Below are 226,207 nucleotides of genomic sequence, written 5' to 3' on the forward strand. Positions count from 1 at the left end.
ATGCCTCCCTCCAGCGGGTCCGTTTGCGCTGCCCGGTGCACTGATGGGCATGATCAGTGCTGTCATGCTTGAGCGAGGGACGGGAACAATTGGTTCAGATCCGACTCGCACAGAGCATTACGGGCAGGACATTAGTGATATCAATTCTCAATATCAATATAGCGTCGGCCCGGATTTTGGAGAATGTTTACTTTCCGGATTCAGAAATAATTCTGAAGGCGTCGACGGCAAAGCTCGCTGGAAGTGGCGTTGCGATGGTCAGGGGGTGAGGGCAGAATTGACCCTTGGCGATGAGGGAAATGCTGCTTGCTGCGAAGATACCGTGGAAACTGAAACAATGACTGCTTTAAATCAGCCTGGGGTAGGAATGACTGAAAACATTCAGCGAGAGTTTGGTGGGCCGTGTAGGGGTCGAACCTACGGCCCGCTGATTAAGAGTCAGCTGCTCTACCAACTGAGCTAACGGCCCCACCGGTATGTGTGTTGTCGAATGCGAGTGCCTGACGGAGTGAATGGCGCGCCTGACAGGATTTGAACCTGTGGCCCTCAGCTCCGGAGGCTGATGCTCTATCCACTGAGCTACAGGCGCTCCAGCCGAACAGACCCGTCACATTAACACAGCATTTCTGTCGATGTCTAGGGAGTGGTGTCGAGGCTCACCAAGAAACCGTAAGGAAGCAGAATCTCTTCGCCGCTTGTCCGCTGGGTCTGGGTGAGGATCGACAAGCATACCGACTCTTCTGTCGAGAGTAGTCGTTCCTCCTGCCGTAGAGCTGCGGAAAGTCGCAGGATAGGCACCGCTGTTTGGACCGTACAAGCGCCTGCCACCGTGCCGCCGGCTTCAGTCGGAATACCCATCGTTCGGCAGGTGAAGGGGCGGAATCGATATATGCAACAACTGCCGTCCGTCGAAAGGGCCGGGCAGGGGAGATCGGAAAATCGTTCGACCATGATATCAATCGCCTCGTCGCGCCACTTATCCAATGAAGGGGTGCTGCGGAGTGCGGGGTATGCCGTTTCGAGCAGCTCAACCTGGCGGCGTGCCGTGGCGACGATCCTGAGGCGTTTGGGTTCTGGGAGAGTCTGAAGTCCGTGCTGGAGTTCGAGCGCATCCAGGCACGTGATGGGGAACGGACCGATACAGCAGTGGGAGCATCCGCGCGAGCAGGGGAGCGTTTCGAGAAGAGCGGCGTGAGCGCGCTGGAACCACTGTTCCGCTTGCTGGAAGAGAGGTAAGGGGGCTGGAGAGGCCGGCGGCGCCCCCATCGCCGTTACTCCTGAGGCACGGACAGGTCGACGATCAGCTCGCCCTTCGGGGAGAAAAACCCCTGTCCGTCGATCTGGACGATACCGTTGCAATGTTCTTGGAAAAACTCCAGGATCCAACCGTTGAAGTCGTAACCGTCCTCATTTACGTCTGCCTCGATCATGCGGGTGGTGAGAATGAATCGGGCACGGCGCACGTGTTCTTGGGCCAAAGTGGCTTCGATGTCGTCGTACGAAGACAGCGTCTCGAGAAACTGCGTTTGCTCCTGCTCGAATACGTCTTTGTACGAACCCCGGTCACGGACGCAGAACACGTGAATCGGCTTCCGTTCCCGGGCATAACTCAACGTGATCTGTACCCAGGCCCATTCATCCAGCAAGGCGTCGTCCATGTCGGCTGGAAGGATGGGGAGTTGTCCCCGAGATTTCAAAAAATCGATGAGGAGCCGAAGCGGAGGGGCATTCTCGTTCTTGCAGAAGACTCTGGAATAAACGACCGCTTCCGTTGCGGCCCCTTCCGCCGGTTGAGCGGTCGAAGGAAGGATGGGCAGTTCTTTGGCCATGAGCGCGCCTCTTGATTCTGAGCGAGTTTCGAAAAGATCTAGGACGGCTTACTGTACCCTCTGCCGCTTCCGAGGCGCAAGGCCGTTGGTTGATGGAGAGGCTGAGCTACAGTCCAGATGCCGCGATTCTCACGGACGGCTCTTGACAGCCCCCAGGGCTTTGGATACACTCTCGCCCTGTTTTCGGCCTGTTCACGCTTGACCGACGCAGAATTCCGGCTCCACCTCTGCACAAACGAGTCCATAGACCGAACACATCAGTTCACCTTCATTCGCTGTTCAAAGGGAGGAACGCATGGCCAAGTCGATGACGAAATCGCAGATTGCTGACCACCTCGCAGGAAAGGCGGGGATCACCAAAAAGACAGCCGTACAGCTGTTGGATGACCTTGCCTCGCTTGCCTATCGCGAGGCCAAGAATGCCTTCGTCGTGCCCGGCATCGGGAAGCTGGTGTTGGCCAACCGCAAGGCGCGCATGGGTCGGAATCCTCAGACGGGCGAGCCGATCAAGATTCCGGCAAAGCGAGTGGTGAAATTCCGCGTTGCCAAGATGGCCAAGGACGCGATCCTCGGGAAGAAATAAGCAGCCTGCGTTCTCATCACTCTGTTGCACAGCGAGGCCGACGCTCCCTCGAAGGGGCGCCGGCCTTCGTGTTTTGTGAGGTCGTTCGAAGGATTAGAACGAAGGGGACAGGCCGCTGCCCCCTGCGCCGTCATGTCCGACGAAGCGCAAGGCATCGCCGTCTTGCACAAGCGAATCTTCACTGGCGATACGTTTATTGATGGTGACGAGGACCTTCTTTTCCCGCAAGAGTTGCAGTACGTGGCGAAGACTGCGCCCCTGCCGTTGGATGATCTGCCGGACGGTGAGAGGGGCCGGAAGGTCGCAGGCCAGGTCGCGTTCTCCGTCTGTCGTTTGAAGTTGTCCCATCAGTGTGATCGTAATCATGTGGCGTGTGCCCTTTCAGTACCTTGTCGTGCAGCTTGGAAGTGGCCTCGCAACCTGGGCGATTGACTCCGGGAGGGGGCGACCTGAATAATAAGTCCATGCAATCACTCGATCTTCAGCACCCTGGAATGCCGGACTTGCAGTTCGTTCTCATGGTGTCGGCCCTGTGTACGTCTGAATTGTCGACCTTAAATGTTCCGGCTGAGGTGCGACGCAAGGTCTTCGATCGCTGTTGGGCCTTGGTGAGCACGGAACCACCGCCGACCGATCCCCCCAAACGTGTTCTCGACCTGAGGTTCGGGACGGAGCTTACGTTGGAGGCCCTCGTTGCGGCCATTCGTGAAACGTTCGCCGCGGTCGGGATCTCCGTGCTCACGTGGGATCATCCGCCGAGCAATCCGACTCAGAGCAGCAGTCCCGCTGCCCAACCCTTAATCGACCGACTACAGAAGCTCTATCCGGAGCCGCCGCCTGAACAAGCGGGCCCCGACTAGCCCTCGTTCCACAGGACTTTCCCGCAAAATCCGGCCCAACCACATTCATCATCCGCTTCAACGACCAGTTATGCTCCTCATAGGCGCTCAGTATGGCCGAGTCCTTTTGTGACATGCAAGGTCGCGAACCGGCATATCCCGCTATGTTACACCTCCAATGGGCGACGCTTTGCCGTTGGCCTGGAACCGGGTATGATGGGCGCGCACAAGCTCATCCCAACCCACGGAGGTGTCATGCAGATTACGTCCACGCCCCTGCCGGGCCTGGTCCAAATCGAACCGGATGTGTTTCGAGATCCTCGCGGACGATTTGTGGAACTTTACAGACAACCACGGTATGAGGCTGCAGGGATTGATCGACCATTCGTCCAGGATAATTTTTCCTGGTCTGTTCGCGGGACTCTGAGGGGCCTGCACTATCAACTCGGCCGTCCGCAGGGAAAGTTGGTGACTGTCATTAAGGGCACGGTTTTCGACGTCGCGGTGGACATCAGGCAAGGGTCGCCGACGTTCGGGCAATGGTACGGAGTCGAACTTTCCGATACCAACATGCGGCAGTTGTATGTGCCGCCTGGCTTCGCCCATGGGTTTTGTGTGCTCAGCGACGAGGCCGGCTTCCTGTATAAATGCACGGATCTCTACTCTCCTCAGGATGAGCGAGGGATCGTGTGGAATGATCCCGCTTTGAGCATCGCCTGGCCGGTCACGGCTCCATTATTGTCCGCTAAGGACCAGGCGTATAAGTCTCTCACCGATATGACCACAGAGCTGCCTCGATACATTCGTCCGTAGAAACTGGGTGTGAAAGAAGCTCAGCCGACATCGCGGTGAGACAGGAGTGGTCATGAGGGCTCTTGCTGTGCGTCGAGGCGTCGTGCTATTTAGGAATGATTCCTAAATTAGGCTGCGATGAAATTAACCGAGCGGGAAATCAAAGAGCGGTTTCGTGAGCATGCCATTCGATGCACTCGCCAGCGGGCGGCCATTTATGCTGCGTTGGCCGAGACCACCAGCCACCCGACTGCCGATGATTTGTATCGAACCGTGAGACGGGTCTGTCCCAGGATTTCTCGTAACACGGTCTATTACACGCTTGGGGCGCTAAGTCATGCGGGATTGGTCCATGAAGTCAATATCGGGCATGATGGGGCGCGGTTCGACGCCAACCTCACGCTACACCATCACCTCATCTGCCGTGGCTGTCATCGGATTCTCGATGTGATGGACGAGGCGTTGGACCAGTTGCACGTCCCCCGTGAGCAGGCCAAGGGGTTCCGTATTTTCAGCCATCGTGTCGAGTTTCAAGGGTATTGCGTCGGGTGCCAGTGATGCGGACTTTCTGACGCCGGGCCTCATCAATTCACCGTCAACATCTGCAAGGAGGAGCGCATGGGAAACAGTTTGAAGGGGACGAAGAGTCATGAAAATTTGAAACATGCATTTGCGGGAGAGTCGCAAGCCAACCGGCGATATCTCTACTTCGCCAGGCGCGCCGATATTGAGGGGTATCCCGATGTCGGGGGGCTGTTCCGGGACACGTCGGAAGCAGAGACCGGCCATGCCTTCGGTCACCTGGATTTTCTGAAGGAAGTCGGGGACCCGGCAACGGGCGTGCCTATCGGCAATACAGAGGCCAATCTGAAGTCGGCCATCGAGGGTGAAACCTACGAATACACCCAAATGTATCCCGGGATGGCCAAAACGGCACGCGAAGAAGGTTTCGCGGAACTCGCCGAGTGGTTCGAAACTCTGGCTAAGGCAGAGCGCTCGCACGCAAATCGTTTTGCCAAGGGCCTCGAGAGCTTGAAACAGTAATTTCCGAATCACGATCGAACAGGCGGAGACGAGGGCGGGTCGGAGGCAGGTCCGGCCCGTTACCCGTTCCGCTGCCCCACGCGACGAGAAGGACCCCGCCCGTGAAGCCATTGAATCTCCTGCAGCCTATCGAGCCGTCGGCACTTGAGAGGGAAACCCTTCGGATCTATGACGTCTGCGACGGCTGCCGCCGCTGCTTCAATCTCTGTCCTTCGTTCAATACGTTACTGGATCGAATCGATGTGTACGAGAGTGATGTGGCCAAGCTGACTCCGGCGGACCATCGCCGTGTGGTAGACGAATGCTACTATTGCAAACTCTGCTTCAATCACTGTCCCTACACGCCGCCGCATCAATACGGTATCGATTTTCCATTATTGATGGTGGTCTGGAAGAAACGGCTCGCGACCGAGCGGGGAACCAGGTGGCGCGACCGGCTGCTGACGAAGACGGACCTGCTGGGACGAATCAATGCCTTGGTTGCGCCGCTCGTCAACTGGAGCTTGAAGCAGCGGTGGTTCCGGACCTTGCTCGAAACGGTGATGGGGGTGCATCGGGATCGGCAGGTCCTGCCGTACCGGCGTGAGACCTTCAGCGGCTGGTGGGCTAAACGGTCGGCGCCTGAACAACCGTCGTCTTCGCGAAAGGTGGCGTTGTTTGCCGGCTGTCTGGTGAACTACCAAGCCACCGATGTCGGAAAGGCCACGGTGCAGGTGTTGGAGAAAAACGACGTGGAGATCACGCTGCCCGATCAGTCTTGCTGCGGCATGCCGTCGTTCGATATCGGGGATACGGCGGCGATGATGGACGCGGCCAGGCGCAATGTCGCATCGCTGAGCGCATGGATCGATCGCGGATATGACGTGGTCATTCCGGTTCCGAGTTGTAGCCTGATGGTCAAGCGCGAGTATCCGAACCTGATCGAGGGGGATAACGCCAAACGAGTATCCGAGCGTACCTATGATGTCTGCGAATATCTCATGAGACTGAAGCGTGAGGGAGCCTTGGCGGAAGATTTCACACGCAAGCCTGGCCGAGTCACGTATCAGGTGCCGTGCCATCTGCGGGATCAAAACATCGGCTTCAAGTCGAAGGAACTCATGGAGGCTGCCGGGGCGCAGGTCGAGGTGATCGAGAAGTGTTCCGGTCACGACGGCTCCTGGTCGGCCAAGACGGAGTTTTTTCCGCTCTCGATGAAGATCGCCGCGAAGGCGGTAAGGCTGGTGGAGCAGACGCCTGCGGATGTGGTCGCGTCCGATTGTCCGCTGGCCGGGTTGCAACTCGACCAGGCCGGGGCCGCCGCTCACGTCGGGGGGAGGGCGGTGCGGCATCCCATCCAGATCGTTCGGGATGCGTATGGTCTTCCGGCCGATCCCCCTGCGGCAGGATGAGATCCATCAGCACGATGATGACGAGGACCACGATACATCCATGAAACCCCTCACGCGAGAAGATGTGCTGTCCCAGGATGAGTACGACCGGCAGCGGGATGCCTTCCGGCAACGGATCATTGCGCTGAAGCGTCGGCGTAGGATCGCGCTGGGGGACAAGATCACGTTGGTTTTTGAGAATCGCGAGACCTTGCGCTTCCAAATTCAAGAAATGGTTCGTGTCGAACGGATCCTGGACTCCCAGAAGGTTCAGGACGAGCTGGATGTGTATAACGCGCTGATTCCGGCGCCAGGGGAATTGAGCGCGACGCTCCTCATCGAGCTCACCGATGCAGAGACGATGAAGGAGTGGCTCGATCGATTCATGGGTTTGGACCGCGGCCAACGTCTCGGGCTTCGGGCGGGGGGCGAAGTGGTCTATGCAGCGTTCGAAGGCGGGCACAGCCATGAAACCAAGATCAGTGCAGTGCATTTCGTTCGCTTCCGTCCGACCGCATCCATGGTCCGCGCGATCGGCGATCAGGCCGCCCGTGTGGCCTTGACGGTGTATCATGCCGGCTACGAGGCGGAGGCCGAAGTGCCGTGGGCGATGCGGCAAGAGTGGCTTGAGGATTTGGGCGCCGCCGGGTAAGGTACACACACATGGCCGTCGTCCTTCTCACCAAACGTATCGAATTCGCCGCGTCCCACCGGTATCATCGGCCTGAATGGAGCGACGCGAAAAACCGTGCGACCTTCGGCGCCTGCAATAACGAGCCTGGCCATGGGCACAATTACATGCTGGAAGTGACGGTGGCGGGCGATGTGGACCAGCGGACCGGCATGGTGGTCAATCTCTTCGATTTGAAACAAGTGTTGCTGCAGGTCTTGGAAGAATTCGACCACAAGCATCTCAACCTCGACTTGCCGTATTTTGCGCGGCAAATTCCAACCTCGGAGAATCTTGCGCGTGTGCTCTGGGACAAGCTCGATGCCCAGCGGGATATCGGCACGCTCCGGCGGATTTGTCTGTACGAAGACGAGGATCTCTGTGCGGATCTGACGGCGGAGGCTGGCCTTGAGGTGGGCTCGGTGACGAGGCGCTACTCATTCACGGCCGTGCACGAGGGCCAGCGCGGCCACACATGGGATCTGTTCGTGACCGTTCATGGACGGATCGATGCGGACACCGGGATGGTCACCGACATCGTGGCCTTGGATCGATTGGTCCAGGAGCGCGTGGTGACGGCCTTTGAGGGAAAGGATCTGCGCAGCGTCCTCGCGACGTCTCCCGTGACGGGTGAATACATGGCCAAGACGATCTGGGATCGCCTCGCTTCTCGGATACCAGCCGGAACGCTTCAGGGCGTCAAACTCGTTCAGACGCGAGATCTCTTCTACGAATACACCGGCTGAGCCGGCAGCCCTTCCTCTCGCTTCCAAGCGTCTGCCACCATTCCGCATCAGGCCGGCCACCCGACGGGGCCGGCCGTCGTTACGATCGAAACAGTAGGATCACGCCAAGGGACACCGAGAGCAGGACAGTTGCTGCAAGCACGCTCCACGCCATTGAGAGCGAGCGCTGTGTAGCGGCCAGCGTGAGGTGGAGCTGGTGGATGCGGTCGACTTGCGCGCGCATGGTTTCCTGATGGGCGTCGAGCTGCTCTTGCAATGCTGCGATGGCGGGATCCGGAGGGGCAGGGTTTGCCGGAGTCGGCGTGCGGCGTCGCTCGAAGGTCTTGATGAGGTCCGGAGCCTTGTCGATCACGACAGGGAGCAACTTCCTCGCGATCTGTAGCGCTGCTGTCCATGGAATGGTCATATTCCCCCGTTGGGTGTGTCTGGATATTAGACAGGAGTGGACGAGCGGCTGCAAGGGCGGGTAGCCGCGGCGATGTCGGATAGGAATTTGAACATTGGATTCGATGATACCCTGCAGAAATTTCTCGCGTACGGCAGTTCTTGCCCGGCGCCCGCCATGCGACTGCCGCATCGAAACATCGTAAGCCCATAGTTTCAGGTGCTTAGAACGCAGCTGATTTTGGCGTGAAAGTTGAAATTAGAAGGTCGGTCATCCAACGCGTAGGAGGTGCCGGCCCGATGATGTCAATCTGGGAATTATTCAGTCAGGACGTAGCCCTCTTCGGGAGTCTCCATAGTCCCCTGTTAAGCTGGTTGGGCTCCTGCGGATTGGTGATATTTTTTTTGTGGCATGTGGGACGTCTGACCAGTGCCGTCTCGTCGGTGCAAAGTTGCTACACGCGTGTGTGGCCGATCTTGAACGCCCTTGCCGCTGCGCGCAAGGGCCTTCAGTCGCAGTGGTTGACGATTCCGGCCTTGAGCGACAGCAAACGTCCCGCCCAACAGCCTGGCTCACAGGCCGACCGGATCGATTTAGACGATCTTCAGGCTCTCGACAAGGCCCTGCGTCGAGAACCTCGACTGGAGCAGGCATGGTTGCGGTTTCGCAAGACGTTTGTCATCGAACGCACCGCCTGGTTTATCGAGCCCAGAGTCTTCGCCACGAGGTCCGCAGCCGAGTTTTTCCCTCGTGACCTTCTCCAGAGCCGTCTGAATCTGGCGTTCTACCATCAGTTTCCGTCCTTGATTACCGGATTAGGGCTGCTCCTGACTTTTCTCGCCATCCTCATTGGATTGAGCAAGCTTCATGCGGACGGATCGCATATTGTGGGGATTCAGGGTCTGATCAACAGCCTCGCCGGTAAATTCCTCACGTCGATCGTCGGCCTCATCTGTGCCAACCTCTTCGTCCTCGTCGAGAAATCGGTGTTGCACCGTTTGGCTACCACTCAGCAGCAATTTGCCACCGTGCTCGACGAACTGTTCCCGCGCAAGACGATGGAACAGATGCTGGAGAATTTCACGCCCGGCCACGGCAGTGGGGTTGGTCCGACCTCAAACCCTGTCTTGGTGCCGGGCTCTCCGGATCTCGGCGACCGGTTGGCTGGAGCCCTCAGTGATCGCCTGAGCCCGACGGTCACGGCGCTTCGAGAAGCCGTGGAGGTTCTGAGTCGGCGAGAAGGAGGCGTGCGCTCGGTTGTTCCGGACCGTTTGGCGGAGGAACTGTCTCGGGCGATGCAAGAGACTATGGCGGGGCCGATTCAGGAATTGAATCAGGCGATTCAGACGCTGGCTCGCTCCGTCGAAGACCTCAAGCGAGAGCGCCGTGCGACGGATGTCGTAGAGGCCGCTGGCCCGACGCCTGAAGAGGCTGCAGTGAAAGCCGGCTTCGACGAGGAGGAGCCCGCCCCGGAGGCCGGCATGGTGGGGCTTCGCTGGTTCGCCAATTGGCGTCAAGGTACGGAAATGAAAGGTGTCATCTGAGATGAACCACGATCCGACGACGCAGGGGAGCGACCATACCTCTACCCTCACCATCGGTGTGACCGATCTCATGACCTCGCTGGCGGTCATCTTTATTCTGCTCTTCAGTGCCTATGTGACCAAGGTATCTGAAACGGAATCGCAGGCCAAGGTCCCGGTTCCGCCGCCGGCGCAACCGCTCGCGCGGACCACGACCGACGACATCAAGGGAGCGCTCCGCGAACATTTCCAACGGTTCAACCTGTCTCTGGAAGCAGATCCGGGTGATCGCGACGTGGTGCGGATCGTCGTGCCGGAGGCCTTGCTCAATTTTGAGTTTGGAAAGGGAACGTTGTCCCTCTCGGCTGATCGGTTTTTGACGGAGGCCATGCCGACCTATGCGGGTGTGCTCTGCGGTGCATTGCGGGACCGTATCGAGTCCTTGGTCATCGAAGGCCACACCGATGATCGAGGGTCGGATATCTACAATCTGAAACTGAGCCAAGAGCGTTCGCTGAGCGTGATGGGCAAGGGGTTGCAGGTCATCAAGGAACGAGCGCCTTGGGCCTATCGCTGCTTTCACGAAAAGACGTCGGCGAGCGGGCGGGGGCGCCAAGATCTCATCGTCGATGAATGGCACCTGCCTGATCGGGAAAAGAGCCGACGGGTAGTGTTCAAAATCCGTCTCCGCTCTGCGGCAGAACCGGCCGACATGGGTCGACCTCTCGGGACCAGCAACGGCCAGGCGTTCGTCTCCGGCCTGTATTAGCGAGTGCTCTGGTTGGGCGCATCCTTCGCGCAGCGAAACCCCACGTCGTTCCGCCTGGCATCCGGGGTATAGCCCGCGCGATTCGTCGATCGGATGGATTTGGCATCGTTGTTCCAGGCGCCTCCCCGCATGACCTTGAGCGGACCGACGGAGGGGCCGGGAGGGTTGTCCCGAGGGCTGTACTGGTAGTAGGCCGGGTCGTACCAGTCGGCGACCCACTCCCAGAGGTTCCCCGCAAGATCGTAGACTCCGCTTCGGCTTTTCCCTAATTCGTACCGACCCACATTAGTCAAGGTGTCATACCCTCGCCACTTGGTTTGGCCGGCGTTGACGTGGCCTTTGGTCGGGTGTTCATCTCCCCAGGGATAGAGCCGGCCTTCGGTTCCCCGCGCCGCCATTTCCCACTCTGCTTCCGTCGGCAACCGTTTGCCTACCCACCGACAATAGTCGCGGGCGTCGTACCAGTCGACGCCTGTCACCGGTTTGTTGCCATGTGGACCTGCGAGAGCTTCGTTCCACTTGAACGGCGGGTCTGGTTTTTGTGAGGCCAGAAACTCGGCATAGCGGGAGACGGTCACTTCAAAGGCATCGAGATAAAACGCTTTGATGACTATGCGATGGACTGGCTGCTCGTCGTCATCGCCTCGGTCACTCCCCATCGCCAACTCCCCTGCTGGGATACCCACCATGGGAACGGCGTTCCGCGAATCGAGTTGGGCCGCCGTGATTTGTGTGCCGGCGATCAGATGTCGGTCCGTGAGATCGGGACGAGGAACTGGAAGTCTCGGTTCGGCGGCGCCGGCTTGAGCGGTGATCAGGAAAGCGCTCGCAACGGCTATGGAAAAAAGGCGTATCCTGACTTCACGCATAGGCGTATCCTTCTGCCCACCGTGGGGCGCAAGTACGAAGCTGTCTACGGCATTGTAACGCGTGAGAGGGAAGAAGTGGGGCCAGCTGACGGTTCTTTATTTGAGCAGGTGATCGGAGATGAGGGCGGAGAGTTCTGCCGGCTGGATGACGCCTTCTCTCGTCAGGAGGAGTTGTCCTCGCAGAAAAAAGTGCGTGGTGGGATAGGTCTCGAAGGTGTGGGTTTTCTTGATCTCGCGACAGCGACCAGGGACATGCATCTTGGCCTTACCGATCTTCACGGTCGGAAATTTGGCGGCGATGTCTTCCAAGATAGGGTCGTATTGTTTGCAGGGTTCACAGGTGGCAAGACCGTACGCGATGACCGCGCCGTCGCTCTCGGTGAATTCCTTGTAGTTCTCGTCTCGGACGTCCTGCACTGTGCCGTTCATGCCGTCTCTCTCCTTCGCATAAGATTGGGACCGAGCGAAGGATCCTTGTGCACCCACCGCTCGGCCCACAATCCCAGTGGTTAGCTCAGCTTGGAGAGGGCGGCGAGGATGTCTTTGTCATCCCGGGCCACCTTGATTTCCTGAACCTTCACATAGGCCACCTTGCCGTTCTTGTCGACGATGACGGTGGCGCGCTTACCGCAGTTCAGCGGCTCGAAGTACAGGCCGTACTTCTTCACAACTTCGCGATTGAAATCGGAAAGCAGACGATGCTTCAGTTCCAGGGAGTCCGCCCATGCCTTGTGAGAAAAAAAACTGTCGCAGCTGATGCCGAAGAGTTCGGCATTGGCATTTTGGAATTGCGGAAAGTCGTCGGTGAGGCACTTGTTCTCACCCTGACAGACCGGGCTCCAATCGAGAGGATAGAATGCCAGCACGACATTCTTCTTCCCTCGGAAGTCGCTCAGTTTGACGTCTTTCTGGTCTTGATCTTTTAATGTGAAATCCGGCGCGGTGTCGCCGACCTTGATTTCTGCAGCTACATCACTCATTGCAATCCTCCTCCTGGGTTGACATACCGATCCTGCGCAAACCTCTTGGTGGTACCACGCCCGGAAAAACCTTGTCAACGGGACCAGAAGACCTAAGGAAAGGCGGAATCAGACGATTTTTTGATTGGGCGGTTTCAAGTTCCAAGTGCAACGGGTGAATGATGGCGCAGCTGCGCATAGACCTCCAGGGGCGTGGCAAAGTGGAGACATTTCCGTGGGCGGGTGTTCAGCCGATAGGCGATGGCGTTCAATTCCCGTTGGGTATAGCGCGACAGATCGGTGCCCTTCGGCAAATACTGACGCAGGAGTCCGTTCGTATTCTCGTTGGTTCCCCGTTGCCAGGGGCAATGGGGATCGGCAAAAAAGATACGGATCGTCAGACGCTTCGCCAACCGTTCGTGAGCGGCCATCTCTTTGCCCCGATCATAGGTCAGGGTGGAGCGCAGCGCGGCTGGCACGTGCCGAAGCTTCTTGGAGAACCCGCGATAGGCCCTCTCGGCATCGGTGCCCTCCATTTTCGCCAACAAGACCAGGCGAGTAGTCCGCTCAACCAGGGTGCCAACGGCCGATCTATTGCGAGCACCTTTGAGCAAGTCGCCTTCCCAGTGTCCGGGCACCGTCCGGGTCGCCACTTCAGCAGGGCGTGCGGCAATCGGGGTCATGTTGGGAATCTGGCCGCGGCGGTCGGCCCCCCGTGCGCGCGGCCGACGCGTCTTGCGTGCCTGACGCAGGGCCGCCAACAATTCGGTCCGCAAGGCGCCACGTGGCAGCACGTACAGGCCCGCATAGATGGTTTCGGCAGACAGCCGCTTCCTCATGTCGTCAGGATACATGCGGCGGAGGCGTCCAGCAATCTGCTCGGGCGAGCACCCTGCCGCCAGATGCCGCTGGACGTACTGCCACAACCACGGGTCGAGGAGTTTTCGAAGCCGCCGTGGGTGATGCGCTCGGATGCCTGCGTGGCGCTGCGCTGTACAGGCCCGATAGGGACAGCCGCGTGTGGTGTTCCGGGCTACCTCGCGGCTCACGGTGCTCGGGGCTCGTCCCAAGATCCGCGCCATTGTTCGGAGCGAATGGCCATGGGTCAGCCCCAGACTCAACGTCTCACGCTCTTCAGCACTCAGGTGTGTGTACGCTCTCGTGTGCATGGCAACACCGTAGCCCATTCGGGCTGGCAGTGTTGCACTTGGAGTTAGACCTCAAGTTGCAAAACAGCAGCTTAAGTCGATGAGAGTGAGCGCCGGGATCATCCTTCGATGGAGACGTCTGCGATCTGCCGGAACGCGCGCATCTGGCCGGTCGGGGCGGCAGTCCGGTGTTTGACGATCCGAACCGTCTGTGCGAGGTCGGGAAGGTCCAGGTTCTGTCCGACCTTGGGGTTGTGCCCTCCGCGCTGGACTTCGTCGACCGCCGACAGGAGAAGCTCGATGGTCTCACGTTCGGGCAATCCCCGCGGTTGAATCAATTCCAGTTCGTCGAGACCGAATTTCGTGAGCCCCAACGTGTAGAACCAATCGGCTGCTCCGTCCTCTGTTTCCTGGTGTCGGATACTCACATGGTCTTGTATCATGAACATGTTGAGCGGCCGATCCTGCCAGTCTGATGGATTTAGATAGTCGTGACAGGTGAGGTCAAACGCAGTGCCCTGGGTCAGCAGCGTCAGTCCACGAGCGAGCCTGGCTGTGAGCAGGATCGTATCTACAATGATACCGGGTCCAACAGCGGTAGGAGCCACCGTTCCAAGCGCCTGATGCCCCCAGGCCAGGAGACGATGCCATTCGGCGGCATTCGCTTCCGGAAGCTTGGTCGCGATGTGAGCCTGCCATGGACCATGGCGAACGATTAGAGTGGGGCTGCCGCTCCCTTCCTGGCCGAGGAGGGGGCCGCCGTAGTGGAGGTCGTACCAGGCCTTCAGTTCCTCGATGGGAGGCGCCGTGCCGCGGTAGCCGATGAGATAGAGCGGTGGCTTGGTGAGGGCCGGCTTCGGCGCCTTTTTCCGAATTTTCATCTCGGCCCCGAGAGAGTGCCTGGATGAGCCATGGGCTTACTTGGCGCTCTTTTTCGCTTTGCGGCGATCCTCCGGGTTCAGGAGCCGCTTTCGAAGGCGGAGGCTTTTCGGGGTGACCTCGACGAGTTCATCCGGGCCGATATATTCCATGGCGAATTCCAAGGTCATTTCACGCGGCGGCGTCAACACCAGGGCTTCGTCCGAACCTGCGGCACGCATGTTCGTGAGCTGCTTCTGTTTGCAGACGTTCACATCCAAGTCTTCGTCCCGGCTATTCTGGCCCACCACCATGCCTTGGTAGACCTCGACCCCAGGACCGATGAATAACTCGCCTCGTTCCTGCGTCATGAACAGCGCGTAGGCCGTGCTGGTTCCGGCTTCAAAGGCCACCAGCGATCCGTGAGGGGCCACCAACAGAGCCTTTTCGTCGGCTGGCGCATAACCCGAGAAGACGTGGTGCAAAATCACGGTGCCGCGTGTCTTGGCCAGGAGTATGTTTTTCAGCCCGATGATTCCCCTGGTGGGGATGTGATACTCGATGTGCATCTCGCTCGCCGTGCCTTCGGAGTGCACGAGCTTCATGTGTCGAAGTTCACCCTTGCGTTTGCCGATTTCTTCGATGACGGGGCCCTGATATTCCGACGGCACCTGCACCGTCAGGTCTTCGTACGGCTCCGTCACACTATCGCCGTCGCGGTGCAGAATGACTTCGGGTTGCGAGATCTGTAGCTCATACCCTTCGCGGCGCATTTGTTCGATCAGAACACCGAGATGGAGTTCGCCGCGTCCGGCGACCAGGAAACGGTCGGCGCTGTCGGTCTCCTGGACGCGCAGGGAGACGTTGGTTTCCAGTTCACGAAACAGGCGTTCCCGGAGGTGACGCGAGGTGAGGAACTTGCCTTCTTTTCCGGCAAAGGGACTATTGTTGACGGAGAAGGTCATCTGCACGGTCGGCTCGTCGATCGTTACGCGAGGCAGCGCGACCGGATTGGTTGCGTCGGCGATCGTGTCGCCGATGTTCACCTCATCGAGGCCGGAGACGGCCACGATTTCTCCGGCGTCCGCCTGCTCGATGTCGGTGCGCTCCAGACCGGAGAAAACCGAAAGGTCAGAGATGCGTCCCGCGACCTGACCGCCGTCTTTCGTGAGGGTGGCGACATTTTGGCGTCGTGCAATGGAGCCGGATTGAATCTTGCCGATTCCCATCTTGCCTTTATAGGAATCATACGTCAGGGCCAATACCAGGATTTGCAGTGGGGCATCACGAGTGATGGCTGGTGGGGGAATTTTGTCCAGGATCGTATCGAGCAGCGGCGTAATGTCGTTCCCCGGTTTGTTCACGTCCAACGTTGCGACGCCTTTGAGAGCCGACGTGTAGACGATGGGAAAGTCGAGTTGCTCATCGGTTGCCCCCAGGTGTACGAAGAGGTCGAACGTGCGGTTCACGACGTCGTCGATCACGGCGTCGGGCCGGTCGATTTTGTTGATGACGACGATTGCCTTGTGTCCGAGGGCCAGCGCTTTCCGCAGCACGAAAGTGGTCTGCGGCATGGGCCCTTCCTTCGCATCGACCAGGAGCAGCACGCCGTCCACCATGCGCAATGTCCGCTCGACCTCGCCGCCGAAGTCCGCATGGCCCGGGGTATCGACAATGTTGATCTTGACGTCCTTGTAGGTGACGCTGGCGTTCTTCGCGCGAATCGTAATGCCGCGCTCGCGCTCCTGGTCCATGGAGTCCATGATGCGTTCGCCCATGTCCTCGATCTTTCGGTGCACTCGCGTCTGGCGGAGCAGGGCGTCGACGAGGGTCGTTTTCCCATGGTCCACGTGGGCGATGATGGCGATATTGCGAATGTCGGAGCGGCGGTCGTGGGGAGCGCGTAGTTGTGTCATGGTGTGGTCGTCTCGCGGTCAAAAAAAAGACGCCTCACCAGTGAGGCGTCGGGCTGCAGTATACCCGAAATTTCTGATCCGGCACAAGCGAAGCTCTGTTTCAAGTCGGAGCGTCCTTGCTTGAGTTTTGAGGGGATGCGTTGTAAGTTGACCAGACTACCCTCCTCAGTTTTCATTCCCTTGGGAGCTGGTTTGCATGCCTGGTCATGATCGGTTTGCCCAAACGCCGCTCCCCCGCCGCCGCCGGCGTTGGTGGAAGATTGCCCTGATCGGAGTGCTGCTCGCTGTCCTGCTCGGCGGCGGTGGCGCGGCCGGCACGCTGTGGTATTTCTCCCAAGACCTTCCGTCGCTCGATCCCCTGCAAAATTACCAGCCCAGTCTGGTCACCCGCGTCTATTCCGAGGACCGGCAGGTGATCGGCCAGTTTTTCATAGAGCGGCGGTTCCTGAAGCCGCTTCAGGAGATGCCCAAGAGCCTGACGCAAGCGGTGATCGCTACCGAAGATACGAGGTTTTTCGAGCACCCCGGACTCGACATCGTCGGTATCCTGCGCGCCGCCTGGACCAATATCCGCCACGGCGGGCGGAAGGTGGAGGGCGCCAGCACCATCACGCAGCAGTTGGCGCGGTCGCTCTTCTTGTCTGCGGAGCGCACGTTCGACCGCAAGCTTCGCGAACTGATCCTGGCCTACAAGATGGAACTGGTCCTGACGAAGGAACAGATCCTGGAGATGTATCTGAACCAAATCTATTTCGGCCAAGGCGCCTATGGGGTCGCCGCGGCCGGACAGACCTATTTCGGCAAGGAACTCTCCCAGCTGACGTTAGCGGAATCCGCCTTTCTCGCCGGCCTTCCCAAGTCCCCCAGCCACTACTCCCCTTTCAAGGCCTATGACCGTGCCAAGAAGCGGCAGGAACATGTATTGGGCCGGATGGAGGAGGCGGGATTTATCACCCGAGCCGACCGGGAACAGGCGGTAGCCGAAAAGCTGAACTTCCGCCGACCGGGGAGCGAGCATCTGGGGCCCTATTTCGTGGAGTACATTCGGCAACTGCTGGTCGCCAAATTCGGCGAAACGATGGTCTATAAGGGCGGCCTCGAAGTCTTCACCACGTTAAACGCCGATATGCAGAAGGCAGCCGAAGCCGCCGTGTCGAACGGACTCCGTGAATTGGATAAACGCCAGGGCTGGCGTGGGCCGGTGCGCACCGTTGACCCGGCCACGTTGGAGGTGTCGGCGCCCGATCCTTCCGTGAAGCTGGCCGAGGGAGACATGATGGAAGGCGTCGTGACGAAGATCCAGAAGGATCACGTGCTGGTGCAGATCGGCGGCGGCACTGGCCGGCTCGCGTTTGACGATATGGCGTGGGCTGCCAAACGGTTGAAGGGAAAGGATCCGATCAAGGACGTCGTCCTGGTGAAAAATCTCAAGCAGCTCCTCGTGCCCGGCGACGTGATCGAGGTGGGAATCAAGAAGCTGGAGAAGGAGATCGTTCATCTTCGGTTGGAACAGACGCCGATCGCCGAAGGCGCCCTCATCGCCATCGATCCCAAGACCGGAGCCATTCGAGCGATGGTAGGGGGGTACGACTTTACGCGCAGTGAATTCAATCGCGCCGTGTTGGCTCGGCGACAGCCCGGGTCCGCGTTCAAGCCGGTCATCTATGCGACCGCGATGAACCAAGGCATGAGTCCGGCCACGGTCGTGCTGGATGCGCCGGTTGTGTATGAACAGGAAGAAGAAGACAAGACCTGGAAGCCCGAAAACTACGGGAAGCGGTTCCACGGCATCGTGAGTCTGCGCGAAGCGTTGATCCATTCCCATAACCTGGCGACCGTTCGGCTGCTGGACAAGGTAGGTATCCGAAATGTGATCGATTTTGCGCGGACGGTGGGAATTGTCAGCCCGTTGGCGGCGGACTTGTCCTTGGCATTGGGCTCGTCCAGCGTCAGTATGATGGAGTTGGTCTCGGTGTACGGGGTGTTCGCCAATCAAGGGTTGCGGGTCGAGCCCTACGCGATCGCGAGTGTGCAGGACAGCGGAGGCCGGATGTTGGATCAGGCCTCGATCCAGCCCCGCCAAGTCGTCTCACGGGAGACGGCCTATCTGATCACCAACATGATGGAAGATGTCGTGCAGCGCGGGACCGGTGTGGCGGCGAAGGCGGCCATCGACCGGCCGGTGGCGGGAAAAACCGGCACGACCAATGACTTCACCGATGCCTGGTTCATCGGGTCGGCGCCCAATCTGGCCGCCGGAACGTGGGTCGGGTTTGATGACCGGCGACCGCTCGGCGAAACCGAGTCCGGAGCCCATGCGGCCTTACCAATCTGGATCAGCTTTATGAAGGAAGCCCTCAAGCAGTTGCCCGTCGTGCCTTTTGAGATTCCTGATGGGGTGATGTACGTCAAGGTCGATCCTGCCACCGCGCTGTTGACGGATCAGGATGAACAGCAAGGGACCGTCGAACTCTTCACCAGAGGAACCGAGCCCACCAAAAGCGCGGGCTCGAAGATCGATCCGACCGATTTCTACAAGCTCGATCATATTCCAGAGAGCGCGCCTCCGCCGACAAGCGAACCCTAGCCGAGGGCAGCCGGTCGCTTCGGTCAACAGAGGTTCAATCAATACAGCGGAGGGCTGGGTGCGAGGGGGTCAGGACTGGGCGTCCTGATACTCCTCGTGCCAGGCCATTTGGATGGACTCCAGAATCTTCTCGTTTGACTTCTTGGGATCATCCTTGAATTCCGGCAGCGCCACGATCCAGCTGTGCATGTCCGTGAAGCGGACCGTCAAGGGGTCGGTCGTGGGGTGGGTTTCGACCAGGCGGATCGCGATTTCTTCGGTGTCATTCCATTTCAAGTCCATGCCGCTGCTCCCTAGAGCAGGCCCTACGCCTGCTCGGTGATCTCCGAGAGTTTCTTGTTTTCGAGCGCTTCCTTCAGAGAGGTATCCATCAAGAGTTCTGCAAAATGATGGGTGACTTTCTCCACCTCTTGAATGCGGCCACGGATGGCCTTGTGGTCATCGGCCTGTCTGGCCTGGCCGAGGGCGGTTAAGGCTGCCTGAATGTCGGCCAGTTCATCCTGGGCCAGCAGGTGCCCTCCTTGACCCAGCGCCTTTTCCGTCGCCTTCAGGATCGCCTCAGCTTCATTGCGGGCTTCGATCAGTTGCCGGGCCTTGAAATCCTGCGCGGCGAATTTGAAGGACTCGCCGATCATCCGTTCGACCTCTTCGTCCGAGAGGCCATACGAGGGCTTCACGGCGACCGACTGGCTCGCGCCGGTCCTGACATCCCGGGCCGAGACGTTCAAAATTCCGTTCGCATCGATGAGGAAGGTGACCTCGATGCGGGGTACGCCGGCCGGTAGCGGCGGCATCTTCAATTGAAAGCGAGCCAGGCTTCGATTGTCCTTCACGAGTTCGCGTTCGCCCTGCAGAATATGGATATCGACTGAGGTCTGGCCGTCGACGTACGTCGTAAACATTTCCTTCGCGCTGGTGGGAATCGTGGTGTTGCGACGGATGAGAGAACTCATGACTCCGCCCATCGTTTCAATCCCGAGCGAGAGCGGCGTTACGTCCAGCAGCAACATGTCGGTGGTGCCGCCGGAGAGGATATCCGCCTGCACTGCTGCCCCAAGCGCCACCACCTCATCGGGATTCAAATCGCAATGGGGGGGCTTTCCGAAGAGGGCCTGGACCTGTCGGCGGACCAGCGGCATTCTGGTGGATCCCCCCACCAGCACCACTTCGTCGATATCGTTGGGAGCAAGTCCGGCATCCTTCAGGGCCATACGGCAAGGGCCCAGGGATCGTTCGACCAGCGGCAGCGTCAGCTCGTCCAGCTGGCTGCGCGTGAGATCACGCCGGTAGGGCCCTTTGCCGTCGGGCAATTCCAGCATGATGGTGGCGGCTTGCGCATCGGAAAGCCGAATCTTTGTTCGCTCGGCTTCCAGTCGCAGGCTTTGCATCGAATCAGGATAGAGCGAGATATCGAGGCCCTGTTTCTGGAGAATGTCCTTTGCCAGCAGATCCACGAGAACACGGTCGAAATCGTCGCCACCCAGGTGCGTGTCCCCATTCGTCGCCAAGACTTCAAAAATTCCGTTCTTCAACTTTAGGATCGAGATGTCGAACGTGCCGCCGCCCAAGTCATACACCGCGATGGTGCCTTGGGTGCGTGCTTGCAGGCCATAGGCCAGAGAGGCGGCCGTCGGCTCGTTGATAATCCGCAGCACCTCCAATCCGGCAATCATACCGGCATCCTTCGTGGCTTGACGTTGGCTGTCGTTGAAGTAGGCCGGGACGGTAATGACGGCCTTGGTGACGCTTTCCCCCAGGTACGCTTCCGCCCTCTGCTTAAGCTCCTTCAAGATCATGGCGGAGATTTGGGGGGGAGAGTAACTCTTGTCGCCGATCGTGATGCGGATCACACCACCTTGCTCGTGCAGCTTGTAAGGGAAATAAGGGAGTTCGTTTTCGACATCCGCCAACCCCTTACCCATGAATCGTTTGACGGAGTAGATCGTGCGATTCGGGTTGCGGACGAGATGCTCTTTGGCCGAATCGCCGACGATGAGGCCGTTGTCGGTTAAGGCGACGACGGACGGAACCATCGATCGTTCATTGCGCCCGTGAATGATTCGAGGCGCCTTGCCGTCCATGTAGGCGATGAGTGAATTGGTAGTGCCGAGATCAATACCGACGATTCGAGTCATGGGTGCGGTTATCCAACGGTTGCAATGAGATCGTTGACGATGTTGCGGACATAGGTGCGGTTGGACAGCAGTTCGCGCATCTCCTTGAGGACCGCTTCTTTCTTGGCCCGCACGGCCTCCGTGGGTTCTCCTTGCCGTTGTAAGCGGTCCCAGGTTTCGAAGAGGTCAAAGAGTTTGGATTCCATGTCCTGCTGCCGTCCCTCCAGCGTTTCCCGATCGGACTGGAGCTTCGCTTTCAGTTCTGTGAGATCCGTCGAAGGTTGGGTTGCCGCTGCTCGAAACTCTTCCAAATCATCCTGCAGGGAAAGGATCTCCTCGAAGAGGTCAGCTGGCGGTGAATTTCTGATCTCCTTGGCAGCGCCAGCCTCCAGGCGGACCAAGTATTCGGCTCGTTGAATGGGGTCCTTCAACGTGCGATAGGCCGTGTTCAGCAGGGCGGAGTTCCCTAAGCTGATGGTGCGCTCGGTGTCCGTCTTCGTCTGATAGAAGTCAGGGTGAAAGGAGCGGCTCATTTCATAGAACTTGTTTTCGAGGCTACTGGCATCGATCGTCAAGAATCGAGGCAGGCCCAGGCAGGTAAAATAGTCCAGTTCCTTGGAGAGAGGCTGGACTTTCACGCAGCGGTCACAGAAATATTCCCCTGTGACTTCCGATTGGCAATGCCAGCACATGCTGCGCGCCATCTGGAGTTCGGTGCGAGAGCTTCCGACTTTCGAGGTCTGTTCCATCACGGGTCCTTTGCCGAGGCGCCTTGTGCCCACGTTCGAGCGGTCGCTGACGTTTAGGCCGAGAACGATTCGCCGCAGCCACAGGTCTTGTTGGCGTTGGGATTCACGAACTTGAATTGCCCGCCCATCAAATCCTTCTGGAAATCCAACTGAGTGCCCTGAAGATAGATGGCACTCTTCGCGTCGACGATGACCTTGATCCCTTCAATGTCATAGACGGCATCGTATTGCCCGATCTTGTCGTCGAAATTGATGGTGTAGCTGAGACCGGAACATCCGCCGCCTTTGACGCCCAGCCTGAGTCCGCCCTCCGTCATACCCTGCACATTGATCAACCGCTTCACTTCCTTGACGGCCGATTCACTGAGCGTAACGACAGGGGCTGGTGTGGTCGTATCGGGAGTATTCATCGTACTGGCTCCTTGTTGGACAGGATGTGTTACTTCGTTTGTCCTTCGGCTGCGGGTACCTGAGTTTCGGCCTTCTTCCTGTAATCAGCCAACGCGGCCTTGATGGCGTCTTCCGCCAGGACCGAGCAGTGGATCTTGACCGGCGGGAGATTGAGCTCCTGCACGATATCCGTGTTCTTGATTTGGGCGGCCTCTTCAACTGTCTTTCCCTTCAACCACTCCGTGGCGAGGCTGGAACTGGCGATAGCCGATCCGCAGCCGAATGTTTTGAATTTAGCGTCCACGATTGTGTCGTTCTGCACCTTGATCTGCAGTTTCATGACGTCGCCGCATTCGGGCGCGCCTACCATGCCTGTCCCGACACCTTCCTCATCTTTCTTGAAGCTGCCCATGTTGCGGGGGTTGTTGAAATGATCGACGACTTTATCGCTGTAGGCCATGGGGTCCTCCGAAATATTATGGGTGACGATTCGATTGAGTGTTGATCAGTGTGCCGCCCACTGGACGGACTTCAAGTCGATGCCTTCCTTCGCCATTTCATACAGGGGCGACATCTCTCGGAGCTTGGTCACGGTCTCAATAATGCGTGTGGCCGCGTAGTCAACTTCATCGTCCTTCGAAAACCGCCCTAGGCCGAACCGGATGGAGGAATGCGCCAGTTCGGTTCCGACGCCCAAGGCACGTAGCACGTACGAGGGCTCCAAGGTTGCAGATGTACAGGCGGAGCCAGAGGAAAGGGCAATCTCCTTGCATCCCATCAACAGCGATTCTCCTTCGACATACGCGAAGGACAGATTCAGGTTGTTTGGCAGCCGCTCAGTGGGATGGCCATTGAGATAGACATCCTCAAGCGCCGTGGTGATGGTCTTGTGGAGTCGGTCGCGCATGGTGGTCAAGCGGGCGGCTTCTTGCGCCATTTCTTGTTCACACAATTCGCAGGCTTTCCCGAAACCCACGATCAAGGGAACGGCGAGGGTGCCGGACCGCATGCCGCGCTCGTGACCGCCCCCATCCATTTGAGCCGCGATGCGGACGCGCGGATTCTTTTTTCGGACATACAAGGCGCCGATGCCTTTGGGGCCATAAATCTTGTGGCCGGTGAAGGACATGAGGTCGATTCCCATCTCTTGGACGTTGATAGGAACCTTGCCCACCCCTTGCGTGGCATCGCAATGGAAGAGCACGCCCTTCTCCTTGGCGATCTTTCCGATCTCTTTGACCGGATTGATGGTGCCGATCTCATTGTTGGCGAACATGACGGAGATCAAAATGGTCTTGTCGGTAATGGCGTTCCGCACATCTTCCGGATTGACCATGCCGAACTTATCGACTGGCAGATAGGTGACCTTGATCCCTCGCTTGGCTTCCAAGGCCTTGGCGGTATCGAGCACCGCACGATGCTCCGTGGCTGAAGTGATGATGTGGTCACCCTTCTCGTGGTACATCTCGACCACGCCCTTCAAGGCTAGGTTGTCGGATTCGGTTGCGCCGCTGGTAAAGACGATTTCCTTGGCATCCGCGTGAATCAGCTTGGCAATCTGCTTCCGGGCGTTCTCCACCGCCTCCTCAGCCTCCCAACCGAACGCATGGTTCCGACTGGCGGCGTTGCCGAATTTTTCTGTGAAATAGGGAAGCATAACTTCCAGCACGCGCGGATCCATCGGGGTGGTGGAATGATTGTCCAAATAAATCGGGAACTTCATCGCTCGACTCCTTCTTGTGTCGTCGTGACAGATTGGATGGTGATGAGCGGCGTGCCTCCCATCATGTCCTGCAGTGTCATACTGTTCAGCATCTGATAAATACTGCTTTGAATCTTGAGCAGCGGTGTTCGGATATTGCAGTGTTCCCGCTGCATGCAAACGTCACCGTCCCGTTCGTGCGAACAATCCATAATTCCAAGAGGGCCTTCGAGGCTTTCCAAGACCTGGGCGATGGTGATCTCTCGCGGGCTTTTGCCGAGAAGGTACCCGCCTTTGGGTCCGTTGTGGCTTTCGATCAAGCCGCTCTTCGAGAGGGTCTGGAGGACCTTGGCTAACAATTCGACTGGTATGTGGTATTCCTCGGCGATCTCTTTGGTGTTGACCACGCGTGCGCGCGCCACATCTCCATATTGGTTGGAAGCAATGTGTTGCAGTGCCATCAACCCGTAGTCCGCCTTTTTCGATAATTTCAGCATGGGACTATTGCCGATCCATAAAGTCGGAGACTATAATGATCTCCGATCAAAAGAGTCGCCTAAAAGCTATCATGCGATCTTTTGGGCTGTCAAGAGAGCTGGGACCACGTTTACGAGAAAGGGGCGAAGCACCATGGGCGGGACCAATCCCTATATCCAAAAAGCTGAGGTGGAGTTACCGACGAAGGCGTACCGTGTGACCTTCATCTTCCCCGACAAGAGCGAGCGAGAGGTGATCGTACAGCCCGACAGGATTCCCTATGGTCACACGGGGCTGCCCGGCAGCATCCTCGATATCGCGATGGGAAATGGAGTCGAGTTGGAACATGTCTGCGGCGGCGTCTGTGCCTGCTCCACGTGCCATGTCATGGTGAAAAAGGGACTGGAGACCTGCAACGAAGGAACGGACGATGAGTTCGATCAGTTGGATGAAGCGCCCGTCACTACATTACAGTCTCGGCTGGGATGTCAGTGTGTCCCGAACGGCTCGGCTGATGTGGTGGTAGAAATTCCGGCGGTCAATAAGAACCTGGTGAAGGAGGGACATTGATCCTCGCGTGCTGAAGCCTCGTCGTCCCACGGTTAGTCGTAGGTTTCGAGTTTTACTTCCTTTCGGTCGTACCCCAGCTCCATCAAGAGTGCCCGTAGGGGGCGGGCAAAGGCCTTGATCCCTGCAATCAAGGGGGTCACCCTGTGTCCGTTCCCCGCAGTCTGTTTGACTGCGTCCGCGGTCGCAGGTGCTGCTGGGTCCTCGGTCACAAAGCTGAGGTAGTGGAAGTCGGACTGTGCCGCCGCTAGGGCCAGAAACTCTTCATGATAGAGCTGCTCTGCGCCACTGGGGGCTTGCGCAATCAACGTGGTTGAAGGCAAGGTCCCTTGCGCCGCCATCGATCGGATCATGCAGCGAAGCGGCACCAACCCCGAGTAGCGTCCTACCAACAGCAGCGCAGTGGACGGGGAATCAGGAAGCAAGAAGTGCCCGTAGGGGCCGGAGAACGACAGTTGGTCGCCTGGCTTGAGTGAGCCCAGATACCCTGATCCCTTTCCTCCCGGGACATGGTCAAAGACCAGCGTCAGGTGACCGGTAGAGGAAGGCGGTTCCGCCAGCGAATAGGCGCGATTGAGTGGGGGATGGTCTCCAACCGGCAACTGCAGGGAGATCCACTGACCGGGCTTGAACGACATCGGGCCCTCGACGGGGCGAAGCACGAGTTCCGTCGTGTGGGGCGTCAAGGGGATCAGAGAAATGATGTCGGCGACTCTGGTTGGTTCGGCCATGCTCTGTACATAACAAAAACCGTTTCAGAATGAAACTGCCGCGTTCTGTACATCCCCTCGGTCCCATGTTATAGATGCCCCGCTGTTTTCCGTTCCTCCACGCTCCATCAACCGCACGGTGACGCGATGAGTCAGGTCAGGGTCCGGTTTGCACCCAGTCCGACGGGATATCTCCATATCGGTGGGGTGCGGACGGCATTATTCAATTGGCTGTTCGCACGGCAGCAGAACGGCGTGTTCGTGCTTCGGATCGAAGATACGGACCAAAGTCGATCGACGGATGAATCCATTCAAGCCATTCTCGATGGGATGCGATGGGTCGCACTGGATTGGGATGAGGGCCCGTTCAGACAAACCGAGCGCATGGACCTCTATCGCGCCCATGCCATGCGGCTCTTCGACGAAGGGCGAGCCTACTGGTGCGTGTGCACCGCGGAGGAACTCGAGGCGCGCCGGAAGGAGGCGGAGGCCGCGGGGCGATCGCCCAAGTACGACGGGCGCTGTCGAGGGCGCGGTCTGAGCAAACCTGCCGGAGAGGCGGCGTTGCGATTCAAGGCCCCACAAGAGGGCCAGACCGTCATCGACGACCTAATCAAGGGCCGGGTGGTGTTCGACAACCAGATTTTGGACGATGTCATCATCCTGCGCTCCAACGGCTATCCGACCTATAACTTCTCGGTGGTAGTGGACGACGGCCTGATGGGGATTACCCATGTCGTGCGTGGGGACGATCACTTGACCAATACGCCGCGGCAGATACCTATCTTTGAAGCACTGGGATTTCCGCTTCCGCGGTTTGGCCATCTGCCGATGATTTTGGGCTCGGATAAGGCGCGGTTGTCGAAGCGCCATGGCGCGACCTCGATCATGGCCTACAAAGAGATGGGCTATCTGCCGGATGCCATGGTGAACTACCTGGCGCGCTTGGGCTGGTCGCATGGGGACCAAGAGATCTTTTCGCGGGATGAATTGATCGAGAAGTTTTCCTGGAAGAACGTGCAGACTTCGGCGGCCGTGTTTAACCCGGATAAGTTGTTGTGGCTCAATGCCGAATACATCAAGGCGAGCCCCCCCAATCAGGTTGCGCAGGCGTTGGTGCCGATGCTGGAACAGGCGGGGCTGAAAGAAGCCGTCGAGGCCGTGTCGGAGGAGTGGTTGGCTCGGCTGGTCGTCTTAGTACGCGAGCGAACGAAGACTCTCGTCGAAATGGTGCAGTGGGTCTTGCCGTACTTCGGCGAGGCCGTCGCCTTCGACGCGGAGGCAGCCCAAAAGTTTTTGACTGCGGCCCAGGTGCCGGCTCTGACGAAACTGGTCGAGCGGTTCGAGGCGATGCCGATCTTCTCGAAGAAGGAATGGGAAGCGGCCTTTAAGCAGGTGGTCGAAGCAGAAGGCCTCAAAATGGGGCAGCTGGCGCAGCCGGTCCGTGTGGCCTTGACCGGTCGGACCGCCAGTCCCGGGCTCTTCGAGGTGATGGAGGTGTTGGGGCGCGAGCGAACTCTTCGCCGCCTCCGCGGGGCAATCCAACGGGCTTCGCGCGCCTGAATCCGTGCACCGGAATCGGCCTCGATCTTGACGAGGCAGAGAGGCTTATATTACTGTGTGGACCGGTTGGGGGATCGTCTAGCGGTAGGACGTCAGTCTCTGGATCTGACTACCTAGGTTCGATTCCTAGTCCCCCAGCCAAAATTTCCCACACCCTGCGATCCGAAACTGCGTCTGGATTGGTTCCGTACCGCGCTGGGGGATCGTCTAGCGGTAGGACGCCAGCCTTTGGAGCTGGCTACCTAGGTTCGATTCCTAGTCCCCCAGCCAATAAGCCTGCCTCCATCAATTCTCCTGGAGTTGCGCCCGCTTTTGATCCAGTTCAGCCCACCGGACATAGAGCCGATCCACTTCGGCCTGGGCAGCGGCCAGTGCCTGTCCACGGGCCTGCAATTCCCCCGCATCCGAAATAATCGCCGGATCATGGAGGGCCGCTTCACAGGCTGCGACCTGCTTCTCCGCTTTCAGAATATTGTCCTCGATCGTGCCCCACTCTTTTTGCTCGCGATAACTCAGCTTCTTGGGTTTGCGCGCGGGAATCGCCGAGGTGGTCTCGTTCTGGACGGCACTACGCCCGTCACTTTTGGATTCCGGGGCGGATCCACCGGCTCGCTCCTGCGCGCTTTCCCACTGGGCATAATCGGCGAACCAGTCGGTCCGTCCGGTGCCGTCCAAGGCGAGGAGGATGGTGGAGACACGATCCAGCAACCAGCGGTCATGGGTGACCAAGACGAGTGCTCCGGGGAATTCGAGCAGGCTATCTTCCAGAACATCCAGGGTTGGGATATCCAGGTCGTTGGTGGGCTCGTCGAGAATGAGCACGTCTGCCGGTTGCAGCATGAGGCGTGCGATCAGCAACCGGGCCTGTTCTCCGCCGGAGAGCCGGGAGACTGGTAGGTCCAGCTGCTCCGGACGAAAGAGAAAACGTTTGGCCCAGGAGGCGAGATGGATGGAGCGGCCTTGATAGATCACGGCGTCTCCGGATGGAGCCAGCGCTCGTCGCAACGTGGCGGCGGGATCGAGTGAATCGCGATGCTGCTCGAACGACACGATGCGGAGACCTTCGGCCCTCGTGATCGAGCCCTCATCCAGCTTTAAGGTGCCGGCCAGCAACTGGAGCACCGTCGTCTTTCCGCTGCCGTTGGGCCCGAGAAGTCCCAGGCGTGTCCCTGGACCGAGGAGCAGATCGAGGTTGGTCACGATGGCGTGGGTGCCGAACCGTTTTGTGACCTGGTGCGCCACGATCAGCTGCTTGGACTTTCGTCCTGACGCGGAGAAGTCGATCTCGACAGTTGCTTGGGCTGCGCGAGCTTCTGCCTGGTCCAACTCGTCGATGAGCTTTCCGGCTGCGTCGATGCGACCCTTCGCCTTGGTCGTACGAGCCTTGGGGCCACGGCGCAGCCATTCGATCTCGCGTCGTACACGGTTCGCCAACGATGATTGGTACTCGGCCTGCGCCTGCAGGAGCGCATCACGTTGTTCGAGAAAGTCGCTGTAGCGGCCGCGCGCTTCAAAGCAGCCGCTGGGATAACAGCGATTGAGTTCCACCATGCGCGTCGCGATCGATTCGAGAAACCGCCGGTCGTGGCTGATGACGAGAAAGGCCTTCGCACGTTGCGTCAAGAGCCTTTCCAACCAGAGAATGCCTTCGAGGTCCAAGTGATTGGTCGGTTCGTCCATCAACAGGACATCCGGCTCCAGCAGCAGGGCCTGGGCGATGGCGAGCCGTTTCCGCCAGCCTCCGGACAGAGTGTCGACCGTTTGATCGGGGGCGGCAAAGGTGCCGATGCTGAGCGCGCGCGCGATTCGACCGCCCTGTTCGTGGGGATCGAGTCCTTCCTCCACGAGCGTCTGTTGGAGGACCTGTTCAACGGTGGAGTCCGCGGAGAAGCTGGGTTCCTGCGGCACATAGCCGACGCGGGTGTGGCGGCGGAGCGTGCGGGTCCCGCGATCGGGGATCTCAAGCCCGGCCAGAATCTTCAACAGCGTGGACTTGCCTGAGCCATTCGGGCCGATCACGCCGACGTGGTCTCCCTCGAAGAGCGCGAGCGACAGATCCGCAAACAGGGTGCGGACGCCATAACCCTTGCTGATCGATTCGCAACTCAACAGGATGTTGCCGGCCATAAGCGGGGGTGCTCACTTCACGACGTGACGGCTGAGAGGGCGCTTGCTTAGCCTGTGGGCTGGCCCTTTTCGATTCGGGCCCAGGCGTCTTTGAGCGTCACGGTACGGTTGAAGACAGGTTTGCCTGGTGCGGAGTCCGGATCGGCACAAAAATATCCGACACGTTCAAATTGCAGCCTCGTCCCGGGGGAAACCGTCGCCAGGCTGGGCTCTACTTTGCAAGCCGAGAGCCGTTCGAGGGAGTGGGGATTGAGGTGGGTGGTCCAGTCGTCTTCGACGGGAATCTTACCGGGATCCGTGAGCATGAGACGATCATACAGTCGGACCTCTGCATCCACGGCATGTGGCGCAGATACCCAGTGGATCGTCGCCTTCACCTTGCGTTGCGCCTGAGGGCCGCCGCTCTTGGTGTCCGGATCGTACGTGCAGCGCAGCTCGGTGATCTCGCCGGTCGTCGGGTCCTTGATGACCCCCACGCATGTGATGATGTAGGCATAACGGAGGCGGACTTCGCGCCCTGGCGCTAGGCGGAAGAACTGTTTCGGAGGATTTTCCCTGAAGTCTTCTTGGTCGATATAGAGCGTGCGCGAGAAGGGCACCGGCCTTCTCCCTGCCGACGGATCTTCCGGATTGTTCACGGCCTCCAATTGCTCGACCTGCCCTTCAGGATAGTTTTCGATGACCACGCGCAGGGGGCGGAGCACGGCCATGACTCGGGGCGCGCGCTTGTTGAGATCTTCCCGAACGAAATGTTCCAGGAGCTGCACCTCGACGACGGCATCCCGTTTCGCCACGCCGATTGCCTCACAAAAGGCGCGGAGCGCCTCAGGCGTAAATCCGCGGCGGCGGAGGCCCTTGAGCGTGGGAAGGCGCGGATCGTCCCAGCCGTCAACCAGCTTGCGCTCCACCAGGTCCAGTAGCTTGCGTTTGCTCATGACGGTAAAACTGACGTTCAGCCGGGCGAACTCGATCTGCTGCGGGCGTTGCGACGTCTCACACTGCTCGACGACCCAGTCGTAGAGGGGGCGATGGTCTTCGAATTCCAACGTGCAGATCGAATGGGTGATGCCTTCGATCGCATCCGAGAGGGGATGCGCGAAATCATAGGACGGATAGATGCACCAGGATGCGCCGGTGCGGTAGTGAGCGACGTGGCGGATGCGATAGAGCACGGGGTCGCGCAGGTTGATGTTGGGTGAGGCCATGTCGATCTTGGCTCGGAGTACGTGCGCCCCGTCCGGGAATTCACCTGACCGCATGCGCTGAAAGAGGTCCAGGTTTTCCTCGACACTCCTGCTGCGATAGGGGCTCGGTGTGCCCGGCTCCGTCAACGTGCCGCGATGGCGGCGCATTTCTTCGGCGCTGAGGCTGTCCACGTAGGCGAGTTGTTTCTTGATGAGGAGCACCGCAAAGCCGTACAGCCGCTCGAAATAATCGGAGGCGAAGAACAGCTTGTCCTGCCAGTCGAACCCCAACCACCGCACGTCGTCCTGAATGGCCTGCACATATTCAGGATCTTCCGTGGTGGGGTTGGTATCATCCATCCGCAGGTGGCAGACCCCGCCGGGATTCTCGGCGGCGATGCCGAAGTTCAAGCAAATGGATTTGGCATGGCCGATATGGAGATAGCCGTTGGGTTCGGGCGGAAACCGGGTGACGACGCGACCGGCATGTTTGCCGGCGGCGCGGTCTGCTGCCACGACCTCACGGATAAAGTCGGAGCGTGATGGGGATTCTGGGCTGTTGGACATGGTCGTGATCGCGCCTCGTTCTATCACAGAAGAGGCGGTCGAGTCGATTTTCTCTAGCGGGATCGCATAGACTGCCGTAGGATAACACCTCTGCGCGAAAAGAAGATCGTCCTGTCACAAGCCGACAAGGAGTATGGGTGATGAACTGTCGCCGGTTCGGGTGGATGTGGCTGATTGTGTCCGGTGTATTGTGGGCCGGCGTACTGCATGCCGAAGAACCGGCACTGCCGGGGGCCTGCCGTCCCTTGTCGTTCGAGGTCAAGATGCGCTGTTACCAGGGGCACCTGGAAACGGTGCTGCAGCTTGAGGGAACGGAGCGGGCGCTCACGGAGTTGGAGCAGATTACCGCGCAAGATCCTGAAGCGTTGCGGGAGGCCCATCCGCTGGTTCACCACATCGGGCAACGCTCGTTCGTGCGCTATGGCTCTGCGCCTCAGGCCATGGCCCATTGTCGCGATGTATTTTGGTCCGGCTGTTACCATGGCGTGTTGCAGGCCTATCTGAGCAGCCTCACCACTGTCGAACCGGAGCATATTCTTCCGGTGTGCCCCATCAGTGAGACGGTGTCGGCCTACTCGTTTCAGCGGTACAACTGTCTGCACGGGCTGGGACATGGCTTAACCATTCAATTTCGCTACGATGTCCTGAAAAGCCTCGCCTTCTGCGACGCGCTGCCCGGCAGCTGGGACCGCGAGTCCTGTTACGGCGGCGTGTTCATGGAAAATATCGTGACGTTCCAGCAGGCTCGGCAAACGCAGGTGTCCACTGCCCATCACCACCACGAGCATGCTCCGACCAGTTTCTTAAACCCCCAGGATCTGCTCTACCCCTGCTCCGTCCTGGCCGAAAAATACCTGCGCGCCTGTTACCTCATGCAAACCTCGACGATCCTCACCTTCCTGAATTATGATTTCGCCCAGGCCTTCGCCCAGTGCGCGCGGGTGGAGGGAGAACACCAGACGACCTGTTATCGGAGTCTGGGGCGGGATATCAGCGGGTATACGCTCCGCGATGCCGCTCGGGTCAACGAACTGTGCCGACTCGGCCAAGGCGATCAGATCCGCCAATGCTTCATCGGCGCGGTCAAGGATTTTATCCTGACGGACGCCAGCCCCGATCCAGGGTTGGCGCTCTGTCGGAGTCTGGACGGGCCTTTCAAGAAGGACTGTTACGCCACGGTGGGGGAAATGTCGGTGCCGCTCTTTGACGACAAGGACAAGCGCGCACAAGCCTGCCGCAAGGGCGAGGATGAATTCGTCGAAGCCTGCCTGACCAACGCCACGGCCTTCTGACCGCTCAACATCCCTCGCACGCTCCTCGCGCGGCTCATCCCCTCATGACGGGCGTGGTGAAGCCTGGTGGCCGGGCGGAGGGACAGTCTGCACTACGGAGAACTCGCTCCGCGCGATCACCTGCCCCTCCACGTGCAAGCGAAACTCATAGCGGCCTGGAGCAGGAAAGACCAAGACGGGGATATTGATCCCCACGTCCGACATTTGCCGCCGGTTGGGGATGGCGACGTGGGGGAGCGAGGCGCGGCACACCAGTTCCTCCGTAGGAAGGTACACCAGGTCGATGTCGAAATGGTACGTGCCCTCCGCGTCGGTCATGCAGAAGTACAGGCCCAATTGTTGGTGCTGAAAGGGAAAACTCGCGGCTTGTAGGTGGGTGAAAATGCCGATCAGGGAGCGCTTCCTCGTAAGGCTGTCCTCAATGACGTAATCGCAGGCCAGGAAGGCGTGAATGGTCGGTCGGGGAAGATCGGGCATGCTAGCCCAGTACCGCCGTTCCGCCGCGCGCCTCGAAGACATCCCCGAACAGGGTCTGCGTCGAGCCGATCCGGCAGTAATGCGACGTAATTTCGACGAGTTGGCCACGGTGTGAGTAAAACTTTCCCGTTGCGACCTGAATCTTTTCGCCCGGCGCCACGGCCGTTTCCAGAACGGTCTCGCCGGTCTCCTGATCGGTCACTTTCAACCACGCTAGATTAGGAAACAGCGTGGGCGGCGAATCGCTGGTGCTCAGGGCGAAGCGGTTGCCGTCATTGAAGGCCCAGCGGTTGCGACGCAAGTGGGCCACATGGTTGCCGCTGCCGTCGTACAAATCGATGGTCAGTAGGATGCGGCCATGTTCGGGGTTGAGTTCGAGCACCAGCTGTTCCTTCCCCTGGATTCGCAGCACGCCGTTCGTGTTGCGAAAGATGTTCGACCCCAGGCGAATTTCCAAACTGTGCTTCTGTCGATCCGGTTCGAGCGACCGGAAAGGGTTCGGGGTTTCCGGGTTTCGTAATTCCATGCCTAACGACCGTAGTGGTCAGAGGCGCCGAGGGCCACGAGCTGCTGCAACGTAGGCTCTTAGGGGGGCGCTGTCAAGCCCGTAGTGGGCGCAAGCTTACGGGGAAGCGGGGCCTTCGCGCTCATCCGAGTCGGTCGCGGTGACACAGACCGTCACCTCTTGGTCGGAGGAGCCTTGGACGGGGATCGTGATGGACTGGGAGACGGAGCCTCCACCGGTTTTCTGGGAAGCCGGAACGATCTTGGCGATCACCGGCCCTTCCCCGGCGTTGTAGTAAACAGTGGTATAGGCGAGGTTGGTGAGCGGCTTGCCGTCCGTGCCGGTCGTCGGTTCGGAGTACGAAACGGTCACCGTCGATTGCGGCGGCTTCACGCGCACCTTCGTGGTGGCGCCGCATTTGGCCCAGGCACTGGAGTAAGGTGGAGCGACCGTTCCCTCTAGAAAGCTGGCCCCGCAACCGGCCACGCTGAGCAAGACGATGAACAATCCTGATACGGTCAGGCTGCGAGTATGGCGAGACCTCACAAGCATGGGCGTACTCTAGGCCAATTTTGTGCTTCGTTCAAGTAATAGTCCGCGGTGCCCGCCCGCCGTTTGAAAAGCAAAAACCCGCTGTGGTACAGTCCCAGCTCTTTGCACGTCAGTCCATCGACCTGCCTGGTCCCATCGTCTAGCTTGGCCTAGGACGGAGCCCTCTCAAGGCTCAGACACGGGTTCAAATCCCGTTGGGACCACCAACCTTTTCAGGCAGTTAGCACAAGCCGGGTCGTACCCACCCCCGGCATTGTGCTAAATTTGTGATAGTCGTCCTTAAACACCTGCACCGCTTCCCGCAAATTCTCCGGCGCCAGATGCGCATACCGTTGCGTCATCCGTCCATCGCGATGGCCGAGCAGCCGTTGCACCCGATAGAGATCCACGCCCTTCTGTACGAGCGCGGAAGCGAAGGTATGCCGTAGGTCGTGAAAGCGGAAGTTCATCACGCCCACAGACTTGCAAGCTCGCCGAAAGGCCGTCGTGACCATATCCGGTGTCACCGGCTCCCTGTCCGCAGTGTGTTGCAGGAACACAGGGCCGCTTGCGAGTGGACGAGATGGTCTCACGGATTCTAGAGTCCTCATCGCAGGATCACACAGAGGAATACCTAAACGATCCCCGTTCTTCGTGTGATCCAATAGGATCAGTCCCCGAGCCATATCGACTTGCTCCCACTGCAGGCACACCACGTTTTCCCGGCGTAGGCCGGTATAGCGTGCCAGCATCACGATCGGTTGCAACCACGTCGGGCAGGCTTGGTAAATCCTCGCCAGCGTCTCGTCATCGCAGTACCGGACGCGAGCATTGTTCACCTTGCCCATCGACACGCGACAGACCGGATTATCACGGCACCATTCCCACTCTCGAATGGCGATATTGAAGGCGGTCTTCATCAAGGCCAACTCCTTCACGATCGTGGCTGGCGCGGCTCCCGCTTGTTGCCGTTTCCACTTGTACGCGGCAATTTCCTTCGATGTGACCTGAACCAAGGTCTTCTTTCCAAAGACCGGTAGAAGGTGAGCCAGGACGCCTCGCGCCCGTCGTTCGCCATGACGGCTCGCTCCCACGACTCGCTCAGCCACATAACGCTCGACCATCTCTTCAAAGGTCCGTTCTTGTTCTTCGAGCCGGTCGAAATAGCGACCTTCGACCAACTTGACCTTGATCTTTCCGAGCACCGCTTCGGCGAGTCGGCGATCGGTGCATTCGGTACTTCGTCGAACCTGCCGCCCCTGATAGACAAACGTCATCCACCACACTTTGTTGCGCTTAAACAGCCCCATCTGCATCCTCCTTCTGGATGAGGCCTGATTTCGGTCTAGTTTCCCCGTGGCGGGGAGTATAGACCTCAGATTTCGCCGCTTCAATGAGGTGGTCTAGGTCTCGGGTATCGTCGCGTCTCAGGGCGGGTAAGCGGCTTGCTGTGGCCGATTGAAAAGCATCGAGCCACTTCCGAATGTCTTCTGGTTCAAATCTGACTAGGCCATGAATACGACGGCAGGGAATCTTGTTCTTTGAGACCCAGAGATAGAGCGTGGATTGTTTGATATTGAGCCACGCGGAGAGTTCTTTGACGGTGAGCATGATGCAGATACACCGGGGGAGTCTTGCGACACCCCCAGTCCCCCTAACATGGGCTGCCCGCGTGACCGCCGGCAGACCGGTGAAACCGAGTAGGCTGTTTGAGCAAATTGCGGTGTCGGTCTTTCCACCGAGCAATGCCCCTGACAATTTCGTTTAGTAGCCATTCTTCCCCTCCAGGGGTGGCGCAAATCACCGCCAACATCGGCGTCAGGGTGTCACTCACCCATCGTTTCACGTTCTGCAGGGTCTGCACCTGCTTCTCCTGGGCCAATCGCCCCTTCTGAAATCCCTCCGTCAGGAGGGCGTACCACTCCAACACTGGAGCCCGGTACCGTTCTTCGTCTTCGGTGTCTTTAGTAATGTCTCGAAAATCCACATAGGACCGAAGTAAGCCAATGACTAACTCCTTCCAGTCGGTTTCGTCTAACGTTGCCAGTGCTCTTGCACATTGTTCAGCGCGATCCTTCTTGAGTTCCAATTCCCATCGAGTCCCATACTCCTGCCAGTTCTCTTGACCTTTGCTCTGCAATTCGAGCCGTTTGTCATAGATCCGCAACAGGGTCTGACTCTGCGGACTCCCGAAGTACATGGTTTCACCGGTCGTCGCCCCGGTCCCATGCGTCAGGTTGGAGACGATGTGCCGGACCTGAGCCGCCCTTGTGACACATTGACCTGCCGAAACGGCTTCTCGGATTGTTGCCACCGGTACGGTTCCCGCCCGATCATCCAGCGCGCAATCAATGCGCGTGACGTGCCCTTGTTGCGCATGGACCCATTGCAAGAGGGTGCGGATTTCACGCAGTGTCAGGGCGGACGCGAGGCCGCCAGAGAGATCCACATGGATTTCGTTCGGGCGCCGAGGGGCATTGGTGCCCAGTTTGCCGACCCCGCGCAGGCCATCTACCCGCATCCAGGACAAGGGATAGCCTCGGAAGCCGCCTTTGGCCTTACTCCAGTCTCCACCCAGGACCTTCATCGTCTCTTGCGGATTACTGGCCAGGACCGTGAAGGCCAGCCAATCAATCGAGAGGGTGAAGCCAGAATCCATGGAATCTATCGAACTCCTGTACGGAGCGCTGTGGGTAGCGCCCCCGTGTTACCAAGACGGGGGCCATTCCGCTCCGCCCCGCAGCCTGCCGGCATGCGGCGCGGACCGGCTTTGCCTCCTCGTGGTGTGACGGATAGCACTGTTTTCAGCGTCCTTCCTGTGCCGGTCGAACAAGCTTCTGTCGGACCACGCCAAAGGCCTTCTCACCGACCTCTTTAGCGACGATCTTAATCGCCTCGGCTTTGCCGTCCATCACCATGCTCATCAGGACCGCCCCGCGCACATACTTGGAGACGGTCGTGCCTTCCTCTTCTGCGCATTTCTCAATGAGCTTGCGTTCCTGCGCCGTGACTTTGAATTGCAGTGTTTCAGTTTTAGTGTCCTCCATTTTCATCCCGTCCTCCATGTGCGAATATAATACATAATAGAATATGAACAGAAATATGTCAATCTGGTTAGGCCAGTAATAGGGATGGAGAGATGAGCTAAAAGTACAGCTGAGGAAGCACCCACTGCCGCCTCGGATTGTTCATTTAGGCAGGATCTGAAAGGATGCTTTTACCGTCGAACGTAGATTAAATCGATTCAGTGGACAGATTCTCTAGCTGTGAACTGCGCCGATTGCCTATCATGGATGGGATTAATCTGGCCTTAAAGTGAGACTTTTCTGGAAGCGGAAGCGGGGTTGTTGGAACTTTATAAGCGTCTGTAATCGGTTGGATCAAAGCAAGAATCGTAAACGTTCTTATCTATGAAGGACCAAATAGTGCCAGGAACTCCGCGAGGCCTAGGGATATTCCTGTAGTTAGTGAGATTGCATGGGAAGGCAGATTCGAAGCGCAACTGCCGTCCTTGATCTTGGGCTATTTGTTTGGCTAATTTAACGGCTGGTCCAAAATCGTGATCCTGGCTTACAAGAATGGCAACATCATATTGTTTCTCATATGTTAGATTAATCAGATCAATGGCAAGGCTAACGTCAACACCTTTCTCTTGGCCTCCAGGATTAACTCTACCTCTATAAACATAAATTCCTCGACTGCCTAAAAAACGCAGTTTATTGGACCAGAATCCATTCCAGAATGGATCATGCTGTACGTTTGGTACACCCGTGTAGAATCGAGTTTGAGTCAGCGCGCGCCTTGGTTGGAGGTTGACCAAATATGTGGCCAGTTTCGAAACATCATAGCTAGGGTAACAGTAGGGAGAATTTGCAACAGCGGGTACAGGAGCCCACGCACTCTTGGCCAAGTGATAGATATTCTGGCCATCAAAAAAGACAATGACTTTCAGGAGTCCTTCTTCTAAGTTATTGTTTAGAGGCATAAAATGCTAGCTTGACTTTTGGTCGGAAGGACTCCATATTTATTGTATACTTTCCCCCCGCCCACTGGTCGTGGCACAGGCTGCACCCTGGGCGGGTGTTTTTTTATCTGCCGTCGATCAGCATCCCTAGATTTCTTGCCAACAGTTAAAGCCGAATGAATTCTTGCTTACGTAGGTGGGCATATGAAATTTCTAACTTAGCTGTTGCCGTTAAGCACTTTATGTCTGTAGAATTGCCACATCATGCCACGAATAGTCACCAAGCGAAAACTTGTGGAAGAGACCGCTCAAAAAATGACGGCAATTATCCAGCATGCATTGGATCAGCTGCCGTCATCGGAGCGGGCTGGAAAGCTAAAGACTTATCTCTCTAAGGATTCGCTTGAGTCTTCTTCCTCTTCTTCTGCAGCGTCCGGTGAAAGTCGTTCCACAGCATCCGCATCTGTGCGGACACCGGCGTTCCGGGTAAGTGCCCAATCGCGCTAAGCCTCTCCTGTACCTCCGTCCAAGTTGCATTCATGAGCCATTCCATGTGCGCGCGGTCCAGGGCTTGTGCCTCCTTGACCTTATTTTCATCGACGGGAGTTTTTCTCCTTGCTTCATCCCGGACATGCTGTTGGATTTCCTTCGGTGTGAATTTGCTCATGGTTTTGGATCTGTCTGATTCTCCGGCTCAATAGCCTCCAGCAGCTTCTTCATTTTTTCCCATGCCGATCTTGGGAGGTTCCTTGGGACAACAATGCGCGCCACTCCACTAGGCACTGGGACTGGATAGACGAGCCATCCTTCCGCCTCTTCCTTATTTGATAGAAGGGGTTCCATGCTTTCGGTCGACACGTTGGCTGGTTTCCGAGAAGAAGATGGAGGGAGAGAAGCAGGCTCAGCCCCGGTAGCCGGCCGTCCTGCCTGATGTGAGTCAAAGAGGTCAACAAATCTTGCAGCTTTTAGAAAGCAGGAGGCCCATGCTTTGGCCTTATCCTGTTTTACCTTTGCCTCCGATATGAGGACGTTTTCCACATATTGCTGAGCCGGCTCGCTTTTACCTTGATACCTATTTACCAATGCGTGGAATACAGGAAAGTGCCGCATCGCTAGAATGCGGGACTCTGAACGTTCATTTTCATCCTTCGGCCGAATTATCATTTCCCCTAATTCTGTGAGCCGCACGCGATCTTTTTCGAGGTGAAGAAATCCATAGGCACGCAAACTATTGAGCTTCAACGTGAACCATGAACTGGTAGGTTTGTTGCCGAGAATGGATCCAAGATCAGCCTCCGAGCATTCTCCGCCGTAGTTTTGGTACAGCTGTTGGATGTAGTTGAGGCAGGTTTCGAGATCGCTAAAATCTGGCTTCAGGTATGTAGGTGCTGGCATGGCTAGAGTGTACTGTGAATCTCTGCTAAATTCAATACAAAAGTGGGTCAACAAAATCAATTACTTGCGATTTTATATGAGTTCATTTCACATTAATCGGCATAAATAGTGCCGACTCTGGAGCCGCCCTTACCATTTCTTGTCCTCCCAAATTTCCACGTTCAGCGTTCTTTCCCGATTAAAGTTGAAGAAGCGGCATCGGGACTGGCTCTTCTCCGACAAAGCCTATTTGTGCAGCGTGCCAGTCCCGCCAGGTAAGACTTTGAACGACGTCGAATTGTTTTTCCGGACAATGGGGAATATAGGAAAGATCAGGGCACATCAACGTGAGAGAGTTGGCTGGCGGCACCATTTTCCACCGGCGGAGCCGTGAGCCCAAAAGGTAGGGTAGTGAACGGTCGCTCAAACGAGTAACTGAAACGCGTAGGACTCGTACATTTGCTGTGCTAAATTTGTGCTGAAAAGTTTGAAATCCCACCATACTGGTTCAAATTAATGGAAGCCATGGAATGCTCTTAACTGCTCAATTTAGAAGAAAAAATGGGGAAACCTTCGCAAAATCAAGCCACTATGAAAACTACTTAGTATCGACTCTCAAGGCTCAGACACGGGTTCAAATCCCGTTGGGACCACCAACCTTTCCCCTGACCTTCCAAAGTGTTCGCGACTTTCCTGAGAACCGGCCTGGCGAGGGCTGACCCTTCATTAGGACAATCTATAGGACAAACCAGGCGTGGTGTACGTAGTTTCTAGCTGTGTCAGGCGTCGCGGAGCTTTAGGGGATTTTCCAGTTGATGACATTGGTGAGGGCAACTATGATGAAAATGATTTGACTTGCCGCGAGAGTGAAAGCGATTAGTGGGGGGGAAGGTATTTGTCCGAACAAGGAACGTCAAACGTGTATAATTATGGAATGAAAGGCGTGAATCGTCGGGGGCACTGGTGGGCTCAGATTGTAATAGTGGCGCTGTTTGTTCTACTGAGCCCGGATGTTGAGGCAGGTGGACGGCTCCGTGACTTTAGTGGCGATGCGATGCAGCGCTATAACAGTCGGATGATGTCTTCCCCGGTAGTGCATTTCCCTGGTTTGTTCGGGAGTTCCCCATGGCCATACATCATCTATCCCCCGGCCCCGATGCTGACAATTGTGAACATTCAAATCCAAATTCCCGAGTTGGATCGACAGCCAGCGCCAGCGCCCACACCCCTGCATGGGCCCAAATTTTGGACCGCCCGGTGTGGGACCTTTGTCGAGCTTGAAGGGAGTTCGATGCTGAATTTGATGGAAGAGGAACGGAAACCCTGCTCTCCTTGAGGAGCGAACAGGCCGACTGATGGACAAGACGATTGAACCTCACTTATCCCACCCTTTGTCGCTATTCCATTTCTTTCAAATCTATTCCTGGCGCTGCACATTGGTTTGAGTGCCGGCGCGCGTCGCTGCCGTTCCACGAGGTTGAAGCGACCCGCGCGAAGGGAGGATAATCGTGCAGCCTCATGATCCTGCCTGCCCACAGACTGCTCCTGCTCAGTATCGTCGTCCTCGGCATCGGCCTCTACACGCTTGACCTTTACCTTCCCTTGGGAATCGGCAACGGGGTGCTGTACGGCGGCCTCGTGGTGCTGTCGCTTGCGATCCCGGACCGAAAAATTCCACTGCTGGTCGCGGGGACCTGTTCGGTGCTGGCGCTCTCGGATGTCTTTCTCGGCGTGACGTTTCCCAATGTGCCGCTCTGGATGGGATTTAGCAATCGGCTGTTCAGCTTGACGGCCATTTGGTTCCCACTTATGTATGCATTCCAGCGTCGAAAGACCGAAGAAGCGCTCCGCCACGCGCATGATGCGTTGGAAGAGCGGGTACAGGAGCGTACGCGCGAGCTGGCGACCGTCAATCGGACGCTGGTCCAGGAGATTGCCGAGCGGATGGAAACGGAGCAATCGCTTCGCCGGAGCGAAGCTTCGCTGAAGGCGAGCCAGGAAGAGTTGCAGCGGAGCCGGGAGGAACTGCGGGCCTTGGCCGGTCAACTCTTGACCGCCCAGGAGGAAGAGCGCCGCCGGATTGCGCGGGATTTGCATGACGATGTGAACCAGCGGTTGGCAATGTTGGCGATGGACCTGCGCCGGATCGAGAAGGGAGAGGCGGGGGATCCCGACGCCGTCCTAGGCATGGTGCGGTCGATCACGGGTCGCCTGACGGGAGTGTCCGATGATCTGCGCCAGATGGCCTACCGGTTTCATCCCTCCATTCTGGATGATCTGGGGCTGACCAAGGCGGTCCGTCGTCTGGTGGACGACTTCTCGGCCAGTACCGGACTGGAGGTGGTGTATGTGCATCACGATCCCGTGAGGGCGGTTCCCACGGATCAGGCCACGTGTGTTTATCGAATCGCCCAGGAGGGGTTGAACAATGTGGCTCGGCATGCCCGGGCGACGGAGGTAGAAGTGGAACTGATCTGTGATGATGGGACGATCAGCCTGTCGATCCGGGACAATGGCGTCGGGTTTGATCCGTTGCAAGCCTCACAAAAGCAGGGACGATTGGGACTCCTCAGCATGAAGGAGCGGGTGCGGCAGGTCGGGGGGACGTTGGAGGTTGCGGCTGCGCAGGGGGGCGGGACGCTGATCGAGGTGCGGGTGCCGCTTGGGAGAGGGACGGATGTCTAAACCGCGGGTTCTGTTGGCCGATGACCATTCGCTGGTGTTGGAAGGGTTTCGCAGAATCCTCAATGAGCAGTGTGAACTCGTGGGGATGGTCGAGGATGGACGGGCCCTGCTCGAGGCTGCGCAGCGCCTGACGCCGGACATCGTGATCCTTGATGTCTCCATGCCGCTCCTCAACGGCATCGACGCGGCGACCCAACTCAAGAAGCTCCAACCGACGGTGAAGGTCATCTTCGTCACCATGCATGCCGATGCGGACTACGTTCGCTCGGCCTTCGAGGCGGGAGCTTCGGGGTATGTACTCAAGCGATCGGCGGTGGATGAATTGGAGCAGGCCATCCGAACGGTATGGGCGGGGCATACCTACATTACGCCGTTGATCGCCAAGGATCTGCTCGATGTCCTGTTGTCGGCCAGGTCAGAGCAGCGTCCTCGGCGGAAGGCCCTCACCTTTCGCCAGCGTGAGGTGCTACAGTTGTTGGCCGAAGGCCGCACGGTGAAGGATATCGCCCAGCGGCTCAAGATTTCGACCCGCACCGTCGAATTCCACAAGGCACAGGTGATGGAACAACTCAACCTGCGCACCACGGCGGATTTGATCAAATATGCATTGACTCATGGGCTTCTCGCCCCTTCCTAATCTCTGCCTTCCCTGACCCCTCGTAATCTTCCTGTCCAAACTATCGGGGTTTACGAGTTCCGCCACCTCGGCCCGTGGCTTATAGAGGTTCAGCGGCGCGGGAACACTCTTGTTTCCCTGCATCCGCCAGGAGCCTCGATGAGCCACACGGTGCTCGGTTTGTCCACGGAGATACCGTACGGAGCCCGCAGGGTCGAAGCCGGCGGTAAGGTCTCTGCGCGCGCAGGCCGCGCACTTCGACAGTTTCGGCTCGCGCTTCAGCGACGTACTTCAGGTCCTCTTGCCTCACGGCTTGCCGGGTTCGCCGATCAAGTGGCGCAAGCGGCGGCCACATCGCCGTCCTCAGACCTCTGGGACATGGTTCGCGCGGATTGTCGACGAGAGTTTTCGACAGCGGCCCTACGTCATGGGTCGTTGGCCGACGCGATCGAGTGGGAAACGATCAAACTCCAGTCACGACTGGGAGGTGGAATGGAGAGCGCGCCACCTCCGGCCGTCGCGATGTTTCGCGAACGGCGCGTTCATATCGGGCGCCTGATCCATCTCTGGCGTGGTCTGGCGGCGGAGACTGAAGAGTGGCTGGCGGGCCAGGGGGGCACCACGTTCTTGGATGTCGGGCCGTGGGGCGGTTTCAATTTTGTGATCGAGTCCGACGGGTATACCCGCATGCCCTTCGCTCGGCTGACCTTGGCGATGGGGGCATTGCCGGAGACACCCTTGACCGAAGCGGGCGGACCCCTGTTCGATCACTTCCTGCCGCGTTATTGCGAGGCCTTGGCGGAGGCTGGGGTAACCATCCCCGATCACTGGCAATACCAATTTCCCAAGTGGGACTATGCGGGGCGATTGATCGAGCTTTCCGGCACCTATTACTTGCCGAGCCATACCTATGATCGGCGCACCTTCATCAAGGTCCGGTTGTCGCGTGCCTGTGAAACGGTCGAGGAGATCACGCTGCAGGGTTTTCTCGTGCTGCTCGAACGGCTGCACTTCACCACCGATTGGGCGTTGTATCGAGAACAGACCAAGGACGTGGATGCCCGATTCGACCTACAGGATTTCATTTCGCTGAATCATGTGGTGGAGGGGGTTTACCAGCGCTCGGCCGATGAAGAGCGGCTCTTGGTTGAAATCAAAGACGCGTTCCGTGGGACCATCAAGACGCCGGCCGTCCTCTACGGTTATTGGAGGCAGGTGATCATATCGCGATGGGTCGAGAATCTCTATTGGGTGCTGGCTGACGTAGCGCTTGGCGTGAAACGATACCAGCGGATGGTGTCGTTCGCCAGAGAAGTAGTTGATCAGATGCCTCCTCGGCTCCTCATCCCGGTGCGTCGGCAACTCCAGGAGTACCACAGCCGCCTCGGCGCCTTCGGTGTGATCGGCGGCGACGCCGTTTCCTCATAACCTGACAGCGTCCAACGTGCCGATACTGCCCATGATGGGCCGCCGTCGCAGGCGGCCGAACCCTTCCTCGTGTAGCCACCTCTCGATTTCCTTTCACGCATAACAACGGCCTGTCGCGGTGAACGCATACATCAAGAGCGAGAAGACGGCGGCGTCGGCCGGCTGGGTCTTGGCGTCGTTGAGAAAAAACTCCACGATGAACAGTTTGCCGCCCGGGCGTAGCGCCTGGTGGAGTCGTCTCAGCAAACGACGATTTTCTGTCTCGTCGAAATCGTGGAACAGGTTGGAGGCGATGGCGGCATCGATCTGGGATGGAAGGGGAGCGGTGAAGACGTTGCCCCGGATCACGTGAATACGGTCGGTGAGTCGATTGCGTCGGATCAGTCGTCGGGCGACCGTCACGGATTGATCGATCACCATGCCGCTCAGGTACGGGTAACGCTGCGCGAGCGCGAGGCTATAGGAGCCGGCTCCGCCGCCGAGATCGAGAAATCGCCTGGCCCGGGGAGGCAACCGGAAGGTGCCGATCGTGCGAGGGGCGAGCATATGACTTCGCTCATGCATGGCGAGCGCAAACCGACGTCGAAAGGTTGCCGTAGCGGTAACCGGCGCCCAGCCCCGGCGGCCGCGGCGGATGCTGGTCACCTGTCGGTCCAATCGGACCAATGATGGTTGAGAAGCCATAACAGGTTCGTCAGCGCCGTGGGGCTGTGGCCGTCGAGAAACTTCAAACCGAGCGGGGTGTTGCGGTAATAGGAGCCGCGTTGACGGAGCAATCCTAATCCCGCGAGGGCCTGCAGCAAGAGCGTCATCCCTTCGACGAGGGTGCCGCACCGTTTTGCCAGAAGCTCGGCTCGTCGTTCGCTCCGTCCGATTGCGGTGAAGAGGTCGAGTTCGTTCGCCAACAGCAATACTTTGGAGTCGGCATAGCCGTTCGCCAGACGCAGCAGGTCCCGATAGGTCACGACTCCTCCTAATCCCACAGCCCGCATGTATTCCGGCTGGGGCCCCGCCAGTGATACCACAGCGGCGCGGCAATGTCCGGCACTTCACAAGGCGGGGGGGCTAGGAGCCGACGGGGGTCATGAGCCAGTTGGTGATGTAAACGTTTTTGACCCGGCCTCTGGGAAGGAGTTCGTTGATGGCCTGCTTGATGTCCTGCCGGAGGGTGGGGGATTGTCCCGCCGTCTGCAGGTCGGTCGGGGAATAGGCGTGGAAGATCTCCAAGATTTTCCGGTCGATGACATCATGGCGAGCTTGGATCAATCCTGCGGTGCCTAAGCGGTCAATCTCTACCGCGACACTCACTTGAACATAGTAGTAGCGGCGACCATCGTCGACCGGTGCGACGACCGCAGGGAGATTGATCATCACGCCAGGTGGCGTCTGGGCCTGGCCTTTCGCGTTCGTTTGCAGGGAGAAGGTACGCGGCATGATGTCTTTATAGGACAGGCCGATCATGTATCCTGAGAAGATCAGGATGCCGACGATTCCCGCAAGGATCAGGATGGTGAAGCGGACGGTCATGAAAGAATCGATGAAGGGACCCGTCTCGGTGTCTTCGTCAACAGTAGCAGCTCTTTCGGAAATGTCTGTACGTAGTCTTGAGAGGCGAGGGTGGGGGGCGTACGAGGACTAACAGTCAGAGTTTACGAGGGTTCTACCGGCGTCGCACGTCAGATGTCTCCTGCGTAGCAGCGCGTCGCTCATCGAAGTTTCATCTGTCCTTCAGAAAATCTTCATCTTCGCGCCGTACCATGCGCCCCTTTGAAGCAGATCCTCAACGAGGACAGGAAGGAAGGGATGTCATGCGTATTGCCCAAGTCAGTCCGTTTTGGGAGGAAGTGACGGTCGAGAGTGAGGGGGCCGAGGGACAGACTGTGGCTCAGTTGGCCAGGAGTCTTGTGCGGGTCGGTCATGACGTGACGGTCTTTGCGAGTGCCGACAGTTGCGTCACCGGGACGCTGGTGGGCGTGGCCCCGCGCGCGCTCCGGCACTATGCGGCGCCCAAGCGGCACTTGGCCGAAGGCCTCACCTTGTTGGCCCTGGAGAAGGCGCTCTCGTCCCCGGTCCCCTTCGATGTGATTCACGTGCACGCCGGGTTTACCGCGTTTCCCTTGATGCGGCGAAGCACCGTTCCCGTCGTGGCGACGGTGTATGGGGCATTGGATATGCCCGAGGTGGCGGCGTTGTATCGAGAGTTTAAGGAGTTGCCTCTTGTGGCGACGAGTTCCGAGCAGCTGCGTCTTTGTCCCGACTTGAATTGGCAGGCACTGATCCCGCTCGATTCCTCCCAGGATGGAGGCACAACCCATCCTGAGCCGTCGATCGAGACCGCGGTCGCCTACACGGCGGTGTATGAAAAGGTGTTCGCCGTAGCGGCCTCGTTCAGGCGCCCGTCCGTGCCCCGTCACGTGCCCTCCCGCTTTGCCGAAACGCACGCGTGACCGGTTGCGTCTCGAATCGTGCGTCCGATCAGGATGCGTCCTCCGATGGGACCGTGAGCGATGAGGCTTGAACGGCTTGCGTTCACGGTCCTTGAATTGACCCCGCGACAGTCGGTTGTGTATAAAATGACCTGCTCGTTCGGAACGTCGATCGTTGTCGGGAGGTATTTGTCATGTCGGTGCGCGAGTTTCACGATGGTGCGACGGATGGCCTAGAGGCGTTGGAGCCTCTCGATCCCGAAAAAATCCATTCCTTTTCCGAACTGCTGCAGGCGATGCGGAAGACGGCCTTTGGCGGCCGTCGGCTGGGCGAAGCCTTCGAGACGCTTGCCGCGATGATCGACGATCCCGATTGCAAGGTTGTCCTGACACTTTCGGGCGCCATGACGATTGCCAAGATGGGCAAGATCATCAGCACGATGATCGAACGGGGCATGGTGCATGTCGTCATCTCTACCGGCGCGCTGGTGGCGCACGGGTTGAGTGAATCGATCGGCAAGCTCCATTACCGCCATCCCGAGTCTGCCAGCGACGAAGAACTCTTCCGCAAGGGGTATAATCGCGTGTACGACACGCTTGAGATGGAGTCCAATCTCAACTATGTCGAGCATGTGGTGTCATTGACGCTCAAGCGGCTCAACACCGACCAGCCGTTGGCATCCCACATCCTCACCCGAGAACTCGGCAAGACGTTGGCCGAGGAGTTCGAAGGCGACGGCATTCTCAAGAGCGCTTACCTGAAGAACGTGCCGGTGTATATCCCGGCGTTCACCGACTCCGAAATGGGGCTAGATGTGGGGACCTGGGCGATGGGGAAAAATATCGACCGCGTCCGCAGTCAGGTCAAAGAGGGCGGCGACATGGCCGTGCTACGTGGGTTGCACCAATGTTACCCGAACTTTAATCCCTATCTTGATCTCAACCATTATGCCGATGAAGTGCTGGGCGCCAAGCGGCTCGGTATCTTCACGATCGGAGGGGGAGTGCCTCGTAATTGGGCGCAACAGGTGGCCCCCTATATCGAAATCGGAAACACGCGCTTGGGCCTGGATGTGAAGCCGCCTCGGTTTCACTACGGCGTGCGGATCTGTCCGGAGCCCGACTATTGGGGTGGGTTAAGCGGTTGCACTTATCAGGAGGGCATTTCGTGGGGCAAGTTCGTTTCTCCGGCCGAGGGCGGACGCTTCGCCGAAGTGCTCAGCGATGCCACCTTGGTCTGGCCTCTCCTCATGCTGGGATTGTTGGAACACAGCCGCACCAAGAGCGCGTCCACATGAGCCGGATGAGCAAGTGGGTGTCGAGGGCCACGGTCGCGGCCGGTCTGCTTGTAGCGGTCGCCGGCGTTGCCCTCGCGGCGGGGATGCCTACAGTCGATAATCGGGTGCGGGGTAAGGCCGATGCCCCCTTGACCATGATTGAATACTCGGACTTCACCTGCGGGTACTGTCTCAAGTTCTTCAAGGAAACGTGGCCGAAAATACAGGCACGTTATGTCGATACGGGGAAGGTGCGATTCCTCTATAAGGACTATCCCCGTGCCGATCAAGGGCCGGGCGTGACGGCGGCTCTGGCGGCACGCTGCGCCGGTGACCAGGGCGCCTACTGGCCGATGCATGATCGGTTGTTTGCCGCAGACGGCCGGCTCGACGTGGACAGCTACGAAAAACATGCCAAGACAATCGGTCTGGATGAGGGGAAGTTCCGGCAATGTTTGCGCGACGCCCCCTACGTCCAAGCCATTTTCCAAGATCGCGACGAAGCGAACTCCTGGGGATTCCGCGGGACACCCGGGTTTGTCTTGCTGCGAACGTCGCAACAGCCGACGACGAAGAATCCGGCCATCGCGATTCCCGGAGCATTCCCTTTTGAGGCCTTTGAGGAAGAGATCGAAAAGTTGCTCTCGTCGTCTGGAGGGAAGCAGAAGTAGGGTGCGCAGTCGATCATCGTCTAGCCAGGAAAGAGGAAGCGCATTATGGGGTCGCAACAAGCGTTTTGGGCTGTGCCTGCGAACGATGGGGAACCGGATGTCTGGGTGTGCATGTCTTGTTTGAGCGAGGCGTTCTGTCGCAAGGTGCCGATGCCTGACTGTCCGACATGCCATGGGGTCTCGACCTATGAGGCCTTCACGTTGGCTGAGGTGCAGGATTGGGGTACCGAGGAACTGATCGCCAAGGCGACGGCGGCTTGCCGAGCCGAGGAGGCGCTACGCGCGGCTGCACCGGCACCGACCTCACTCGAATCGGTGCAGTAGCATTTCCCCCCTTGCGGAGCGGGTCCATTGGTAGAAGGACGTCCATTTCTTATCGGCGGCCGGTGGCATCACACCGAGTCCGTCGCCCCTATATGCAATCCCTATAATGGTGAGACGGTCGCCCATGTGTGCCAGGGCGGGGCGGCCGAAGCCGCGCAAGCCGTCGAGTCCTCGGTCGAGGGGGCGGCGGCCATGCGCCGGTTGTCGAGCCATGCGCGTGCCACCATCCTGTTGAAGACGGCCCAGGCGTTGACCGCCCGACAAGATGAGGTGGCGCGTCTGATGATGAACGAGTCCGGGAAACCTCTGAGCGACGCGCGTCGCGAAGTGGGGCGTTCGGTTCAGACCTTCACCGTTGCGGCGGAAGAGGCCAAACGAATCGGCGGTGAGGTGGTCCCCTTGGATTGGTCGCCCGGCATGGAAACCTACTGGGGAGTGACGCGACGCTTTCCCATCGGCCCGATTCTCGGGATCACGCCGTTCAATTTTCCGCTGAACCTCGTGGTGCACAAGGTGGCTCCGGCGCTCGCCGCGGGCAACTCGATCCTCATCAAGCCGGCTCCCCAGACTCCGTTGACGGCCCTCTGGCTCGGCGCACTGTTGCTGGAGGCCGGGGCCCCTCCGGGGGCCCTGAACGTCCTGCCCTGCGGCAATGCGGTGGCCGAGCAGTTGGTCGTCGACCCGCGATTCAAATTGCTCAGCTTCACGGGCAGCGCACCCGTCGGTTGGATGTTGAAGGCCAAGTGCGGCAAGAAAAAGGTGGTGTTGGAACTGGGCGGCAATGCCGCGGTCGTCGTCGAGCCGGATGCCGATCTGGAGTATGCGGCGCAGCGATGCGTGACCGGAGGCTTCAGTTATGCCGGCCAGACCTGCATTTCTGTGCAGCGGATCTTGGTGCACGAATCGGTCGTATCCGCGTTCACGGAGCGGTTGATCACGCTGGTGCAACAGTTGGAGTTCGGCGATCCGGCGGACGAACGCACCATGGTGGGCCCATTGATCGACCGAGGGGCGGCCGACCGGGTGGAGCAATGGATCGGGGAAGCTATCGCCCAGGGCGCGGAGTTGTTGTCCGGCGGAACTCGTTCCGGATCCGTCGTGCGGCCGACGGTGTTGGCGCACGTGACACCGGCCATGAAGGTGTCGTGCCAGGAAGTCTTCGGGCCGCTGGTGACCGTGACCCCCTATCGAGACTTCGAGACGGCGCTCGAGTCGGTGAACGCATCGGCGTACGGCCTGCAGGCCGGTATCTTTACGCAACACGTCGGGCGCATCTTTCAGGCCTTCGACCGGCTGGAAGTCGGCGGCGTGCTGGCGAATGAGATTCCCACCTTCCGAGCGGACCATATGCCTTACGGCGGCGTCAAGGAGTCCGGGATCGGCCGTGAAGGGGTTCGTTATGCGATCGAGGACATGACGGAACCCAAACTGCTCGTCATGAACCTGCGCCGCGTCTGAGACGATCGCACGCGACTCAAAAAAAGCCCGCCGCCATATTGCGGATGGCCCGCAAACTTGATACAACTTCCGCCCGTAGAGCCGCACCCCGCGCAGGCGGGATTGGTCTGTGACAATCATCGAACACTCGGCGAAGAGTGATTTCGACGAGGGATGAAGAGGGACGCGCACATGGTACCAACTCACATGTTCTTGACGAGAGGCGTCGGGGTGCACAAAGAAAAGCTGGCTGCGTTCGAGCAGGCTTTGCGAAGCGCCGGCGTGGCCTACTGCAACCTCGTCAGCGTGTCGTCGATTCTCCCGCCCAACTGTAAAATTCTTCCCCGCAAGCGCGGCGAGAAATTGCTGAATCCGGGCGAGATCACGTTCTGCGTCATGGCCCGTTCAGAAACCAATGAGCGCAACCGCCTGATCTCCGCCTCCATCGGTTTGGCCGTCCCAACCGATCGGAAAACGTACGGCTATCTCTCCGAGCACCATGCCTATGGTGAAACGGACGAGGAATCGGGAGAGTATACGGAAGATCTGGCCGCCCAGATGCTGGCCACGACACAAGGCATCGAATTCGATCCCGATGTCGCGTGGAAAGAACGCGAACAGGTCTTCAAGATGGGCGGCAAAATCGTCCGCACGCTGAACATTACGCAATCTGCGGTTGGGCGTCCCAACCGGTGGACCTGCGTGATCGCCTTGGCTGTCTTCATCCCCACGGAAAACGTGCCGAAAAGTCTCCGGAACCAGGCGTGACGGCGAGCGAGTATGACGCTCCCATCGGGCTGGCTCGGGCAGAGCGACAATTTCCTCGGCATCGACGAGCCTTGGTGTCATCCGGACCAGGCCGGGGTCTACGTGCTGCCGGCCCCCTACGAACATACCTCCAGTTACATCCTCGGGTCTGATCAAGGCCCCTCCGCAATCATCGAAGCGTCCCAGCAGGTCGAGTTGTACGACGAGACCGTGAAGAGCGAGCCCTACCGCGACTGGGGTGGCGTTGCGACGCATGCCAGTGTACAACTCGAGGGTCGGGTAGATGGCGCGGCCGTCGAGGCGATTCAGTCGTTTGTGCAGCCGCACGTCGGACAGGGAAAGTTCCTGGTGACCCTCACTGGTGAACATACAGGGGCGCTTGGGGCGATTCGCGCGCATGCCCGGGCCTATCCCGGCATGTGTGTCCTGCAGATCGATGCCCATGGAGATCTCCGCCAGGCCTATCAGGGGAATCCCTATAGTCACGCCAGCGTCATGGCCCGCGTTGTCCAGGATGGACTGCCGTTGGTGCAGGTCGGGGTGCGCTCGATCAGTTCGGAGGAGATCGACCTGATCGAGAGAACACCCCGGATCAAGACGTTTCTGGCGGCGTCGATCCTTGATCCGTCCGGTCCCTATGAAGGGCGAGCGGCACGCTGGATTCCAGAAGTCGTGGCGGCCTGCAGCGGTCCGGTGTACCTGACCTTCGATTGTGACGGCCTCGATGCGTCGCTCGTGCCGGCACTGGGCACGCCTGAGCCGGGCGGCTTGGGGTGGTACGACACGCTGGCGTTGATCACGGCCCTGGCCAATGGCCCCGGCATCGTGGGTATGGATATCAGCGAAATCGCACCGATCGAAGGATTCGTGGCTCCTCAGTTCTGCATAGCCCGGCTGATCTATCGCATGCTGGGTCGCATTCGAGCCGGTCGGCGCGTGCACTGAGTCCGACCGAGACCGACCTTTGCGTATCAATAAGTTCTTCACCGAGCAGGGACTCTGTTCCAGGAGAGAAGCCGATCGGTTGATCGCCGAGGGGCGGGTGACCATCAACGGCCGCACGGCCAAGCTGGGCGACCAAGTGACACCTTCGGACGTCGTCGCGCGAGACGGGACGATCGTCCAGCGCGGAAACCCATTCGTCTACCTCAAGTATCACAAACCGGTCGGGGTGACGACGACGACCGAGCCCCAGGTCCGCCGGAACATCATTGCGGAAATCGGCCATGCCCTCCGGATTTTTCCCATCGGGCGGCTCGACAAGGACTCGTCGGGCCTCATTCTGCTGACGAACGACGGCGACATCGTCAATGAGATCCTGCGGGTCGAGCACGGGCATGAACGGGAATACCGGGTTGAGGTGGATCGCCCGTTCGACGAGGCCTTTCTCTCGGGGATGGCACGGGGCGTGGTGATTCTCGGAGCGCGGACGAGACCCTGTACCGTGACGCGACTGAGTCCGCGGCGGTTTCGCATCATCCTTACGGAGGGACGTAATCGGCAGATCAGACGGATGTGTCAAGCCTTTGGGTATCGCGTCGTCTCGCTGCACCGTGTGCGGATCATGCACATCACGATCGACGGTTTGCAGCCCGGTCAATGGAAGGACCTGACGGAGACGGAGCGGAGAGACCTGTTCGCGGCTTTGGGGCGATCGGTGGAGTCGACGAGATGAGGCGCGCCGCCGGCTCGGTCCGTTCGGCGTGCGGGATCATGCCTCGTGAGGAAGGTTCACGGAAGAACCGGCGCGCGGATGTCCTTCAGATCGTGGCATCGGCGTTTCCTGCGGCCGGCCCGCACGGCTCAGGAAGAGATTCAGGAAGGCAATAAAAAAACTGCCGCCGACGACCCAGTAGCTGGTCGTGCGAATGGTTTTGGTGCCTTCATCGCGCATGTCCTTCGCGACCTCGGCGACCGTTTCAAGCAGCCGATCCAGCGCCAGGCTCACTTGCATCACCTTCGGTCCGCCGTTATCGGCAGCATGGATTTCGGCTTTGCGCCGCAACTCGGCTGCCTCTTGTGAAGTTCCGGCATTCCATTCCTGCGCCAGAAGATCGACGGTGTTGCTCGCGACGTGAAAGTATTGATCGAGGCTCTCGCGCACGGCCAGAATATCTTTCTCTTCACTGCGCCCGCTGCGCGACACACGAAGACCGGCGGCGGCATACCGATCCACCGCATGCTGAATGCGCGCCCGTTGAGAGGGCAAGGATTCGGTGATGCGCTCAAAGGTCTTCCGGTCCGCTGCCTCCAACGACCGGATGATCGTATTCCGATACCGGATGACGTCGGCGGAGATATGCGCGAGGTCGGCGGCTCCCAACGTGTACTCCGTGTACATGATGCGCAGGTCCTGGTCGATTCGGCTGAGGGCCTGGCCGCTGATCCAGCCCAATCCGGCGATGAGAATGCTGATGATCAACTGATTCGTGCTGGGGAAGGACAGCTTCAGTCGCGAGGCCAGTGACACGGGCGTCCCTTTCGTCGAGCCGGACAGGCGCCAGGCCGGGAGGCCTAGTGCGGCTCAGTCTAACAGATCGGGCTGAAAGAAAGAAATCGAAGGCCGTGTGTCCTTACGGGCTCCGTCAGTCGAGCACAACCCGCCGCTCGACCAGCTGGGCGATCTCGGGGTCATTGGAAACGAAGACCAGAGCCCAGGGTTCTTCCCGGGAACAGAGCCGGCGTAAGAGCGTCAGTCGAAGGGCCGGTTCGATGTTGTGCAGGCTTCCGTTGAAGATCAGCAGTTTGGGCCGAGTCACGATCGTGCGGGCGAGCAGGATCCGTAAGATCTGACTGCGGGTGAACGTCGCGCCGTTGGCGGACACCGGGGTTTCCAGTCCCAAGGGTAAGGCGTCGATGTCCTCTTCCAGTTCGACGAAGCGGATCGCCCAGGTTAGGTCTTCGAACCGGATAGACGGTCGCTGTAGCGAAATATTCTCCTCGATCGTGCCGTCGAACAGAGTCGGATGGGTATCCAGCATCAGCCCGCGGCATTGATTGATGTAGTTCAACGGCACGTCGCGGAGGTCAACGTCGTTATAGCGCACGGCCCCGCCAGTCGGACGGGACAGGCCTGATAAGATCAACGCGAGCGACATTTTGCTCATGCTGGTCGCCGACAACACGCTGATTTTCTCGCCCGGCAAGACCTCCAGATTGAACGCCCCGACGAGCAGCGTCCCGCTGGGGCTCACAAATGAGACCTCCTTGCACGTGAGCCGTACACCGTGGAGTGACGGGTCCGGGAGAGCAGCCGAAATGGGGCCGGAAAGCTCTTCCTTTGGCAGGTCGAACAGGCGCGACAGTTCGTCGAGCGAGGTGGCGACATAGATGGCCGCATACATCCGGCGGGCCACCGTATCGAGGTTGAGGAGCAGGGTGCCGACGATGACCTCCGCGGCGACGAATTGCCCGAGGGTGATATCACCGACCGAGAGCAGCCATCCCCCGAGGCCAATCATTCCGCTGTGGGCAAAGGCTTGGAAGACGACGGCGCTCTTATATTGGGCGCCGCTCAGGATATCCGACCGGATTTTGCGCGCCGCCACGTAGGCTTGGGTGAGGGCGTCGGTCTTGTTGAGCAGGAGCGGGAGGCTTTCGGTCGATTTGAAGTGCAAGCGGTTGATGCCGATGTCTTGCATCCAACGAAAAGTGCGGTAGTGCAGCCGGGAGACCTGCTGGGTAATGGCGAGGGCCCCGCGCCCGAAAAAGGTCAACAGAAAGGTGAAGCCTGAGATGACGAGGGCGTTATAGCCGAGGAAGTAGGGATGGTACATGATCAGGATCGTCATGCCGATCGTCCCGGACACGCCGACGTTGATGACATCGACCAGCATGGCGACCAAGGCGCGCGGGAGTAACTCCGCCTCGATGAAGGTGTTGGTCAAGTGCGGGAGAAAGACATCTTCCCGAAAACGCGGCAACGCTTCGGTAAAGGCGACGGTCAGGCGCGCATAGATGCGCTGAACGAGAATTTCCACCGCGCGGGATTGGAGCACGCGGAACGCGCCCATGAGCAGCAGCGCCCCCAGCATCACCACCACGAGGGTCACGATCATGATCGGTTGAATGGCGAAGGCGAACGTGTTGACCAACTCCTGCACGGTCAGGGGAACGATGAGGGCGAAGAGGCCGATCGCGACGGCGTAGGAGGCGATGATGGCCAGGATACGGGACTCGAGCCCGATCAGGAGGTGAAATCGAGCCAGAATGGTCCAGACCGACGGTGTGGGTCGGGATGGTTCGCTGTTTGCGGGCTTCACCGGTCAGCTCAAGAGGATGCGGCGGTCCACGTGGGGGGTCAGGTTGGGATCGTTGGAAACGATGATCAGGGACCAAGGCTCTTCCTTGCTGCAGAGGCGACGGAGGATGGTCTCGCGGATGGCGGGGTGCATGTTGTGGAAGGTGCCGTCGAAGATCAAGAGTTGCGGACGGCCCAGAATGGCGCGGGCGATCAGGATGCGCACGATGTGGGTGGGCGCGAAGTGGGTGCCCGGCATGTGGACGTGGGTTTTTAACCCGTGCGGCAAGGCATCGACCTCTTCTTCCAGCTCAGTGAAGCGTAGCGCCCATCGCACATCACTATAGGGGATGTATTCCCTGCCCAAGACGATGTTGTCTTCGAGCGTACCTTCGAACAGGGAAAGTTTGGAGTCCAACACGAACCCGCGAAACCGGTTCACCGAATCCAGATCCAGATGCCGCAGGTCGACTCCGTTATAACGGATCACTCCGGAGGTAGGAGACTCCAGGCCTGCCAGAATCCGCGCCAGCGTAGTCTTGGCGGCGGTAGTTTCTGCGTAGATCCCGATCTTTTCGCCGGGCGTGACTTCCAGGTTGAAATCGGCGAACAGGGGCGGACCGCCGGTCGGGGCGAACGTCAGATCCTTGCACGTCACGCGGATGCCGTGCACGGTTGGGTCGGGGAGTGGGATAGAGAGGGTGGCGGTGTCCTGGTCCTTGGGCAACGAGAACAGATGATTCAGTTCGGTCAACGCGGTGAGGAAATAGAAGATATGGCCCATACGTTTGACGACACCGTCGACACTCGACAGGATGCCGTTGACCACCACCTCCGCCGCGACGAATTGTCCCAGCGTCAATTGGCCGATCGCCAGGAGCCAGCCGGCGGTGGCGATCAGGCCGCTGTGGGCGATCGCCTGCCAGCCCAACGAGCTGAGGTATTGTCGAATGAGGATGCTGAATCGGGTTCGGCGCGCTCCCATGTAGGTGTTGAGGAGCTGGTCTGTTTTCTTGATGAGCAAAGCCTGGCTGTCCGTCGCCTTGAAATGGAGCAGGTTGTAGGCGATCTCCTGGAACCAGTGCAGCGTGTCGTACTTCGCATGGGAGAGATTCAGGTCGGCCTTCAGGCCACCGTGACTCATCAAAAAGAACACTGCGTTGACGCCCATCAGCAGGATGGCGTTATAGAGTAGGAAGTAGGGGTGGTAAAAGACCAAGATGGTCATACCGACCGCGCCGCCGACGATCACGTTGATCAAATCGACCAGTAACACCGAGATCGCCCGCTGCATCAGGATCGTCTCGACGAAGAGGTTCGCAAAGCGAGGTTGGAATCCATGGTACTGCACGTGCGGGAGCTGCTGAGCCATCGCAATGGCCACTCGCGCGAAAATGCGCCGTTCCAACACCTCCACCGCGTAATATTGCAAGGCTCTGAAAGCGCCGACGAACAACAAAGCCGCCACCATGACCGCCGCCAGGGTCACGATGGTGATCGGCTGTAGCGCAAAGGCGAAGGTATTAACGAGTTCCTGAACGGTGAGGGGAACGATGAGGGCGAAGAGCCCGATGACGATCGAATAGGAAAAGATCAGCGCCAGGATACGGCGCTCGAGGTGGAAGAGGAGGCCGAGGTGCCCGACGATTGTGTTGAACAGGCTACCTTGATTAGCGGAATGGTCTTGGGCCATGCGCACGACTCCTGCCAAGACCTGATGCAGGGCCCTCCCTGATGCTCGGCGAGAGCCGTCTCAAGTCAGGAAGGGAGGCGGCGCATGCCGGCTCCCTTCGCATCGGTAAACCCTATCAGAGCACATTCGAAAATGCCACTACTTGGAAAGGCCGGCGCCGATCCGGTAGTTGACCGGAACGGCGGACGGCTGGCTGCGCGCCCAGGTGCCGGTCGCCCATTGATAGAGGGCCAAGGCCTTCTGGTAGTCGGCCTTCGCTCGGACTAATTGCATCTCCGAATCGACCGAATTGCGCTCCCGCAGGTTGACGAAGAGGACGCTCGTGGCTCCCATGCTGAAGCGGAACCGTTCACCCTCCTCCAACGTCTTGGCCATGCGTAGGGATTCGGTCGCTGCGGCCACCCGTTCCTTCGCTCGCTCAATAGCGGAGAGGGCATTGTCCACGTCGACCACCACCTGCTGCTCCCGGTATTTCTGTACCAAGACCAAACGATCAGCCTGGGCTTGCGCTTCCAGCACTTCACCGCGGCTTCTCCGCTGCAGGATCGGCATCCGGAGTTCCACGCCGAAGCGATACCCCAGGCCGAGGACGAACTTTTCCGGCGCTCGCGCCGGAGCGGCTTCCAGGTCGAGGCTCGGAAGGAGGTTGTTTTTGGCCAACTCCAGGTCGATGTTGTTGATCTTGGCCTCGATGTCGACCTCGCGAATCTCCGGACGGTCGGCCTTCGCCTGTAACTTGTCGGTCCGCACGCTCTCCGCCGTGGGGGAGGCAGCGGTCGGCGGGAAGTCCGGAGCCCGTTCGAGCTGAGGGGCGGTTGGGGTCTGCTGTTCCCAGAGAAACATCGACATCTTGTATTGCTCTTGCTCCAGGACCCGTTGCGCCGCAATGGCGACCTCTCGGCGGCGCTGCACTTCCTGGCCGGCTTCCACCACGTCCAGCGGGGCGACGGCTCCCGCCTTCGCTCGACCTTCCACCTGTCTCAACCGCTCTTCCGCGACGCCCAGAGCCCGTCGTTGTACGTCGATGAATTTTGCCGCCGAGACCCAATCCCAGAATTGTGTGGCTGCGGCGAGAAAGAGATCCTGCCGGGTCTGGGAAATCTTGACCTCGGCGCGAGGGTCGGCCAATTCCGAACGTTGCAGTTCCGCGTTTTCGGGGTTGATCATGAGCCCTTTGAGAAGCGGCATGAATCCGCCGAGAATGACCTGTTGGTTACCGTTTCCGAACGAGAGGTCGGGAATCTTGGCATCACCGATCGCCTGTCGAATGCCCGCGCTTCCACGAAAGCCCCATGGATGGCGGGCTTCCACGAGAGTGTCGTTGAAACCGACGCTTTGTGTCTTAGTCGTGCCCTTTTCAATAAATCGTTCGATCTCCGTGTCGTTGACCACCACCGGCTCGAAGGCCCCCAAGGCCTTGAGCATTTTCCCGCGTGCCGAGACCTTTTCGGTGCCGGCTCCCTTTAAGAGCGGATGGGAGCGATCGATCCAAGCCAGGACTTCATTGAGGGAGAGCGGAATGGGCGGAAGTGGCTTCGATTTGGCCGCCTCTTCGGCGGCCATAGTGTCGTGGGGCAGCCACGTCAGCGCACAGGCAGCCATGACACCGATCCATACATGCATTTTCATGAAAGGCACTCCTTTCTCTATGTGCAAGGCGAAGAGTGAGCGTTCGGGGCGTCGGGAGTCCCGGCATGATTGCCGATGAGGAGGCGTGCTACTTGGCGCCTCGCCCGGCTTTTGGCAAGAGCGTATCGATCAGGCTCGGAGGGCGTTCCTGGTAGTCGGGCGGAAACAGGTTGAACCGGCGCCACAGTTCGTACCAGAGGGGGACGCGGTTGAGGATGACCCAGCCCATGGCTTTGGTGCCTTGACGAACGTGCTCTTGCGGGGGCCATGGACGTTCTTCCAGGTCGGGGACGACCCAGAAGCGAAAGTTCCCTTTGCCGTCGTCCACCTGGTCGATGACCTTGATGACCCCGTTATAGGTGCCCGCCATGATTTCCGGCCAAGCCGGAAGCGGAATCGCGGGGATCCCATAGAACAGAATTTTGACTTTGCGTCCCACGTTCAGCAGGGGGGCGTCGATGCCGTCGGCAACCATTTCGATGGCCCTGTCCGTGCTGTTGGGCGAGATCCGGACCAATTTTTCCCCGGGGCGCACCGTTTCGCCGGCTCCGGCCTGAGCCATCTTCACTACGGTTCCGTCGATCGGTGCCAGGATACGGCTGGCGATGCGCCGTTGATTGGCATTGGACAAGCGCAACGACACATCCGCCAATTGATCGGCTGCTCGGGCCGCTTCCGCGATCGAGGCATCACGCGCCGCCTCGGCATCCAATAGCCGCTGGAGTACTTCGGCGCTGACTTGCTCCCGTCCGAAGCTCAGGGCCCGCATCCCCTGTTCGGCTGCGCTGAGGTTGGCTTGCGCACCCTGGAGGTCGGCCTTGCTGGCGATGGCGGCTTGGATCGTCAATTCCAATTCGCGCTGCGACACCAGTCCTTGAACGGCGAGCTGCTGATGGCGTTCGACGTTGAGCTCGGCGGTGGCCACAGCGATCTTGGCCGCCTCGACTTTCTGTCGCGCCTCCCGGACCTTGCTTTCGGCTTCCAACACCCGTGCCCCGGCGGACGGAACCGCGGCCTTGACGAGGTTCTGCATTTCCTTGATGCGCTTATCCAACTGATCCGCGCGGCTCAAGGCGGCCTTCCGGGTGTCTTCCAGTGCGTGTTTGCGTTGTTCCAACAAGGTGAGCAGATCGGGCGCCATGAAGTTTGGATCGTAGTCGTCCAGTTCCAGGATGACGTCGCCGGCCTTGACCCGCACACCTTCAAAGACGTGCCATTTCTTGATACGCCCGGTGATCTGCGACTCCACGTCCTGAGGCCGCTCAAACGGCGTATAGGCGGAGAGCTGACCGGTTACCGTAATGGTCTGGGTCCAGGGCACGAAGGCGACGATGAGGGCGAACAATGCGACGAGAAGGAGGGCGAGGCGAGAGGAAAACCGCAGTCGTTCGGGAATCTGAACTGCTTCCCAGGACTGGAGCTTGGTCGATGTCGCCAGGTCATCGACCGCCATTTCGTCCAGTCCGGTGCGCTGGGTGACGAGCGAGCGAAGTCGAATCTTGAGTCCTTCGCGAATGCGCTGCACGAATCCCTCCGCGCACCAGTCATGACCGATGATGCCACTGGCCATCATAGAGGATTGTCGAGAGCTTGGTCAATTCGATCGCCGGTTTCGTAGCGGCGCGGCTTGACCCTGCGCCCCGAGAACGGATAAGGTTTGCGCCGCCTCTGGGATGGGAGTACGGGTGGTGGCTGATATGTCGAGACAGGCTGCGGTCGGGCGAGTGTCCGTGGGAATAGTCGGCGGAAGTACGTCCGATTTTCCGATCTTGGAAAAAGCTGTTGCGCTCTTGAACGAGCTCGGCATCGCCAACGAATTGTTGGTGGTCTCGGCGCATCGTACGCCGGATCGCCTCTTTGCCTATGCCGAACAAGCACGGACGCGCGGTCTGCAAGTGATCATCGCCGGGGCCGGAGGGGCGGCGCACCTGCCGGGCATGTTGGCGGCTAAGACCTCGCTTCCCATCATCGGCGTTCCCATTCCCACCGAAAACCTTCGCGGACTGGACTCCTTGCTGTCGATCGTCCAGATGCCTAGAGGCATCCCCGTGGCAACGGTGGCGATCGGTGGTGCGGAGAATGCCGCGCTTCTGGCTGCAGAAATCCTTGCCTTGCGCTCCACGAAGATTCGGCAGCGCATCGATCGGTTTCGGGCCGCTCAGGCGCAGCGGGTGCTCGATTCTCAGGACGATGCGCGGTTGGCTCCCCCGTTTGTCTCCCCAGGCATGCCGAGGGCGGGATCACGCCCGTGACTGTGCCGCCCATCGAGCCCGGAGCGATGCTGGGGGTCTTGGGAGGGGGACAGCTGGGAGCGATGTTCGCAACGGCCGCCCACCGCATGGGGTATGGGGTCGCCGTGTGGGATCCGGATGCCCATGCGCCGGCCCATCGCCTGGCCGACTATTCCCTCACCAAGCCGTTTGCGGACTCCGCGGCGCGAAACGAATTCCTGCAACAGGTCCGTGCCGTCACCTACGAATGGGAAAATGTGCCGAGTGACCTGTGCGCTCACCTGGAGCGCAGCGTGCCGGTTCGGCCTTCGAGTGCCGTCCTTCGCGTGATTCAGGACCGGATCGAGCAGAAGACCTTTCTGCAGACTCATGGATTAGCGGTCCCGGCGTTTCGCGTGATCACGACGCCTGAGGAAATCGGCCGCCACGCGGTGCTCGGCTATCCCCAGGTGTGCAAGACCGCCACTTCCGGTTACGACGGCAGGGGACAGTGGAGAATTAATCAGGCTGGCGATTGTGACGCCGTGCAGCGGGAGTTGGCGCAGACCCAACGGCCTGGGGCGCGTTGGGTCGTGGAAGAATTTCTGGCCTTCGAGCGAGAGCTTTCGGTCTTGGTGGTGCGAGGAGCCGATGCCATGATGCGAACGTACCCACCGGTGGAGAATATTCACGAAGAAGGCATCTTACGCGAGACCATCGTTCCGGCCGCTCTCACGCTTGCGGTCTCGGAACAGGCGACCATGATGGCGCGTGGTGCCGTGCAGGCCTTGGACGGGGTGGGTGTGTTCTGTGTCGAGCTGTTTCTGATGGAGGACGGACGGCTTCTGATCAACGAGGTGGCCCCCAGACCCCACAATTCCGGTCATTACTCCCTGGATGCCTGCACCGTCTCGCAGTTCGAGCAACAAGTCCGAGCCCTCTGTGGGTTGCCCTTGGGAGAGGCACGGTTGCTCAGCCCTGCGGTCATGTTGAACTTGATCGGGGATGAGGTGCGGATGGTGACGAACGCCATGTCACTGGGAGAAGTATTGGCCGAGCCCGGCGCCGTGCTGCACCTCTACGGCAAACGGGAAACTCGGCCTCGACGCAAGATGGGCCACATGACGTTCCTCGCTCCAACGGTGCCCGGCGCCGTCGAGGCCGCCTCGCGATTCCGTTCCCGTCTTTCCGGGTCCGCCTCACCTTCCAAGACATGAACGAAGGCGGGGGGCGGTCCCCGTCCACGCTCCCCTTTCTTCGGCTTTCGGCCTGGTGTTCAGTTTTGTGATAGGTGAGGAGGATGCTGGCCGTTCTTGGACGGTGTGGGACCCCCTCCATGGCCCAAACTCCGCTGCGCCCCCATTTCCCGAAGGGTATGAGACTTGCTGATCCCCCAAACCCCGTCGGATCTTTTTCCCAACCAAGGCAGGTCGAGCGATGAAGGCATCCGCATGGACGGGCATCGGGATGTTGCTTGGTCGGACGCGAACTCGAACGGTGTTCTTGCAAAGTTTGGTAGCGGGGATCCTGGCCTATGAGTTGCTGGTCGGCAATGAGACGGTGTTCGGTCACCATGGCAGCCGTCTCGTCGCGGCGGGTCTGGTGGTCATCAGCGCTGCGATCATGCTGTTGCCACGAGGCTTGCTGGAGCGCCCCTGGTTCCCAGGAGCGTTGATCAGTCTCAATACCGTGCTGGTGACGGGCACGATCTACCTGTCTGGAAATGCGAGCTCCGAGTTATACCTGACCTATTTCTTGTTGGTGCTGATTGCCTCATCGGCCACATCGCTCCGGCAGCTCATCGGCCCGTCATTGGTGATCTGTGCCGGCTACGGTGTTTTGGTCGGTGAACATGCGGCGCAGGCCGGTGCGCTGGACGTGGGGCACCTCCTGGGCATTCCCATTCTACTGATCATGGCCGTGTTTTACGGCCTGATGCTGGAAACGGTCGCAACGGAGCGCCGGCGCAGCCGATCGCTGGAAGCCAATGTACAAGGGTTGAAACAGTCCGAACAGGCGTTGGAGCAGCGCCGTGCACAGCTGGAGACGCGAGTGCGTGGACTGAAAGAGGGATTATCCCGCGCGAACCAAGAAATTCGCCAGGGCATGGTGACGCGTACCGGACTGGAACGGCAATTGCGGGAGGCGCAGAAGTTCGAGGTGGTGGGGCGGCTGACGTCCAAGATGGCACATGAATTCGGAGAAACGCTCGCAGTCATCGGCAGTCAGACCGGCATCATTCTGTCGAAGACGAGGTCCGGTGATCCCGTGCATGCGGCGGCGCAAGAAATCCTCAGGGCTGGCGAGCGGGCGACGGTATTGACCGCGCAACTATTGGCCGTGCGTGTCCACGACACCGGGGTTCGGGATACCCTCGCGCTGGGGCCGGCCGTCGAGGGGTTGCGCGGGACGCTGCAAAGTATGCTGCCCGATCGCATCGATCTGCAGGTGATACCGGCGCAGATGGAAGTCTTGGTCGAACTCAGTCAGGAACGCCTCGAACAGGTCCTGTTGCATTTGGTCGCCAATGCGCGTGACGCGATGTCCGAGGGCGGGCGCCTTGCCATCGCGTGGAAGATTGTGACGGGCGAGGAATTGCCGGCGGAGCAGCTTGAAAAGGATCCACGACGTCGCATGGTGCGGATTGCCGTTCAGGATAGTGGGCGAGGCATGACCGTGGACGTGCAATCCCAGATGTTCGAGCCCTTCTTCTCTACCAAGGAAGCGAACGCCGGCCTCGGGTTGACGCTGGTGTATGGCATCGTCCGGCAATACGGAGGGACAATCGAAGTCGAGAGCCGACCAGGAAGAGGCACGACGGTCTTCGTGTATACGCCCTTGGTGGAACGGAGAAGTCTCATGAGAGAGGCGGGCGTCGTGGCTGGGGCCCTGTCGAAGGGCCATGAGACAGTCCTGCTGGTCGAAGAGGATGAGATCGTCAGGCGATTGACCTCAGCGACATTACATCGTCACCACTACCAGGTGTTGGAAGCGGGATCGGCTGTCGAGGCGTTGCTCCTGGCACAACAACACCAGGGGCCGATTCACCTCACGGTCAGTCACCTATCGATGGCGGAGATCAACGGAGGTGAATTGGCGCAACGTTTGGCGTTGCAGCATCCCACCATGAAAGCTCTCTTCCTGTCCGGTTTCCCTGACGCCACGGTCGCGAGCCATCACGGGGCCAGGAGGCACTTCTTGCAGCGGCCCTATGGGCAGCGGGAATTGGCCGGGAAGGTACGAGAAGTGCTCGACGCCTGAACGGTCGTGAGTATCAGTCGTACCAATTGCGCCGATAGGGCGGTGCGAAAAACCTCACCTCCGGTCGCTTGAACAGCCCCACCAAGGCCATGCCTGCAACGAACCCACCGATATGGGCGAAGAATGCAACCCCTCCGCCTTGTGAGCCCAGGTTGGCACTCCCGCTGAGCAGCTGCATGACGAACCAAAAGCCCAGCGCCAGGCCGGCAGGGACGGTTGTCGTGCCGACGACCGGCGCGAGCAACAGGACCCGAGCGCGAGGAAATAGGAGGAGATAGGCTCCCAGCACGCCTGAGATGGCGCCGCTGGCGCCGACCATCGGAACGGTAGAGGTTGGTTCGGTCAAGGCATGGCTGAGGGCTGCGAGGATCCCACAGGATCCGTAAAAGAAGATAAACCGAACATGTCCCATCGCATCTTCGATGTTGTTGCCGAAGACCCAGAGGTACAGCATATTGCCGATCAAGTGCATCCAGCTGCCGTGGAGGAACATGCTGGTGACCACGGTCGAGTAGGCAGGAATCGTCATGATCTCCGGCGGAAGGGCCGCATGACCAAGGACCACTGCGGGAATCGCGCCATATTGATAGACGAAAGCTTCTCCGACTGTCGCCGGCAGCGAGCTTTGGTAGAAGAAAATGAGGCCGCAGGCAAGAATCAGCGTGACGGTGACGAGCGGTGTGCTGGTCGTTGGATTATCGTCGTGCAGCGGCAGCATGGAAGCGCCTGTGGGCCGGGATCGTCATCGACAGGGGCGGGGAAGCCGCGAATCGGGAGAAACTGAGCCGTCAGGTTGCAGGGGAACAGAAAATCCTGCAGCATGCGTATGACCCCCGCCGCCGAAGGACGCCGCAATGGCCCCGACGTCCGTCCCCGTCTCGCGGGAGCGCATGCTGTAGTACCGTCGCCCGTTACGGTCATGCCAGATCAGGCAGAAGGGGTGAGCGGCTGAGAGCCGTTCCCCGATCTGGCTGGTCAAGACCGCGCTCTGCACGGCCGGGATCGTCTCCCCTTCGAAGTGCATCATAACGGCATGGGCGGCGAGTTTGGTGACGAGTTCATTTTCATACCGGAGAATCGCGCGCCCCTCCTGCTCCAGCTCACGCTGCTCGAATCGATTCCACAGTTCAAAGTTGAAGGGGTGGGAGGCGATCGCCGCGCTGATTTCCCGGCTGTTCGGCAAGACCCAATGCCAGAGATCCTTGTCTTGGATGTACCGTAGGAGCCACGGCACCGCCCCCTCGTGAGCCCATTCCCAGCCCAGCACCGCCCCTGACTTCTGTTGATTGAAGTGGGCATAGGGGAGGTCGGCCAACGCCTGCTCCGCTGTGATGTGGTGGTCCAGCACCACCAGGCTCCCCGCTGTTTTGGCAATCGTTTCCAGAACCGGTCGAGGATAACTGAAATCGACGATGACGATGTGTTGGCCGGCAAGGTCCGGGGGGGGAGGCTCCCCATGTTTGACGGGACGGTAGTCGGCCTGAGGGTACCGGTGCCAGATCGCCCAAGCGCCGCCGAACCCATCCGCACATTCCGCATGGTACAGAATTACTGTCGGGGGATCGGAGGAAAGGTGACGAAAGGCGGTGTCGCTCATGGGCAACCCACCTTACCATGTTCGCCCAGGAGACTAAAGGGGGTTACTCCGACGGGCTTGCCGGAAGTTGGTTGAGATGGTTGATGAGCTGTCGGAGGCGGCCCGCGCTCCGACGATTGAAGGAAAAGGTCAATCGCGCCAGATCCTTCAAGCTCGGCTCGTCGATTTCTTCGGGCAGCGACGGCCGCTGTTCGAAGACTCCGTCCGCCAGGATGTCCTTGAACTGTGCCTGTATATCGGCCACCTGCGGATCAGTCAAGGGAGTCTTCAGTCTGATTGCCAATTGACGCCCCACGAACCGAAGCGAGTGATAGCGTCGATAAAAGGTGCGAATCTCGTTGACCGCATCCTCCACATTATTCACGATCGTGAACAGCGAGAGGTCCTCCGCGTTGATGAGCCGACGTTTCAGGAGTTGCTCGGTGACGAAGGAATTCCAGTGGTCCCAATAGTCGCAGTCGGGAGCCTGCAGGCAGACGATCGGCTTGGGGTCGCTCTTGCCGGTTTGGACCAGCGTCAGGATCTCAAACCCCTCGTCATGGGTGCCGAACCCGCCGGGAAAGAGCGCGATGGCGTGCGACTCCTTCTGAAACATGAGTTTGCGGGTGAAAAAATACTTGAAGGTGACTAGTTTAGGATCGTCGGCGATCACGGCATTCGCGCCCTGCTCGAAGGGCAGCATGATGTTGACGCCGAAGCTGTGTTCTCGCCCGGCGCCCTCTTGCGAGGCTCGCATGATGCCGTCAGCCCCACCCGTGATGGTCATGTAGCCCTCTTCCACCATCCGCCGGGCGAACTGGAAGGCCAATTGATAGTTGGGGTCGTCCGCCGGTGTGCGAGCCGATCCGAATACGCTGATTTTAGGCCGCTGGCGGTATCCCTGGAACACGCGAAACGCGTGGCGAAGCTCCTTGAGCGCGCGATTGACGATTTTCAGGTCAAGGACATCGAGGTGCGATTCCGACAGCCGGATCACACCCGTCAGGATCTCCTTCATGAGCGCCGCCTGGATGTCGTCGTCGGGGCGATCGAGCAGAACGGTGAGTTGTGCGAGGATCTCGTCCTTGGTCAGAACGGGCTTGGAACGGGCCGCCGGGCTTTTCATAACAGTCACCTCTAAAGGGAAGCGCTTCGCACATCGCCGGAGCAACGAATCATAACAATCCGATTCGGGCGAAGCAAAGATTCATCGGACGAGATTAGGAGAGGTCGGAAGGTCGTGGCAGATTCTGAAGGACCCACGCACGAATTTTCGATTCATCGGACGCCGCCATGGGTGCGAACTGAATGTCGACTTCCGGGGGCTCGCCCATGACCGTGTAGGTAGCCGCACAGTCGGGCTCATATCCGCTGTTGAGAATCGTGCCGCGGATGGAGAAGCTCAGATCCGCCCCTGGAAGGATGAACGAGAGGACGACCGTGGTGCCGGGCAAGAGCAGTGTGCGGCTTTCGATCAAGGCCCCCACATGGCTGAGTTGTCGGATGGTCGCGAGGTGTTTCGCCCCCTCCTGGTCGCCATCCGTCACGCGTACGGTGGCGGGAAGGCAGGTGTCACAACGCTTAGGGGCCAACGCGAGGTCTCGGGCTGTGAGGATGCCCACGGGTTGGCTCTGTTTGGTGACGATCAGGAGCGAAGCTCCCGTGGAGGCCATCAAGCTGGTGGCATCACTCAGGAGTTGATCGTATTCCACGGAATGCACCGGCTGCGACATGATCGCACGCACTTCCACATCATGGGGCTCCAACCCCTGCGCGATGACCTTTTTCACGATGTCTCCGGAGGTCATGATGCCGAAGGTCGTCTCGGTGTCCTTGACGAGCAGGCAAGGAATTTGTTCCCGATCGAGCAACAGGGCGGCTTCGCTTACCGAGACATCCCCGGGGATCTGGACCACGCCCGGTGTCATCATGTGCGCCACCATGGGAGTTGAATAGTGAGAGGATCGGTCACGGGACATGTAGTCGGCCTTTGTCATCGCTCAAACCTGTTTCTCGCCGCGATCGGAACTGACGGTTTGGCTTGGCAACGACCATGACGGAAGGAAGTATACCAGAATGGTGCCGTCACTCAGATCGCTCCTTCCCTTGTCAAGGACGCGGGGCGGCGCTTAGACTGCTGTCATTAGTGATTACGTGCCGGTTCGGTCGTTTCAAAATATGACAAACGCGACATGATGCAAAGGGAATTCTTACAACGGGCGCAAGGCATCGCCACGCATGGTTTGGGGCTGTCCGTCGATGTGTATTCCCCCGATGTCATGGAAGTCATTTCAGCCTTACGGGACGTGGGGCTGGTGCCCCACTATCTGGAAATGTTCAAAGCCACCACGGTGGCCCTGCGCTGGGTGCGCCGGCAGTTGCCTGACATGAAATTGACCTACCATGGGGAAGGGTTGTGGGTGACACAGCCGGATTTTCAGGATAGTTGTTCAGGGCAGCGGGGGGTGGTCGAGGCCTGCGCCCAACTCACCGCTTTGGAAAGCGCCTGGTTGAATCACGAATGTGCCACAAAATATATGGCGGGATATGCCTTCGGGACGTACTTGCCGCCATTGTATTCGGACCTGTCGGCGCGCGTCACCGCCGACAACCTCTGCTTTTTGCAGGATCAACTGGATCGACAGGTCCGGTTGCAAGGGGGCCACACTCCCCTGGTCCTGCTCGAAATGCCGCCGTTGACCTATTTCGCTTGCGGGTCGCTGCCTATTGCCGACTTTTTCCGCATGGTGATCCAGAGGACCCCCTGTGGCTTGGTGCTGGATATCGGACACCTGTGGACGGTTTACCGATATACAGGAGCATGGCGACAACAATCGCTCCAGGCCTTTGCCGCAGAGTTTCTGGAGGCCTTCCCCCTTGACCGGGTCGTGGAGATCCATGTCGCGGGCCTTGCCGCAGCGGAGGCCTGGCCGCGATCCGGACAGGAGCGTGAGCCTGCACCGCCACTCTGGATCGATGCGCATGGGGCTCCGATTCCTGATGTATTGTTCGACCTGTTGGAGCAGGTGCTGGCCCATCCTGGGTTGGGTTTTCTTAAGGGAGTGGCATTGGAAGTGGATACCAAATCGGTCGGCACGATCGTGACTGAGTTCGGGCGATTCGTGAGCCGATTTGAGGCGCAGGTTCGTCACCGTGAGGTGAGCGGGGTTGCCGGCTTCGCGGTCCCCGAAGACACTCAGGCCGGCGGGCCACAGCCGGCCGAGGCCGGGCTGACGGCCGATGAGCGTGCGGCAGTGTCACGCCAGTATGAGAGATATGTTCGCATGGTCACGACTCCGTATGTCGAACCGATGGGCAAGGATTGCGCCTTGCTCGGCGGAACAACCGAAGATCTCGACCGTTATCGCGAGTCCTATCTGCCCAACGAACTCCTGCATTGGGGAGGCGAATTGGTGGACATGTTTCCCAAAACCTGTCGTTTACTTGGGGCAGCGAGCAAGTCCTTGGAGGGATTCATCCCCTTTTGGTTCGAGCGGCCCAGGCCGGCGGTCGAGGACTATGACTTCTTCCTGCTGAAGATCGATCGCTTCGCCGAGTTCGCTGCTTCGATCTATCCCCCCGTCGCCGAAACGGTCATGACCGAAGCCGAGGAGCTGCGATCGGCCTATCGTCTGGCGAATGAGCCCATCGATTCGACCGAGGTACGCGCATGAGTGTGTGGGATGCGCTGCCGCACCCGATTTTCGGACTGGCCCCGATGGACGGGGTGACCGATGCCGCGTTTCGACGAATGGTCGCCGCACAGGGACGGCCCGATGTGACGTTCACCGAGTTCACGAATGTCAGTGACATTTGTCGAGGCCCCGAACGGCTCATGTCGACCTTGATCTACAGCGAAGCCGAGCGGCCGATCGTGGCGCAGCTCTACGGCAAGGACCCGGCGCTGTTCTATCGGGCGGCCCAGGTGGTCTGCGAATTGGGCTTCGACGGTCTCGATGTCAACATGGGCTGCCCGTCCAAGAACGTGGCTGCTTCAGGATCGGGGGCGGCCCTGATCAAGACGCCGGATCTCGCCCATGCGATCCTTCGCGCGACCAAACAGGGGCTCGATGATTGGGCTGAGGGTCAGTCCATCGACGGACTGGGATTCAAGCCGTCGCGCTTGGACTGCATTCGGACGATGAATACCGCACGCACCGGATCGCCGGTGGTTCCGCGAAGACGTCTGCCGTTGTCGATCAAAACGCGATTGGGATTTGACTGTGTCGTGGTGGAGCGGTGGGTGGAGCATTTATTAGCCGTGGGACCGGCCGCCATCACGGTGCACGGTCGGACGCTTGAGCAAATGTACCGCGGCACCGCCGATTGGTCGGCCATTGCGGCTGCGGCCAAGGTGGCGCGCGGCACGGGCACGCTGATCCTGGGAAACGGGGATGTCCATACTCTGGTGGACGCTCTCCGGCGCGTGGCCGATAGCCAGGTTCAGGGTGTCTTGATCGGGCGTGGGACGTTGGGCGCGCCGTGGTTTTTCCGCGAGAAGGAGCGGGCTCGCGAAGCCTGGCGGACGCAGGGGGACGTGACCGCCCTGCCTGGTTGGGCGTGGGAGCCTCGCGTGTCGATCGCGCAACGAATGCACATCATGGTCGATCATGCGCGACAGTATGAAGCGATCGCCGGGCTTGAGCGGTTCTCCTCCATGCGCAAACACTTGGGCTGGTACTGTAAAGGTTTCCCTCGTGCTGCGGCCATGAGGGCCAAGATGTTCCAAGTGTGCTCGGTACGGGATGTCGAAGCGGTCGTCGCAGAATTTTGCGGAGAGCCTTGTGCCACCTAGCCCCATGCGGGTGATCCTCGCCTCCACCTCACCCAGACGGAAAGAACTGCTGGCCCTCTTGGGGGTGCCGTTTGACATCGTCGAGCCCTCCTTTGTGGAACGGGTTGTGCCGAACCTACCGGCTGAGCGGCAGGCCATGGAGTTTGCGGCAGGCAAGGCTCGCTCGTGCGCTGCTGAGCACCCCGAAGCCCTCATCATCGGAAGCGATACACTCATCAGCCTGGGCCATGAGGTGTTGGGCAAGCCGCGAGACTTGGCGGAGGCCGAAGCCATGCTCACCAAGCTGGCCGGCCGGACCCATCGCATCTATACGGCGGTGGCGTTGGTGGGGCCGGTTTCGGAGCCGCTCGAGGTTCGAGTAGCAACCGTTCGGGTCACGATGAAACCGTTCGAACAAGAAGCCTTGGCGGGATACCTGCGTACGGGAGAAAGTCTTGGGAAAGCGGGCGCCTATTCCATTCAAGGTGAGGCGAGGGCGCTGATCGAGCGGATCGACGGCGATTACACGGCGGCCGTGGGCCTCCCGCTGCGGTTGACTGCAGAGATGTTGGTTCGCCGGGGCCTGTCTTGTTCGGTCGATATCGACCGACTCTATGCTCGCCAACCCTATCCCAACTGGAGTCATTTCGCTGCCTCACCGATTCGGTCTTGAGATTGAAAAGGTCTTCCGCATCCCATTACAATGCGGCCCATTGTTCGGCATTGCGCCAGGGAGGTCCTCATGCGAGCTTTGAGTATCCGTGGGATGGCGGGGGTGGTCGTCGGGTCGGTGATGTGGAGCATCGGTGGGTTGGCGTCGGCCATCGACGTGAAGCTCTCCGCTGAAGAGGCGAAACAAGCCTTGGAAGTCGGTCGGATTCCCATGGAAAAGGCGAATTCGCCGGAAGACGTCAAGAAGGTCCTGCAGCAGGCCTCGCTCACTACCAGAGTCGGAGCGGACCCGGAAAAGGACAGCTGTGGAGCGAGCGCCATTCTGCGCACCAAGCGCTATCGCCTCGAAGCGTTCGGGCGCCAAGAAGCCGCTGAGTCGAAGAAGCAGAAGAAGGAAGTGCGCATGCCCGATGAATTCATTCAGAAGGTCATCGACATGCCGAACATGGAAGTCGAAGTGCAGCTGTGCGGGGACGACGAATATTTTGCCGAGAAGGCCGACATCGTCTTCCAGCAAAAAGGGAAAAATATTCGTCCTATCGACATCAGTCCTGCCGATCGAGGCAGAAAGAACGAAGGCTCAGGACCGGCCTATCGGTCGCGCTTTACGGCCCGGTTTGGGTATGACACGTTTGATCCCAACGCGAAGACCACGGTGGTGGTGACGTTGCAGGACGGGCAACAGATCCAGTTCGACGCCGATTTTTCCAAGGTGAAGTAACCTTCTCTCGCCCGGGCGCCGCGGTATCTCGCTCGCGTCCGGGCCGCCTTCGTCCGTTCGTTTTCCTTCCGCTCTCTGCCCGTTTTCCTGCCATCTCGGACTCGGTACGGTGGGGTTGAGTCGCCTCGCTATGCCCATGCATAATGGGCGGCATGGATCGCGTCGATCTCCTGTCGCTGTATCGCCAGATGTTATTGATCCGTCGATTCGAGGAGAAGTCGGCGGAGATGTACGCCCTGGCGAAGATCGCCGGATTTCTTCATCTCTACATCGGGGAAGAAGCCATCGCCGTCGGAGCCGTGGCTGCGCTTCGCCCCGACGACTATGTCATCAGCGCCTATCGCGACCACGGGCATTGCTTGGCACGGGGCTCTGATCCGGGCAAGGTCATGGCCGAACTCTTTGGGAAGGCGACGGGACTGTGTCAAGGCAAGGGCGGGTCCATGCATCTGGTCGACGCACCCAATCGCTTCATGGGCGGATATGCCATCGTGGGCGGCCACATTCCGCTGGCGACCGGCCTGGCCTTCGCTGCGAAATATCAAAAGCAGGATCTGGTGACGGTCTGCTTTTTCGGCGAGGGTGCGGTACCCAGCGGCCAGGCCCACGAGGCGTTCAACCTGGCGGCCCTCTGGAAATTGCCCGTCATCTTTATTTGCGAAAATAACCGATACGGGATGGGGACGCCGGTGGAGCGGGCCATCGCGCTCTATGCCGATGTGGTGGAGACCGCCCGGTCTTACGGCATCATGGCCGAACGGGTGGACGGCATGGATGTCTTGGCCGTCCGATCGCTGATGCGCACAGTGGTGGATCAGGTGCGGGCGGGCCACGGCCCCTTCTTTATCGAAGCCATGACCTATCGGTTCATGGGCCACTCCATGGCCGATCCCGCACATGGTCACTATCGCACCAAGGAAGAAGTGGAGGAGCATCGGCGACGCGATCCGCTTCGGTTGCTTAAGGACACGATTCTGCGGGGGCAGCTCGGTACCGAAGCGGACTTCAAACAGCTGGAGCAGGAGGTGGGGGATAGGGTCGCGGCGGCCGTCAAGTTTGCCGACGAGAGCCCCTTTCCGTCCCCGGCCGCACTGCATACGGACATTCTGGTCGAGGGCGAGGTCTGACCATGGTGCTCTCCTATCGTGAAGCGCTCAACCAGGCGATGCGCGAAGAGATGCGTCGGGATTCACGCATCTTTCTGATCGGCGAAGAAGTCGGCTATTACCAAGGCGCGTTCAAGGTGAGTAAAGGGTTTGTGGAGGAGTTCGGCCCACAGCGGGTCATCGATACCCCGATCACGGAAGCGGGCTTCACTGGGCTGGCCATCGGAGCTGCCATGGCCGGGCTGCGTCCGATCGTCGAACTCATGACTATGAATTTCGGCATCGTCGCGCTCGACCAGATCGTCAACAATGCCGCGAAGATTCGGTATATGTCCGGCGGCCAACTCTCGGTTCCCCTCGTGATTCGCGGCCCTGGGAGCGCGGCCCATCAACTGGGGGCTCAACATTCGCAAAGTCTGGAGGCGTGGTTCTGCCATGTGCCGGGTTTGAAGGTAGTGGCGCCGGCCTTGCCGCACGATGCCAAAGGGCTGCTCAAGAGCGCGATTCGCGACCCCAATCCGGTCGTGTTTATCGAGGCGCAGTTACTCTATGGCACGAAGGGCGAGGTTCAGGACGGCGACTACACCATTCCGCTCGGTGTGGCCGACGTGAAACGTGCCGGAAGCGACGTGACGATCGTCGCCTACTCGAAGATGTTGCTGGTGGCACTGGAGGCTGCCGAGCGGTTGAGCCTCGAGGGGATCGAGACGGAAGTCATCGACCCGCGTACCCTCAAGCCGCTGGATGTGCCGACCATCGTCGCGTCGATCAAGAAGACCGGGCGTCTGGTCATCGTCGAGGAGGGGTGGCGCTTTTGCGGGTTGGGAGCACAGATCGCCGACAGCCTCTATGGAGCGGCATTCGATTATTTTGATGCGCCGATCGTCCGGGTGACCGGCGAAGACGTTCCCATGCCCTACAGCCGGCCGTTGGAAGACCTTGCGATTCCCGACGCCTCACGGGTGGTGGAGGCGGTCACGGCACTGTGTACGGGAAGGGGGCACCATGGCTAGTCGCGTCGTTATGCCGAAACTGACCGATACCATGGAAGAGGGCGTGCTCCTGGCTTGGAAGAAACAGGAAGGCGAGCCCGTGCAGGCCGGCGAGGTGATCGCCGAGATTGAAACGGACAAGGCGGTCATGGACTTGGAAGCCTTTGCGCCCGGCATCCTGCGGAAGGTGCTGGTGCGGGAGGGGGAGACCGTGCCGTCAGGCGCGCTCATCGCCGTGATCGGCGAGGCGGACGAGGACCTGACCGCCGCCCTGAACGACGGCGTGACCGCAGCGCCTTTGATCCAGGCGAAGACGAGCCCCGTCGCGGCGTCCTCAACGAAACCGGTCGCTGTACCGTCCACTTCTGCGGCAGGCGCCCGCCCCATCGCGTCTCCACGCGCTAAGGCCTTGGCGGCTGAACGGGGACTCGACCTCGCTGGGATTAGCGGCACCGGGCCCGGCGGGCGAATCCTGGAGGAGGATGTGCTGAAGGCCCAAGCCGACGGGGCGTCGCTGTTGCCGCCCGGCGTCGATCAACCGTTGAGCCAGATGCGCAAAGCCATCGCCCGGACCACGGTGCAGAGCAAGGCGCCGGTACCGCATTTTTATCTCTCGACCGACATCGACATGGAGCCCGCTGAACGTTTTCGTGACCGATTCAAGGCGCAACGTCATGGCCATCCCTCCGTCACCGATCTGCTCATCAAGGCGTCGGCGCTGGCGCTCCAACGGCATCCGGAGGTCAACGTCTCCTTTACGGGCGAGGCCATCAGGCGCCACGGCCAGATTGATATCGGTGTGGCTGTCGGGATGGAGGACGGTTTGATCACGCCCGTGATCCGGGATTGTGGGACGAAGCCGCTCAGCACCATCTCGGCCGAATCGCGTGCGCTGATCGAACGGGCCAGGCAGAAACGACTGCAACCGCAGGAGTATGCGGGGGCCACGTTTTCGATCTCCAACCTCGGTATGTACGACGTGGACAACTTCATTGCCGTGCTGATGCCGCCACAGGCCGCGTCGCTGGCGGTGGGGGCGATTCGCGATGTGCCGGTTGTCACGAAGGGGGTGGTGACGGCGGGACGGCGGATGACGGTGACGCTCTCCTGCGACCATCGCGCGATCGATGGCGTGCAGGGTGCGCAGTTTTTGAAAGAGGTCAAGCGGGTGTTGGAACATCCACAGGAACTCGCCGGGTCGGAGGAGATCTCATGAGCTTCATCCCCCTCTCGACCCTGCGCCCTGCCGACGAGGCGGCCGGTGCTACGAACGCACGGCGTCTGCCTCCCTGGTTCAAGGTTCGGCTGCAGACCGGTCCGGACTATCACGACATTCGCAAGACGATGGATCGGCTGAACCTCCACACGATTTGCGAGGAGGCGCGTTGTCCCAATGTGTGGGAATGTTGGAATGCCCGCACCGCAACCTTTCTGATCCTCGGCGACATCTGCACGAGACGCTGCCACTACTGCTCGGTGGCCACCGGCCGGCCGCATGCGGTCGATCACGACGAGCCGTTACGCGTGGCGGAAGCGGTCCAGGCCCTCAACCTGAGACATGCCGTCATTACGTCGGTGAATCGGGATGAGTTGGCGGACGGCGGCGCGTCGGTGTTTGCTGAAACCCTCCGCCAGATCCGACGGTTGATTCCCAGTTGCACGATCGAGGTGTTGATCCCGGACTTCGAAGGCAACGAAGCCGCCCTGGCGACGGTGGCCGCGGAGAAGCCCGACATTCTGAACCACAATATCGAAACCGTCCGGCGGTTGTTTCCCTCGATCCGCCCGCAAGGGAAATATCAGCGGTCGATTGAGCTGCTGGGCCGCGCCAAGCAGATGGGGATGACGACCAAGTCTGGCTTGATCGTCGGCATGGGCGAATCGACGGATGAAGCCCGCGAGGTCATGCGGGATCTCCGCGCAGTCGATTGCGACATCATGACCATCGGGCAATATCTCCAACCGACGAAGGAGCACCTGCCGGTCGCACGGTTTTATCACCCTGATGAATTTGCGTTGTTGAAAGAAGAAGGCCTCGCCATGGGTTTTCGCCATGTCGAATCGGGCCCGCTGGTGCGCAGCTCCTACCACGCGGAACAGCAGGTGGCAGGTGGAAGTGCGGGCGCTTGATAGGTTGCAGGCAAATAGTCTTCCGGGATCGTGGTTTTGTTGCCGTCGCGCACCTGCGCGTAGTGCGGAGACATGATCTCCACCCCGGCTTCATTAAAGGTGTCCTGAATGTTCTGGTGGAGGTCCGAGTAGGTGACGGCCATCTGGTTTGGGGCGCCGGTATAGGCATTCAACTCGTACGTCACATAAAAGTCATTGAGCGCGGTTTGCAACACAAACGGCTCCGGGTCTGAGAGAATATTTCTGGTTGCCAGTGCGGCGTTCTTGAGTAGGTTATGGACCGTCCGCCACGAGGTGTCATGCCCGATGGTCACCGACGTGTTGAGGATGAGAGGAGGGGCAGACAGGGATGTGGAACTGTAGTTGATGATATGTGCGCCGAGAATCAGTGAATTGGGAACGGTGATGTCGACGTTCTTGATGGTTCGAATGCGGGTGACGAGCAATGTTTTCTCCGTCACGTCGCCGACGGTGTCGGCTATTTTGACGCGATCTCCGAGTTGGAAGGGACGCATGTAGGTGAGGATAATGCCGGCGATTGCATTGCTGACGGCGCCTGCCGAGCCCAGGGAGAACAAGACTCCGAGGAAGACCGAGACGCCGCGGAAGGCTTCCGATTGGGATCCGGGGATGTATGGAAATATGGCGATGGCTGCAAACGCGATGACGAGGAAGCGGATGATCTTGAACGTCGGGTCGGCCCAATCGCGATGGAAGCCGGCAAAAGTGATCGCTCCCCGCTGGATACCGTTGAACACCATCTGAATCAACTTGATGACGTACCGCGTCACCATGATGATGACGATGATTGCCGCAAAGTCGGGCAGGGCGCTGAGGAAGGCCTGGGCGATGGTCGTGAGCGTTGCGACCACGGCCTGCACCAGCTTGGTGGCGAGTTGTCGTGTCCAGGGGAAGAGGCCCAGCACGGTCGTGAGATAGACATAGACGATCACGATAGTTAGCGCGAATCGCACACCGTTGGCGACTGCGATGACCTGCCGCGTGAGTGTCTCAGCAGAAAAGACTTCAACCCGCTGGATCTTGACCGCCTTGATGTAACTACCCTCCCAGCGCTTGATGCGGTGGTGAATCTTGGGAAATACCTTGTGGAACGTCAACAGGATCGCTGCTAACACCGCGGTCGCCGCCACCGCCAGGGCACCTTCCATGAGCAATGTTTCCAGGCTCAGCTCTTTGTGTGCCTTGTGCAGCACCGTGCGCAGTTTGCCGGCATACTCCCGGGCCAGGTCCTGTCGGTGCCGGCCGTAAGGTCTGGCATCGCCATCGGTCACCGTGAGCAGCACCATGCTGTCGAGTGCGATGTCGGTCCCGTGTTCGGTTTCGGCGATGGTAATCGCGTCGAAGTTCGTGAACGGCGCGTTAGCAATCTGTGTCAGGCGATCTCGAATTGCGTTGGCGCGATCCTGTGGCGTGAAGGATCCGACTTTCTGATGGAGCGTGAATAAAGATTCACCTTGATAGATCACCGGCGCTTCGCGGGTCTGCCCTCCCGGAACTTCTGCGGTAAGTGAGGTCGTCGGCGGATGCACCTGGGCGGGGGAAATGCCGGGGAAGCCGAGGACGCACACCAGCAACACGCAGTGAATCCCTCGCCTCATGGCGAAACTCCCTCAATGGTCGCCTGAAACATCGAACACGGAGCCCTGGGCTTATTCCTCGTATCTGGTGGGGCCTGCGCGATTGCGCGGTACTGTAGCGAAGATACTTGCCTCACGCAATCCTACCAGCCGTCACCGACGACGAGTGCTTGGGAATTCCACGCAAACGCCTACTCATAATGCAGCGCTTCGATCGGATTCATGCGCGAGGCCTTGTTGGCCGGGTAGAGGCCGAAGAACACGCCGACGACCAGCGAGAAAAGAAAGGCGACCGCCACGGCTTGAGAGGAAATAATGGTCGGCCAGCCGATCATGCGGGTCAGGAGCCGTGCCCCGGCAATGCCGAAGATCACGCCGGCCACTCCGCCGATGGCCGTGAGGATCACCGCCTCCACGAGAAACTGCAACAGGATGTGGCCACGTTTCGCCCCGACCGCCATGCGGATGCCGATCTCCCTGGTCCGTTCCGTGACCGATACCAGGAGAATGTTCATGATCCCGATACCGCCGACGACGAGCGAAATGGAGGCGATGCTCAACAGCATCACCATCATGGTGCGGCTGGCCCCCGCGACGGTCTTGGCCACGTCTTCCATGGTGCGGATCGTAAAATCGTTCTCCTCGGCCGGGTGAATGCGGTGGCGGGCGCGAAGGAGTTCCGAGATCTCTTCCACGGCGGTCGGAATGCTGTAGCGGTGGTGGGTGGCGACCATGATGATGCCGACGGTTCCGAGGAACTTGGTTCCCAGTACCTTCCGTTCGGCGGTCGTGAAGGGCAGGATGACGACATCGTCCTGGTCCTGGCCGGACAGAGACTGTCCCTTGGAGGCGAGGACGCCGATCACGCGTAGCGGCACGTTCTTGATGCGAATCTGTGAACCGATGATGTCTTCGCCCCGCTCGAAGAGGTTGTCGGCGACCGTTTTCCCGAGCACCACGACCTTGGTGGCTGCGTCTTCGTCCGCTTGCGTGAAAAAGTTCCCGTCGGCAATCGGCCAGTTGCGCAGGTCAGGGAAGTTCGCGGTTGTGCCGAGCGCCACCGTGTTCCAATTTTTGTGCTCATGCACGACCTGCAGCACCGACCTGGTGGCATAGGTCACCAGGCTCACGTCGCCCACTCGTTTTTCAATGTCACGGGCGTCTTCCACGGTCAAAGTCGAGACGGTGCCGAGGCCGCCGCGGACGCCGGTGACGGTCGTGGCGCCGGGAATGACGATGAGCACGTTGGTGCCGAGACTGGCGATTTCCCGCTGAACGGAGGCGGTGGCGCCCTGGCCGAGACTCACCATGCCCACCACCGCACCGACCCCGATGACGATGCCGAGCATGGTCAGCCCGGCGCGCAGAGGATTGCGCCGTAGCACGCGTAAGGCAGACTGGATGGTGAGCCAGAGAAAGCCCATCGATCGCACCTTCTGAAGCCCGAAGGCCTTAACGCATCTTCGGCCCGATTTCGAAACCCGGCGGAAGTTTTTCCTGTGTATTGTTGTCCGGTGTGGCCAGGCCTACGACCACCTCATCGCCCTCGTGTACCCCTCCGGACTGGATCTCCGTATACAACGAATCCGCGATCCCGACGGTGATGGGCTCGGGTCGGACGCGCCCATTCATGGTGTGGATCCACACCTGGGGCGTCTTACGGTCCGTCGTTGCCCCGGGCATACGGAACCGCAAGGCCGCGTTCGGCGTTCGCAGGGCGTTTTCGTTGCGCGCGGTGACGATCGTAATGTTGGCGGTCATGCCGGGTTTGAGCTTCAGGTCCGGATTTTCCACGGAGATGACCACGTCATAGGTCACTACGTTCTGGATGCTGATGGGAGCGTTTCTCACCTGCGTCACGGTGCCGTGGAACGACTCCCGCGGGTAGGCATCGACGCGGAAGTCCGCCGACTTTCCTTCCGTGACGCCTCCGATGTCGGACTCGCTGACGTTGGCGATGACCTGCATGCGGGTCAGATCCTGGGCGATGACGAACAGCGTGGGTGTTTGGAAACTCGCCACGACGGTCTGCCCCTCCTCCACATTGCGTGACACGACCGTGCCGTTTACCGGCGAAATGATGGTCGTGTACCCGAGATCCAGCTCCGCCGAGGCCAGCGTGGCCTTCGCCTGGTCGACCTGAGCCTGCGTGAGATCCACCTGCGCTTCCGCGTCGCGATGGCTGGTCCGAGCCAGGTCCAGGTCGGATTGCGCGACAAACTGCTGGGCGCGCAGGGTGGCGATGCGGTCCAGCTCGAGTTTGCGTTGCGCGACCATGTTGCGGGCCTTGGCCAAGTTGGCCAGGGCGCTTTTCAGCGCGGCCTTGGCCTGACTGACCTTCGCCTGGTAGGGCTTCTGATCGATCGACGCCAGGACCTGGCCTTCCCGGACCACGGAGTTGAAGTCGGCATAAATGCGAGCAATCTTGCCGGATACTTGGCTGCCCACTTGAACCGAGATGACCGGATTCACTGCGCCGGTGGCCGTAATCAGCGATGTGATGGGCCCGCGATCGACCGGCAGTGTTTTGTAGAGATGGGTGACGGTCCCGTTGGACCAGTACCACAGCCCCACTCCCAGCACGAGCAGGATACCGAGACCGCCCAACATGAGGAGGCGCCGCCGCTTGCGGCCGGTCGCAGACTGGGGGGTCAGGACGACGACCTGTTTCTGGCCCTGGCCTTGCACTATCGGAACGGGAGTCAACACGACCGGGGCAGCGGGCGAGGTCTGCCGCTGGTCCAGTTCCGACGGTTGGTCATCCATGACATACCTCCACGCTTCATCGCAGAAGACGCAAGAGCAGTGCCGTTTATCGACCTCAGAGACCGGCGCGCCGGAGGTTCCTCTGTCCCGCATCCTCCATTCCTAACGGTCCTCGCCAGGGACCGCAATTGGGGCATTTGGCGACAGAGGAGAGGGGACTGCTGCGGCATGCTGCCCCTTGACCGCCGGGAAACAACCCGATTAGGCTGAGGCCAGCAACAAAGGGATTTCTATGACTGAAGATTGGGGCGCAGTCCTGGTGGTCGATGACGACGCCGATATGCGGAGTCTGGTTTGCGACGTCCTCCAGGCGCGGGGACATCAATGCACAGGAGTCGGGAGCGGACAAGACGCGCTCCAGCGCCTGATGGAAGAAGATTATGCCGTGGTTCTCACCGACCTCCGCATGAAGGGGATGTTGGGCACCGAATTGTTGGCGGAAATCAAACGGACCTATCCGGATATCGGCGTGATCCTGATGACGGCGTTCGGATCCGTCGAGACGGCCGTGGAAGCGATGCGGCATGGCGCCAGCGACTACATGACCAAGCCGGTCAAGACCGAAGAGTTGGTGCGGGTCGTGGAACGGGCGATCCGAGAAGCGGCCCTTCGGCGCGAGGTCAGCCGCCTGCGCAAGGAAGTGCACCGCGAATACAGCTTTCACCAGATCTTGGGTAAGAGCAAGCCCATGCAGGCGATCTTCGACTTGATTCGACGGGTGGCCGACAGTCCTACCAATGTGTTGATTACCGGGGAAAGCGGCACGGGCAAGGAGTTGGTCGCCAAGGCGATTCATTACAATAGCGACCGGCGCGACGCGCCCTTTGTGCCGGTCAATTGCGCCGCCATTCCCGAACAACTGTTGGAAAGCGAGCTCTTCGGCCACATGCGCGGCGCTTTCACGGATGCCAAGATGGATAAGCGCGGCCTGTTCGAAGAGGCCCAGAAGGGGACCTTGTTCTTGGATGAAATCAGCGAACTCCCGCTCATGCTCCAGGCCAAGCTGCTGCGCGCGATTCAGGAAAAGGAGATCCGTCGTGTGGGTGCGACCAAGTCGATTCCCGTCGACGTGCGCATCATTGCGGCCACCAACCTCAATCTCGGCGACGAAGTGAAGAATCGGCGCTTCCGGGAGGATTTTTACTACCGACTGAACGTCATCGAGGTGCGCTTGCCGCCGTTGCGCGAGCGTCGGGAGGATATCCCCATTCTTGTGGATGCATTCTTGAAGAAATGCGCGCAGACGCGGGGAAAGCAGGTCAAGGGTGTCAGCGAAGCGGCGCTGGCCATGTTGGTCGATTATGTCTGGCCGGGCAATGTGCGCGAGTTGGAAAACGTGATCGAGCGCGCCGTGACCTTGAGCCATGGCGAAAAGATCATGCCGGACGATCTGCCTCCGTCGGTGCAGGGTGCGCGCGGAGACCGGCGGATCTTGGATGAAGCCGCCGAGCGGACATTGCCGCTGCACGAAGTGGAGAAGGAATACATCGTCAAGATCCTGGAGAAGACGGGCGGCAACAAGTACCAAGCCGCGCATGTGTTGGGGATCGACCGCAAGACGTTGTACCGTAAACTGGCCGAAATCGAAGGCAAGCCCCACTCGGACGAGTAGGGGCTCCCGCGCCACCGCTCGGAGTCATCGGCGTGCAGTTTCCCCACCAGAAGTCTTTTCTGACCGAGTACGGCCTTTCCATCATCCTCACCCTGGCGATTTTCATCCTCGACCTGCTGACCCCGTCCGGGGTGGTCGAATGGCTGCTCTATGCGGTGCCGTTGGCCTTGACCCTGTCTGCCTCGCGAATCCATGCCCCCCTCTATTGGGCCGGCGTGATCACCCTCTTGATCATCGTGGGATATGCGGTCTCGCCTCCCGGTGTCCTGCCCCTGTATTCCGCCATCAATCGATTGCTGGGCATCGGTCTCATGTGGGCCTTTGCGGTCGCGCTCGTCAGCCGTCGACTGACTCAGGTCCAGGCCGCAGCGACCCGCGAGCAGATGGCACACGAGTTGACTGTGGTGCAGGCGGAGCGGACCCAAGCCGAGTCGGCCAAGGAAGCGGCCGTACAGGCGAGGGCCCATGCCGAGGCGGCGGTGCTGGGGGCGGTGGCCGGCCAGCGGCGGGCTGAAGAGGAAACGCTTGAGGAGCGGCTTCGGCTCGAAGGGGTCGTCCAATCGGCCATGGATGCCATCATCACCATCGACGAAGCGGAACGCATCATCCTCTTTAATCAGGCGGCCGAACAGATGTTCAAGTGGCAAGCCGATGAGGTGCTGGGACAACCGCTGAATCAGCTCATCCCCGAGCGGTTTCGTGCGGCCCATACGGAACACATCAGACAGTTCGGCCGCTCCTGCATCACGAATCGTCAGATGGGTGCGTTGGGCATGGTGGTGGGCCTGCGGGCCGATGGAATCGAATTTCCCATCGAGGCGGCGATCTCGCAAGTCGCGGTGAGCGGACATCGGTACTATACGGTCATTCTTCGCGACATCACCGGACGGCGGCGATTGGAGCAGGAACTCGCGGAACGTGAGGCGCTCTTGCGCGCCATCGTCGAGGCGGAACCGGAGTGCGTGAAGGTGCTGGATCTCAATGGGGTCGTTCGGACCATCAATGCGGCGGGATTGGCCATGGTTGGGGCGAGCGGGACGCAGGAGATAGTGGGCACGGACGCGTGCGACCTGGTGGCCGACGAGTTTCGGCCTGCGTTTCGATCGCTGATCCGGCAGGCCGGGCTGGGAACCGCCGGACGACTTCAATTTGAGATGGTGGGACTGAAAGGCCGGCGGCGGTGGCTGGAAACGCACGCCGTTCCGCTGTCGGGCGTGGACGGCGCCATCCACGCGGTGCTGGGGGTGACACGCGACGTGACGGAGCAGAAAAAGGCCGAGACACTCTTGCGCCAGAGCGAGGAGCGGTACCGGCGGCTGCTGGCGGTGCTGCCGGATGCGATCCTAGTCATCCGCGGCGACCGCATCATTTATCTGAATGAGCAGGGCCAGCGGTTGTTCGGGCGGACTCTGCCGGCGGATCTGATGGGCAAGTCACCCTACGATCTGTTGCATCAATCCTGCCATGACTCCGTGCGAGCACGGCTCCGGCACCTGCTTGAAACGGGCAGCACGTTTCCCGAGGAGGAGGCGCAGATCGTCCGTTGCGATGGGACCGTCGTGGACGTCGGGCTCAGCGCGTCGTACTTCAGGGATGAGGAGGGCGGCGGGATTTTGCTGCTGTTGCGCGACATTACCGAGCGCAAACTGGCCGAGCAGCGGGTGCGGGAAAGCGAAGAGCGCCTGCAAAGCCTACTCGATGCGATGGAGGATGTCGTCTGGTCCTCAGCGTTGGACCTTTCCGCCATCTATTACATCAGTCCGTCGGCGGCGCAAATCTATGGCCGCCCGGCGGAAGATTTCATCCGGCAGCCTGGTCTATGGACGGAGCTGATTCACGCGGAGGACCGCCCGTCGATCGAGCGGGCTCTGCAGGACCTCCGGACGACCGGAGAATTCGATGTGGAATATCGGGTTGGCTTGCTCAACGGAGAAACCCGCTGGGTGCATGATCGGCGGCGCATTATCAAGGACGAGGCGGGGCGGCCGCTGCGGATCGACGGGATCGCCACCGACATCACGGAACGGAAGCATTTGCAGGCGCAGTTGCGGCGCACCGAGCGTGTGGCGGAATTGGGAACGGTGGCGTCCGGCATGGCCCATGAGATCGGGACGCCGATGAATGTGATCCTGGGGCGAGCCGAATATCTCATGGAGCGCACGAAAGAAGAATCGGTCAAGAAGGGTCTGCAGACCATCGTGAGTCAGGTGGAACGGATTACGAGAGTGATGAGTCAGCTCCTGGCCTTTGCCCGGCGCCGCCCGGTCGAACATCGGGCTCTGGATCTGCGCCAGACGATCGAAGACAACTTGGAGATTTTTCAAGAGCGGCTGGCGCATAACGACATCACCGCGGAAACCGAGTTCGCGGACGACTGCCCGTTGGTGCATGCGGACGGCGATCAGATGAGCCAGGTCTTGATCAATCTCGTGATGAACGCCATCCATGCCATGCCTACCGGCGGCCGATTACGTGTGGCCCTGGCTCCGGATCGTGGGGTGGTGAAGTTGACCGTGGCTGATACCGGACATGGCATGCCGAGGGACATCATCGCCAAGATCTTCGACCCGTTCTTTACCACCAAGGAGTTCGGCAAGGGGACCGGGCTTGGGTTGACGGTGGTCAAGGGCATCATTGAGGAGCATGGTGGAACCATTCAGGTTGAGAGCGAGCCGGACCAGGGGACCAGGTTCACGATCTGCCTCCCTCTCCATGCGGACAAGGGGGCCGTCACCTCGTAAAGTGCTGCTGTGCGGTTGTGGCGCTTCGGGGCAGACATCCTTGCTCCACTGGGGTCTTTCTCGCCAGCCATTCTGTTGCGTACCACTCGCCTGATACCCCATTCGATCGAAAATCGATTGTGAAATAACCGGTTTCCGCGCGCATTCACGTGTCGGGAAGTGGCACATGCCTTGCGAATGCAGCCTGTCGATGAACTGCCGTCATGAGAGGCTCAGTATGGAGCAGGGGAGGCCAGCCGTCCTACTGGTCGTGGAAGATGACAAGGATATGCGTAGCCTGCTCTGCGACGAGTTGTGGGGGGAGGGATACCAACTCAGGGAGGCTGCCACCGGGGATGAAGGGTTGGCGGCAGTCATGCGAGCCGCGCCGGATCTGATCGTCACCGACCTCAAGATGCCTGCCGGCGGCTTTGACTACGTGCATCGGCTGAGGGTGTGCGCCCCGAATTGCCCCATTATTGTCATGTCGGCCTTTGGGGATGCGCGGACCAGGCAGGAGGCGTTGAGCCATGGCGCGACCGCCTATTTCGACAAGCCGCTCCGGCTTTCCGAACTGAAGGTGACGGTGAAACAATTGCTCAAAAACATGGAGGGATCGCAGGGGAGCCGCCTCCCCCATTGACCTTGTCGGGGGCGCGATCGTCCCGCGTCGGAGTGGGTTGTTTTGCAGTCGAAATCATAGTAAAAATGGGGCCTTCGAACGATCTGAAGGGCCCTACGTGACATCCACCAGCACGAGGAGTGATGAGATGGCCGGATCATCATCACAAATTCCCGCAGCTCCTCCCTTTTCCGATCCTATTCTTGCCGCTCGACTCGAAGCTCTGAAACAGCTGGCGGATGGTCTGACCGATCGTGTCGCCGTCATGGATCGAGACCTCAATGTCGTGTATGCCAACGAACAGGCATGGGGCGAGGGTGGAAGCCCCATCGCCAAGCCGGCCAAGTGCTATGAGGCCTTCGTTCAACTGGAAGATCCCTGCGGCATCTGTCCGGCCACGACGGTGTTTGAGACTCGAGAGGTGCGTACCATTTCCTGCGCCAGTTCCGGCGATGGGACGGCTTGCGGGATGCATCAGGCGTTTCCGCTGATGTCGGCCTCCGGGGAAGTGGGGTCCGTGTTGGTGCTCTTCCATAAGCGGCCTGACAAGGAGTCCCTCTCGGCCCGCGCGATCCAGTCCTCTGGTCGGGCGCGGCCTGAGCGAACGGATGGGCGTCTTGGCGAGATCGTCGGAGCCAGCCCGGCCATGAATCAATTGTTCGACATGATCCGCCTGGTGGCAGACAGCGTGGCGACAGTGTTGATCCATGGTGAAAGCGGGACCGGCAAGGAGTTGGTGGCGCGGACGATCCATCAGACGAGTTACCGGCGAGACAAACCATTTGTCGTGGTGGATTGTGGAGCGCTTCCTGAAACGCTGCTGGAAAGCGAGCTGTTCGGTCACGTCAAAGGCGCGTTTACGGGCGCTGCCACCTCGAAGCCGGGCCTCTTCGAAGAGGCGGATGGGGGCACGGTGTTCTTGGACGAGATCGCCGATACCTCACCGACCTTTCAGGCCAAACTCCTTCGGGTGTTGCAGGAAGGCGAGATCAAGCGCGTCGGGGGCACGCAACCGATCAAGATCGATGTGCGCGTCATCTCGGCGACCAATAAGGATCTGACCGATCTGGTCCGGGCCAAGGCCTTTCGGCAAGACCTCTATTATCGGCTGGCCGTTCTTCCGGTTCATTTGCCGCCGTTACGAGAACGGAGAGAGGACATTCCGCTCTTGGTGTCCAAGTTCGTCATGGACTCTTGCCAGAGACACCGCCAGCCCCAGCGTTCGGTCGGGGAGGAGGTGATGCGGGCCTTGACGGCCGCGCCCTGGCCGGGGAATGTCCGGGAACTGCAGCACTACATCGAACGTGCGGTCGTGACGACCACCCATGGCGAACTCACCTGTGCGGACCTGGTGGCCATGGGAGCGTCGATGGAGAATACGGATTTTCGGACTGCGGTGCGGGACGCCACTCGCCAGGCCGAACGGGTGCGGATTCTCCAGGCGCTTCAGCAGGTATCCGGTAACCGAGTGAAGGCGGCTCGCTTGCTCAAGATCAGCCGTGCCGGCCTTTATAACAAACTGCGCGAATTAGAGATCGAGTAGCCCTTCCGTCGTGCAAATTCGCCTTAGAATCCTACGTGTTGTGGCGTAGTCCTGTTCCGGCAGTTCGTCCTCGTCCTGCCCCTTATTGCCCCAAAATCAACTCCCGCCTGTCCAAGTAGCTGGACAGTGTAACTCATTGTAATTACAGCACCATATTTTTGACCCCTATGGGACTGTCTAAGTGCATGGAAATCAGCCGTCGAAGTAGCCTCGTCCCTAGATCCCTATGCATAGTGCAACCAGCGGATTACGCAGGAGAAAATGAAAAGTTTTTCATGAGGGACAGAAAGGCACATGTATTGCCATTAGGTGGGACGCTGGTGAAGGTGCGGGTGATTAGGACCGGCCTCCGAATGACCTGCTCCCTCGATCTCGAGGAGAGCCTTCACCAGCCCTAATTCTCTTTGGAGCGTTTCGTGGAGGGGACTAGGGGAGGCCGGAGCAGCCGGGGTCCTACCTGACGGAGGCCGGTCACACGACCACGTTTTTTAACCACTCCCGCGGAAGGGCGCGGGAATTCACAAGGAGGGAGGCCGAAATTATGAGGTCTTCATTGCATGGGCCAAAACGCAAACGCTGGCGTCGCGATGCGATGCTGCGTCTGCAGGCGGCGCTGCTGTCGGGCAGTTTGCTCGCGGCGCCGTGGGTGTTTGCGGCCGGACCAGGAGATCAGTCGCATAGCGGACATGCGACGCAGGTCGCCATGCCCGGCTGGACCCAGACCCTGAAGGGTCAAACGGTGGTGGAAAACGCCATCGAGGGTCGTGCGGGAAGTGTGGAGCAGTCGGAAATGCAGCATCACCGACTGATGCAGCGCCTTGAAGACCAGGCCATTAAGGATGGGCAGGCGCAGGCGACATCCGGTGCCTTCAACACGATGTCGACCATGCACCAGTACATGGGCCAAGACGGGAGCAGCTTCCTGTTGGCGTCCGACTCGGGTAAGGGGGAGCCGGTCTTGACCAGCGGCGGGAAATGTCCGGCGGGTGTGCCGGTCAAGAACTACGACGTGACGATGATGAACATCGAAATCACGTTGAATCGCTGGTTGGACTACTATCCCGGCTACATGTATGCCTTGACCCAGGATGTGGAGAAGGCCCGCGCCGAGGAAGCCAAGAACAAGGCGGCCCGTGAGAAAGATGGATACGATCCGGGCGCGGTGAGCACGGGATTGCAAGGCGATGTGATCCAGCCCTTGGTGCTCCGTGCAAACCAGGGCGATTGCGTCAAGATGACCCTCCGTAACCAGATGGAAGCCGAGGATGGCAGCTTGTTCATCCAGGCCTCCAGCATGGTGATCAGCGGTACGGGGAAACCTGCCACCACGACCAACCCTGAATCCATCGTAGCGCCGGGCAAGTCGCAGGAATTCGAATGGTACATCCATCCGAACATGCAGGAAGGTGTGCGGCAGTTCCATTCCTACAGCCATGACCGTGAGCTGACCGTGTTGGGTCTGTTCGGTGCGTTTATCGTCGAGCCGAAGGGATCGAAGTACATGGAAGCGCTCGGCACCGGTCCCCAGAAGGAGACCGCGAGCGGCTGGCAGGTGAACATCGACAATGGGTCGGGGCCGGACTTCCGCGAGTTCGTGCTGTTCTATCACGAAATCGGCGATGAAGCCTTCCGTCCGTTGAACAAGAAGGGTGACTTCTTGCCGCAGCGCGATCCGCTGACCGACGCCTATCGTCCGGGCGGCCGTGCGTTGAACTATCGCAGCGAACCGTTCGGCATCGATCAGATGCACTTGCAGCACGAGTATTTCGGCTTCGAGGACGAGTCGATGGGCTACAGCTCCTATACCTTCGGAGATGTGCCGACCACGATTCCTCGCGGCTATCTCGGCGATCCGGTCAAGTGGCGGATCGTGCACGGTGGGTCCGAAGTGTTTCACTCCCACCATCCTCACAGCGGCACCATCCGCTGGCAGCGGAGTCCGGGCACGGAGCCCAACAACCTCTGGGCAGCGGGTCAGGATGGGCCGGTCAAGTATCCGGTCGTCCGGACCAAGTCCGACCGAGTCGACGTGGAAGTCATCGGTCCGTCCGAGGCCTTGGACCTTGAGCCGGAGTGCGGCGGCGGTGGCTGTCAGCACTTGGCCGGCGAATTCCTCTTCCATTGCCACGTGGCACACCACTATGTGGCGGGCATGTGGGGATACGGCCGCTTCTACAACACGCTCCAAGTCGGGGCCGCGCATACGGATACCATGCCGGACCTGCAGGAGTTGCCCGACCGTCAGGGTCGGATGAAGCTGGGCGTCAGCTCGGACAAGTTGATCGGCACCACGGTCGACTGGTTCGGGAAGACGTTCAAGATCGTCGACAAGGGTCAGAAGACCAACTGGAAATCCGATCCTGTGATCGTGAACATCAAGGATTGGGTCGAAATGTTCGTGCCGGCTCAGGGCCAACCGGGCCACACGAACGATGAAAAGGGCCAGATCTTGGCCTACGATTCCACGGTGTGGGACTGGAAGTGGGACGGCAACATCGCACGCGGTGAGCGTGAGAGCACCGCCCTGAATCCAAAGTATCCTGCCGCGGCGAAGTGGGATGACAGCACCAGACCCGCCATTCTGTTTGACCCGACCACGGGCAAAATGGCCTGGCCGCTGTTCAAGCCGCACTTCGGCAAGCGTGTGCCGTTCTCAGCCAACCACAGCGGTGCGCCATGGTTGGAGCCGATCCACCAGGATGAAAACGGTGATCGGACCTCCGAGCCGGCGAAGCCGGGCGAGCAGGGCCGTTGGAGCCTCTGCCCCGACAACGCCAACCGGAAGCATTACAACCTGCACTTCATCCGGTTGCCCATTACCCTGGCCAAGAAGCAGGGCAAGGAGCCACCGATCGTCGACAAGGACGGCTTGATCTACGTGCTCCATGAAGAGGAGCAGTTGACCAGGGCCAACGACGATCTGAAGTTGCCAGCGGTCATTCGCGCCAACGTGTATGACTGCGTGGACATTCTGTTGACCAGCGAGTGGGACGACGACGATTACACCAACTTCCAGTCGTCCAAGATCAACATCCATCCGCACTTCTTCCAGTTCGACACTGGAAACTCGGATGGCGTGATTTCAGGCTTCGAGTACGAGATGTCCGTCCGGCCGTTCACCATGTGGGGCAAGAAAACCAAGCACGGTCTGCCGGCTCCGATGGTGGCGAAATTGAAGGAGGGCATCAAGGCGGGCGCCTCGTCCATCAAGATCCAGATGGCGCCGGGTGCCACGCCGTTCCATGTCAACACCGAACTGATGGTCGGCATGGATTGTTTGGAGAAGGGGCACGACACGACGGCTTCCTTGCCTCGCGACAAGAGCTGTCAGGAAGTGGCCCGTATCAAGGAGATCAAGGGTGATGTGGTCACGTTCTTCAAGCCGCTGAAGCATGCGCATCCGGCCAACGACCTCGTGTCGCCGGAATTCGTGCGTTATCGGTGGTGGGTGGACGTGGATATGGGGACCGTGTTCTGGCATGACCACGCGTTCGGCGCGACGACCTGGCCGCATGGCGGGTTCGGCGTGACGATCGTGGAGCCGTACGGGTCCACCTATCATGATCCGAAGAACGGCAAGCTGGTGTACAGCGGGCCGGTCGCGGACATCCACAGCAATGAGCCGATCGGTGCCGGTGTGAGCGGCAGCTTCCGTGAGTTGATGGTCTCCATCCACGACACGGTGCCCCATACCGTCAACGTCATCGAAGCCGGCAATCCCCCGGGACAGCCGATCGAAGTGGCGTTGGAAGCAGGCAAGACGGTGTCCTTCCAGATGCCGGACAAGATCCTGAATGCGCCGAACAAGTACATCAACGGCGGCACGCACACGACCGGCAGCGGGTTTAACTTCCGCGCGGAGCCGTTTGCACAACGCCTGTCGAACAATCCTGATACCTCGAAGCTGTTCAGCAGCGCCATCCACGGCGACCCGGACACGCCTCTCCTGAGAGCGTATGTGGGCGACACGATGGTGTTCCGTCTGTTGCACCAGCTGATGAACGAATCCCATGTGTGGACGATTTCCGGCCACACGTTCCTGACCGAACGCTATGCGGCGGATGCCAATCGGAAGAACTCCATCCACGTGGGGATCGCCGAGCGGTATGACCTCGTCAGCAAGGCGGGCGGATTCCAGGGGATGCCGGGCGACTACATTCACTTCAACGGACGAAGCTCGCACTTCGCCGAAGGTGGATGGGGCATCGTCCGCGTGCTGGATAAGCAAGTGGAGGATCTGAAGCCGTTGCCGAAGGGGACCAACCCGATCGGCATTCCTCCTGTGCCGAGTTCCGTGTGTCCGTCCGATGCGCCGGTGAAGAACTTCAACGTGGTGGCGTTGGATCGCCCGATGAAGCTCAACCCGAAGGCGCCGGATGCCATCGAGGTGGACTTCGAGCGGAAGATCGAAATGACCATGCCGGAAGGCAAGATCTTCGCGCTGGAGGAAGAAGCCGCGACGGTCGCAGGCAACGTGATGCCGAACCCGCTCACGCTGCGCGCGAACCTGGGCGACTGCCTCAAGGTGCATCTGAAGAACAAGATGAAGGAGAGCCGGGCCTCGTTCTTTGCGCCGGGCTTGGCCTTCGATCCGCGCGACAGCCAGGGGTTGAACGTCGGCAACAACGGCGGCGACCAGACCGTGGCTCCGGGCGAGAGCCGGACCTATACCTTCTACGCGCATCCTTCCAACAAGGAGACCACGTCGTTGGTGTGGGACGGTGGCAACATCGTCGTCAATCCGCGCAACGGGTTGTACGGCGCGATCATCATCGGCCCGAAGGGATCGCAGTATCGTGATCCTGTGACCGGCGCCGATGTGTCTCAGAAGAACAGCTGGCGGGCGGATGTCATCGTCGACGCCAGCCTACCGGAGAACGCCGGCAAGCGGAACTACCGTGACGTGGCCCTCTTCTTCCAAGATGAGGACAACATCATCGGCACCGCGTTCATGCCGTATGTGCAGAATGTAGCCGGTCTGACGTCGGTCAACTACCGCGCGGAACCGTATAAGTTCCGCGAGGAAGAAGGCTGCTCGCTGGGCAAGATCTTCCAGCCGTGTAAGGTGGACAAGCCTGAGGATCCTGTGACGCCGTTGATCGAGGCGCACGCGGGAGACCCAGTGCGTATCCACGTGATCGGCGCGAACAGCGAACAGAACGGCATGTTCGGAGTCGAGGGCCACGAGTGGCCGATCGAACCCTATATGCCGGGTGCCGACATGATCAGTGTGGTGGAGTACGCCGGGTCAGAGACCCTGGATGTCTTCCTCCGGGGTGGTGCGGGTGGTCCGTATCGCCAGGTGGGAGACTTCGTGTGGTCCAACCAGCGGTTGCCCTACACGCAATCCGGACAGTGGGGCTATCTGCGCGTGTTGCCGGCTGGCGACCAGCGGATTCAGCCTCTCGGGGCGGCCGGATCAGGCGCACGTCAAGCGGAAGTGCAGCCTGATGCACAGGCGATCCCGACTGCCATGAAGTAAGCGGGCGAATCATGGCGTAACTACGGATGGGGGGGCTGCCTGTATCATGCAGCTCCCCCATCTGCGTTTCAGGCCCGGGTAGGAAAGGCGATTGGCTCCCTGTATCATTGATGGAGGGTGTCAATGATTTCATGGACCAATCACAGAGGAGGCCGGACGTGACATTGCGTACCATAATTGAAAGGACATCGTGCAAGAAAGAGAAGAGGGCTCGCATGGGAGGAAGGGGGCTGCTGATGGCAGCCATGGCTTGGGCGTGCTTCGCTGGTGTGCCCGCCTCGGCCTATGAAGAAGTGCCGGTGACGGACGGTGGAACCCTCACAGGGGCCATCACCCTGGAGGGAAAGGTCCCTAAACCCAAGGGATACAACCTCGTGACGTTGCCCGATCAATTCTATTGCGGGCGGATTTCCGATGGGCAGGGCTGGCGCATCTTGCAGCCGTTCCAGGTCGGGCCGGCCGGAGAGTTTCGTGACGTGGTCGTCTATCTGGAGGGCATTGAAAAGGGGAAGCCCTTCGAGGAAGGGACCGTTCCGCAGATTGAAGCGAAAGACTGTCTCTTCCTGCCGTTTACGACAGTCGTGCGGGACGATCAATCGGTGACGGTGGTGAACATGGATCCCGTCATGCACGACATTCAAGCCTATGAAACCTCGCAGCTGGGTCCGCGGGTCTTGTTCAACGTGCCGCTGCCGATGAATCCTCAGCATCCGCGCAACTTCAAAGATCGGAGCGATGCGGCGCTGTACCACAAGCACATGGCCGGCCCGCCGATGAAGCAGTTGGTCAACCTCAGCAAGGGCCGCCGGATCTTCGTCATGCAATGCGGGTTCCACGCCTATATGGAGAGCTGGGGCGTGGCCGTCACCAATCCCTACTTTGCCAAGACCGATGAGCAGGGCCGGTTTACCATGACCAACGTGCCCCCCGGCACCTACAAGTTGGTCGTGTGGCATCCCTACGTCCGCACCGCGATCGAACAGACCGTGACGATCGGGGCGAAGGGGACGGTGGAAGCCAATATCGTCGTGCAGGCTCCGACGGGACGGTTGTACGCGAACGAGGTGATCGACCATCCTTACGTTCGCTACAACATCCCCGAAGAAACGCAGAAAGAAATCGATCCGATGGTGCAGAAACAGGAACACTGAAGAGGACCATGGCAACACTCAGTCGGGTTTCGCTGCCGGCCGTCATGGTCGGTCTGGCGACAGGGCTGCTTCTGGGTTTGGTGACGACGAGCCATGCCGACCATGAATTGCCCAAGCCGCCGCCGCTCTGGTCTCCGCTCGATGAGGCCGAGCGGTTGGCGTTGATCGACGTGCCAGGCGGCATGGTCCAGGTGCCAGCCGGCCCATTCTTGATGGGCAGCGATCCGCGGGTCGATCGGGCGGCAGGGCCGCAGGAGCAGCCCCAGCATCAGGTGTACGTCGACGCCTTCCAGATCGATCGGTTCGAAGTCAGCAATGTGAACTATTTGCGGTATGTCCTGGCCACCGGAGCGCCATGGCCGCATTACTGGCGGGAACAGCCGTTTCCGGAAAAGATCGCGAAACATCCGGTGATCGGTGTCTCATGGCGGGAGGCTGATGCCTATTGCCGGTGGCGGGGAGCCCGTCTCCCGACCGAAGCCGAATGGGAGAAGGCCGCGCGCGGCGAGGACGGGCGCATGTTTCCCTGGGGCAATGAGCCGGCCGGTTGGATCAAGAGCAACATCGCCCATCCGGGATCCAAACGGGGGGCGAAGTATCCGCCGCTGGCCAACGTGGACCGGTACCAGAACGGTGTGAGCCCCTATGGGGTGTACCAATTGGCCGGCAACGTCAGCGAGTGGGTATCCGATTGGTTCGATCCGGAATATTACCGGCGTGAGGAGAATCGGAACCCCATCGGCCCGACCACGGGACAGGACAAGGTCTTTCGCGGAGGGTCATGGAATGAGGACCCCGAAGTCGCCCGCTCTGCCGGGCGCAACTCCGGAGGACTCGACCATTGGAGTTATTTGATCGGGTTTCGTTGCGCAGTGTCGGGCGAGAGCAGCCGTCAACTCTCGGCCGTTGATCCGGACCTTCTGCCGAAGGCCGATCGCTGAGCGGAGACGGCAGGACTAACAAGGAGGCCGAAGATGAAGAAACAGCGAGTGGGCAGGTTTCGGAAGGGCCTGCGAGTGACGCAGGCCCTGGTGATCGGAGCAGCATTATTCGCGCTGATTCCGGTCGCACGGGCGCTGGATACGCAGGACATCATCGTCGAGTGGACGCCGGAGGGGAAGGCCCTCGCCGAGCAGCGCGCGGCCACGATGAAACCCAAGGAAGGCACGGTGTTGGTACCGGCGGGCGAATTCATCATGGGCAGCGACAAAAAGACGGATCGCTTGGCCTATCGGTCGGAATTGCCGCAACGCCGTGTGTACCTGGACGCCTACGAAATCGACCAATACGAAGTCACGAACCTCCACTATCTGAAGTACATCCTCGCGACCGGCAAATTGCCGCAGTTGGATTGGCGGTATGACGGGGGGAATTTCCAGGAGTCGATGGCCAACCATCCGATCATGCACGTCTCCTGGTACGACGCCGATAGTTACTGTCGCTGGGCCGGCAAGCGGTTGCCGACGGAAGCGGAATGGGAAAAGGCCGCCCGCGGCGACGATGGGCGGTTGAACCCCTGGGGCAACCAATCGGCCGGTTTGAGCCGTGCCAATTTCGGTCGAACCGGCCTGTCCGGTCCGGTCCGGGACCGTCCCGAACGGCTGCTGATGTATCCGCCGCTCATTTCAGTGGATAAGTATGACAACGCCGTGAGTCCCTATGGGTTGTTTCAAACGATGGGCAATGTGGCGGAGTGGGTGTCGGATTGGTACGACTTGGATTATTACAAGTCCGCTCCGGATCGAAACCCGAAAGGGCCGGAAACCGGCAGCCAGAAGGCGTTTCGGGGCGGCGGCTGGATGGACAGCACCACCACCATGCGGGTGGCCATGCGGAACGGGACCGATCCGAACACCAAGATCAATTGGATGGGGTTCCGTTGCGCGCGTGATGTGAAAGAGGGCACGGCGAGCACCGTGTCCTACACGGGGCCGACGGGTCAATAGGGAGGTCACCAGTCGATCATGCATCGACTATTAGGAATGCTGATGCCTCGGGCCGGCGAGCGCGGTGCAGCAAGCCGACGGGAGAGCCAGGACGGCTCTCCCGCAACAACAGCCCAAGGAGGGGGGCATCATGCGGAGATGGAAGAGCAGTGGGATCGGTGGAGTCGTGCGTGCGACGGTTGCGATCGTCGCGGTCCTCGGTGTCTGTGGTGCTTGGCCGGCCTCGGCTGAAGAAATCGGCAACATGGTTGCGTTCAAGGGCGGATTCATGCGGTTGAACAGCGATCGCGCCGACAACTTATTTACGGATGCCAGGAATCCGTTGGGGGCTGGTCTCAACGACAGCCAAAACGGATGGTATGTCGGCGCCTGGTTGGATCTGGCCCTCTCCAAAGACGCGTGGGGGCTGATGAATGGGACCTGGGCGGTGGGGGAGATCGGTCTGCAGTTCAATCGCATCGCGTCGAAAGTCGTGACCAACACGGGCAATCTCGGTGTCGGCACAACTCCCCCGGCGGGCTTGCAAGTTACATCAACCACACCCTCGACGCAGCAATTGACGATGGTGACAATCGACATCTCGCCCAAACTGAAGTTCATGGAGGGCAGTGCGTTTCGGCCGTGGCTCATTCCGGTGGGACTTGATATCCATGTCATCAGCCCGCCATCCAACCAAACTCAGTATTTGGATGTCGGGGTGCAATTCGGCGCCGGTTTCGAGTATCAAGTGTGGAAGGCATTCAAGTTGGGCATGGATGCGCGGTACCACTTGACGGCCAACATGACCAATACGTCGAACAGTTACTTCCAAGTGGGGCCCTATGTCGGGATCTCGTTCTGAACGGGGTTCGGCAGTCGGATCATAGGAGCAGATGGGCAAGACACCGGGCGGCCTTTCCGCCGCCCGGTGTGACAGACGACCGGGTGCCTGCAGAGGACCTCTCAAGCCGCGCTCACCTTTTGTGAATCTTCTACAGTCTATCGATCTGGCGTCGCAGGTCACCGGTGAATCCGCACGGATCGCCGGAGCCTGCGGGAGTCGAGCGGCTAGGCGTCACTTGCCTCAGCCCCCTCCGGTCGGTCATGCTGCCTGCGGTACGTCATCAGAAAGGAGCGGGTGGTGTTTGTGCTGATTTGGATTCACCTGCTGTCTGCGGTGGTGTGGATCGGTGGGATGGTGTTTCTATCGGTCGTGTTGGTGCCTGTGCTCCGGCGAGGCGGCCAATTCGCCCAGCACGCGACGCTGTTTCGCACGGTCGCCTACCGGTTTCGCGGGCTGGTCTGGGGGGCGATGGGGGTGTTGATTGTGACCGGCTTGGTGATCGCGTCAGGGCGGTCGATCGATGTCACGGCGCCGCACTTATGGCCCGCGGTGTTTGCGGCGAAATTGGGTGTCGTGGCGTTGTTGTTCGCCCTCACGCTGCTGCATGACCTTGTCGTGGGTCCGCGAGTGCGACGGGTGCTCGGCGTGAAAGAGGTCGAGCGTACAGCAGGAGACCGGCTCTTGCTCCGGTACTCCGTCTTGGTACCGCGCCTCTCGTTGCTGTTGTCGCTGGTGGTGCTGCTGCTGGCCGTGATCCTCGCCCGCACGTAGCGAACCCGTCGCCGAGCCTACCGGATATCAATCTGCCGGAAGCGGGAGGGTGGTCTGGACGAGCCGCTCCGCCTGAGCCTGGCTGGTCAAGGACAGTCTGAGGACGACGCCGCAGAGGGCGAAGAGCGCCGCGGTCACCAGGAAGAACACCACCGTGAACGAGCCGGCGGTGACGGCCCAAGCTTGGGAATCGGCCCAATGGCGTTCCAGCGCCCTGACCTCTTCGTCCCGGATCTGTCCGGCGAGCTGCCGAATCGTGTTCATGGTGCCATGGTCATGATTGACGAGCACCACCGACTTGGCGACCGGAAGCCCCTCGGTCCGGCGCGCCAGGATGGCATGGTTCATCTCATCTGACCGCCGGTCGATCTGATTCTCGAGTTGAGCCACAAGGCGTCGCTGAACCAGGCTGTCCTGCGTGAGCACCCCGATGCGTCGAAGGTGCGTTTCCAAGGTATTCAAGGCGTCTCGATAGGGAGCCAGGTAGTGCTCCGAGCCCGTGATGAGGTAGCCGCGCTGATTCGTTTCCGCGCCTGCTACCGTGCCGACCATCCGTTCGAGTTCCAGCAAGGACTGTTGCCGGTGCGACACTTCAGCCGTCGATGTCTTGAATTGCAGCAGGCTGAGGAACGATGCGGCCACGATCGATTCCACCGCCACGAAGGCGATGATCAAACTGACGGGCAGGCCGTTGCCTGTCCCCATTCGCGATAGGAGTGACATGAGAATCCCCTTCCCAAGATGGTACGAGTTATACCTACTGGCCGGGCGAGCGGGAAGTCATTGGACAATTACCAGTATTGTCTCGACGATCTGTCCAAGTGTTCCATCGCGTCACAGGTCGGCCTGTCGCTATTTCTAGTGAATCGAGTGAATCCAATGGCCCATTTTCTGCTCTTAACAACCAAAGGGGCAAGCTGACGACGTCAATATCGAGTTGATGAGGAGGTGAATCATGGCGAGAGTGGTCATCATCGGCGCCTCGATCGGGGGGTTGCCGGCGGCCTATGAGGCCCGGGAGTTGTTGGCCCAGAAACATCAGGTGACAGTCATTTCCAATGTGGAGTCCTTCCATTTCGTGCCGTCCAATCCCTGGGTGGCGGTCGGGTGGCGTACGAGAAAAGACATCAGCTTCGCGTTGGGGCCGGTGCTGGAGAAAAAGGGCGTCGAATATATTCACGCCGTCGCCGAGCGGATCGAGCCGGAACAGAATCGGGTCATCACGTCCAAGGGCGAAGTCTCGTACGATTACCTGATCATCGCGACCGGCCCCAAACTCAACTTCGGCGCCGTGCCGGGCTTGGGACCGAGCGGCTACACCCAGTCCGTCTGTAACGTCGACCATGCGGAGCAGGCCTATGGCAGTTATCAGGCTTTTCTGAAAGATCCTGGCCCGATCGTGGTCGGGGCGGTGCAGGGGGCGTCCTGCTTCGGTCCGGCCTATGAAATGGCCTTCATCCTGGACGCGGATCTTCGGAAGCGAAAGTTACGCAAGAAGGTGCCGATCTACTTCGTGACGCCGGAGCCCTATCTCGGCCACATGGGCCTCGCGGGTGTGGGCGCATCGCGCCGATTGATGGAGGACGAGTTCGCGGAACATTCCATCAAGCCGCTCAGCAACCAGGCCATCAAGGAGGTGCAGCCGGGGAAAATGGTCCTCGAAGGCGGCCAGGAGGTACCCTTTCGCTATTCGATGATTATTCCGCCATTCGCCGGGGTCGATGCGGTGGCCTCGACGCCGGGCCTCTGCAACCCGAAAGGATTCGTGAACATCGATGCCTATCAGGCCAATCCCAAGTACAAGAACATCTATTCGGTCGGCGTGTGTGTGGCCATTCCACCGGTAGAGCAGACGCCGATCCCGACCGGTGCGCCCAAGACCGGCTACATGATCGAGTCGATGGTGTCGGCGGCGGTGCATAACATCAAGGCCGATCTCGACAATGATCCCAAGCGTGAGACGGCCACCTGGAACGCGATTTGTTTGGCTGACATGGGAGACACCGGCGTGGCCTTCGTGGCCCTGCCGCAAATGGCGCCGCGCAATGTCACCTGGGCCAAGAAAGGGAAGTGGGTCCACCTTGCCAAGATCGCGTTGGAGAAGTATTTTCTGCGCAAGATGAAGAAGGGCGTCAGCGAGCCCTATTACGAAAAGGCGATTCTCAAGACCCTGGGCATCGCCAAGCTGGAAGCGCCCAACTAAGCGCGATTGGTTACGCCGAACAGCCGAAAGGGACGGTGATGCACCCACTCCATCCTATGTTCGTCCATTTTCCGGTCGCCCTGTTGTCCGCCAGTGTCCTCTTCGACCTGCTCGCGGAAAAATGGCGGCCGGAAGAGTTGCGGATTGCGAGTTTCTATACATTGCTTCTGGGGTTGGCCGGCGCCGTGGTCACGGTGGCCACGGGAGCGATGGCGGAGGAATCGGTCGAGCAGAGCGGCGTGCCCAAGCGCGTCCTTGAGATCCATGAGGCCTTGGGATTCACGACCTTCTGGATCTTCGCCGGGCTGGTAGGGGTCCGCGCGGCGACGTGGCTGGGATGGATCAGGGACCGCCGCTTCATGCTGGTGCTCGGTTTAGTCGGGGTCGCTGTGCTGTTCGTGACCAGCTATTTCGGCGGCAGCCTGGTCTACGACTTCGGCGCCGGCGTTGCGGCTCGGCGGTAATATCAGGTCGACGGAGAAAGGGGCCGCAACCTATGAGGCAGAAGCTCTGCATAGTCGCTGTCAGTCTGTTGGGGATGATGTTGGTGGCGGGAGGGTGACAACTCCTCAAGTCCGTCGATGCGCTGATCCGAGGCGCCGGTGATTTGCAGCCGGATCGTAGGTTTATGGAAGCGGCAGCCAGGGCGGCCGGAATGACGAGGGCGCAGGTCTGGAACTCACGAAGACGATTGCCGATCGATGGGGCGCCTACCTTGATGGAGGCTACAATGTCATCGGGGACGCGCCGGGGACCAACTTCAATAATCAGTAGTGGTATGACGTGGGTGTCGGGCATGATGTGACGGAAGAGTTCCATCGAAGCCTGTTTTATGAGGAATATCGCGCCTGGTGAATACCGTGAACAATGCCCGTGATCTTCTGGCCATCGGGAACTACATCCTGGATGAGCATCTACACGTGACCACGTCGTTGTTGGTCGGGCTTTCGAACGGCGCCCCTCAGTATGGACTGAGCGCGGGAGCCAGGTTTCGGTTTTAAGCGGGATGGGGTCGGTGGTGTCAGCGCGAGACGGGCAGGGCCCTGCATGATCGACCAGGTGGTCCGTGCCGTGTTCGCCGGTGTGCCGATGGGCTTGCAATTGGGGGCGACCGGGACGGGCGGCGCCATTCTCGGCGTGCCCTTGATGGTCTACATCGCGGGCATCCCCGTGCGGCAGGCGGCGGCCATGTCGCTGATGATCGTGGCGACTTCCTCGCTGCTGGGCGCCTGGGAATACGGGCGCCAGGGCTTGGTCAAGCCGAAAGCGGCGGCCGCCTTCAGTTGGACAGGCATGATCGGAGCCTGGGGAGGGGCTTTCGGCCATCGGCTCGTGCCTGACGAAGTGTTGCTGATCTGCTTCGGCCTGCTGTTGCTCCTCACGCGCACCCTCATCTCGCGTCAGCGGGCGCTCATGAACCAGACCGAACGCCAGGACGGTTGCGCGACCCATTTCCCCCGTACCTGCTGGCTCAAAGTCGGCGGCATCGGCTTGGTGGTGGGGACGTTGAACGGCGTGTTCGGCGTCGGCGGGGGATTTCTGGTCGTTCCCGCGTTGAGCGTGGTCTTGGGGTTTCCGGCCAGGGCGGCCATCGGGACCTCACTCACCATCATTGCGCTCATTTCCATCAGCGGCGTGATCGGCCACTTGCAGTTCGGCCGGATTGATTGGCCCTTGACGGCCTGGGTGCTGCTAGGCAGTCTCTCTGGCATGCTCGTGGGGGTGCGATTGGGCGCGTGGCTCTCGCCGCCGACGATGAGCCGGATTACCGCCACCGTGACGATCACGATCGCCATGATCCTGATCGTCATCAATGCAGCCAAGCTGGCCGGGTTCTAGATCACTCGATGAGACCAGGGCGTCATTCTCTCCCGCATTTCGTCCTGCGTACCCTGTGCTCCTTGGGGGCCGGCTGTCTGCTTGGGACGTGGGATGGGCCGGCTCGGGCCGAATGGTCGGCCATTGCCGAACAGAAGACCAGTTACACCACCGACGCCTTTCAGTTCTCTTCGGCCCGCCGGCTCCGGCTGACAGAAGATCCCTCGCAGCCGACCGTAGTCTCGGCCGACAAACCGGAGGATGTGATTTGGGAGCCGGCCTTGGAAGTCGTCCATGAGGCGCACACGACGCAGGGGAAAAATGAATTCTCGGTCAAAGCACAGGGGGCCATCTATACCAACAATCCCATCTTCAACCATGCCGATTACCGTATTCAGGATCGCTTCTCGCTCGACCGCGCGACGACGGTTCTGGTGCGCTATCGATATGTGCCCAACCTCTTCCTCGGTCCCAATTTCGAGCGGCGCACCGGGGCCCGATCGATCCAGGAAGAACGTGTCAGTTCCCACCATTGGCGCGCCGAAGTTGAACGTCGCCTCACGCAGAACCTGACGGGCACCCTCGTCACCCGCTACGGTCTCCGGCGCTACAACGACTCGTTTGCGGAGCGCGATACGAATTTTGGGACGGTCGGCCCTCGGATCGATTACCGGGCTGCGGACTGGCTGACCCTGATGGTGACCTATCTCTACGAACGGGGCCTGGCCGACGGCTATGAGCAGCCGCAGTTCGCGGACGATGTGTCGTACTATCTTCACATGGTCTCGGCCGGGCTGGAGTTCCGGCTGCACCGCGAGTGGGATCTTGGGCTGACGTACATCCATCGACGGAAGACCTTTACCAGCGGGATTGTCGGCGACACTCACGTGGATCGATTCGACGCCACGCACCAGGGCATCGCGGAATTGCGGTATCACCTGTCCACCGCGGCGACGGCGATGCTGTCCTTTCAATACGGCAAACGGACGTCGACAAACGTCCTCAGAGATTTCCAGGACACCATCGTCTCCATCGGCGGGCAATATCGGTTTTGACGCCCATTCCAGAAGGTGATAAGTCTTTGATCCGCCTGACAATCCTTGGTGTCGGCGAATCCTTTCCCTCCAGAGAGACTCCTATGGGGTGAGGAAGGAGGTGGAGAGGATGAGACTCAATGATTGGCTTCGGTTGATCGCAGGGGTGTTCGTGTTGGCCTCAGTCGTGTTGGGAGCGACGGTGCATCCCTATTACCATTATTTCGCGGCATTCGTTGCGGCGAATCTGATCCAGTCGTCGTTTACCGGCTGGTGTCCGATGATGGCCCTGTTACGGAGGCTTGGTGTCCAGGAGTAACGAGAGGAGCGGGAGGGCCTGGTGGGCGGCGCTGGCGCTGCTGACCCTGGCAGGTTGTGGGCAAGGGGAGGATCCGTCCCGGTCCGGGGCGGTGGCGCCGACCCTAGCGGTTCGACCCACGATCCACGCCGCGGTGGTCGAGGTGAAGGTCGGGCAAGTGCCCGTCACGGTGGAAGTGACGGGACAGGTCACGGCCCTGTACCAAGCGACCCTGGCGAGCCGCATTCAAGGCACCATCGATGAGCTCTTGGTGCGGGAAGGCAGTCCCGTGCGCAAGGGGCAGACGCTGGTCAGGTTGGACAATCGTGATCTACGGGCAGAACTGGCCCGCATGACCGCGGAACTCGACAATGCCGATGCGCAACGAAAACGCATGGAAGACCTGTATCAGAAGGACGCTGTCTCCAAGCAGGAATGGGAGAATGCCACGCGCGGCTTCCGCGTGGCGGAGGCAGGCCGAAAGGCGGTGCTGGCTCAATTGAGTTACACCGTCGTGAAAGCTCCCTTCGATGGCGTGATCACGGACAAGAAAGTCGAAGTGGGTGAATTGGCATCGCCTGGGCAACCGTTGCTGCGGATGGAAGACCCGACGCGGCTTCGGTTGGAAGCCACGGTCGCCGAGAGCGATGTGGGGTTGGTCACGGTCGGCGCCGCCGTTCCGGTCGTCATCGATGCGCTGGGTTCCGAGCCGCTCCAAGGTACGGTGTCACAGATCCTGCCGGCCGGAGACCCGCAGACCCATACCTTTATGATGAAGGTGGAGTTGCCGAAGCAGCCGAGGGTGAAGTCCGGGATGTTCGGTCGGCTGCGGCTCGAACGGGGCGTGACCCAGACCATGGCGGTCCCGAAATCGGCTCTGATTGAGCGGGGCGAGCTGGCCGGGCTGTATGTCGTCGAGCAGGATCACGTCGCGCGCTTGCGGTGGGTCAAGTTGGGGCGTCCGTTGGAGCAGGGAGTCGAAGTCCTCTCGGGACTCAATGCCGGCGAACGGATCCTGGCCGATGCGACGAGGGGAGAGGACGGTGCCTTGGTGCAAGACGTGACGGCGGTGGCGCTGCCCACCGGAAAAACGGAATGAGCTGCCCATGACGGTTGCCCCATGACGACTCCCCGCCTCGGACCAAGCGGCCGCCTGGCTGCCCTCTTCGTCGGCAGCAAACTGACCCCCCTCATCATCATCGCCGTGCTGCTTCTGGGCCTCCTCGCCATCCTGCTGACGCCGCGCGAGGAGGAGCCGCAGATCGTCGTTCCCATGGCGGATGTCTGGTTGCCGTTTCCCGGCGCCTCCGCGAAGGTGGTCGAGGAGCAACTCACCAAACCGATCGAACGCAAGCTCTCCGAGATCAAGACCGTCGAATACGTCTACTCCATCTCCCGCCCCGGCGGAGCCTTGATCATCGTGCGTTTCTACGTGGGCGAGCCGATGGAGCAAAGCCTGGTGGACCTCTACGACAAGTTGATGTCGAACCAGGACCTATTGCCGCCGGGCGCCCTGCCGTTTCAGGTGAAACCGCGCGACGTGAACGATGTGCCGATCGTGACGCTGACCCTGTCGAGCGCCCGCTACGACGATTTCCAGCTGCGACAGCTGGCGGATCAGGTGCTGGAAGATGCGAAGAAGGTTCCGGGCACTGCGGGAGGGTTCATCGTCGGCGGACGCGGTCGCGAGTTGCGGGTCCAGATCGATCCCACGCGGCTCAAGGCCTACGGCCTCACGCCCTTGCGAGTGGCAGGTGTCATCCAGGGCGAGAATCTCGCCCTACCCACGGGACGCTTCGAAAGCCGGAATAAAAGTTTCCTGGTCGAAACCGGGCGGTTCATTCGATCCAAGGAGGATCTCGAAACCTTGGTCGTCGGGGTGAACGACCAGCGCCCCGTGTATCTGCGGCAGGTCGCCGCCGTGACCGATGGGCCGACCGAGGCGACGAGTTATGTATGGCATGGCGAACGAGCCGGTGCTGTGGCCTCGACCGCGACGGATGGCAGAGCCACGGCCGCGCAGGAGGTTCCCGCCGTGACGGTGGCCCTTGCCAAGCAAGCCGGTACCAATGCCGTGACCGTCGCCCACGGCGTGATTCAAAAGGTCGAGGAGTTGAAAGGCACCGTGATTCCCGCCGACGTGCGAGTCACGGTCACGCGCGATTACGGAGAGACTGCCGACGAGAAGGCCAACGAACTGCTCTGGCACCTGTTGATCGCTGTGGTGGCGGTGGTGGTGTTTCTTGGCTTTACGCTGGGCCTGCGCCCGGCCTTCGTGGTGTCGATTGCGATCCCGCTGACCCTCGCGATGACGTTGTTCGTGTCCATGCTCATCGGCTACAGCATCAACCGTGTCACCCTGTTCGCGCTGATCTTTTCCATTGGCATCCTGGTGGACGACGCGATCGTCGTGGTGGAGAACACCTATCGGCACCTGACGCTCAGGCGGCACCCACATCGAGAAGCCTCGTTGGTCGCGGTCGATGAGGTCGGCAATCCGACCATCCTCGCCACCCTGACCGTGATTGCGGCCCTGTTGCCAATGGCCTTCGTCTCTGGGTTGATGGGCCCCTACATGCGCCCCATCCCCGTGAATGCCTCCATCGCCATGTTCGTGTCCCTGCTCGTCGCGTTCGTCGTCATTCCCTGGTTCTGCCAGACTTGCTACCGTCCCGGCGTGACGATGCACGGCGTCGAGGGGGAGGCCTTTGAAGGCGGCCGGACCTACCGGTTGTATCAACGGCTGCTGGCGCCCGTGTTGTCCCATCCGCTGCTGGCCTATCTGGTGTTGGGCGTGATCGCCCTGTTCCTGGTGGGGTCGGTGTTCCTGTTCTACACGCGCGACGTGGTGGTCAAGATGTTGCCGTTCGACAATAAAAGCGAATTGCAGCTCGTGATCGATCTGCCCGAAGGGACCACGTTGGAGGAGACGGCCCGCGTGACGAAACGCGTGGCGGAGTATGTGCGGACGATTCCCGAGCTGCGCGATTACCAGGCCTATGTCGGCACGGCCTCGCCGTTCAATTTCAACGGGCTGGTGCGGCATTATTACCTGCGTGACCAGCCCCACGAAGCCGACATCCAGATCAACCTCCTGGCCAAGGAGGAGCGGCAGGCGCAAAGTCACGAGATCGCCCAGCGTATTCGTCCCGCCGTGCAACAGATCGGCCGACAGTATGGCGCCAATGTGAAGGTGGTTGAAGTGCCGCCCGGGCCGCCGGTGCAGTCGGTGTTGGTGGCGGAGATTTATGGCCCCGAGTACGAACGTCAACAGGCGATCGCCCGCGACGTACGCCGACTGTTCGAGCAGACAGCCGGTGTCGTCGATGTGGACGATTACCTCGAAGCGGACCAGGTGAAGTATGTGTTCACCGTCGATCGGGCCAAGGCCGCGCTGGCCGGGATTCCGTCGGAGGAAATCGTCAAGACGCTGCGACTGGCGCTCGAGGGCGCCAATGTCGGCCTCGTGCACTTGCCGAAAGAGAAACGACCGGTGCAGGTGATGTTGCGGCTGCCGATCAGCGAACGCACCGGCCTCGAACATCTCGGAGAACTCTCCTTGCGGAGCGCCGCTGGCTCGATGCTGCCGCTCTCGGAAGTGATCCGCGTCGAGCAGACGATGTTGGAGAAGGCGATCTACCACAAGAATCTCAAACCGGTCGTCTATGTAGTGGCCGATGTCGGCATGGCAGGCCAGGAGAAGGGCGAGAGCCCGGTGTATGGCGTGCTGGGCATCGGTAAGAAACTGGAGCAGTTCACCTTGCCCGAGGGGTACAGCCTGGCGCAGCACTATGCGGTGCAGCCCTGGTCGGAGCAGCGGTTTGGCATGAAGTGGGACGGCGAGTGGCACATCACCTATGAAACGTTTCGGGACATGGGATTGGCGTTCGGGGCGGCGCTAGTCCTGATTTATCTCCTGATCGTGGCGCAGTTCCAGTCATTCCTGACGCCGGTCGTGATCATGGCGCCGATTCCGCTCACCCTCATCGGGATCCTGCCGGGCCATTGGTTGACCGGGTCGTACTTCACCGCCACGTCCATGATCGGGTTCATCGCCTTGGCCGGCATCATCGTGCGGAACTCCATTCTCCTGGTCGATTTCATCCAACATCAGGAGGCGGAAGGTGTGCCGCTCCTGGAGGCGGTCATCCGTGCCGGCGCCATCAGGACCAGGCCGATTCTGCTCACGGCGGCGGCCTTGATGGTGGGTGCCTTCGTCATCATCCTCGACCCGATCTTCCAGGGCCTTGCGGTGTCTCTGCTGTTCGGAGTCGGCGCCTCGACGGTTCTCACGCTGGTGGTGATCCCGGTTCTCTACTACCAATGGATCGGCACCGGTGCGGCAGGTGAGACGGTCGAGGCCGGCCCTCCTGTCCAGTCTAGTGCCGATGTGCAGTCGGCGCCGGAGGAGCCGGGCGTCGGTGTCGTCCGCCATTCCTGACTACCAGCACCGGACAGTGCGCGCCGCGAATCACCGCCTCTGCCACGCTTCCGAGTAATAGCCGTTCCATGCCACGACGACCTTGAGTCCCCATCACGATGAGCCGTGTCTTTGTGCGTGTCGCGTGGGCCAGGATAGACTCGGCTGGATCTCCCTGCAGCAAGAGCTGCCCTCCGACCACGTCACCGGATCGGGAAGCGGAGAGGGCCCGTCGGAACTTCTCCTCGATTCGTGTCTCTGTAGAATCGGCCGCGACATGGAGGAGCAGGACCTCTGCAGGCAACAGCCTCGCTAGCTCGGTGGCGTGCCGAAGCGCCGCCTCGGATGAGGGCGAAAAATCCGTCGCCACCAGAATTCGACCCAAGTTGAGCCTTAGTGGATGGACCGCGGGATGGCCGCCGGCTGCGGCGCGGATGGTGAACACCGGGCAATGGGCCCTGCGCAGGACGGCGTCTGCGACGCTCCCCAGCTTGAGGCGATCCAGCCCCGATCGACCATGCGTCCCCATCACGATGAGGCCGGCTCGAATCTCGTCGGCAGTCTGCAGGATGGCATCTTCCGGTACCCCGGCGAGCAGTTTGTATTTGGCCGGCACCTGATTGTCGTTCGCGAAACGAATCACGCGGCCCAATTCGAGCATGGCCTTGGTCCTGAGGGGATCGAGCGAACGGCGGGTGACGGGTGTCCAGGACGTGAAACCGGGCGGCGCTTGGAGGACATGGACGACGGTGAGGCTCAGGTTCAAGACCGACGCCAGCTTGATGGCGTAGGGGACGGCTCGGGAGGCAGGTCTCGAAAAATCGACGGCCAGGAGGAGGGTGCGTGTCGTGCGCGCGGGTGTTTTCACGGCGACACCACCAGGACATCGCAGGTCGATCCGGTCAGGACATGGCGGGTGACGCTGCCAAGGAGGAGTTCCTCGGCCCGCGACTGGCCCTGTTTGCCGATGACGATGAGATCCGCCGCCTGAGTCTGCGCCTGGGCAAGGATCACGGGAGAGGGATCGCCTTGTTCGACGATGCAGGCGGCGCGCTGCGCCCGGGGCAGGCATTCGGTGATCAGTCGGTCGAGACGTTCGACGGCGTCCTGGCGTTGCTCGTCGCAGTAGCGTCGGATGGCGTCGTCGGTCGCTCCGGCGATGCGCAACCTGGCTTCGAAGGGCACGCGAAACGCATGCAGGATGCTGATTAGCGCATGGGGAGCCACCAGGCCGGCCATCGCGAGCGCGGGCGCTGAATAGGACGAGAAGTCGACGGGCACGATGACCCGTCCATAGGCTCCCTCCGGGGCACGTTTGACGACCAGGGCCGGGCGTCGGCAGATCCGCAGGAGGCGCTCGGCCGTCGTCCCGAGCACGAGATCGCGCAACGGGTTCGTGCCCCGTGCCCCGAGGACCAATAGGTCGGCCTCTTCGGCGGCAGCGCGGATGACTGCGATAACCTGACCGGTCACGACCTCTTTCTGAGCGGTCACGCCGGTCTTGTTGCGGAGAGCGTCCGCCGCTTCCCGAAGGGTGGCGTGCGCTTCGTCAAGCACCGATTCCTCGACGGCGGCGGATCCCCGCACCAGGTTCCGGAGATCGTCCAGCGAGGAGCTGCTGACGACGTGCAGCAGCCGGAGTGTGGCCCTCTGCTCCTGCGCGATGAGGGCGGCGCGTTCGGCGGCGGAACGGGCCTGCTCCGAAAAGTCGATTGCCGCGACGATCGAGGCCAGTGTGTTCATGCGTGACGCTCCCGGTCGGAATGGAATGGCTGCTTGCCTGTCGGCGTTGCCGACTGTACGGCGTGGTTTTTGGTCGCCGAACGAATGATGGCCTTCTCCGTCTCTGCGATCGTAAAGACGAACAGGCCCACCAGCATCACCCGGCCCCACTCCGTCAGGCTCAAGTCGGTCGAATGAAACACGGCCTGTAACGGAGCCGTATGGACGTAGGCGAGTTGAAGCAGGGCGCAGGCGCCGATGACGATCCAAACATAGGAGTTGCCGAACAGTCCCTCCCGCGATAACACGGGGCGGAGGATATAGCGACTGTTGAGGAGATACCACATCTCCGCCATTACGACGGCACTGACGGCGATGGTGCGAGCCCGTTCGCCGGGGGCGGGAGTCGGTTGGGACCATCCTGAGCCAGCCGCCGTGCGGCTTCGTCGATCGTCAAGCCGCGGCGAGGATCGGTCTGTAGGCGCGCCACGACCTCCGCGACTTCACGGCCATGCCAATCACCAAACTCTTCAGTTGGTGACGGCTCCAACGTCGTCCTTTCGATCGTCGTTCGGTTCGGCGGATGGTTGCGTGGACCCACCCGAGGGACGCTTCGGATCTACTGAGTTGCGATACCGTTCGGCATACTCCCGAATCCGGTCTTTCGGCACGGCGAACCAATCCAAGGTGTGGCGGATCAGCGTCACCGACGCTTCGACTTCGGGCTGGATGATCTCGGTCGCTCCCACGGCCGCCAACTTTTCGGCCTCCGTCTCACCGTGCGCGCGAGCCAGGATGCGTACGTGGGGATTCAGGCTGCGGATGCGGCGTACGGCCAACGTAGCGGGCTCGATTTCCGGCAAGGCCACAACGATGAGCGACGCATCCGCCGCTCGTGCCTGCGTCAGCAATTCGTGCTGGGAGGCATCTCCGTACAGGCAAGGAGTGCCTCGAATCTGCAGCCGCCGAATGATATCCGGATCCCGCTCGATGACCACGTAGGGCAAGCCGAATTCCTCCAGCGCTTTTCCCAGCGCATTGCCCACCGCACCGAAGCCGCACAACACCACATGTTGCGGAGGAAGGTCTTGCTCGCCCGACCACGGCTCCGGTAGGCGGCGCTCCCGCGCAAGGCGGCGTTTGCCCAGCCAGCCGGGGACATACCGCACCAAGGCGGCGTTCAGCAGAATGGTCAGCAGTGAGGCGGCCAGCGTAGCATTGTAGACGTCGGCGCCGACGTGCCCCGCCGTTTTCGCCACCTGCACCAGGACGAACGAAAATTCCCCGATCTGGGTGAGGCCGATGCCTACGAGGATCGCAGTCGAAAACGCGTACCCGAAAAGCCCCACTACCGTCGTCCAGATCACCAGCTTCCCCGCCATGATCAAGCCGATCATCGTGCCGAGCAGGGACAGGTTGTCGAGAATGACGTGCGGATCGATCAGGATGCCGATGGTCACGAAGAAGAGGGCGACGAACGCATCGCGCAGGGAGATCAAGCGGGCCAACGTCTCATGCCCATATTCGGAGCCACTGATGATCAGGCCGGCCAGGAACGCGCCCAACGCCAGCGACAGGCCGACCATCTGCGTGATGGCGGCGGTCCCCAGTCCGATGGCCAATGCCACGAGCAGGAAGAGTTCCCGATTCTGGGTTCTGGCTACACGCGTCAACAGGGGGGGGATCACCCTGGCCGCCAAATACCCGAAGGGGGCCAGGATCAGCAAGGCCTTCAGCAGGGCTTGGCCGATCAAGATGAGCCGTCCCGATTCGAACGTGCCGAGCGCGGGCACGAGCACGGTCATCGCCACGACGGCCAAGTCTTCGACCAGCGTAATGCCGATCATGACGCGCCCATGGCGGGAATGCAGCTCGCCGCGATCCAGCAGCAAGCGGGCCAGCACCATGGTGCTGGCCATCGAGATGGCCGCTCCGATCACGATACTCTGCGTCACGGGCCAGCCGATCAGGCTGCCGACGCCGATGGCCAGCCCGATGGAGAGGAGAATGCCGAGGGGGCCGCCGACCAGGGCGACCCATTTGACCCGCATCAGATCCTTGACCGAGAACTCCAACCCGATCGAGAACATCAGGAGGATGACACCGATCTCGGCAAAGAGATCGAACGTATGCAGGTCCGAAACGGAAAGGCCCGGCGTAAAGGGGCTGATGGCGATGCCGCCGAGGACGTACCCGAGCACTAGGGGCTGGCGCGCGATCCAGGCGAGGGCGCCGCCTGCGACGGCGGCCAGAAAGACGGTGGCGAGATCTCGGAAGAATAGGGGGTCCGGTTGCACAAGGGTCCTGTTCTGTAAAAGTGCTGCATGCCAGCGGAAACGCCTAGAAGGATCGATACCCTGGACCAGGTGAGGAATAAAGCGCCCAGTGAGTAAAGTCAATCATTGCTTTGTGCGAGGACAGTCGTCCATTGCACCACTTCCTTGTGGCCTTCCACCACAGATTCTTGGGGCAAGCTGTAGCAAGACACCCCGGACGGAGCACCTCTATATGGCCATGCGCGACTGATTCCGCTTCAGATGCCCATTGACAACTTGCAGATACAATAGTAAGTAATTGATTACTTACTTTCTGTCTTCAGAGGAGCCACATGCCGTCTCATCCCAAACACCTTCCAGCGGATCAACGCCGAATCAGCGCGGTCCAGGCTGTGATCGCTTTAGCCGCGGTGCGGAATCCAACGGAGATTACAACTGCCGCCGTCGCCAAGCGGATGGGGCTGACTCAAGGGGCCTTGTTCAGGCACTTTCCGAGCAAAGACGCCATCTTGGAGGCAGTCATGAAATGGGTGGCGGACCGCTTGCTCGTGCGAATCGACGCAGCCGCACAGGCTGCCTCCTCACCACTCAGCGCGTTAGAGGCCGTCTTCTTCACGCATATCGATTTTGTGGTCGAGCATCCCGGTGTCCCCCGGATGCTGATCGGTGAATTACAACGATCCGAAGACACGGTTACCAAGCGGATGGTGCGAACCTTGCTCCGTGCTTACACTGAGCGGCTGATTCGGCTCATGGAAGAAGGCAAGCAGCAGGGCCAGCTTGATCCGCATTTGGATACCGCAGCTGCTGCAACCCTGTTCGTGGGGACCATTCAGGGGTTGGTTCTGCAGTCATTGCTGACGGGAAACGTGCCACACATCCGCCGCCAAGCGCCCGATGCGTTTACCATCTATCGGCGCGGTATCGTTTCCCGCGGACAGCCAAGCGGAGCGAACGCCTCTCTCGGCGAGAACAACCACCCTGCATAGCGCAAGAAAATGGAGCGACTGATGAAGAAGCGAACATGGGGCATCGCGATAGTGGCATTTCTCTGGATGACGTGCCTGGCGGCGGCTGCCGAGCTGTCTCCTGTGCCTCCCGAGTTGCGTCTGAGCCTTCACGACGCGATTCAGGCGGCGGTGGACAATAACGTCAACGTCCGTTTGCTGAAGGAACGGATTGCAGCGGCACAGTCCGCCGCCGATACCAGTCGTGGTGCCCTGTTGCCGAATGTCGCGGGATATATGAACGGCCGAAACCAGACGGTCAACCTCGCCGCCTTCGGTCTGCCGGCGGATCGGCTGAGCGGGCTGGGGCTGACCCGCAGCGTCACCGATCCCTTCGAAGTCTACGATGCGCGCGCAACTTTGGTGCAGAACCTCTTCAGCATCAGCTTGATCCAACGGTGGCGAGCGGCACGGACCGGCATTGATGTCGCTCAACTCGAGGCGGAAGTCGCGAAACGCGACGTCATGGCGACGGTGGGACTCTTATACCTGGAAGCACTGCGAGGGAGTGAGGCCGTGAAGGCTCGCCAAGCCGATATCGACCTGAGTGAGCAATTGCTCAAGTTGGCACAGGACCGGAAAGCGGCCGGCGTCGCTACCGGCTTGGACGTGACGAGGGAAGAAGTGCAATTGGAGAACAATCGGCAGCGTCTCCTGATGGCGCAGAATGAGCAAGAGAGTGCCCGCCTGAACTTGATACGTGCGTTGGGAATTTCATTCGATGTGCGGCTAGTCCTGACCGATGCATTGAAGTTCGTCGAGGTTACATCACAGTCAGCCGATGTCGCGTTATCCGTGGCCCGAGAAAATCGTGCTGAGCTGAAAGCTCAGGCCCAGCGGGAAAAGTTGGCCTCGCTGAGCCTGAGCTCGATCACGAGCGAACGGATCCCCTCCTTGGCGCTCAACGGCGACTATGGGTGGATTGGGCTCAAGCCTGATGAGGGGCTGGCGACGAGGACGATCGGGATGACGCTGTCCATTCCCATCTTCGACGGCGGCCAACGGGAAAGTCGCATATCGGAAAGCCGCAGTCGGGTGCGGCAGGAATCAATCCGAATGAAAGACGTCTCGGATCAGGTGACCCTTGAAGTACGAAACGCCTTGCTTACGTTGGGCTCATCGACGCAGCAAGTCGCTGTGGCGCAGAAGGGCTTGGATCTATCGCTCAAGGAGCTACAGTTCGCCCGCGATCGGTTCGCGGCGGGGCTGGCCACCAATATCGAAGTGACGAATGCGCAAACTTCCGTGGCGCGCGCTCGCGACAATCTCATCGAAGCGTTGTTCCGCCTGAACGCGTCGCGCATCAATTTAGCGCGTGCCAAGGGAGAGATCGAAACGATCTTCTGACTCCCGAAGCTTCCTAGGAAAGAGGGGAAATGGGCATAGGTACGGCGACTAGTTCCGATAAACCGATGGCTCCTCGGCCCACTGCTCAGGGTGCAGCATCTCGAAGAGGAAACCTCCGTCCGTGGAGGGGGATGATCCTTGCCGCCGGCGCCCTCCTCGTCGCCCTCGCCAGCCTCTACATGCAGTCGAAGCCTGCACCGGAATCCGAAAGGTTACGGGTGTCGGGCAATATCGAAATGACCGACGCCGAGGTCAGTTTCAAAATCCCGGGCCGCGTGGTCGAGCGTCTGGCATCGGAAGGGGAGATGGTCGAGGCGAGACAGGTCGTTGCTCGATTGGATACCGGCGAGCTGGGGCAGGACGTTGCATTGCGCAAGGCGGAGGTCCGGGCTGCCGAAGCCGCGCTGGCCGAGCTGGAGACGGGATCCCGTCCGGAGGAGATTGCGCAAGCGGGGGCCGTCGTCAGGAAGGCGCAGGCGGACGTGTCGCGGGCCAGGGCGGATCTCATGCGGCTGAAACGGCTGTACGAGCAGGACAACGTCTCGGAACAGGAGTACGATGCGGCCAAGACGGCGGTGGCAGTGACCGAGGCCACACTCGGTGAGGCGCAGGAGCAGTTGCGTCTGGTCCGGAAAGGTCCTCGCATTGAAAAGATCGAGCGGTCGCGGGCACAGCTGCAGCAGGCCAAAGAAGCACTGGCGCTGGCCCAGACTAGGCTGGGTTATGCCACGCTGACCTCTCCGCTGACCGGGCTCGTACTCTCCCACAACATCGAACCGGGTGAGTTCGTCGCTGCCGGCACGCCGATCGTGACCGTCGGCGACCTGGCGCACGTGTGGCTGCGGGCCTACGTCGATGAAACGGACCTCGGCCGGGTGAAGGTGGGGCAAACGGCCACCGTGACGACTGACACGTTTCCGGACAAGGCCTACGAAGGCCGCGTGTCCTTCATCGCCTCCCAGGCCGAGTTCACGCCGAAGAGCGTCCAGACCGAGAAGGAGCGGGTCAAGCTGGTCTATCGCATCAAGATCACCATCGACAATCCTCACATGGAGCTCAAGGCCGGGATGCCGGCTGATGCACAAATTCGGCTCGACGATCGTGCGGAGGAATCTGGTGGAAGCCATTAAGCTCGCCCATCTCACGCGATCGTTCGGCGTGGTTCGCGCGGTCGAAGATTTGAACTTCACGGTGGCAGCCGGAGAAATTTTCGGCCTCGTCGGACCGGACGGTGCCGGCAAAACCACCACGATGCGGCTCTTGACCGGCGTGATGGAGCCGACTGACGGCGACGCCTGGGTCATGGGAAAGCATGTGGTCCGGGAAGCCGAGGCGGTGAAAGACGACATCGGGTATATGAGCCAGCGATTCGGGCTCTATCCGGATCTGACGGTGGACGAAAACATCCATTTCTACGCGGATCTGTACGGGGTTCCCACGCAAGGGCGCGAGCAGAAGATCCACGAATTGCTCTCGTTCAGTAATCTCACTCCCTTCAAGAAGCGGCAGGCCGGGCGGTTATCCGGGGGGATGAAGCAGAAGCTGGGGCTAGCCTGCGCGTTGATCCATACGCCGAAAGTCTTGTTCCTGGACGAGCCGACGAACGGCGTCGATCCGGTCTCGCGGCGCGACTTCTGGCGGATTCTCTATTCCCTTCTCAAAGACGGCGTCACGATCTTCGTCTCTACCGCCTATCTGGACGAAGCGGAACGGTGCCATCGGGTGGCGCTGTTGCATCAGGGCCGTCTCCTGGCTTGCGACACCCCGGATCGAGTCAAAAGCCTCATGCGGGGCACGATCCTTGAGGTCCGCGTCAGCCGGGCGCGCGAGGCCGCGGCATTGCTCAAGCGGCGCATGAAAGCCGAATCGATCGGCCTCTTCGGCGATCGCATCCATGTGGTGACGATGAACAAGGCGCAGACGGCGCACGAGGTGCCGGGCATCCTACAAAGTGAGAGATTCATGCTGCACGGAGTGCGACAGATTGAGCCCTCCCTGGAAGATGTCTTTATCTCGGTGCTGACGAGCGAGCAGGCTGTCGCTCAGCAGGAGCCGACCCATGTCCTCTGATCAGGAGCCCTCTGCGGTCGTGGTCCGCGATCTGGAAAAGCGGTTCGGCTCATTCGTCGCGGTCAACCGGATCAGCCTGGACGTCACAGCCGGAGAGATCTTCGGCTTTCTCGGACCGAACGGAGCTGGCAAGTCCACGACCATCCGCATGCTGTGCGGACTGCTCACGCCGACGGCGGGCACCGGGACCGTCGCCGGCTTCGACATCATGCGGGAGGCGGAGCGGATCAAGGCCCACATCGGCTACATGAGCCAGAAGTTCTCGCTCTACGAGGATCTGACGGTCGAGGAGAATATCGATTTTTACAGCGGCATCTACCGCATTCCAAAAGAGAAGAAGGCGGAGCGGAAAGGGTGGGTCATCGAGATGGCGGGTCTCTCGGATCATCGACACTCGCGGACCGCCGTCCTCTCGGGAGGCTGGAAGCAACGGCTCGCGTTGGGCTGTGCCATCCTGCACGAGCCGCCGATCATCTTCCTCGATGAGCCGACGTCCGGTGTGGACCCGATCAGCCGCCGGAGCTTCTGGGATCTCATTTACGAGTTGGCCGGACGAGGCGTGACCGTCTTCGTGACGACCCACTATATGGAAGAGGCCGAGTACTGTGACCGGTTGGGATTGATCTATCGGGGCGAGTTGATCGCAGCTGGGACGCCGGAGGAGCTGAAGACGCGGTTCATGCAGGACGACATCATCGAAGTGTTGTGCGAACAACCTCAGGAGGCGATGTTTGCGCTCGGGGACGTCGGAGGAGTCAAGGAAGCGGCCTTGTTCGGCAAGGGATTGCATGTCGTCGTCGAGCGCCGGGCGGGGGACGTCATCCCTGCGATCACGGACCGGCTGGCGGAGCGGAACTTTGCAGTATCGCGGGCGGAGCGGATCGTGCCGTCGCTGGAGGACGTGTTCGTCTCGTTGATCGAGGCGCGGGACCGGCAGGAGCGGCCTCAGGCCGAGGTGACGGGATGAATGGGCGGCGCATCTGGGCGGTCGCCCGCAAAGAGAGCATCCATATCATCCGGGACTGGCGCAGCCTCGTCATGGGGATCGCCATCCCCATCCTCTTGTTGATCCTGTTCGGCTATGCGCTGACGCTGGACGTGGACGAGGTGCCGCTCGTGGTATGGGATCAGAGCGGTACGGAAACCAGCCGGCGCTTCATCAGCCAGTTCGACGGCTCGCCCTATTTCAGCCTGCGCCGGTACGTGCAGACCTATGCGGACGTCGAGCAGGCCATCGATGCGGGGAGTGCGCTGGTGGCGCTGATCATCCCGACCGATTTCGGTCCGGACGTCGACGCGGGACGGCTGACACGGGTGCAGGCCATCATGGACGGCAGCGACTCGAACACGGCGACGATCGTGCTCGGCTATGTGGAGACCGTGGCGCGGACCTACAACCAGGATCTGGCGATCGAACAGACGGCGCGCAAGAGCGGCCGGACCGTGACCGTTCCGCTCGACCTGCGCCCGCGCGTCTGGTTCAACGCCGACATGGAATCCAAGAACTACATCATTCCGGGGTTGATCGCAGTGATCATGATGGTCATCGCCGCGATGTTGACCTCACTCACGGTAGCGCGGGAGTGGGAAACCGGCACGATGGAGCAGGTCATCTCGACGCCGCTGAAAGGCTCGGAATTGATTCTGGGAAAGCTGCTGCCGTATTTCGGCATCGGTCTGTTCGATGTCCTTGTGGCCGTGCTGATGGGCGAGTTTCTGTTCCGAGTGCCGCTGCGCGGCAGCGTCGCACTCCTGTTCGGCATGGCGGCCGTCTTCTTGGGCGGGGCACTCTCGCTCGGCATGTTGATCAGCATCGTGACCAAAACGCAATTGTTGGCCAGTCAACTGGCCATGGTGGTCACGTTCCTGCCGGCCTTCCTGCTCTCCGGATTCATGTACGACATCAGCAACATGCCGAACGTGGTCCAGGCCATCACCCACGTGGTGCCGGCCCGGTATTTCGTCTCGCTGTTGAAGGGTATTTATCTGAAAGGGATCGGCCTGGAGCTCCTCGTCTTTGAGGCGATGCTGCTGGCCGGCTTCGGCCTGCTAGTGCTCTTGGTCGCCAATCTGGTCTTCGAGAAAAAGATGGTGTGAGCAGACGATGTTCGAACGAATCGCGCAGATGCTGACCAAGGAATTCGTCCAGATCCTTCGCGATCCACGGATGAGAACCGTCATTTTCGTGATGCCCCTCGTGCAGACGCTCGTGTTCGGCTATGCCGTCACCACGGACGTCACCCGCATCCCGACCGCGATCTTCGATCTGGACAACAGCCGCGCCAGCCGTGAGTTGACCGCCCGGTTCACCGGCTCCGGCTATTTCGACGTGGCGGCGTACGTCGATCGCGAAGACCAAGCTCGGGACCTCGTGGATCATGGCACGGTCAAAGCGGTGCTGCAGATGAACAAAGGGTTTGGAGACGATCTCCGGGCCGGCCGGACGGCGGCGGTACAGGTCATCGTGGACGGGACGGACTCCAACACGGCAGGCATCGTGCTGAACTACGCCGGGCAAATCGCCGGCCGATTCAGCGAGACAGTGATGCAGGCACGCATCATCCGGGCCACCGGTGAGCCGGCCACCCCCGCTCGCGTGGCGGTGGAGACGCGCGCGTGGTTCAACGAGAACCTCGAAAGTCGCAACTTCTATGTCCCCGGGGTCATCGTGCTGATCGTCACGCTGGTCACGCTGATGTTGTCGAGCATGGCGGTGGTCCGCGAAAAGGAAATCGGAACGATCGAGCAGATCATGGTGACGCCGATCAAGCAAGCGGAGTTCATTCTGGGCAAGACCTTGCCCTTCGCGCTGATCGGCTTCGCCGACGTGGCGCTCGTGACCGTGATGGCCGCCTATTGGTTTGACGTGCCCTTCAGAGGCAGCCTGTGGCTCCTCATCGGAGCGACAAGCCTGTATCTGATGAGCACACTGGGCATCGGTCTGCTGATCTCGACCATCAGCCGGACGCAACAGCAGGCGATGATGAGCGCCTTTTTCTACTACTTTCCCGCCATGCTGCTGTCCGGTTTTGTGTTCCCGATCGCCAACATGCCGGAGGTTGTGCAGTGGGTAACCTACCTCAACCCACTGCGCTATTTTCTCGTGATCATCCGTGGGATCTTTCTCAAAGGCGTGGGAGTGGAGATCCTGTGGCCGCAGATGGCGGCGCTGTTGCTTCTGGGGACCGCAACGCTGTGGCTGGCGACGAGGCGTTTCCACAAGACCACCGGGTAGGCCGATATGACGCGGTTCTGGATGACGATACTCGGGGTGATCGGTCTGACCGGCTTGCTGATGGGCGAGGTCCTGGCGGAAGACATGCAGGAGACGACGTCCGGTGCCGTGCACGACTGTCGCTACGAGCAGCACGAGGGTGGGGCGAGCAGTTCGGTCTTTCCAAGCGATGACGTGTTCCGCCCGTTGATGGCGGATCCGAAGCAGCCGCAGTTCTTCGCCACCTATCAGTCCGTTCAGCGCAGAGAGCCCACGAGTACCGTCACAGGGGTGGGGAAGTCCGTCAATGTCGGGTCGGTGGGGTTCGGCGAAAATTTTGGGTTTTACTCCAAGCGGCACGGCTGTAACGGTTGGCAGGTGGGCCTGCTGGGAGGAGTCTTTTCACAATTCAATCTGGACGCGCCGTCTTCGGACCTGATCAACGCTGATTATATCGTGGGAATTCCCCTTTCTTGGCGGCAGGGAGCATGGTCCGCGCGGGTCCGCCTCTATCATCAGAGCAGCCATGTCGGAGATGAATTTCTTCTCGAGAATCCCGGATTCAATCGGGTGAATCTTAGTTTCGAGGAAATGGAGGGGATCGTTTCCTATGAATACCGATGGGTCCGAATGTATGTAGGGGGAGGTTACTTGATTCATCGCGAGCCGGCGCAATTGGATCGGAACCGAGTGCAGTGGGGAATGGAGCTGCGGGGGGCGACGATTTCCTCGCCTCTCCTTGGTCGCGCGATGCCTGACCTCAGGCTCACACCGATCCTGGGGGCCGACTTCAAGGCCTTCGAAGAGCTGCGTTGGATCATCAACCACAATATTATCGGCGGTGTCGAATGGTCCAGGCCGGGCGCAAAGCGCCGGTTTCGATTCCTTGTGAACTATTATCGCGGCTTTTATCCCTATGGGCAGTTCTTCAGCGAGAAGGTCGAGAGCGTCGGATTCGGATTCTATTTGGCTTTTTAGGCCGCTCACAGAAGGGGCCGGCGGGTTTCGTTTGCTTGAACTCATCTTCCTGGGGTCTACCTAAGACCGCCTCACAAGTCTGGACACGTTCTGCCATGACTCAGCATTGTCCAGGGCACTCCCGCAGTTCCAGCCTGCCGATCGATAGTGAAACGCCGGGCAGGCCACCGAACGGTGAATCCTTCCGGGCAGACCACACTCTTACAGGAAAGAGCGCGTGTTTCCTTGATGGTCGAACGTCGTGCGGGCAAGCAAGGAGAGTTGTACGCTTCAGGAGGTGACTGATGGGCAGCAAGGGACACACACTGTGCCGGGTAATGGTTGGGCTTTGGGTCGTCACGCTGGCCATCGCCGGGTGGATGTTTGTAGCTGGGTGGACGAAACCGGGCACGGATGGGCGGCAGGAGATCGGGCTGGCGCCGGCGGAGCGGGACCAGATTCTGGCTGAAATGCGACAACTTTTCAAAGCGGTGGATGGAGTCGTCAGAGGGCTCGGCGAACCGCAACCGGATCTTAACGCGATGGAAGGAGCCGCAAGGGCCGCCGGCATGAAGGCGGCGGCAGATACTGAACCGGCCATCATGGCAAAGTTGCCGTTGCCGTTCAAACAGATGGGCATGTCAATCCATAAGGACATGGATGCCCTGGCTGATGCGATCGTGCAGAAGGAACCTCCGCAGCAGATTCTTCAGCGGTTGTCGAGCATGACGGCGCGGTGTGCGACTTGTCACGATCTCTATCGATTTGGAGTCAACCAATAATATTTAACGTGAACGTATGCGCGGAGAAGGTGAAGGTCCTTCGATGCACCATGACAGGACATCGAATGTGACGGTCATGGCCGGATGGGGAGCGTAACGGAGCGGGCGTGTCACCCGCTTCTGCCGTGAGTAATGTCGCTCATGGCGATGTGCGCAAGGAGGTGCCCAATGAAGCTCAGAAAAATGCTTTCCATCGCGGTGGCGGTTGTGCTGTCGTTCCCGGCAGGAAATGTGATCATGGCGTCGGCGCAGGATCGCGATCGCGATCAGCTCAAAACGCAGCAACAACTTCAGGATAAGGATAAGCTGCAGACGAAAGATCAGGTGAAAGAAAAAGAGCAACTCAAGGAGCAGGAACGAATTCGTGAGCGGGCGCGGGAACAGACTCGTACGGACCGTCCGGAGAGACCACAGCATGAGAAGGCTGAGCGGACCGAACGCGGCGGTCGTTGAGTGCGGAGGGATATGTGACGTGGCATTGCGCGACGCCAGCCGACCAAGGGGCTCGCGCCATGAGTAGGTGCTGGAATGCATTCAGCCAGCGAGGGAGCGGTCGGATTGCGATGCAGGACAGTCGGAGTGGGGAGATTATCGATCTGTGTGAGCCTGACAGCGGCCTTCTTGGGGATGGGTTTCCTTCTGCTCGGCGCAGGGATGGTTGACCGGGCGACGGCTGAGGTCGAAGGGCCCCCCAAACCAACCCCTCAATGGCGAGTCAGCACGACCGTCAATTATTCGAGCGGTTCATACGGCGCGGATTCCAGGACGAACATTCTGTATGCGCCCATGACGATCCGGCGGGTGTTTCGTGACGGAGATATCAGCCTGACGATTCCATTTGTCAGCATCTCCGGGACCGGAGCTGTTCGACTCGTGGGTGGCATACCGACGCGAACAGACAGTGCCGCGGTCAGTCCAACGGCGGCGCTCGCCGGCGGGGCAGGAAGAGGCAAAGGGCCCGGTGCTACCCCGTTATCCAGCGCCACGACCGACAGCGGTCTTGGCGATCTGATTCTGCGTGGCCGCTATTACCTGATCGAGGAGAACGCCATCATGCCGCTTGTGGCGGTGACGGGGCGGGTCAAATTACCGACTGCGGATGCCGATCTTGGGCTCGGTACGGGCGAGTTCGATGAAGGGGCCGGGTTGGAATTGACCAAAAGCCTCGGTGACCGATGGCTCGCCTATCTTGACGGAGGCTATAACCTGATCGGCGATGCACCGGGCACGAATTTCAATAATCAGTGGTGGTATGACATCGGCATCGGCTACGACGTCACGGACAATCTCCACATGAGTGTCTTTTATGAAGAGTATCGCGCATTGGTCAATACGGTGAACAACGCCCGTGACCTCTTAGCCCTCACGAACTACATTGTCAACGACACCGTTCATCTGACCGGTTCGTTCCTCGTCGGACTGTCGAATGGCGCATCGAATTACGGATTGGGCGGAGGGGTCAGATTCCGGTTTTAATGGAAGGCTGCGTAGGCCACGCGACAGTCGAGCGCCGCTTCATGAACGTCGTACATTGGAGTGTCAAAGGAGGAGGACAATGGAAAGTGTCAACGCGCGAGAGGCCGACCTCATCACGAATCCCCATCAGGTCAAGGCGAGTCGGTTGTACGACACGGAGCATGCTCAAGTAGTTCACATCACGTTAGAACCGGGTGAATCGCTCAAGAAGCACGTGACGCCCGTCGATGTCTTCTTCTACGTCCTGGAAGGGAGAGGGATCGTCGAGATCGGAGACGAGAGGAAAGAAGTCGGGCCGGACATGCTCATTTCCAGCCCCGCCCGCATTCCGCACAGGTGGTCCAACCAGAGCGACAAGCCGTTCCGCGTGTTGGTCGTCAAGGTTCCGCGTCCGACCGAAGCCACGAAGTTGCTTTGAGAGACAGGATGCGCCATTCGTGACGAGCATGCCGTGCCTCTTGGGTCAGGACGATGATGCTCGGAACATAGTCCAGACCGAGGCGTCCATCCGGGCCGTTCAGAAATCGACGCTGTGGCCATTTGCTCTGAGATCTGCCATGCTGCCGTTCCTGATCGAGACGTTGTTCCGTTGCGATGCTTGGTGCATCACGAAGGTCTTCTAAACAGTCCGTCGAAAATTTATACTGACGCACCAGGATTTGCGTGAGGGCGGTTGTTTCTATGGGCGTCTGCGGGCTGGTAGGCAGGATCGGCTTATGCGGTGTGTGGCGCGTCGAATGACTCATGACGGGGCGTGGGTAGCGGGAGAGAGGGCTCATGCCCTCCAGCAGAGGGAGTGGTGAGGTGTTGGTTGATCGGGTGATGAACGAGGGGGAATTGGATGAACGGCATCAGTCGAATATTGCGACTCGCCGGTCTGTCGAAGTCGTGGTGCTGGCCGTGGTCAGTATTTGGGCGTTCTTCACCAATCTCACGTTTTCGTTGCTGGAAGGCAGCGAAGGCCTTTACGCGGGCATTGCAGGTGAAATGGGGCGGCGGCAGGAATTTTTCGACCTCACGTACCAGGGCATTCCGTACTTCAACAAGCCGCCCTTCTTCTTCTGGCTGCTCAATGCGTCGACCACCCTGTGGGGCGACCATGAACTTGCCCTGCGCCTGCCCGGTTCGATCGCCGCCGTCGGTACCATTGTCCTGACCTACGTGCTGGCCTCCAGGCTCATGTCCTCGACAGCGGCCTTCTGGGCCGCCTTGACCGTGGCGACCAGCCACGTCTTTCTCTGGTACGGCCGGCGGGTGCTGTTCGATTCGACGCTGACCTTTTTCATTACGCTGGCGCTGTTCGCCTGGGCCTACGTCCAACTGCTGGGCCGCAGTTCCTGGTGGTATCTGCTGAGTTTCTTGAGCATGGCGCTCGGAGTGATGTTGAAGGAACTGCACGGGTTCTTTTTGCCGATGCTGGTCATGGTCTCCTATGCGGTCATCCAGCGGGATTGGCGGATGTTCAAGGACAAGGTGTTTTGGATCGGGTTATCCGGAGCACTGGTGATCATGGCGGCCTACGCCGGCATGCTGGGCCAAGGGTACCAACACCATTTTCATCTCGGCGCCGCGGTCAAAGTGATTTGGAACCCCACCGCCTCCGGTCCGCCGCCGGAAGGGCACCCCTTCTATTGGTATCTGGGCATGATCTGGGCCGACTTTTTCCCCTGGTCGATCCTGCTGCCCTCCACGCTGCTGTTGTTCTGGGCCCGACGGCCCTTCCCGAACCGGTCGGTCGAGGTCCTGTCGTTGATCTGGGTCTTCGGGCTCTTGATCGCCTTCAGCCTCGCCACCATGAAACGCGAGCCCTATCTCATGCCGATGGTGCCGGGATTCGGGTTGATGGTCGGCTACTATTACCAGCATGTCTTGTCGCTGCCGGAACGGCAGACTCCCATGCCGATCTGGCTGCGGCTGTTGTTGGGAATACTGGCCCTCCTCTTTGCCGTCGGTATCGTGATCGGGCCGCTCTTGCTCAAGAAACGGTGGCTCGTGCCGCCGGATTTCGTGCCGCCGCTCTTTATCGCGGTCATCGCCGCCATGTCCGGCGTGCTGCTCTATGCGGCCATTCGCTCCCGTCTGCACCTGGCGCACTATATGGTCGGGGGCCTGGCGGTCGGGTTCATGGTGACGGTCGTGAACATCGTCTTCCCGGCGATCGACCAGGCCTTCTCGCCAAGGAAAATCACCGAGGAAATTAAACTGCTCGCCCGCGAGGGCCAACCGGCGCTGTTCCACTACATTCCCGGCTGGCCGAAAAACGAAGACGCGGTCTATTATCTCAAGCGAGATAATGTGGTGCCGGAACTCCCCACGCCCGACGCGGTGGCCGAGGCTGCGCGCCGGCACGGCACCATCAGGGTCGTGACCGAAGAGCAACATGCCGTCACCCTGGAGAAACGAACGGATTTCGCGACGGAGCGGATTCGTGAATTTCGCCAACCGAGCCGCAAACATTTGTGGCTCCTGTCGGTGCGCAGCGGGGCTTGAATCGGATCGAGGGAGTCGCCGACTCCACGAAGGCCTCCCTGCGGTGTCGCCATAGGAGGGCCGTCATGCACACCATCCTCGCGGTTGCACTCTTCTTCTGTGCCGTCGCCGCCACCGCCTACGCCGATGAGCCGTCACGCCGCATGCCGTTGCAGGAGCGAGCCGTGCTCCCAGCCGGTCAGGTCGTGCAGGGCGATTACTTTGCCGTAGGGCCGCACGTCGAGATTTCCGGCCTCGTGAACGGCGATGTCTATGCCGCGGGCGGCGACGTGTTGGTGGATGGCACGGTCAACGGCGACCTGATCGTGATGGGCGGCAAGGTCGTGTTGTCCGGCACCGTGGCTCAAGACGCCCGGATTGCCGGGGGGCAGGTCACCATCAGCGGCAGCATCGGCCGGAACGCCACGGTCGGGAGCCTCGACCTGCAGGTCACCGAGCGCGCACAGGTGCAGGAGAACCTGCTGGCGGGCGGCGGCAACGTGCAGCTGGCGGGACGCGTCGGCCATGATGCGCGGATCGGCGCCTGGCATCTCACCGTCGCGAACGAGGTGGCGCGGGACCTGGCTGTGGCGGCCGAGTCCGTGCGGCTCACGTCGAAGGCGTCCGTGGGCGGACGGCTCCGTTATTGGGGCGAGGACCCTCCCTCTATCGACGAAGGAGCGACGGTGCGTGGGCCGGTGGTGCATCGCCGGCCTCCCGAAGGTTGGAGCATCGAGCGGGCTCGTCACGGCCTCATCGGAGCACGGATCGCGGCGGAGTTCGTCAACTTCCTGGCCACGCTGATGCTCGGGCTCCTGCTCATCCGCGTCTATCCGTTGTTCACCGATCGCGTGACGGCGACGATCCGCGCCCGTCCCGGCGCCTCGCTTGGCTGGGGAGCGGTAGCCTTCGTGGGGATTCCACTCCTCGCGCTGAGCTTTCTCATTACCCTGTTCGCGCTGCCCGTGGGAATGGTGTTGTTGGCCCTGTATGGCGCGACGGTCTATCTCGCGCGGGTCTATGCCATCACCTGGCTGGGCCAGTTCCTGATCCGCCGCCGCTCCGAGATGTCTTCGCCGGCTGGCCCTTTCGTGCTCGGCCTGGTGTTGTATTCGCTGCTCTCGATGATTCCAGTCGTCGGCAAGGTCGTGACATTGCTGGCGCTGTTTCTCGGATTGGGGGCCCTGCTGATGACGAAGCGGGAACTCGTCATGGCCCTGCGGGAGCAGGGGCAGGTGTGAGCATGGAGGAGCGGGCGCAACAGGCCGGGGTGATCCTGGAACAGGGGACGGTGCGTTGTGAGGGAGCCTGGACCTTGCGTAGCCTGGGCCGGGTGGAGCGGGTGCTCGCCGCGACGATCTGGCCGCACGGCGGCGCCCTCCGGTTCGACACGAGCGGGATCGAGGCCTTCGATACAGGCGGCGCGGTCGTGTTGTATCGCGCGGTGACCGATGCCAGGCGGCAGGGGTGCGACGCGACGATCGAGGGGTTGCGGTCTGATTACGAACAGCTTCTGAGCCTGGTCACATCCAACTGGAGCGCTGTCGTCACGGACGTGTCGCCGAGACTCAACGGTGCCGAGCGGCTCGACGCGGCGGTCCACCGTCTGCGCGAGAGGGGCCTTCAGGGACTCGCCTTTCTCGGGGAGAGCGCCGTCGCATTGGGGCGCCTCGTCAGGAGACCGGCCAGGTTGCGGTGGCGAACCGGTCTCCACCGCCTGCGGCTCGACGGCGTGAACGCGCTGCCCATCACCGGTCTGCTCACGTTCTTGATCGGTGTGGTGATCGCCTATCAAGGCGCGGAACAGTTGCGGAAGTTCGGCACCAATATTTTCATCGTGGACCTGGTGGGTATTTCGCTGTTGCGCGAAATCGCCCCGCTGATCGCGGCCATTCTGATCGCCGGGCGGTCGGGCTCGGCCTATGCGGCGCAGATCGGGACCATGAAGGTGACAGAGGAGTTGGATGCGCTGAAGACGCTCGGCCTGTCGCCGATCGAGCTGCTGGTCGTGCCGCGGGTCGTGGCCCTGATCGTGACGTTGCCGTTGTTGACCGTCTATGCCGACATCCTGGGGGTGTTCGGCGGGATGCTGATTGCGGCCAACCAGCTGAGCGTGAGCTTCACGGCCTTTCTGTCCCGCTTTGAGGAGGCCGTGGCCCTGCGGCATTTCCTGATCGGGATCGCCAAGGCGCCGTTCTTCGCCCTGATCATTGCGTTGGTGGGCTGTTATCAAGGGTTTCAGATTCGCGGCGGCGTGGACGATGTCGGGCGGCATACGACGATCAGCGTCGTGCAGAGCATTTTCCTCGTCATCATTTTCGATGCCATCTGCAGCATTCTGTTGAACTGGTGGAACTTGTGACCTTCCGAGACGGAGTGAGTGATGGAGCCTCCATGACGGAGGCATCGCCGGCAGCCGCGCCGTCGCAGGCCGTGGACTCGCCCGTGATCGAGGTGAGCCATGTGTCGACCAGATTCGGGCAGGCCGTCGTGCACGACGATGTGAACCTCATGGTCGTGCGCGGCGAGGTGTTTGCCATCGCCGGGGGGAACGGCTGCGGTAAGTCGACGCTGCTGCGGGAAATCATCGGGCTGCTGCGTCCCAGCTCCGGGACGATCCGCCTGTTCGGCCGGGACAGCCGCGAATTGGAAGCCTCCGACGGGCGCGCGATTCATCGTCGGTTCGGGGTGATGTTTCAAGGCGGCGCCCTCTTCAGTTCCATGACGCTGGAGGACAATGTCGCCGTGCCCCTGCGCGAACATACGCGGCTCAACGCCGCGGCCATTCGGGACATCGTGGCGTTGAAAGTTGCCCTCGTGGGGCTTCCGCAGGAGAGCAAACGGAAGTTCCCCAGCGAACTCAGCGGCGGTATGAAGCGGCGCGCGGCCCTCGCGCGGGCCATCGTGATGGATCCCGAGTTGTTGTTTCTCGACGAGCCGACGGCGGGCCTCGATCCGATGATCGCTGATGGATTCGACGAACTCTTGCTCCATCTGAAGCGGCTGCTCGGATTCACGGTGGTGATGGTGACGCATGATTTGGATTCCTTGTGGCGAGTGGCCGATCGGGTGGCGGTGTTGGGCAACGGCAAGATTCTTGGCATCGGCACGATGGAGGAGCTGACGCATTCCGAGGATGCCGTCGTGCGCGACTATTTCCATGGGCCGCGTGGACGGGCTGCTCGGGCGAACTACGCCGGGTCGGTCTTGCACGAGGGCTGAGAGGGGCCGATGGAGCCGAAGGTCAACTATGTGGTCGTGGGCGCCTTCGTCGTGCTGTTGGGCGCGACGGTGCTGGGGGTCATTCTGTGGCTGGGCAAGACGGACTATCGCGGCGCGTATGACCGCTACTACGTCTATACGCGTGAGTCGGTTGCGGGGCTGAGCGTGGACTCCACCGTGAAGTATCGCGGCGTGGATGTCGGGCGGGTCAAGGAGGTCGTGCTCAACCCGGACAACTCGGAAGAGGTGCGGGTGACGCTCGACATCGTGCGGGGCACGCCCATCAAGACCGATACGCAGGCGTTGCTGGTGACACAGGGGTTGACGGGGCTGGTGACGCTGAATCTCACCGGTGGGAGCCGCGAAGCCCCTTCGCTCGCCGCCGCGCCGGGCCTACCCTATCCGATCATCGCCAGTGCACCCTCGCTGGCCGGACGGCTGGACGGCGCGCTCTCGCAACTGTTGTCGGAGCAGGGCCTGGCGAGCCTGGTCGCGAATTTGAATGGGTTGGCTCAGAATGCCTCCTCCGCGTTGGACGAGGAAAACCGGCGGGCGTTGCGGCAGATGCTGAAGGACCTGTCCGAAGTGACGCGGTTGCTGGCGGCGCACGGCCACGAGGTCGATCGCGGCCTGCAAAGCGCGGCGGCGGCGGCTGAACAGGCTGCGCGCCTGGCCGAGCAGATGGGCAAGCAGTTGCCGATGTTGCTGGAGCGTCTCAATAAAAGCACGGCTGCCCTCCAGGTCATGGCGGAGGAACTGGCCAAGACGAGCCGATCCGTCGGGGAGGTGGTTGGAGCCAGCAAGCCCGATCTCGAGCGATTCTCCCGCCAGACCTTGGCGGATACCGGCTTGCTGATCGGTGAATTGCGGCAACTCACCGCAACCTTGACCAGGGTGGCACAGCAGGTCGAGCGGCAACCGAACGTCCTGGTCCTCGGCCGTCCGTCGACCTCGAAGGGGCCGGGAGAATGAGGGGAGCGTCGGTGGTGAACCATTCGGTCCTGCGCGGCGCGGGCGTCTTGTTCCTGGGTCTTGTCTTGACGGCCTGTGCCTTGAGCCCTTCCACGGACGGCCCTGTCCGTACCTATGTGCTGATGGCCGACGAAGCGGCCTGGAATCTCCATGAGCGGGCGGCTCAGCCCGTCGATCATGGTGTCCTGCTCGTAGACCTTCCCCAGACGGAAGCGGGATTCGATCAGGCGCGCATGGCCTACGTGCAGCGGCCGTCGGAAGTACGGTATTACGCCACGAATCAATGGGCCGATGCGCCGGCCCGCATGCTGCAGCCCCTCCTGGTCCGTTCATTGGAAACGACGGGACTCTGGCGCGCGGTGGTGGCCATGCCGACCACGGTGCGCGGAGACTATCGGCTGGATCTGTCCGGCCTGCTGTTGCAGCAGGAGTTTCTCGAACGACCGAGCCGGATGCGCGTCCGTTGGCGGGCGCAGCTGGTTGACCTGAAAGAGCAGCGGGTGGTGGAGACGAGGAGTTTCGAGGCTGTGGAATCGGCCCCGAGTGAGGATGCCTACGGCGGAGTCCTGGCGGCCAATCGGGCGGTCGAGACGATGTTGCGCGCGACGGCACAATGGATGACGGCCTGTGTCGGCGGCGGAAAGAACGGAGCGGCGGAATGCGCACCTCGCTGAAAACCGGCCTCAGTTTCGGCCTGACGTCCGGCGTCATCACGACCTTGGGGCTGATGGTGGGGCTGCATGCGGGTACGCACTCGAAGGCCGTGGTGCTGGGCGGCATCTTGACCATCGCGGTGGCGGATGCCATGTCGGATGCGCTGGGGATTCACATCGCGGAAGAATCCAAGAACCACGGGAGCGTGGTCGAAATCTGGGAATCGACGTTGGCGGCCTTCGCGGCCAAATTTGTGATTGCGAGCACCTTCGTCGTGCCGGTCTTCCTCTTGCCGCTGGACTTGGCCGTCCTCGTCTGCCTGGGCTGGGGACTCTCGCTGCTGGCGGTGTTGAGTTACGGCTTGGCGCGGGCGCAACGGATTTCCCCGTGGAAAGTCATCGGCGAACATCTACTGATCGGATTCTGTGTCGTGGCGATCACGCATTATCTCGGCGAATGGGTGCGAGGCCGCTTTACGTGACGAGGTGAATGTGGACGGACGGGTCCCGCAGTCGACGGCGCAAGTGGCGTACTTCTCGATGGAGATCGGGCTCAATCCCCTGATGCCGACCTATGCCGGAGGGCTCGGGGTGCTGGCGGGGGACACGTTACGGTCCGCGGCGGATCTGGAGGTGCCCATGGTCGGGGTCACGCTGCTGCATCGGCGCGGCTACTTCTATCAGCGTCTCGATCGGACGGGGTGGCAATCGGAGGAGCCGGTGGCCTGGGCGGTGCACGATTTCGTCGACCCACTGGATCAACGGGTGTCGGTCGAGATCGAGGGGCGAAGGGTGCAGATCCGGGCGTGGCGCTACTTGGTCAAGGGCATGTCGGGCTATGCGTTGCCGGTCTATCTGCTCGACACCGATCTGCCGGAGAACAGTCCCTTCGATCGCTCCATCACGGACTCACTCTACGGCGGGGACGCCTATTACCGGCTGTGCCAGGAATTGGTGCTGGGATTCGGCGGCTTCGCGATGCTGCGGGCGTTGGGGTACGGCACGATCTTCCGGTATCACCTCAACGAAGGCCATGCGGCGCTGCTGGTGCCGGCCCTGCTGGAGGATGCGCTCGCGTCACGGCCCCACAACGGCGAGGTGCCGCCGGATATGATCGAGAAGGTGCGGGAGCAATGCATCTTCACGACCCACACACCGGTGCCGGCGGGACACGACCAATTTTCTGCGGAACTGGCCCATCGTGTGTTGGGGAGCCGCCGGTGCGACCTCGTCCAGGCCTGCCAGCATCAAGGCGCCTTGAATATGACCCTGCTGGCGCTACGGGGATCGCGTTACGTGAATGGAGTGGCGATGCGGCATGGTGAAGTCTCCCATTCGTTGTATCCCGGTTATCCGATCCATTCCATCACCAACGGCGTGCACGCCGTCACCTGGGCCGCGCCCTCCTTTCAGAATCTCTATGATCGCCACTTGCCGGAATGGCGGTACGACCAGCTGTCCCTTCGGTATGCCATCAGCATTCCGGGGGCGGAGATTTGGGCCGCCCACCGCGAGGCGAAGTTGGCCCTCGTGGATGTCGTCAATCGGGAAACCAACGCCGGGTTCGATCGCGACTTCTTGACCATCGGCTTTGCGCGCCGCGCCACGGCCTACAAGCGCGGGACGTTGGTGTTTCACGACCTCGATCGGTTGCGGCGGCTGGCGAAGGAGGTCGGTCCGATCCAGTTCGTGTTTGCGGGGAAGGCGCACCCCCAGGATCAGGCCGGCAAGGAGCTGATCCGGCGCATCCACGAGGTGCGGGGACAGGTGCCGGTGGCCTATCTGCCGAACTACGACATGGGTGTGGCCCGTCTGTTGTGCGCGGGCGTGGACGTGTGGCTGAATACGCCGCTGCCGCCGATGGAGGCGTCCGGCACCAGCGGCATGAAGGCGGCCATGAACGGCGTGCCCAGTCTGAGCGTCTTGGACGGGTGGTGGGTCGAGGGGCACATCGAGGGCGTGACGGGCTGGGCGATCGGAGCGAAGGGCGAGGCGGCCGCGGTTCAGGGGGCGGATCTGGACGCCGTCCATGCCGCGGCGCTGTATGACAGCCTGGAGCGGCGCGTGTTGCCGCTCTTCTACCGCGATCGCGAGGGGTTCATCGAGGTGATGAAACACACGATTGCGATCAACGGGGCGTTCTTCAATACGCAACGCATGGTGGGCCAGTATCTCCGCAATGCGTACCGGTTGACGGGACTCTCCGCCAATGGAGCCTAGCCCCATGAACCCTGAACAGGAGTGCGACCGGCTGCGGTCCGAGTACGCCCACCTGCTCACGCTCTGGACCTCGGGTGTCCGCGACTACCACACGATGTTGTCGGACTACCTCACGGCCAATTCCATCTTCGTCGCCGTCATCGGCTTGCTCGTCTCGCGCGAGTCCCTAGCCATTCCCTTTACCGTCGTCATCGTGCTCCTCAGCAGCATCGGCATCCTCATGAGCGCGCAGATGGCCATCGTGCTGGGCCGATTCTCGAGCCAGAACGCGTTGTGGGAATGGCAACTGCGGGGCATCGAGAGCTTGCCGGGCTGGCAGGAACGGAAGCCGGTGAGCATGCTCTATCGGTTACGCGAACATCGCGAAACGATCGTGGACGACACCAATGAGCCGCGCGTCTTCGAGCCCTCCTGGGCCTTTCGGCAACACCGGCAATGGTGGGCCCACCGGGCCGTGAGTTTCCCCTGGTTCTTCGGGACCGTGTACGGGCTTTTTCTTCTCTGGGGCCTGATCCAGGTGGTGCGATCGATCATGGTGACCTTCGAATAAGCAACGGTCTCGCGCTTCGTCATCAGAACAAATCGTCGGCGGTCCATCGCAGAATCGCGAAGACGGTGACGAGCAACAGCACCGTGAGTACCAACAGGGCCGGATGGAGAAACGGCATGAGCATCATAGAGCATCTCCTTTCTGCCGCTGGGGACTGTGTCCTCGCCTTCTTGATAACACACACAAATGAAGCGGGGATGAAGGCTCGGTGAAGAAGCCTTCATGGAGCGGAAACGGTCGGCTTGTCCCTGATATGATCGGGCCTTCAGGGCCCATTCATGCGAGGCATACCATGCGTATTCTGGCTATCGAAGACGACACCGATTTGGCGCAATTCCTCCGCAAGGGATTAGAGGAAGAGCAGCATGCGGTGGAAATCGCCGCCGACGGGGAGACCGGGCTGATGCTCGCCCTGGATGAAAGCTACGATCTCCTGATCGTGGATGTGATGCTGCCCAAGCTGGATGGGCTGACGTTGTGCCGGCGTCTCCGTGAGCGGGGCAGCCGGACGCCCATTCTGCTCCTGACCGCGCGCGACACGGTCGACGACAAGGTGGCGGGGTTGGATGCCGGGGCCGACGACTATTTGACCAAGCCGTTCGCGTTCACGGAATTGGTCGCGCGCATCCGGGCGCTCCTCCGGCGAGGCGGCCCGCACGTCGGCAATCGCTTGAGGGCGAAGGATCTCGAAATGGATCCGGCCTCACGGCGGGTGTGGCGCGCCGGCAAGGAGATCACGCTGACGAGCAAAGAATTCGCCCTGCTGGAATATCTGCTGCGCAACCGCGACATCGTGCTGACCAGGACGGCGATTCTGGAGCGGGTGTGGGGGTTGAACTACGATCCGATGACCAATGTGGTGGACGTGTACATTCGGTCGCTGCGGGTCAAGATCGATCGGGATTTCTCCTCGCCCTTGATCGCCACCGTGCGCGGCGTGGGCTATAAGCTGGAGACCGGTGAGTGAGCAGTTTCCGCACCCAATTCCGGCTCTACACGGTGGCCTTGATCGCGGCGCTGCTGGGCGGCTTCAACGTGGTGGTCTACACGGGCTTTCACAGCCTGCTGCAGCAGTACGTAGACGGCCGGTTGTTCGGGTTCGCCGACACGCTGGCCGAGCTGATCGAGCAGCGGCCCGACTTGATGAAGCGCTCGGACCACGAGATCGTCGTGCCGCGCGGTGCGCAGGTGGCCGACGAGCGCATGAAGGAGTTGCGGGAGGTCTCCCACTCGGTTCACATCCTGGCGCTCGACGGGACCGTCGTGTGGAAGGGTAGCGCCGTTCTGCCCCGCCCCTCCGTGGACGCCGCCGTGCTCGAACGGGGCCGACGCGGCGAAGTGGTCTACGAAACGATCGAAACCGCATCCGGCGCGCCGGTTCGACAGATCTTCGTGCCCATCATGCATCAGGACGAGGTGCGGTATCTGTTGCAGGCCGAAGAGTCCCTGGTCTTTTTCCGGCGGACCCATCGCAGCCTCATGGGCCTGCTCATGCTCGGGTCCGTGGCGGTATTGGCCGCGTCCTGGTTCGGGAGCGGCTGGTTGGCCCGCAAGGTGCTCGATCCGGTCGAAACCTTGAGCCGCACCGCGGAGAGCATTTCCGAATCGGCCCTCCGCTCGCGCGTGAATTTGAATGCGCCGTTCGAGGAGTTCGAGCGGCTGGCCCAGGCCTTCAACGCGATGCTCGACCGCCTGCAGCGCGCTTCCGAAAGCCAGCGGCGGTTCACGGACTACGCCGCGCATGAGATGAAGACGCCGTTGACCGTCATGCAGGGCAACCTGGAGGTGGCCTTGCAGCGCTCGCGGTCGGCGGAGGACTATCGCGACGTGTTGGTGTCGAATCTCGACCAAGTGCAGCGACTCATCGTGCTCACCCGCTCCCTGCTCACGCTCGCGCGCTTTGCCGGCGATCGCCCGCCGGTGGAGTTGGCGCCTCTGGCGCTGCAGCCGCTGTTGCGTGAGCTGATCGATGACTTGACGCCCGTCGCCGAGGACCGAAACCTGACCTTGGTGTTGGATGAGCAGCCGGTCAGGCCGGTGCTGGGCGACGCGGAGCGCCTGAAGCAGGTGTTCATCAATCTGCTGGACAATGCCTTGCGGTACACCGATCCCGGCGGCACCGTCACGGTGCGCCTGAGCGGCGTTCGCGACGAGGTCCATGTGGCCGTTCACGATACCGGGCAGGGCATCGCCCGGGAACACCTCGCCTATCTGTTCGAGCCCTTTTATCGCACCGACCCGGCCCGCGCCAGGGATTCCGGCGGGCATGGCCTCGGCCTCCCCATCGTGAAGGAAATCGTGGAAGCCCACCACGGCACGATCGCCGTGGAGAGCGAAGTGGGCAAGGGGTCGGTGTTTACGTTGACCCTGTCCGCCGCGTAGGCCTCTCAACATGAAGCGCTTTTTCATGCGCGATTCATCGCTGGTTCATCTTGTCCGGCTACTGTGTGCCGACGAACGCATCGACCACATGGCTTCATGATCGGAGAGGGAGGAGTGGATGTGATGAAGGGGTACGTCGCCATGGCGCCGGCCACGTTGCTGTTGCTGCTGGTCATTGCCGCCATGGGGGTCATAGTGTTCTGGGGCATCTCGTTGCTGGATCTGTCCGAGTAGTCGGTCATGGTGACGCTGTTGGCTCTGGGGGGCATCACCCTCTGTGTGTGGGGTGTCGTGCGTTGGGTGTCGCTTCTCGATCGGAAGCAGTCCGCCTTGATCGGCATTCCCCTGAGGCCTGAGCGGGAGAGCGGTGGTGACGGCGATCGCGAACGGCCCTAGGGCCGCGACGGGTTCGTGCGTTGGAAGGAGGTCACGATGCGTGAGGGATTGGAGCCGGGAGGACGGCGGTGGTCGATCGTGTTGGCAGGAGGAGAGGGCATACGGATGCAACCGGTCATCAAGCGGTGGCTGGGCCGGAGCGTGCCCAAACAATACTGCCGATTTATCGGAACGCGGTCGTTGTTCCAGCATACCCTCGACCGCACGATGCAGGTTGCTAGTCCGGCGCGGACGGTCGTGGTGGTCGGCCGAGGACATCGGGAGGCCTGGGGACAGATCGGTGAACGGGATCCCGGGATGGTGTTGGTGCAGCCGCGCAACGTCGATACGGCGGCGGGGATTTTTCTGCCCTTGACCTACATCCGGGCGCGCGATCCGGAGGGGACGGTACTGATTGCTCCGTCCGATCATTTTGTGTATCCGGAGGAACGGTTTCTGGGCGAAGTGCTCTATGCGGTTCGGGCGGCAGAGGAGTTGACTGCGAAGGTGGTTCTGCTTGCCGCCCGCCCGAACGGACCGGAAACGGAATACGGATGGATCAAGCCCGATCGAGAGCTGATCGGTTTCGGCGCTCGCTCCGTCCTGGCGGTCAAGACATTTTTGGAGAAGCCGGAGCCGGCGTTGGCGCAGTTGGCCTATGCGTCCGGCGCCTTGTGGAATACGTTCATGATGGCGGGAAAGGTCGACACGTTTTGGAAGCTGGGCCTGCGGGTGCTGCCGAAGATGATGGCCCTCTTCGAGCGCCTGGCCGAGGTGATCGATACGCCGAAGGAGGCGGACGTGTTGCGCGCAATCTATGAACGTATGCCGACGGCGAACTTTTCACGCGATCTCCTGGCGCATGTGCCGGGCGAAACGGCGGTGCTGGAGATGAAGAATATCTGGTGGAGCGATTGGGGAAGCCCTGAGCGCGTCCTGAACACCATCGAACGGCTCGGTCATCAGGCCACGCCTCTCGTGGCCCATCTTCGAACGGCCGTGGCCGAACAGCAAGCGGCCTCACTGCTCGGCGCCGTTATGGCGCAGAATGAAACAGACGAGGCGCAGGTGGTCTAGGTGCAGCGGGGTGTATTGCCTCACCCGGAGGAGGGCTATTGCCGCAAATGGCAACAGCCCTTTTCCCTGCAACTCGGGCTGCCTGGTAGAAAATCAACATCCGGGGCGGACTTCCACTCACATTAAGGAAGCTGAAGACCTGGCACCTGTCTTGCCTGAAGGGCAAGGTAACGTCAGGCGATCATCGCCGTCTCTCGTGTCACCATCACCTAAGCGCTTGGCTCCTTGATCGACCGGCTCGCTGCGGCGATTCCGGAGCGGTTTCGTGCAGGAGCGAGTCGCTCACCCGTTCCACAGGAGCAACCATGAGTACGCCACTGTTGAAGCGGATCCTGTTCGCCACAGACTTTTCCGATGATGCGTTGCGCGCGCAAGAGTATGCGATGTATCTGGCTACGGCCTGGGATGCGACTATCGACGTGCTCCATGTGATCGAGGCACCGCCGGCGTCGAGCGGTGAGACCGACAGTATCCTGGCCGTGGAGCGAGCCAGGGGCGAGGCCGGGCGTCGCCTGGAGCAGGTGCGTGACTTCATGGCGCGAAGCGGTTTGCAGGTGCTGGTGCGTCAGGTCCTGGGGAATCCGCTGGTCCAAATCGGCCTTGCCGCCAGGGAGCGCGAAGTCGACCTCGTCGTGTTGGGTGTCCAGGGTCGGACCAACCGGCTGTATGGGCTCATCGGCGCGACCGCCGAGCGGGTCGTGAAAGAAAGCCCCTGTCCGGTGTTGGCCGTGCCGGGGCTGCGGGCGGAAGTGGATAGGCCGATCGACACCACGCCCCATGTCCCGATTCGAAACATTCTTGCACCGTTGGACTTTTCCGCTCCCTCGCTGGGTGCCGTGGAATACGCCATCCAGATTGCCAACGGGCTCGGCGCGAAAGTGATCTTGATGCATGTCCTGGAGCCGGTCTGTTACGACCTGGATTGTGGCCTTGGCGTGATCGAACAGGAGGCGCGCAAGCGAGACCATTGGAATCAACACCTCGTGGAACTGAAGGAGGTGATCACCTCGTATGGGTTACCGGCCGAGGTCGAGATTTCCGGAGGCATCCCCTCCGAGGCGATCCTGGCCGGTGTCTTGCGGCACCATGCGGATCTCATCGTGATGGGAACCCATGGACGGCGTGCGAGCCCAGAGCGCCCATTCGGCAGCGTGGCGGAGGCGGTCTTGCGACGGGCGCATTGCCCGGTGCTGACGGTCAAGGCGCCGAAATTCGAGCCGGGCCACCGGCGGGTGGTGCCGCAGGAACTTGGTTTGGAAGACATCAGAGGAGTGGAACCATGACCGTGCGTGACATCTACATTACCGAGTACGACCTGACTCGGCTCCAGGGTTTGGTGGCGGCGCGTATCCATGCCAAGAGTCGGGATCGTGAGTTGTTGGAGCAATTGCAGCAGGAACTCGATCGCGCCCACGTCGTAACCCCGCAGGAGATTCCTCACGATATCGTGACGATGAACTCGCGGGTTCGCATCACGGACATGGAGAGCGGACAGGAGCAGACCTATACGCTGGTGTTTCCTGCCGAGTCCAATATGGCGGAGGGCAAGGTCTCGGTCTTGGCGCCGATCGGAACAGCCCTGTTGGGCTGTCGAGCCGGCGACACGGTGGATTGGCCGGTGCCGGTCGGTCTCAAAACGGTGCGTATTCGCGAGGTGCTGTACCAGCCGGAGGCGACCGGTCGGTACGACTTATAGTCATTCGTCGACTCAGGCGCGGGGCTGCGCCGAATCGCGGCGATAAGGGAGGACGCATGGAGGTTCGCAGTAAGGTCTACACCTATCGGACGAAAGTGAAGTGGACGGAGCAGAAGAAGGGCACGATCACCTGTGAGGGCAAGCCCGACATTCAGGTCGCCACGCCGCCGGAATTCAAGGGGCACGAAGGCATCTGGTCACCGGAGGACCTGTACGTGGCATCGGCCAACATGTGTTTGATGACGACTTTCCTCGCCGTCGCGGAACGGGCGGGGTTGGCGTTCACAGCGTTCGAGAGCGAGGCCGAGGGGCGGCTGGAGTTGGTGGATGGTAAGTTTCAGGTCACGACCATCGTCCTGCGTCCGACGATCACCCTTGCGCCGGGGGCGGATTCCGTCAAGGCCAAGGACCTGATCGAGAAGGCCGAGGCGAACTGTCTGATCTCCAATTCCATGAAGACCCGTGTGACGCTCGAACCGACCATCGTGTGATGGGGTGTGGTCGATGACCTGGCGAAAACTCGGCGTGGGGGCGTTGGTGTTGTGGGGCATCACAATGGTGGCGGTCGTGGTCCTCTTCGTTCAAGGGCAGACCAGGCCGGGATTGGATCGACGGACGGAGATCGTGTTGGCCCCTGCCGAACGCGACCTGATCTTGGAAGAGATGCGACAGTTGCTCAAAGCGGTCCATGGCGTGATCACGGCGCTGAGCAGCCCGGACCAAAACCTCAAGCCGGCGGAAGGGGCGGCCAGGGCGGCGGGCATGCAGATGTCGGCAGACGTGAGTCCCGCCGTCATGCTGAAATTGCCGTTGGCCTTCAAACAGATGGGAATGTCCATTCATAAAGACATGGACAACCTGGCCGATGCCGTCGTCCAGGGCGAGTCGTCGCCGCAGTTGCTCGCGCGGCTCTCGAGCATGACGGCCCGCTGCACCACCTGTCATGACATGTACCGCTTCGTCACCAAGTAATGTGTGTGGCGCGCGAATCCTTTTTTTCGTTCGGTACTCGAAAGAGATAGGGAGTCGATCAGAAAGAGGAGGGGCTACCATGACATGCAATGTGGGAGGAATCGAGCGGCCGATTCGGATCGTGTTGGGGGTGCTGTTGATTGGAATCGGGGCCTTTGCCGGGCTTCCGCCGGTGGGGATGGGCATCACGCTGGCGGTGGGGACGATCGCGTTGGTGACCGGAGTGATCGGGTTCTGCCCGGCTTGGACGTTGTTCGGAATCAACACCTGCGCGACCGGCGGGGGCCGGAAACGCTAGGGGAGATGTCCATCATCAAGGCTGCAGCGAGCGGCCGGAAAGGGAAGGAGCGAACATGTCGACCATGCAAGCGCCGGGGGTGCCGGCTGGTGGGTTCAAGACCGTGGGCCAGATCGTGGGGACTAACCAGTTGGTGTTTCGTGCAGGCCAGAACGGATTGGCCATTGCGGTGGAGTTATTGTCGAGCCATACGTCCGGGGCTCCGGTCGTGGATGCGAAGGGAGAATTTATTGGATTCATCAGTGAATTCGATGTGCTTAAGGCCCTCCAAGCCAATAAGGAACTCAGTCAGATGACGGCCGAACAGATCATGGCGAAGGATCGGATTGCGGTGGCAGAGGATACTTCCATCGATGAGGCAGTGAAGATGATGGAGGAGAAGCGGCTGTTGAACCTTCCTGTGAGGCGGAACGGGGGGGTGACCTATTCAGTCACGCGGCATGATCTGCTGCGGGCATGGGTCGGGCTTGGGTTGGACATCGAGAACGCCACGCCATAACGGCGCGAGAGGAGCGTTGTGACGGAATCCGAACTGCCGAGCGGAGGGTTCTCGACACCCGTTGGGACCCGGAGGACTTTTTTCCATTGGGTGACGTTGGCCGCCGCGGGCTTCGTGGGGATGGGGTTGGCGGTCCCCTTGCTGGGCTCGCTGATTTCGCCCGTCTTGAGCAGGCGTAAACGCGACTGGGTGGATGTCGGCGGGGTGGCGGAGTTGCCGCTCGGCCGCCCCACGCAGTTGGACCATGTCACGACCCTGCGCGACGGCTGGATGGAAACCAAGGCGCAAAAGGCAGTGTGGGCCGTCCGGCGTTCCGAGAACGAGGTCCAGGTCTTTTCCCCGATCTGTACGCACCTGGGCTGCGGGTATCGGTGGGACGACGGCGCGCAAAAATTTCTCTGTCCCTGTCACGGTAGTTCATTCGACGTCAACGGTCGGGTGACCGGCGGTCCGGCTCCGCGGCCGTTGGATGTCCTGCCGTCGAAGATCGAGGGAGGGCGGCTCTTGGTGATGTACAAAGAATTCAAGTCCGGCCTGCCGACCAGCGTCGAGTTGTGAAGGCACCGCATGGCCTCCCGCCTCTACAACTGGCTTGACAGTCGCCTGAACCTCAAGCCGGTCCAGCGCACGTTGCTCGACGAGCCCATTCCGGGCGGAGCGAGCTGGATCTACGTGTTCGGCTCCATCACTCTTTTCCTCTTCGTCCTGCAGGCCGCCACCGGGATGTTCCTCGCGGTCTACTACGCTCCGACGCCGGACCATGCGTACGACAGCGTCCGCTTCATCGAGACCGAGGTGGCGTTCGGTTGGTTCGTGCGGGGGCTCCACCATTGGGGCGCTTCAGCCATGGTGGTGGCGATCGGCCTGCACATGTTGCAGACGTTCCTCTACGGCGCCTATAAGCCCCCGCGTGAAGTCATGTGGATGGCGGGGGTGGCGCTGTTCCTCGTGGTGATGACCTTCGCCTTCACCGGGTATCTCCTGCCGTGGGATCAAACCGCCTACTGGGCGACGCAGGTCGGCATCAATATGGTCGGCACGGTGCCGCTGGTGGGGGATCTGCTGTCGCGGGTCCTGCGGGGAGGAGAGACGCTCGGCGCCCTCACGTTGTCGCGCTTTTTCGCCATCCACGTGCTGTTTTTGCCCGCGGTGATTGTTGCGGGAATCGCACTGCACCTCTTCATCCTACGGCGCGTGGGGCCGGCCGGTCCCTGGAGCGACGACCGTGCGTCGTTGAGCAGCGAAACCTTCGCGCCGCGGCAGGTCTACATGGACGCCGTCGTGATCGCCGTCGTCTTTGCGCTCGTCGCGGGCCTGGCATACGGCATTCCCTTGCCGCTGACGGATAAGGCCGACCCGTCGGACACGAGTTTCGTGCCCGTGCCTGAATGGTATTTTCTCTTCTACTATGAACTGCTCAAGTACGTGCATGGACCACTCGAACCCCTCGCCACCTGGATTCTCCCGCTTTGCGTGATCCTGATCCTGTTCTTGTGGCCCTTCATCGACCGCAATCCGGTCCGGAATCCGATCCGACGGCCGGTGGCGCTGGGCAGCGGGCTGCTGTTCCTGCTGGTTGTGTTCGGGCTGTTGGGAATCTCGATCAAGAACCTCTATGCCGTCCCCAGGGCCGATCCGGCCGTGGCGCGCGGCAAGGCCGTGTATGCCCAGTTCGGTTGTGCCGGCTGTCACCGCATTCACGGCGAGGGGGGAGCCGTGGCGCCGGACCTCTCGACCGTGGGCGACACGAGGCCCGAACGCGCGTGGCACCTCAAACATTTCCGCGATCCGCAGTCCGTGGCGCCGGGATCGTTCATGCCGAAATTCCCGCTTACCGACCAACAGCTGAACGACCTCACCAGTTACATGCTGAGTTTGAAGCGGGCGACCTAGCGGGAGGCACAGGTCGCCGATGGAATCAGAACAGTGTTCGATGGAGGATGTCGATGCAGATGAAATGGGGGGCCGGGATTGTAGCCGTCGCATTGCTTACGTTTGGGTCTTCTGTGTGGGCTGCGTCGGTAGTAGGTAGCTCGGATATGGGCAAGAAGTTGTACCTGGAGAGTTGCCAGCATTGCCATGGCGCTGCGGGGGACGGAAAGAGTGAGATGGGCGCCTATCTCACGCCGCCTCCGGCGGATCTGACCAGCGGCAAGACCCAATCGAAAGCCGATGCCGAGTTGCGGAAGGTCATCGTGGAAGGGAGGGCGGGCACGGCCATGACCGGCTATGCCATGTACGATGAGCAGCAATTGGCCCACATCCTGGCCTACATCCGCTCGTTGAAACGGTAGGGCGCCGGTTCTTCCATGCCCGACAAGCTACATATCATCTGTCCCCACTGCGACGGCATCAATCGCGTTCCGGCTGCACGCCTCAGCGAGGGGCCCCGTTGCGGGAGTTGTCATAAGGCCCTCTTCGCCGGCCATCCCATCGGGCTCACGGAAGCGGAGTTCGATCTCCATATGACCCGCTCCGCCATCCCGCTGGTAGTGGATTTCTGGGCTTCGTGGTGCGGCCCCTGTCACGTGATGGCGCCGGCCTTCGAACAGGCGGCGAAGGCGCTGGAGCCCCGTGCGCGGCTCGCCAGGGTGAATACGGAGGAACAACCGGCCTTGGCGGCGCGGTTCGGCATCGTGAGCATTCCAACCCTCATCCTCTTCCGTGGTGGACGGGAGGTGGCTCGGCAGGCGGGCGCCGTGGGTCTGCCGGACATCGTGCGCTGGGTGCGGGCCCACAGTTAGGAACCTGAATCCTTTTCCAGAAAATTGGCCCATACGGGCAGATCTACCTTGCACCCAGACTGTAGCGCGGTGCGGCAGTCTGTCCGAGGTGGCTGTTGCCTTTGTCGCCAGCGCATGAAAAGATTTTGGTCTGATACGTAAAAACAGCCAGGGTTTGCCCACAGATGCAACAGGATGATGGCACACACCTTGCGTAAGCTTTGGTCCATGCGAATCTTTCTGGCCTTTTTTCTCGTGACTGTAGCGTGGGGTGGCGGTTGCGCTGGTTCGCAGGAGCCGCACGAGGCGAGCCGAATGGAACTCCGCGACGACAAGCAACCTCCCTTGGATGCCCTGTTCAGCCACCCGTCGCCCGAGTCTATCCCCGGCGGACAGCGGGGCGAGCAGATCAGGCTCGGCTATGAGATCGTCGTTCACACCCAAGACTATGCCGCGCCCTACGTCGGTAATGCGCTGACCTGCGCCAATTGTCACTTGGACGGCGGTCTCGATCCTAACTCCGCGCCCTTCGTCGGGCTGTCGCGGGTCTATCCGGAGATGAGCCGGCGGGCCGGGCGGGTCCTCACCTTGGCCGATCGCATCAACGAATGTGTCGAGCGCGGGCTGAACGGTAAACCGATTCCGCAGGACAGCCATAAGCTGCGCGCCGTCGTCGCCTACATCGACTGGCTTTCAAAGGATGTGCCGGAGGGAAGCCGAATGGCCTGGCGAGGCATTCCCCCCATCAAGTCGACGAGGCCGCCGGATGTCGGGAACGGGGCGAAGGTCTTCACGACCCGTTGTGCGTTCTGTCACGGTGCCGATGGACGGGGCACTCACGCCGCGCCGCCTCTGTGGGGCGACCGCTCCTACAATCGCGGAGCCGAGATGGCTCGGTTGTCCGTCGCCGCCTCCTTCATTCAGGCTAATATGCCTCGCACGCGAGGCTGGGCGCTCTCGGACAATGAGGCCTACGACGTCGCCGCCTACATCAATGGACAGCCTCGACCGGATTTCCCCGGCAAGACGACTGATTGGCCGCAGGGCGGCAAGCCGGCCGATGTGCCCTATTGAGTGGGGGTGGGTGGAGGAGAAGACATGAAACTCAGCGTGGCCTATCAGGGCGGCACACGCTACGACATTGTGAGCGCCCGGCATAGGATCGTCACGGATCAACCGGTCGAAGACGGGGGCGCCGACGCGGGCATGAGTCCTGTGGAGCTGTTCGTCGGTTCGGTGGCCAGCTGCGTCGGCTATTTCGTGGGCAACTTCTGCGCGCGACACGACATCTCTCGTGAAGGCCTGAAGGTGGAGGCAGAGTGGACGATGGCGGAGGGACCCCATCGAGTCGGGAGCATCCATCTTTCGATTCGGCTTCCTCATCGCATCACGCCAGAATTGAAGGAGCGCTTGTTGAGAGTCGCCCATGCCTGTACGGTGCACCAGTCGATCGTGGTGCCGGTTCAGGTGGCGATCGAGTTGAATCCCCATGCCCAGCCGACCACTCCATCCTGACGAAGGGACACCCGTGACAGTGACGCGACGAGTGTTGTTTGAAAGGGTGCTGCAAGGCATCGGGACGAGTCTGGTTGCCGGCGGTATCGAACGAGCGTTCGCCGACAGCCAAGGCGCGGCGACCGGGCAGGCGAGCGGCCCGCTTACCGTTCGAGTCTCCCGGCCGTTCGACGCAGAAACGCCGGCGCGGGAATTCATGTCCCGGTTGACGCCCAATGAGCGATTTTTCGTGCGTAGCCACTTCGGGCCGCCTAGTGCGGAAGCGATCCAACCCGAGAGTTGGCGTCTGACCGTGAAGGGTCTTGTGAAGGACGAGTTGACCCTGAGCCTGCCGGAACTCAAACAGTTTGAACCGGCCACTATCACTGCCGTGTTGCAATGCAGCGGCAACGGCCGCGCGCACCATCGCCCCAAGGTTCCCGGCGTGCAATGGGAGCGGGGCGCAGTGGGAAATGCGGAATGGACCGGCGTGCGGTTGCGCGACGTGCTGCAGCGCGCCGGCGTCAAGCCGCAGAGCCTCCATGTTCAGCTTCAAGGCGCGGATCGACCAGCCCTTCCCTCCGTGCCCCTGTTCACACGCAGTATCCCCATTCACAAGGCCCTCCATCCCGACACCCTGTTGGCCTATGAAATGAACGGCCGGCCCTTGCCTCTGCTGCATGGTGCGCCATTGCGCGTCATCACCCCCGGGTGGATGGCCGAGTCCTGCATGAAATGGCTGACCGAAATCACCCTGCGTGCGGATGAAACGCCTGGGTATTACATGCAACAGGCCTATCGCATTCCGGAGACGGCTGTGCATCCCACATCGGGGCTTCCTGGGAGTGCGATGGTGCCGGTGGAGCAGATGCCGGTGAAGTCGCTCATCGCCGCGCCCGGCGAAGGGGATACGCTGAAGGTGGGGCCGGTGACGATCCAAGGGGTGGCCTGGGCTGGTGAATCGCCCGTAGCGAAGGTGGAGGTCTCCTGCGACGACGGGAAGACCTGGGAGCCGGCTCGTTTAGTGGGTGAAGAACAACCCTATGCCTGGCGGCAATGGCAATACCTGTGGAACGCGCGCCAGGTCGGACCGACGGCCATTCTCTGCCGAGCCACGGATGCGCAGGGGATTCAACAGCCGGAGAGAAGCCCCTGGAATCCGGGCGGCTTTCTGTGGAACGGGTGGGACCGCCTGTCCGTGACGGTGGCGGCATGAGCATGCTGCACAATTCCTCCACCTGCGCGAACCGTACGCCTCGGGCGTTCGTTCGCTGCGGCCTCGCGGGGCGGGCTTTGTCGGCATTCTCCATCGTTCTGTTGGGTATCCTGGGGGTGGTGATGGCGACGGATGCCCAGGAAGAGGACAGACCGACGGTCGAACCGGCGCAGGCTCGCCGGGCCGCGACGTTGATTCATGCCCGTTGTGCCGTCTGCCACACGACGGATCTGATCGTGCAGCAGCGGTTGCCGCCGGATCGATGGCAGGTCACGGTTGAGAAGATGAGGCATTGGGGCGCGGACCTGTCCAAGGAGGAAGCGGCGGCGGTCCTCCAGTTCGTGACGGCCCGGTACCACCCCGGCGCGCCGGACCACGTGCCGTCTATCGAGGAAGAATTGGCACTGACGGCACCGGCGGAAGCACTGAGCCAGGCGAGTGATGGTCCGCTTGTCGGGGTACCGGGAAGGGGCGCCGAAGTCTTTGCGCGGAACTGCCAGGCTTGCCATGGTGAGGGCGCCATGGGCGGCGCCGGGCCCAAACTGGCGCGCAACAGAATCTTGAAGAATGAGGGGGCGTTTTGGGAAACGGTACTCCATGGCCGGGGACCGATGCCGGCTTGGGGGGCGGTGCTCAGTCATCAAGACATCGCGGATATCCACGCCTGGCTTTCGACCAAGTAACGTTCGCAGAGCGGGCTCTAACAAGGGGTGAATCATGGTTCGACGTCGGACGGCGATGATCGGCTGTGCGCTGGTGCTTGTGGTGGGGTTGGCGTCGTTTCCGCGGCTGTTGTTCGGGAGCGACCAACATCGCGCGAAGGAGCTGATCCAGAACAACTGCGCCGGGTGCCACCGGCTGGAGGGCAAGCCTGATTCGCGATTTAATCTCAAGGCGCCGGACCTCATCTGGGCAGGGAGCAAGTATCAACGAGCATGGCTCATCCGATGGCTGACCGGGAAAGAGGCGCCACTCTACGAAAAGGGGTATCGATGGGATTTGGGCGAAGGGCCGATGCGGCATCCGGTCGTGATGGATGCGGAGGCCGAAGCAATCGCGGACTACTTCCAGCAACATAACAAAGATCCGCGGGTCACGGTCGGAGCTTTCGATTTGGCCAAGGTGAGCAAGTTCGATGCGACCTTCGGCGGCATGGCCTATAAGGCCCACGCGTGCCTGGGCTGCCATCAGGTCGAGGAGAACGGCAAGGTCATCGGCGGCCCCCAGAGTGCTTCGCTGGTGACGGCAGGGCAACGGTATGACAAGGATTGGCTCTTCCGCTTCGGGCAAAACCCCCAAGACTTTACGGTCCACAATGGGGAGTTCCTGGCCGATGCCACGGAGCCACAACTGCGGGCCGTCATCGGCTACCTCATGGTGCAGGGGGTCAAGGACTTCAAGTATTACGAACCCTGGAACGCTCCGGAGTTCGGGATGGCCAGCGTGGATCGCGGCAAGGTCCTGTATAAGGAATACTGTGCGCAATGTCACGGTATGACGGGCAAGGGCGACGGGCCGGCTGCTTCAGGGCTGGAGCCGAAACCGGCCATCCATGCCAACATTCCGTTCGACAAGGTGCCGACCGACTATCTCTACAATGTGATCAACCATGGCGGCGCGGCGATGGGCAAATCGCCGAATATGCCCTATTGGGGCTTGACCATCGGGCAGCAGGGGGTGGCGGACGTGATGGCCTATCTGCGGGCCACCTTCAAGGGCGGAGCTGAAATGGCCCAGGCGGCGGTGGGCGGCGGACCATCGGGAGTCTGTCCGCAGCCGAGAAAGACCGCCAAGGCGCCGGCGGACTTCCTGGCGAAGACCAATCCGCTCCCTGCCACGGATGCCACGATCAAGGCAGGCAAGACGCTCTTTCTGCAGACCGCTCAACCGGTGGCCTGCGCGATGTGTCACGGCGAGCAGGGCAACGGACAGGGGTTCATGGGTGCGGCGTTGATCCCGCCGCCCAGAAACTTCACCTGCGGTTCCATGATGAAAGACATTCCGGACGGACAATTGCTCTGGATCATCAAGAACGGCTCGCCGGGCACGGGCATGATGTCGTTTGCCGGGTTGCCTGATGATCAGGTCTGGCAGTTGATTGCCTATATCCGGAGTTTGGCGAAGTAACCACGTGTGGTCGCCTCTCTTTCGTGAGGGCCCAGCTTGGGCGGCGGAAGAGGGACGAAACTGGCAGGCATAAAGGAGCGATGATGGCGACGTTTATTGTCTCCGGAAGTCGTGGCACGGATGATCCGACGATGGCGACCCTGCCCTTCATGGCGGCTAAGACGGCCAAGGAGCAGGGGCATGATGTCGTCTTGTGGTTATGGAACGAGGCGGTCACGTCGGCCCGCAAGGGGTCGGCGGACCATGTCGTGGGGGTGAACCTCACGCCGCTGAAGGACTTGCTGGCAGCGGTGCAGGCGGCCGGGATTCCGATCTGGGTCTGCGGTGCCTGCGCGGTGGCGCGACAGATCGGGCAAGGTGATTTAGTGGCGGGCGCCACGATCAAGGGCATGCCGGATTACATCAAGGCAGTGGCGGAACGCGATCGAAGCGTCGCCTTTTGAGCGGGCCGGGCGAACCGGCGGGAAGGGGCTTCGGATGGCAAGCGAGAATCGAAGGACCGACAAGATACGAGCGGGTAAGGAGCACCCCGCCGAGGGTAGGCCGATGGAGATCGCGCAGGGAAACGGCCAGGTCGCCCCGGAAGACCTGGAGGCTATTCCCGTAGCCGTTCCTCAGGAAGGTGATGGGTATCGCCGCTCACGTCCGGATCGCACCGCGAATGGGCTGACCGAGGCGGACCTGCGACGAGTCACGACGAAGCGGGGACTTCTGCAACTGCTCAAATCCAACGAGATGGACATCGAGGAGGTCAAAAAAACCCTCCTGTACGAAGAGGAGCTGCGCGGGCTCCAAGTTGAACTCGTGCGCTTGCAACGATGGGTGCAAGCCGGCGGACAGCGGGTGGCGATTCTGGTCGAAGGACGCGATGCCGCGGGCAAGGGCGGCACCATTCGCCGGTTCACCGAGCATTTGAATCCGCGTGCCATGCGGGTCGTGGCATTGCCGAAGCCCACCGACGAAGAGAAGGGACAGTGGTACTTCCAGCGGTACATCCGCCAATTGCCGAACAAGGGGGAAATCGTCTTCTTCGATCGCAGTTGGTACAACCGCGCCGTCGTGGAGCCGGTGATGGGCTTCTGCAGCAAGAAGGATCACCAACGCTTTTTGCAGCAGGTGACGGAATTCGAGCACATGCTCTACGAAGACGGCGTGATGATCATCAAATTCTGGTTCTCGATTTCCAAAGACGAGCAGGCAAAGCGGTTTGAAGCGCGCCGGCAGAACCCGCTCAAGCAGTGGAAGTTGAGTCCCGTCGACGAGAAGGCGCAGGAATTGTGGGATTCTTACACGCGCTATAAAGAGGAGATGTTCAGCAAGACGCACACCACCTTCAGCCCCTGGATCATCGTGAAGGCGAACGACAAACAGGCGGCCCGGTTGGAGAGTTTGCGGTACGTATTGAATCTCCTTCCTTACAAGGGCAAGGAGGAAGCCGCCATCCGGCTGACGCCGGACCCCAACGTCATCACACGCTTCCATCGCAAAATGGTGGAGCTGGATTTTTGATGAAGACGACAGCCGCCCTTGACTGGGTCCGTCCCGTTCGCCTCTGGGCACTGTTGTCGATGGCTCTGCTCGCCACCGGCTCCGGCGTGGAAGCGGCCAGGCATGACATGCAGCCCCGCGTGCCGCCCGACAAATTGGAATCGCTGCGGTCACTGCAGAATCCCCTGCCGAACACGCCGGAGATTGTGGAAAAGGGCAAGGCGCTCTATCACGGCAAGGGGACCTGCGTGAATTGTCACGGCGTGAACGGCGGCGGTGACGGACCAGGCGCCAAAGGGCTCACGCCGCCGCCGCGTAACTTCCAACATCACGGTTTCTGGCGCCATCGATCGGACGGAGAGCTGTATTACATCATTCAGAACGGCTCTCCCGGCACCGCCATGGCTCCCTTCGGGGGGATTCTAACGGACGAGGAAATTTGGAGCCTCATCCGATACGAACAGACGTTCAGCCGCCATCACGGCCCGCGAAGAAGAATGGGCCGCCTGTAGCCTTTTGGGGCAGGGAACTGCCTATCCCGGTTCTGGAATGCCCCAGTCGTCCGCAGAGCGCAGGAGAGCCACCCTCGCACATTGGGAAACCGCCCATCAAACCAGCGACTTCGCCGGGATGGAGGCTTGCGCCCCTGGCATGTCCTCTGCTTTGATCAAGCGAGCGGAACGCAGGACATTGGCCTAGGCCGAAATCTCATAGAGAAGGAAGGAGAGTGCATCATGGCCGATCAACACGAGGGCTGTTCCGGAGCAGGGGTGACCGTGGCCTTTTTGAGTGGAGTGATGTTGGGGGCGGTGGCGGCGATGCTCTATGCGCCGGCCTCCGGGGAAGAGACTCGAAAAACGATCAAGGGCTACGCGCGACGCACGGAGGAAGAAGTCTTGGAAAAGGCGCGGGAGATTCGAGGGGAGCTGACCCACACCATCGACGAGGCCAAACGATTCTTGAAGGATACCGAGACGACAATTTCAGCGGCCTTCGCGGCGGGGAAAGAGGCTTTCAAGAAGGAGCGGGCGGAGCGCGCCTGACATGGAGGCGGTACGGTTTCACGGGCGCGGAGGCCAAGGCGCCAAGACGGCCAGCCGCATCCTGGGGACGGCGGCCTTCCTCAGCGGCCTCATCGCGCAGGACTCTCCCATTTACGGAGCGGAACGTCGGGGCGCGCCGGTGGCGGCCTTCACGAGGATTGCGCGAGAGCCGATTCGCGAGCGGGGGGTGATCGCCCATCCTGATGTCCTTTGTGTGGCGGACGCCTCGTTGATCGAGGATCCTACGGCGCATGTGGCGGATGGCGTGGCAGCGGAAACCCTGGTGTTCGTGAACTCGCCGTTTCCGCCGGAAGAAGTGGTCGCCCGTACGGCGATCCCCGGAAAGGTGACGACGTTGGACCTCACGGACCTGGCCTTGCAACGATTGGGACAACGTGAGGCCATCAGCGCCTTGCTGGGAGCCGTGGCGGCTCGATTGGTTCTTCTCCCCCAGGAATCGGTGCAGGAGGCCATCGCGCGAGAGTTGGGTGACCTCGGATTGAACGCGACGGCGATCGAGCGCAATCAGTCGGCGGCCCGCTACTGTTACGACCGCCTCGAGGTGCCGGCGAAAGGCGTGCGACCGCAGCAGGGGCCCGGCAGCGCGGCGCTCTATCTGCCGACCTATGAGCCGCCTACGAGAGGCAGCGCAAGAATCAGCGCCGCAGCCAATTCCGTGCTGCGCGAAACCAGCGGATGGCGGACGTTTCGCCCGATCCTGCAGGCGGACAAGTGTAACGGCTGCTGGCTCTGTTTCGCCTTTTGCCCGGACGGCGTGATCGCGATGGACCAGGATGACAAGCCGGTGATCGATTACGCCCATTGCAAGGGCTGTCAGATTTGCGTGCACGAGTGTCCCACCCACGCGTTGGTCGCGGAGCGGGAGCAGGCGGGGGGAGTCGCATGGGCGGCGAAATGATGACCGGCAACCTGGCTGCCGCGTGGGGTGCGCGCCTGGCCGAGGTGGATTATATCCCGGCCTTTCCCATCACGCCGCAGACGGAGATCGTGGAGGCGCTGGCGAAATGGTGCGCGAGCGGCGAGCTGGCGGCCCGCTTCGTGACGCTGGACTCGGAACATTCCATGATGACGGCGGCCGGTGCCGCCGAGGCGACGGGGGCGCGGGTGTTCACGGCGACCTCCAGTCAAGGCCTCTTGTATGCCTTCGAAGTGCTCTACTCGATTTCCGGCTGGCGCGCGCCGCTGGTCTTGGTGAATGTCTCGCGGGCGCTGGCCGCTCCCATTACGCTGGAGCCGGACCACAACGATGTGTTGGCCGCGCGAGATTCCGGCTTTCTCCAGATCCATGCCGAAACCTGTCAGGAGGTCGTGGATTCGATCGTGATGGCCTATCGGATCGCAGAGGATGCGCGCGTCATGTTGCCGGTGATCGTGAACCTGGATGGGTTCTACCTCTCCTTCACCCGCGAGCCGGTAAAACTGCCCGATCCGGAGTTGGTTCGTAAGTTCCTGCCGCCCTTCCGTCCGGCCCACCTCGGATTCAAGGCCTCCGCGCCGCATGCGTTGGGGGTGGCGGTCGTCGGCGGAACGCCCTATGCCTACTTCCGTCATCAGATGCACTTGGCGGCGATCAACGCGTTGGCGGTCCATCAAGAGGCGGCAGCTTCGTTCGAGGAACTGTTCGGACGGCGGTACGACCTCCTCGAAGGATATCGGCTGTACGACGCGGAAGACGTGCTCGTCATGAGCAACGCCTTTGCCAGCAAGGGCAAGGCGGCGGTCGATGCGGCAAGGCGCGAGGGGCGGCGCGTCGGGCTGTTGCGCTTGAGGGTCATTCGACCCTGGCCGGCTGATGCGATTCGCGCGGCATTGCGAGGGCGGCGCGCCGTGGCGGTGCTGGATCAGAATCTGGCGCCGGGGCAAGGCGGCATCCTCTTTCAGGAGATTGCGGCCTGTCTCTACCACGAGGCCTCGCGACCGCGGGCGCTCTGTTCCTTCATCGGCGGGCTGGGCGGGCAGAACCTATCCGAAGGGACGTTCCGCGCGATCTTTGAGCAGACCGCCCAAGCAGGCTCTGATGGGAAGGGCATCGGGCCGGTGTTGCTCTATACCGAAGCGGAACATCGCGAGATTCGGACGCTGCAGGAGCTGGCCGCCGGAGCGCAGGAAGGCTGAGTCACCATGGTGTGGCAACGGGAGACGTTCAAGAAGATCAAACAGATTCCTCGGGAGGAGCACGTGTTCCCCGGCACTGGACTCTGCGCCGGTTGCGGGGGGTTGGAGGCCTTACGGCTGGCCGCCAAGGTGTTGGGTGACGACGTGGTCTATGTGAACGCCGCCGGCTGCTTCACGTTGTTGGCTGCCTATCCCTACACGCCGTTCAAGGGCTCTTGGCTGTACACGACGATGGGATCGGCGCCGGCCGGCGCGCAAGGCGTCCGCGATGCGCTGGATGTCTTGATCGCCAAGGGGCGCTTGCCCAAGAGTGAGAATCTGAAGGTCGTGGTGCTGGGAGGCGACGGCTCTACCTATGACATGGCGCTCTCCTCGACTTCGGGCGCTATGCATCGCGGGCTGGATTTTTATTATGTCTGCTACGACAACGAGGCCTACGGCAACACCGGCATGCAGCTCTCCGCCGCGACACCGTTCGGGGCGCGCACACCCACGTCGCCCTGCAGCGTGCAGCACCAAGCCGCAGCCAGCCAGGAGAAAAAGGACCTCTTCGAAATCTGGCGCGCGCACAATCCGCCCTACCTGGCGACCGTATCTCCGCGGTACCCGCTCGACTTGGAGGAGAAGTTCGCGCGTGCGGCGAAGGTGACTGGGCCTAAGATGTTCCTGGCCCTCTCCGCCTGCCCCACCGGCTGGCTCTACGATCCGGGGGCCACGCCGGAAGTCGCCAAGCTGGCGGTGGAGACCGGCATCTGGCCCTTGAAAGAAGCGCTCAACGGCACGGTCACCCATACGTATGTGCCCAAGCGCAAACCGGTGGAAGCGTACTTGACGCTGCAGGGCCGGTTTCGGCACCTCTTTGAGCCGGTACGGCAAGAGGCGGCGATCCAGCACATCCAGGCCCGCGTCGATGTCTACTGGGAGCGTGTCGCGAAGGAGCACACATGATGGGACGGATCCCGTTCCGCATCGGCTCCGTCGTCATGCTGGCCGCGGCACTTGTCCTGACGGCTGCTTGCGCCGAGCGTCATTCGGCCTCCGGCTCCGGCGTCACGCCGGTGCATCTCCCGGATGTGCGGACGGTGATTCCATTGAGCGCCGAGGCGCGCCAGGAACATCGGGCCGTCATGTCGCAACATTTGGAAACCATCCAAGCGATCGTGGCGGCGCTTGCGGAAGAGGATTACAAGCTGGCGCAGGGGCTGACCGAAGCACACTTGGGCTTTTTTATGCACCGGCAGGCGATGGCCCGACAGCAGCCGGCCGATTTTCCTCCCGCCTACCACGACCTGGCGATGGCTCACCATGAAGCGGCCGAAAAAATGGCCGATGCCATGGAGACGCGGGATCTCAAACAGATCCTGCCCCCGTTCAACAACGTATTGAAGGCCTGTGTGGCCTGTCATCTGGAATATCGACTCGGAAGTTCATAACCAAGGAGTAGGGCATGGCTGACGCAACGATTACCGCCACCTTCGAACAAGACCACGATCGGCTCGATCGACTATTTCTTACGTTTCAGGAGCAGAAGCGCAAGGACTTCGCCAAGGCCAAGGAAGCGTTCGTCGAATTCAAATTCGGCCTGCAACGCCACATCGTGTGGGAAGAGGACATTCTCTTTCCCAAGTGGGAGGAGAACGCCGGCATGGCGGAAGGCGGGCCGACGGCGGTCATGCGGACGGAACACCGATTGATCGGCGAGTGCCTGGAGGCCATTCATCGCAAGGTGCAGGAGCAGTCCCCCGAGAGTGATCGGGAGGAACAACGACTGATCGAACTGCTGAAGTCGCACAACATGAAAGAGGAGCGCATCCTCTACCCCTCCATCGACCAAGTGATCAGCGAGGCGGAGCGCGCCGACATCTACCAGGCGATGAAGGACCTGCCGGAGGAACGCTATCGCGTCTGTTGCGGGAGCGATCGATCATGAACGGCGGGCGGACGGTCACCACGCTGGGGCTGCTCAGCGCGCTCTCGGTGGTTGGCTGGCTGGGAATGGCCGACTGGGGATGGGGGCTCGACGGGGCCAGGCCGGCGGCGGACGGTGGCGGGATGGTCAGTAATCCGCACAGCGACCTGATCTTCCGGGCGACGGGCGCTAAGGCCTGCGCCGATTGCCACCGTGCCGACAAGCAGGGAACAGTGACTGCGCAGGTGTTGGACAATGCGCTCGTGCAGGAACTCAGGGCCAAGGCCAAGGGGATCCATGGGCCGGGACGCTTTGCGGATTGTCTGCGTTGTCACGCCGGCGGCAGCAAGTATGTCGAGAAGTATCGGAAGTGAGGATCAGCTCAAGGCAACAGGCGAGTCGACACAAGGGGCTGTATGGGGCTGGTGGGGAATCGGCTGGTGGTCATCGGGGCGGTGGTCGCTGCGGCGGTGGCGACGGCCTGGTTGTTCGAGGCCTTGCTGAGCGTCGGTGAGGCGACGCCCTTCGGTCACACGAGCGACGGCCATGGGGTCGGTTGGCTGGGGTTGGGCGTGACGCTGCTGGTGTTCCTGTACCCGTTTCTCAAGCGCGCCAGTCTCGCGCGCCGTTGGCCGCGAGGATGGTTTCGCGTCCATATGGCCGCCGGGCTGGTCGGTCCGTTGCTCATCTTCCTCCATTCCGGCGCCCACTACCATGCGCTGGTGCCGGTGCAGGCGATGGTCTCCATGGTGATCGTGGTATTGAGTGGGGTCGTGGGGCAGGCCGTCCATGCGCTCAGCCTGCGGGCGCTGAACGACCGCCGTCATGCGCTGCACCAACAGGGATTGTCGGAGGACGAGATCGACGCGCAATTGCACGGCCTCGCCTCACAGGAGGAGGCCTTTCGCATCTGGCAAGCCGTCCATGCACCCCTGACCCTGACGTTTCTCGTGCTGACGGTGTTGCACGTGGCCGGCGCCCTGTTCTTTGCGGGATGGTCGTGACGCATGCGGTACCATCCGCTTCCCAGGACGGCGCTGCCGGTCGTCGCGTTGGGAACACTCGTGCTGCTCGTCTGGATCGCGTGGGGGTCGGCGAGGAGCCCCGAGACCCTCTGGGCTCCCGGAGACCTGAGCCACTACCATGCCGATGTGGCCGCCTGTACCCATTGCCATGAACCGTTCCGTGGCCCTAGCCCGGCGCGTTGTGCCGCCTGTCACAGCGAACAGGACTTTGAGTGGCGATCTGTTCCGGAGACGGCGGCCTGGCATCGCGGCTTGGTCATCCAGCGGACGGCCTGCACCGGCTGCCATACGGAGCATCGGGGCGCGTTGGCCCAGATCACCGACCAGGCACGGGTGAACCCGCATGGCGAATTCATTTTCCGCGCGATGGGTACCAGTTCTTGCATGGCCTGCCACACGTTTGGGGGAGGGTGGCGACTGCTCCGACGTTGCGCGACGAACCGGTGGTAAGACGGCTGTACGAGAAGGGGCGAGGGGCTCACCAGGCTGGCCGCATGGCCGTGTGCCTCACCTGTCACGGCGGGCCGTGATGAAAGGACAGAATGGCTGGAGTTATGGCGATTGAACTGAATCTCGAACAGGCCTTTCCGAACGAACAGGCGTTGCGTGCAATGATCCAGCACCGCAAAGTGTGCTTCGACCACGATCCCTTTTACGTGCGGACCGGTGAGGGGCTGGTGGTGCAGATCGGATTTCAACTGAACCTCTACGCCGCCTTTCAAGATCCCGCGCAGTTGCCGCTCGGCGACGATGTCGAACATCGTGCCATCCTCGGGGATCTCCAACGCCTTTGCCGGGTGTTCTTTCAGTCCCTGGATCTGTTGAAGCCCTGCGAACATCCGCAGCCTTCCGCCCATCGCATCCTGTTCTCGCCCGAGCGACAGCATCGCGCCGAGGTCTGTCTCCAGATTCCGATCTTCGACCTGACCCATTATGGCGACGAGGCGTCGACGAGGCGGGTACAGCAGTTGCTGCAGACGGCGGAATGTCTGCTGCTTCAGGTCGGAGCGAGACGCAAGGTGTGGGAGGAGTCTGATAGGCAGCCGAGCGCATCCGCCGGAGGTTGTGAGGCGAGGAGCGAGACTTAGGCGGCGGAGGCCTCCTTGGGAGGCGGGGCTTTGGCCGGGTCGTTCACTTTCTTCGGACTACGGCGTGCCGAGAGCTCCAGCGCCAGTTCCTGCAATACCCGTAGGAGGGCAGGGAGCTGTGATCTCGTCAACGCCTTGTCGGCCACGAGTTTCGCATAGAGGTGTGAGAATTTGTCTGCGCCGAGGAGAGAGGCGCTCTCTGCCAGAGCGCTCAGTAGTTGGTTCAGCGTCTCCGACATCGGCTCATGGGATGTGGATTCTTCTAGCACTGCGATGGGGATGGTTTCGTCTACCTGAACAGCCAATATATCAATCAGTTCCTGATATTCTTCCTCACCGATCTGTAGGGCGTCCGACACATCGAACTTGCTGTGCAAGACCAGGGGTTGGGTGCTCAGGACCTCTTGTACGCGTTCCAATAACTGCTCTTTTTTCACCGGCTTGACGAGGATCGCGTTGCAATGCAACCCTCGCGCGACCTTGACGGTAGGGACGTCGCAATGCGCCGAGAGAATGATGGCGGGAATGTCTCGCAAGCCGGGAAGCGTTTTCAACTGTTGGATCAGTTCGATGCCGTTCATCTCCGGCATCAGGTAGTCGGTGATGATGAGCTGGACGTTGCAGATGGTGGGAAGTAACTCCAGCGCCTCTTTGCCATGCTTGGCGGTCACCGTTTGATACCCGGCTCTTTGGAGCAGCCCTTCGACCAGTTTCGCGCTGACGACATTGTCTTCCACGATCATGATGGCCATGGGAAGGCTCCTCGCGAACGTCAACAAAGCGGGCGGGGCGTAGGAGTGCGAGACGGCTCGTTATCGGACGAATGCCGTGAAAACTTGAGGACCTTGGGGTGTGGCTGCCACGGCCGTCGGTAGGATCAGAGGGTGGATTGCTTCGCGAGCGTTCCCACCTTGATCCGCGCATCCACGATCTGGCAGCCCTGGCCGGGCGGCAGTGCGAAGATGGGATTCAGGTCCAGTTCCACGATCTCAGGGACTTCTTCCACCAACCGTGACAACCGGAGCAACAGGTCCTGGATGGCTCCCACATCGGCGGGGGCATGGCCGCGATAGCCCTGCAGCAACCGGTACCCCTTGATGCCGCGGATCAGGTCGGCCGCGTCCAATTCCGTGAGCGGGGTGATGCGGAAGCGGACATCGCCGAGAATTTCGACATGGATGCCGCCGAGCCCAAACCCGATCAAGGGGCCGAAGGAGGGATCGTGCACCATGCCGGCCATGACCTCCACGCCTCCGGACACCATCGGCTGCACCAACACGCCTTCCATCGCGTCACCGGCACCGTCCTGGGCCAGTCTCGCCGCGATCTTGTCATAGGCCTCTCGAGCCTCTGCCTCGGTAGCGAGGTTCAAGTGCACCCCGCCGATATCCGTTTTGTGGACGAGGGTGTGGGAAGCCAGCTTCACCGCGACGGGAAACCCGACCTGCGCGGCGAGCGTGGCCGCCTCCTCGGCAGATGTGGCGAGGCCGCCCGGCGGCAGGGGAATCGCCATGGCGCCGAGAACCGTCCGCGTCTCCTTTGCCGTGAGCCACCCGCTCCCGCGCTCGGCCAGCGCCTTGCGACAGGTGGTGGTGATAGTCGGCAGATCCAGGTCATCGAAATCCGGCACCATGCCGATGGGGCGATCGCGCCATTGCACATACGCTGCCGATTTGCCTGCCACACGCGCCGGCAACTCGGGGAGTTCGAAGGTCGGGATGGTTTCGTCCGGCAGCACGAACCGGCGCGCACGATCCGTTTCGACCATCCAACCGATGTACACGGGCTTTCGCTCGCGGGCCGTGGCTCGCGCCGCCAAAACACCCTGTCGAATGCCGTCCGCGATGGGGTCGACGTCCGTGGCGGTGACGGCGATGTAGAGGATGATCAAGGCGTCGATATCGTCGGATTCCAGCAACGCGGTAATGGCCTGCGCATAGTGGTCCGGGCTGGCCGAGGCGATCAGGTCGACCGGGTTGCGCAGGGCGGCCGTGGGCGGAAGAAAGGCGGCCAGCCGCGTCGTGGTGCTTTGGGACAACTCCGGCACCTCCAACCCTGCAGCCTCGCAGGCGTCGGCACAGAGGATGGCGGGACCTCCGGCATTGGTCAGGATGCCGACGCGCTTTCCTGCCGGCAACGGCTGTTGGGAGAGGCCCGCCGCCAGCGCGAACATGTCTTCCAGGGTGTCGGCGCGGAGAATCCCGCTCTGCTGGAACAGGGCTTCCACGGCCACGTCGTTCGCGGCCAGCGCGGCGGTGTGCGACCCGGCGGCACGTTTGCCCGAGGAGGTGCGTCCGGCCTTCAGCGCGACGATCGGTTTTTCACGGCTGACTCGTCGGGCGATGCGCGCGAACCGCCTGGGGTTGCCGAAGGACTCGACGTAGAGCAGGATGACGCGGGTGGCGGGGTCGCTCTCCCAATATTGCAGGAGGTCGTTGACCGACACGTCCGCCTTGTTGCCGACGCTGACGAAACTCGACAGCCCCAGGTGCAGCCGCTCCGACGCGGCGAGCAGGGCCAATCCCAAGGCGCCGCTTTGCGACGACATGGCGATGGAGCCGGCGAGGGGAACGGCCGTGGTGAAGGTCGCGTTGAGCCGCACGGCGGGATCGGTGTTGACCACGCCGAAGCAGTTGGGCCCCACCATGCGCAGACCCAGTTGCCGCACCTTCTGCAGGAGTTCATCCTGCAGGCGTCGCCCCTCCTCACCCACCTCGGCGAATCCGGCCGTGATGACGACCAGTGCCCTGGCGCCGGCTGCCGCACAATCGTCCACCGTGGACAGCACCGCATTGATCGGCACGGCGATCACGGCCAGGTCGATCGGCTCGGGGAGGCCTCGGAGCGACGGGTAGGCCGGTAGACCGGCAATCGAGGCGGCATGGGGGTTGACGGCATAGGCACGGCCACGAAATCCGTTGACGTGGAGGGCCTCCGCCAACCGGTAGCCGATGCTGCCGGGGCGGCGCGAGGCGCCGACGATGGCCACACGCTGCGGACGAAAGAGGGGTTGCAGCGAGGCCGTCGTAGCCAGCCGCTCGCGCCATTCGGATTGCCGCACCGTCTGGTCGGTCGGGGCCAGCGAAAGCTCGACCTCCATGGCCCCCCCTTCGCAACGTTCCTCCATGGCAAAGCCTGAAGTGGCAAACACCTCCCGCATCGCGAGGTTGTCGGCATGGGTGATGGCCCAGAGCCTCGTGAACCCGTGGCGGATCGCCAAGAGCGCCAGGCGTTCCAGCAGAATCGTGCCGAGGCCGTGCCCATGCAGGCGGTCGTCGACGGCCAAGGCTACTTCGGCCTGGCGCGGGTCGCGCGCATGGTAGGAGCCGGAGGCGATGATGTGCAGGTCGCCTTCTTGGCGGCGGAGGGCCACGACGGTCAGGCTGCGTTGCGGATCGGTGTTGTCGCAGAGCGCGCGAACCACCTCCGCCGGCGGGGTCGTTTCCGAAAAGAACCGATACCGTCTCGCCGCCGGTGACAGGCGCTCCACGAACCGCTGCAATTCTTCGGCGTCGCTCGGTTGGGCCAGGCGGAGGAGCGCGACCGTGCCATCGCTCAAAATTACATGGCCCGACTCCTGGCGTTCGTCTCCGGAGGGGGGCAGATGGTGCGGGCGAATACGTTGCATCGAATCACCTCGTCAGCAAGCTCGGTTTGAGGATCAGCAGCAGCCCCAGGGCGATCATGACCGCGCCGCTGATGAGTTTCAACCACCGCCCTTCGCGCTCCTCCAATTTGCGGCGTCCCAAGGTGACGACCGCCAGCGTGACCATCAGCGCATCGTCGGCGATGTAGGCGAGATTGTAGAGTCCGAGATAGGCGTAGTAATGCCAGGTGGGGAGGTTGTAGGTGGTCAACACATGGGTGTAGAGCGCGGGTAATCCGGCCGTACAGAGCAACTCGACGACATTGACCAACCCCGCCAGCAGGACCACGCCGACTAAGGCTCCGGTTCGGTCCTCCGCCTGCACGATGCGGCGGATCCTGGCGTAGAGACCCGGCTTGGCGGACTCCGGAATGCTCAAAGAAAGCCCGCGCCGGAAGGCGAAGAAATCCTTGACGTTCACCGCGCCGATCCCTGTCGCCAGCGCTCCCAATGTGAGCTGAACGGGGCGGGACAGGCCGACCAGCAGAAAGAGGTTCAACCAGGCCGCCATGAAGGCAAAATAGACGAGCCCGCTCACGATCACGAAGGTGCCGGCGAGGAGGGCCATGGCGAAGCGGTCGCGCAACGTCACCAGGAGCGACAGGAGAAACAAGAGCACCCACATGGCGCAGGGATTGAAGCCGTCGAGTAAGCCGATGGCCAGCGTGAAGAGCGGGAGTCCCAGTTCGCCGGCGCTGACGCGTCCCAGCCAGGGCAGCACGACGCTGTCTTCCTCCGCCGGGCGGGGGGCTGCGGTGGAACGGCAGTCCGGCGGGAGGGAGCGGCAGGCGGAAAACGGCTCGGCCTCGACGGCGGTGGAGGAGCGATCGAGTAACGCGAGGAGGCGGACGCCCGTGGTCCGCTCATCTTGGTACCCGACGATCAGCTCCCCTCTCAGGTAGAACGTCGGAACTCCGACCACGGCGAGGGCCTGGGCGCGCGCCAGAGTTTCGAGTCGCGCCAGTGCGGCCGGATCGCGGTCGATTGCATGGATCAGGATACGCAGCTCCGGACGTGCCCGTCGCAGGTCCTCAAGAAAGGCCTTCGCCGCCTCGCAATGCGGGCAGCCGGTTCGTACGAACACTTCCAGGTCCGGAGCCGACTCCGACGCCAGGCCGGCTCCCGGATGGACGAACAGGCACAGGAGCAGGAGGAGCAGGCCGGTGTGTAGGCGTCCAGGCGGAACCATGCCTCGGCCGGCCCCTCGTCAACTCATGAACTCCGGCGGTGCCATCGAGCGGATATAGGACAACACGTCCAGCATCTGCTGATCGGTCAATTTCCCGCGGTAGCCATGCATGGGGCTGAACAGCGCGCCGTTGGCGATGGTGATGAGGAGTTCCCAGTCTGTCTTGGCCCGCGAGTTGACCGACTGAAAGTTCGCGGGCCGCACGATCAAGTATTGGCCGTCCGGCCCGGCGCCGTCCAGCTTGTCGCCGTGGCAGCGGAGGCAATTCTTTTCATAGATCGCCTGCCCTTCGCGCGGATTCCCGCGGGTGGTTTGTCCGTTGGCCCAGGAACCGGCCAGGATGACGAGGCAGACGGCGGAGAGAATGCTGAAGGTTTTCATGCGTGGCACTCCTTTATGGTTCAACATGGCCCAGTTCTCCCTTCGATTCAGCGGACGATCAAGACCGGGCAGGGCACATGGTGCAGTAGGGCATGCGAAATGCTGCCCAAGAGAAACCGCTCCAGCCCTTTGCGGCCGTGCGAGCCGATGACGAGGAGATCCGCCGACTTGGCACGTTCGGTGAGAATGTCGGTCGGATCGCCGACCATGGCCAGGGTGCCGACCGTGTACTGATGGTCCATCACGGCCGCCGCCAGGCTCTTGACGAGATCTTCCGCCGCGCGCATCGCGACGTCGGTCCAATCCTGCAGGGGAAACAGACTGAAGGGATCGGTAGCCGGGATGGGGCGCACGACGCTCACGATCGTGAGGTCGACAGCACTCTTGAACGGATGGGCCAGCAGCCAGGACTTGAGGCGCGCGCCGTCTTCATGGCCCTCGACCGCGACCACGACCCGTTTCAACGGGCCGCTGTGGTCCTTCACGATCAGGGTCGAGCAGTCGGCGTGCAGCGCGACCCGGTGCGAGACGCTCCCCAACATGAGTTCCCCGACCCGTCCGCGCCCTCGAGCGCCCATGACGATCAAGTCGGCGCCGGTTTCCCGTGCCTTGTCCAGGATCAGCGAGGCCGGTTTGGCGAACTCACAGACGCGGGTGATCGTCACCCCTTCCGACGGCAGCATCGTCGTGGTATGGTCGAGCAGTTGTCGGCCCGCCTTCTCCATCGCTTGCCGGAACTCGTCGTACCCCTGCATGTTGCTCACTTCCGCCACCAGCGGATATTGAAACATGCCCAAGTCGATCCCGTGCACCAGGACGACCTCCTGCAGGTCGTACAGTTGGGAGACTTCACGGACTCCCGCGAACGCCTGTTCCGACCAATCGAGCGCGATCAAGACACGCATAACGCTCCTTGTTAGAACAACGGGTGGGGCGACGTACCGAACGGCATGATCCTCGGCGAATCACCTAGATTGCCGCGGATGCGCCACCGGCCCTCTTCGAGCGTCAGATAATGGACCTCACCGTACCAGCTGTCGATGGGAACCAGCAGGCCGCTGGTTTTCGAGAGTCCCGACAGACTCCCCGTGCAGGTGACCTCGACGATAGTCTGTGAGCCGGACCCGACCTTGACGATGCGGGAGAATTGATGGACGTTGGACAGCTCTCGAAATTCGTCGAAGAGGTCGCGCCAGATTTTCATCATATCGGCCTTCTTCAGGCCGTGGTAATTGTACTGCTCCGCATAGAGCGCCATGACGCCGTCCAGGTTCCGGCTGTGCATGGCGTCGTCGGCCTGCCGAAAGGTCGTCAAGACGGCCTCTACCGTGGCCTGATCGACGTCGGTCGCCATGCCGGGCAAGACCTGTATCTCCGCCTGTGACGGCGCAGCCGCCGCCCACAAGGCCCCCGCCAGCAGCAGCCGGCTCAGTCGCCCCTTCGATCGTGCCCCGTTGCGCATGGTGGCTCCTGTTCCTTCCGGTCACGCCGACGGAATTTCCAACACAAACAACTCACCCTTCATCTGTGGGTGCAAGTCGCACCGGAACGTCAAGCGCGCGTTGGATTCCGGCACGAAATGCAACACCAACGTTTTCCCCGGATCGACATGAAACCCCTCGATCCCGATCCCATAGGCGGTCAGCCCCTCACCCTGTACCCTGATTCTCAGCGTGGGCAGGGCCGACGACTGAAACCCATGGGGAACAATGTCCTGATTGCGCAAGATGATCACGGTGGGGACGCCGAACCGGATGGGGCGGGGGTCGCTGAGGGCGAAATCGTAATTGCGCATGAGCAATTCGATCCGCTGTTCTTGTTGTTGCGGTGTCGGGACGTCATCCGACGGCCCCGCCGTGGAGAGGCCCGGCAGCAGGAGAAGCCCCAGGACCGCCATCGCCACCCATCCCTGTCGCCGTTGCCTGTCACGTCCTGTCCTCACAAAGCGGCCGCCTTCCGTTCGCTGGTCCAGGTGACCCGTACGAAGTCTTCGTCCTGCTCATACTGCACGACCAACTCGCCGTGGTGCGCATGTTTGAGCGCCTCACCGATGCGGCGAGGCAAGTGACTGTCGGTCGTGGACACCACGAGGCCTTCCGCGCGATCCTCGATCGCCATGATCCGGGCCAGGGGATGTTCCTGCTTTTCCCTGGATTCCGTGTTCCGAATGATTCCCAGCAGTTCGTCGCGATGGTGGTCCTTGAAGGTCCCCTTCAGTGTGACGAGCCCTTTCGGGTATGTATCTCGGATGCGCAGGCAGGCCGGGCAGACGATTTCTTCGGCCCCCGCCGGTTTGGCGCCCCAGGTCCAACGGCCTTTGTGAAAGAGCGCACCGCATTCCGTACAGACGGTCGGCTCCTTGAGTTTGCCCGGCATCTTGTAGGAGTCGTGCTGGTACTCTTGAACGAATCGATCATGGCGGACACCATGGCCGCCCTCGGTTGATGTGCTCATCGTGCTCGCTCCCTTTCTGCGCCGGCTTCAGCCGCAGACGGCTGAGACCGTATGGCCGATCGTGTGGCTAGGTAGGTTTCTTCCGCCAGATTCAGATACTGCAAGACCTCCCGGTCTTCGACCTGCTCGAACTGTTCGTAGAAGTTCCCGACGGCGTAGAACGGCTCCGGTACCCGAAGCACGATCAGCTCGTCGACGATGGCGCGCACCTGCTCCACCGTGCTGCGGGGTCCCACCGGAACGGCAGCGATCACGCGGCGCGGTCGCCCTTCCCTCACGGTCGCCACCGAGGCGAAAAACGTGGCGCCGGTGGCCAGACCGTCGTCCACGACGATCACCGTTCGGTCCTGCAATTGGGGAAAGGGCTTGCCTTGCCGGTAGAGCGCGACCCGCCTGGCGATTTCCTTCCGCTGTTCCCGCACCATGGCATCCAAGTCCCGTTCAGTGAGTGACAAGCCGCTCAGCGCGCCTCGATTCCAGTAGAGGGTACCGCGTTCGCTGATGGCGCCGACAGCGTATTCAGGATTGCCGGGCGCGCCGATCTTTCTGGTGATCACCACATCCAGCGGCAGGTGCAGGGCGAGGCTCATCCGATAGCCCACCACGACACCGCCGCGCGGCAGAGCGAGCAGCAGGGCGTGCGGATCGTCGCGCCAAGCCGCCAGTTTTTCCGCCAGGAGTTCACCGGTTTCTTCACGGTTCTTGAACATAGGGTCGTTCCGCTCCTCCCATCGACGCTGAGCAGGCTCAGAGCCCGCTCGTGACCCCGACTCCGATCAAAAACAACGCGCTGAGGATCACGAGGAGTACGACCCACCAGTGCCAATGGTGGTGCCAGGGGCGGCTCGGCTGCCAATGGATTTCCCAGGGGATTTCCAGATAGCGCGGATGCCTGAACATGATCTCCTCCTTCCGTCTCAGGACACCTTCACCTCGATCGATTTCGGCTTCACCTTTTCCGATTTCGGCAGGTGCACCGTGAGGATGCCGTCCTTATATTCCGCGCTCACCTTCGTGCCGTCGGCGTCTTCCGGCAGGGTAAAACTGCGCAGGAAGCTGCCGTAGGCGCGCTCGACGCGGTGGTATTTCTTGTCCTTTTCTTCTTTTTCGTACTTGCGTTCGCCCGAGATGGAGAGCACGTTGTCCTGTACCGTGAGTTTGACCTCTTCCTTCTTGATCTCCGGCAACTCGGCCTTGATCAGGTATTCTTTGGCGTCTTCGGTGATGTCGACCAGAGGGGCCCACTCCGCGACGGAGATCGCTTCTTTCTGGCCTTCGGCCTTGGCCGGTGGGCGACCCCAGAGGGCGGAGAGGCGCTTCTCCACTTCCTCCAATTCCTTCCATGGATTCCACTGTGACCGAAAGGGCTCCCATCTTGTCAGTCCGCTCATGATCCCCTCCCTCGTGGTGTCTTGGGTCAATTCACAGATTCCTGAACCGTCGCAGGTACGACGATGTGGAGGTATTGCAGGCCGGATGCCAGCAAGTGAGAAGACAGGGTTTTAGGGTGAGGTGCGAAAGTTCACCCACTTAGCCCTGCCGGCGCGGGAGCGGTTGGGGCGATACGGGACAGGAGCTTCGAGAGGCAATGTCGCCAATTACCTCATTGATTTCAGGCGTCCCATGATTATTCAAACAGTAGAAGGGAGGTGGGACCAGGATAAGGTCGAAAGCCCCCGCTTCCGTGCCGCGAAGAGTTGGGTCGGGGGTTGCGCCCGTGCCGGTTTCGGGATCAGTTCCGAAGGGACGCGCTTCTATCTCGGTGCCAGTAGGAGGCACGGCTCAGCGATGAGCAGATGAATGGGGAGCGCGGGACGTCCAAGCCTGGGTTTCTGGCTGAGATGTTCGGATGGGTCTCGCTCGGTCGGCAGGTCTGATCTCCACACGGAAGCGGGTTTTTTGTCTCCCGTCCTTCGAAGGGGCTGTTCCTGCCGCAGGAACAGCCCCTTGATATTTAACGCAGAAACGCCGTGCGGAGTTTGATGAGGAAAGCGTCGGCTGACTCGGGCTTGGCTTGGTGATGGCAGGTTCTGAGGCGGCGAGCGGCTTCCTCGGTCCAATATTCTCCCAGCTCGATGACCTCGCCGAGCCGATAGCGCCCCTCCTTGATGCGTCGGACGGTGTCCCCCAACGGTGTCTCGGCGATGCGAATGCTGAATGTGCCCCGTTCCAGAAGCTCACAGAGGTTGAAGAGTACCCGCACATAGGCCGCCGCATACTTGGCCGGCCGGTCGTCTTTTTTCTCCAGCAGTTTTCTCCGCTGGTTCTCGCAGTAATTCAGGAAGGCCTCGTAGGCGCGTTGGGCCGACCAGAGATGCGGAAAGAGCCAGCGCAATTCCGCGCCCCAGTCATCCATCGCGATGACCGGCGCAACCAGCGTTTCCAGAATCAGCGGATGGCTCTGCAGCGCCAGCTGCAGGAAGTGGCCTACTTCCCAGGCGGTTTCGTCCTCTGCCTCCTTCACCATCCTCGTGCCTTGATATTTGAACCCGACGCGAAAGAACTCGGCTGTCGGCAGTACGAAGACGCTGCGAAAATCCTGGTCGCTCTCGGGGCCGGCGAGTCCGTGGGCCTGCGAGCCGACGACGACCTTCAGGATGCAGGTCTCGGTGGCCGGCGGGGGCGTGACCATCATGCCTTGGTCGCTCCAAGCTGGGCCAGGCAGCCGTTCAAGGTCTGGTACTTCGGGTAGTCCGCTTCCGGAATGTCGATCTGAAACTCCTTGTGCAGCGCCACGACGAAATTCAGGAAGTCCATGGAGTCGAGGTCCAATTGGTCGCGAAAGCTTACGTCGGGCCGCAGCGTGGAGAGATCGGCTTCCGGCGCGATGTCGCCCAACAGGCGAAGGATCAGCCGGCGAATGTCGGCCGTGCCGGTCGGTCTGCTCATAACGAGTGGGGCTCCTGCAAGAGGCGGTCGATTTCAGCCAACAATAGGCCGCCGCGATGTCCGTCCGTCACGCGATGGTCGGCGGAAAGTGAGGCGGTCATGATCGGCCTGGCGACGAGCCGGCCGTCCAGCACCCAGGGACGTTCGACGATCTTTCCGAATCCGACCAGTGCGACTTGAGGAGGATAAATCACTCCGAATACTGTTTCCACTCCTTGGTCGCCCAAGCTCGTCACCGTGATCGTGGGATCGGACAGTTCCGAACTGCGCAGGGAGCCGGCGCGGGCGCGTTTGACCAGGTCCTGAAAGCGGGCCATCAACTCCCCCAGACTGAGGCGGTCGGCATCGTGCAACGCGGGCGCGATCAGGCCGCCCTGGCGAAGCGAGATCGCGACGCCGATATGGATCCGTTCGCTTCGCACGGCGGTGGAGCCGTTCCACAGGGCATTGAGTTCGGGCACGCGTGTCAGCGCCAGGGCCACGGCCTTGATCAGCAGCGCGACAGGAAGCAGGCGCGCCGTGACCGGCAGCCGCTCGTTGCGCTCCTTCAGCCAGGCAAGGGCAAGACCCATGTCGATGGTGGTGCCCAGGTAGTAATGGGGAATCTCGCGTTTGGACCGGCTCATGGCCGCGGCGATCGTCTGGCGCATCTTGGCCTGGCGGTCGACGGTCTCGGTCGGCTCGGCCGATCCTGCCGCTCGTTCCACGTCGGCGAGGGTGATGGCGCCGTCCGGGCCGCTGCCCTGCAGGCGCGAGAGATCGACGCCGCGTGACTCCGCGAGCGTCCTGGCGGCAGGAGAGATGCGCCGACGGCCGCCGGCGGGCGCCGGCATCGCGGGACGAACCGGGGTTGGGGGCATGGGAGCCGGAGTGGGAGAAACCGGTGCGGCAGGTTGGCCCGCTTCGCGAATGAGGGCCATCACCGTGCCCACCGCTACCTTGTCGCCTGGTTTCGAGAGCAACCGTTCAATGACGCCGCTGTGGTGCGACTCGACCTCGATAGCGGCTTTTTCCGTATCGACCTCGGCGATGATCTCCCCCTTCGCGATCGGATCTCCTTCACGCTTTTTCCACTGCACCAAGGTCCCCTCGGTCATATCGGCGCCGAGCGTGGGCATGATGAATTCAGCCATGGCACCCCTCAGTCAACGCCGCCCCAGCAGCGCCGCCACGGTCGAGACGATCGTCTCAGGTTGCGGCAAGGCGGCTTCCTCCAAGTGTTTCGGGTAGGGAATCGGCACTTCCGCGCTACAGACCCGCGCCACCGGGGCATCCAAGTCATAGAAGGCCCCCTCCATGATCTGCGCGGAGATTTCTGCGGCGAAACTCCCGGTCCGCCAGGCCTCGTCGATCACGACTGCGCGGTGCGTCTTGCGCACGGAGGCGAGGATGGTGCCGATGTCGAGGGGGCGTAGCACCCGTAAATCCAGCACCTCCGCGTCGATGCCGGTCTCCGCCAGTGTAGTGGCGGCGGCCAAGGCCTTCCAGAGGCAGCCGCCGAAGGTGATCAGACTGACATCCCGGCCCGGGCGGCGGACGGCGGCGTGGGCGATATCGACGAGCGAGGGCCCCTCTTCCAACTCACCTTCCATTGAATAGAGGTACGCATGCTCGAAGATGAAGACCGGGTCCGGCTCCCGCAAGGCGGCGAGCACCATCCCGCGGGCATCGGTGACGGTGGCCGGCGTCAGGACCGTGATTCCGGGAATATGCGCGTACCACCCTTCGAGGCTGTGGGAATGTTGCGCGGCGACTTGCCGTCCGGCGCCCGTCGCCATCCGCACGACGAGCGGCACGTTGAATTGGCCGCCCGACATATGCCGCAAGGTCGCCGCATTGTTCACGACCTGATCGAGCGCGAGGAGGCTGAAGTTGACGGTCATCACTTCGACGATCGGTCTCATGCCGCCCAACGCCGCGCCGATGCCCGCGCCCACGAAGGTGCTTTCGGAGAGCGGCGTGTCACGAATGCGCTCGGGGCCGAACTCGTCGAGGAACCCTTTGCTGCAGGCATAGGTGCCGCCGTATTTGCCGACATCTTCGCCCATGAGAAATACACGGGGATCGGTCGTGAGGGCTTCCCGCAGTCCGGCGCGCACGGCTTCTCGGTAGGTGAGGCTGGTCATGCTGGTCGTTCGCTGTAAAGGTCCTTCGTGAGGTCTTGGACCGATTCCCACGGGCTGGCCTCCGAGAAGGCGACAGCCCCTTCGAGTTCGGCGGCGATGTCTGTCTCCATGGCCGCCAGGTCGGCGTCGGCCAACCAAGAGGCTTGGCGTAGGCGCGCGGTCAGGCTGGTGATCGGGTCGCGCTGTTTCCACTCCGCCACTTCGTCTTTGGTCCGATACAGTTCCGCGTCGTACATGGAGTGGGCGCGGAAGCGGTACGTGCGGTATTCGAGCAGGTACGGCCCTGGTCCCTTTCGCACCAGTTCGACGGCGCGGGCGGTGGCCTGGTGGACGGCCGACACATCCATGCCGTCGACGGCCTCCGACGGCAGCGCATAGGCCTGGGCCTTCGCGGCGATGTCCGGTTGGGATTGGTGGCGAGCCAAGGCGGTGCCCATGGCATAGAGGTTGTTTTCACACAGGAACAACACCGGCAACTTCCAGAGCGCCGCCAGATTGAGTGATTCGTGGAACTCGCCCTCGGCCACCGCGCCATCCCCGAAGAAGCAGGCGGTGACCTGGGGGCGGCCTTGCATCTTGTCGGCCAAGGCCAAGCCGACCGCGACCGGCAATCCACCCGCCACGATCGCCAAGCCTCCGTAGAGGCGGCGAGCCTCGTCGAAAAAATGCATCGACCCGCCGCGGCCTCGCGCGCAGCCGGTTGCTTTGCCGTAGAGTTCGGCCATCAACGCGTTCATCGGCGTGCCGCGCACCAGCGCGTGGCCATGTTCGCGGTAGGTCGCTACGATGGCATCTTCCGCTGTGAAGCAAGGTAATGCCCCAGCGGCCACCGCTTCTTCTCCGATATAGAGATGGAGGAACCCGCGGATCTTCCCCTGCTGGTAGAGTTCCGCCGCCCGTTCCTCGAAGCGACGGATCCGCAGCATCTGCCGGAGCCATTCAACGCCCTGTGCCTTGGTCGGCATCGTCATGAGGCACCCTCCAGCGTGGAGGTGTCACCTTCAGGCAGCCCCAGTTCGCGCGCCTTCAACAGTCGTCGCATAATCTTGCCGCTTCTGGTTTTCGGAAGGGTCGGCAGGAACGTGATCTCCTTCGGCGCCACCACCGCGCCCAGCCTGGCCCTCGCGAAACCCAGCAGTTCTCGCCGAAGCGCGTCGCTCGGCTCGAAGCCGTCCTTCAGCGAGACGAAGGCCTTGACGATTTCCATCGCTATGGGATCGGGTTTGCCGATGACGCCTGCTTCCGCCACTGCCTGGTGTTCGATCAAGATGCTTTCCACTTCGAAGGGCCCGATCAGGTGCCCCGAGGTCTTGATCACGTCGTCCGCTCGGCCGACGAACCAAAAGTAGCCGTCGGCATCTTGCCTCGCCAGGTCGCCGGTCAAGTACCAGCCTCCGGCGAAACATTTTGTATAGCGCTCCGGCTCATTCCAGTAGCCGCGGAACATCGAAGGCCAGCCGGGACGCAGGGCCAACTCGCCCTGCCGGTCCGGTTCCCGCACGACTTCCACCTCGCCCGCTTCCGTCTTGTGCACGATGGCGGCGTCGATGCCGGGCAAAGGCCGGCCCATTGAACCGGGGCGGACATCCATGGCGGCGTAGTTGGCGATCATGATTCCGCCGGTCTCCGTCTGCCACCAGTTGTCATGGAAGGGGCGCCCGAACGCCTCCTGCCCCCACAGGACGGCCTCCGGGTTGAGCGGCTCACCCACGCTGGCGAGAAAACGCAGCGGGCGAAGATCGTACTTACGCACAAGGTCCAATCCGCTCTTCATCATCATGCGGATGGCGGTCGGGGCGGTATACCAAACGGACACGCGTTGCTGCTGCAAGATGCCGTACCAACGTTCAGCATCGAATTCCGCCTCGTCCACGATGCTGGTGATGCCGTTCGTGAGCGGCGCGATGATGCCATACGACGTGCCGGTGACCCAGCCGGGATCGGCGGTGCACCAAAAGATGTCCTCGGGATGGAGATCCAACGCCAACTTACCGGTGCAGTGATGGGCCAGCACTGCGGCATGCACGTGGATGGCGCCCTTCGGAGTGCCGGTGGTGCCGCTGGTGAAATGGAGCAGCGCCACATCTTCGGGATCGGTCGGTTGGATGCGGTAGGTGGGGGGAGCCTGCTCCATCAGCCGGTGAAACCGTTGTGTCCCCGGCGGCGGGGATGCACCACCCTCGCCATCCACCAAGAGAATGTGGTTCAAGTGCGGCAGGTGCTGGCGGATGGAGGCGACCTTGCGTTGATAAAGCGACTCGGTGGTCACCAGGACCGTCGCCTCTCCGATGGCCAGCCTAGCCCGGATCGGTTCCGGTCCGAAGGCAGAGAAGAGGGGGCAGAAGACCGCTCGATGTTTGAAGGTCCCCAGCGCGGTCACGTAGAGTTCCGGGACACGGCCTGCCAGAACGAAGACTCGTTCTCCCTTCGCGACCCCGAGTGTTTGCAGAACGTTGGCGAAGCGATCGCTCAGGTCGTGGAGTCGGGCGTAGGAGTAGTCGTCGACCCGCCCATCTTTTCCCAGCCAGCGCAGGGCCCTGTGCGATGCCAACGGTCCGGCTGCATGGCGTCCGACGGCTTCATACCCGATATTCACGCCCTCGGCATTCGGCAGTCCCGCCAACTCTTCCCGCGCCCGTTCCCAAGAAAACTTCGCGCGGACGGTTGCGTAGTCATGCAGGTTTGGGACGACGTCCCAGTCGCGCCGCGATTTGATGATCGGGAGCCAAGGCATCGGGAACTCCGTAGTCGAGCACGAGTTCTGCAAGGCATGGACCATGAAAGAAGCAGAGGCAAAGGCCAAGGTTTGAGGGATCGGCTGTAGCATTATTCATCAGAAAGGAATGTCGGCGGTGGACAATCGCGCCAAAACGGGAAGCACACGCATCGTGATTATGGGCGCGGCAGGACGGGACTTTCATAACTTCAACGTCCTGTTTCGCGACGATCCGGCCTATGACGTGGTCGCGTTTACCGCCGCCCAGATTCCCAACATTCAGGATCGCACCTATCCTCCTTCGCTGGCCGGGGCCTTGTATCCGAAGGGGATCTCGATCCATGCGGAACAGGAGTTGGAGCGGTTGATCCGGACCAGGCACGTCGAGCGTGTGGTCTTCGCCTATAGCGATGTGTCCCACGAAGCGGTCATGCAGGCGGCGTCCCGGGTGATGGCGGCGGGGGCCGATTTCTGGCTGCTGGGGCCTGGTGCGACCATGTTGCCCGCGAAAAAACCGGTCGTCTCGGTCTGCGCTACTAGAACGGGAGCGGGGAAGAGTCCCGTCGCGCGACACGTTGCCGGGATTTTGCGCGCAGCGGGGCTGCGCGTTGCCATCGTGCGGCATCCGATGCCCTATGGGGACCTGGCGGCCCAGGCGGTTCAGCGCTTTGCCTGTCCGGACGATTTAGATCACGCGGCCTGCACGATCGAGGAGCGGGAGGAGTATGAGCCGCACCTGGCGCAGGGCGGGGTGGTGTATGCGGGCGTGGACTATGGGGAGATCCTTCGGCAAGCGGAAGAACAGGCGGACAGCATTGTCTGGGACGGGGGCAACAACGACTGGTCGTTCTTCGTGCCGGATCTGGAACTTGTGCTGGTCGATCCGCACCGCGCCGGAGAGCCGGCCTTTTTCCCGGGCGTGGTGAATCTCCTGCGGGCCGATGTGGCGGTGTTGACGAAGCTGGATTCAGCGACCGACGCTCAGGTGGCGGCGGTGCGGGAGGCCGTCGCGCTACAGAATCCGCGCGCGACGGTGGTCGAGACGGCCATGCCGCCGATCGTGGAGCAACCGGAGCTGATTCGCGGTAAACGCGTGTTGGTCATCGAGGATGGTCCTTCCCTGACACACGGCGGGAGACCATCAGGGGCGGGACTCCTCGCGGCCGAACGGTACGGCGCGGCGCAGGTCGTGGATCCAAGGGCCACGGCAGTGGGAAGCCTAGCCAAGTTGTACGTCCGGCATCCATACCTGGGGCCGCTCTTGCCCGCCATGGGCTACGGCGCCGAGCAGATGCGGGAATTGGAAGCCACGATCAATCGCACCGACTGCGACCTGGTGCTCAGCGCCACGCCGGTGGATTTGCGGCGGCTGCTGCGCATGATCCATCCGACGCTTCGTGTGCGATACGAGATCGAAGAACGCGGAAGCCCGACTCTGGCGGACGTGCTGCAGGGGGTGATCCTGCGGGCAAAGCAGGGATGAATCCTTTATGCGGAATAGGGCTCAAACGAATGACAGGTGGATACCTGACCTTCAAGGGAAAGGAGACCCATATATGGTTGCTACATCGACGAGACAATCGCAGGCGTCATGTCACCGCTGCGGAGGTTTTATGGTGCCGGAGGAACTCCGGGAAGCCAATACAGTGGGGTGGCGTTGCGTCATGTGCGGAGAACATATCGACCCGCTCATCCTTGAGCATCGCCGGCGCATGCAGACGCCGGAAGGCGCGAAGGCCCTCAGGGAGAAGGCGGGAAAGGCGGAATTGAACTGATATCGGTCCCATCACGGCGCAGACCGCTTGCGCCGTGCATGGGCCGAGGAGGCAGCCACCAAGAGTTGCTTGATTCGGTACGCCGGTTCGACCATACCCAAACCGATATAACTCAAGGCCAACAGCGGTTCGGAGGCCTTCCTGTCTTCCAAGTGTAGTTCCACCTGTTTTCCCCCCGCCATCAAGGGCAAGATCTGAATCCTGGCCTGCGTGACGATACCCAGCAGCGCCACTGTCCCTGCGGTGGCCAGGTGTCCCTGCCGATTCATGACGGCGGGGAGCCGGAACACGGGGCCGCCGCTGTTGCCGGGAAACACGTGACTATCGATCAGGAACACTTCTGAGCCGGGCCTGCTCGGCGACACCCACGATACGATCCCTTGCCGCACGATGGCTCGTGGTGAATCGGGAAGGTCGAAGGCCGTCGGATAGCCGAGCACCACGACCGGCACCCCTTCACACAGATCCGACTTGGTTGCGATGTCCATCCAGGCAATGGATGTCAGCGCGCCGGTTTTCGAGGGGCGCAGGGTCAGCGGTACGGGCAGGCAGGCGAGGTCGACGGATTCATCCGGGTGCGGATACCAGAGGCGGCGTGTGCCCTTGGTGAGTTGGAGGGGAATCTCCAACGCCTGGCGGCCGTTGCCATGGGGGCTCTGAGAAAACATCATGCCGAGGGAGGATGGCGCCCAGTTTTCCGCCGGATCGTACAGGACGTGTTTGGCCGTGACCAGCCAGGTGGTCTGGGCTCTGGTTCCGTACAACGAAAACAGGACTCCGGTGCCGTCGATGGCAAAGAAGGGTTTCGTCGAGGTCCGGCCGCCTGGTGACTGCACGCGGTACTCCTGCCTGTGTCCGATGGCGACCGTCGCCGCCCGCCAGTGATCGATCCATCCAGCCATCGTGAGGGTCTCCAAGAAAGTTGAGCCGTCCGGTCAGCAAGCCGAGTGCCAGGCGGTCGAGAAATCGCAGCGGACCGATGGCCATGGGATTTGATCGGGCGTCGTGGGCGGTGAATTGATGAGCCTGGCAGGGGCCTACGCCAAAAACCGAGGCGTTCTGCGACAGGGGCGGTAGGGCTGTTGGGGAAGAAGGCGACGATCGGGCGAGTGGCACCGGTGCTCGAACCAGGCCTCTCTTGCCATCCGCTACGTCACTCGGGTGAGCCGGCAGGCCTGCTGATTGCTAGGTAACGGGGGTGCCGATAACGGAGGAGGGCGATCGGGCCCATGCGGATCCATAATGCTGACGTCGCGGCCCTGCTTGAGGAGATCGCCGCCTTGCTGGAAATCGAAGGCGCCAACCCCTTCCGGGTCAGGGCCTATCGGTTTGCCGCCAGGACCCTTCGCGACCTCACCCATGACGTGGCGGAGATGGTGGCCAAGGGCGAGGACCTCACGGCCTTGCCCGGGATCGGCGAAGACCTGGCGGGCAAGATCAAGGACATCGTGGCGACCGGCACGACCGCCGTGCTGGAACAAGAGCGCAAGAAGGTGCCGGCCACGTTGACGGAGTTGCTGCATATTCCCGGCCTGGGGCCCAAGCGCGTGCAGACCCTGTCTCAGGCCCTGAAGGTCCGTACCCTGGCGGACCTAGAGCAGGCGGCGCGAGAAGGGCGGATCCAAGCCCTGCCCGGTTTCGGTGCGATCACGCAGCGGCGCATTCGGGAAGCGTTGACTGCGCGCACGGGCGAGGAGCGGCGCATGCGCTTGGCCGATGCTGTCCCCTATGCGGAAGCCTTGGTGGAGTACTTGCGGCAGGTGCCCGGAGTAGAGCGAGCGGCAGCGGCAGGCAGTTATCGGCGAGGAAAAGACACGATCGGCGATCTGGATCTTCTGGTGACCGCCCGCCTCGGCCGACAGGTGATCGATCGCTTCGTGGCCTATCCCGGGGTCGACAGCGTGTCGGCGAAGGGGGACACCAAGGCCAGTGTGCGGTTGCGAAACCGGCTGCAAGTGGATCTGCGCGTCGTGCCGCAGGAGAGTTACGGCGCGGCCCTGCTCTATTTCACCGGTAACAAGGACCACAATGTGGCCCTACGGCAATTGGCCCAGCAGCGCGAACTCAAGATCAACGAATACGGTGTCTTTCGCGGCGACTCACGCGTGGCGGGGGAGACGGAGGAGTCGGTCTATCAGGCGGTGGGCTTGCCTTGGATTCCGCCGGAACTGCGGGAGGGGCGCGGGGAGATCGAGGCGGCGAGGGCGAACCGGCTGCCGCAGCTCCTGCAGCAGGATGACCTGAAGGGCGACCTCCATGCCCATACGAACGCGACCGACGGCCGGAACAGCTTGGTGGAGATGGTCGAGGCGGCCAAACGCCGAGGGTGGCAGTACGTGGCGATCACGGATCATTCCCGTCGCCTCGCGATGGCCAAGGGATTCGATCCCAAGCGGCTGCTCAAGCAGGTGGATGAGATCGATCGCCTGAACGCGACCCTCTCCGGCATCACGGTGTTGAAGGGCATCGAGGTCGACATTCTGGAGGATGGGTCACTCGATCTGCCGGACGGGGTGCTGGGACGGCTGGATGTGGTCGTCGGCGCGGTCCATAGTCACTTCAACCTGTCTTCGGCAAAACAGACGGACCGGATCTTGCGGGCCATGGACCGCCCCTACTTCACGATCCTCGCGCATCCCACCGGCCGGCTCATCGGGCAGCGTCAGCCTTATGAGGTAGACATGGCGCGCCTCATCCGGCAGGCGCGCGAGCGTCCTTGCGTTCTCGAAGTCAACGCCCACCCGGAGCGGCTGGATTTGAGCGATGTCCATTGCCGCATGGCCAAAGAGGCGGGGGTATTGTTGGCGGTCAGTACCGATGCGCACAGTACGTTGGATCTCGACAACGTGCGTTATGGGATCGGCCAGGCCCGCCGCGGATGGCTCGAAAAGGCGGATGTGGTCAACAGCCGATCCTACCCTGAGCTTCGCCGACTCTTGGATCGGATGAGGGGCACATAAACCGGCCCGGTCATGGGAGGTAGGACACGATGACCAGCAAGGCGGATCTGTTAGCCAAGGCGTTGAAGCCCGCGGAGGAGGCGCTCCGGCTGCATGCCCATTACAAGGGCAAGATGCAGAGCATGCCGAAGTGCGCGGTCCGCAGTTTGGACGATTTTGCGCTGTGGTACACGCCTGGCGTGGCGGCGCCCTGCAAGGCCATCCAGGCCGATCCCGACCGCGTGTTTGACTATACCAACCGCGGCAACACGATCGCTGTCGTCTCGGACGGGACGCGCGTCTTGGGATTGGGCGATATCGGGCCGGAGGCGGCGCTCCCCGTGATGGAGGGCAAGGCCTTGCTCTTCAAGTATCTGGGCGGGGTGGATGCGGTGCCGATTTGCCTGAAGACCAAGGATCCGAACGAGGTGATCCGGACGGTGTTGCTCCTGGCTCCTTCGTTCGGGGCGATCAACCTCGAAGACATCGCGATGCCCAAATGTTTTCACGTGCTGCGTGAACTGCAGGCCAGGTGTTCCATTCCGGTATGGCACGATGACCAGCAGGGAACCGGCACGGTGCTGCTGGCCGGCCTGATGAACGCGCTGCAGGTCGTGGGCAAGGAGCTCGGTCGTGTGCGGATCGCCATGATCGGGATGGGGGCGGCGAACGTCCCGGTCTATCGGTTCCTCACGGCATCCGGGGCCGATCCCGCCCGCATCGTCGCCTGCGACCTGGGCGGTATCCTCGGCACCCATCGGCGGGAGTATGAGTGTGACCCGGCCTTTGCGGAACAATGGCGCGTCTGTCTCCATAGCAATCCGGACAGGTTGAAGGGGGGCATTGCCGAGGCCCTGCGAGGGGCTGACATCTGCGTCGCCTTTTCCGCCGGCGGCATCATCAAGCCGGAGTGGGTCAGAGGAATGGCGCGAGACGCCGTCGTCTTTGCCTGCGCAAACCCGGTTCCGGAGATCTGGCCTTGGGAAGCCAAGGAAGCCGGGGCGCGAATCGTGGCGACCGGACGCAGCGATTTCCCGAACCAGGTCAACAATTCGCTGGTGTTTCCCGGCATCTTTCGCGGGGTGCTCGACGTGCGGGCGCGCACCATCACCGACGAGATGGCGATGGCGGCTGCGCATGAACTCGCGTTGTGCGCTAGGGAACGCGGCATCCACGAGGAGAGTATTCTGCCGACGATGGAGGAATGGCACGTGCCGATGCGGTTGGCGGTGGCCACGGCCACTAAAGCACAGGAGCAGGGGTTGGCGCAGGTGGAACGCACTCGCGACCAGATCCATATTCTAGCGGAATCGAAGATTCGTTCTGCGCATGAGGCGATGAAGGTGTTGCTGAGAGAGGGATTGATCGTCGCGCCGCCGGCACCTTGAGAGCAAGAGATGCGAGACCGCTACTCTTTCAGGACGATTCCCAATGTTGATCGCGTCCGGCGTCGAGAAGGAACTGGGTCGTCGTCGCGCGAAAGGCATCCTCTTCGCTCGCCGTCAGGAGGTTGACCCACATGAAGGGAAGGAGGGGAACCCATGTCATACCGTTCCGTCCGATTTCGTAATGGTAGGTCTTCTGAAATGCCCCGTCGACATAGAGATCATACGTGACCAGATAGCCTCCCGTCCCGCTGAAGCCAGGGAGGAAAAAGCCGGAGACGAGCGATAGCGCCCAGAAATACTGCGCCCAAAAAGACGGCAGAGTGGGAAAGATGGTGGCTGTAAAGTAAGGACCGCTGCTTGGAGGATTGTCGCCCATGATGGAAGACACGCCGTGATCGATAATGATCCGTTCCAGCGACGCATACGTCGAGGTCCTTGGAGCGGACATATAATAGGTGGGGTCGATGATAGGGGGCGATCCCTGGTAATTGCCGACATGGTAATACTGGAGCCCAGGCGCGAGAGATTGTAGTGAGTGGTCCGGCTTAGGGAAGTCGTAGGTGATCACGCAACCATTGAGTGTCGTGACGGAAAGACAGAGAAAAAGCCCGATTCTTCCCATCGAATATCTGTGTTGCATCAAATCGGCATACCTCATAAGGCCAAGGCGAACAATCCGAACGCACCGGCAAGGATGAGAACGGGGACTTCCCACATCCTGTTCCAACAGGAGAATCGGCCTCGTTTCGAGAGGCTGAGAAGCGGTTCGCAGGTTCCGGTCTCGGCTGCGACATTGTATCCCCTCATGTCCCACTCTCCGTCCAATTTGGGGACTTGGCCTAGGCGCACCAGCCATCCTTGCGGACAGTGAGAGTATTCTCCGGTCAAGGGCCTTGGCGGAAGCACAGGTGAACCGGCGACCGTCGCCTCCACGCACGTAATGTCATAGACTGTGCCGTTGGGATCTACGTGGAGCACTCTCCCGGTCTTGGTCGCGTAATACTGACCGGTCTGGTCCTCATGAAAAAAGTCTCCCGGTCTTTTCTCGCTCGCACAGCCGTTGCCAAGCACGAGCAGGATCAATCCTGCGAGAATCGTAAGTTCCCGCACCATAGTTTTCCCCTGATGCCGGTCTTTATCCTCCTGCGATCCTTCCGCAGATCGTAAGCGCTATACCCTTCATAGCTCCGTGCATGCCGCGGGCCAGCCATGGTCATGGCTTTGCGCCTGAGGCAAAAAATCGAATAGTCGGCTCTTGTGCGAAATGGTTCGCCTGGGAGTAGGTCGAGCGCGCCAGCCGTTGAGGACAATTGACCCTTCTACTTAGTGGTTTGTAGGGGAGAATCGCTACAGGGGGATGTAAGTCCATTCACAATCGCATTTCAATGGCTGATCGTTGAGCGATCCATGGCAATGGTCTCCCTATTGCAGAAGCCTCAAGTAAAGACACCGTACGTACTATTCCATGCTGCTGTTGCGATACCGGCGTGGCGAGACACAGGACCTATCGCACAGCATAACAAGGAGGCTGGTGATGAGAAGTATCGTCATGTGCGCTCTAGTGGCGGGTATCGCACTATGTAGCGGAGGCTGCGGGGTCTACATGGCGTATACCCAGCCTCCCCAGATCGATGTGGATGAGTTTCGGGCAGAAGGAACATCGCGTAATTATGTTATGGCCAAGCTTGGGCCCCCGACCGCTAGCGATAAGACTCCTGATGGAGGGAGAGAAGATGTCTATCAGTTCTATGAGGGGTCGGACCCGGCGTGGAAAGCTGTTCGCGGGACGTTTCATCTATTGGCCGATTTATTCACCATAGCACTGTGGGAAATTGTCGCGACCCCGATGGAATATGCAGTCCGAGGCGACAAGATCACTGCACGGGCACGTTTCGACAGCAATGAACGGTTGATTTCCATGCAGGTACTCGGCCGTGAAATAAAGCCATTGGAAAAAATTCATAGGCGGCAAAACGGCACTTCCGGTTGACCATGACGTTTCAACTCGAATCGGGAGGAGCGTAGTGGGTATTGCCGGCATCCGAAGCATCCTGGTTCCGGCAAATCGTATCCGCCGGAATGCGAGCCATGGAATCAACAGGGCTATTCAGAGGGCGAGGTCAAGAGTTATGACTGTCGGATCGAAGTGTGCCGTCGCTGTCCTTGTCGTAATGGCGACAAGTATGTCCTGTGTTCCCACGACCGGCACAAAGGCCGCGCTCACCTCGGCCGAACGCTCCACGATCAAAAAGGCAGGCATCTTGGTCGAGTCAGGGGGCCCATTTTCCGTCCGCATTGCGCGGGATAAGATGACGAATACGGGCGCTCTGCTGTTCGGATTGGTCGGTGCGGGCGTCGAAGCAGGTTACAAGGCATCTAAAGATGCCTCATATGAGGAGGAGCTGACGCCCTTTGTGCAGGGGTTTGATGTGATCAAAGATAGTTCTATGGCATTTCAGGAGAACTTCTTATCTACAAAGCTGTTCTCGATGTCCGAGATCGTTCGGACCAGGGATGAATTGAAAGAACGAGGTTTTGATGCGCTGTTCACAGAAACGATTGAGGAATGGGGGCTGCGTCTATGTTTGGGGGTGGAAAATGTACAAGTGGCATTTGACATCCACGCAAAGCTCGTTCTGCTGTCGGACAATGTGACGGTATGGGAACGTGACGAACTATTTACACATGGTCCGTGTCGTCCGTTAGCTGATTTTAGGAACGATCGAGAGTTGCTCGGAGTGGAACTCAAGCGCGCCACTAAGGTTCTTGCAGGACGGATCGCGAATGAAATCGCTTTTCCATGAATGACGGAAGGAGGGTTCCTATGAACAATCTGTGGCGTCTCTGCGCGATCCTTGTCATGGCCCTTTTCACTGCTCTTTCAGGATGCGCTTTTCCAAGCGGACATGTGCGTCCCCTTTATACTCCCGAACCGGGAACGAGAAGTCCTATGAGTACCGTTCCCTCGAGCATGATTTCCGTTGAGGTCGAGGATGAGCGAGACTTGTATGTCGTAAATTGGCTCGGGGACCAAAAGAATAACTTTGGGTCCGTATTAAGAAAGGTCTTGTCGGACAACGACCCGCCGACGATTGTTCGGGAAGCGCTGACAGCCGAGTTATTGAACAATGGCCATAAGATTGTGGACACCGAAGGCGGTAATTCGGACGCAATAGTCAGAGTGACGCTGAAGAGATACTGGAGTGACATGGCGATTCATGCCTTCGACGTTGAGATGAAGGGAAGTCTTGAAGCGGATATTGTCGTACTGGTCGGCTCTGATAAGAGGCAATTGGTTTCGAAGCCGATTAATGGATCGTATCGAGAGAGTCGGCAGTTTGCCGGTGATTCAGCTTTTGAGAGCGTGTTGAATGGGGCATTGCACGAATTTGTGCGAGCCTTTTCCCGCGATCCCGAGATTGTCGATGCCCTGAGATCAGCCGCTTCTAGGAAAGAAGGCGTAATAGGCACGGGCAGAAAACATACAGCGGCCCATCAGTTCAGTCGTGGGTGTTGCAGGCGATATCTCGTATTTTCAGCGCAAGTCGGATGGTGCCAAGTTCGATATAGTACCCATCTCTGGCCTTCTGATGTTGCGAATCTCCCTGCGCAGGAGCGACGAATTTCCCCAGGCAAGATATAGCCCTAGTCGGAATCGGCCCAAGCGAGCGATGTGGTGCTGTCTGAGTCTTGTGATCTTGGTTGATTGCGTCGAGGAGACGGCCGTATTTCGGGATTGAAACCGTACCATCCCCCGTCCCTCAGGACAGATTGTTCCACAGTGACAGAGTTACAACCATCACTACGCTGGCAGGCTTTTTCGCTTCCTGAACCAGAAGGAAGCCTCAGCGAGGTGACCTATGAAGTGAAGATTTGGGCCGCAGCCCATGATGCGCCTGGTCAGCTGGTCTATGCCCGTGAAGGGCTGCCTGAGCCATCTCACAACGTGCAGGAGTCGCTGCCTCCATCGATGACGCTCTTTTGGTCGGTGCGTGCGCGATTTCTCTTGAACGGGTTGCCGCGAGTGATAGAGGCGAAAAAACAAAAAAGCAGAGCGGAGGCAGGTCCAGAGAGCTCGACATCAACAGTGGAGATCTTGGAGAGGTTTCAGGCTTCCCGCTTCGCACCTGCGGGCCTGCTCACCACCTCTGCGTTTGACCTCGGTATCCTTCAGTGTTCCTCTCACCGAAGCCTCCGCTCATTTATTAAATAACGCTGTTTCGGGAGAAATCAATGGGGGCTCGCGCCCCAGTGGCCTGCGTCGTTGCTGTGGCAATTTAGGACAGAAGTCAAATGGAAATTCAGCGGTCGCAGCGGTTTGTGCGTGGCATGTCCTATGCTGTATCAGAAACGGAGGATGTATGCTGCCGTGCCGGTTGAGGGCGAGTCGCGGGGGAGTGACGATGCGATGGTTGGTGGCGCTGGATGAATCGGAGTTTTCCGAGCGGATCATAGGGTGGATGCGAGCGTTCCCACATTCCAAGCAGACGGCCGTCACGGTGGTGCATGTGCTTGCCCCATTGGATGTGCCTGAGACCATCGGCCTCACCGGGCAGCAGCTGCTGCTGCAACAACAGGGAGCGATGGTGGAGGCTTTGCTGCAGCGTGTGCGCCGACTCCTGGAAGAGTCTTTTGCGGACGTCGAGGTCATTTTGCGGGAGGGTGTTCCGAGCCGGGAGATTCTGCAAGTCATACAGGAACGTCGGCCGGACTTGGTCGTCTCCGGCATGCAGGGGCTCTACCGATCGCCGGGTTTCACGATAGGTGGGGTCGCTCAACGGCTCCTCTCCTATGCCCCCTGCAGCTTGATGCTGGTGCCCGGCAAGGCGCAGCCGGGCGATGGGTTGCGAATCATGTTGGCCACGGACGGCTCGGAAGATGCGCGGCGCGCCGCCCGCGTGGTGGCGGAATTGCCGGGTGTACGTGAGACGATGATCGTGAGCGTCGTCCGTCCGCTCGGCGCGGAGAAGGCGGTCCTCGAACGGTTTCAGCCCGAGGAGAGCCGCAAGATGGAAGCGGCGTTTCTGCGTCGGCGGCGAGCCGAGGCGCGTAAAGCCCTGGCCGAATGCGAATGCCTGCTGCGGCAGGCAGCGATGGTGGTGCGCGCCAGAGTGATCGCCGGGCATCCGGCCGAGGCCATCGTCCGTGCCGCTCGGCGTGATGCGGTGGATCTGTTGGTGGTCGGCTCACGCGGCCTGACCGGGATGAAGGCGACTGCGCTCGGGAGCGTGTCCCAGACGGTAGCGCAGTTGGCGCCCTGTCCAGTCCTGATCGTGAAGCCGTAGCAGAGGGGACGTGCGCAACTCCCATGGAGCGGCAGATTCTCCACAGAGGTCGTGATCATGGTGCAGATCACGGAGATGGTGGCGCGCATCGCCGACGGTGCCATGCTGGTGGATGAGACCGGTATGGTGAGGATGTGGAACAGGGCCGCCGAGCGGTTGCTGGGGTTTCGTGCCGACGAAGTGGTGGGGCGTCCTTGCCGAGACGTTTTATGCGGCCGAACGCTAGGCGGGAGCGAATTGTGTTCACCGGCATGCGAAATCGGGAAACGCCTTGCCGCAGGGACCGGCGTGCGAAACTACGATATGCAAACCCGTGCGAAGTCCGGTCGGGTCGTGTGGGTCAATATCAGCTCCATCCCCGTGCCGACCCGGAAGGCCGGTCGATTCATGAGGCTGCATCTGTTTCGCGACATCAGCCGGCAGATGAAAGTGTTGCAGTTGGCGGAAGATCTCCACGGTATGCTCTCGGCCACGGGCCATGCGGGTTCGATGCCGGCGCCGGCGCGACCGACGCCGCAGGCCTCCGCAAACCTGCCGGTCGGTCGAGGCACGTCGCCGTTGACGAAACGGGAGCAGGATGTGCTGCGGTTGATGGCGGCCGGGAGCACGACAAAAGAGATTGCGGATGCGCTGTTTATCAGCATGGTGACCGTCCGAAACCACATCCAACACATTTTTGAGAAGCTGGGCGCTCACACCCGTTTACAAGCCCTTGCCCTTGCATTCCCCCCCGGTCCGTCCCCCGCCTAGCGATAAGGGAGAGCCAACGCGCGCGGCCTGAGCGAGACGCGTGGCGTGCCTGTCGCATGATGCAACTGATTTAGCGTCAAAATGATGCAAACGTCTCATTGTCCCGGCGGTCATGCCTGCCTATGCTGTTCCTATGACGACCATTCCACAATCGCCCGGATCGGTCGACGATCCGATGAGAACGAGAAACGGAGTGAGCGATGTGGAACAGGTGTATATGGGATTTCGGGCGAGAGCGCGGACCGATTGTTCGACTATTGCTACACCGTGACGCCGGCGAAGTATCACAATGTCCCCCGCCACTAGGATGGGCGAGGGATCAGACATTCGCGCATCGAACAAAGGAGGGCAATCATGAGAATCAGAGGACACACAGTACGATTACTTGCGGTGTCCGTGTCGTTCGCGGCCATGACGGGGTGGTCAGCGATGGGCGCGGACCGCGCGCTGGGTCAGGCGCCGGGCATGGGGGCTCCGCCGTCAAAGGTGGAGATCACCATCAAGGATCGGCAACACGGATATGAAACCGTGGGGCTCACGATGCCGTCGCATGACACGACGGTCGTGGTGCGTAATCAGGATACTGTCACGCACGGGTTTGCCTCGAAACTGTTCAAGGACATTTCTGTGCGGATGGAAGGCGGGATCGAGGTTGCGGGAAGGAATTTCAAATCCTATCACGTCGATCCGGGAAAGACGATGACCCTGCACTTCTCCACGGCTCCGTCGAAGTTCGATCCTGCGACCGGCATTGCCGAGAGCATGCGGCACGCGCTCTGGTGTGACATTCATCCCGAGGTGAAGGGGGAGTTGTATGTCATCGAAACCAGGGGCGAAATCGGCGGCGGCTGAACGTCACGTTCGCCTGCAATCGAGAGGTTTCACCCATGAGACGCATGGGGTCAGCCCTGCTGATGAACGGCGTGGCGACCGCAGCCCTGGTCGGAACCCTGAGCCTGGGGAGTTCGGCCGGGGCTGCGGAACTTCATTTTGCAGTCCAAGAGGTGGGGGAAAAGCGGGCCCTCTGGGTGCCGGAGGAGGTGGTGCTGCACCGCAGCACGGAACTGGTGGACGGTCTGGTGTTCGTATTGGAAAACCCGACGGATCGAACCCATGCCTTTGCGGCCTACGGCCTGTTCGAGGAAGTGACGACCGCCGGCGGGGCCGTTGCCAGGAAGCCGTTGCGCGTCAATGTGACATCAGAAGATACGGTCCGCGTGCAGATCAGCACGACGCAGTTTCTCGGGCGTACGGATGCGGAGGTCGAAGAGTTTCCGTTTTTTTGCCCGCTGCATCAAGGAGATGCCCACGTGGGCGGGACGATCCGCGTGATCCCGTAGGCGCCTGTGAGGCGGGAGGCAGGATGAGGCAGGACGTGAAGGGCACGCAGAGACGTTGCAGCCGGTTCTGGCTATCGGCGATAGGGCTGTTCCTGGTGATCGTGGGTACCGCTGCGACGCCTGCGAGGGGGGCTGCCGGAACGTTTCGTTTTGTGATTCAAGATGTGGAGGGGGGCGCGGCGGCCTGGTTTCCGCGCGAGGTTGTCATTCACAAGAGCACGGATCTTGAGGGAGGATTGATCTTCATCCTGGAGAACCCGACTCCCCGCACCCATGTCTTCGAAGCTCCGGATTTGTTCGAACAGGTGACGGAGGGGATCGACGTCCCGGCCGTCAAACCGTTGCGGGTCTATGTGGCCCCGGGAGAGACCGTGCAGGTTCGGATCAGCACCGAGCAGTTGTTCCGCGAGCCGGAAGCCGATGCGTCGGGCTCGCAGAACTGTCCGTTTTTCTGCCCCTTGCATGGGACCGAGGATGCGTTGCGAAGTATGATTCGGGTGGTGCCGTAGCCGCCGGAGGCGCAGTCGATGGTGCCGACTGCCGCGCATGCATCCTTGGATGATGGCGCAGAGACCGAATACCAGGGGGTGAACCATGACACGCCTTGTCACATCTGGAACGGTGGTCGCCCTGTTCCCGTGGCTGCTCGTTTCGGTACTGCTCCCGTGGGCGGGCCGAGTGGCGGATACGAGTGCGAATGGGCTGGTGGAGCAACGGCGTGAGGCCGCAGGGGGGGGCGGTACCGATGCTCCCAGGTCTGTCGACTCAGCGGGCTGGGTGGATCAATTGACGGCCTTTGTCGTTGTCCAACAGAGCTTGGCCGGGACTCGGGGCGAGGCCGGATCATACGATGCCTATGTCGGTCAGATCGTGCTGGTGCGGAGTCTCTATGAGCGTGGCGAATGGAGCGGGGCCTTCGTGACGATGAATCGCTTCATGGACATGCTGGAGGCGCGAGAAGGGGGAATCAGCGGGCGGGCGGCCGACGCGCTGTGGGACTACTGTTATGTGGTGACTCCGCCGGCCTTGCACGATGTCAGGCGTCATCGACAATGGTGGGAGAAGCATGTGGAGTGGGACAAGTTTTTCTGGGAGGAATAGGGGTGGGTGAGGGCTACCATGCGAATTATTGAAGACATCAGGTGGATGGCGGGAATCGTCCTGTTCCTGGCGAGCGTCATCTGTGCTGCGCCGGGCGGATCGAGCGTGGCCTCTGCGGCCGGAGATGACTGGCTTGATTCTCTGGTGCAAGCGGTGCTCGCCGAGCAGGCGAAGGAAGCCTTCCGGGGAGGCAGGTTCACCCCCTACCTCGCGCAATTGACCACGGTACGAGCCAACTTGATGAGCGGTGAGAACGAGGCGGTGTACCGAGCCATGAATCGATTCATGGACATGCTCCAGGCGCGTGAAGAGGGGATTTCCGCCGAGGTGGCCGAGCGGCTGTTCGACTATTGTTACCTCGTGACGCCGGCGCGCTACCACGATGTCTCCCGGCATCTCCACCGGCTCAGCGGGCATCAGGCTGGTGCGCCACCGGCGTGAGACTGCCATAGGCGAGCACAGGCCGCTCACTCGCAGGATCGGTCTCGATTGGAAGGGGGGTGTGCGGGTTGTGGCTCCATGCAAGAAGGGGCACCATGTCGGCAGATGGCGGAGAGGCTGGAGATCGCGAAGCACTGGACGCGAGGTTTCGCCGCTGGCGGGCCGCCCATAGAACACCCAGTACGGTCCTTGACGCCCATCGCGAGGTCATATTGGAGCGCGTCTCCCAATCCATGACCTTCGAGGGTGAGCCCGTGACCGTCTCTCGCCTCAAAACCCTCTTGGAGCAATCTGGCCCATGGCCGAAGAACCCGGACACCTAGGAACCACCCGCTCATTCGAGACGACGCAAGGGCACTTGACCTATCCGGAGCTCTCGGAACGGCTTGCCGTCGCGCTGGCGCGGATTCTCGACCGGATCTTGCAAACCCCCGCTCAGGACATCGTCGTGACGCCGGAATGGTTGTGCGAGAGGCACCGTGAGTTGGCCGGAGATCTCTTTCCCGATTGGGCGGGACGATTCCAGACAACCGACGTGAAGGTGGGCGCCTTGGAGCCCCCTGCTTTTTATCAAGTACCGATGCTGGTGCGGTCCTTCTGCGACGATCTAACCGAGCGGCTGCGGCATGTCCGGGAGGACGACCTCACCCACATTGCCGCATTGCTGGCCTGGGTGGACTGGCGCTTCCAGTGGATCCATCCCTTCAAGGATTTCAACGGCCGTATCGGCCGGATGGTCCTTGCGGCACTCTTATACAAACTCACTCTGCCGCCGGTCGAAACGGCGCCGATCGATCCTGAGGGGCGTCGTGCCTATCTCGAAGCCCTGCGTGCCGGGGATGCGGGCGACCTCCTGCCCCTCCAGCACCAGTGGATCGCCCGGCTCGCGGCCGCAATTTAACCCGGTGAGTTCCCGGGATCATAAGAAAAGATACAAGGCCGCCACGATCCCGAAGAACTCGGACGTGTTTTGCCCCCTCACGCTCATCCAGGGCCCGGTCAGCACACCGATATGCTGGTTCCAACTGTATTCCAAGGCCGGTGCGATAGTGACCAGGTTGCTCGAGCCCCGTCCCACCAACGCCGACTGGCCATGGGCATCGAGGCCGGGAATGCCGGAAAAATGCGTGGCGTTCACGGCTTGGAATCCGATGTCGAGGGCCAGCACCAGGTGACGGGTCAGGCTGTACTCACCGGCGACCGTGACGGTGGAGACCGATCCGGGCGTGACCCGGCCGGCTGTGCCGAAGCCTCCGCCGTAGGCGTTAAACCCCTGCACATCGACCGATGAATAGATGCCGTAGGTGGCGTTCAGCCGGTAGCGCAACACATGCGCTCCGCCGAAGGGGATCGCCTTTTGAAGGGCAATGCCGAATGTGGTCGCGTAGACGCCGCCTCCGGTCCGTTCCAGGTCCGCCGTCGCCGGACTCAGGTCGGAATAGCGGCCGGTGGGAAAAATCTCTTGCACCCACAGCCGGACATCGGGCACCCAGGATTGCGAGGGACTGCGCCAGGCTTGGATACCCAGTTGGAGCGGAAAGTCGCCGAAGCCGCCGGAAGAATCCCCTCGTGCGTGGTTGCCGATCCATTGAGGCGCGATTTCGATATCGAGAGAGTCGGTGAGGCCGTAGATGAAGTAGGTCTGTTGGATGAGGCTCTGGGAGGTGGTGGCCGATTGGAGCCGCCAGTTGTCGTTGTACAGGCCGCCGTACCTCGTGTAGTACACATAGGGCTCCACCACCGCGTGGCCTTTGCCCAAACTGGTGCCCCTCGTGGAGAGGAGCGTCCCCGTAAACCAGGGCATGGTTTGGGGAACGTCGCCGGCCGGCTCGCTTCCGGCGACGCCAGTGCCGCAGATGAGGATGAGAAACAGGCCGAGCAGCAGGCTGCTTAGATGATGACACCGTGCGAGGATGGTCATGCCGATCGGGTACCCTTGTCAGTTGAGCCGGGGCTTGGCCCGATCTATGCTACTCCGTCCGCTGGTGAGAAAGGGAGTTTATCGTGTGGTGGGTTTGGCGAGGTCTTCCTTGGTGCGCTCCCGCAGCCGCCGCACCAGTTCTTGATAGGACGCATCCGCGATGATCGCGGTGAATTGGCTGCGATAGTTCATCACCAGGCTCACCCCATCGACGATCACGTCATACGCGAACCACTTGCCGCCTTTGTTCGTCAGGCGGTAGTCCATCGGGACGTCGAGCTTGTCGGAGACTAACCTCGTGCGGACCTCGGCATAACCATCGGCGGTGCGTTCCGACAGGTAGACAACCCGTTCCCCCGCATAGCCCTCGATCTTGGACGCATACCGGTCCGAGAGGAAGGTCTTGAAGAGCGCGACGAACTCCTGCCGCTCGGGCGGGGACAACGGCTTCCAGTGAACCGCAAGGGTCCGCTTCGACATCTCTTCATAATCGAATCGTTCCGCGATGACTTGCTCGAGCAGGTGGCGTCGCTGTTTGGCCTGCGGCGGCTGCTTCAGCGTCTGGTCCTCCAGAATACGGAACACGGCATCGAGTGTCGCGCGAACGACAGCGGTGGGGGTTTCGGCTGGTTCGCTGTGTGCGGCAGTCGGCAACAGGAAGCAGGCAATGAAGCAGATGAGGACTGTTCGCACCGTCGTCATTGGCGAGGTCCCTTCAGCGGTTCATGCCGGCGTGGTCGAGCACCTGTTGAATATGCACGTCGACCTGCCTGAGCACCGATGGCGCAACCGCGTAACCGTCGCTCTCATAGGTCAGGATCGGCATACCTTGTCGCAGGCTGAGCGGCTTGAGAATCGCTTCCGAGATGCGGTAGGGCAGGCAATTGAACGGGCCGATGAGGATGAGCCCATCATACCCTTCGCGGGCGGCATCCAGTCCCTTGCCGATGGTCGGAAGCAATTCTCCCCAAATCGTGTGCGACACATGCGCCGCGCCCTTGTCGAAGATGGCGGCGGCTTCATTGGGGCCGGAGACCAGGAGGCCTGTTTTCTCGAAGAGGCCACGGTAGTGGTCCTCAATGCCTTGCAGAAGTTGGTGCCCGGCCCACTGCCGCAGGTACAGTTGCCCCTCGGGCTCAAGAATCTTGCTGCAGGCCTTCGCCATGGCCAGGCCTCCCGGCTTCACCCCCCAGGCATCCGCTGTCCAAGCCAGCTCATCATAGGAGAGGTAGAGGAACAGGTCGCTCAGGTCGACCGGCTTGAGGATGATCCCGCGGTCGGCGTAGAGGTCGCGCACCCCATCCATGAAGAACGAGCTGAAGCGGGTGAAGAAATCACCGGCGACGACGACGCGTGGGCAGGTGCGCGGGGCTTTGGTTCGGGGCAGGGCCGCGATACGGTCGACGAACGAAGGCAGCGCCTCGTTGAATTCATCCCACGAGGCGATGCGGTCAGTGAATGCCTGCCACTCCGCGCCGAGCCGAGTGCTCACGCTCGGTTCGCCGACGACGCGCAACACATGATCCAGTTCCACCAGCACATCGCCGACGACGATGGCCGGCGCAAACGATTTGGTCAGCCGATCCTTGTCGAAGCCGAGATAGCCATTCGCTTCACGGGGGTCGAAGAGGAACAGGTCCGGCAGCTGCTGCTCGCTGATGAATCGCTCTAAATAGCCGATGTAGGCGTCGCTGACGCAGGGGGCGCCGCCGCGCAGCATATAAAAACCGGCCACCTCGTCCGGTCGGCGTTGGTCCTGCACCTGCAGCAACTGCCCAATACAAATCGGAAGCGGCAGGCACTCGCGGCCGGAGGTGTATTGCAAGCCGCGGTCGAGCTGCGCTCGGTCGAGCGGCAATACCAACCCCGGATGGAGGCCGAGCCAACGCGCCGCCATGGCGACCGCGTGGGTGTGGTAGGGCGAAAAGTTGGGGAAATACAAGATGACGCGAGGATCGGTCAGGGGCAGGGTGGCCCCGTTCGAGCGGATGACTACCCCGTCAGCAGCGAGGCGGCAGGCCGTAAAGGCGTTGCTCAGGCGACCGTGGGCCTCCCGGTAGTTGTCGATGATGTCGAGAAATGCCTCCAGCCTCGTCTGGACGCCGGCGTCGGCGGTATGCGCGTCGATCTCCAAAATGAGATAGGGTTTGGATCCCAGTTCGGAGGCCAAGGTCGCGTGCGTGAAGGCGTCGATGGTGCAGCTGAAATTGCTCACGCTGAGCAGGAAGAGATTCGGGTGCTGCTTGGCCACCTCGACGGCATTGAGGATCTGGTTGGCGAAGTGCCAGGAGGTGGGGCCTGCGCCGCGCGCGGTCAGGCAGTCGGCGGGAATGACCGGGATGCCCATGCTGGAGAGTTTCTTGCCGACCGACTGAGACGCTTCCGGGGTAAAGGCGTTGTAACTATGGCCCGCGAGGAGAATGGCCGGTGTGCCCGAGGCAATGGCCCGTTCCAACGCGCGATGGCCCATATCGCTCAGCCTCTGTTCGGCGGCGGTCTGGGCCTGCACGGCCTCGCTCCAAGCCTGTGCGGCCGTTTCGCGCTCTACGCCCAACTCCCGTACCGCGATCTCCACGAGAGTTCCGCAGGACTCGTACCCGCGGGTGAAGTCCAAGACGGGTGAGAGTAGGCGACTCTCGGGAAAGGCCTTGGACAGGAAATAGGGTTCGGCCTGGGTAATCGGGCAGAGATAGGAATCCCGACAGCCGCCGTTTGCGGGCATGCGCATGACCTGCGGAATGAAGATGAGCCCGATCCCGCGCCGGGACAGGTCCAGTACCGCTCCGTGGGCGATTTGAGCGGGAAAACAGAAGCCGGAGTAGGAGGTGAGGTCGCCGCGCGGGTCCACGTCGGACAGCACGACGTCCATCCCGAGGCGACGGAAGAACGTGGCATAGAGCGGAAAGAGCGAATGGGTCGTCAGGGCCCGGGGAATCCCAATGCGCCTGTCCGCGGTCGCGGAGGTGACGGGGTGCCCCAGCGATTCGCGTACGAACGCTTTGGCACTCTCATAGGCCGGGCCCACGCCCCAATGGGCGCGTTCCGCTCGATCCTGTTGTGGCGTCGCGGCGGGTGGCGTCGGTGGGACTTGGAAGATCACCTGGGCCCGTTGCTCGACGAGGTCAGTCGCGACGGCGGTGCGCGCCTTCCGTTTCCAGACATTTTCATAGAGGCTGCAACGCCCTCCGAAGGGGAACCGTCGCCCGGCGACTTCAAACCGGTCGATGCTGCAATACATTTTGCACGCGCCGCAAGTAAAACGTCCCACCAGCCGCATCTCCGGTCCGCAGAGGGTCAGCAGATCCGTGAAGCGACGTGTGCTCTTGCCGGCTCGTTTGTACGCCAGCAGCCCTACGCCGAACGCGCCGAGGAGTTCCGGGTTGGGCGGGATGACGACCGGGCGGCCGACGCTGTGCGCAAAGGCATGGCCGACGGCTCGGTTCAACGCGACGCCGCCTTGCAGGAAGACTTTTTTGCCTACATAGCGCGGGCCCTTGACACGATTCAGATAGTTGGCTGCGATCGCATAGACTAACCCTGCGATGATGTTGTCGCGAGGGTGGCCCTGTTGTTGCGCGAGACGGATGTCGGAGTTGATGAAGGCGGCGCAGGTAGCCTTGAAGTGCACGGGGGAGGGGGCAATCAGCGCCTGGTCGGCGATGGCGGAGACGGAGAGACCCAAATCGCTGTGGGCGCTTTCTTCGAGGAAGGAGCCTGTGCCAGCCGAACAGGCATTGTTCATAGCGTAGTCGATCGGGACCCCGTTGCGCAGGTAGATGTATTTCGAATCCTGGCCTCCGATCTCGAAGATCGTATCGACGTCGGGATCAAAATGGGTGGCGCCCGCGGCATGGGCGGAAATCTCATTGTAGACGTGCTCCGTCCCCAAATACGCGCCGGCCAATTCACGGGCCGATCCGGTGGTGCCGATGATCTCGATAGGGCGATTGCCCACGTGACTGAGAAGGGCGTCGAGGCACTCGCGCGTGGCACCCACGGGGTTCCCCTTCGTGCGGCCGTAATGCGAGGCTACCAGGGCCTGCGTCGCCGGATCGAGCAGCACGGCCTTGGTGGTGGTGGAGCCGGCGTCGATTCCCAGGATGAGAGGGCCGTCGGGCGGTGCCTGCATGGGGGGCGGGGCGATGACCTGTACCCGGTCTCCATAGAGATGGAGCGGTGGGAGGTGGCCCAGTACCGGTTGAGAAGCGATCTTCGGGCTCCGCTCCTGCGGAGCGTCTCTGGTGAGCAGGGCCGTGCCCCAGGCCTCGAACCAGGGACTCTCCGGCAGGACCACCCAGTCGGTCTGCGGTACTTTCGCCCGCAGGGCGGCCACCATGGCGGAATTGTGCGTGACCCCGCCGATCAACAGCACGCGCTTCGGGGCGCGGGCCCCTTTCTCCAGCAGGGCAATGACCTTGTTGGACATGCTATCGTGGAGTGTATGGAGAATATCCTGGGGCGTCGCTTCGTTGCGGTTGAGTTTATGCGTGATGTCCGATTTGCAGTGGACGGAACAGCGCGAGGCCAGCGGTACGACCTTGCCGCTGTGGGAGAGCGCAATCGCCTCGTCCATCCCCAACCCCATCCGGCCGATCTGTTGCACGAAGAATTCGCCGCTTCCTGCGGCGCATTTGTTGTGCGAGAGGACGTTGGTGATGCGCGCGTCGGTCAGCAGATAGACCAGAAAGGATTCGCCGCCCAGTGAGGCCACCGCGTCGAAAGGGCCGGGAATTTCCCGGAGCGCGCGCTGGATGGCCGCGGCTTCCGGCACATGCCCCAACTGCCCGGACACGCCGAAGTACTCGGCGTCGGCGAATTCCGGGCGAGACAGGATCTCCTGCAACACCTCAAGCGGGCGGCCTTGATGGGGGAGAATCGCCGCAGACCGTGCTTCGCCTCTGAGCGCGGCGACCTTGACCGTGATGGCGCCGATGTTGATGCCAATAAAGGCCATGCGGATCTCCGTTCCCTGGCGGAGGGGCCGTGCTGGTCGTGTGATCGTCCATCACGGTGATCAGCAAGTCGCGTACCGTCAGAGCCATGACCGTCGTACATGTGGACGACAAACCAAGGTGAGGAAATCCGCCACAAGCTCTTCAGTAACTCTGGCGCGAAAGGGCACAGGGGCACCCAAGCAACCGGGCCTTCATCCGATCATCAAGGGGGAACGCCGCAGGCATTACGATTGCTCACACGAACCATCAAGGGAGGGGGGCTTGGACCCGATTCGCCTAGGTATCGTGGGGTTTGGAAAGGTTGGAAAGGCCTGCGCCGAGACGTTACTCCACAGCAAGGATCTGTCGCTGGCAGGGATCGTACGGCGCAGTGAGAGTCTGACCCTTCCCCTTGCCGAGGCATTCCGAAAGGTGCCGGTCGTCACGCACATGGCTGCCTTGCCTCGCGCAGAGGGAGCATTGCTCTGTGTGCCTGCCGCGCAGGTGGCGGGGGCGGCACGCGACTGTTTGCAGCATGGCATCCCCGTCATCGAATCATCGGTCCTGCATGGAGAAGCCTTTTGTGCCTATCGCGAGACGATCCACCGTTTAGCGCTGCACCATGAAGTGCCCGCCATCGTCGGGGCCGGCTGGGATCCTGGCGGACTGTCCATCTTGCGCTCCCTGTTTGCGTTGCTGGTGCCGCAGGGGGGCATTGAGGAGACCCACCGAATTGCCGACAGCCTGCACCACACCGCGATGGTACGGCAAGTAGTCGGAGTGAAAGCCGCGCTCTGCACTGAGCATCGGACTTCGAGCGGGCGGCGGCAGCGGTATGTGTACGTCGAACTGGAACCAGGGGTGGATGGGGATCGCGTGGCGGCCGCGATCCGTGCCGATCCTCTATTCTTGGGAGACGACACCGTTGTGTTTCCAGTCGAAAGTGTGGCGGCACTCGAGCAGGGCCGCGGGCTTGTGCTGGAACGGCGCAGCGCGCCAGGGTCCGTGGCGCACCAGCGGCTGTTATTCGAAGCACGTTTTGATGAGGTCTGGACGACGGCCTGGATGATGTTGGCCGCCGCCCGCGCCTTGCCGGGGCTGAGGCCTGGCGCCTACACGCTGCTCGACCTGCCGGTCCGCGACCTGTGGGGGACCCAGGCGGACCAGGCGGTCCGAGCATGGTTGTAGAGTGGAGTGACAGAGGGCCTCATTCGCAGGTGTGCGTGGCGACTGCGGTGTTGAGATAAGAGGGACACAGGCATGGGTAGAAGGTGGCGGTGGGATGTGATGGCAGCTTGGTTGGTGCTGTTGCTGCCAGCTTGCGGCGGGGTGACGGTCATACCGGCCGATCTGGAAGGGCGGGTCGATCAGACCGTGACCTTCGAACAATTGAAGTCCTCTCCCGACTCGTTCAAGGGGCGTCTGGTGGTATTGGGGGGCAATGTATTGTCGGCGCGGCGTTTAAAAGAAGCGACTCGTATCGAACTGTTGCAACTACCGCTGGACAGTTCTCTGGAGCCGAGCGGGCGACCGATCGATTCAAGGGGACGGTTCCTCGCATTTCAGAAGACATTCCTGGATCCGGCGGCGGTGCCGCCTGGCACGCGGGTCACGGTGGTGGGGGAAGTCACCGGCACCATGACCCTCACCCTCGACGACATCGACTACGTCTACCCATCGCTGGATGTGCAGGCCATCACGATCTGGCCCGCCCAGACGCCGGCCTATTGGTTCCGTCCCATGCCCTATTTCGGCGCCTATTGGGGCCCGTATTGGGGCCCCTACTGGGGTCCCTATTGGGGGCCCTACTGGTAGCCGAAGACAAGGAGTGCCATGACCAAGCGAGCGGATGATGCTATGTTTCGAGATCGTCGTGATGCGGGTCGCGCGTTGGCTCAGGCCCTTTCGAAATACAAGGACGATCCCGCCGTCATCGTGGTGGCGCTGCCACGGGGCGGAGTGGTCATCGGCTATGAGATCAGCCTGGCGTTACATCTCCCCCTGGACGTGTTGGTGGTGAGGAAGCTCGGTACGCCGGTGAATCCAGAGCTGGCGATGGGCGCATTGGCAGAGACCGGTTATCGATACTTGAACGAGGACGTCATCAGAACGTATGGGGTCACGGTGGAGCAGTTGGATGCGGAGGTGCGCCGGCAAGAGCGGGAAATTCTGAGGCGGAGTGACAAGTATCGCGGCGGGCGGCGGCTGCCGCCGCTGAAGGGAAACACCGTACTGGTCGTGGATGATGGGATTGCGACCGGAGCCACGCTGTATGCTGCCTTGGCCGCTCTGCGGCAGGCGGAGGCGGCCCGATTGGTGGTGGCCGTTCCGGTGGCGCCGCCGGATGCCGCGCGTGACCTTCGGGCCAAGGTGGACGAGGTCGTCATTCTTCAGACGCCGGCGTGGTTTTTCGGCATCAGCCAGTTTTACGAGCGCTTTCCGCAGGTCGAGGATGAGGAAGTGATTGCCTGTTTGGAGACGGTTCGCGAAGCCTTGTCGCGCGGCAATACCTCAGCCGGATGAAGCGTGAGATTGTGCCTGTGCTGTAGAACCTGGAGCCAGAATAAGGAGTAGTCCATGGCGTTCGAGCTGACGAGTAGCGCGTTCGCGGAGGGGGAGTGGATTCCGAAGAAGCATACCTGTGAAGGCCAGGACCTGTCGCCGCCCTTGCGCTGGAACCACCCGCCGACGGGAACGCGCAGTTTTGCGCTGATCGCCGATGATCCCGATGCGCCGGCCGGGACATGGGTCCACTGGGTGATGTACAACATTCCCATCGATATTCGCGGGTTGGTTGAAGCCCTTCCTGCTCAAGACATCCTGCCGAATGACGCCCAGCAGGGTCTCAACGACTTCAAGCGAGTCGGTTATGGCGGACCCTGCCCGCCGCCCGGCAACCCCCATCGTTACTACTTCAGGCTCTACGCGTTAGATCAGGAGTTGAGTCTCAAACCGCGGGCCGCCAAGGCGCAGGTTCTTGATGCAATGAAAGGCCACGTGCTGGCGGAAGCCCAGTTGATGGGGCGGTTCACGCGATAGGACCGGGATTGCCGTCCTGTTTCGTGATCCCGGCCCCCACTCTCAGTTCAGATCGGGAGAAGCTGAGTCCTACTTGTGGCGCTGATGAAGCGTGATGTGATTGCCATCCTGATCCGCGATCACGGCCATCCGGCAGACCGGCGTGTCAAATATTTCGGTGGCGAATGACACGGCCCGTTCCTTCATTTTGTAGACGAACCCATTAAGATCCGACACCTCAAACGCCACAACGGCGCCTTTTGCTCCAGGAACATGTCCCATGTCCGCCGTGGTGATCGCAAAGGTTGAGCCTCCGATCTCGTATTCCACCCAGACGTCTTGGTAATTGCTGCTGACCCGCAAACCGAGTACCTGCTCATAGAAGGCTCTGGCCCGCGCCATAGCCGAAACGGGATAGACCGTAAAGGCCATCGAGGTGATCATTGACGGACTCCTTTCAGGACGGGAATCACTGGAGGGGTCTCGTCCCGTCCGACGCATCTTACACCGGAGGCCTTTGGCTCAGGATTTCTCGCTCGGCTTCAAGCCAATCGTCCAGCGCGCAGCCGTGTCGATACCCCTGCTCTGCATAGCGTTCATAGGCTCGTTTGGCAATCAGCGCTTGTAGCTCATCGGAGGTCGGTCCCCGCTGGGCGTGAGATGAAGGTGCGGCCCCCGAAGGTTTTGCCGCTGTCCGCGTAGAGGCCTGTCGCCTCTGTCCTGCCTTGTTTTGTCGGGATGGGGTCAGCATGGGCTTCTCCTTGCGTCATGGTTGGACGGTGGGTTCAGAGCTAGCATCAATGAGCGGTGCCGACGCGAATGGGCGGTCGAGACATTCCATCGGGAACGCGTGGGCAGGTTGTTCAAAGCGAAGCGGGGTTTGGTTCATGACCTTCCTTGCCCCGGCTTGGCGGGGCCTGGGGTGGAGGATCGCTTGTGGCAGGCTTCGATCGCCTGAAACTTGCAAGCACCATCACACTAGGGGCGGGCCTAGAACAGGTAAGAGCAAGAGGGACGCCACAGAGGTGAGGAAGTTTCGCGGGCAGGATCTGCGCATAAAAGCACACGGCTTCTTTCGAGGTGGTTCTGTGATGGGGAGAACTGGGGAGCTACGCCCCAAGACTAGAGCAGCAGGCTGTAGAGAAAAGTCCCAGGCATGGGAAGAGCGGTCGTATTGCGCCGGTGGGGATCGGGACCATCGTCAGTCGAGCCCGGGAAAATGACGCAGCTATCCAGTTTCGCGGCATCCTCGATCCGGAAGAGGTGAAAGAACGGATTCACGCTGCATTCTTGAGGCGACGGTCTGAGGAATGAGTGGGGAGACCGATGCAGATTGCGTTGACCGGAGACGTGATGCTGGGCCGCCTGGTGGATCAGCAGGTCATCAGGGATCCGGCGGTTCGTCCTGCGTCGCTTTGGGGCGATGTCCTTCCGATCATGCGGGGGGCCGATCTGCGTTGCGTCAATTTGGAGTGCACCATCAGCAGCGTGGGGCGGGAGTGGCATCCGCACACGAAGGCCTTTCATTTTCGCGCCCATCCCCGCGCGATCGATTTTTTGCGCGCTGCCGGTATCGACGCGGTAACTCTGGCGAACAACCATATCCTCGATTATGGCGTTGAGGCGCTTGCCGATTGTTTGGCGTTGTTGGATCGGGCCGGCATCAAACATGTCGGGGCTGGGATGACGAGTCGGTCGGCGCTGCAGCCTTGTTATCTCCAGAGTCCCATGGGGCGAGTAGCAGTGGTTGCGTTGACCGACAATGAACCGGAATGGGAGGCCACGGAGAAGCAGGCCGGGGTGGCCTACATCGCCTATGATGAACGCGGATTAACCCAGCCTTCTCGTCGGCTGGTCGCGCAGGTGGTCCATGGTGCAAAACGACAGGCCCCATGGCTCATCGTCAGTGCGCATGTGGGGCCTAATTGGGGTGCGCCCTCTGCCGGCATGCGCGCGCTGGCTCACGATCTGATTGATTTGGGAGCGGATCTCTATTGGGGGCACTCGAACCATACCCCCCAGGGAATCGAGCGCTATCGGGGCAAGATCATTCTCTATTCAAGCGGCGACTTTATCGATGATTACATGGTCGACGAAGATGAACGCAACGACCTGTCGTTCCTGTTCGTCTGTGAGGCGGAACGAGGCCGAGAGATAGGCCTACGGCTCTATCCCATTCGCATTGAGGATTGTCGGGTCAGGCGAGCAGTCGGGGAGGATGAACGTGTGCTTCAGAAGACCATGCAGGAGAAATGCGCTGTGTTTGGAACGACCCTCTCCTTCACGGATGGGGTGGGATGGCTCAGGCCGGGGTAGCGCGAAGGTGTGTCGCGCATTGTCCGGCCTGGCCGGGGCGGTGACGGCCGTCAGACCACCATGAAGATGTAGTCGATGAGGTCGTCCATGGCAATGCAGGGGAGTTCGCACGACAAGCGATAGAATTCTTGCCCGCGGTCCCCCGCCGTAAACTCCAGCGCCGCGATCTTTCGAGCCTCGCCGTCGATCATCGGGGAGGTAATTTCGGTATTTTTAGCAGTGAGAGTGAATTGATGGGTGTTGCGGTTGGCATCCGCGTATTCCATGACCAGGCGAACGCGGGTGCCGCGCGGAATCATGATCCGTTTGTTCTGCATGGCGATGCCGGACACCTGCAACCCGTGAGCGGTGACCTTCATGGTGATCGTCAATTTGTCAGCGGCGCGGGTGGCCGATTGTTCGGCGGTGAGGAGGAACAATGTCACAAGGATGCAGATGAAGATACGGGTAATCATGGCCTGGGCGTTCCTTCGTTCGGATTTCAATTAACCGATGACCGTGCTGGGCGCGATGACGGGTTGCGTCTTGCTCAGCGAAACCACGCACTGCTGGCCGCAACTCCCATGGGCAAACGAGCGGGCATCGCAGGATTCGACAGTCAGTCTCTGTTTCGCGTGATCCCACGACAAGCTCAGTTGCGCGGCCGCTCCCGAATTCGGACAATCGGTGCAGGCTGACGTCGTCGGTGGTTTCTGAGATTGCACTCCGAACACGCTAACGGCCAGCATCGAAAAAAACGTGGCCACGATTCCGATTCCGACGATGTCCATGGCAGGCTCCTTTGTGGCTAAGAGACCCACGTGATGATGTGGGTGCCTCACGAAACGATGTCTTGTCTCAGCTAGGGAAGTTAGCAAGGCAGGTGCCATGGGGATCGATGCAAACGGTCCGGACGAGCGCTGTAACTGATTGAGTTTGCGCGTTGTGCGGGAACGCACGAGTGATGGACATCCCGAAAAACGGCGCATATCGAGCAGAAATGTACTTTGGTAGAGCCGAGGCCGGAACGTTCAGGGGAAAGCGGTAGATGAATTCAGTAAGGGGATGCGCCGGCGCGAGGCGTATTCTGCCGGAGCGCTGCGAGGTATGTGAGCAGGTCCGTGATTTCTTGGTCCGTGAGCCTGGTATCGGGAAGCATGCCGCTCCCGGGATGGCCGTCGCGGATGGCGTGAAACCGAGCCTTGTTGTCTTTCAGTTTCAGCGTCGTACGATTGCGAAGGTCCGGGGCAGAGGCGGCCAGCCTTGCCACGACTGCTGCCGTGTCAGGTTCCAGCGTGGGTTTCCGGTCGATCATGCCGTCGATGCCGTGGCAGTAGTGGCAGATCCCCTTGCCGTTGAACAGCGCCTGCCCCTGGGTCGCATTACCTTTGGTCGCGGTATTTGCCTGGGGCGGTGTAGCGTGACTGAGGGATGTTGCTAAGCCCATCAGGATAGCCAGGACGAGTCTGGAAAGCAGTCTAGATGTCGGCATGCCAACGGATCCGTAAAATTTTATGATAGTCCCATCAGTATGCCGCGACCACGTCGAGAACACAATGCCGTTGAGCGCGGAGCCGCGATCCTTGTCTTGCAAGGGGGCACCGGGCGCTTCTATGATCAGAATCGACGCGGGCTTCTTCGCTGCGGGGGAAACCAAGGAGGTTGTATGAAAGCAAGGAGATCGTCAAAGGTCGCTAAGAACCGGGAAATGGAAACGTCTGCCATTCCATTGGCGCGCAAAGCCCTGGCGGTGCAGCGGCAACAGAAGAAAGAAGCCGTCACCGCTGCGCTGGAAAAATCCCAACGGAAAGGAATGATCGAAGGCAGTGGAAAGGCTTCTCCGGCGCTGGCGCGGACCGTCGAGGCAGTAAAACTCCAGCGCAAGAAACAGGCGATCACCGGAGCCCTGGAGGAATCGCAGCGAACATCCGGAGCCTCGAAGAAGCCGCGGACATCGGAAGCGTTGGCGCGGACGGTGGCGGTCGGTGCGCGTCTGCGGAAGAAGGCTACGATCACGGCGGCGTTGGAAGCCTCGCAGCGTCGGTCGGCTCCTCGGGGATCGTGAAGGGATTATCAGGGCCGAACGTAATGCGTATCACTACAGCTACGTAGAAAATTTTGCGATATGCGTAGCCGTTCGTCTGCGCTATGTTCGTGCCTGGGTCCACGGCTCATGATTGATCAGAAAGGTCCGAATGGATTGCCATGGCGGCAACTGATCAGCAAGATCGCAAACCACGGGTTCTCGTTGCGGATGGTGACTGTCTTGTGGCGGCAGGAATTCGCAAGTTGCTGGAACAGGACTGCGAGGTGGTCGGCATAGTTGAGGACGGCCGGACACTCCTGGCGGAAGCGGAGAAGTTACGGCCAGACATTTGTATCACAGAAAGTGTCCTCCCCTTGCTCAACGGTCTGGATGTGGCCCACCGTCTGGCTAAGGTGAACCCAGGAAGCCGGATCATCTTCGTAACCAGCCAGGCCAACTCAAGCTACATCGCCGAGGCGTTTAGGGCCGGTGTGTCAGCCTATGTCCTCAAACGTTCAGCGCCTGTGGAGTTGAGTCAAGCTATTCATGCTGTGATGAAGGGGCAGTACTACCTGACTCCCCTTATCACCAAGGACTTACTGGTTGCTGGTACGAATGGTTCGAATAAACAGATCGGCCCCCCGTCAGCATCCTGCCTTACCCCCCGTCAACGCGAAGTGCTGCAGTTGATCGCGGAGGGACGAGGGACCAAGGAGGTCGCGGCCATGCTCAACATTGCCGTCAAGACCGTCGAGTTTCATAAGTTCCGCATCATGGAGCAACTGGATCTTCACTCCACTGTTGCCCTCACAAAACATGCGATCGCTGAGGGGCTTGTCAGGCCGTAGGTGTCTCGGTTTGGCAAGATGTATCGTCCTATTCTGATCGGCATTGCGCTCCTCATACTCTGGTCTGGTTGTGCGTTCAAGCGACCTCAGCAACAGACGGTAAGTTGTCCTGATATTGCTACGGCAGGGCGACTCAACGTCCTGACCCTGAACCTCCTCTATGACATGGCGGCTTCTGCGCGGCAGCAAACCTGGAGCGATATCGCTCAGTTTGCCGTCGCACACAACGTTCACGTGCTGTTGTTGCAGGAAGCCGTCTTGAGCGATGTCGATCGCATTCAGAAGCTCCTGGGCACCTCCGACAGCGCCCGTGACTTGCAGCGAGTCCTCAACGAACGCAGTTCGGAGCCCTATGAGTTGCGGGTGGCATGGGAGACCGGCGTCCCCCTTGTCCTGACGACGGCCAATGCCATTTTGAGCCGCTGCGATGTCACGCGGCATTTCCAGGCTTTTCTCCCGATTGAGTCGGAGGAAGCCTTTGAAGGGGTGGATCTCAAGATCACCAGAAATGTTCAGGTGGCTCAGCTGAGCCTTCCTGGGTACGGGACCCTTCATGTCTATAACACGCATCTCTGCGCCGCCTGCTCAGCCGAATCGCTGAATCGACAGGTCGAGGCGGTACTGGCTTTCGTGGAGCAGGTTGAAGGAAAGTCGGCCGGCAACCATGTGATCCTCGGCGGCGATTTGAACCTGGATCGCGCGAAGGGGGAATCCGAGCAGGCAGTCTACGAGGCCATTACGCGAGCCGGTTTCCGAGATGTCTACGCCGAGTATCGGACGACGACCTTCGGGGACGCCCGTCACGCCTTTTGCTGGAACGGAAGGCCCGACATCCACTGTACGGACGGCGTGAGCCCGACGCAGGGCCTGATCGATCAGAAAACCGGTGCCGCCTTCTCCAGGCCCACACGGATCGATTATCTGTTTTTACGCGGGTTTGATACGGTGAGACTAAGCAGAGTCGTCTTCAATCCGGGGAATACCAAGACGGGTCCGGTCAATCCGAGCGAGTCGGCGGTCTCCGACCATAGCGGTGTCTTTGCGGAAATCATGCTGCAGAAATAAACAGGCTGCTTCGGTCAGTGCTGCTTGTAGAACAGGTATTAGCGTAATCCAGATCCTGGAAAAACGCTGCTTGCGCAAAGTTCCCGACGTACGGGGAGTCTGCGGGATCTTGGTAGAGCCAATAGTACGGAAAACCGCGGTCCGGGGGCGTCGCGTCGGCATGGTTGAACACCCCGTCCATGATCGCGTGAATGCCTCGCCGATGACATTCATTGATCAATCGTTTCAGATATGCCAGCCTCTTGGTCTCGTTGATCGGATTCCACGTGTATGTGTAAATGAAACAAATATTTGTACTCATAGAAGCCTTCCGACAAGGGCGGACTCGTATAGCTATACATCACACCTTGGATCGGACCGCCGGCTTCATTCTGAAAATTGCTGGGCGTCATGCGACATGGTGCATCGGCATTCCATCGGCGATTCGCGGGATCTTGAAAGCTTCCCACGACAAAGACGTTCTTGAGGCGTGGCAACCCTCCACTTGTCCTGAAACACCAGGTCTTCGGGTTTAGTGATCAGCTTGACCGTCTGTCCGGCGACATCCACGACATAGTCGAACTCCGTGAAGTGGCCGGTGCTAAGCATTAGTAGTCGATCATCTCGCTCTGCCGCGTATTGCTCGAACCCGCCCAGCGATGGTTGATTGTTGTTCAACGCGTCCTCGAACGACGTCTCTGAATCCTAAGAGCTGCAGCAGTCTATCCGGCCCAATCCCCCACAATCCGATACACGCCTTCAATCAGCAACAGAGGCATGATTGACCTCCATTTCATCTAGATCATGGCGATACTCCTATCAGATGCAATGTTGACTCCTGAGCCAAGAGCCGAACGGCATTGTAGCCGTGATCGATGCAACAAGGCTGTTTGGAAAGCATTGCAGGAAAACACTGGGGGTTCCAATGCTGAGGGGTTCAAAGTTAGAAAGGGCAAAAGTCCACAGTTGATGAACGGTGGGTATCGGTTCGCGCTTCACCCGGTAAGGTACGCGGATCCAAGAAATTCTACGTGGTGGCGTTATGCCACCAGAAATCTTCCCAGGGATGAGGCTTCGTGCAACAGTTCCATGTCACCTAATACCGGTGAGCTGCGCCCAGCGGCGTAGCGAACACGGCGTCGAACGGCAAGCCCGGTGCGACAAACTACGACCAGCGGAGCGTCACGCAAGAGACACAATTAGCTATAAGAAACGTCCGGACGCCGTGGAACGAAATTCGCAGCATGGCTGAGCAGCGAAAGATAAAGGAGAAGTCAGATGACAAAAGTGTTTCTTGTAGGAATCAATGATTACCCGTCGCCGGCTCGACAGCCTGGTCAGCGCCGACATCAAGAAGATGGGCTATGCGCAGGTACCACAGCTCGAAGGGACAGCCAAGAATCTCGCCGGGAAGGTATGTACGTGATGGGCCATGCGCCAACGAAGAGGTGAAACATTGAACATGCAGAAACATAAGGTAAGGCAAGAAACGGATTATGAGTACACGAATAAGTTCAGCGGAAAACAAATTCGTTTCACTCCGAAGAGCGACGAGATCGTCGCGACATTTCAGCCGCATACGGCAGAAATGGCCGCACGCGACGTGATGAGATCGACGACGCTCGGGATCAGTCAAGGTATTAATCAGGAAAGGGGATTTGCTGTCTTCCAGGTCCGTTCGGGACAAGATATGGATGCGGCAACCCGACAGTTAACGGCTCAGCCTCAGATCGCAAATGCCCTTCCAGTGATGATCGACGATGAAGGCTTAACGCGGTACTTCTTGCCGGATGAGTTTACGGTTCAATTTCGAAACGGAATCAGTAAAGAGCAAGCTGAACGCATTCTCACAGAGAAAGGGACCAAAATCATTGTTGAGCAGCGAACGCCTGGGTACTACACGCTGCTGGTGCCGGAAGGTAAAGGATTGTTCGAAACGATTCGCGATTTTTCATCGATGGACCAAGTGTCCTTTGCCGAGCCGAGCGAGGCGGGTTTCAATGATGCACTGGCCTACTTTCCTGATGATCCAGAATTCACTAAATTGTGGGGCCTCCACAACACGGGGCAAGTTATCAATGGGGTAACTGGAACAGCCGATGCCGACATCGATGCGGTGGAAGCGTGGGACATTACCAGGGGCGATCCCTCTGTGATCGTGGCCGTCATCGATACCGGCGCTGATCTTAACCATCCAGATTTGCAGTCAAACTTCCTTCCGAGAGGCGCGGAAGACTGGGATTTTGCCGACGCGGCAGATCCAGTGCCCGACGATACGATGGGCCATGGAACGCATGTGGCGGGAACCATTGGCGCAGCCGATAACACCACCGGCGTGATCGGCTTGGCGTCACGATGCCGGATCATGCCTCTGAGGGTAGATTTGACGACGGGAATGAACCAGAACCGGGCCGACGCCATTAACTACGTGGCTGCTCAAGCCACAAGCCATCCGACCCAGCGGTATGTCATTAACTGTAGCTGGAGGATGAGCGGTGATCATGCAGGAGTGCACAACGCCATCATCAATGCTGTGACCAATAATGTGGTGGTTGTGTTCGCTGCTGGCAATAATAACCAAGATATCGATGTAACGCCCCAGTATCCCGCCGTGTATCCCGAAGTCATTGCGGTGGCGGCCACTGATCAACGGGACAGAAAGGCGTCCTTCTCCAACTATGGCACCAAAGTCGACGTCTCGGCTCCAGGAGTAAACATTTATTCGACGTATCCCGATGATACGTACAACTTCCTCGACGGCACTTCTATGGCGTCACCTCATGTGGCCGGCTTGGCGGCACTCATCAGATCGCGTAATAGCTCGTTGACCGTTCAGCATGTCCGTCAGATCATCGAAAGTTCCTGTGACAATATCGACGCCAAAAATCCCGCTTACGTCGGCAAACTTGGCAAAGGCAGGATCAACGCCTATAGAGCCCTGGCTGCAACGCCGCTGCCCCCAATCGGCTTTCGACTGTCGCGAAAATTTCCATTCCCTCAGAGGAATAATGGATCCAGCTCAGGACTCTCTTATGCGCGCAGGATCCGCATAGGTCTAACGTATCGCTCAGCGCTCTTATTCCTCACTCAACAACCGTTTTCCGAGAAAATTTACTATTTGAACCCCAGTACCGGGGGCGTTCTAGGTGCAGTGGATCCGGTGCTTAACGACACCATCGGCAGTCTTGAATGGGATGGTATCAACATTCGGGTTGCGAACGTCACGACCGGCTCGGGGGCCATCAACACCATTCACCCCCAGACGGGAGCCCAACTCGCATCGATTCCCGTTCCCACGGGAAGGGGCGAAGGATTGGCGGACGACGGCGTGAACCTCTACTATTCGACCATCATGCGGATCTATGTCCTTAACAGATCTACTGGTGCCGTAATGCGATCGTTCCCTCCACCCGGGGGAGCTTGTCGCGCCCTTGCATACGGACGAGGCTTTCTTTTTAGCGGAAACTCAGCGACCGGTATGATCACGGTCTTTGATCGAAATACTTTGGCGATTCGAGGGACCATCGCTGCACCTGGTAGCGGGACTTTCAAAGTGGAAGGATTGGCGTTCAACCCGGCTACCAATGAACTGTTCATCGCGAACCAAAGCGAAAATCTCATCTATGTGGGGATGGTGACACTCTAGAGAACATCCAACGTGGCGCATGGGACGTGGAAAATAATGAAAGGAGTATGACGATGATCAGGAGTATGAGTGTGATCCTATGCGTTGCGATCTTGGTCAGCGTCCAGACGATGCCGACGACGGCGTTTGCTGAGAGCTTGGGACCGGTATCCGAGGAATATCCTCCCGCGGCATGCGACCCAGGCTCATATGTGAGCAGTGTCAAGTGCACAGGGAAATATTGTGACAACATGAAAATCACCTGTTTCGATTTGCCCAATGCGACTATTGGCCGCGCGCAGTGGATGCCTTGGATCTCCGAAGAAGGAGGCGGCATGAGGCAGTGCCCGGCAAACCACTATATTGCCGGTTTTGCATGCCGAGGGAAGTACTGCGACAACGTGTCGTTGTATTGTGTGGAGCTGAAGAATGTCGAACCTTCGCGGTGCGAATTTACTCGCTTCGTATCCGAAGAAGGAGGTGGGTATCTGTCGTTCTTCCTTGGCGATACAGCGGGACAGCACTTTGCGGCAAAAGGCATGCATTGTACGGGAAGCTACTGCGACAACAAGCAATTTGAAGTGTGTGAACTGAGGCAGCGTTGACCGGGTTGACTCGCGATGTACCGATGCTGGGGAGTTGGTAGGCGGAGTCGGCATGTGGATGTGGGCATCTACATTAAAGAAGGAACGTAATGAGGGAAGAATGATGGCACATTGGGGAACAGCAGCACTGGTGTCGGGGATCGTCGTGATGACTTGTGGGGCTCGGTGGTAAAGGGAGCCCCGCAAACCACCAGCACCGCATTAACCGACCTCAAATAGCCAGCGCTCCAAGAACACTGGGAAGGAGCGGCTGGTTGAGAAGGGGAAAAGCCTATGTCGACTTTCTTCGAGGATTCCATTGAAATCAAGAGGCCCTGGTCCGATTGGATATTCCTGCGACAGCAGCGGGATATGGATGGCAATGGCGGTTTTCATATCCATAATCCGTGGGGCAATTCGAACCAGCCCCAGGGCGACGCCTCCAGGAATCGACTGGAGTTCGGCTATCGGACGCCCACCGGCCAAGATTTGTGGGGGCAATTGGTCATTCACGGGCCTACCGGTAACGTTGGAATCGGCAAGGTCGCGCCGAGCGCCAAACTCGACGTGAATGGCGATGTAGCGGTCAGCGGCAGTGTGCGCATCAAGGACTGGACATTAGCCGTGCCAGATACCGTGTTCGAACAGGAGTACCAGCTCTTGGATTTGGATGAAGTGCGGGAGTATGTCCACCTCAACAGGCACTTGCCCGATGTCCCATCCGCCGCAGAGGTGCAACGAGATGGCGTGAGTCTCGGCGATTTTTCGATGAAACTGCTCAAGAAGATCGAGGAACTCACACTGTACGTGGTGCAGCAGCACGACACCATTCGAGCCTTGGAGCAGCGTCTCGACCAGATCGAAAACCGCTGATCAATCGAAGTGAGGCCACCCCATGCTAAATCTCCGCAAGGCGAATCAAAACGTCTTGAGCATTGCATCGAACGGCGATGTAACCTTCTCGAATATCTATAGAGAAGTGGTGACCAATCCGCCCCTGGCCGGCGAGCTGCAAATCCGAAAAGGGGCCGCGATGCAGGCGAGTTCGAAACAATCCGGTGCGGTGCGAAACGTCGAGCTGAGAGGCCGGCTCTTTGACAACGCGGTGTTTCCCGGGCAAGGCCTGCAGCTAAGGGATGCCACGGGCGTCCAAGCCGAATTCGACGTGGCCGGCGACCTCTATGTGCGCGGTCGTGTGACCAACGCCCTAACTAATCCCGCTACGCCTGGGCCGTTCGCTGTGATCAGCGTGGTGTATGCAGCGGCCGGGTTAAGTTATGGCGCTGGTCTCGCGCAGTATGCCGTATTTCAGACGCCATCGCCTGGATACGCCACGCGGAGAATCGATATTTCCGACTTTGCCAACCTCCCTGCATCTCCGACGTGGCCGTTCAACGCGACCAATGTTCCGATCAATGGGTTACTGAGGATACCTCAAGGTCCGGGTCCCTTCCCGTTAGTGCTCTTCGTTCATGGCAACCACAGTCCCACCGAAAATTCCACGCCAGGCTATGTATATCTCATGGACCTGCTCGCGTCCCACGGCATGATCGCCGGAAGCGTGGATTGCAATTTCCTGAACGGCTGGAACTTCGGAGAGAACGACGGCCGAGCGATTGTCCACTTGGAGCACGTGAAACAATTCCGAATCTGGAACCAACAAGCAGGCCATCCGCTTGCCGGGAAGGTCGATCTGGCGCATGTCATGATCGCGGGCCACTCCCGTGGCGGAGAAGGCACCGGCCACGCCAGCGCGTTTAACGAACTCACATCGGTAGTTCCGGATCCAGGGGATCCCGCCGTGCCGTTGGATGGCTCTCGTGGACTGGGTCCTTATCAGTTCTCGCTGAAGGCTGTGGTTGCCATCGCCCCGACAGAAAACCAATATCAGCCTGTGGCAGGTCGGGTGGTGGTGAAGGACAACTACTTCATCGTGCACGGTAGCCGTGATGGCGATGTGTCGGATTTTCAGGGCTATCAAACCTATGATCGGGCCCAGCCCATTCATCTCGCCAACCCCACGCAAGTCGCGCGTGGCTTCAAATCCTTATTGTGGGTGTACGGAGCCAATCATAATCACTTCAATTCGGTCTGGGGGCAAGATGACGGCCCAACTATTTCGCGGGCTGATCAGGAGAACGTCGCGAAGGTGTATTTTTCGGCCCTTGCGCAAGGCGCTCTCCTGCACCGCGGCCAATATCTGAACGTGCTGAAGGACGTAGGCATGGCCCAGCGCTCTGGTTGGATACCGGCGTCAATGACGCTAGTCAGCCAGTATCAGGATCATCAGCGCATCTTTATGGCGCACTACGAAGAGGATGCCAATGCCAGCACGCCATCTCCGCCGGTCAATGGCACCATCAATTCGTCGGGCGTCACCGTCAGCGAACTGCTATTCAATCAAGGCTCGGGAGGGAATCTGTACCAACAGACGAAGGGCCTGCGAGTTGATTGGTCATCCTCCACAGGCCGCTACGAACTCAACATTCACGCGGGAGGACTGCCCGGCAGCAAATTGCACATATTAGCGCTTAGGAGCGGGCAGTCGGACGATGCGAAGAATCAGGCCAATGCGTTTCAAGACTTCAGCATCGTGGTCAGCGATGGGACTCACAGCCACACCGTGAGAGCCGCGCAATTCCAACCCTTTCCATATCCCGCACAACTGGCGGGAGGCATGCGGCGCTCGGTGATGCAAACGGTACGAGTACCGTTGCGAGTGTTCGCCGATGCGGGCGTGAATATACGCCAGATCCGGCAAATCGCATTCCGCTTTGATCAACCGATCAGCGGAACTGCTGTCATTCAGGGCTCCATGTATTTTGACGAGGTACAGTTAACCCACTAGACCGTGGGGAGGGAGGGGGCACCATGGCAGAGGGCATGGTCGTTGAAAAAGTCGAGCTCCATGCAGCTCGCCCGGAAGCGGCGGACGTGCGAAAACTCGAGCATCTACGAGCGGAAGGGGCTGCTGCGATTCCCGACGTGTCCTACATCATTAAAGTTTACATTCAGAATTTGCCACCGCCCGGAGGCAGCGGCTATGCGCTCTACGTCGGGGACAGGGAGGTTAGAAAATACGCGCAGTTCAAGAACGGCATCTTTTTCAAGGTCACCGACCCCAAACTCCTGGCATCCTATCGCGGCAAGAAAATACGCTTTCGACGTGCGCCCGAAGGCGAGTTCATAGAAACGAACGTGATCTTTCCGGCTGCGGCGGCTGAACGCGGCCGGACGGAGGATGCGCGCTCGCGAGAGTTGCCTACTCAAGAGGAAGTGTTGCGAGAGTAAGAGCCTTAAACAGAGTTAATGTTGTCTATATCACTTTCCCTCTGAGCCGCGGTCTTTTTAGAGTGAGAGATGTTCCCATCAGGAGGACTACCCCCCGGTGATGGACATATCCGATCCGCAGCCGTCAATGTTCTACCATCATATCAAGGTGCAACAGTTTGTGACGGCCGATCATCCCATGCGGAAGATCCGCCCGTGATCAATACCGAGCAGCTTCGGCAACTGTGCGAGCCGCTCTATGCCTGAGACGGGACGGCCCTCGATTCCGTCAGAGCCATTGGTCTTGGCGCTCCTGGGTCCTGGGCGGGTACCTGATGGTGGTGACCGCCGTGGACGAATCTGGGGGGAGGAGAACCCGCCTTACCGCAGAATCCCGCTCACGATCAATTCCACCGCCTCCTCCGGGGTGAGCCCACGCGCCATGAGGGTCTCCAGCTCTTTCCGGTCAACGCTCCCGATGGCGGCTTCATGGGTCACTTTGGCGTCCGGATGGAACACTCTGACGATGGGAATGGCACTGGCCTGCGCCTGGTCTTGCACGATTTCCATACAGTCCACGTGACCCCTGGCCCCACCCGCATGCGCCTCCGTGATGCCGGTGATCTCCGCTTGCGCCCGGCCGGCGAGCACGACGCGAGTCTTGATCAGCCCTCGTGACCGTGCGCCGCGAAGCAGCACCGCCTCTTTCAACGTGATGCGGTCGGTATGGCGCGCAAAAATCTTCGCATTCAGTTCGGCGATTCCCTCCTCTGCCACTTCCACGAGATAGTCGATGTTCAGATGACCGACCGATCCGGACAGAAGAGAAAAGTCCGAGAAATACCGGGCGCCCTTGCCGATCTTGATCGTGGCATGGGGTAGCACCTGCATGCCGCCGTGAGGGCCGTGGTAGTGCCCTTCGGTATAGACGAGCGACGCATGGGGTCTGAGCAACATTGTCGCCTGCATCCGGTGTTCAGCGGCTTGCGCCATGGGAAAGAGGCAATGCGAGAGCACCTGTGCGGTCGCCCCCTCTCCGACTTCTACATCGATCTTGATCCGCTGGGTGCCGGTGAGGTAGGCCAGGCCGAAACAGAGGTGGATGGGGTGGTCCATGGTCGTTCCCGGCTGGACCATTAGTCTCCCGACGAGGGCGTCCGGCGTCTCTTCTAACTCGAGCGAGACGCCAGGGACCGTGCGCCGGCTGAGGATGTGATGGCCATGCGCCACCACGTGCGCGATGCGCGGATCCTCGAGCACCGCCGGCTCGGCCCCCGCCATCGGCAGGGCGCGGATCAGAGCGTCAAGGTCGGACATATCCGCAGATCTCCCCGTCACAGCGCACGCAACTCCGCCCACGAAAATGGTCGACGGCCTCTCGCGGACCGCCTGAGAAGACGATGCGTCCGGCACAGAGTTGCGATGCGCGGTCGGCCATGAGGGCGACCTCCTCCTGGTGCGTAATCAGCAGGACCGATCCACCCCCGGCTTTCAGGGCTCGAATGATTTCGATGATGTGGGTGATCGAGAGCATGTCGATGCCTGCCGCCGGTTCATCGAGAATGGCGAGGGCCGGTTGCATCGCGAGCACCGAGGCCAGTTCGATTCGGTGGCGTTCTCCGCCGCTTAGGGCCTTGTCGACACGCCGGGCGAGGTACCGATCAGGGGCGAGGCCCACTTGCCTCAAGACCAATGCGGGATCACCGGTCGGTTTGCCCAGGCTGAGGTACTCACGGACCGTCACGCCTTCAAAGCGGGCCGGCTCCTGCCAGGCCAGCGTGAGCCCCAGGCGAGCCCGCTCGTGGATCTTGAGGGGCAACAACGGTGTGCCATTGAATCGTACCGTTCCAGCCGTCGGCACATACCCATCGCAGCCCATCAGCACGTATGCGAGCGTCGTCTTGCCGGATCCATTGGTGCCAAGCAGGGCGTGAATCTCCCCCGCGTAAATGGTCAGGTCCAGGCGATCGAGAATCGAGTGGTGATCGGCTTCGAAGGTGAGGCCGTCGATTTCTAGTCGCGGAATAGCCATAGGGTCAGACAATGCAGGTGTGCATCGCCCGTGCCGGAGCCGATCATTTGAGGCAGCGCCTATTCGGCCGTTTGAAGCGTCCTCTGCGTTGCGTATTGCGGCAGGCGGATCGGGAGCCGTGGGGATTTCTTCCTCACCGTGCAGCGGGATCGTCCGGCGCAGTGGGGGGCGAAGGATGACAGGCGGCCTGGCGAGGACCCACCCCCTGGGTTGCAGCAGGTCTCGCCATCCAGTAGAGTAAACGCATCATCGGGTCTACCGCCAGATTCAGCACTTCCGATCTGTCACGGCAACAAAAAGGAGACAGAACGTGATTTCCAATAGGTGGGTTTCGGCCGCATCGCTCTTGTGGTACGTAGGGGTGTCGGTGTGGATGGCGCAGGCGCCGGTCGATCCCGAGTTCTGGTTGATCGCGAGTGTGTTGCCCGTAGGCTTCGTGCTGTTCCTGGTGGCGACGCATCGTCTCCTTCCCCTGTCGCCGATTTCCCATGCCTTGATCGCGGTCTTTTTGACTCTGCATACGATCGGGGTCCACTACACCTACGCGGAGGTGCCGGTGGGAACGTGGGCCAACGAAGTCCTGCATCTGGGCCGCAACCACTTCGACCGCGTGGTGCATTTCAGTTTCGGGTTCCTGCTGGCCTATCCCATGGAGGAATTGTTTCGGCTGGGCGCCGGCGTTCGCGGGTGGTTGCTCTACTACCTGCCGGTGATGACTGTCCTGGGACTCAGCGGCCTGTGGGAGATCGTCGAAGCGTGGGTGGCCGGGCTGCTCCATCCGGAACTCGGCATCACCTATCTTGGCTCACAGGGTGATGTGTGGGATGCGCAAAAGGATATGGCCGCAGCGTTTTATGGGTCGCTGATCTGTATCACCCTGCTCGTGATCGTCCGCACCGTAGGGGCCTCTCGAACAACGCTCCAGGCTCAGACCGTTCCCACAGAATCTGCATGACGGTCACGCGCACCGACGACGGGTCGTGGCAACCGGCCCTGGGTCTGTTTCCATGGGCATTGCTGTTCTCCTATGGGTTGTGGTGGATCTGGCTGGCCATCGAGCCGGTCGACCGTCGTGACTGGCTGTTGGAAAACCTGCTCGCCGTGGTCTTGGTGACGACCCTGGTTGCAACCCATCGGCGGTTTGCCTTCTCGGGACTCTCCTACGGATTGATCTGGTTGTTTCTCGCGCTCCACGCGGTGGGCGCCCATTACACCTATGCCGAAGTGCCGGTCGGCTTCTGGCTCAAGGACGCACTGGCGCTGAGCCGCAATCCCTTCGATCGGATCGTACATTTTGCCTATGGCGCGTTGCTGGTCTATCCCCTGCGCGAGATTTTGGTTCGGTTGGCCGGAGTGCGCGGACTGTGGTCGTATTATCTTCCGGTCAGCGCGGTACTGGCGCAAAGCGGGTTCTTCGAAGTGGTGGAAGGGATTGTGGCGATGGTCGTCAATCCCGAACTCGGGAGCCTGTATCTCGGGACTCAGGGTGATGAATGGGATGCGCAGAAAGATATGGCGGCGGCTTTCGTCGGCTCAATCGTGACGATGGGCATTACCGTCGGGACCGGCTCCGTGCGCGAAGACAGATCGTAGAGAGAATACGTCCATTTCGCCCGCTATACGTAGAGGTTCTTGGCGTCACGGACCCCTGTATCTGGGGGGCGCCGGTTCCAGGAAAATTTTGTCCCCCCACCTAATGGAATCACCCCATTCGTTCTGCTATGATCCTGTCCGGTTGAGGCACCACGCCGACATGTCGAGGACGAACGTGAACCCGGGAGGACTCCATGCACAGGCCACAACTCAATCCCACCCCGCACAAGCCCACCTCCACCTCTTCCTGCCGCCATCAACGCCTCGTTGATCGCGTCTTGACGGATAGCGGTACGGAAACGGGGCAGGTGCGTTGCTTGGAGTGCGGCGCCATCATCGCCGACCAGCCGTCTCCCCAGTGGCAAGAGGTACTGACCCAACGGCCGTTCGTCCAAAGCTAAGCTCTGTGCGGGCGGGTGCCGAGATCGCGCTGACCGGACCGGTTATGGCCAATAGGTCGCCCGCGCCTTTACATAGGCGAAGACGACATCACGGCGGGCCACCATCCCGATGAGTTTGTGATCCTTTACCACCGGCACGCGGATCAAATGCCGCTCCTGTAACAGGTGAATCAAGTCCATCAGCGGCATCTCCTCCGTGGCAGTGATGACGTTCGTGGTCATGATGTCGGCTGCTGTGATGTTGCGGAGATCGTGCCCCTGTTCCACTGCCCGTAGGAGATCAAACTCCGTCACCAGCCCCCGCAACGTACCGTCTGCCTCCACAACCGGCAAACTCCCGAATGTATGGTCGCTCAAGACTTCCGCCACGTGCATGGCGCTCGCCCCTGGGCTGACCCGCACCACGGCATCCTCCATGATCTGGCGCACCACCAATGTTTTGGGATCACATGCGTGGACGAAGTATTCTGTGGCTCTCATGGTCCCCTCCTTCTCACCCGCCAGGGTGAAACCACCAGGACAACTCCGCGTGAACGCCACCGACGTCGAGGATAGCAATGAGCAATCGCGATGCCAGTGCCGGCGGTTGGATTCTGGGAGTGAGGTGGGAGGGTGCCGCTCCAGACCGGACGTTCCGGCTCATTCAAAGACCATGGAAAGTCAGGTGGTAGTTCGTGGATCGGCGCGTGCCCCTGCCCAGGCCAGCTGACGGTCTGCCACCATCGCCCTTCATTGACGCTGCTGGCTGTAGCTATTTGCGCCAGACACCCCTGTGGGAATTGCGGAAATCTTCCGCAGGGGCCAGCCAACCACCCCGTCGGTGATGCCACCCGAGCAGCGGAGGCAGGGCACAAGTCGATGGGCCTCGACCTGGCACATCTGTTGCTGTGAGCGGTCTCAAGGCCTGCTTCGAGGTTGCAGAATGATTCGACACATTACGACGCCGATTTGCTTCTGGGTGGTGGTCGTCGTGGCTGCGCTCGTATCTGTGTCCTGCACTCCCCCAACGCCGAAAGTCGGTCCACCAACCCCTTACCAGGGGACGGGCGAGCGGGTCGCGTTCGCCTCTCCGGCGGAGTTCTCGTGGAAATAGGTGCCGCGGTTGTCGGGCGGGACGGGTAAGAGACAGTCATGGGGCGACGCATCACGATCATCCAAGGACATCCCGATGCGCAGGCGCGTCATTTTGGGCATGCCTTGGCGGATGAATATGCCAAGGGTTGCGAGGATGGCGGGCACCAGGTCAAGCGGATCGAAGTGGCGCAGGGGGAATTCCCGCTGTTGCGAACCAAGGAGGAGTTTGAAAAGGGCAACCCCCCGCCCATGATCCTGGAGGCGCAGCGGGCAATCGAATGGGCGGACCATCTGGTGATCCTCTATCCGCTCTGGTTGGGCTCGATGCCGGCCTTGCTCAAGGCCTTCTTCGAGCAAGTCTTTCGCCCCGGTTTCGCCTTCGAGTACGGCGAGCGGGGCCGCCTTCCTGTCAAACGGCTAACCGGACGGTCGGCGCGGATCGTGGTGACGATGGGGATGCCTGCCTTCGTGTACCGGTGGTTTTTCTTGGCCCATAGTCTGAAAAGTTTAGAGCGGAACATCCTGCAGTTCGCCGGCATTAGTCCCGTCAAGGTCACCCTCATCGGCAACGTCGAGGGGATGAGCGAGCAGCAGCGGGCAGGGTGGCTGGATGAATTGAGGGGATTAGGCGATACCGGACAGTGAGGCGCTAGGTCGACCATCAAAGGCATTCGCGGGAGCATCGAAAAGAGATTGGAGGCCTTGGGGCATCAGGTGGATGCATCAGGCCTTTCTTCCGGAAAGTAAACATGGACTCATGGCAGCGCTTGTAGTACACCCCTGCCACAATTTCTATTAGAGGCCAGAGAGCACCGACTCCAGAGCCCGAGCCCCCTATGAAGGAAGGCTCGGGCTTTTTTATTGGCCACTGCCCTGGGCACCCGCTCAGGTTGCTCGATGAGGTGCTTCATGGTTCGACCTCGACGTTGTCTTCGGTGCCTGTTCGTCGTCTGTCTGGCATTTCCGCTGATGGGTGTCAATGAGGGATTTGCCGACTACCGTGTGATCGACGTGGCCGACGGGGCCACGGTGAAAGGGCAGGTGGTGTGGACCGGAGCCGTTCCCGAGCTCCCTCCTATCAAGGTGTTCGCCGACCTGGACAGTTGCGGGACACAGGTAGCGTCTCCGGTGCTGCGAATCGATCCGGCTACTCATGGACTGGAAGAGACGCTGGTCTATCTCGAACGAGTAGAGCAGGGAAAGGCCCCCGAGTCATCCTATCGGGTGGCCATGGGGGAGCGTGATGGAGACCCCGCTACCCGCCAGTGTCAGTTTCAGCAGCAAGTCTTTCCCTTCGTGCGGACCTCCGATCTCACGCTGATCAATCATGAATCGGTGCTGCACAATCCGCATGTCTTCAGTGAGAAGCACAGCAGCCTCTTCAACCTCGCACTGCCGACGGCCGGGCGTGAAATTACTGCGCGGTTGCCGCGAGCAAGGGGAGTCGGCTTGCGGTTGCAATGTGATGTCCACGTGCATATGAACGCCTGGGCTGCCGCACTGGAACATCCCTATTTCGCGGTGACCGATGCGCAGGGCCGTTTCGAGATCGGGAATATTCCCCCCGGCACCTACACGCTGGTGGCCTGGCATGCCGGCTACAACATCGTGAGGTTCATCGCCTCCCGCCCGCTGTATGACGACCCCCATATCCTGCGCCAGACAATCGAGCTGTCGCCGAAGGCACAAGTGGAGCGACGGTTCGAGTTCCCCGCCCGGCCGGTGGAAGTCGAGTGGAAGGTCGCCGGCGGAGAGGAGGGCGAGCGATGACGATGCAGACCGTTCAGACCAGGGCGGCCATCGCCGGCATCCTCGTCCTCTTCGCGCTCATGAGTTACGGGCTCAGCGGCCTGGTGGAGCGCGCCGATGCGATTCCGGCCTTCGCCAGGAAGTATGATTTTAAGTGCAACGTCTGTCACGTGCCTGGTTTTCCCAAGCTCAATGACTTCGGCAACCTCTTCCGGGACCGGGGATATCAATTGGGGTCAGAGGCGGATTCGCCGGTCTACGAGGGCATCGGCATGGGCTATTGGCCGGTTTCGTTGCGCACGACGGCCGGTTACCAAGCAGCGACCGTCCGCACCGACGGCTCCGGTGTGACGACCGGCGGCTTCGGCTTCACCGGCTTGGATCTGTTGAGCTTCGGCACGTTGGATCGTAACTTGGCGTTCGGGGTCGTCTTCACCCCGGGGCTTGGCAGCGCGGGGTTCGGGACCGGTGCCTCCGATAGTGACTTGGAGGCTGCGTTTGTGCGGCTCATGCGGTTGGAGCGGTTTCTGGGGGTGAAGAGTGCAGGCGGTGACTATCTGCTGAACCTGAAGGTCGGAAAGTTCGAACTGGATCTGCCGTTCAGCGAGAAGCGGAGTCCGACCTTGAACACGACCTTCGCGATGTATCACTACATGCCTGGTACACCCTACACCGCGACCATCGGGGGTACTTCCACCAGTTCCTACCTCAATCCCAATACCTTTGCGATCGGCGAGAACCAGCCCGGCGCAGAACTGTCCGGTGTCACCAAGACCTCGGCGACCGACGGCTACTTCCGCTACTCGCTGTCAGCGTTGGCCACGAACACGTTTTCCGGCCCCCTGAGCGGCTGCCCCAGTGGCACCACCTGCGGGACGGGCGGCCGGAACGTCAACTTCTACGGCCACGTCACGCAATCGTTCGGGGGCTACGGCATCGTGACCGGTCAGCGCATCGGCCTCTTCGGCGCCTATGGGACGGCTCCGACATTGGTCAATCCCACCTGTCCGACTTGCCAAGCCGTGGCCGGAAGCGGGCAGCCGTTCAGCCGGTTGGGTGTGGATGTCAGCTTGACGTTCAATGGAGAATGGAACCTCTTCGGCGCCTGGATGTGGGGCAACGACAGCAAGAACATGTTTGTCTCACAGGGCATCGCCGACGCCCAGAATGCGTCCTGGCACGGCGCGTTCATTGAACTCGACTATGCGCCGGCGCTGTTGCCGTTGCTCAACATGCCGGACTGGTTTTTTGCCTACCGATATGATCTGATTCGCAACAATCGGCAGGGTGATCCCACCTTCGCCAAGAACTACAACAATGTCGATTCCCACACTGTCCTCGTCCGGTACTTCATCCACCACTCCACCAGGACGGATTTGGCGCTGCACGCCGAGTACAACAGTTACCGGACGACCGGCGTCGGGGCCAACGGCGGGGATTTGCTGGGCCAGACGATGTTGGTCGGATTCGATTTCGCCTATTGAGCGCCGCGGCCTGATGCCTGTTGTCGCGGTCATCCTGGTGCTGCTTGCTGTGACCTTGGGCGGTTGTACGACGACGGCGCCGAGAGAAGGCCGCTGCGTCGTCTGCGACGAGCAGCGGCTGGTGCGCGTCGTTCCGTCCGCTGCCGCCGGCGGATCTGTTTCCTCCGGGCGGTGGGACCACCCGTTGATCCTTGAAGAAGCTGAGTGGGAAGGCATCCTGCGGAGCCTGCAGGTGCGACGTATCCGCCGCCCTCTTCTCGGTCCCTCTCAAGAGGGCCCTCCCGAGCCGGTCTTCTCCGATGAGGAGGCGCGATTCCTCGCCGATTCCCTTCACCAAGCCTTTCGTCAGGCAACTCCGCGAGACTCTGTCGTCTTCGCCCTGGTGCGGCCGGACGAATCGGGCCCACCGTTAGTGACGTCCGGCGCCTGGTTCGTGGAGCGCGGGCGGCTCCATCTGCGGCTGGCGAACTCGCTGGTGGCGGTCGCGCTGCCGTCGATCCGAACGCAAGTGTGGAATGATCCCCTGTTCGCTCAGGATGGCTCATATGAGCCGGTGGCACGGCCCGGTCAAGAACTGGTGGAGGGACCCCGCGGCGTGAGGGACGTGGTCTTGGCATATGGAACTGCACGGCAGCAGCCGGAACCGTCGACCGTCTCGGATGGGCCGTCATCACCATCCGTTCCTCCTCCCCTGGAACAGCAACTCGGCCTGCTCAAGCGGCTTCATGAGCAGGGCCTGATTACGGACGAGGACTATCGAGCCAAGAAGCAACAACTCCTCGATCGTCTGTGACGTGGGGGCTGTCGGCCCGGCTCACCGCTCACTCGCATAGCGGCTGTGTAGCTTCACCGGTGTGGCGGCCCGTTTGCGGCGCATCCGAATGTTCAGCATCTCGACCGTGACGGAAAAGGCCATGGAGAAGTAGATGTAACCCTTCGGGACGTGCACGTCGAATCCCTCCACCATCAACGTCACGCCGACCAGAATCAGAAACGACAGGGCCAGGATCTTCACCGTGGGGTGGGCATCCACGAAGTCGCCGATGGCCTTGGCCGCCATCAGCATCACCACCACCGCCAGGATGATGGCAACCGCCATGATCGACACATGGTCGACCAAGCCCACCGCCGTGATTACCGAATCGAGCGAGAAGACGATGTCCAACAGTGCAATCTGCAGCAACACCATGCCGAGGCTGGCTTGGACCGTCGGCGCCGCATGTTCTTCCACACCTTCCAGGCTGTTATGAATCTCGTGCGTGGCCTTCGCCATCAGGAACAGGCCGCCCCCGATCAGGATCAGGTCGCGGCCGGAGATGCCCTGTCCCAGCACCGTCACCCAGGGTTTGGTCAATCCCATGACCCACGAAATGGAAAACAGGAGCGCCAGGCGCGCCAACATGGCCAGGCCCAGACCCATCTTCCTGGCGAGGGCCCGCTGCGCCTCCGGCAACCGGCCCACGAGGACGGAGATGAAGATAATGTTATCGATCCCCAGCACGATCTCCAGCGCGGTCAGAGTTCCGAGCGCGATCCACACTTCCGGATTGGCCAGCCAGTCCAGCATCAGAGACTCCCTGTAGTAGAAAAACGACCGACGAGTCGACCGGTCATGAACGGATAGACCGCATAGCGAGGTGACAGGCAGTCTACCCCGGTGGGCCTATCGGCGCAATCAAAACGTCGCGGGCGATGGGGAGCGGCTAGACCGGATCTTCGGGAGGGGACGGGTGTTGATGCAAGGTTTCGAGAAACAGCAGATTCAGATCTTGTGTCATCAGGTTGACCTGCGTCTTGAGCAGGCCCAGCATCTCGCTGCGATGCCGTAATTCGTTGATGCGGTAGATACCTCCTCGACCGAAATAGAGTTCCGTCAGGCGTTGCTCCTGCTTGGAACCGGGCTTGCCGAGGCGAGGGCGCCAGTTGCCGATGATGTGGTCGCGGCGGGTCCGTTTGCCGTTGGGGCGGATGGAGCTGTTCAAGTAGCGCCAGACCGGTTGCGGAAATTGCTCGCTGGTCCGGTCGTTGTGCCAGATGTCGGCCATGAGGTTGCGCCCGTGCTTAAATTCATAGGCCTGATCGCCGCCCAGCGCCGCCACGCCGAAGCCCAACGCGGCCACGCTTCCCGACAGGTCGATAATACCTGATAGGACCTCCGAGCCCAGGAGTAGGAATGTTCCGGCGAAGACTCCGGAAATAGAGTCGGCCAGAATGGCCATGATTGTCCGACCCTGTTGGATGTCGTTGCGAACCTCTTCGAGTTGCGAAGCCAGGTCCTCCGCCCGCTCCTTTTCGCACTCCAACTCGGCCGCAATGCTGTTCGCCTCGAACAGCGCCAACAGCAACCGATCGGACAGTTCCTGGCGCACAGCAAGGGACCGCAAGGATGCGCCGTCCAGGCCGCGGGCCATGTCACCTTCCAGCAATTGGAACTCCGCCAGCAGATCGTGCACCCCGATGATGGCGGCGATTTCCCTGGCTCGCGGCGAGAAACGCACGGAGTCGATCGTATCGCTTGCGGTGGTCGTCGAGGTCCGGTCGATGCGATAGCCGCTGTTGACCGGAGGATGACCGACGACCTGTGTGGGCGGATTGGTGGTGGGAACGCAGTGGCTTTCAGTGATGTCATCGTCCTCGCCGTCGGCCGCCCTGATGTGTGGTCCGCCGGCGCAGCCCTGCAGGAGGGCGACGGAGAGACAACCGGCGAGGATGTAACGAGAAATTCCAACGGCCATGCGTATGACTGACGACAAGCGGACGAGGCGTACCGACAGGGCAACACCACTTGACGAAGGTACAGGATCAACATGAAAGCCGTATGAAAAGAAGATGAATGGTCGATGAAGTTTTGCGGCGGGCGGCGGCAGGCCTGCCCGACGAGGGCCGACCTGGCACCGCCCATGCGGTGGGTCAGACCGATCCGCGTTTCAAGAAGTCGGGCCGGTCCCGGATGGCGACCATCTTCACCAGATCGCGGATCGAGAGCACCCCCAGCACCTTGTCATGTTCGGTGACGGCGAGGTGCCGCACCCGTTTCGCAGCCATACGTTCGCTGGCATCGCGAATCGTGCGGTTCACGTCGATGTCCAGCAGCGGCGAATTCATCACGGCGCCGACCCGGATCGCCTGCGGATCGAGTTGGTAGGCGAGCACTTTTCGAACCAGATCCGCCTCGGTCACGATGCCCACCAACTCCTCCGCCTCCATGACGAACAGGGCTCCGATGTGTTTGTCGGCCATGCGCTGCGCCGCCGAGAGCGCGGCTTCGTGGCTTCCGATCGTCTCCACGGCGGTCTTCATCAACACGCTCAGCGGGCGGTAGACATCGTTGAGCGACTGGACCGGTCCGCCGTCGGCCTCGACGAAATACCGTACAAGATCGCGGACCGACGTCACGCCGAGCACGTCCGTGCCCTCCACGACGACCAGGTGACGGACCTTCTTGGATTCCATCAGCTGGCTGGCGTCGAGCATCGGTCGATCGGGCGCGATGGTGACGAGCGGGCTGCTCATGATGGTGCTCATGTCCGTGCAGGAGGGGACGAGCCCACGGGCCAGCACCTTGCTCACCAGGTCGCTTTCGGTGACGATGCCGGTAATCCGACAATCGTGGTGCGGACGGTCGAACGTCTCGATCAAGACCGAGCCGATGCTGCGGCTCCGCATCCGTTCGGCGACGGTCACGACGGAGGTATCCTGCGGGAGGACTTCCAGTTGGCGATGCATGTACTCACTGACGCGGGGATGCGGTGCGGTCATGGGCGCTCCTTTCTGTAGATCGATCGTCTGTCATGCGTGAGGTCGTCCCGGTTGCGGCATGGCGGTGAAGGCGCGCAGTCGGGCCGCGGCGATTTTGCGGATCTCTTCGGCCAAAAGGAGGCCGATCGCCCCCAGGATCAAGGTCCCGAAGATCCAGGCCGGCAGTGGCGCGGTGCCGAATACCATATGGCCAAGCGGACTGTAGGTCAACAGGAGGAGGAGGGTCACTTCGACGGCCACGCCGAGGAGGATCAGCGGATTGCTGAACCAGCCGAGCCGGAACGCCGACAGCCGTTCGGAGCGGCAGGCGAATACATTGGCGACTTGCGCCACGACGATTCCGGAGAGGGTTACGGTGGTGGCCTCCCGATAGAGGGCGGAGTTCCAATCCAGCGGATCGCCCCAGGACCAGCCCTGCCGGAAGAGGTAGAGGAAAAATCCGCCCATGGCGATCGCAGCCTCGATCATTCCGAGAAATCCATAGGCGCGCAGGAGCAGATCCCGGCTGAGTAGGCGCTCTGTCTTCGGCCGGGGCGGGTCGTTCATGATACCCGGTTGCGGCGCTTCGGCAGCCAGGGCCAAGGCCGGCACCATGTCGGTCCCGAGATCAACGGCAAGGATCTGGGGGACGGTCAGGGCCAGGGGCGCAGACGAGAGCCCGAATGCCAGATAGGGCACAACTTCCGGGACGTTGCTGGCCAGCACGTAGGTCACGAACTTGCGGATGTTCGTATAGACGGTCCGGCCCTCCTCGATGGCGTTGACGATGGTGGAAAAATTGTCGTCGAGCAGGATCATCGAGGCCGTTTCCTTGGCGACATCCGTGCCGGCAATGCCCATGGCGATGCCGATGTCGGCTTGCTTGAGAGCCGGTGCATCGTTGACACCGTCGCCGGTCACGGCGACGACCTCTCCCATGGCCTTGAGCATCGCGACGATGCGGAGCTTATGCCGCGGCGCCATGCGCGCAAAGACGGGATCCGCCTCACCGGGCGCGGTGGGGGTGAGCAACTGCCGCAGTTGCTCGTCGCTGTGGCGATCGAGCTGCAGGCCTTCGATCACCGGGACGAAGCCTCCTGGGGCGGGAGAAGCAGCGTCCGGGGCCAATCCGATGCGGCGCGCGATGGCCAGGGCGGTCAGCGGATGGTCCCCCGTGATCATGATGACGCGCACGCCTGCTCGTCGGCAGGTCGACACCGCCTCGGGCACCTCCCGGTGAGGCGGGTCCATCATGGCCACGAGTCCGAGGAAGGTCAGCTGCTGCTCGACGGTTTCGACGGTCAATGCATCCACGCCCCGTTCGACTTCCCGCATGGCGACGGCCAGCACGCGATAGGCCTGCTGCGCGAAGGTTTGGCCCTGGGCCAGCACCTTCTTCCGTCCGTCGACCGTGAGGTCGGACAGCCCGTCCGAGCGCTGTTGCGCCACGCACAGCGGGAGGACGGATTCCGGGGCGCCCTTGGTGAAGGCCAGCAGGCGGCCCTCGCTCCAATGGAGCGTCGTCATGCGCTTGCGATCGGCATCGAACGGCAATTCGTCCATGCGGCGGAGCAACGGGCGGTGCAGCAGGCCGTGGTCCTGGGCGAAGTCGAGGAGGGCCGTTTCAGTCGGGTCGCCGGTGGTGACGCTACGCCCATCGGGTCGGCGCGTCCGTTTGGCATTGTTGCAATGGATGATGGCGTCGAACAGCGGCCGCCACCGCTCGGCTTCGGTCGCATCGACGAGGCGATTCCTGGTGAACAGACAGCCTTCACGCGCCTCGACCACGAGGTCATCCACATACAGCCGGTCCACGCGCATGCGGTTTTCGGTCAGGGTCCCGGTCTTGTCCGTGCAGATGACGGTGGTGCAGCCCAAGGTTTCGACCGAGGTGAGGTGTTTGATCAGCGCCTTGCGTGTGGCCATCCGTTGACTGCCCATGGCGAGGGCCAGGGTTACCGTCGGCAGCAGGCCTTCCGGCACGTTCGCGACGATGATGCCGATGCCGAAAATGGCGCTGGTCCAGAATCCCAACCCCATGCCGACGCCGATGGTGAAGAACACGATCCCCATCATGAGCGAGAGGGCTGCTACCATGTGGGTGACTGTCACGATCTCCCGCTGGAGGGGGCTCAGGCCGGGTCTCACGCTGGTCGCGAGGTTGGCGATCTTGCCGAATTCCGTCTGCAGCCCGGTCGCGAACACGACGGCCTGGCCGTGACCGGACAACACCGTGGTGCCGGCGAACACGAGGTTGGGGATGTCCAGCGGGTGGCCGTCCGTGATCGGCTCGGCGGAACGGCGTTGAGGTTTCGATTCGCCGGTGAGCGGAGAGTTGTCCACGCGGAGGCCGACGGCTTCGACGAGCCGCGCATCGGCAGATACCTGTTCGCCCTCCTCGAGAATCAACAAATCGCCGGGCACCAGATCGTCTCGGGGGACCTGCTGAGGTTGTCCTTCGCGCAGGACCCAAGCCTTGGCCGGGAGCAGGCTACGCAAGGCCTGAACGGCCCGCTCGGCTCGGTATTCCTGCAGAAATGCGAACAACGCGTTGACGATGATGACGCCGAGGATAGCCCAGCCCAACGTCGCCATGCCCTGGCCGGGATTGAATCGGTCGGCAAAAAAGGCCAGGGCCGCGGCGACCCAGAGCAGTAAGGCGAGGAAATGGGTGAACTGTCGGGCGAACCGCCCGAGGAGCGGAACGCCCCGCAGATCCTGCAGGTTGTTCGGGCCATACCGCAGGGCGCGCCGCCGCACGTCCTCTTGAGACAAGCCCTGCGGCGAGGTCGTGAGGGCGCGATAGACCTGGCCAGGGGCAAGGCGGCAGACCTCGAGCGCGGTCAGGTCAGGCACGCCATCCTCGCACAATAAGGACGGAGCAGGGCGCGTACTTCAACAGCGTCTCGGAGACACTGCCCAACTGAAGCCGCTCCGATCCCGTCAAGCCACGTGACCCGGCGACCAGCAGATCCACCTTGTCCGAACCGGCCTGCTGAAGGAGCGCGTCCGTGACATGGTCAATGCGGACTTGGGTCGTCACCGCGTACCCTTCACGCAAGAACCGGTCGCGCAGTTTTTCCACTGTCTGCTCGGCGGCGGATCGCCGGGGGGCCGAGAGTTGGTCCACCTGGTCTTTCGACAGGTAGGTCCCCGCCAGTTCGGTGACGACCGGCTCGACCACCGAACAGATCGTCAGCTTCGCTGTCTCCGGCAGGAATCGTTTGCACAGGAAGCTGCCGGCGCCCTGCGTGTGTTTGGAGGCGTCGGCGGCAAAGAGCACCCGCGACAGGGTCGTGAGCGGTCGCTTGACGATCAAGATCGGACAGGGCGCCAAGGCGCTCACCTTGCGGGACACGCTGCCGAGCAGGTAGCTTTCGACGTCGTTCAGGCCGCGGGACCCCAGCACGAGCAGGTCGGCCTTTTTCTGTTTGGCCTGCTTGGTAATGGTGTCAGCGACGCGGCCGTGTGCCAGTACGGTTTCGATCGTGGTGTGGGGCTTCGTCGTGGCCTGTTGCAAGGCGGTACGGGCGAGGCCTTCGAAGCGGCGCAAAATATGATCACCGGCTTTGGTCATGGCGGCCAAGGCTTGCTTGGAGAGGACCGCATGTTTGCGCGCGGAGGACTTCAGCGACGTATTGTCCACGACGTGCAGCAGTGTCACCGACTCCGGAGGACGGCCGGCCACCGCCCGCAACATCTGGACGCTCCATTCGGCATATTCAGACCCGTCCACCGCGATCAAGATCTTCATGAACATCCCTTCCTGCTTGAAAGCACAGCCTGGAATAGGGTCTGCATCGGATATGCCTAAGCCCTGCATCGGACTGAGTCGCTGATCCTGCGAGTCATCAAGCAGGGCGAATGTTTTGAAAGCGTGGGGGGGAGGCCACTCTGCGGCGTTTTGCAGCAGTCTCACTCCGGCGGTTGGGGTAATTGGCAGCAGTATGGTTGCCGAGGGCAATCTGTGCAGTAATGGGACGGTCAGGCATTGTGATTGCGTCGGCAGTCGAAGGGAGGAGGGGCATGGGAATTCAGAGGGGCAGGGGCGTCACAGGTCTCGCTGGGTGCGTCTTATTGGCGGCCGGGATTCTGGGGATGGATGGGGCTGAGGCCGGTGTTACCACCCGCATTGCCTCAAGTGGAGATGCGATCGAACTGGAGATTCCGACCGACATCGGTCCACAAAAGGACGTGTTGCCGCTCTACCACAGCGGGAAGATCCGGTATTTCAGTGCGGGTATCGGCCAAGTCGAACGCGAAGCCTCCTATCCCCCATTCTCCTTGAAACTGGTGTTGACCGCCGGAGGCAAACCCTTCGTGACCGGCGCGGCCCTGACGATCCGCGATGCCAAGGGTGTCGTGGCCTTGAGTGTGCCGGCCGAACAGATGACAGGGCCCTGGCTCTTCGCCGATGTGCCGGAAGGGGTCTATGAGGTAACAGCGACCCTGGGCGGACAACAGCAGAAGGTCACGGGGATCAAGGTCAAAGAGGGCCGCGTGACGACGCAGCATCTGCGGTGGGCTCAAGATCCCAGCCCGCCCTTGGCCGTGCAGGCCGAATGACCAAGGAGCAGGTTCGCGTCCACGGCGCAGCGACGGGGTTTACCGGGCGACGGTCTCCTCAGCCGTGGTATAAGCGTGGACGATTCTTGGCAGCGACGAATACAGGAGGAGCTTGTGTATGGTGAAGAAGCAGCGGGCCGCGACGAAACGGGCGACGGGCAAGAAGCGGACAGGGGCGGGCTTTGAGGACCTTACAGTGGGCCAGGTCTTGAACAAGCGCGTGGCGACGGCGCGCCCCGACACCAAGGCCGACCAGGTGGCGGCCCTGATCGTGAAGGGAACCGGCACCGTGCCGGTTGTGGATGGGGCGAAACGGTTGGTGGGCGTGGTGAGCGAACATGACCTGCTGCTGGCGCTCGACGAGGGGCAGGCCTGGGCCGTCCTCCGGGCCAAGGACATCATGAGCGGCAACCCCTACTCGGCGAGGCCGGAACATAACCTCCCGACATTGGTCCATGTGTTGACTGAAAGCGATCT

234 protein-coding genes and 5 tRNA genes (1 of these 239 running past the window's edge) are annotated in these 226,207 nt (G+C 60.8%); 147 read left to right on the forward strand and 92 right to left on the reverse strand.

Annotated elements, in window-relative coordinates; genetic code table 11:
* Positions 1-393: 393 nt before the first annotated feature.
* The 4 genes from HRU82_12705 to HRU82_12720 all read right to left on the reverse strand — a co-directional run bounded on the left by HRU82_12705 (position 394) and on the right by HRU82_12720 (position 1,829).
* Positions 394-469: transfer RNA gene (locus HRU82_12705), tRNA-Lys, on the reverse strand.
* Between the two features lie 44 nt (positions 470-513).
* Positions 514-589 (reverse strand) — tRNA-Arg (locus HRU82_12710).
* A 47-nt stretch (positions 590-636) separates the two neighbouring features.
* Positions 637-1,266 carry a YkgJ family cysteine cluster protein gene (locus tag HRU82_12715; protein ID QOJ35747.1) on the reverse strand — a complete coding sequence of 210 codons (630 nt, stop codon included), beginning with the start codon at positions 1,264-1,266 and terminating at the stop codon, positions 637-639.
* Positions 1,267-1,271: 5 nt separating this feature from the next.
* On the reverse strand, positions 1,272-1,829 hold the full coding sequence (locus HRU82_12720) for a hypothetical protein (GenBank protein QOJ35748.1): 558 nt from the start codon (positions 1,827-1,829) through the stop codon (positions 1,272-1,274).
* Positions 1,830-2,124: 295 nt separating this feature from the next.
* Here HRU82_12720 and HRU82_12725 point away from each other — a divergent pair, with 295 nt between their 5' ends.
* A complete protein-coding gene (locus tag HRU82_12725) occupies positions 2,125-2,412 on the forward strand; it encodes an HU family DNA-binding protein (protein ID QOJ35749.1) in 288 nt (95 codons plus the stop codon).
* Between the two features lie 93 nt (positions 2,413-2,505).
* On the opposite strand, the gene HRU82_12730 is transcribed toward HRU82_12725, so the two are convergent.
* Positions 2,506-2,760, reverse strand: a complete 255-nt coding sequence (locus HRU82_12730) for a MoaD/ThiS family protein (protein ID QOJ35750.1) — start codon at positions 2,758-2,760, stop codon at positions 2,506-2,508.
* 116 nt (positions 2,761-2,876) lie between these two features.
* Here HRU82_12730 and HRU82_12735 point away from each other — a divergent pair, with 116 nt between their 5' ends.
* The 7 genes from HRU82_12735 to HRU82_12765 all read left to right on the forward strand — a co-directional run bounded on the left by HRU82_12735 (position 2,877) and on the right by HRU82_12765 (position 7,873).
* Positions 2,877-3,272: a hypothetical protein gene (locus HRU82_12735; GenBank protein ID QOJ35751.1), complete on the forward strand. Its 396-nt coding sequence runs from the start codon at positions 2,877-2,879 to the stop codon at positions 3,270-3,272.
* A gap of 234 nt (positions 3,273-3,506) precedes the next feature.
* On the forward strand, positions 3,507-4,064 hold the full coding sequence (rfbC, locus tag HRU82_12740) for a dTDP-4-dehydrorhamnose 3,5-epimerase (protein ID QOJ35752.1): 558 nt from the start codon (positions 3,507-3,509) through the stop codon (positions 4,062-4,064).
* A 117-nt stretch (positions 4,065-4,181) separates the two neighbouring features.
* Entirely contained in the window at positions 4,182-4,601 is a 420-nt protein-coding gene (locus tag HRU82_12745; GenBank protein ID QOJ35753.1) for a transcriptional repressor, read from the forward strand.
* Between the two features lie 60 nt (positions 4,602-4,661).
* Positions 4,662-5,087 (forward strand): rubrerythrin, encoded by a 426-nt coding sequence (locus tag HRU82_12750; GenBank protein ID QOJ35754.1) that lies wholly within the window; start codon positions 4,662-4,664, stop codon positions 5,085-5,087.
* A 101-nt stretch (positions 5,088-5,188) separates the two neighbouring features.
* Positions 5,189-6,478, forward strand: a complete 1,290-nt coding sequence (locus tag HRU82_12755; protein QOJ35755.1) for a Fe-S oxidoreductase — start codon at positions 5,189-5,191, stop codon at positions 6,476-6,478.
* On the forward strand, positions 6,438-7,109 hold the full coding sequence (locus HRU82_12760) for a DUF3501 family protein (protein ID QOJ35756.1): 672 nt from the start codon (positions 6,438-6,440) through the stop codon (positions 7,107-7,109). Before HRU82_12755 ends, HRU82_12760 begins: the two co-directional genes overlap by 41 nt.
* 11 nt (positions 7,110-7,120) lie before the next feature.
* Entirely contained in the window at positions 7,121-7,873 is a 753-nt protein-coding gene (locus HRU82_12765) for a 6-carboxytetrahydropterin synthase (protein QOJ35757.1), read from the forward strand.
* A 79-nt stretch (positions 7,874-7,952) separates the two neighbouring features.
* On the opposite strand, the gene HRU82_12770 is transcribed toward HRU82_12765, so the two are convergent.
* A complete protein-coding gene (locus tag HRU82_12770; GenBank protein ID QOJ35758.1) occupies positions 7,953-8,279 on the reverse strand; it encodes a hypothetical protein in 327 nt (108 codons plus the stop codon).
* A 278-nt stretch (positions 8,280-8,557) separates the two neighbouring features.
* Between HRU82_12770 and HRU82_12775 the strand changes: the two genes are divergently transcribed.
* Positions 8,558-9,802, forward strand: a complete 1,245-nt coding sequence (locus tag HRU82_12775) for a hypothetical protein (GenBank protein ID QOJ35759.1) — start codon at positions 8,558-8,560, stop codon at positions 9,800-9,802.
* 1 nt (position 9,803) lies between these two features.
* Positions 9,804-10,550: an OmpA family protein gene (locus tag HRU82_12780; protein ID QOJ35760.1), complete on the forward strand. Its 747-nt coding sequence runs from the start codon at positions 9,804-9,806 to the stop codon at positions 10,548-10,550.
* Here HRU82_12780 and HRU82_12785 read toward each other — a convergent pair.
* The 6 genes from HRU82_12785 to typA all read right to left on the reverse strand — a co-directional run bounded on the left by HRU82_12785 (position 10,547) and on the right by typA (position 16,300).
* Entirely contained in the window at positions 10,547-11,419 is an 873-nt protein-coding gene (locus HRU82_12785) for an SUMF1/EgtB/PvdO family nonheme iron enzyme (GenBank protein QOJ35761.1), read from the reverse strand. The genes HRU82_12780 and HRU82_12785 overlap by 4 nt on opposite strands.
* A gap of 96 nt (positions 11,420-11,515) precedes the next feature.
* Entirely contained in the window at positions 11,516-11,848 is a 333-nt protein-coding gene (locus HRU82_12790) for a thioredoxin family protein (protein QOJ35762.1), read from the reverse strand.
* Positions 11,849-11,928: 80 nt separating this feature from the next.
* On the reverse strand, positions 11,929-12,399 hold the full coding sequence (locus HRU82_12795) for a peroxiredoxin (protein ID QOJ35763.1): 471 nt from the start codon (positions 12,397-12,399) through the stop codon (positions 11,929-11,931).
* Positions 12,400-12,533: 134 nt separating this feature from the next.
* Positions 12,534-13,547 (reverse strand): IS30 family transposase, encoded by a 1,014-nt coding sequence (locus tag HRU82_12800; GenBank protein ID QOJ35764.1) that lies wholly within the window; start codon positions 13,545-13,547, stop codon positions 12,534-12,536.
* A gap of 98 nt (positions 13,548-13,645) precedes the next feature.
* Entirely contained in the window at positions 13,646-14,407 is a 762-nt protein-coding gene (locus HRU82_12805; GenBank protein ID QOJ35765.1) for a hypothetical protein, read from the reverse strand.
* Between the two features lie 36 nt (positions 14,408-14,443).
* The gene (typA, locus tag HRU82_12810; GenBank protein QOJ35766.1) at positions 14,444-16,300 is read right to left on the reverse strand and encodes a translational GTPase TypA; all 1,857 of its coding nucleotides are present in this window, start codon (positions 16,298-16,300) and stop codon (positions 14,444-14,446) included.
* A 196-nt stretch (positions 16,301-16,496) separates the two neighbouring features.
* Between typA and HRU82_12815 the strand changes: the two genes are divergently transcribed.
* Entirely contained in the window at positions 16,497-18,887 is a 2,391-nt protein-coding gene (locus tag HRU82_12815; protein ID QOJ35767.1) for a PBP1A family penicillin-binding protein, read from the forward strand.
* Positions 18,888-18,956: 69 nt separating this feature from the next.
* Here HRU82_12815 and iscX read toward each other — a convergent pair whose 3' ends face one another.
* The 7 genes from iscX to HRU82_12850 are packed head-to-tail and all read right to left on the reverse strand — an operon-like array spanning position 18,957 to position 24,339.
* A complete protein-coding gene (gene iscX / locus HRU82_12820; GenBank protein QOJ35768.1) occupies positions 18,957-19,169 on the reverse strand; it encodes a Fe-S cluster assembly protein IscX in 213 nt (70 codons plus the stop codon).
* Between the two features lie 23 nt (positions 19,170-19,192).
* Complete coding sequence (dnaK, locus tag HRU82_12825) at positions 19,193-21,022, reverse strand: molecular chaperone DnaK (GenBank protein QOJ35769.1); 1,830 nt, start codon at positions 21,020-21,022, stop codon at positions 19,193-19,195.
* Between the two features lie 8 nt (positions 21,023-21,030).
* Complete coding sequence (gene hscB, locus HRU82_12830; GenBank protein ID QOJ35770.1) at positions 21,031-21,750, reverse strand: Fe-S protein assembly co-chaperone HscB; 720 nt, start codon at positions 21,748-21,750, stop codon at positions 21,031-21,033.
* A gap of 53 nt (positions 21,751-21,803) precedes the next feature.
* Positions 21,804-22,160: an iron-sulfur cluster assembly accessory protein gene (locus tag HRU82_12835; protein QOJ35771.1), complete on the reverse strand. Its 357-nt coding sequence runs from the start codon at positions 22,158-22,160 to the stop codon at positions 21,804-21,806.
* Between the two features lie 29 nt (positions 22,161-22,189).
* Positions 22,190-22,600 carry a Fe-S cluster assembly scaffold IscU gene (gene iscU / locus HRU82_12840; GenBank protein ID QOJ35772.1) on the reverse strand — a complete coding sequence of 137 codons (411 nt, stop codon included), beginning with the start codon at positions 22,598-22,600 and terminating at the stop codon, positions 22,190-22,192.
* Positions 22,601-22,645: 45 nt separating this feature from the next.
* Entirely contained in the window at positions 22,646-23,863 is a 1,218-nt protein-coding gene (locus tag HRU82_12845) for an IscS subfamily cysteine desulfurase (GenBank protein QOJ35773.1), read from the reverse strand.
* On the reverse strand, positions 23,860-24,339 hold the full coding sequence (locus HRU82_12850) for an Rrf2 family transcriptional regulator (GenBank protein ID QOJ35774.1): 480 nt from the start codon (positions 24,337-24,339) through the stop codon (positions 23,860-23,862). The genes HRU82_12845 and HRU82_12850 overlap by 4 nt, the downstream gene beginning before the upstream one ends.
* 133 nt (positions 24,340-24,472) lie before the next feature.
* Here HRU82_12850 and HRU82_12855 point away from each other — a divergent pair, with 133 nt between their 5' ends.
* The gene (locus HRU82_12855; GenBank protein ID QOJ35775.1) at positions 24,473-24,889 is read left to right on the forward strand and encodes a 2Fe-2S iron-sulfur cluster binding domain-containing protein; all 417 of its coding nucleotides are present in this window, start codon (positions 24,473-24,475) and stop codon (positions 24,887-24,889) included.
* A gap of 32 nt (positions 24,890-24,921) precedes the next feature.
* On the opposite strand, the gene HRU82_12860 is transcribed toward HRU82_12855, so the two are convergent.
* Positions 24,922-25,617 carry a hypothetical protein gene (locus tag HRU82_12860; GenBank protein ID QOJ35776.1) on the reverse strand — a complete coding sequence of 232 codons (696 nt, stop codon included), beginning with the start codon at positions 25,615-25,617 and terminating at the stop codon, positions 24,922-24,924.
* A 126-nt stretch (positions 25,618-25,743) separates the two neighbouring features.
* Between HRU82_12860 and gltX the strand changes: the two genes are divergently transcribed.
* The 3 genes from gltX (at position 25,744) to HRU82_12875 (ending at position 27,429) form a co-directional block, all read left to right on the forward strand.
* Complete coding sequence (gltX, locus tag HRU82_12865; protein QOJ35777.1) at positions 25,744-27,159, forward strand: glutamate--tRNA ligase; 1,416 nt, start codon at positions 25,744-25,746, stop codon at positions 27,157-27,159.
* A 67-nt stretch (positions 27,160-27,226) separates the two neighbouring features.
* A tRNA-Gln gene (locus tag HRU82_12870) sits at positions 27,227-27,300 on the forward strand.
* A 55-nt stretch (positions 27,301-27,355) separates the two neighbouring features.
* A tRNA-Gln gene (locus HRU82_12875) sits at positions 27,356-27,429 on the forward strand.
* A gap of 15 nt (positions 27,430-27,444) precedes the next feature.
* Here HRU82_12875 and HRU82_12880 read toward each other — a convergent pair.
* Together HRU82_12880 and HRU82_12885 are read right to left on the reverse strand one after the other, a co-directional pair.
* Positions 27,445-29,286 carry an ABC-F family ATP-binding cassette domain-containing protein gene (locus HRU82_12880; protein ID QOJ35778.1) on the reverse strand — a complete coding sequence of 614 codons (1,842 nt, stop codon included), beginning with the start codon at positions 29,284-29,286 and terminating at the stop codon, positions 27,445-27,447.
* A gap of 47 nt (positions 29,287-29,333) precedes the next feature.
* Positions 29,334-31,037, reverse strand: coding sequence for a glutamine--tRNA ligase/YqeY domain fusion protein (locus tag HRU82_12885; protein ID QOJ35779.1), 1,704 nt, complete (start codon positions 31,035-31,037; stop codon positions 29,334-29,336).
* Between the two features lie 140 nt (positions 31,038-31,177).
* Between HRU82_12885 and HRU82_12890 the strand changes: the two genes are divergently transcribed.
* Positions 31,178-32,329 carry a hypothetical protein gene (locus HRU82_12890; protein QOJ35780.1) on the forward strand — a complete coding sequence of 384 codons (1,152 nt, stop codon included), beginning with the start codon at positions 31,178-31,180 and terminating at the stop codon, positions 32,327-32,329.
* A gap of 42 nt (positions 32,330-32,371) precedes the next feature.
* Here HRU82_12890 and HRU82_12895 read toward each other — a convergent pair whose 3' ends face one another.
* The 3 genes from HRU82_12895 to HRU82_12905 all read right to left on the reverse strand — a co-directional run bounded on the left by HRU82_12895 (position 32,372) and on the right by HRU82_12905 (position 33,863).
* The gene (locus HRU82_12895; GenBank protein ID QOJ35781.1) at positions 32,372-32,806 is read right to left on the reverse strand and encodes a hypothetical protein; all 435 of its coding nucleotides are present in this window, start codon (positions 32,804-32,806) and stop codon (positions 32,372-32,374) included.
* A 1-nt stretch (position 32,807) separates the two neighbouring features.
* Positions 32,808-33,332 (reverse strand): hypothetical protein, encoded by a 525-nt coding sequence (locus HRU82_12900; protein QOJ35782.1) that lies wholly within the window; start codon positions 33,330-33,332, stop codon positions 32,808-32,810.
* A 96-nt stretch (positions 33,333-33,428) separates the two neighbouring features.
* On the reverse strand, positions 33,429-33,863 hold the full coding sequence (locus HRU82_12905) for a hypothetical protein (GenBank protein QOJ35783.1): 435 nt from the start codon (positions 33,861-33,863) through the stop codon (positions 33,429-33,431).
* A gap of 128 nt (positions 33,864-33,991) precedes the next feature.
* On the opposite strand from HRU82_12905, the gene HRU82_12910 reads away from it, so the two are divergent.
* Positions 33,992-34,069, forward strand: a tRNA-Glu gene (locus HRU82_12910).
* Positions 34,070-34,075: 6 nt separating this feature from the next.
* Here HRU82_12910 and HRU82_12915 read toward each other — a convergent pair.
* From HRU82_12915 to HRU82_12945, 7 genes are all read right to left on the reverse strand, one after another.
* Positions 34,076-35,152 (reverse strand): site-specific integrase, encoded by a 1,077-nt coding sequence (locus HRU82_12915; GenBank protein ID QOJ35784.1) that lies wholly within the window; start codon positions 35,150-35,152, stop codon positions 34,076-34,078.
* Entirely contained in the window at positions 35,139-35,453 is a 315-nt protein-coding gene (locus HRU82_12920) for a helix-turn-helix domain-containing protein (protein ID QOJ35785.1), read from the reverse strand. The genes HRU82_12915 and HRU82_12920 overlap by 14 nt, the downstream gene beginning before the upstream one ends.
* A 43-nt stretch (positions 35,454-35,496) precedes the next feature.
* On the reverse strand, positions 35,497-36,501 hold the full coding sequence (locus tag HRU82_12925; protein ID QOJ35786.1) for a replication initiation factor domain-containing protein: 1,005 nt from the start codon (positions 36,499-36,501) through the stop codon (positions 35,497-35,499).
* Positions 36,502-36,646: 145 nt separating this feature from the next.
* The gene (locus tag HRU82_12930) at positions 36,647-36,907 is read right to left on the reverse strand and encodes a hypothetical protein (GenBank protein QOJ35787.1); all 261 of its coding nucleotides are present in this window, start codon (positions 36,905-36,907) and stop codon (positions 36,647-36,649) included.
* Positions 36,908-37,197: 290 nt separating this feature from the next.
* On the reverse strand, positions 37,198-37,827 hold the full coding sequence (locus HRU82_12935; protein ID QOJ35788.1) for an NYN domain-containing protein: 630 nt from the start codon (positions 37,825-37,827) through the stop codon (positions 37,198-37,200).
* Between the two features lie 370 nt (positions 37,828-38,197).
* A complete protein-coding gene (locus HRU82_12940; protein QOJ35789.1) occupies positions 38,198-38,473 on the reverse strand; it encodes a hypothetical protein in 276 nt (91 codons plus the stop codon).
* On the reverse strand, positions 38,470-39,201 hold the full coding sequence (locus tag HRU82_12945) for a hypothetical protein (protein ID QOJ35790.1): 732 nt from the start codon (positions 39,199-39,201) through the stop codon (positions 38,470-38,472). The genes HRU82_12940 and HRU82_12945 overlap by 4 nt, the downstream gene beginning before the upstream one ends.
* 1,497 nt (positions 39,202-40,698) lie before the next feature.
* Between HRU82_12945 and HRU82_12950 the strand changes: the two genes are divergently transcribed.
* From HRU82_12950 to HRU82_12960, 3 genes are all read left to right on the forward strand, one after another.
* Positions 40,699-41,865 carry a sensor histidine kinase gene (locus HRU82_12950; GenBank protein QOJ35791.1) on the forward strand — a complete coding sequence of 389 codons (1,167 nt, stop codon included), beginning with the start codon at positions 40,699-40,701 and terminating at the stop codon, positions 41,863-41,865.
* On the forward strand, positions 41,858-42,502 hold the full coding sequence (locus HRU82_12955) for a response regulator transcription factor (GenBank protein QOJ35792.1): 645 nt from the start codon (positions 41,858-41,860) through the stop codon (positions 42,500-42,502). Before HRU82_12950 ends, HRU82_12955 begins: the two co-directional genes overlap by 8 nt.
* 138 nt (positions 42,503-42,640) lie before the next feature.
* Positions 42,641-43,909, forward strand: a complete 1,269-nt coding sequence (locus tag HRU82_12960) for a hypothetical protein (GenBank protein ID QOJ35793.1) — start codon at positions 42,641-42,643, stop codon at positions 43,907-43,909.
* Positions 43,910-44,002: 93 nt separating this feature from the next.
* Here the strand turns inward: HRU82_12960 and HRU82_12965 are convergent, their stop codons facing one another.
* The 3 genes from HRU82_12965 to HRU82_12975 all read right to left on the reverse strand — a co-directional run bounded on the left by HRU82_12965 (position 44,003) and on the right by HRU82_12975 (position 45,436).
* Complete coding sequence (locus HRU82_12965) at positions 44,003-44,593, reverse strand: methyltransferase domain-containing protein (protein QOJ35794.1); 591 nt, start codon at positions 44,591-44,593, stop codon at positions 44,003-44,005.
* Positions 44,551-44,874, reverse strand: a complete 324-nt coding sequence (locus HRU82_12970; protein QOJ35795.1) for a hypothetical protein — start codon at positions 44,872-44,874, stop codon at positions 44,551-44,553. Before HRU82_12970 ends, HRU82_12965 begins: the two co-directional genes overlap by 43 nt.
* A 100-nt stretch (positions 44,875-44,974) precedes the next feature.
* Entirely contained in the window at positions 44,975-45,436 is a 462-nt protein-coding gene (locus HRU82_12975; protein QOJ35796.1) for a flagellar basal body-associated FliL family protein, read from the reverse strand.
* Between the two features lie 281 nt (positions 45,437-45,717).
* Between HRU82_12975 and HRU82_12980 the strand changes: the two genes are divergently transcribed.
* The 8 genes from HRU82_12980 to HRU82_13015 all read left to right on the forward strand — a co-directional run bounded on the left by HRU82_12980 (position 45,718) and on the right by HRU82_13015 (position 52,487).
* Entirely contained in the window at positions 45,718-46,356 is a 639-nt protein-coding gene (locus HRU82_12980) for a glycosyltransferase (GenBank protein QOJ35797.1), read from the forward strand.
* Between the two features lie 173 nt (positions 46,357-46,529).
* A complete protein-coding gene (locus tag HRU82_12985; protein QOJ35798.1) occupies positions 46,530-47,633 on the forward strand; it encodes a deoxyhypusine synthase family protein in 1,104 nt (367 codons plus the stop codon).
* Complete coding sequence (locus HRU82_12990) at positions 47,630-48,283, forward strand: thioredoxin domain-containing protein (protein QOJ35799.1); 654 nt, start codon at positions 47,630-47,632, stop codon at positions 48,281-48,283. The genes HRU82_12985 and HRU82_12990 overlap by 4 nt, the downstream gene beginning before the upstream one ends.
* Positions 48,284-48,328: 45 nt before the next feature.
* Positions 48,329-48,607: a hypothetical protein gene (locus tag HRU82_12995; protein ID QOJ35800.1), complete on the forward strand. Its 279-nt coding sequence runs from the start codon at positions 48,329-48,331 to the stop codon at positions 48,605-48,607.
* Positions 48,608-48,634: 27 nt separating this feature from the next.
* Complete coding sequence (locus HRU82_13000) at positions 48,635-50,065, forward strand: aldehyde dehydrogenase family protein (GenBank protein QOJ35801.1); 1,431 nt, start codon at positions 48,635-48,637, stop codon at positions 50,063-50,065.
* Positions 50,066-50,236: 171 nt separating this feature from the next.
* The gene (locus HRU82_13005; GenBank protein ID QOJ35802.1) at positions 50,237-50,812 is read left to right on the forward strand and encodes an arginine decarboxylase, pyruvoyl-dependent; all 576 of its coding nucleotides are present in this window, start codon (positions 50,237-50,239) and stop codon (positions 50,810-50,812) included.
* Between the two features lie 12 nt (positions 50,813-50,824).
* Positions 50,825-51,757 carry an agmatinase gene (gene speB, locus HRU82_13010; protein QOJ35803.1) on the forward strand — a complete coding sequence of 311 codons (933 nt, stop codon included), beginning with the start codon at positions 50,825-50,827 and terminating at the stop codon, positions 51,755-51,757.
* A 19-nt stretch (positions 51,758-51,776) separates the two neighbouring features.
* The gene (locus tag HRU82_13015) at positions 51,777-52,487 is read left to right on the forward strand and encodes a pseudouridine synthase (protein ID QOJ35804.1); all 711 of its coding nucleotides are present in this window, start codon (positions 51,777-51,779) and stop codon (positions 52,485-52,487) included.
* Between the two features lie 36 nt (positions 52,488-52,523).
* On the opposite strand, the gene HRU82_13020 is transcribed toward HRU82_13015, so the two are convergent.
* The 5 genes from HRU82_13020 to HRU82_13040 all read right to left on the reverse strand — a co-directional run bounded on the left by HRU82_13020 (position 52,524) and on the right by HRU82_13040 (position 59,827).
* Complete coding sequence (locus HRU82_13020) at positions 52,524-53,282, reverse strand: MCP four helix bundle domain-containing protein (GenBank protein QOJ35805.1); 759 nt, start codon at positions 53,280-53,282, stop codon at positions 52,524-52,526.
* 115 nt (positions 53,283-53,397) lie between these two features.
* Positions 53,398-55,074 carry an ABC transporter ATP-binding protein gene (locus tag HRU82_13025; GenBank protein QOJ35806.1) on the reverse strand — a complete coding sequence of 559 codons (1,677 nt, stop codon included), beginning with the start codon at positions 55,072-55,074 and terminating at the stop codon, positions 53,398-53,400.
* A gap of 3 nt (positions 55,075-55,077) precedes the next feature.
* Positions 55,078-56,745 (reverse strand): ATP-binding cassette domain-containing protein, encoded by a 1,668-nt coding sequence (locus HRU82_13030; GenBank protein ID QOJ35807.1) that lies wholly within the window; start codon positions 56,743-56,745, stop codon positions 55,078-55,080.
* 138 nt (positions 56,746-56,883) lie between these two features.
* The gene (locus HRU82_13035) at positions 56,884-58,374 is read right to left on the reverse strand and encodes a TolC family protein (protein ID QOJ35808.1); all 1,491 of its coding nucleotides are present in this window, start codon (positions 58,372-58,374) and stop codon (positions 56,884-56,886) included.
* Positions 58,375-58,462: 88 nt separating this feature from the next.
* The gene (locus tag HRU82_13040; protein QOJ37204.1) at positions 58,463-59,827 is read right to left on the reverse strand and encodes a biotin/lipoyl-binding protein; all 1,365 of its coding nucleotides are present in this window, start codon (positions 59,825-59,827) and stop codon (positions 58,463-58,465) included.
* Positions 59,828-60,071: 244 nt separating this feature from the next.
* On the opposite strand from HRU82_13040, the gene purE reads away from it, so the two are divergent.
* The 3 genes from purE to HRU82_13055 all read left to right on the forward strand — a co-directional run bounded on the left by purE (position 60,072) and on the right by HRU82_13055 (position 63,845).
* Complete coding sequence (gene purE / locus HRU82_13045; protein QOJ37205.1) at positions 60,072-60,626, forward strand: 5-(carboxyamino)imidazole ribonucleotide mutase; 555 nt, start codon at positions 60,072-60,074, stop codon at positions 60,624-60,626.
* Positions 60,623-61,801: a 5-(carboxyamino)imidazole ribonucleotide synthase gene (locus tag HRU82_13050; GenBank protein ID QOJ35809.1), complete on the forward strand. Its 1,179-nt coding sequence runs from the start codon at positions 60,623-60,625 to the stop codon at positions 61,799-61,801. Before purE ends, HRU82_13050 begins: the two co-directional genes overlap by 4 nt.
* A 220-nt stretch (positions 61,802-62,021) precedes the next feature.
* Positions 62,022-63,845: a response regulator gene (locus HRU82_13055; GenBank protein ID QOJ35810.1), complete on the forward strand. Its 1,824-nt coding sequence runs from the start codon at positions 62,022-62,024 to the stop codon at positions 63,843-63,845.
* A gap of 13 nt (positions 63,846-63,858) precedes the next feature.
* Here the strand turns inward: HRU82_13055 and HRU82_13060 are convergent, their stop codons facing one another.
* The 4 genes from HRU82_13060 to HRU82_13075 all read right to left on the reverse strand — a co-directional run bounded on the left by HRU82_13060 (position 63,859) and on the right by HRU82_13075 (position 67,352).
* The gene (locus HRU82_13060; protein ID QOJ35811.1) at positions 63,859-64,563 is read right to left on the reverse strand and encodes a rhomboid family intramembrane serine protease; all 705 of its coding nucleotides are present in this window, start codon (positions 64,561-64,563) and stop codon (positions 63,859-63,861) included.
* Between the two features lie 24 nt (positions 64,564-64,587).
* Positions 64,588-65,442: a phosphoesterase gene (locus HRU82_13065; protein QOJ35812.1), complete on the reverse strand. Its 855-nt coding sequence runs from the start codon at positions 65,440-65,442 to the stop codon at positions 64,588-64,590.
* 43 nt (positions 65,443-65,485) lie between these two features.
* Entirely contained in the window at positions 65,486-66,547 is a 1,062-nt protein-coding gene (locus HRU82_13070) for a TIGR00730 family Rossman fold protein (GenBank protein ID QOJ35813.1), read from the reverse strand.
* 94 nt (positions 66,548-66,641) lie between these two features.
* A complete protein-coding gene (locus HRU82_13075; GenBank protein QOJ35814.1) occupies positions 66,642-67,352 on the reverse strand; it encodes a CBS domain-containing protein in 711 nt (236 codons plus the stop codon).
* Between the two features lie 261 nt (positions 67,353-67,613).
* Here HRU82_13075 and HRU82_13080 point away from each other — a divergent pair, with 261 nt between their 5' ends.
* The 8 genes from HRU82_13080 (at position 67,614) to lipA (ending at position 75,816) form a co-directional block, all read left to right on the forward strand.
* Positions 67,614-69,095 carry a DUF692 family protein gene (locus tag HRU82_13080; protein ID QOJ35815.1) on the forward strand — a complete coding sequence of 494 codons (1,482 nt, stop codon included), beginning with the start codon at positions 67,614-67,616 and terminating at the stop codon, positions 69,093-69,095.
* On the forward strand, positions 69,092-70,216 hold the full coding sequence (locus HRU82_13085) for a tRNA-dihydrouridine synthase (protein QOJ35816.1): 1,125 nt from the start codon (positions 69,092-69,094) through the stop codon (positions 70,214-70,216). Before HRU82_13080 ends, HRU82_13085 begins: the two co-directional genes overlap by 4 nt.
* Before the next feature lie 4 nt (positions 70,217-70,220).
* Entirely contained in the window at positions 70,221-70,868 is a 648-nt protein-coding gene (gene maf / locus HRU82_13090; GenBank protein ID QOJ37206.1) for a septum formation protein Maf, read from the forward strand.
* A 69-nt stretch (positions 70,869-70,937) separates the two neighbouring features.
* Positions 70,938-71,588, forward strand: a complete 651-nt coding sequence (locus HRU82_13095) for a hypothetical protein (protein QOJ35817.1) — start codon at positions 70,938-70,940, stop codon at positions 71,586-71,588.
* A gap of 143 nt (positions 71,589-71,731) precedes the next feature.
* A complete protein-coding gene (pdhA, locus tag HRU82_13100) occupies positions 71,732-72,715 on the forward strand; it encodes a pyruvate dehydrogenase (acetyl-transferring) E1 component subunit alpha (protein ID QOJ35818.1) in 984 nt (327 codons plus the stop codon).
* Between the two features lie 2 nt (positions 72,716-72,717).
* Positions 72,718-73,707: a pyruvate dehydrogenase complex E1 component subunit beta gene (locus tag HRU82_13105; GenBank protein QOJ35819.1), complete on the forward strand. Its 990-nt coding sequence runs from the start codon at positions 72,718-72,720 to the stop codon at positions 73,705-73,707.
* Positions 73,700-74,902: a 2-oxo acid dehydrogenase subunit E2 gene (locus HRU82_13110; GenBank protein ID QOJ35820.1), complete on the forward strand. Its 1,203-nt coding sequence runs from the start codon at positions 73,700-73,702 to the stop codon at positions 74,900-74,902. The genes HRU82_13105 and HRU82_13110 overlap by 8 nt, the downstream gene beginning before the upstream one ends.
* Complete coding sequence (lipA, locus tag HRU82_13115) at positions 74,899-75,816, forward strand: lipoyl synthase (protein QOJ35821.1); 918 nt, start codon at positions 74,899-74,901, stop codon at positions 75,814-75,816. The genes HRU82_13110 and lipA overlap by 4 nt, the downstream gene beginning before the upstream one ends.
* On the opposite strand, the gene HRU82_13120 is transcribed toward lipA, so the two are convergent.
* The 3 genes from HRU82_13120 to HRU82_13130 form a co-directional block, all read right to left on the reverse strand.
* Positions 75,771-77,435: a mechanosensitive ion channel family protein gene (locus HRU82_13120; protein QOJ35822.1), complete on the reverse strand. Its 1,665-nt coding sequence runs from the start codon at positions 77,433-77,435 to the stop codon at positions 75,771-75,773. The two genes, lipA and HRU82_13120, sit on opposite strands and share 46 nt — an antisense overlap.
* Before the next feature lie 170 nt (positions 77,436-77,605).
* Entirely contained in the window at positions 77,606-78,838 is a 1,233-nt protein-coding gene (locus tag HRU82_13125) for an ABC transporter permease (GenBank protein QOJ35823.1), read from the reverse strand.
* A 28-nt stretch (positions 78,839-78,866) separates the two neighbouring features.
* Positions 78,867-80,180 carry an efflux RND transporter periplasmic adaptor subunit gene (locus HRU82_13130; protein ID QOJ35824.1) on the reverse strand — a complete coding sequence of 438 codons (1,314 nt, stop codon included), beginning with the start codon at positions 80,178-80,180 and terminating at the stop codon, positions 78,867-78,869.
* A 232-nt stretch (positions 80,181-80,412) separates the two neighbouring features.
* Between HRU82_13130 and HRU82_13135 the strand changes: the two genes are divergently transcribed.
* The 10 genes from HRU82_13135 (at position 80,413) to HRU82_13180 (ending at position 96,850) form a co-directional block, all read left to right on the forward strand.
* Positions 80,413-81,792, forward strand: a complete 1,380-nt coding sequence (locus HRU82_13135) for a sigma-54-dependent Fis family transcriptional regulator (GenBank protein ID QOJ35825.1) — start codon at positions 80,413-80,415, stop codon at positions 81,790-81,792.
* Between the two features lie 32 nt (positions 81,793-81,824).
* Entirely contained in the window at positions 81,825-84,533 is a 2,709-nt protein-coding gene (locus HRU82_13140; GenBank protein QOJ35826.1) for a PAS domain S-box protein, read from the forward strand.
* A gap of 217 nt (positions 84,534-84,750) precedes the next feature.
* On the forward strand, positions 84,751-85,155 hold the full coding sequence (locus HRU82_13145) for a response regulator (GenBank protein ID QOJ35827.1): 405 nt from the start codon (positions 84,751-84,753) through the stop codon (positions 85,153-85,155).
* 127 nt (positions 85,156-85,282) lie between these two features.
* Positions 85,283-86,677, forward strand: coding sequence for a sigma-54-dependent Fis family transcriptional regulator (locus HRU82_13150; protein ID QOJ35828.1), 1,395 nt, complete (start codon positions 85,283-85,285; stop codon positions 86,675-86,677).
* A gap of 541 nt (positions 86,678-87,218) precedes the next feature.
* Complete coding sequence (locus tag HRU82_13155; protein ID QOJ35829.1) at positions 87,219-92,159, forward strand: hypothetical protein; 4,941 nt, start codon at positions 87,219-87,221, stop codon at positions 92,157-92,159.
* Positions 92,160-92,395: 236 nt separating this feature from the next.
* Positions 92,396-93,310, forward strand: coding sequence for a carboxypeptidase regulatory-like domain-containing protein (locus HRU82_13160; GenBank protein ID QOJ35830.1), 915 nt, complete (start codon positions 92,396-92,398; stop codon positions 93,308-93,310).
* A gap of 8 nt (positions 93,311-93,318) precedes the next feature.
* A complete protein-coding gene (locus HRU82_13165; protein QOJ35831.1) occupies positions 93,319-94,251 on the forward strand; it encodes a formylglycine-generating enzyme family protein in 933 nt (310 codons plus the stop codon).
* A gap of 33 nt (positions 94,252-94,284) precedes the next feature.
* Positions 94,285-95,256, forward strand: coding sequence for an SUMF1/EgtB/PvdO family nonheme iron enzyme (locus HRU82_13170; protein ID QOJ35832.1), 972 nt, complete (start codon positions 94,285-94,287; stop codon positions 95,254-95,256).
* A 130-nt stretch (positions 95,257-95,386) separates the two neighbouring features.
* The gene (locus tag HRU82_13175; GenBank protein ID QOJ35833.1) at positions 95,387-96,097 is read left to right on the forward strand and encodes a hypothetical protein; all 711 of its coding nucleotides are present in this window, start codon (positions 95,387-95,389) and stop codon (positions 96,095-96,097) included.
* Positions 96,098-96,376: 279 nt separating this feature from the next.
* A complete protein-coding gene (locus tag HRU82_13180) occupies positions 96,377-96,850 on the forward strand; it encodes a hypothetical protein (GenBank protein ID QOJ35834.1) in 474 nt (157 codons plus the stop codon).
* A 27-nt stretch (positions 96,851-96,877) separates the two neighbouring features.
* Here the strand turns inward: HRU82_13180 and HRU82_13185 are convergent, their stop codons facing one another.
* Positions 96,878-97,573: a CHASE3 domain-containing protein gene (locus HRU82_13185; GenBank protein ID QOJ35835.1), complete on the reverse strand. Its 696-nt coding sequence runs from the start codon at positions 97,571-97,573 to the stop codon at positions 96,878-96,880.
* Positions 97,574-97,805: 232 nt separating this feature from the next.
* On the opposite strand from HRU82_13185, the gene HRU82_13190 reads away from it, so the two are divergent.
* The 8 genes from HRU82_13190 to HRU82_13225 all read left to right on the forward strand — a co-directional run bounded on the left by HRU82_13190 (position 97,806) and on the right by HRU82_13225 (position 106,644).
* Positions 97,806-99,053: an NAD(P)/FAD-dependent oxidoreductase gene (locus tag HRU82_13190; GenBank protein ID QOJ35836.1), complete on the forward strand. Its 1,248-nt coding sequence runs from the start codon at positions 97,806-97,808 to the stop codon at positions 99,051-99,053.
* 38 nt (positions 99,054-99,091) lie between these two features.
* Positions 99,092-99,517 carry a DUF2231 domain-containing protein gene (locus tag HRU82_13195; protein ID QOJ35837.1) on the forward strand — a complete coding sequence of 142 codons (426 nt, stop codon included), beginning with the start codon at positions 99,092-99,094 and terminating at the stop codon, positions 99,515-99,517.
* A 387-nt stretch (positions 99,518-99,904) separates the two neighbouring features.
* Positions 99,905-100,054 carry a hypothetical protein gene (locus HRU82_13200; GenBank protein QOJ35838.1) on the forward strand — a complete coding sequence of 50 codons (150 nt, stop codon included), beginning with the start codon at positions 99,905-99,907 and terminating at the stop codon, positions 100,052-100,054.
* A 46-nt stretch (positions 100,055-100,100) separates the two neighbouring features.
* Positions 100,101-100,892 carry a sulfite exporter TauE/SafE family protein gene (locus HRU82_13205; protein ID QOJ35839.1) on the forward strand — a complete coding sequence of 264 codons (792 nt, stop codon included), beginning with the start codon at positions 100,101-100,103 and terminating at the stop codon, positions 100,890-100,892.
* A gap of 8 nt (positions 100,893-100,900) precedes the next feature.
* Positions 100,901-101,926 carry a hypothetical protein gene (locus HRU82_13210; protein ID QOJ35840.1) on the forward strand — a complete coding sequence of 342 codons (1,026 nt, stop codon included), beginning with the start codon at positions 100,901-100,903 and terminating at the stop codon, positions 101,924-101,926.
* Between the two features lie 109 nt (positions 101,927-102,035).
* The gene (locus HRU82_13215) at positions 102,036-102,224 is read left to right on the forward strand and encodes a DUF2892 domain-containing protein (GenBank protein QOJ35841.1); all 189 of its coding nucleotides are present in this window, start codon (positions 102,036-102,038) and stop codon (positions 102,222-102,224) included.
* Entirely contained in the window at positions 102,211-103,302 is a 1,092-nt protein-coding gene (locus tag HRU82_13220) for an efflux RND transporter periplasmic adaptor subunit (protein QOJ35842.1), read from the forward strand. Before HRU82_13215 ends, HRU82_13220 begins: the two co-directional genes overlap by 14 nt.
* 21 nt (positions 103,303-103,323) lie before the next feature.
* A complete protein-coding gene (locus tag HRU82_13225) occupies positions 103,324-106,644 on the forward strand; it encodes an efflux RND transporter permease subunit (protein ID QOJ35843.1) in 3,321 nt (1,106 codons plus the stop codon).
* Here HRU82_13225 and HRU82_13230 read toward each other — a convergent pair.
* From HRU82_13230 to HRU82_13250, 5 genes are read right to left on the reverse strand one after another with little or no spacing between them, the layout of a single operon-like run.
* Positions 106,583-107,491 carry a universal stress protein gene (locus tag HRU82_13230; GenBank protein ID QOJ35844.1) on the reverse strand — a complete coding sequence of 303 codons (909 nt, stop codon included), beginning with the start codon at positions 107,489-107,491 and terminating at the stop codon, positions 106,583-106,585. The genes HRU82_13225 and HRU82_13230 overlap by 62 nt on opposite strands.
* A complete protein-coding gene (locus tag HRU82_13235; GenBank protein ID QOJ35845.1) occupies positions 107,488-108,366 on the reverse strand; it encodes a universal stress protein in 879 nt (292 codons plus the stop codon). Before HRU82_13235 ends, HRU82_13230 begins: the two co-directional genes overlap by 4 nt.
* A complete protein-coding gene (locus tag HRU82_13240) occupies positions 108,363-108,701 on the reverse strand; it encodes a cation transporting ATPase C-terminal domain-containing protein (GenBank protein ID QOJ35846.1) in 339 nt (112 codons plus the stop codon). The genes HRU82_13235 and HRU82_13240 overlap by 4 nt, the downstream gene beginning before the upstream one ends.
* Positions 108,701-108,895, reverse strand: coding sequence for a hypothetical protein (locus tag HRU82_13245; GenBank protein QOJ35847.1), 195 nt, complete (start codon positions 108,893-108,895; stop codon positions 108,701-108,703). Before HRU82_13245 ends, HRU82_13240 begins: the two co-directional genes overlap by 1 nt.
* Positions 108,876-110,642 (reverse strand): cation:proton antiporter, encoded by a 1,767-nt coding sequence (locus HRU82_13250; GenBank protein QOJ35848.1) that lies wholly within the window; start codon positions 110,640-110,642, stop codon positions 108,876-108,878. Before HRU82_13250 ends, HRU82_13245 begins: the two co-directional genes overlap by 20 nt.
* A gap of 311 nt (positions 110,643-110,953) precedes the next feature.
* Between HRU82_13250 and HRU82_13255 the strand changes: the two genes are divergently transcribed.
* From HRU82_13255 to HRU82_13515, 53 genes are all read left to right on the forward strand, one after another.
* The gene (locus HRU82_13255) at positions 110,954-111,610 is read left to right on the forward strand and encodes a TetR/AcrR family transcriptional regulator (GenBank protein QOJ35849.1); all 657 of its coding nucleotides are present in this window, start codon (positions 110,954-110,956) and stop codon (positions 111,608-111,610) included.
* Positions 111,611-111,631: 21 nt separating this feature from the next.
* Positions 111,632-112,975, forward strand: coding sequence for a TolC family protein (locus HRU82_13260; protein QOJ35850.1), 1,344 nt, complete (start codon positions 111,632-111,634; stop codon positions 112,973-112,975).
* Positions 112,976-113,040: 65 nt separating this feature from the next.
* Positions 113,041-114,105: an efflux RND transporter periplasmic adaptor subunit gene (locus HRU82_13265; protein ID QOJ35851.1), complete on the forward strand. Its 1,065-nt coding sequence runs from the start codon at positions 113,041-113,043 to the stop codon at positions 114,103-114,105.
* The gene (locus HRU82_13270) at positions 114,053-115,045 is read left to right on the forward strand and encodes an ABC transporter ATP-binding protein (GenBank protein ID QOJ35852.1); all 993 of its coding nucleotides are present in this window, start codon (positions 114,053-114,055) and stop codon (positions 115,043-115,045) included. The genes HRU82_13265 and HRU82_13270 overlap by 53 nt, the downstream gene beginning before the upstream one ends.
* Complete coding sequence (locus HRU82_13275) at positions 115,035-116,012, forward strand: ABC transporter ATP-binding protein (protein ID QOJ35853.1); 978 nt, start codon at positions 115,035-115,037, stop codon at positions 116,010-116,012. The genes HRU82_13270 and HRU82_13275 overlap by 11 nt, the downstream gene beginning before the upstream one ends.
* Positions 116,009-117,142 (forward strand): ABC transporter permease, encoded by a 1,134-nt coding sequence (locus tag HRU82_13280; GenBank protein QOJ35854.1) that lies wholly within the window; start codon positions 116,009-116,011, stop codon positions 117,140-117,142. The genes HRU82_13275 and HRU82_13280 overlap by 4 nt, the downstream gene beginning before the upstream one ends.
* Before the next feature lie 7 nt (positions 117,143-117,149).
* Complete coding sequence (locus tag HRU82_13285; protein QOJ35855.1) at positions 117,150-118,280, forward strand: ABC transporter permease; 1,131 nt, start codon at positions 117,150-117,152, stop codon at positions 118,278-118,280.
* A gap of 21 nt (positions 118,281-118,301) precedes the next feature.
* Positions 118,302-119,237 (forward strand): DUF1207 domain-containing protein, encoded by a 936-nt coding sequence (locus HRU82_13290; GenBank protein QOJ35856.1) that lies wholly within the window; start codon positions 118,302-118,304, stop codon positions 119,235-119,237.
* 317 nt (positions 119,238-119,554) lie between these two features.
* Entirely contained in the window at positions 119,555-119,998 is a 444-nt protein-coding gene (locus tag HRU82_13295; protein ID QOJ37207.1) for a hypothetical protein, read from the forward strand.
* 168 nt (positions 119,999-120,166) lie between these two features.
* Positions 120,167-120,451 carry a hypothetical protein gene (locus HRU82_13300; protein ID QOJ35857.1) on the forward strand — a complete coding sequence of 95 codons (285 nt, stop codon included), beginning with the start codon at positions 120,167-120,169 and terminating at the stop codon, positions 120,449-120,451.
* Positions 120,452-120,598: 147 nt separating this feature from the next.
* Complete coding sequence (locus HRU82_13305; protein ID QOJ35858.1) at positions 120,599-121,474, forward strand: transporter; 876 nt, start codon at positions 120,599-120,601, stop codon at positions 121,472-121,474.
* A 79-nt stretch (positions 121,475-121,553) separates the two neighbouring features.
* The gene (locus HRU82_13310) at positions 121,554-121,892 is read left to right on the forward strand and encodes a cupin domain-containing protein (GenBank protein QOJ35859.1); all 339 of its coding nucleotides are present in this window, start codon (positions 121,554-121,556) and stop codon (positions 121,890-121,892) included.
* A gap of 359 nt (positions 121,893-122,251) precedes the next feature.
* Complete coding sequence (locus tag HRU82_13315; protein ID QOJ35860.1) at positions 122,252-123,964, forward strand: glycosyltransferase family 39 protein; 1,713 nt, start codon at positions 122,252-122,254, stop codon at positions 123,962-123,964.
* Positions 123,965-124,029: 65 nt separating this feature from the next.
* On the forward strand, positions 124,030-125,184 hold the full coding sequence (locus HRU82_13320; GenBank protein QOJ35861.1) for a hypothetical protein: 1,155 nt from the start codon (positions 124,030-124,032) through the stop codon (positions 125,182-125,184).
* A 2-nt stretch (positions 125,185-125,186) separates the two neighbouring features.
* Entirely contained in the window at positions 125,187-126,305 is a 1,119-nt protein-coding gene (locus HRU82_13325; protein QOJ35862.1) for an MlaE family lipid ABC transporter permease subunit, read from the forward strand.
* A gap of 32 nt (positions 126,306-126,337) precedes the next feature.
* On the forward strand, positions 126,338-127,165 hold the full coding sequence (locus HRU82_13330; protein QOJ35863.1) for an ATP-binding cassette domain-containing protein: 828 nt from the start codon (positions 126,338-126,340) through the stop codon (positions 127,163-127,165).
* Positions 127,166-127,174: 9 nt separating this feature from the next.
* Positions 127,175-128,137 (forward strand): MCE family protein, encoded by a 963-nt coding sequence (locus tag HRU82_13335; protein QOJ35864.1) that lies wholly within the window; start codon positions 127,175-127,177, stop codon positions 128,135-128,137.
* 14 nt (positions 128,138-128,151) lie between these two features.
* Positions 128,152-128,811 (forward strand): membrane integrity-associated transporter subunit PqiC, encoded by a 660-nt coding sequence (locus tag HRU82_13340; protein QOJ35865.1) that lies wholly within the window; start codon positions 128,152-128,154, stop codon positions 128,809-128,811.
* Positions 128,796-129,272, forward strand: coding sequence for a hypothetical protein (locus HRU82_13345; GenBank protein ID QOJ35866.1), 477 nt, complete (start codon positions 128,796-128,798; stop codon positions 129,270-129,272). Before HRU82_13340 ends, HRU82_13345 begins: the two co-directional genes overlap by 16 nt.
* Before the next feature lie 58 nt (positions 129,273-129,330).
* Positions 129,331-131,010 (forward strand): alpha-glucan family phosphorylase, encoded by a 1,680-nt coding sequence (gene glgP, locus HRU82_13350; GenBank protein QOJ37208.1) that lies wholly within the window; start codon positions 129,331-129,333, stop codon positions 131,008-131,010.
* A 4-nt stretch (positions 131,011-131,014) separates the two neighbouring features.
* Positions 131,015-131,560 (forward strand): hypothetical protein, encoded by a 546-nt coding sequence (locus HRU82_13355; GenBank protein ID QOJ35867.1) that lies wholly within the window; start codon positions 131,015-131,017, stop codon positions 131,558-131,560.
* Between the two features lie 292 nt (positions 131,561-131,852).
* The gene (locus HRU82_13360) at positions 131,853-132,527 is read left to right on the forward strand and encodes a response regulator transcription factor (GenBank protein QOJ35868.1); all 675 of its coding nucleotides are present in this window, start codon (positions 131,853-131,855) and stop codon (positions 132,525-132,527) included.
* Positions 132,524-133,942, forward strand: coding sequence for a HAMP domain-containing protein (locus HRU82_13365; GenBank protein ID QOJ35869.1), 1,419 nt, complete (start codon positions 132,524-132,526; stop codon positions 133,940-133,942). The genes HRU82_13360 and HRU82_13365 overlap by 4 nt, the downstream gene beginning before the upstream one ends.
* Before the next feature lie 240 nt (positions 133,943-134,182).
* A complete protein-coding gene (locus tag HRU82_13370) occupies positions 134,183-134,338 on the forward strand; it encodes a hypothetical protein (protein QOJ35870.1) in 156 nt (51 codons plus the stop codon).
* 36 nt (positions 134,339-134,374) lie between these two features.
* A complete protein-coding gene (locus tag HRU82_13375) occupies positions 134,375-135,394 on the forward strand; it encodes an NTP transferase domain-containing protein (protein QOJ35871.1) in 1,020 nt (339 codons plus the stop codon).
* Positions 135,395-135,699: 305 nt separating this feature from the next.
* The gene (locus tag HRU82_13380; GenBank protein QOJ35872.1) at positions 135,700-136,677 is read left to right on the forward strand and encodes a universal stress protein; all 978 of its coding nucleotides are present in this window, start codon (positions 135,700-135,702) and stop codon (positions 136,675-136,677) included.
* Positions 136,674-137,090 carry a nucleoside diphosphate kinase regulator gene (rnk, locus tag HRU82_13385; protein ID QOJ35873.1) on the forward strand — a complete coding sequence of 139 codons (417 nt, stop codon included), beginning with the start codon at positions 136,674-136,676 and terminating at the stop codon, positions 137,088-137,090. The genes HRU82_13380 and rnk overlap by 4 nt, the downstream gene beginning before the upstream one ends.
* Before the next feature lie 56 nt (positions 137,091-137,146).
* Positions 137,147-137,581: an OsmC family protein gene (locus HRU82_13390; GenBank protein ID QOJ35874.1), complete on the forward strand. Its 435-nt coding sequence runs from the start codon at positions 137,147-137,149 to the stop codon at positions 137,579-137,581.
* Between the two features lie 13 nt (positions 137,582-137,594).
* Complete coding sequence (locus HRU82_13395; protein ID QOJ35875.1) at positions 137,595-138,062, forward strand: cytochrome c; 468 nt, start codon at positions 137,595-137,597, stop codon at positions 138,060-138,062.
* A 79-nt stretch (positions 138,063-138,141) separates the two neighbouring features.
* Positions 138,142-138,360, forward strand: coding sequence for a DUF2892 domain-containing protein (locus tag HRU82_13400; protein QOJ35876.1), 219 nt, complete (start codon positions 138,142-138,144; stop codon positions 138,358-138,360).
* Positions 138,361-138,415: 55 nt separating this feature from the next.
* A complete protein-coding gene (locus HRU82_13405) occupies positions 138,416-138,859 on the forward strand; it encodes a CBS domain-containing protein (protein ID QOJ35877.1) in 444 nt (147 codons plus the stop codon).
* Positions 138,860-138,877: 18 nt separating this feature from the next.
* Complete coding sequence (locus HRU82_13410) at positions 138,878-139,417, forward strand: ubiquinol-cytochrome c reductase iron-sulfur subunit (GenBank protein QOJ35878.1); 540 nt, start codon at positions 138,878-138,880, stop codon at positions 139,415-139,417.
* A gap of 9 nt (positions 139,418-139,426) precedes the next feature.
* A complete protein-coding gene (locus tag HRU82_13415) occupies positions 139,427-140,752 on the forward strand; it encodes a cytochrome b N-terminal domain-containing protein (GenBank protein QOJ35879.1) in 1,326 nt (441 codons plus the stop codon).
* A 53-nt stretch (positions 140,753-140,805) separates the two neighbouring features.
* Positions 140,806-141,153, forward strand: coding sequence for a cytochrome c (locus HRU82_13420; protein ID QOJ35880.1), 348 nt, complete (start codon positions 140,806-140,808; stop codon positions 141,151-141,153).
* 15 nt (positions 141,154-141,168) lie between these two features.
* Positions 141,169-141,603 carry a thioredoxin TrxC gene (trxC, locus tag HRU82_13425; protein QOJ35881.1) on the forward strand — a complete coding sequence of 145 codons (435 nt, stop codon included), beginning with the start codon at positions 141,169-141,171 and terminating at the stop codon, positions 141,601-141,603.
* Between the two features lie 177 nt (positions 141,604-141,780).
* Complete coding sequence (locus tag HRU82_13430) at positions 141,781-142,656, forward strand: c-type cytochrome (protein QOJ37209.1); 876 nt, start codon at positions 141,781-141,783, stop codon at positions 142,654-142,656.
* 24 nt (positions 142,657-142,680) lie between these two features.
* Positions 142,681-143,097 (forward strand): OsmC family protein, encoded by a 417-nt coding sequence (locus HRU82_13435; protein QOJ35882.1) that lies wholly within the window; start codon positions 142,681-142,683, stop codon positions 143,095-143,097.
* Positions 143,098-143,110: 13 nt separating this feature from the next.
* Positions 143,111-144,292, forward strand: coding sequence for a sulfite oxidase (locus HRU82_13440; protein QOJ35883.1), 1,182 nt, complete (start codon positions 143,111-143,113; stop codon positions 144,290-144,292).
* Entirely contained in the window at positions 144,289-144,975 is a 687-nt protein-coding gene (locus tag HRU82_13445) for a c-type cytochrome (protein ID QOJ35884.1), read from the forward strand. The genes HRU82_13440 and HRU82_13445 overlap by 4 nt, the downstream gene beginning before the upstream one ends.
* Positions 144,976-145,009: 34 nt before the next feature.
* Positions 145,010-146,419, forward strand: a complete 1,410-nt coding sequence (locus tag HRU82_13450; GenBank protein ID QOJ35885.1) for a c-type cytochrome — start codon at positions 145,010-145,012, stop codon at positions 146,417-146,419.
* An 83-nt stretch (positions 146,420-146,502) separates the two neighbouring features.
* Entirely contained in the window at positions 146,503-146,862 is a 360-nt protein-coding gene (locus tag HRU82_13455; protein ID QOJ37210.1) for a DsrE family protein, read from the forward strand.
* Between the two features lie 103 nt (positions 146,863-146,965).
* The gene (gene ppk2, locus HRU82_13460) at positions 146,966-147,928 is read left to right on the forward strand and encodes a polyphosphate kinase 2 (GenBank protein ID QOJ35886.1); all 963 of its coding nucleotides are present in this window, start codon (positions 146,966-146,968) and stop codon (positions 147,926-147,928) included.
* Positions 147,928-148,419 carry a cytochrome c gene (locus HRU82_13465; protein ID QOJ35887.1) on the forward strand — a complete coding sequence of 164 codons (492 nt, stop codon included), beginning with the start codon at positions 147,928-147,930 and terminating at the stop codon, positions 148,417-148,419. The genes ppk2 and HRU82_13465 overlap by 1 nt, the downstream gene beginning before the upstream one ends.
* 222 nt (positions 148,420-148,641) lie before the next feature.
* On the forward strand, positions 148,642-148,950 hold the full coding sequence (locus HRU82_13470) for a YtxH domain-containing protein (protein ID QOJ35888.1): 309 nt from the start codon (positions 148,642-148,644) through the stop codon (positions 148,948-148,950).
* Position 148,951: 1 nt separating this feature from the next.
* Positions 148,952-149,869, forward strand: a complete 918-nt coding sequence (locus tag HRU82_13475; GenBank protein ID QOJ35889.1) for a 2-oxoacid:acceptor oxidoreductase family protein — start codon at positions 148,952-148,954, stop codon at positions 149,867-149,869.
* Positions 149,854-151,086 (forward strand): pyruvate synthase, encoded by a 1,233-nt coding sequence (locus HRU82_13480; GenBank protein ID QOJ35890.1) that lies wholly within the window; start codon positions 149,854-149,856, stop codon positions 151,084-151,086. The genes HRU82_13475 and HRU82_13480 overlap by 16 nt, the downstream gene beginning before the upstream one ends.
* 6 nt (positions 151,087-151,092) lie before the next feature.
* The gene (locus tag HRU82_13485; GenBank protein ID QOJ35891.1) at positions 151,093-152,034 is read left to right on the forward strand and encodes a pyruvate synthase; all 942 of its coding nucleotides are present in this window, start codon (positions 151,093-151,095) and stop codon (positions 152,032-152,034) included.
* On the forward strand, positions 152,031-152,519 hold the full coding sequence (locus HRU82_13490) for a cytochrome c (GenBank protein QOJ35892.1): 489 nt from the start codon (positions 152,031-152,033) through the stop codon (positions 152,517-152,519). Before HRU82_13485 ends, HRU82_13490 begins: the two co-directional genes overlap by 4 nt.
* 14 nt (positions 152,520-152,533) lie before the next feature.
* Positions 152,534-153,016 (forward strand): hemerythrin domain-containing protein, encoded by a 483-nt coding sequence (locus HRU82_13495; GenBank protein ID QOJ35893.1) that lies wholly within the window; start codon positions 152,534-152,536, stop codon positions 153,014-153,016.
* Positions 153,013-153,369 carry a hypothetical protein gene (locus HRU82_13500; protein ID QOJ35894.1) on the forward strand — a complete coding sequence of 119 codons (357 nt, stop codon included), beginning with the start codon at positions 153,013-153,015 and terminating at the stop codon, positions 153,367-153,369. The genes HRU82_13495 and HRU82_13500 overlap by 4 nt, the downstream gene beginning before the upstream one ends.
* Before the next feature lie 42 nt (positions 153,370-153,411).
* Positions 153,412-153,999 carry a hypothetical protein gene (locus HRU82_13505; GenBank protein QOJ35895.1) on the forward strand — a complete coding sequence of 196 codons (588 nt, stop codon included), beginning with the start codon at positions 153,412-153,414 and terminating at the stop codon, positions 153,997-153,999.
* 3 nt (positions 154,000-154,002) lie between these two features.
* Complete coding sequence (locus HRU82_13510) at positions 154,003-154,470, forward strand: cytochrome c3 family protein (protein ID QOJ35896.1); 468 nt, start codon at positions 154,003-154,005, stop codon at positions 154,468-154,470.
* A 104-nt stretch (positions 154,471-154,574) separates the two neighbouring features.
* Complete coding sequence (locus tag HRU82_13515) at positions 154,575-155,108, forward strand: hypothetical protein (protein QOJ35897.1); 534 nt, start codon at positions 154,575-154,577, stop codon at positions 155,106-155,108.
* On the opposite strand, the gene HRU82_13520 is transcribed toward HRU82_13515, so the two are convergent.
* The 17 genes from HRU82_13520 to acsA form a co-directional block, all read right to left on the reverse strand.
* Entirely contained in the window at positions 155,105-155,860 is a 756-nt protein-coding gene (locus tag HRU82_13520; GenBank protein QOJ35898.1) for a response regulator, read from the reverse strand. The genes HRU82_13515 and HRU82_13520 overlap by 4 nt on opposite strands.
* Positions 155,861-155,985: 125 nt before the next feature.
* The gene (locus HRU82_13525; protein QOJ35899.1) at positions 155,986-158,736 is read right to left on the reverse strand and encodes a GNAT family N-acetyltransferase; all 2,751 of its coding nucleotides are present in this window, start codon (positions 158,734-158,736) and stop codon (positions 155,986-155,988) included.
* A gap of 4 nt (positions 158,737-158,740) precedes the next feature.
* The gene (locus HRU82_13530; protein ID QOJ35900.1) at positions 158,741-159,943 is read right to left on the reverse strand and encodes a glutaredoxin; all 1,203 of its coding nucleotides are present in this window, start codon (positions 159,941-159,943) and stop codon (positions 158,741-158,743) included.
* 18 nt (positions 159,944-159,961) lie between these two features.
* A complete protein-coding gene (locus HRU82_13535) occupies positions 159,962-160,324 on the reverse strand; it encodes a cytochrome c (GenBank protein QOJ35901.1) in 363 nt (120 codons plus the stop codon).
* 47 nt (positions 160,325-160,371) lie between these two features.
* Positions 160,372-161,229, reverse strand: a complete 858-nt coding sequence (locus tag HRU82_13540; GenBank protein QOJ35902.1) for a universal stress protein — start codon at positions 161,227-161,229, stop codon at positions 160,372-160,374.
* A gap of 11 nt (positions 161,230-161,240) precedes the next feature.
* A complete protein-coding gene (locus tag HRU82_13545; GenBank protein ID QOJ35903.1) occupies positions 161,241-161,786 on the reverse strand; it encodes a hypothetical protein in 546 nt (181 codons plus the stop codon).
* A 21-nt stretch (positions 161,787-161,807) separates the two neighbouring features.
* Positions 161,808-162,266: a hypothetical protein gene (locus tag HRU82_13550; GenBank protein QOJ35904.1), complete on the reverse strand. Its 459-nt coding sequence runs from the start codon at positions 162,264-162,266 to the stop codon at positions 161,808-161,810.
* Positions 162,263-162,778: an ATPase gene (locus tag HRU82_13555; GenBank protein QOJ35905.1), complete on the reverse strand. Its 516-nt coding sequence runs from the start codon at positions 162,776-162,778 to the stop codon at positions 162,263-162,265. The genes HRU82_13550 and HRU82_13555 overlap by 4 nt, the downstream gene beginning before the upstream one ends.
* On the reverse strand, positions 162,775-163,488 hold the full coding sequence (locus tag HRU82_13560; GenBank protein QOJ35906.1) for a phosphoribosyltransferase: 714 nt from the start codon (positions 163,486-163,488) through the stop codon (positions 162,775-162,777). Before HRU82_13560 ends, HRU82_13555 begins: the two co-directional genes overlap by 4 nt.
* A gap of 37 nt (positions 163,489-163,525) precedes the next feature.
* Positions 163,526-163,678, reverse strand: a complete 153-nt coding sequence (locus HRU82_13565) for a hypothetical protein (protein QOJ35907.1) — start codon at positions 163,676-163,678, stop codon at positions 163,526-163,528.
* Positions 163,679-163,695: 17 nt separating this feature from the next.
* Positions 163,696-164,169, reverse strand: a complete 474-nt coding sequence (locus HRU82_13570) for an Hsp20/alpha crystallin family protein (GenBank protein QOJ35908.1) — start codon at positions 164,167-164,169, stop codon at positions 163,696-163,698.
* 563 nt (positions 164,170-164,732) lie between these two features.
* The gene (locus HRU82_13575) at positions 164,733-165,413 is read right to left on the reverse strand and encodes a nucleotidyltransferase domain-containing protein (protein ID QOJ35909.1); all 681 of its coding nucleotides are present in this window, start codon (positions 165,411-165,413) and stop codon (positions 164,733-164,735) included.
* Positions 165,410-165,667: an acyl carrier protein gene (locus HRU82_13580; GenBank protein ID QOJ35910.1), complete on the reverse strand. Its 258-nt coding sequence runs from the start codon at positions 165,665-165,667 to the stop codon at positions 165,410-165,412. The genes HRU82_13575 and HRU82_13580 overlap by 4 nt, the downstream gene beginning before the upstream one ends.
* A complete protein-coding gene (locus HRU82_13585; GenBank protein ID QOJ35911.1) occupies positions 165,664-166,800 on the reverse strand; it encodes a 2-oxo acid dehydrogenase subunit E2 in 1,137 nt (378 codons plus the stop codon). Before HRU82_13585 ends, HRU82_13580 begins: the two co-directional genes overlap by 4 nt.
* 12 nt (positions 166,801-166,812) lie before the next feature.
* Positions 166,813-167,793: an alpha-ketoacid dehydrogenase subunit beta gene (locus HRU82_13590; GenBank protein ID QOJ35912.1), complete on the reverse strand. Its 981-nt coding sequence runs from the start codon at positions 167,791-167,793 to the stop codon at positions 166,813-166,815.
* On the reverse strand, positions 167,790-168,764 hold the full coding sequence (pdhA, locus tag HRU82_13595) for a pyruvate dehydrogenase (acetyl-transferring) E1 component subunit alpha (protein QOJ35913.1): 975 nt from the start codon (positions 168,762-168,764) through the stop codon (positions 167,790-167,792). Before pdhA (HRU82_13595) ends, HRU82_13590 begins: the two co-directional genes overlap by 4 nt.
* A complete protein-coding gene (acsA, locus tag HRU82_13600; protein ID QOJ35914.1) occupies positions 168,761-170,527 on the reverse strand; it encodes an acetate--CoA ligase in 1,767 nt (588 codons plus the stop codon). The genes pdhA (HRU82_13595) and acsA overlap by 4 nt, the downstream gene beginning before the upstream one ends.
* 109 nt (positions 170,528-170,636) lie before the next feature.
* Here acsA and HRU82_13605 point away from each other — a divergent pair, with 109 nt between their 5' ends.
* Positions 170,637-171,992, forward strand: a complete 1,356-nt coding sequence (locus HRU82_13605; protein QOJ35915.1) for a GTPase — start codon at positions 170,637-170,639, stop codon at positions 171,990-171,992.
* 73 nt (positions 171,993-172,065) lie between these two features.
* Positions 172,066-172,284: a hypothetical protein gene (locus HRU82_13610; protein ID QOJ35916.1), complete on the forward strand. Its 219-nt coding sequence runs from the start codon at positions 172,066-172,068 to the stop codon at positions 172,282-172,284.
* Positions 172,285-172,295: 11 nt separating this feature from the next.
* Here HRU82_13610 and HRU82_13615 read toward each other — a convergent pair whose 3' ends face one another.
* Positions 172,296-173,186: a trypsin-like peptidase domain-containing protein gene (locus tag HRU82_13615; GenBank protein ID QOJ35917.1), complete on the reverse strand. Its 891-nt coding sequence runs from the start codon at positions 173,184-173,186 to the stop codon at positions 172,296-172,298.
* Positions 173,187-173,513: 327 nt separating this feature from the next.
* Here HRU82_13615 and polX point away from each other — a divergent pair, with 327 nt between their 5' ends.
* Together polX and HRU82_13625 are read left to right on the forward strand one after the other, a co-directional pair.
* Positions 173,514-175,244 (forward strand): DNA polymerase/3'-5' exonuclease PolX, encoded by a 1,731-nt coding sequence (gene polX, locus HRU82_13620; protein QOJ35918.1) that lies wholly within the window; start codon positions 173,514-173,516, stop codon positions 175,242-175,244.
* 29 nt (positions 175,245-175,273) lie between these two features.
* Complete coding sequence (locus tag HRU82_13625) at positions 175,274-176,611, forward strand: NADP-dependent malic enzyme (GenBank protein ID QOJ35919.1); 1,338 nt, start codon at positions 175,274-175,276, stop codon at positions 176,609-176,611.
* A 28-nt stretch (positions 176,612-176,639) separates the two neighbouring features.
* On the opposite strand, the gene HRU82_13630 is transcribed toward HRU82_13625, so the two are convergent.
* Positions 176,640-177,179, reverse strand: a complete 540-nt coding sequence (locus HRU82_13630) for a hypothetical protein (GenBank protein QOJ35920.1) — start codon at positions 177,177-177,179, stop codon at positions 176,640-176,642.
* 86 nt (positions 177,180-177,265) lie between these two features.
* The gene (locus HRU82_13635; protein QOJ35921.1) at positions 177,266-177,724 is read right to left on the reverse strand and encodes a hypothetical protein; all 459 of its coding nucleotides are present in this window, start codon (positions 177,722-177,724) and stop codon (positions 177,266-177,268) included.
* A gap of 421 nt (positions 177,725-178,145) precedes the next feature.
* Between HRU82_13635 and HRU82_13640 the strand changes: the two genes are divergently transcribed.
* The 11 genes from HRU82_13640 (at position 178,146) to HRU82_13690 (ending at position 186,429) form a co-directional block, all read left to right on the forward strand.
* Positions 178,146-178,601 carry a hypothetical protein gene (locus tag HRU82_13640; protein ID QOJ35922.1) on the forward strand — a complete coding sequence of 152 codons (456 nt, stop codon included), beginning with the start codon at positions 178,146-178,148 and terminating at the stop codon, positions 178,599-178,601.
* A 139-nt stretch (positions 178,602-178,740) separates the two neighbouring features.
* Positions 178,741-179,415 (forward strand): hypothetical protein, encoded by a 675-nt coding sequence (locus tag HRU82_13645; GenBank protein ID QOJ35923.1) that lies wholly within the window; start codon positions 178,741-178,743, stop codon positions 179,413-179,415.
* A gap of 20 nt (positions 179,416-179,435) precedes the next feature.
* Positions 179,436-180,254 (forward strand): hypothetical protein, encoded by an 819-nt coding sequence (locus HRU82_13650; GenBank protein ID QOJ35924.1) that lies wholly within the window; start codon positions 179,436-179,438, stop codon positions 180,252-180,254.
* Positions 180,255-181,014: 760 nt separating this feature from the next.
* Positions 181,015-181,896 carry a universal stress protein gene (locus HRU82_13655; GenBank protein ID QOJ35925.1) on the forward strand — a complete coding sequence of 294 codons (882 nt, stop codon included), beginning with the start codon at positions 181,015-181,017 and terminating at the stop codon, positions 181,894-181,896.
* Positions 181,897-181,953: 57 nt separating this feature from the next.
* Complete coding sequence (locus HRU82_13660) at positions 181,954-182,646, forward strand: PAS and helix-turn-helix domain-containing protein (GenBank protein QOJ35926.1); 693 nt, start codon at positions 181,954-181,956, stop codon at positions 182,644-182,646.
* 354 nt (positions 182,647-183,000) lie between these two features.
* Positions 183,001-183,498, forward strand: coding sequence for a hypothetical protein (locus HRU82_13665; protein QOJ35927.1), 498 nt, complete (start codon positions 183,001-183,003; stop codon positions 183,496-183,498).
* A 35-nt stretch (positions 183,499-183,533) separates the two neighbouring features.
* Positions 183,534-183,986: a hypothetical protein gene (locus tag HRU82_13670; GenBank protein QOJ35928.1), complete on the forward strand. Its 453-nt coding sequence runs from the start codon at positions 183,534-183,536 to the stop codon at positions 183,984-183,986.
* 23 nt (positions 183,987-184,009) lie between these two features.
* Positions 184,010-184,495, forward strand: a complete 486-nt coding sequence (locus HRU82_13675; GenBank protein ID QOJ35929.1) for a hypothetical protein — start codon at positions 184,010-184,012, stop codon at positions 184,493-184,495.
* Between the two features lie 85 nt (positions 184,496-184,580).
* On the forward strand, positions 184,581-185,087 hold the full coding sequence (locus HRU82_13680) for a hypothetical protein (protein ID QOJ35930.1): 507 nt from the start codon (positions 184,581-184,583) through the stop codon (positions 185,085-185,087).
* A gap of 18 nt (positions 185,088-185,105) precedes the next feature.
* Positions 185,106-185,528 (forward strand): hypothetical protein, encoded by a 423-nt coding sequence (locus HRU82_13685; protein QOJ35931.1) that lies wholly within the window; start codon positions 185,106-185,108, stop codon positions 185,526-185,528.
* Positions 185,529-185,826: 298 nt separating this feature from the next.
* Positions 185,827-186,429, forward strand: a complete 603-nt coding sequence (locus HRU82_13690) for a Fic family protein (protein ID QOJ35932.1) — start codon at positions 185,827-185,829, stop codon at positions 186,427-186,429.
* Between the two features lie 18 nt (positions 186,430-186,447).
* On the opposite strand, the gene HRU82_13695 is transcribed toward HRU82_13690, so the two are convergent.
* The 3 genes from HRU82_13695 to HRU82_13705 all read right to left on the reverse strand — a co-directional run bounded on the left by HRU82_13695 (position 186,448) and on the right by HRU82_13705 (position 192,403).
* Positions 186,448-187,449, reverse strand: a complete 1,002-nt coding sequence (locus HRU82_13695) for a hypothetical protein (protein QOJ35933.1) — start codon at positions 187,447-187,449, stop codon at positions 186,448-186,450.
* Positions 187,450-187,527: 78 nt separating this feature from the next.
* Positions 187,528-188,151: an ABC transporter substrate-binding protein gene (locus HRU82_13700; protein ID QOJ35934.1), complete on the reverse strand. Its 624-nt coding sequence runs from the start codon at positions 188,149-188,151 to the stop codon at positions 187,528-187,530.
* A gap of 13 nt (positions 188,152-188,164) precedes the next feature.
* Positions 188,165-192,403, reverse strand: a complete 4,239-nt coding sequence (locus HRU82_13705; GenBank protein QOJ35935.1) for a hypothetical protein — start codon at positions 192,401-192,403, stop codon at positions 188,165-188,167.
* 262 nt (positions 192,404-192,665) lie between these two features.
* Here HRU82_13705 and HRU82_13710 point away from each other — a divergent pair, with 262 nt between their 5' ends.
* From HRU82_13710 to HRU82_13725, 4 genes are all read left to right on the forward strand, one after another.
* Positions 192,666-193,571, forward strand: a complete 906-nt coding sequence (locus tag HRU82_13710) for a Gfo/Idh/MocA family oxidoreductase (protein ID QOJ35936.1) — start codon at positions 192,666-192,668, stop codon at positions 193,569-193,571.
* A 99-nt stretch (positions 193,572-193,670) separates the two neighbouring features.
* Entirely contained in the window at positions 193,671-194,198 is a 528-nt protein-coding gene (locus HRU82_13715) for a Slp family lipoprotein (protein QOJ35937.1), read from the forward strand.
* Between the two features lie 42 nt (positions 194,199-194,240).
* Positions 194,241-194,906: a phosphoribosyltransferase gene (locus HRU82_13720; GenBank protein ID QOJ37211.1), complete on the forward strand. Its 666-nt coding sequence runs from the start codon at positions 194,241-194,243 to the stop codon at positions 194,904-194,906.
* A 54-nt stretch (positions 194,907-194,960) separates the two neighbouring features.
* Positions 194,961-195,422 carry a YbhB/YbcL family Raf kinase inhibitor-like protein gene (locus HRU82_13725; GenBank protein ID QOJ35938.1) on the forward strand — a complete coding sequence of 154 codons (462 nt, stop codon included), beginning with the start codon at positions 194,961-194,963 and terminating at the stop codon, positions 195,420-195,422.
* A 69-nt stretch (positions 195,423-195,491) separates the two neighbouring features.
* Here the strand turns inward: HRU82_13725 and HRU82_13730 are convergent, their stop codons facing one another.
* The 3 genes from HRU82_13730 to HRU82_13740 all read right to left on the reverse strand — a co-directional run bounded on the left by HRU82_13730 (position 195,492) and on the right by HRU82_13740 (position 196,682).
* The gene (locus tag HRU82_13730) at positions 195,492-195,845 is read right to left on the reverse strand and encodes a VOC family protein (protein ID QOJ35939.1); all 354 of its coding nucleotides are present in this window, start codon (positions 195,843-195,845) and stop codon (positions 195,492-195,494) included.
* Positions 195,846-195,903: 58 nt separating this feature from the next.
* Positions 195,904-196,152: a DUF2934 domain-containing protein gene (locus HRU82_13735; protein QOJ35940.1), complete on the reverse strand. Its 249-nt coding sequence runs from the start codon at positions 196,150-196,152 to the stop codon at positions 195,904-195,906.
* A 371-nt stretch (positions 196,153-196,523) separates the two neighbouring features.
* Positions 196,524-196,682 (reverse strand): hypothetical protein, encoded by a 159-nt coding sequence (locus HRU82_13740; GenBank protein QOJ35941.1) that lies wholly within the window; start codon positions 196,680-196,682, stop codon positions 196,524-196,526.
* 45 nt (positions 196,683-196,727) lie between these two features.
* Here HRU82_13740 and HRU82_13745 point away from each other — a divergent pair, with 45 nt between their 5' ends.
* Positions 196,728-197,717 (forward strand): CapA family protein, encoded by a 990-nt coding sequence (locus tag HRU82_13745; protein QOJ35942.1) that lies wholly within the window; start codon positions 196,728-196,730, stop codon positions 197,715-197,717.
* Positions 197,718-197,767: 50 nt separating this feature from the next.
* Here the strand turns inward: HRU82_13745 and HRU82_13750 are convergent, their stop codons facing one another.
* From HRU82_13750 to HRU82_13760, 3 genes are all read right to left on the reverse strand, one after another.
* A complete protein-coding gene (locus HRU82_13750) occupies positions 197,768-198,172 on the reverse strand; it encodes a hypothetical protein (protein QOJ35943.1) in 405 nt (134 codons plus the stop codon).
* A gap of 30 nt (positions 198,173-198,202) precedes the next feature.
* Positions 198,203-198,487 carry a hypothetical protein gene (locus HRU82_13755; GenBank protein QOJ35944.1) on the reverse strand — a complete coding sequence of 95 codons (285 nt, stop codon included), beginning with the start codon at positions 198,485-198,487 and terminating at the stop codon, positions 198,203-198,205.
* Positions 198,488-198,750: 263 nt separating this feature from the next.
* The gene (locus tag HRU82_13760; GenBank protein QOJ35945.1) at positions 198,751-199,188 is read right to left on the reverse strand and encodes a cytochrome c; all 438 of its coding nucleotides are present in this window, start codon (positions 199,186-199,188) and stop codon (positions 198,751-198,753) included.
* Between the two features lie 174 nt (positions 199,189-199,362).
* Here HRU82_13760 and HRU82_13765 point away from each other — a divergent pair, with 174 nt between their 5' ends.
* The 3 genes from HRU82_13765 (at position 199,363) to HRU82_13775 (ending at position 201,635) form a co-directional block, all read left to right on the forward strand.
* Positions 199,363-199,761, forward strand: coding sequence for a hypothetical protein (locus HRU82_13765; GenBank protein QOJ35946.1), 399 nt, complete (start codon positions 199,363-199,365; stop codon positions 199,759-199,761).
* A gap of 140 nt (positions 199,762-199,901) precedes the next feature.
* The gene (locus tag HRU82_13770; GenBank protein ID QOJ35947.1) at positions 199,902-200,570 is read left to right on the forward strand and encodes a response regulator transcription factor; all 669 of its coding nucleotides are present in this window, start codon (positions 199,902-199,904) and stop codon (positions 200,568-200,570) included.
* Between the two features lie 18 nt (positions 200,571-200,588).
* On the forward strand, positions 200,589-201,635 hold the full coding sequence (locus tag HRU82_13775) for an endonuclease/exonuclease/phosphatase family protein (protein QOJ35948.1): 1,047 nt from the start codon (positions 200,589-200,591) through the stop codon (positions 201,633-201,635).
* On the opposite strand, the gene HRU82_13780 is transcribed toward HRU82_13775, so the two are convergent.
* Positions 201,619-201,936, reverse strand: a complete 318-nt coding sequence (locus HRU82_13780) for a hypothetical protein (protein QOJ35949.1) — start codon at positions 201,934-201,936, stop codon at positions 201,619-201,621. The genes HRU82_13775 and HRU82_13780 overlap by 17 nt on opposite strands.
* Positions 201,937-202,001: 65 nt before the next feature.
* Entirely contained in the window at positions 202,002-202,292 is a 291-nt protein-coding gene (locus tag HRU82_13785) for a hypothetical protein (GenBank protein ID QOJ35950.1), read from the reverse strand.
* 784 nt (positions 202,293-203,076) lie between these two features.
* Here HRU82_13785 and HRU82_13790 point away from each other — a divergent pair.
* The 5 genes from HRU82_13790 to HRU82_13810 all read left to right on the forward strand — a co-directional run bounded on the left by HRU82_13790 (position 203,077) and on the right by HRU82_13810 (position 209,114).
* Positions 203,077-205,260 carry a S8 family serine peptidase gene (locus HRU82_13790; protein ID QOJ35951.1) on the forward strand — a complete coding sequence of 728 codons (2,184 nt, stop codon included), beginning with the start codon at positions 203,077-203,079 and terminating at the stop codon, positions 205,258-205,260.
* 230 nt (positions 205,261-205,490) lie between these two features.
* Entirely contained in the window at positions 205,491-205,844 is a 354-nt protein-coding gene (locus HRU82_13795; protein ID QOJ35952.1) for a hypothetical protein, read from the forward strand.
* Positions 205,845-206,117: 273 nt separating this feature from the next.
* Positions 206,118-206,696, forward strand: coding sequence for a hypothetical protein (locus HRU82_13800; GenBank protein ID QOJ35953.1), 579 nt, complete (start codon positions 206,118-206,120; stop codon positions 206,694-206,696).
* Between the two features lie 22 nt (positions 206,697-206,718).
* Positions 206,719-208,671, forward strand: a complete 1,953-nt coding sequence (locus tag HRU82_13805; protein QOJ35954.1) for a hypothetical protein — start codon at positions 206,719-206,721, stop codon at positions 208,669-208,671.
* Positions 208,672-208,694: 23 nt separating this feature from the next.
* The gene (locus HRU82_13810) at positions 208,695-209,114 is read left to right on the forward strand and encodes a hypothetical protein (protein ID QOJ35955.1); all 420 of its coding nucleotides are present in this window, start codon (positions 208,695-208,697) and stop codon (positions 209,112-209,114) included.
* Positions 209,115-209,474: 360 nt separating this feature from the next.
* Here HRU82_13810 and HRU82_13815 read toward each other — a convergent pair whose 3' ends face one another.
* Both HRU82_13815 and HRU82_13820 read right to left on the reverse strand, forming a co-directional pair.
* Complete coding sequence (locus HRU82_13815) at positions 209,475-210,410, reverse strand: SufD family Fe-S cluster assembly protein (protein QOJ35956.1); 936 nt, start codon at positions 210,408-210,410, stop codon at positions 209,475-209,477.
* Entirely contained in the window at positions 210,397-211,125 is a 729-nt protein-coding gene (locus HRU82_13820) for an ATP-binding cassette domain-containing protein (GenBank protein ID QOJ35957.1), read from the reverse strand. The genes HRU82_13815 and HRU82_13820 overlap by 14 nt, the downstream gene beginning before the upstream one ends.
* Positions 211,126-211,435: 310 nt before the next feature.
* Here HRU82_13820 and HRU82_13825 point away from each other — a divergent pair, with 310 nt between their 5' ends.
* The 3 genes from HRU82_13825 to HRU82_13835 all read left to right on the forward strand — a co-directional run bounded on the left by HRU82_13825 (position 211,436) and on the right by HRU82_13835 (position 213,119).
* Positions 211,436-212,080, forward strand: coding sequence for a DUF2238 domain-containing protein (locus HRU82_13825; protein ID QOJ35958.1), 645 nt, complete (start codon positions 211,436-211,438; stop codon positions 212,078-212,080).
* Positions 212,077-212,718, forward strand: a complete 642-nt coding sequence (locus HRU82_13830) for a DUF2238 domain-containing protein (protein ID QOJ35959.1) — start codon at positions 212,077-212,079, stop codon at positions 212,716-212,718. The genes HRU82_13825 and HRU82_13830 overlap by 4 nt, the downstream gene beginning before the upstream one ends.
* Positions 212,719-212,912: 194 nt before the next feature.
* A complete protein-coding gene (locus HRU82_13835) occupies positions 212,913-213,119 on the forward strand; it encodes a hypothetical protein (GenBank protein ID QOJ35960.1) in 207 nt (68 codons plus the stop codon).
* A gap of 42 nt (positions 213,120-213,161) precedes the next feature.
* Here HRU82_13835 and HRU82_13840 read toward each other — a convergent pair whose 3' ends face one another.
* Positions 213,162-213,599, reverse strand: a complete 438-nt coding sequence (locus tag HRU82_13840) for a CBS domain-containing protein (protein QOJ35961.1) — start codon at positions 213,597-213,599, stop codon at positions 213,162-213,164.
* A gap of 651 nt (positions 213,600-214,250) precedes the next feature.
* Here HRU82_13840 and HRU82_13845 point away from each other — a divergent pair.
* The 4 genes from HRU82_13845 to HRU82_13860 all read left to right on the forward strand — a co-directional run bounded on the left by HRU82_13845 (position 214,251) and on the right by HRU82_13860 (position 218,219).
* The gene (locus HRU82_13845; GenBank protein ID QOJ35962.1) at positions 214,251-214,838 is read left to right on the forward strand and encodes an NAD(P)H-dependent oxidoreductase; all 588 of its coding nucleotides are present in this window, start codon (positions 214,251-214,253) and stop codon (positions 214,836-214,838) included.
* Positions 214,839-215,423: 585 nt separating this feature from the next.
* Positions 215,424-215,963, forward strand: a complete 540-nt coding sequence (locus HRU82_13850; GenBank protein QOJ37212.1) for a carboxypeptidase regulatory-like domain-containing protein — start codon at positions 215,424-215,426, stop codon at positions 215,961-215,963.
* Entirely contained in the window at positions 215,960-217,426 is a 1,467-nt protein-coding gene (locus HRU82_13855) for a hypothetical protein (GenBank protein QOJ35963.1), read from the forward strand. The genes HRU82_13850 and HRU82_13855 overlap by 4 nt, the downstream gene beginning before the upstream one ends.
* A gap of 13 nt (positions 217,427-217,439) precedes the next feature.
* Positions 217,440-218,219, forward strand: a complete 780-nt coding sequence (locus HRU82_13860; GenBank protein QOJ35964.1) for an SHOCT domain-containing protein — start codon at positions 217,440-217,442, stop codon at positions 218,217-218,219.
* 21 nt (positions 218,220-218,240) lie between these two features.
* On the opposite strand, the gene HRU82_13865 is transcribed toward HRU82_13860, so the two are convergent.
* From HRU82_13865 to HRU82_13885, 5 genes are all read right to left on the reverse strand, one after another.
* On the reverse strand, positions 218,241-218,993 hold the full coding sequence (locus HRU82_13865; GenBank protein QOJ35965.1) for a TerC family protein: 753 nt from the start codon (positions 218,991-218,993) through the stop codon (positions 218,241-218,243).
* Positions 218,994-219,129: 136 nt separating this feature from the next.
* Complete coding sequence (locus tag HRU82_13870; protein QOJ35966.1) at positions 219,130-220,161, reverse strand: hypothetical protein; 1,032 nt, start codon at positions 220,159-220,161, stop codon at positions 219,130-219,132.
* Between the two features lie 175 nt (positions 220,162-220,336).
* Entirely contained in the window at positions 220,337-221,185 is an 849-nt protein-coding gene (locus HRU82_13875; protein ID QOJ35967.1) for a CBS domain-containing protein, read from the reverse strand.
* A gap of 30 nt (positions 221,186-221,215) precedes the next feature.
* Positions 221,216-224,020 carry a cation-transporting P-type ATPase gene (locus tag HRU82_13880; GenBank protein ID QOJ35968.1) on the reverse strand — a complete coding sequence of 935 codons (2,805 nt, stop codon included), beginning with the start codon at positions 224,018-224,020 and terminating at the stop codon, positions 221,216-221,218.
* Positions 224,013-224,918, reverse strand: coding sequence for a universal stress protein (locus HRU82_13885; protein ID QOJ35969.1), 906 nt, complete (start codon positions 224,916-224,918; stop codon positions 224,013-224,015). The genes HRU82_13880 and HRU82_13885 overlap by 8 nt, the downstream gene beginning before the upstream one ends.
* A gap of 272 nt (positions 224,919-225,190) precedes the next feature.
* On the opposite strand from HRU82_13885, the gene HRU82_13890 reads away from it, so the two are divergent.
* Together HRU82_13890 and HRU82_13895 are read left to right on the forward strand one after the other, a co-directional pair.
* Positions 225,191-225,730, forward strand: coding sequence for a hypothetical protein (locus HRU82_13890; GenBank protein QOJ35970.1), 540 nt, complete (start codon positions 225,191-225,193; stop codon positions 225,728-225,730).
* A 118-nt stretch (positions 225,731-225,848) separates the two neighbouring features.
* Positions 225,849-226,207, forward strand: partial view of a CBS domain-containing protein gene (locus HRU82_13895; protein ID QOJ35971.1) — the 5' portion only. 115 nt of this gene lie beyond the right edge of the window; only the first 359 of its 474 coding nucleotides appear in the window; the start codon lies at positions 225,849-225,851; its stop codon lies off the right edge, out of view.

It is taken from the genome of Nitrospira sp. (genome assembly GCA_015709715.1).
GTDB lineage: Bacteria > Nitrospirota > Nitrospiria > Nitrospirales > Nitrospiraceae > Nitrospira_A.

Bases quoted from the DNA above. Each gene is read 5' to 3' on its own strand.
- HRU82_12715 (QOJ35747.1), bottom strand. From the start codon at position 1,266: ATGGGGGCGCCGCCGGCCTCTCCAGCCCCCTTACCTCTCTTCCAGCAA.
- HRU82_12720 (QOJ35748.1), bottom strand. From the start codon at position 1,829: ATGGCCAAAGAACTGCCCATCCTTCCTTCGACCGCTCAACCGGCGGAA.
- HRU82_12725 (QOJ35749.1), top strand. From the start codon at position 2,125: ATGGCCAAGTCGATGACGAAATCGCAGATTGCTGACCACCTCGCAGGA.
- HRU82_12730 (QOJ35750.1), bottom strand. From the start codon at position 2,760: ATGGGACAACTTCAAACGACAGACGGAGAACGCGACCTGGCCTGCGAC.
- HRU82_12735 (QOJ35751.1), top strand. From the start codon at position 2,877: ATGCAATCACTCGATCTTCAGCACCCTGGAATGCCGGACTTGCAGTTC.
- rfbC (QOJ35752.1), top strand. From the start codon at position 3,507: ATGCAGATTACGTCCACGCCCCTGCCGGGCCTGGTCCAAATCGAACCG.
- HRU82_12745 (QOJ35753.1), top strand. From the start codon at position 4,182: ATGAAATTAACCGAGCGGGAAATCAAAGAGCGGTTTCGTGAGCATGCC.
- HRU82_12750 (QOJ35754.1), top strand. From the start codon at position 4,662: ATGGGAAACAGTTTGAAGGGGACGAAGAGTCATGAAAATTTGAAACAT.
- HRU82_12760 (QOJ35756.1), top strand. From the start codon at position 6,438: ATGCGTATGGTCTTCCGGCCGATCCCCCTGCGGCAGGATGAGATCCAT.
- HRU82_12765 (QOJ35757.1), top strand. From the start codon at position 7,121: ATGGCCGTCGTCCTTCTCACCAAACGTATCGAATTCGCCGCGTCCCAC.
- HRU82_12770 (QOJ35758.1), bottom strand. From the start codon at position 8,279: ATGACCATTCCATGGACAGCAGCGCTACAGATCGCGAGGAAGTTGCTC.
- HRU82_12775 (QOJ35759.1), top strand. From the start codon at position 8,558: ATGATGTCAATCTGGGAATTATTCAGTCAGGACGTAGCCCTCTTCGGG.
- HRU82_12780 (QOJ35760.1), top strand. From the start codon at position 9,804: ATGAACCACGATCCGACGACGCAGGGGAGCGACCATACCTCTACCCTC.
- HRU82_12785 (QOJ35761.1), bottom strand. From the start codon at position 11,419: ATGCGTGAAGTCAGGATACGCCTTTTTTCCATAGCCGTTGCGAGCGCT.
- HRU82_12790 (QOJ35762.1), bottom strand. From the start codon at position 11,848: ATGAACGGCACAGTGCAGGACGTCCGAGACGAGAACTACAAGGAATTC.
- HRU82_12795 (QOJ35763.1), bottom strand. From the start codon at position 12,399: ATGAGTGATGTAGCTGCAGAAATCAAGGTCGGCGACACCGCGCCGGAT.
- HRU82_12800 (QOJ35764.1), bottom strand. From the start codon at position 13,547: ATGCACACGAGAGCGTACACACACCTGAGTGCTGAAGAGCGTGAGACG.
- HRU82_12805 (QOJ35765.1), bottom strand. From the start codon at position 14,407: ATGAAAATTCGGAAAAAGGCGCCGAAGCCGGCCCTCACCAAGCCACCG.
- typA (QOJ35766.1), bottom strand. From the start codon at position 16,300: ATGACACAACTACGCGCTCCCCACGACCGCCGCTCCGACATTCGCAAT.
- HRU82_12815 (QOJ35767.1), top strand. From the start codon at position 16,497: ATGCCTGGTCATGATCGGTTTGCCCAAACGCCGCTCCCCCGCCGCCGC.
- iscX (QOJ35768.1), bottom strand. From the start codon at position 19,169: ATGGACTTGAAATGGAATGACACCGAAGAAATCGCGATCCGCCTGGTC.
- dnaK (QOJ35769.1), bottom strand. From the start codon at position 21,022: ATGACTCGAATCGTCGGTATTGATCTCGGCACTACCAATTCACTCATC.
- hscB (QOJ35770.1), bottom strand. From the start codon at position 21,750: ATGGAACAGACCTCGAAAGTCGGAAGCTCTCGCACCGAACTCCAGATG.
- HRU82_12835 (QOJ35771.1), bottom strand. From the start codon at position 22,160: ATGAATACTCCCGATACGACCACACCAGCCCCTGTCGTTACGCTCAGT.
- iscU (QOJ35772.1), bottom strand. From the start codon at position 22,600: ATGGCCTACAGCGATAAAGTCGTCGATCATTTCAACAACCCCCGCAAC.
- HRU82_12845 (QOJ35773.1), bottom strand. From the start codon at position 23,863: ATGAAGTTCCCGATTTATTTGGACAATCATTCCACCACCCCGATGGAT.
- HRU82_12850 (QOJ35774.1), bottom strand. From the start codon at position 24,339: ATGCTGAAATTATCGAAAAAGGCGGACTACGGGTTGATGGCACTGCAA.
- HRU82_12855 (QOJ35775.1), top strand. From the start codon at position 24,473: ATGGGCGGGACCAATCCCTATATCCAAAAAGCTGAGGTGGAGTTACCG.
- HRU82_12860 (QOJ35776.1), bottom strand. From the start codon at position 25,617: ATGGCCGAACCAACCAGAGTCGCCGACATCATTTCTCTGATCCCCTTG.
- gltX (QOJ35777.1), top strand. From the start codon at position 25,744: ATGAGTCAGGTCAGGGTCCGGTTTGCACCCAGTCCGACGGGATATCTC.
- HRU82_12880 (QOJ35778.1), bottom strand. From the start codon at position 29,286: ATGGCCGGCAACATCCTGTTGAGTTGCGAATCGATCAGCAAGGGTTAT.
- HRU82_12885 (QOJ35779.1), bottom strand. From the start codon at position 31,037: ATGTCCAACAGCCCAGAATCCCCATCACGCTCCGACTTTATCCGTGAG.
- HRU82_12890 (QOJ35780.1), top strand. From the start codon at position 31,178: ATGAACTGTCGCCGGTTCGGGTGGATGTGGCTGATTGTGTCCGGTGTA.
- HRU82_12895 (QOJ35781.1), bottom strand. From the start codon at position 32,806: ATGCCCGATCTTCCCCGACCGACCATTCACGCCTTCCTGGCCTGCGAT.
- HRU82_12900 (QOJ35782.1), bottom strand. From the start codon at position 33,332: ATGGAATTACGAAACCCGGAAACCCCGAACCCTTTCCGGTCGCTCGAA.
- HRU82_12905 (QOJ35783.1), bottom strand. From the start codon at position 33,863: ATGCTTGTGAGGTCTCGCCATACTCGCAGCCTGACCGTATCAGGATTG.
- HRU82_12915 (QOJ35784.1), bottom strand. From the start codon at position 35,152: ATGGGGCTGTTTAAGCGCAACAAAGTGTGGTGGATGACGTTTGTCTAT.
- HRU82_12920 (QOJ35785.1), bottom strand. From the start codon at position 35,453: ATGCTCACCGTCAAAGAACTCTCCGCGTGGCTCAATATCAAACAATCC.
- HRU82_12925 (QOJ35786.1), bottom strand. From the start codon at position 36,501: ATGGATTCTGGCTTCACCCTCTCGATTGATTGGCTGGCCTTCACGGTC.
- HRU82_12930 (QOJ35787.1), bottom strand. From the start codon at position 36,907: ATGGAGGACGGGATGAAAATGGAGGACACTAAAACTGAAACACTGCAA.
- HRU82_12935 (QOJ35788.1), bottom strand. From the start codon at position 37,827: ATGCCTCTAAACAATAACTTAGAAGAAGGACTCCTGAAAGTCATTGTC.
- HRU82_12940 (QOJ35789.1), bottom strand. From the start codon at position 38,473: ATGAGCAAATTCACACCGAAGGAAATCCAACAGCATGTCCGGGATGAA.
- HRU82_12945 (QOJ35790.1), bottom strand. From the start codon at position 39,201: ATGCCAGCACCTACATACCTGAAGCCAGATTTTAGCGATCTCGAAACC.
- HRU82_12950 (QOJ35791.1), top strand. From the start codon at position 40,699: ATGATCCTGCCTGCCCACAGACTGCTCCTGCTCAGTATCGTCGTCCTC.
- HRU82_12955 (QOJ35792.1), top strand. From the start codon at position 41,858: ATGTCTAAACCGCGGGTTCTGTTGGCCGATGACCATTCGCTGGTGTTG.
- HRU82_12960 (QOJ35793.1), top strand. From the start codon at position 42,641: ATGAGCCACACGGTGCTCGGTTTGTCCACGGAGATACCGTACGGAGCC.
- HRU82_12965 (QOJ35794.1), bottom strand. From the start codon at position 44,593: ATGGCTTCTCAACCATCATTGGTCCGATTGGACCGACAGGTGACCAGC.
- HRU82_12975 (QOJ35796.1), bottom strand. From the start codon at position 45,436: ATGACCGTCCGCTTCACCATCCTGATCCTTGCGGGAATCGTCGGCATC.
- HRU82_12980 (QOJ35797.1), top strand. From the start codon at position 45,718: ATGCGTATTGCCCAAGTCAGTCCGTTTTGGGAGGAAGTGACGGTCGAG.
- HRU82_12985 (QOJ35798.1), top strand. From the start codon at position 46,530: ATGTCGGTGCGCGAGTTTCACGATGGTGCGACGGATGGCCTAGAGGCG.
- HRU82_12990 (QOJ35799.1), top strand. From the start codon at position 47,630: ATGAGCCGGATGAGCAAGTGGGTGTCGAGGGCCACGGTCGCGGCCGGT.
- HRU82_12995 (QOJ35800.1), top strand. From the start codon at position 48,329: ATGGGGTCGCAACAAGCGTTTTGGGCTGTGCCTGCGAACGATGGGGAA.
- HRU82_13005 (QOJ35802.1), top strand. From the start codon at position 50,237: ATGGTACCAACTCACATGTTCTTGACGAGAGGCGTCGGGGTGCACAAA.
- speB (QOJ35803.1), top strand. From the start codon at position 50,825: ATGACGCTCCCATCGGGCTGGCTCGGGCAGAGCGACAATTTCCTCGGC.
- HRU82_13030 (QOJ35807.1), bottom strand. From the start codon at position 56,745: ATGGCCCAAGACCATTCCGCTAATCAAGGTAGCCTGTTCAACACAATC.
- HRU82_13035 (QOJ35808.1), bottom strand. From the start codon at position 58,374: ATGAAAATGCATGTATGGATCGGTGTCATGGCTGCCTGTGCGCTGACG.
- HRU82_13040 (QOJ37204.1), bottom strand. From the start codon at position 59,827: ATGGCGGTCGATGACCTGGCGACATCGACCAAGCTCCAGTCCTGGGAA.
- purE (QOJ37205.1), top strand. From the start codon at position 60,072: ATGTCGAGACAGGCTGCGGTCGGGCGAGTGTCCGTGGGAATAGTCGGC.
- HRU82_13055 (QOJ35810.1), top strand. From the start codon at position 62,022: ATGAAGGCATCCGCATGGACGGGCATCGGGATGTTGCTTGGTCGGACG.
- HRU82_13060 (QOJ35811.1), bottom strand. From the start codon at position 64,563: ATGCTGCCGCTGCACGACGATAATCCAACGACCAGCACACCGCTCGTC.
- HRU82_13065 (QOJ35812.1), bottom strand. From the start codon at position 65,442: ATGAGCGACACCGCCTTTCGTCACCTTTCCTCCGATCCCCCGACAGTA.
- HRU82_13070 (QOJ35813.1), bottom strand. From the start codon at position 66,547: ATGAAAAGCCCGGCGGCCCGTTCCAAGCCCGTTCTGACCAAGGACGAG.
- HRU82_13075 (QOJ35814.1), bottom strand. From the start codon at position 67,352: ATGATGACACCGGGCGTGGTCCAGATCCCCGGGGATGTCTCGGTAAGC.
- HRU82_13080 (QOJ35815.1), top strand. From the start codon at position 67,614: ATGATGCAAAGGGAATTCTTACAACGGGCGCAAGGCATCGCCACGCAT.
- HRU82_13085 (QOJ35816.1), top strand. From the start codon at position 69,092: ATGAGTGTGTGGGATGCGCTGCCGCACCCGATTTTCGGACTGGCCCCG.
- maf (QOJ37206.1), top strand. From the start codon at position 70,221: ATGCGGGTGATCCTCGCCTCCACCTCACCCAGACGGAAAGAACTGCTG.
- HRU82_13095 (QOJ35817.1), top strand. From the start codon at position 70,938: ATGCGAGCTTTGAGTATCCGTGGGATGGCGGGGGTGGTCGTCGGGTCG.
- pdhA (QOJ35818.1), top strand. From the start codon at position 71,732: ATGGGCGGCATGGATCGCGTCGATCTCCTGTCGCTGTATCGCCAGATG.
- HRU82_13105 (QOJ35819.1), top strand. From the start codon at position 72,718: ATGGTGCTCTCCTATCGTGAAGCGCTCAACCAGGCGATGCGCGAAGAG.
- HRU82_13110 (QOJ35820.1), top strand. From the start codon at position 73,700: ATGGCTAGTCGCGTCGTTATGCCGAAACTGACCGATACCATGGAAGAG.
- lipA (QOJ35821.1), top strand. From the start codon at position 74,899: ATGAGCTTCATCCCCCTCTCGACCCTGCGCCCTGCCGACGAGGCGGCC.
- HRU82_13120 (QOJ35822.1), bottom strand. From the start codon at position 77,435: ATGAGGCGAGGGATTCACTGCGTGTTGCTGGTGTGCGTCCTCGGCTTC.
- HRU82_13125 (QOJ35823.1), bottom strand. From the start codon at position 78,838: ATGGGCTTTCTCTGGCTCACCATCCAGTCTGCCTTACGCGTGCTACGG.
- HRU82_13130 (QOJ35824.1), bottom strand. From the start codon at position 80,180: ATGGATGACCAACCGTCGGAACTGGACCAGCGGCAGACCTCGCCCGCT.
- HRU82_13135 (QOJ35825.1), top strand. From the start codon at position 80,413: ATGACTGAAGATTGGGGCGCAGTCCTGGTGGTCGATGACGACGCCGAT.
- HRU82_13145 (QOJ35827.1), top strand. From the start codon at position 84,751: ATGGAGCAGGGGAGGCCAGCCGTCCTACTGGTCGTGGAAGATGACAAG.
- HRU82_13150 (QOJ35828.1), top strand. From the start codon at position 85,283: ATGGCCGGATCATCATCACAAATTCCCGCAGCTCCTCCCTTTTCCGAT.
- HRU82_13155 (QOJ35829.1), top strand. From the start codon at position 87,219: ATGAGGTCTTCATTGCATGGGCCAAAACGCAAACGCTGGCGTCGCGAT.
- HRU82_13160 (QOJ35830.1), top strand. From the start codon at position 92,396: ATGGCAGCCATGGCTTGGGCGTGCTTCGCTGGTGTGCCCGCCTCGGCC.
- HRU82_13165 (QOJ35831.1), top strand. From the start codon at position 93,319: ATGGCAACACTCAGTCGGGTTTCGCTGCCGGCCGTCATGGTCGGTCTG.
- HRU82_13170 (QOJ35832.1), top strand. From the start codon at position 94,285: ATGAAGAAACAGCGAGTGGGCAGGTTTCGGAAGGGCCTGCGAGTGACG.
- HRU82_13175 (QOJ35833.1), top strand. From the start codon at position 95,387: ATGCGGAGATGGAAGAGCAGTGGGATCGGTGGAGTCGTGCGTGCGACG.
- HRU82_13185 (QOJ35835.1), bottom strand. From the start codon at position 97,573: ATGTCACTCCTATCGCGAATGGGGACAGGCAACGGCCTGCCCGTCAGT.
- HRU82_13190 (QOJ35836.1), top strand. From the start codon at position 97,806: ATGGCGAGAGTGGTCATCATCGGCGCCTCGATCGGGGGGTTGCCGGCG.
- HRU82_13195 (QOJ35837.1), top strand. From the start codon at position 99,092: ATGCACCCACTCCATCCTATGTTCGTCCATTTTCCGGTCGCCCTGTTG.
- HRU82_13205 (QOJ35839.1), top strand. From the start codon at position 100,101: ATGATCGACCAGGTGGTCCGTGCCGTGTTCGCCGGTGTGCCGATGGGC.
- HRU82_13210 (QOJ35840.1), top strand. From the start codon at position 100,901: ATGAGACCAGGGCGTCATTCTCTCCCGCATTTCGTCCTGCGTACCCTG.
- HRU82_13215 (QOJ35841.1), top strand. From the start codon at position 102,036: ATGAGACTCAATGATTGGCTTCGGTTGATCGCAGGGGTGTTCGTGTTG.
- HRU82_13225 (QOJ35843.1), top strand. From the start codon at position 103,324: ATGACGACTCCCCGCCTCGGACCAAGCGGCCGCCTGGCTGCCCTCTTC.
- HRU82_13235 (QOJ35845.1), bottom strand. From the start codon at position 108,366: ATGAACACACTGGCCTCGATCGTCGCGGCAATCGACTTTTCGGAGCAG.
- HRU82_13240 (QOJ35846.1), bottom strand. From the start codon at position 108,701: ATGGCGGAGATGTGGTATCTCCTCAACAGTCGCTATATCCTCCGCCCC.
- HRU82_13255 (QOJ35849.1), top strand. From the start codon at position 110,954: ATGCCGTCTCATCCCAAACACCTTCCAGCGGATCAACGCCGAATCAGC.
- HRU82_13260 (QOJ35850.1), top strand. From the start codon at position 111,632: ATGAAGAAGCGAACATGGGGCATCGCGATAGTGGCATTTCTCTGGATG.
- HRU82_13265 (QOJ35851.1), top strand. From the start codon at position 113,041: ATGGCTCCTCGGCCCACTGCTCAGGGTGCAGCATCTCGAAGAGGAAAC.
- HRU82_13270 (QOJ35852.1), top strand. From the start codon at position 114,053: ATGCACAAATTCGGCTCGACGATCGTGCGGAGGAATCTGGTGGAAGCC.
- HRU82_13275 (QOJ35853.1), top strand. From the start codon at position 115,035: ATGTCCTCTGATCAGGAGCCCTCTGCGGTCGTGGTCCGCGATCTGGAA.
- HRU82_13280 (QOJ35854.1), top strand. From the start codon at position 116,009: ATGAATGGGCGGCGCATCTGGGCGGTCGCCCGCAAAGAGAGCATCCAT.
- HRU82_13285 (QOJ35855.1), top strand. From the start codon at position 117,150: ATGTTCGAACGAATCGCGCAGATGCTGACCAAGGAATTCGTCCAGATC.
- HRU82_13290 (QOJ35856.1), top strand. From the start codon at position 118,302: ATGACGATACTCGGGGTGATCGGTCTGACCGGCTTGCTGATGGGCGAG.
- HRU82_13295 (QOJ37207.1), top strand. From the start codon at position 119,555: ATGGTTGGGCTTTGGGTCGTCACGCTGGCCATCGCCGGGTGGATGTTT.
- HRU82_13300 (QOJ35857.1), top strand. From the start codon at position 120,167: ATGAAGCTCAGAAAAATGCTTTCCATCGCGGTGGCGGTTGTGCTGTCG.
- HRU82_13310 (QOJ35859.1), top strand. From the start codon at position 121,554: ATGGAAAGTGTCAACGCGCGAGAGGCCGACCTCATCACGAATCCCCAT.
- HRU82_13315 (QOJ35860.1), top strand. From the start codon at position 122,252: ATGCCCTCCAGCAGAGGGAGTGGTGAGGTGTTGGTTGATCGGGTGATG.
- HRU82_13320 (QOJ35861.1), top strand. From the start codon at position 124,030: ATGCACACCATCCTCGCGGTTGCACTCTTCTTCTGTGCCGTCGCCGCC.
- HRU82_13325 (QOJ35862.1), top strand. From the start codon at position 125,187: ATGGAGGAGCGGGCGCAACAGGCCGGGGTGATCCTGGAACAGGGGACG.
- HRU82_13330 (QOJ35863.1), top strand. From the start codon at position 126,338: ATGACGGAGGCATCGCCGGCAGCCGCGCCGTCGCAGGCCGTGGACTCG.
- HRU82_13335 (QOJ35864.1), top strand. From the start codon at position 127,175: ATGGAGCCGAAGGTCAACTATGTGGTCGTGGGCGCCTTCGTCGTGCTG.
- HRU82_13345 (QOJ35866.1), top strand. From the start codon at position 128,796: ATGCGCACCTCGCTGAAAACCGGCCTCAGTTTCGGCCTGACGTCCGGC.
- glgP (QOJ37208.1), top strand. From the start codon at position 129,331: ATGGAGATCGGGCTCAATCCCCTGATGCCGACCTATGCCGGAGGGCTC.
- HRU82_13355 (QOJ35867.1), top strand. From the start codon at position 131,015: ATGAACCCTGAACAGGAGTGCGACCGGCTGCGGTCCGAGTACGCCCAC.
- HRU82_13360 (QOJ35868.1), top strand. From the start codon at position 131,853: ATGCGTATTCTGGCTATCGAAGACGACACCGATTTGGCGCAATTCCTC.
- HRU82_13370 (QOJ35870.1), top strand. From the start codon at position 134,183: ATGGTGACGCTGTTGGCTCTGGGGGGCATCACCCTCTGTGTGTGGGGT.
- HRU82_13375 (QOJ35871.1), top strand. From the start codon at position 134,375: ATGCGTGAGGGATTGGAGCCGGGAGGACGGCGGTGGTCGATCGTGTTG.
- HRU82_13380 (QOJ35872.1), top strand. From the start codon at position 135,700: ATGAGTACGCCACTGTTGAAGCGGATCCTGTTCGCCACAGACTTTTCC.
- rnk (QOJ35873.1), top strand. From the start codon at position 136,674: ATGACCGTGCGTGACATCTACATTACCGAGTACGACCTGACTCGGCTC.
- HRU82_13390 (QOJ35874.1), top strand. From the start codon at position 137,147: ATGGAGGTTCGCAGTAAGGTCTACACCTATCGGACGAAAGTGAAGTGG.
- HRU82_13395 (QOJ35875.1), top strand. From the start codon at position 137,595: ATGACCTGGCGAAAACTCGGCGTGGGGGCGTTGGTGTTGTGGGGCATC.
- HRU82_13400 (QOJ35876.1), top strand. From the start codon at position 138,142: ATGACATGCAATGTGGGAGGAATCGAGCGGCCGATTCGGATCGTGTTG.
- HRU82_13405 (QOJ35877.1), top strand. From the start codon at position 138,416: ATGTCGACCATGCAAGCGCCGGGGGTGCCGGCTGGTGGGTTCAAGACC.
- HRU82_13415 (QOJ35879.1), top strand. From the start codon at position 139,427: ATGGCCTCCCGCCTCTACAACTGGCTTGACAGTCGCCTGAACCTCAAG.
- HRU82_13420 (QOJ35880.1), top strand. From the start codon at position 140,806: ATGCAGATGAAATGGGGGGCCGGGATTGTAGCCGTCGCATTGCTTACG.
- trxC (QOJ35881.1), top strand. From the start codon at position 141,169: ATGCCCGACAAGCTACATATCATCTGTCCCCACTGCGACGGCATCAAT.
- HRU82_13430 (QOJ37209.1), top strand. From the start codon at position 141,781: ATGGCACACACCTTGCGTAAGCTTTGGTCCATGCGAATCTTTCTGGCC.
- HRU82_13435 (QOJ35882.1), top strand. From the start codon at position 142,681: ATGAAACTCAGCGTGGCCTATCAGGGCGGCACACGCTACGACATTGTG.
- HRU82_13445 (QOJ35884.1), top strand. From the start codon at position 144,289: ATGAGCATGCTGCACAATTCCTCCACCTGCGCGAACCGTACGCCTCGG.
- HRU82_13450 (QOJ35885.1), top strand. From the start codon at position 145,010: ATGGTTCGACGTCGGACGGCGATGATCGGCTGTGCGCTGGTGCTTGTG.
- HRU82_13455 (QOJ37210.1), top strand. From the start codon at position 146,503: ATGGCGACGTTTATTGTCTCCGGAAGTCGTGGCACGGATGATCCGACG.
- ppk2 (QOJ35886.1), top strand. From the start codon at position 146,966: ATGGAGATCGCGCAGGGAAACGGCCAGGTCGCCCCGGAAGACCTGGAG.
- HRU82_13465 (QOJ35887.1), top strand. From the start codon at position 147,928: ATGAAGACGACAGCCGCCCTTGACTGGGTCCGTCCCGTTCGCCTCTGG.
- HRU82_13470 (QOJ35888.1), top strand. From the start codon at position 148,642: ATGGCCGATCAACACGAGGGCTGTTCCGGAGCAGGGGTGACCGTGGCC.
- HRU82_13475 (QOJ35889.1), top strand. From the start codon at position 148,952: ATGGAGGCGGTACGGTTTCACGGGCGCGGAGGCCAAGGCGCCAAGACG.
- HRU82_13480 (QOJ35890.1), top strand. From the start codon at position 149,854: ATGGGCGGCGAAATGATGACCGGCAACCTGGCTGCCGCGTGGGGTGCG.
- HRU82_13485 (QOJ35891.1), top strand. From the start codon at position 151,093: ATGGTGTGGCAACGGGAGACGTTCAAGAAGATCAAACAGATTCCTCGG.
- HRU82_13490 (QOJ35892.1), top strand. From the start codon at position 152,031: ATGATGGGACGGATCCCGTTCCGCATCGGCTCCGTCGTCATGCTGGCC.
- HRU82_13495 (QOJ35893.1), top strand. From the start codon at position 152,534: ATGGCTGACGCAACGATTACCGCCACCTTCGAACAAGACCACGATCGG.
- HRU82_13500 (QOJ35894.1), top strand. From the start codon at position 153,013: ATGAACGGCGGGCGGACGGTCACCACGCTGGGGCTGCTCAGCGCGCTC.
- HRU82_13505 (QOJ35895.1), top strand. From the start codon at position 153,412: ATGGGGCTGGTGGGGAATCGGCTGGTGGTCATCGGGGCGGTGGTCGCT.
- HRU82_13510 (QOJ35896.1), top strand. From the start codon at position 154,003: ATGCGGTACCATCCGCTTCCCAGGACGGCGCTGCCGGTCGTCGCGTTG.
- HRU82_13515 (QOJ35897.1), top strand. From the start codon at position 154,575: ATGGCGATTGAACTGAATCTCGAACAGGCCTTTCCGAACGAACAGGCG.
- HRU82_13520 (QOJ35898.1), bottom strand. From the start codon at position 155,860: ATGGCCATCATGATCGTGGAAGACAATGTCGTCAGCGCGAAACTGGTC.
- HRU82_13525 (QOJ35899.1), bottom strand. From the start codon at position 158,736: ATGCAACGTATTCGCCCGCACCATCTGCCCCCCTCCGGAGACGAACGC.
- HRU82_13530 (QOJ35900.1), bottom strand. From the start codon at position 159,943: ATGGTTCCGCCTGGACGCCTACACACCGGCCTGCTCCTCCTGCTCCTG.
- HRU82_13535 (QOJ35901.1), bottom strand. From the start codon at position 160,324: ATGAAAACCTTCAGCATTCTCTCCGCCGTCTGCCTCGTCATCCTGGCC.
- HRU82_13540 (QOJ35902.1), bottom strand. From the start codon at position 161,229: ATGCGTGTCTTGATCGCGCTCGATTGGTCGGAACAGGCGTTCGCGGGA.
- HRU82_13545 (QOJ35903.1), bottom strand. From the start codon at position 161,786: ATGCGCAACGGGGCACGATCGAAGGGGCGACTGAGCCGGCTGCTGCTG.
- HRU82_13555 (QOJ35905.1), bottom strand. From the start codon at position 162,778: ATGAGCACATCAACCGAGGGCGGCCATGGTGTCCGCCATGATCGATTC.
- HRU82_13560 (QOJ35906.1), bottom strand. From the start codon at position 163,488: ATGTTCAAGAACCGTGAAGAAACCGGTGAACTCCTGGCGGAAAAACTG.
- HRU82_13565 (QOJ35907.1), bottom strand. From the start codon at position 163,678: ATGTTCAGGCATCCGCGCTATCTGGAAATCCCCTGGGAAATCCATTGG.
- HRU82_13570 (QOJ35908.1), bottom strand. From the start codon at position 164,169: ATGAGCGGACTGACAAGATGGGAGCCCTTTCGGTCACAGTGGAATCCA.
- HRU82_13575 (QOJ35909.1), bottom strand. From the start codon at position 165,413: ATGATGGTCACGCCCCCGCCGGCCACCGAGACCTGCATCCTGAAGGTC.
- HRU82_13580 (QOJ35910.1), bottom strand. From the start codon at position 165,667: ATGAGCAGACCGACCGGCACGGCCGACATTCGCCGGCTGATCCTTCGC.
- HRU82_13585 (QOJ35911.1), bottom strand. From the start codon at position 166,800: ATGGCTGAATTCATCATGCCCACGCTCGGCGCCGATATGACCGAGGGG.
- HRU82_13590 (QOJ35912.1), bottom strand. From the start codon at position 167,793: ATGACCAGCCTCACCTACCGAGAAGCCGTGCGCGCCGGACTGCGGGAA.
- pdhA (QOJ35913.1), bottom strand. From the start codon at position 168,764: ATGACGATGCCGACCAAGGCACAGGGCGTTGAATGGCTCCGGCAGATG.
- acsA (QOJ35914.1), bottom strand. From the start codon at position 170,527: ATGCCTTGGCTCCCGATCATCAAATCGCGGCGCGACTGGGACGTCGTC.
- HRU82_13605 (QOJ35915.1), top strand. From the start codon at position 170,637: ATGTCGGCGGTGGACAATCGCGCCAAAACGGGAAGCACACGCATCGTG.
- HRU82_13610 (QOJ35916.1), top strand. From the start codon at position 172,066: ATGGTTGCTACATCGACGAGACAATCGCAGGCGTCATGTCACCGCTGC.
- HRU82_13615 (QOJ35917.1), bottom strand. From the start codon at position 173,186: ATGGCTGGATGGATCGATCACTGGCGGGCGGCGACGGTCGCCATCGGA.
- polX (QOJ35918.1), top strand. From the start codon at position 173,514: ATGCGGATCCATAATGCTGACGTCGCGGCCCTGCTTGAGGAGATCGCC.
- HRU82_13625 (QOJ35919.1), top strand. From the start codon at position 175,274: ATGACCAGCAAGGCGGATCTGTTAGCCAAGGCGTTGAAGCCCGCGGAG.
- HRU82_13635 (QOJ35921.1), bottom strand. From the start codon at position 177,724: ATGGTGCGGGAACTTACGATTCTCGCAGGATTGATCCTGCTCGTGCTT.
- HRU82_13640 (QOJ35922.1), top strand. From the start codon at position 178,146: ATGAGAAGTATCGTCATGTGCGCTCTAGTGGCGGGTATCGCACTATGT.
- HRU82_13645 (QOJ35923.1), top strand. From the start codon at position 178,741: ATGACTGTCGGATCGAAGTGTGCCGTCGCTGTCCTTGTCGTAATGGCG.
- HRU82_13650 (QOJ35924.1), top strand. From the start codon at position 179,436: ATGAACAATCTGTGGCGTCTCTGCGCGATCCTTGTCATGGCCCTTTTC.
- HRU82_13655 (QOJ35925.1), top strand. From the start codon at position 181,015: ATGCGATGGTTGGTGGCGCTGGATGAATCGGAGTTTTCCGAGCGGATC.
- HRU82_13660 (QOJ35926.1), top strand. From the start codon at position 181,954: ATGGTGCAGATCACGGAGATGGTGGCGCGCATCGCCGACGGTGCCATG.
- HRU82_13665 (QOJ35927.1), top strand. From the start codon at position 183,001: ATGAGAATCAGAGGACACACAGTACGATTACTTGCGGTGTCCGTGTCG.
- HRU82_13670 (QOJ35928.1), top strand. From the start codon at position 183,534: ATGAGACGCATGGGGTCAGCCCTGCTGATGAACGGCGTGGCGACCGCA.
- HRU82_13675 (QOJ35929.1), top strand. From the start codon at position 184,010: ATGAGGCAGGACGTGAAGGGCACGCAGAGACGTTGCAGCCGGTTCTGG.
- HRU82_13680 (QOJ35930.1), top strand. From the start codon at position 184,581: ATGACACGCCTTGTCACATCTGGAACGGTGGTCGCCCTGTTCCCGTGG.
- HRU82_13685 (QOJ35931.1), top strand. From the start codon at position 185,106: ATGCGAATTATTGAAGACATCAGGTGGATGGCGGGAATCGTCCTGTTC.
- HRU82_13690 (QOJ35932.1), top strand. From the start codon at position 185,827: ATGGCCGAAGAACCCGGACACCTAGGAACCACCCGCTCATTCGAGACG.
- HRU82_13695 (QOJ35933.1), bottom strand. From the start codon at position 187,449: ATGACCATCCTCGCACGGTGTCATCATCTAAGCAGCCTGCTGCTCGGC.
- HRU82_13700 (QOJ35934.1), bottom strand. From the start codon at position 188,151: ATGACGACGGTGCGAACAGTCCTCATCTGCTTCATTGCCTGCTTCCTG.
- HRU82_13705 (QOJ35935.1), bottom strand. From the start codon at position 192,403: ATGGCCTTTATTGGCATCAACATCGGCGCCATCACGGTCAAGGTCGCC.
- HRU82_13715 (QOJ35937.1), top strand. From the start codon at position 193,671: ATGGCAGCTTGGTTGGTGCTGTTGCTGCCAGCTTGCGGCGGGGTGACG.
- HRU82_13720 (QOJ37211.1), top strand. From the start codon at position 194,241: ATGTTTCGAGATCGTCGTGATGCGGGTCGCGCGTTGGCTCAGGCCCTT.
- HRU82_13725 (QOJ35938.1), top strand. From the start codon at position 194,961: ATGGCGTTCGAGCTGACGAGTAGCGCGTTCGCGGAGGGGGAGTGGATT.
- HRU82_13730 (QOJ35939.1), bottom strand. From the start codon at position 195,845: ATGATCACCTCGATGGCCTTTACGGTCTATCCCGTTTCGGCTATGGCG.
- HRU82_13735 (QOJ35940.1), bottom strand. From the start codon at position 196,152: ATGCTGACCCCATCCCGACAAAACAAGGCAGGACAGAGGCGACAGGCC.
- HRU82_13745 (QOJ35942.1), top strand. From the start codon at position 196,728: ATGCAGATTGCGTTGACCGGAGACGTGATGCTGGGCCGCCTGGTGGAT.
- HRU82_13750 (QOJ35943.1), bottom strand. From the start codon at position 198,172: ATGATTACCCGTATCTTCATCTGCATCCTTGTGACATTGTTCCTCCTC.
- HRU82_13755 (QOJ35944.1), bottom strand. From the start codon at position 198,487: ATGGACATCGTCGGAATCGGAATCGTGGCCACGTTTTTTTCGATGCTG.
- HRU82_13760 (QOJ35945.1), bottom strand. From the start codon at position 199,188: ATGCCGACATCTAGACTGCTTTCCAGACTCGTCCTGGCTATCCTGATG.
- HRU82_13765 (QOJ35946.1), top strand. From the start codon at position 199,363: ATGAAAGCAAGGAGATCGTCAAAGGTCGCTAAGAACCGGGAAATGGAA.
- HRU82_13770 (QOJ35947.1), top strand. From the start codon at position 199,902: ATGGCGGCAACTGATCAGCAAGATCGCAAACCACGGGTTCTCGTTGCG.
- HRU82_13775 (QOJ35948.1), top strand. From the start codon at position 200,589: ATGTATCGTCCTATTCTGATCGGCATTGCGCTCCTCATACTCTGGTCT.
- HRU82_13780 (QOJ35949.1), bottom strand. From the start codon at position 201,936: ATGAGTACAAATATTTGTTTCATTTACACATACACGTGGAATCCGATC.
- HRU82_13790 (QOJ35951.1), top strand. From the start codon at position 203,077: ATGCAGAAACATAAGGTAAGGCAAGAAACGGATTATGAGTACACGAAT.
- HRU82_13795 (QOJ35952.1), top strand. From the start codon at position 205,491: ATGAAAATCACCTGTTTCGATTTGCCCAATGCGACTATTGGCCGCGCG.
- HRU82_13800 (QOJ35953.1), top strand. From the start codon at position 206,118: ATGTCGACTTTCTTCGAGGATTCCATTGAAATCAAGAGGCCCTGGTCC.
- HRU82_13805 (QOJ35954.1), top strand. From the start codon at position 206,719: ATGCTAAATCTCCGCAAGGCGAATCAAAACGTCTTGAGCATTGCATCG.
- HRU82_13810 (QOJ35955.1), top strand. From the start codon at position 208,695: ATGGCAGAGGGCATGGTCGTTGAAAAAGTCGAGCTCCATGCAGCTCGC.
- HRU82_13815 (QOJ35956.1), bottom strand. From the start codon at position 210,410: ATGTCCGACCTTGACGCTCTGATCCGCGCCCTGCCGATGGCGGGGGCC.
- HRU82_13820 (QOJ35957.1), bottom strand. From the start codon at position 211,125: ATGGCTATTCCGCGACTAGAAATCGACGGCCTCACCTTCGAAGCCGAT.
- HRU82_13830 (QOJ35959.1), top strand. From the start codon at position 212,077: ATGACGGTCACGCGCACCGACGACGGGTCGTGGCAACCGGCCCTGGGT.
- HRU82_13835 (QOJ35960.1), top strand. From the start codon at position 212,913: ATGCACAGGCCACAACTCAATCCCACCCCGCACAAGCCCACCTCCACC.
- HRU82_13840 (QOJ35961.1), bottom strand. From the start codon at position 213,599: ATGAGAGCCACAGAATACTTCGTCCACGCATGTGATCCCAAAACATTG.
- HRU82_13845 (QOJ35962.1), top strand. From the start codon at position 214,251: ATGGGGCGACGCATCACGATCATCCAAGGACATCCCGATGCGCAGGCG.
- HRU82_13850 (QOJ37212.1), top strand. From the start codon at position 215,424: ATGGGGGAGCGTGATGGAGACCCCGCTACCCGCCAGTGTCAGTTTCAG.
- HRU82_13855 (QOJ35963.1), top strand. From the start codon at position 215,960: ATGACGATGCAGACCGTTCAGACCAGGGCGGCCATCGCCGGCATCCTC.
- HRU82_13860 (QOJ35964.1), top strand. From the start codon at position 217,440: ATGCCTGTTGTCGCGGTCATCCTGGTGCTGCTTGCTGTGACCTTGGGC.
- HRU82_13865 (QOJ35965.1), bottom strand. From the start codon at position 218,993: ATGCTGGACTGGCTGGCCAATCCGGAAGTGTGGATCGCGCTCGGAACT.
- HRU82_13870 (QOJ35966.1), bottom strand. From the start codon at position 220,161: ATGGCCGTTGGAATTTCTCGTTACATCCTCGCCGGTTGTCTCTCCGTC.
- HRU82_13875 (QOJ35967.1), bottom strand. From the start codon at position 221,185: ATGACCGCACCGCATCCCCGCGTCAGTGAGTACATGCATCGCCAACTG.
- HRU82_13885 (QOJ35969.1), bottom strand. From the start codon at position 224,918: ATGAAGATCTTGATCGCGGTGGACGGGTCTGAATATGCCGAATGGAGC.
- HRU82_13890 (QOJ35970.1), top strand. From the start codon at position 225,191: ATGGGAATTCAGAGGGGCAGGGGCGTCACAGGTCTCGCTGGGTGCGTC.